The sequence below is a fragment of the Aureibaculum sp. 2308TA14-22 genome (assembly GCF_040538665.1).
GTDB lineage: Bacteria > Bacteroidota > Bacteroidia > Flavobacteriales > Flavobacteriaceae > Aureibaculum.
Genome location: NZ_JBEWXT010000001.1, coordinates 288,357 through 519,042 on the forward strand (window position 1 = coordinate 288,357; position 230,686 = coordinate 519,042).

Consider the following 230,686-nt stretch of genomic DNA (forward strand, 5'->3'; position numbering starts at 1 on the left):
ATAATGAATTTTTAGGAATGGTACGTCAATGGCAACAGTTATTTTTTGATAAGAGATATGCTTCAACAGAAATGGTAAATCCTGATTTTGTGACTATTGCAAAGGGTTATCATATGGAAGCGGAACGTGTTTCTAAACGTGAAAATTTGGCAACTGCAGTTCAGAAAATGATGGACTCAAAAGATGCGTACTTTTTAGAAGTTTGTGTAGAAAAAGAAGATAATGTATTCCCTATGATTCCTTCTGGGGCAAGTGTTTCAGATATAAGATTAAGCTAATTATGGAAGATATTCAAAAATTCACTTTTTCGGTATATACCGAAAATAATATAGGCATATTAAACCGTCTTTCTGCAATATTTTTAAAGCGTCATATCAACATTGAAAGTATGACGGTTTCTAAATCAGAAATTGAAGATGTACATCGATTTACTTTTGTGGTTAACATTACTAAGTCTCAAGCTGACAAATTAATCGGTCAATTGGAAAAGCAGATTGAGGTGATTAAAGCTTATTCGCATACTGAGGACGAGATTATTTATCAGGAAACGGCTTTGTTTAAGATCTCTTCAAAACATTTATATGATGAAGATATTCAGAGCAGATTAAAATTTAGAAGAGCAAATATTGTTGCCATCACACCTAACTATTTTGTGATTGAAGCTACGGGTCTTAAAGATGAGATAGACAATATGCATGACAAATTAAAACCATACGGTCTATTGCAATTCGTTCGCTCTGGACGAATCGCCATTTCAAGATCTAAAATGGCAATTTCAGAATTATTACATGAATTTAACTAATATGAATAGCTGTCCCCTTGAAGATACCGAGCGAAGCTCATTAGGGGCGTTATACTTATGGGTAACATCAAAAAAATTAATCAAACAATAATAAAGTATTAAAAAATGATAAATTATTTTAACACACTTCCTTTACGATTACAATTAGAACAATTAGGACAATGTGATTTTATGGATCAATCGGAATTTTCAGAAGGTGTAAAAGCCTTAAAGGGCAAAAAAATTGTAATTGTAGGTTGTGGTGCTCAAGGACTGAACCAAGGCTTAAATCTACGTGATTCAGGTTTAGATGTTTCTTATGCATTAAGAGAAGGAGCTATCAAAGAAAAGAGAGCATCGTTTAAAAATGCAAGTGAAAACGGTTTCACGGTTGGTACTTATGACGAATTGATTCCAACTGCTGATTTGGTTTCAAATTTAACACCTGACAAACAACATACTAATGTTGTAAAAGCCGTTATGCCTTTGATGAAAAAGGGAGCTACATTATCGTATTCACACGGTTTTAATATTGTAGAGGAAGGAATGCAGGTTAGAAAAGACATCACAGTAATTATGATTGCTCCAAAATCTCCAGGCTCAGAAGTGCGTGAAGAATATAAAAGAGGATTTGGAGTACCTACGCTAATTGCGGTACATCCTGAAAATGACCCTGAAGGAAAAGGTTTTGCTCAAGCAAAAGCCTATGCTGCTGGAACGGGAGGAGATAGAGCAGGGGTGCTAAACTCTTCTTTTGTTGCTGAGGTAAAATCAGATTTGATGGGTGAGCAAACTATTCTTTGTGGTTTATTACAGACAGGTTCTATTTTGTCTTTTGATAAAATGACCGAAAAAGGAATTGATGCGGGTTATGCTTCAAAACTGATCCAATACGGATGGGAAACCATCACCGAAGCTTTAAAACATGGTGGTATTACTAACATGATGGATAGATTGTCTAATCCGGCCAAAATAAAAGCGTTTCAGTTATCCGAAGCTTTAAAACAAATTATGCGTCCATTATTTGAAAAACACATGGATGATATTATGAATGGTTATTTTTCTAAAACCATGATGGAAGATTGGGCTAATGGAGATAAAAACTTATTAAGTTGGAGGGAAGCTACTGGTGAAACCGCATTTGAAAAAACTGAAAACACAAGTCAAAATATAGCAGAACAAGAATATTTTGATAATGCCGTGCTTATGGTTGCTTTTGTAAAGTCAGGTGTTGAATTGGCATTTGAAACTATGACAGAAGCGGGTATTAAACCAGAATCGGCTTATTACGAATCGTTACACGAAACACCGTTGATTGCCAATACTATTGCCAGAAAAAAATTGTTTGAAATGAACAGAATTATTTCTGACACTGCAGAATACGGATGCTATTTATTTGATCATGCGTGTAAACCATTATTGACTGATTTTATGAAAGGCATAGATACCGATGTAATTGGTACATTTTTTGGAAAAGGCAAAGATGCTGGCGTTGAAAATCAAGAGTTGATTGCGGTTAACAAAGAAATCAGACAACATCCAGTTGAGGAAATAGGAGAAAGTTTAAGAGCTTCCATGACAGCCATGAAGAAAATAGTCTAAATAACTATTAAAAGTTAGAATTGTAAATATAAAAGTAAGACCTCACAGGTTTCAAAAACCTGTGAGGTCTTTTAGGAAATTGTATGAGGTTAGCACAATAATTGAATGAAAAAAAACACTCATAATAATATAAACTTAGAATCCGTAAAACAAGCTGCAAAGATTTTAAAAGATGTAGCAGTAAAAACACCTTTACAGAAAAACCTAAATCTTTCAAAAAAATTTGGGGCTAATGTGTTATTAAAACGAGAAGATTTACAACAAGTTAGAAGTTATAAAATAAGAGGAGCGTATCATAAAATTAGCTCCTTATCTACAAAAGAAATTGAAAACGGAATTGTATGTGCGAGTGCAGGAAATCATGCCCAAGGAGTTGCTTTTGTTTGTAATAAGCTAAAGATTAAAGGCACAATTGTAATGCCAACACCAACACCTAAGCAAAAGATAGAACAAGTTAAGATGTTTGGTGGCACTTTTGTTGAAGTGGTGTTGAAAGGAGATACGTTTGACGATGCTTCCATTAGTGCAAAAAAGCTATGTTCGGATCAGAATAAAACTTTTGTCCACCCATTTGATGATGTAAAAATTATAGAAGGGCAGGCAACAGTTGGTTTAGAAATTATTGAACAAACCAAAGTACCAATTGACTATGTTTTTTTAGCCGTAGGTGGTGGTGGATTGGCTTCAGGTCTATCAAGTATTTTTAAACAGTTATCACCTAATACAAGGATTATTGGTGTAGAGCCCTTAGGAGCACCGTCAATGTCAGAAGCGATACAACAAGAAAGAGTAGTGATTCTAGATAAAATAGACAGATTCATAGACGGAGCTGCTGTAAAACAAGTGGGCGATTTGACCTTTGAAATCTGCAAAGAAAATTTGTACACCATGATAACCATTCCAGAAGGTAAAGTGTGTCAAACCATTTTAGAGCTGTATAACAAAGATGCTATTGTTGTTGAGCCTGCTGGAGCATTATCCATATCTGCTTTAGACAATTTTAAGGAAGAAATCAAGGGTAAGAATATCGTTTGTATTGTTAGTGGAAGTAATAATGACATTACCAGAACGGCTGAAATTAAAGAAAGAGCCTTGTTGTATGCTAATCTAAAACATTATTTTATCATTCGTTTTCCGCAAAGGGCAGGTGCATTAAGGGAATTTGTAGTCGATATTTTAGGGCCAAATGATGATATTACGCATTTTGAATATACCAAAAAACATAGTAAAGAAAATGCCCCAGCGGTGGTGGGTATTGAGTTAAAAAATGAAGAAGATTTAGAACCACTTATTGCCAGAATGAAAGCTCATAACTTTTTTGGAGATTATATTAATGACAAACCTGATCTGTTTGACTTTTTGGTTTAAGTGTGATTACATTTCATTATTAATTTTGTCAACAGCTTTTACTTATTTAGATAATCACAATAAGTTTCCTATCGTAACATTAATTTGACATAAAAGTAACAAACAAGTAACTTTATCGTCTTGTAAGAAACTAATCGAGTGAGAAAATTAATAAGAATACTTATACCAATTGGACTTCTGATTTTATGTTATTTCCTTTTTGAACCTGTCTTTACGCATAACTTTGGCAGAACTGAAATGCCAGTTTTGGATAATTTTCAACCTAAAACTCTTTATTCAAAGCCTTCTGCAATTAGAGCAAACAAAATAATAAAAGAAGAATTAGTTAAACTTAAAACACCTTCTCTTTCTGTTGCTATTGGGAGGAATGATAGCATAATCTGGTCAAATTCTATTGGTTATGCAAATATTAGCAAAAGGATTCTGGCAGATGAACAGACTAAATATAGAATTGGCAGCACATCCAAAACCCTTACTTCTATAGGATTAGGAGTTTTGTTTCAGGACAAAATTCTTACTCCAAATTCTATTGTAAAAGACCATGTACCGTATGCAAGTAATGAATTGTCTAAATTAACAGTCGAACAATTGGCATCGCACACATCTGGCATTAGAAACTATGGTATGTGTTTGTGTTTACCTATTTGGGAGTTTTATGATAACGATGAGTACAGTTCCATTGAGGAAAGTATTTCTATATTTAACGATGATAAACTTCTATTTGAACCAGGTACAGATTTTAGTTACTCGACGTATAATTACAATTTATTAAGTGGGGTTATTGAAGGAGCTTCTAAAATGAACTTTCTTGACTTTATGCAAACAGAGGTGTTTGAACCTTTAGCTATGTCTGAAACAATGCCGGACCGAATGGACAATCCAACGGACAATATTGCAAAATTCTATGACGTTGAGGGAGGAAAGGTAAAAGAAGCTTACAAAACGAATAGTAGCAGTAAATTTGCTGGTGGAGGCTTTCTTTCTACACCATCTGATTTAGTAAAATTTGGGAATGCAGTTCTCAATAATAAATTAATAGATGTAACAACAACAAAAATGTTAGTTGAGCCTGTTGTACTTAAAAATGGAACTGTAAATAAGCAAAACTATGGGTTGGGTTGGCGAATTGATAAGAGTACGAAAGTGTTTAAAGATAATAGAGAAGTAAATATTATTCACCATGGAGGAACAGCAATGGGTTCTACTGCAATGTTAATTTTGTTGCCAGATTATAATGTAACAGTAGCTGTAGCAATGAATAAAAACGGAAAGTCAACGGACTTGTTTGATGTTGCCTATAAAATTGCTGAATTGTTTGTGTTAGAACGGAAATAACTATTTCTGCCACACAAAGCCAAAAGACTTTTTGGTTTGATATTGGAAATGCAATTCCTCTGCCTAGTACTCGGCAGAGGAATTTTATAATAGATTACATGAAATTAATTTTTTTTTGAGTAAACATCCTTTTTATAAATCTTACTATTCCTTGTCTTTTAAAACACTAATTTTACTTTTTAAAACGAATTCAAAATGAACATTCCAACACAATATAAAATTTCAGCACCATTACATCAAAACACCTATTTGATTGATGGCGAATTAAAAGAATGGACAGGCAAAACTACTGAAGTGTTTTCCACCATTTCTTCTACGGAAGATTATAAACCTACATTGTTAGGTACAATTCCTTATATGGAAACAGAAACAGCTGTTGAGGCTCTTGAAGCGGCTTGTAATGCTTATGATAAAGGTCAAGGGGTATGGCCCACAATGAAAGTTGAAGATCGTATTGCTTGTATGGAAAAATTCGTTGAATTAATGAAAAAGGAAAGAGGCCAAGTAGTAAAATATTTACTATGGGAGATTGGTAAATCTACTGATCATGCTCAAAAAGAATTTGATAGAACCATAGATTATATATACGATACTATCGAAGAGTACAAACAAATGGATCGAAATAGTGCCCGCTTTGAGAAAAACAGCGGTATCAATGCACATATTAAAAGAGGACCTTTGGGCGTTGTCTTCTGTTTAGGGCCTTATAATTATCCTCTAAACGAAACTTTTTGCTTGCTAATTCCTGCATTGATAATGGGAAATACAACGGTTGTTAAACCGGCAAAGCATGGAGTTTTATTGCTATCTCCATTATTGCAGCTATTTAAAGAATGTTTCCCGAAAGGTGTAGTAAACATTATTTATGGAAGAGGTAGCGTAGTAGCGTCACCAATTATGGAAACAGGTAAAGTTGATGTATTGGCGTTAATAGGGCATAGTACATCGGCCAATGCGTTGCAAAAGTTACACCCAAAATCAAACAGATTGCGATTGGTATTAGGTTTGGAAGCAAAAAATCCGGCGATTATTTTACCAGATGTAGATTTAGAACTAGCGGTTGACGAATGTGTTGCGGGTACATTGGCTTATAACGGACAACGTTGTACCGCGTTGAAGATTTTGTACGTTCATGAAGATATCGCTGAAGAGTTTAACAAACGTTTTTGTGAAAAAGTAGATGCTTTAAAATTTGCCAATCCTTGGGACATGGATGTAGATTTAACACCCTTACCTGAACCTGGAAAGGTCAATTATATAAAAGAATTGATTGCCGATGCCAAAGAAAAAGGGGCCACTATAATTAATAAAAAAGGTGGGGAAGAATATGATAATTTTATATTCCCAGCGGTATTATACCCTGTGTTTAAAGACATGCGAGTGTTTGCAGAGGAACAGTTTGGACCGGTAGTGCCCATTCGCACTTTTAAAGATCTTCAAGAGCCTTTAGATGAAATAGCCGATTCTAATTATGGGCAACAAGTCAGTTTATTTGGTAAAGATGTAAATCAATTATCTAAATTGATTGATGCTTGTGTTAATTTAGTGTGCAGAGTAAATCTAAACAGTTTATGCCAACGTGGCCCAGATGTATTTCCTTTTTCTGGTCGTAAAGATTCTGCGGTTTCAACCTTAAGTGTACACGACGCTTTACGTTCTTTTTCTGTCAGAACTTTTGTAGCTTCAAAGGATAATGATTACAACAACAAAATTTTACAAGATTTGCTGGATTCTAAGAAGTCGAATTTCATAAGTACGGATTATATTTTGTAGAATCTTTTGTAAAATAATTTTACTAAAAGAATTATATTGCAACTATAAATCAACATTTTATGAAAATGTTATAACATATTTCAAAAATTAAACGAATAAAACTAATGAAAAGGAAATTTACAGCAAATTCACGATTAATAAATGATCTTTTTACTAGATATTTGAATACGTATTTTGCTTTTTCTGAATTGTTAAATAATTCAATTCAAGCTTCTGCTGAAAATGTTTGGATTGATATAACCTATTCTAAACCGAGTGAGGTAACTGATAAAGTTATAAAGAAAATTGTGGTTAAAGATGATGGTGTTGGGGTTCACATAAATGATGTCAAAGAAAGGTTATTGAATATTGGTACGGCAAATAAAGTTGACGGTAAAGGGATTGGAAGGTTTGCTTCGCTTCAAATTGGTAAAAAAGTAGAAATTGAAACCATTGCCTATGACTCTGATGATGATACATACTCAAAAATTAATATACCATTAGAATATTCCGTTTTCAGCTCTGCACAGAATATTGATGAAATTGAAATAAATACAATAGAAGAAATTTTGGTAGGAGAAAATTACGATACATATTATCAGGTAACAATTACTCAACTGTTTGATTACGTTGAAACTGGGAATTCTATTCGAAACAAAATCACAGCAAAATTCTTAAAAGAGAATCTTCCTTTAGCTCTTTTTGAGAGTTATCCAATGCTAATATTTAACAAAAAGGTTAATTTTCATTTGAATAATAATGTAATAAATCCTAGTAGTTTTATTGATGGAGATCCTACCAATAAAATTATTGATTATAAAGATAGAAAAGGGGTAACACATCAAATAGAACTAAACGCTATCAAACTGAAGTCTACATTAGATAAAAGAAAAGTCTTTGTTACTTCAACAAATGCTGGAGTCAAAACCATAGTTACAGGATATGAATTTGATGCTGATTGGCTAAATCCTCAAATCGGAGATTGGTTTGTTTATTTGAATATTGATACTCTGCCAACAAATTTGTTCAGAAACTTAGATATGGGAGATCTAGACCCAGTTGTATCTCATTTCAGAAAACATGTTAAAATAATAGTAAGCGACTTTTTTAGAGTACGAAATCAACAGTACGAGAATTTTCAAGATAAATTACATTCTGATAAATATTACCCATATAAGAAACATAACGGCAGGCAAAAGATTATTTCTAAAACTATAGTATTTGATAAATTAGCTTATATAGTTGAAGAAAAATATCAGGTTCTTCAGAATGATCAAAAATTGCGTGAAGTTGTTTACCCTCTTATTGATAGGGCAATAGGAAATACAGATATTACTGAAGTATTAAAGTCAATACTAAAATTGAGTGATGACTTTATAGGAAAATTCAGACAAATAATGGACCGAGCAGATTTAGAGGATCTATTATTATTTAATGAAAAGGTTGTAAATAAACTACAATCAATTTCTTTTTTGGAAAAATTAATTTATACAGATATATCTAAACACGTTAAAGAGAGGACGGAATTGCACAAAATACTTGAAAATATGTTGTGGGTTTTTGGCGAAGAATATAATGATTCAACAAATTTGTTATCAGATAAATCACTTTATAAGAATTTATTCGACCTAAGAAATAAAGTAATGAAAACTGAAATTTCTAAGAAAAAAAATGACAACGTCATAGAAAGTGTAAAAGGTAAATCTAAATCAATAACGGACTTATTCTTATACAGTGAAAAAATTATTGATGAAGACAAAAAAGAAGTTTTGATAGTTGAATTGAAAGCTCCAAGAGTTAAAATTGGGCATAAAGAAATTGAACAAGCTCAAAAATATGCGTACGAAATTGAGAATCAAGGTAGTTTTTCAGATCAATTACATTATACTATTATCTTGGTAAGTTCAGATTTAAATGCACGAGGTAAACAGCAATTTAAAGGGGCTAATAAAGCGTTTAATCATCCATATTTGTTTTGGAAGAATGAAAATGAAAATATTTCAATTTGGATTGTAAAATGGTCTGATTTATTTTATAATTTGAAACGTAAGCTTAATTATATGTCGAAAGGATTAAAAATAAAGGATAATTCAGTTCTTGAAACTATAAAGGAAGAATTTTCGACACTTGAATTAACGAAGTTAAGATCGCATTTAAAAAAAGTATCGGTGAACTAGAAACCAGCTTAGAATCCACCCAATAATAGTTCTTTCATATTGAACGTTCCCAGGAATTTTTAATAGTTAATAAAAAAATATGATCCAGGAAAAACACCTCTATAGAATTCTATTTCTAGTCTCAGTATTTCTCTTACTGATTAACGACTTATACCTAAAATATGAATACCATAATTATCTGACAGGTAAGTTGTCCGATTTTGCAGGCTTATTTGCCTTTCCTTATTTTTTTAGTTGTTTTTTTCCGAAAAGAATCAAGTCCATTTACATTTTTACAGCACTTTTATTTGTGTTTTGGAAATCAGAATTTTCACAATCGCTTTTTGACATTGCTCACGCTAACGGAATTGGTATAAATCGCGTGGTAGATTATTCAGATTTATTTGCCCTATTTATGTTGCCTTTCTCATATCAGTATTGGAATTTGGAGTTTAAAAGTGTTACTAAAATCAATAAAATATTTAAACCCATAATTGTTGGGATTTGTTGCTTTGCGTTTATTGCCACATCACAACCTAGAATGTCGCATAGTTATGATATGAAATCAGATTTCGAAACCATCATAACCTCAGAAATTGATTCCATAAAATTAAATAGGTACTTTTATAGACCTGATAATGTGGGTGGATATAGGTTCACAGTTGATATTCCAGAGAGAAGCACTTGGATTGCGACAAAAGTGCAAATAGAGGAACTACCGGACGGTCAATTTAAAGTTAAGTTGGATAGTATTTTGAACTACACTATGACTGGAAACGCCAATTTTTTCTTTAGTAGTAATTTTAATAAAGATGATGTTGAGTATATAGAGAATTTAAGCAAGTCCGATATTGAAAAATTATTTGAAGCTCAATTGAAAACTCAACTGATAGACAAATAACGGTTGTCATGACTAGACATTTATATCTGTCAATTTCATAGATTTAAAAGTTGTAAGTATCCATACCTAAAATGATTAAATACATTATAATATTAATATTCTTATCGTCCTTAATAGGTTGTTCCATAGAATCAAAAAAGATTACTCGCCATCCATTCGAAATTGATAAATCCATATCTGGAATTGATTTATTGGATAATGGATATAGGTGGATGCCAGGTGTTGATGTAATTCTTATTGGTAAAAAAACAAAAGACACTTTAGACTATTATCAACTTGATTTTCCCGTTGAAGAAATTGATGAAGAAGAAGTGCTTGGTATTGAGGATTATGAAGAAGTTAAAATTCAAAATCACGACACAACATCTGTCGAATTAGAAGAAACAATTGACCCTCTTGATATGCCGGACTCCATTTACAAAAGGGAATGGATCTCAGACGAAGGGCTGTATAAAGAGATGTTTAGTAAGGGAATACCAACCACTAGGTATTATTATATCACAATGACTAAGGCAAATCTTGAAAGTTTTATAAAAACTCTAGATGCCTTAAAATATAAATTGAAAAGAAAGAATGAAATTAGCGATTATTATATTGATGAATTTTCAATTGTAAATTTACAGTCAAAAGATACGTTTAGATGTAGCGTAAAGGCATTAGAGGATGGGAGATTAGAATTTATGTCTCAGATATCATTAGAAAATTGAGTATAATAAAAGTCAATGCTCCATAAACCACACAAACATTTCAAACTCTACAAACCATTTGGTATTCTTAGTCAATTCAATTCCAATTGTGAGCGTGAATTGCGAAAAAAACGGTTTTTAAGTGAACTATATAATTTTCCAGAAGGCAGTATGCCGATTGGCCGTTTAGATGAAAAATCTGAAGGCCTATTATTAGTCACCACAGATGGTAAGTTAAGCGATGTCATAAACCGCTCGGGTATAGAAAAAGAATATTACGCCCAATTGGATGGCGTAATTACGAAAGAAGCTATCGAAAAGTTAAAAACTGGAGTTGAAATAGGGCTTAATGGGGAAAAGTATGTTACAAAACCTTGTACAGTTACCAAATTGAATGTTCCTAATTTGCCAGAGCCAGACACTAAAATAAGGCTAGGTAGACATCGTCCCAATTCTTGGATTAGCATTATACTTATCGAAGGAAAGTTTCGTCAAGTTAGAAAAATGACCGCGGCTGTAGGGTTTCCTACGTTACGCTTAGTACGCGTAAGAATTGACACGATAACTTTAAACCTTATGCAACCAGAAGAAGTAATCAGTATGCCCAATTTGCAAAGGTTTATATCCTTTTAACGAGCCTACTAAATATAAACTTCTATCACATACGATGTGGCATTGCTCGTAGTAATTTCTATTTAGTTATTATTCACTAAATTAGTTGTTTAAATTCAAAATCAAGAACCATGAATCCAATTCTAAGAAATATTTTAGCCGTTGTAGCTGGGTGGCTGGGCGGTAGTATTGTAAATATGGGGATAATAAAATTAAGCCATATTATATTACCAATAGAAGGTGTAGATGTAAATGATATGGAAGCTTTTGCAGAAGTTATGCCTACGCTAGGCCCTAAGTATTTTATTTTACCGTTTTTGGCTCATGCATTGGGTACGCTTGTAGGTGCACTAATTGCAGGTGTTATAGCTGCCAACAACAAAATGAAATTTGCCTTAGCCATTGGTGTATTGTTTTTGTTAGGCGGTATTGTAATTAATTATATGTTGCCTGGACCAACTTGGTTTACGGTAGTTGACATACTATTGGCATATATCCCAATGGCATGGATAGGTGGTAAACTAGCCTTAAAGATGTCGAAAACGAATTAAAATTAAAAAACCTTTACTGTAATACATTAATAATAATGATGAAAAACATTAACAGAAGAAACTTTCTTAGAAAAACTTCATTAGCTAGTGCGGCCATAACAATGGCACCAATGTTGGCAAAATCGTCAACCATTACATCTGGAAGGCCAGTAAGGCAAACGTATATGGGCGACTTTGCTGCACCAAAATTAGAAAAAGTGCGAGCGGCATTTATAGGTGTTGGAGCAAGAGGACCGGGACATTTAAAATTCTTTTCTGAATTACCCGGTACAGAAGTGGTTGCAGTCTGTGATCTTTACGAAGACAAAGCAAAAAAATGGGGAGACACCGCAAAAAAAATTGGAGCTGGAGAGCGACATAAAAATATCAAACTCTATTATGGCGGAGAAAATAAATGGAGAACAATGCTAGATGAGGTTAAACCTGATGTGGTATTTGTAGTAACCAATTGGAAAAATCATGCTCCAATGGCCATTGAAGCTATGAAAAAAGGGGCACATGCATTTGTAGAAGTTCCTCTAGCACTTACATTAGATGAAATGTGGGATATAGTTAACACATCTGAAACTACTGGAAAGCATTGCATGATGATGGAAAATGTCAACTATGCAAGGGAAGAATTGATGTATCTAAATATGTGTAGACTAGGTGTGATTGGAGAGCCTTTACATGCTGAAGCTTCCTATATACATGAGCTAAGGGGTCAAATGAATCAGATAGAACGCGGAACGGGTTCATGGAGAACGTATCATTATGCTAAAAGAAATGGCAACCTGTACCCAACGCATGGTCTGGGACCAGTAGCTCAATATATGAATTTAGCACGTACTGAAGATAATTTTGGAAGCTTAGTTTCTTTTTCTACACCTGCTCGTGGAAGAAAATTATATGCTGAAAAAGAATTCCCTGCAGATCATAAATGGAATCAATTGGATTTTAAAGGAGGAGATATGAATACTTCTATCATAAAAACACATTTAGGAAGAACAATTATGATACAGTGGGATGAAACCAGTCCGAGACCTTACTCACGTCATAATTTGATACAAGGTACTAAAGGTACACTTGCAGGCTTTCCTACACGTGTTGCCTTAGAAGGTGGTGTTGAAGGGGCTACTAAAAATCATCACCAATGGGCACAAGGAGAACAGCTGGCATCACTGTATGAAAAATATGACCATCCTCTTTATAAAAGGTTAAATGAAGCGGCAAAAGGAAGTGGACATGGAGGTATGGATGGTATTATGATGTACCGTATTGTTGAATGTCTTCAAGAGGGAATTCCTTTAGATCAAAATGTATATGAAGGATGTTTTTGGAGTGCTGTTTCTCCATTAAGCGAACTTTCAGTAGCTCAAGGAGGAATGCCGCAAAAGTTTCCCGATTTTACAAGAGGTAATTGGAAGGCTACCAATCCACTTTCAATAATAAAGTAATCTGATTTTAGCAATTTGTTATAATCGGATTATTAACTTGCCATGAAGATTGAGAAGATTCAAGGTTTGCTAAGATTGAACTTTTATAAATTCAATTAAAAAATAAAGATAGCCTCAATGAACAAACAAGTTCATCATGACTTAACATTATAATATTGTTAACTATACGTAACCATTTTAAAATTTAAATAAATGAAAACTAAAATTAAATATTTGTCAATTTCAATACTTGCTATGTTACTGTGTACTATTTCGGTACAAGGGCAAACCATTAAAGCCCCAAAAGAATATTCAACGCAAATAGGGAATATGGTTTCTATGCTAGAAGATTTAAAAAGTAGAGTAACCCGAAGTGTTGCCAATCTGAGTCAAGAAGAAACAGATTTTTTATTAGATGATGATGCGAACAGAATAGGTGCTTTAATTTATCATTTGGCAGCCACAGAAAAGTACTATCAACTCTACACTTTTGAAAATAGAGGTTTTAATAAAGAGGAAGAAAAATGGGATACTGCTCTAAGTTTGGGAGGCAATGCAAGAGAAGTATTTAAAGATAAACCTATAAGTTATTACCTCAAAATTTGGGATGAAGTGCGTAACGAAACATTACGTCTCTTAAAAACTAAAGATGACAAATGGTTTGAAGCCAATGTAAAAAGAAGTAATATGAATAACCATTGGGCATGGTATCATGTAATGGAGCATCAGGCAAATCATATGGGTCAAATAAGGTTGATTACTAAAAGAATGTAAAAAATCATACCGTTATTTTGGTTAGAATTTAGTACTTATTTGGTAAATTTATAGTCCGTAATTTTAAGATTATCAAACATGCCTAGACCAAAAACGAAAGCCGAACTGCTAGATTTGAGTCAAAAGAATTTTAGAAAACTAAATGACTTTGTTGACTCTTTTTCTGACCAAGAACAACACACTGATTTTCCAAAAGGTACCTTGAACCGCAACATCAGAGATGTCCTTGCACACTTACACCATTGGCATTTAATGTTCTTAGATTGGTATAAAGTGGGCATGAGTGGAGAAAATCCTGATATGCCTGCCAAAGGTTATACCTGGAAAACATTACCAGATTTAAATAGGGTTATTTTTGAAAAGTATCAGGATACTAATTTGGAAACTTCCAGACAACTATTCAATGATTCATTTAATAAAATTCAAAAGCTAATAGAAAAACATACTAACGAAGAGCTTTTTGAAAAGAAGAGATATAAATGGACGGGTACAACTTCATTAGGTGCTTATCTTATTTCAGCTACAAGCAGTCATTATGATTGGGCTTACAAATTGATTAAAAAAGTAAAAAAATAGAATTAATAGAGATGTTAAAATGATAACATATATAGCAATTTTAAGAGGTATAAATGTTGGTGGGCATCGCAAAATTTTAATGGCAGATTTAAAATTGCTTTTAAAAAAGATAGGTCTAAAAGATTGTACGACATACATACAAAGTGGAAATGTGGTTTTTTCTTCAAATATGTCTTCAAATGAAATAGAAAAAGCAATCAAAGAAGCCATTTTTAAAAAATATGGTTTTGATGTACCCGTTCTGATCAGGACGACTGATGAAATAGAAACTGTTTTTAGTAGTAATCCTTTTTTGCCTAAAGAAACGGATATAAATAAATTGTACGTAGCTTTTTTGGCAGAGAAACCACTTAAAGAATATTTAGAAAAACTAAAGGCAATACATTTTGAAGATGCAAATTACCAGATAATTGGTAATCATGTTTACATTTGTTACGATACTAAAGTTAGCAATTCCAAGCTCACAAATAATTTAATAGAAAGTAAATTAAAAGTAACAACTACCATTAGGAATTGGAAAACGGTTACAAAACTTTTGGAAATGAGTACCAAATTATAAAATCATGTCTGGTCACTTCAATGCATTTAAAAAGAGACAAAAATCTAACGAATCTCATAAATCTTCATTACGGAATAAAATCCGTACAAAGAAAAAGCACTTAGTGGAAGATTCTAACTATGCTAAAGATGAATTTGATTTGCCTGATGTGTCTAAAACGGAATTAGAGCAGATAAAGGAAGAAATAAGAACTAAGATTCAAAAAGAAAAGCGAACACGATTTATAATTACGTTAGTAGTTACAATGGTAATACTTACAGTTATTATTTTCCTTATCAGAAACATTTTCTAATTAGTATCTTCCTCTTTCAACTGATTCCAAACTTTAATTTCATCACCTTTAGAAATTCCTTCTTTAACTTCCACTTGAATGCCGTCACTAACTCCAAGTGTAATATCTTTTCGTTCAAATTCATTGCCATTTTTAATCTCAACAAAAGGAGCTTTTGTGTCTTTGTCAAATTGTACTAATGCTTCTTTTATTGCCAATACACTATCGGCTCTAGCCAAAATAATGGAAGCATTAGCACTTAAGCCCACTCTAATAAAAGTACTGTCCTGTTTTTTTAGAATACCTTCTATTTCAAATTGAATAGCTCCATTTTCCAAATTTCCCTTAGGTGCAATATAATCTAGTGTGGCGTCAAAGACTTGATTTTCAACGGCTCCAACAGTAATCTCTAGCGGCAAGCCTTCTTTTACTTTACCAACATCTGACTCATCAATTTTGCCTTCAAAAATCAATTTGTTTACATCAGCTAATGAAGCTATGGTAGTACCCTCATTAAAATTGTTACTCTCAATAACTTGGTTGCCAACTTCTACAGGTACTTCTAACACCATGCCTGAAACGGTAGATCTAATTAATGTGTTTGCTGAGTTGCCTAAACCACGCGTAGAACCAGTTCTTACAATTTCGTAATTTTGATTTGCTGCATTATACGATTGTTTTGCTTGATTATAAGATACTTCTGCTTGTTCTAATTCTTGTCTGGAAATAACGCCTTTATCGAACAACCCTTTTTGACGATCGTAATTTCTTTTTTGATCATCTAAAACAATTTTGTTAGACTGAATTGCATTTCTAGCATTGTTCACTGATGATGCATTAGGGATAACTTTAATTTTTGCAATCAAATCACCTTGCTTAACATTGTCCCCACCTTTAACATAAATTTCCTGAATAACTCCTGAAATATTGGGTTTAATCAATACTTCTTCTATCGGAAGTATACTACCTGTTGCCACTGTTTTTTTTACAATGGTTTGTGTAGAAGGTTTTTCTGTTTCATATACAACAGGGTCTTCAGCATTTTTTGTGTACAAATAGTACATTGCTGCTGTAAATGTTATAACTATAAAAAGTAATATAAAAATGGTTATTGATTTTTTCATTGGTAATAATATTTAATTTATTCTGTTCTTAAAGCTTCTATTGGTCTAACTTTTATGGCATTTTGTGCTGGGATAAATCCTGCCAATAACCCTGAAATAATTAATATGGTCAAAGCGGAGGTTACTACTCCTAAATTTACACTTGGGTTAGCAAACATATCTACCGGGCCACTACTGTCTATGGCAAAATTAATGAGGTATATAAGTAATGATGCAAAAACAATACCCGCCATACCTGAGATGATTGTTAAAAATACTGACTCGGTAAGTATTTGTCCTCTGATATTCCAAGGAGAAGCCCCTAATGATCTTCTGATTCCTATTTCTTTGGTACGTTCTTTTACAACAATTAGCATAATATTACTAACACCAATTACCCCGGATAACAAAACCATGATACCTACAAAATAGGCTATAACCCTTATTGCAGTAAACAGACGTTGTACTCTGCTATATTCTTCGTGCAAATCAAAATGACCTATCGCCCTTTCATCTTCTGGATGGATTTTATGATTCTTTCTGACAATAGTAAATATATTTTCTTTTATATCAGTTATGGGTTTGCCATCAACGGCAGTAATTGCCATCCAGCCCACACGGTTCCCCATGTTAAATGCTTGAGAAAAAGCGGTAAAAGGAATGAATATTTGTTTTTGAGCTTCCTCACCGTCACCACCTGATGATTTCTTCTTATAAACACCAATAACCATAAAATTTACACCTTGAATTTTTATATATGTACCCAATACATCTTCATCTTTTTCATACAAACTGCTTTTTACACCCCTACCAATAATAGCTACTTTACGAGTGTTGTTGATATCATTATGATTAATAAATCGTCCTTCTATAATGTCCATTGGTTCTTGCTTTATGATTTCAGGATAATCTCCATATACGTCAAAAGCTCCGGTATTAAGACCTCTTACTACATTATTAGCTCCATTGAATCCACCCAATTGATTACGTGGAGAAACATATAATAAATTTGAAACATTATTTTTAATGTCTTTAACATCAGAAAGTTTGTAGTTAAATCGCCTGTCTTTTGGCATGCCTTGGTAAGCTTTTGTCGCTGTTCTTGTCCACATAAACATAGTGTTGGTAGCGGTATCTCCAAATTCAAGGTTTACTCCATTTTCAAATCCTTTGCCCGCGGCAAGCAAAATTATAAGTATGAAAATACCCCAAAATACCCCAAAAGCCGTCAAAACGGTTCTGAACCAATTGCTAGATAGTACTTCTAATATTTCGCTCCAACGGTCTCTACTAAACATTATTCATCTCTTAAGGCAACTATAGGTTGAACTTTTGCTGCTTTCCAAGCAGGGAAAAATCCAGCAATGGCTCCAGCAATTATTAATAAAATTACCATAGTCATGGCAATTGAAAAGTTTACAGTTGGGTTTGATACGTAGTCTACTTCTATGTTAGGACCTAAAATTTCTAATAAACCCATACTGAGTATTAGTCCGGCAAAACCTGAAACCGCAGTTACAAAAATAGATTCGTGTAAAATCATTCCAATAATTGACATTGGTTTGGCTCCTAATGCTTTTCTAATGCCTATTTCTCGTGTTCGATCCTTAACAATAATCAACATAATATTACTAACTCCAACAACACCCGCTATAATCGTACAAATACCTACAAACCAAAAGAATAAAGAAATATTATTGGTTAATGTAAAAAAGCGTTTTGCTTCTTCTTGAGCATTATATATTCCTATAGCGTTATCGTCTGGTGCTATTTGGTGGGTTTTTTGTAAATACTGTTTTAATTTATCCGTAAATCTTTTAGATGCAAATACTGACTCGTCAAAAGTTTCTTGAGGGGTTAAGGTAAAAGACATATTTGCCATTCTGTTTTTACCGTTAAAAACATTTTGAGCAGTAGTTCTAGGTATGTAAATTCGGTTCTCTTCACGCTCGCCACCTTCATCGGTATATACGCCCACAATTTTAAAGTTGATTCCCGAAATTTGAAGGCTCTCTATTAAAGGATTTTCAACCTCCTTCATTAATTCACGTTTTATTTTTTTACTGATAATAACTACTTTTTGTAGTTTGTCCATATCAATTTGATTTAGAAAACGTCCTCTTATCATTTTTACATTTTCAATTTTTTGATAATCAGGACTCACACCTTGAATGCCATAAGCTCCAGACTCTTTTTTGTAGTTTATTGAAGCGTTCCAAACTCTAAAAACACCAGATTTATATTCTATATCATCAGCAAAAATTGTGGAAGCATAATCAAGATCTGAGTTGCGTAGATGAATTGATCTTCCAGGATTTAACCCGTTGTGTTCTTTTGTGGTGACTTCGGTCCATACCCAAACTCTATTAATGGCATCTCCTTCAAATTCTTTACGAATACCATTTTCAAAACCCTGTCCAAAACCTAATAAAATTACCAATATAAAAATACCAGAAGCCACTGAAAGTCCAGTAAGAAACGTTCGCAATTTATTTTTGCTAATGGTTTCAAATATTTCTTGCCAACGGTCAATATCAAACATTTGGTGTGGTTTGTTTAAAGTGATTTTAATAAAAGTAAATCTACCTTTTATAATAGACGCTTCTTAGTATAGGTTTGTTACATAAGTACTGAGAAATATTGAATTTTAACGTTTTGCGGATTTTTTAATAAAAAAAACCACGCTTTTGGCGTGGTTTTTATGAATCCTCCAGTATAAATTCAAATAATAGTGGATTGGCCAATATGAATATTGTGATAATTCATATTTGTATCTTCTGGGTAATTGATAAAGTCAGCAATAAAATCACCAACTTTTGTTGTAGTAATTTTAGAATTTGGTAAAATATCTGGTGTAGCTATTTTTAATTCTAACGATTTGTCAACCGCTTTATGGATTAAAGCAGCTTCTTCAAATAACTCAAAATGTTCCAATAACATTGCCGCTGATAAGATTGAAGCAATAGGATTGGCTATTCCTTTGCCTGTTGCTTGAGGATAGGAACCATGAATAGGTTCGAAAACCGCATGTTTTTCTCCCACAGATGCTGAAGCTAATAAACCAATAGAGCCACCAATAACACTTGCTTCGTCAGAAATAATATCACCAAATAAATTGTCCGTTAAAATAACGTCAAATTGTGTAGGGTTTAATATCATTTGCATTGCGGCATTATCAACAAACAGATAATCAAGTTTTACATCTTTATAGTCTTTGGCAATTTCAGTAACTACTTTTCGCCACAATCTTGAAGATTCTAATACATTGGCTTTATCAACTAGTGTTAATTTTTTTCTTCTATTTTGAGCGGCTTTAAAGGCATTATGGGCAATACGCTCAATCTCATAAGCACTATATTCTCCTAAATCTGAAGCAGTTTTGCCGTCTTTACTTATTTTTTTCTCACCAAAGTAAATACCACCGGTTAGTTCACGGTATATAGTCAAATCTGCTCCTTTAATAATTTCTTCTTTTAAAGGAGATTTATCCAACAATTGTTCAAAAGCCCTAACAGGTCTAATGTTTGTGTATAGGCCTAAATCTTTTCGCATTTTTAGTAGTCCTTGCTCAGGTCTAACTTTTGCAGATGGGTCATTATCATATTTTGGATCACCAATAGCACCAAAAAGCACGGCATCGTTTTTTAAACAAAGATCCAATGTTTTTTGGGGGAAAGGTTCACCAGTTTTATCGATAGCCACAGCACCGACCAACGCTTCTTTAAAAATAAAAGTATGATTGAACTGATGAGCAACTGCTTCTAATACTTTTTTGGCCTGCTTGGTGACTTCTGGTCCTATACCATCACCAGGTAAAACGGCAATATTTAATTTCATATATCAATTTTTAAGCAACAACAGTATGTTTTATGCTACTAGTTTTAATAATTTCGTGAATATCATCATCACCTATCTCTTTTCTTTTATCTGCAAAATTTAAAAAGATAGGATAAACTTCGTCCAATTGGATTTTAGTCAGTTCGTAACCTACTTTTTTAGCTCTGTACGCCAAAGCGGCTCTTCCGCTTCTTGCGGTTAAAACAATAGCAGAATCGGTTACACCAACATCTTTTGGATCAATAATTTCGTAAGTTTCTCTATTTTTAATCATTCCATCTTGATGAATGCCAGAACTGTGAGCAAAAGCATTAGCACCTACAATAGCCTTATTGGGTTGCACGTGAATACCCATATTTTCAATTACCATTTGACTAGTGTCGTATAATAATTGGGTGTTAATTCCAGTATCTAAATCCAAATATGGATGTTGCTTTAAAATCATTACCACTTCTTCTAAAGCAGTATTTCCGGCTCTTTCGCCAATTCCATTTATGGTACATTCAATCTGTCTTGCACCATTAATAACTCCCGCAATTGAATTAGCAGTTGCCAAACCTAAATCGTTATGACAGTGGCAAGACAAAATGGCTTTATCAATTCCTTTTACATTTTCTTTCAGGTATTTCATTTTAGCACCATACTCCTCAGGCAAACAGTAGCCAGTTGTGTCTGGAATGTTTAATACCGTTGCCCCAGCTTTAATTACAGCTTCACAAACCTGTGCTAAATATTCATTATCGGTTCTACCGGCATCTTCAGCATAAAACTCAACATCTTCTACAAAAGATTTTGCATATTTTACAGCATCAACTGCACGTTCTATAATCTTTTCTCGGGTTGAATTGAATTTATGTTGAATATGAGAATCTGAGGTGCCAATACCTGTATGAATTCTTGGATTTTTTGCATATTTTAAAGCTTGTGCAGCAACTTCAATATCTTTTTTTACTGATCTAGTCAATCCGCAAACGGTAGCATTTTTTACTAGTTTTGAAATTTCTTCGACTGATTTAAAATCACCTGGACTAGAAATAGGAAATCCCGCTTCGATAATATCAACGCCTAATTCGTCTAAACGCTTTGCAATAACCAATTTTTGTTCTGTATTCAGCTTACAGCCAGGCACTTGCTCTCCATCTCTTAGCGTAGTGTCAAATATTTGAACTTTATCTTTGCTCATTTTTTAATGATATATTTCTTTATTAATGAACGAATTTATATTTTGCTGTGTTTTTCTATGTAAAATATAATGTATTTTTACAATGCTTAACCCAAAAAAAATATATTTAAGTTACTGATTATAAATTTAATAGCACATTATTTGTTACAATGACTAGCCCACAAAAAGATAATTTATTTGTTTTAGTAAAATCACTATCAAAATCAGAAAAAAGACAGTTTAAATTATATGTTGGTCGTCTTGGTGGTAATACCGATTCTAAGTTTTTAGCCCTATTTAATTTGTTGGATAAATTGAATAAATATGATGAGAAATCTATCTTAAAAAGCGGTATTGTAAAAAAAGCACAACTTTCTAATTTAAAAGCACATTTATACAAGCAAATTTTAATTAGTTTACGCTTAAATCCATTACATCAAAATACAAGAGCTCAGATAAGAGAGCAGCTAGATTTTGCAACAATTCTCTATCATAAAGGGTTGTATAAACAAAGTTTAAAGTTATTAGATAAAGCTAAAAATACCGCAATAGCAAATGAAGAAAAAATACTGGCTTATGAGATTGTTGAATTAGAGAAAGTTATTGAATCTCAATATATTACAAGAAGTATAAGCAATCGTGCTGATGAACTTACCGAGCAGGCAAAAATGTTGAGCATTCAGAATACAATTACCAGTAAGTTGTCAAATTTATCTTTGCAATTGTATGGAATTTTATTAAAATCTGGCTATGCTAAAAATAATAAACAATATCAAGAAATTACTGATTATTTTAATGCGAGAATGCCAAAATTTAAACTTTCTGAGTTGGGATTCAGAGAAAAACTTTGGCTGTATAAATCGCAACTATGGTATAGCTTTTTAACTCAAGATTTTTTAAATTCATATAAATACGCAAGCAAATGGGTCGATTTGTTTTTGAAAAACGAAAGTATGATTCGTTTAAATCCTGTGTTTTTTTTAAAAGGATACCACTATTTATTAGAATCACTTTTTTACACACAATACCATTCCAAATTTAAAAAAGCACTTAGTAAGTTTGAATCCACAATTGACCGTGAGGGTCTTTTGCCAAACGAAGATAATGTGAATGTGTTGAGTTTTATGTATCTATTCAGTAACAAGCTTAACTTACATTTTTTAGAAGGTACTTTTAAAGAAGGTCTGCCTTTGGTCGATGAAATCTTAAAAGGAATAAAACAATATAAAGATAGGATTGACGATCATCATATTATGGTATTTTACTACAAAATAGCTAGTTTATATTTTGGTGCTGGAAATTGTAAAAAATGTATAGAATATTTAGATAAAATCATCAATAACAAAACACTAGAAATGCGAGAAGATCTGCTCTGTTTTTCTAGAATATTGAGTTTGTTTGCTCATTACGAAGTTGGGCTAGATTACCATTTAGAGGTACAATTAAAAAGCACTTATAAGTTCTTGTTAAAGATGAACGAACTGAATGAGGTGCAAAAAGAAATGATTAAATTTTTAAGAACTATAGGCGATGTTTATCCTCATGAGTTTAAAAAAGAATTTATAAAATTACACACTACGCTGAAGCAATATGAAGATGATCCTTACGAGCGTAGAGCTTTTCTGTATTTAGATATTTTGTCATGGTTAGAAAGTAAAATAGAAAACCGACCTATTGATGAAATTATTCAAGAAAAGTTTAGGTTAGCGAAGCGATAATATTTTAAACACAACTTTTCCAAATTGCATCATCAGGTATATCACCAATAACTGAAATTAATTCCTTGCTTACGGGATGAGTAAATTCAATAGCCCTGGCATGCAGACTAATTCCACCGTCGGGATTGCTGCGTTTGGCACCGTATTTTAAATCGCCTTTTATTGGCGATTTTATAACGGCCAATTGAGCTCTAATTTGATGGTGTCGTCCCGTTTCTAAATCAACTTCAAGCAAAAAGTAATTATCTAACGCTTTTATAAGTTGATAATGTAATATGGCTTTTTTCGCTTCTTGAGTCGGATTTGGAAATGCGGTTGATTTATTATTCTTGGGATTCTTTTTTAGATAATGAACTAACGTATCTTTTTCCTTTTCAGGTTTGTTTTTCACAATAGCCCAATACGTTTTTTTAATCTGCTTATCACGTAACATCTTGTTGAGACGCTCCAATGCTTTTGAAGTTCTAGCAAAAATAACGATACCACTTGTGGGTCTATCCAAACGATGTACAACGCCTAAAAAAACATTGCCTTTTTTATGGTATTTGTTTGCAATATATTGTTTTGTAATTTCACTCAATGGCGTGTCACCTGTTTTGTCACCTTGAACAATATCGCCCACACGTTTATTGATGATAATGATATGATTATCTTCATATAAAACCTGTAAATTGTCTTTGGTTGATTTCATTTGATAGCACTCTTAACTACAAGTTTTCCATCTTAGAACTATGATTGTCCGATTTCATAACTTCATTTAATTCTCCAATGTAATTCAGTAATTCCTCTCTACCATCTTTACTTGTAGCAGAAGTAACAAAAATTCTTGGAATCGCACCCCAACCAGCAGCGAGCATTTTGTTTTCAAAAATTTGCAGATTTCTATTGATAATTGAGGGTTTTAGTTTGTCGGATTTTGTAAAAACCAACATGAAGGGAATTTCGTTTTCACCTAAAAAACGCATAAATTCTAAATCTACTTTTTGCGGTTCGTGACGACTGTCAACCAATAAAAAAGTACAAATTAGTTGTTTTCTATTTAGAAAATAATCAGCAATAAACCCTTGAAAAACTTTACGTTTACTTTTAGAGACTTGGGCATAGCCATAGCCTGGTAAATCAACTAGAAACCACTCATTGTTTATCTTAAAATGATTAATTAATTGTGTCTTACCTGGTTTTCCAGAAGTTTTAGCCAATTTATTTCGATTGACCAACATATTTATAAGTGAAGATTTTCCTACATTAGATCTGCCAATAAAAGCATATTCAGGAATTAAATCTTTTGGGCATTTTTTTATGTCTGTATTGCTGATTACAAATTCAGCAGTCTTAATTTTCAAATTTTTTTTATTATCATTCCGAGGTACGAGTAATCTTATCGTCGTATCGAAAAAAGTTATTTGATTTTTTTACGTGTTCCAAATTCCCTGTTTTATGAAGGGCTAGTCCCGATAGCTATCGGGAGGACTTTATTAAAGTTTCTCCTTATTCAACCAGTCTTCCAAATACTCATTAAACTTTTCTGGATGCTCCATCATGGGTGCATGCCCACATTTGTCAATCCAGTATAACGATGAATTTGGGAGTAATTCGTTAAATTCTTCTGCAACTTCTGGTGGAGTTACGGCATCATTTTTACCCCAAATTAATCCTGCAGGCAGCTTCATATCGGGTAAATCTTTAGACATATTATGGCGTATCGCACTTTTGGCAATAGCCAAAGTTCGTATCAATTTATTTCTATCATTGATGCTTTCGTAAACCTCATCAACTATCTCTTTTGTGGCCACTTTTGGGTCGTAAAAAACACTTTCGGCTTTGTTTTTAACATACTCATAATCACCCCTTTTTGGATAGCTTTCGCCCATTGAATTTTCATATAGGCCAGAACTTCCAGTAAGTACAATTCCATCAACTTTTTCAGGATATTGTTTGGTGTAGTACAATGCAATATGACCACCTAAAGAGTTGCCCAATAAAATATAGTTGTCCAATTTTTTATGTTCAGTAAAACTTTTGATGAACTTTGCTAAATTCTTAACATTTGTTTTTAAAATAGGAAGTTTGTAAATAGGTAATTCTGGCATTAAAATTTTATACCCTTTTGAGGAAAAGTATTCAAATACGTTGTCAAAATTACTTAGGTTGCCCATTAATCCATGCAAAATAATGATGGGTCTTCCTTCTCCAGCTTCTAAATAATTAAATTTTCCTTCTTGCTTGTAATCGTATCCCATTAAGTAAAGTTGTTTTGGCTTTAATACAAAAATAATGAATTTGGATTAAAGTACCACAATTCTCTAAGACGACACGCTTTTTACTCCTGAAAAAAGCAGCTATTTTTTTAAATACTTATAAATCAATGCAATAAAATCTGAATTATAAAGTTATTAACAAAGTGGTAAAAAATGGTAAAAAGTGGTAAAAATCTGTATATTTGTCATTAAATTTTGCATGAAGTGGTAAACTTAATTGGGACATACGAATGTAAAGCCGATAAAAAAGGCCGATTGATGTTGCCTTCTCAGCTTAAAAAACAACTAAATTCTGTATTGGATGAAGGGTTTGTTATTAAGCGGGCGGTGTTTCAGCCATGTCTAGAAATTTACCCTATGAGCGAGTGGAATATGCTGATGCAAAAGGTAAACAAGCTCAACCGATTTGTAAAAAAGAACAATGATTTTATCAGAAGATTTACAGCAGGTGTTAAAATGGTCGATTTGGATGCTTCTGGCAGATTGTTGATTCCGAAAGATTTACACTCTTTTGCAGGTATTTCAAATGAAGTGGTGTTGTCCTCAGCAGTAAATATTATTGAAATTTGGGATAAGGCTAGTTATGAAAAAGCAATAGATGACGCTACTGGAGATTTTGCTCAATTGGCTGAAGATGTAATGGGCGGCGAAAATGATGTGCCAGATGAATTATCATAATCCGGTATTGCTCTTTGAAAGTGTTGATGGTTTGGAAATTGTACCGAATGGAATTTATGTCGATGTCACTTTTGGCGGAGGTGGACATTCTAAAGAAATTTTAAAAAGATTGGGACAAGACGGAAAACTTTTTGCCTTTGACCAAGATGAGGATGCATTGCAAAATACGATTGATGATGAGCGTTTCACGCTTATTCATGAAAATTTCAGGTTCGCAACTCGGTTTTTACGTTTCTACGGAATAAAAAAAGTAGATGGTATATTGGCTGATTTAGGTGTTTCCTCACATCAGTTTGATGTTGCCGAAAGAGGTTTTTCTACACGTTTTGATGCGGATTTAGATATGAGGATGCATCAAAAGGCTAAAAAATCCGCCTACAAAGTTATTAATGGTTACAGTGAAAAACAGTTAGGCGATATTTTGTTTATGTATGGCGAATTGAGAAATGCAAAAGCATTGGCAAGAGAAATTGTTGCAAGTAGAAAGAATGAGCCAATTAAAACCAGTTTCAAGTTAAAGGAAGTTTTAAAATCGTTTTTACCGAAAAGCAAAGAACATAAAATTCTGGCTCAGATTTTTCAAGCCGTTAGGATCGAAGTGAACGAAGAACTGGAGGCCTTAAAAGAGTTTTTGTTACAGACCGAAAACTTAATAGAAAAAGGAGGTAAGCTGAGTGTAATTTCTTATCACTCTTTAGAGGATAGATTAGTAAAAAGATATATCAGAAGTGGTTTGTTCGAGGGCGAACCAGAAAAAGATTTTTATGGAAATGTTTCGGTTCCGTTCAAAAAAGGAAAATTGATAACACCTTCAGTACAAGAAATTAAAGAAAATAACAGGGCACGTAGTGCTAAATTAAGAATAGCAACAAAATTGTAAATGGCAAAGGCTAAGCAAACATTATATAACATTTTAAAGGGTAAATTTTTGGTAGATGAAGGTGCTCCTAAAAATTGGTATATGCTTGTTTTTTTAGCAGGATTGGCCTTGGTAATGATTGCTAGTTCGCACAGTATTGATCAAAAAGTACAGGAAATAGCGGTTTTAAATAAGAAAATGAGAGAGAAACGCGACATTTTTATAGCCACACGTTCCGATTTGATGAAACTAAAAATGGAATCATCAATCATCAAAAAATTAGAAGAAAAAGGATTGTTCGTTCCTGAAAACCCACCACAAAAAATTGTAGTAAAAGCAGAATAAAAAATTGGCAATAGAAAAGAAAAACATATTAAATAGATTGTATTTGTTGGCGGGACTAATGTTTCTGTTTGCCATCGGAATTACCTATAAAATAATAGACATTCAGTTTGTTCAAGGTAATTTTTATAAAGAAAAAGCAGAAAGTCTTACGGTAAAAGATTTTGTAATAAAAGCCAACAGAGGTAATATTTACTCTTCTGACGGCAGTTTATTGGCTACGTCTGTTTCAAAATTTGATATTCGGATGGATGCTGTTACTGTTTCCAGCGAGAATTTTGAAAAAAATATAAAAGAATTGAGCAAGTCACTATCGCAAATGTTGGGTAAATCGCCAGGACATTGGGAAAATTACATTCGCAAAGCGAGAAAGACCAAAAACCGCTACCTCTTCATAACTCGTAATTTGGGTTATAACGAATATTTGAAAATTAAATCGTTTCCAATGTTCAATTTAGGAACCTATAAAGGAGGAATTATTACCGAACAACGAACAGTAAGAGAGCATCCAATAGGAAAAATAGCTGAACGTGCAGTAGGTTATGACGATTATAGGGGTAAAGTAGGGATTGAAGGTAATTTCTATGAATTTTTAAGAGGCAAAAATGGAAAACGACTGAAACAAAGAATAGCAAAAGGTCAGTGGAAGCCTCTAAATGATAATAATGAAGTGGAGCCAGTTGATGGCAAAGATATCATTACCACTATAGATTTAGACATACAAGATATTGCTCACCATGCTTTGTTAGGGCAGCTAGAAAAATTTGAAGCCGATCATGGAACCGTAGTAGTAATGGAAACTAAAACAGGTGAAATCAAAGGGATTTCAAATTTAGGTCGCAATAAAGAAGGTAATTATTATGAGCGATTGAATTATGCAGTAGGCGAATCTCACGAGCCGGGTTCTACGTTTAAATTGATGAGCATGATGGTGGCTTTGGAGGATAAGGTCATTGATACATCTACAGTCGTTGACACGGGTAATGGAGCTTATAAAGTATATAATAGAACTGTAAGAGATTCGCATAGAGGGGGTTATGGAGAGATAACAGCTGGTCGTGTGTTTGAGGTGTCTTCAAATATAGGTTTAGTTAAGGTTATTGAAAAGTACTATGGAGAAAATCCACAAAAGTTTATTGATGGTTTAAATAAAATGGAAGTAGGTTATAAATTAAACCTTCCCATAAAGGGAGAAGGTGAGCCTACTTTGCCTAATCCTAAAAGCAAAGACAAGTGGTACGGAACCTCATTAGCATGGATGACCCATGGTTATGGTGTACATATGACACCTATGCAAACATTGGCTATTTACAATGCGGTGGCAAATAATGGTGAAATGGTAAAACCACGATTTATCAAAGAAATAAGAAATCAAAATCGAGTGGTCGAGACTTTTGACAAAGTGGTAATCAATCCTAAAATAGCTTCACAAGAAACTATTAATAAAATGAAAGATTTGATGCGGAAAGTAGTGAAACAGGGAACAGCCACTAATATTTATAACGAGAATTATGAGTTGGCAGGAAAAACAGGGACTTGCCAAACAGAATATTGGACGGATAATACACAGTATATCGCATCTTTTGCGGGCTATTTTCCAGCTGATAATCCAGAGTATTCTTGCATAGTAGTAATTCATAAGCCGAACAAAAAAATTGGTTATTACGGAAATGTGGTAGCCGCCCCAGTATTCAAGCAAATTGCACATAAAATTTATACCAAAACACCTGTAATGGATGAGGTAAAAGGCTTTAAAAACAGTCCCGAATTGATAGCTGAAAATTTTGAGAGCTATAATGCCAATGCCAACAAAACTTATGAAACCATGCCCAATCTTAAAAATATGAATGGAATGGATGCTATTGCATTGTTAGAAAATTTAGGATTAAAAGTTGTTTTTAAAGGTTCAGGAAAAGTGATGAAACAGTCTGTAAAAGCTGGTGAAAAATTTGATAAAACAAAAATAGTAGAACTAACACTTTCGTGAAAAAGTTAAAAGACATATTATATAGAGTAGCTGTTGAGGCGGTATATGGTAGTACTGATATTGACGTAAATACTCTTGTTTTTGACTCGCGAAGAGTGAAAAAAAATGATGTTTTTTTCGCCGTAAAAGGTACATTGGTTGACGCTCATCAATTTATTCCTTCGGTAATTGAACAAGGTGCTTCTGTTGTTGTTTGCGAAAATCTACCTGAAAATGCTGATAAAAATACTGTTTTTATCGTAGTCAAGGATTCGCAAGAGGCCTTGGCGATAATGGCGGACAATTTTTATGGAAACCCTTCCCAGCAGTTAAATTTAATTGGAATAACAGGAACTAACGGTAAGACAACAATAGCAACGTTGCTTTATAATCTATTTAAAAAAGCAGGTTATAATGTCGGGTTACTATCCACTGTTAAAGTATTAGTAAACGACCAAGAATTCCACGCAACACATACAACACCAGACTCATTGACTATCAATAAGTATTTAAACTCAATGGTAGAAAATGGTGTTACGCATTGTTTTATGGAGGTGAGTTCGCATGGTATTCATCAAAAACGTACCAAAGGATTGCACTTTTCGGGCGGTATTTTTACCAACTTATCTCACGATCATTTAGATTACCACAACACTTTTGCGGAATATAGAGATATTAAAAAATCGTTTTTTGACGAATTGCCAAAAACAGCCTTTGCCTTGATAAATATTGATGATAAAAACGGTTCGGTAATGCTCCAAAATTGTGAAGCCAAAAAATATACCTACGCCTTAAAAACAGTTGCAGATTATAAAGCTAAGATTTTAGAAAATCAATTGGGCGGTTTGTTATTGACTATAAACACACACGAAGTTTGGTCAAAACTCATCGGGACTTTTAATGCTTACAACATCTTGGCAATTTATGCTACTGCAGATTTGTTGGGCATAGAATCCATAGAAAATTTAAGATTAGTAAGTGAATTGGAAAGTGTAAGTGGTCGCTTTCAATACCTAATTTCAGAGAGCGGCATTACCGCAATTGTAGATTATGCTCATACACCAGATGCATTAAAAAATGTATTAGAAACCATAAGTGCTATTAGAACTTTTAATGAAAAAGTAATCACAGTTGTGGGTTGTGGAGGTGACAGAGATAAAACCAAGCGACCAAAAATGGCACACATCGCTACACAATTATCCAATCAAGCCATTTTTACTTCAGATAACCCAAGAAGTGAAAATCCACAAACGATTATCGAAGAAATGGAAGCTGGTGTAGAACCACAAAATTTTAAGAAATACATATCTATTGTAGATAGAAAACAAGCTATAAAAACAGCCAGTTCAATGGCAGAAAAAGGAGATATTTTATTGATCGCGGGCAAAGGTCACGAGGCGTATCAAGAAATCAACGGTGTGCGTAACCATTTTGATGATTATGAAATCATCACAGAAACATTAAGGGAATTGCAAAAATAAAACACAAAAAAATATAGATGTTATATTACTTATTTGACTATTTAGAAAAACATTACCAATTAGCTGGGGCGAGTTTATTTCAATTTATCTCGTTCAGGTCAGCAATGGCATTTGTATTTTCTTTATTGATTTCTACCATTTTTGGACGCCAGATTATTGATAAACTGAGGAGGCTTCAAGTTGGTGAAACGGTTAGGGATTTGGGCTTGGACGGCCAAGTTCAAAAGGCTGGCACACCAACTATGGGGGGAATTATCGTAATACTCGCTACATTAATTCCTGTATTTCTTTTTGCAAAATTAGATAATGTCTATATAATTATTTTAGTGGTCTCTACGGTTTGGATGGGGCTAATTGGCTTTTTAGATGATTACATCAAAGTATTTAAAAAAAATAAAGACGGACTTAAAGGAAGATTTAAAGTTTTAGGCCAAGTGGGTTTAGGTGTTTTTGTCGGATTGATGCTTTATTTTTCACCACAGGTAGTCATAAAAGAAAAATTAGACAATCCGACAGTTGTACAAACCGAACAACTACAAACTACTAATCCGTCTAGCCTATTTGGCAAAGAAAAAAAGTCCTTAAAAACAACAATCCCTGGGGTAAAAAACAATGAAGTCGATTATTCAAAATTAGTGACTTGGTTGGGTGATGATTATCAAAAATACGCATGGATTCCATTCGTGCTGATTGTGATTTTTATTATTACCGCTGTATCTAATGGAGCCAATTTGACTGATGGTGTTGATGGTTTGGCAGCTGGTACGTCTTCAATAATTGTATTGGCATTGGGTGTTTTTGCTTGGGTCTCAGGTAATATCATCTTCTCTAGTTATCTCAATGTAATGTACATCCCTTACTCAGGTGAAATGACTGTGTTTATTAGTGCATTTGTAGGTGGGCTCATCGGATTTTTATGGTACAACACCTATCCTGCACAAGTGTTTATGGGTGATACGGGGAGTTTAACTGTTGGTGGAATTATAGCTGTAATAGCCGTTTCGGTTCGTAAAGAATTATTGATACCCATATTAGCAGGTATTTTTTTAGCAGAGAATTTATCGGTGATGTTACAGGTAAGTTATTTTAAATATACCAAGAAAAAATATGGTGAAGGAAGACGCATTTTTTTGATGTCACCTTTACATCATCATTATCAAAAAAGAGGCTATCACGAAAGTAAAATTGTAGTCCGTTTTTGGATTGTGGGAATCATGCTAGCGGTATTGTCAATAATTACTTTGAAAATAAGATAAAATGAAGAAGATGGTGGTGCTTGGTGGAGGAGAAAGTGGTGTGGGAACAGCGATTCTCGCTAAAAAAAAAGAGTATGACGTTTTTGTTTCTGACAAAGGAATAATAACAGGTAGGTATAAAAAAGTTCTTTTACATAATGATATTCTTTTTGAAGAAGGAAAACATACGGAAAGCAAAGTTTTTGAAGCTGATGTAGTGATGAAAAGCCCCGGAATTCCCGATAAGGTAGCTCTAGTTCAAGAGTTGATAAATCGAAATATTCCTGTGGTATCAGAAATTGAGTTTGCCTCAAAATTTACCGATGCTATGTTAATCGGTATAACGGGTAGTAATGGTAAAACAACAACTACCATGCTAACACATCATATTTTGAAAAAAGCAGAATTAAATGTAGGTATGGCGGGGAACATTGGCGATAGTTTTGCTTTGCAGGTGGCCAATGAAAACTATGATAAGTATGTGTTAGAACTCAGTAGTTTTCAGTTGGACGGAATCTTTGATTTTGCTCCGCATATTGCGGTAATTACCAATATAGCTCCCGATCATTTAGATAGATATGATTACAATTTTGAGAATTATATCAATTCTAAATTCAGGATAGCCATGAACCAAACGGCCGATGATTTTTTAATCTATGATGCCGATGATGAAGCCATCACAAACTGGCTTGAACGTAATAAAACGAATGCACAGTTACTACCTTTTTCATTAGAGAAATCATTTGATAAAGGAGCATATATAAAAGATAATAACATAATAATACAAACCGAATCAAACATATTTAAAATGAGTATAGCAGCATTAGCATTACAAGGAAAACACAATACAAAAAACGCCATGACTTCTGCCATGATTGCAAAATTATTGGGAGTAAGAGACAATACACTAAGAGAGAGTCTAGAAGATTTTGATAGTGTAGAGCATAGGTTAGAACCTGTGTTAAAAATTAATGGTGTTCATTATATAAACGACTCAAAAGCTACCAATGTAAATGCTGCTTATTATGCATTGGAAAGTGTTAGAACACCTATAGTTTGGATAGTAGGTGGTACAGACAAAGGGAATGATTATACCCAATTGTTGCCCTTGGTAAGAGAAAAAGTAAAAGCTATTATCTGTTTGGGCTTAGATAATTCCAAGATTATTGAAACTTTTGGTAATGTGGTTGATTTTATGATAGAAACCGCGGGTGCAGAAGAAGCGGTAAAAGTAGCTTACAAAGTTTCGGAAAAAGGAGATACGGTGTTATTGGCACCAGCTTGTGCTAGTTTCGATTTATTTGAAAATTACGAAGACAGAGGCAGACAATTTAAAGATGCTGTTAGACAATTATAAATGACAAAAGTTTTAAAAAATATAAGTGGTGACAGAACCATTTGGGCTATCATTGCCGTATTGGCAATATTTTCCTTTCTCCCAGTGTATAGTGCAAGTACCAATCTAGTAGGTGTTGTCGGTAAAGGCACCACCCTAGGGTACTTGCTGAAGCACGCCATGTTATTGGTCCTTGGTTTTGTAATCATTTATGCTACACACAAAATTCCATATAGATATTTTAGTGGTCTTTCAGTGCTTCTAATACCGGTGGTTTTGGTGTTGTTGGCTTATACTTTATATCAAGGAAAAACCATAAGTGGCGTTAATGCAAGTAGGTGGATAAATATTCCTTTCGTTGGCATTGGTTTTCAAACCTCGACATTAGCAAGTGTAGTGGTAATGATGTTTACGGCTAGGTATTTGGCAAAAAATAGGGAAAATAAAATTTATTTTAAAGACAGTATTCTCCAATTATGGATTCCCGTGGGGATTGTGCTGGCATTGATCTTGCCTGCTAACTTTTCTACTACAGCTATCATTTTTTCAATGGTATTGTTACTCGCTTTTTTGGGTGGATATCCACTTAAATTTATTGGAGCTATCCTCGCCACGGGTATTTTAGTCTTTACACTGTTTATTTTGTCGGCAAAAGCATTTCCCGAAACGTTTAAAAACAGCAGGATTAATACCTGGGCTGCACGTATCGAGAATTTTTCGAGCGTAGACGAAGATGCCAACTATCAAGCGGAAAAAGCAAAATTGGCCATTGCCTCGGGTGAAATCCAGGGTAAAGGCCCTGGAAAAAGTGTGCAGAAGAATTTTTTACCACAGTCGTCATCCGATTTTATATATGCTATAATTATTGAAGAGTTTGGTTCTGGAGGAGGTTTTATGTTGATGCTGCTCTATCTCGGATTGTTATTCAGAATTGTAATAGTAGCTACAAAAACGGAAAGTATATTCGGAACACTGTTGGTGTTAGGTGTTGGTATTCCCATTGTATTTCAAGCACTAATTAATATGGCAGTTGCGGTTGGATTGTTTCCAGTTACTGGGCAACCATTACCACTAATTAGTACAGGAGGAACTTCAATATGGATGACCTGTTTTGCCTTGGGTGTAGTTTTGAGTGTAAGTGCTGATAGAGAAGCAAAAATAGTTTCCGATAAGAAAAAAAATGATGATAATCCTTTAAGTGTACTGCATGAAGCCATCGGTTAATATATTGATTAGCGGAGGTGGTACGGGCGGACATATTTATCCTGCCGTAGCAATAGCAAACGAACTGAAAAAACGCCATGCAAATGCCAATTTTCTTTTTGTGGGAGCAAAGGATAGAATGGAAATGGAAAAAGTGCCTCAGGCTGGCTATGAAATAAAAGGGTTGTGGATTTCGGGATTGCAACGCAGGTTGACCTTGAAAAACTTAATGTTTCCATTCAAGTTGATCAGCAGCTTGTGGAATGCGGGCAAGATTGTCAGGAAATTTAAGCCTGATGTGGTTATCGGTACAGGCGGATTTGCTTCTGGACCCACACTGAAAATGGCTCAACGTAAAGGGGTGCCGACTTTAATACAAGAGCAGAATTCGTATCCCGGCATTACCAATAAATTATTGGGTAAAAAGGTGCGTACTGTATGTGTGGCTTATGACGGATTGGAGCGGTTTTTTCCAGCAACTAAAATTGTAAAAACTGGAAATCCCGTAAGACAAGATTTGTTGGAAATTTCAGCCAATGGAAATGAAGCTCGATCATATTTTAAAATTAATAAACAAAAAAAAACGCTATTAATCTTGGGCGGAAGTTTGGGGGCAAGAGCGATAAATCGATTAATTGAAAAGAACATAAAATGGTTAGTAGAACAAAACGTGCAAGTATTGTGGCAATCAGGAAAATTGTATTACCAAGAATACAGAAAGTATCAAGACCTAGAAGGCGTAAAAGTGCTTGAATTTATTAACAGAATGGATTATGCCTACACAGCAGCGGATATAATTATAAGTAGAGCAGGAGCGAGTTCAATTTCAGAATTGTGCATAGTTGGTAAACCTGTAGTATTTATTCCATCGCCCAATGTAGCGGAAGACCATCAGACCAAAAATGCCCAATCGGTTGTGGATAAAAACGGGGCACTAATGCTGAAAGAAAGAGAATTGGACAGGTTTCAAGAAGTATTCGAGAGTTTGTTAAAAGACGAAAACAAACAAAAAGAGTTAAGTAAAAACATAAAACAATTGGCATTACCAAAAGCCACAGAGCATATTGCAAATGAAGTTGAAAAATTAATAAATAGATAAAGCATACTCAAAAGAGTAAAAGAATATGAATTTAAACAGCATACATAACATTTATTTTATCGGAATAGGCGGTATCGGTATGAGTGCCTTGGCTCGATATTTTAGTGCCAATAATTTTTATGTAAGCGGTTATGATAAAACACCTTCGCCAGTTACTAAAGGGTTGGAAGAGTTGGGTATTGCTATTCATTTTGATGATGATATCAAAACTATCTCTGAACGGGTTTTTGATAAGGAAAAGACGTTGATTGTTTATACACCTGCAATTCCTAACGACCATACAGAGTACAACTATTTTAAAGACAGTGGCTATACCATTTATAAACGTTCTGAAATTTTAGGAGCCATTACTAAAAACACTTTTTGTTTTGCTGTGGCAGGTACACACGGAAAAACCACCACATCAACTATTTTAGGGCATATTTTGCATGAAGCAAGGTTGAATGCAACTTCCTTTTTGGGTGGAATTGCAGAGAATTACAATTCAAATCTGATTCTAGGTGGTGATGAAATTAGCGTAGTAGAAGCCGATGAGTTTGACCGTTCTTTTTTGAGATTGTCACCAAATATAGCATGCATTACTTCAATGGATGCTGACCATTTGGATATTTACGGTAAGGAAGAAGCCTTGACGGAATCGTTCAATGATTTTGCCAATCTAGTTTCTGACAAGCTATTTATCCGTAACGGATTGTCCATTAATGGAATTACTTATGGCATTGAAGAAGATGCCGATTACGATGCAAAAAATATAAGAATACAAAATGGGACTTTTGTTTTTGATGTACAGACGCCAACTGAACTGTACAAAAATATTGAAATCAATACGCCCGGAAAACATAATGTGCTAAATACTGTGGTTGCTTTGGCAATGGCCGATAGTTACGGTGTTCCGTTAACTACCATTGCCGAAGCTTTAAAAACTTTTAAAGGTATAAAGCGTAGGTTTAATTACAAGATCAAAACTGATAATTTGGTGCTAATAGATGATTACGCACATCACCCCACGGAAATAAACGCCGTGGCAGATGCGGTTCGCGAATTATTTCCTCAGGATAAAATACTGGCCGTTTTTCAACCACATTTATTCAGCAGAACACGCGATTTTATTGATGACTTTGCGTCAAGTCTGTCCAAGTTTGATGAATTACTGTTGTTGGATATTTATCCCGCAAGGGAAAAACCAATTGAAGGTGTAACTTCGGATTGGTTGTTGGACAAAATTAATATGGAAAATAAACAAATTTCGTCGAAAGAAAATGTAATCAAGAGTATAAAGGCATCAGATGCTAAAATAATAGTGATGATTGGTGCTGGAGATATTGGTGTGCTGATTGAAGATGTTTATCAAAATTTAAAAGAATGAAAAAATACATACCATTCTTAAAAGGTTTGTTACTTCTTGTTTTTGTTGTGTTTCTCTATGGATTTTCATCTACAAGAAACAAGGCTAAGAGAGTGGAAAAAGTGAATATCAATTTTGAAAATGGAGATAATTTGTTCATCACTTATGAAACTGTTAATAAATTGTTAGTACAAAATTTTGGACGACTTCAAAGTCAGCCAAAAGAAAATTTATTTTTGAACAAGATGGAAGAAACTCTGCTTTCTAATGAAATGGTAGAAAATGCAGAAGTTTTTATAAATGTTGACGGTGAATTAGGAGCTTTTATAAAACAAAAGACACCGATTGCAAGAGTAAATGAGAATGGTTTGGCCTATTATATGGATAGTAGAGGAGGTAAAATGCCCTTATCTTCAAATTATTCTGCCAGAGTTCCAATTGTAGAAGGTGTTGAAAATGGTCAACTATCTAATGAGCTATTTAAATTAGCTATGGTAATTTATAATGACGATTTTCTAAAAAAGCAAGTAGTGGGTATAGTACAAAAAGCCAAACAAGAGTTTGTGCTAAAAACAAGAATTGGAAATCAACAGGTTGAATTGGGTTCGTTAGATCAATTAGACCAAAAAATTAAAAAATTAAAAGTGTTCTATCAAAAAGTAATTAACGATAAAACCTTAAATAGTTATAAAACAATTAACCTAGAGTACAACAATCAGGTTGTGTGTACAAAAAACTAAATTATGGAACAAGATAATATAGCCGTAGGACTAGATATTGGAACAACAAAAATTGTTGCCATAATTGGTAAGACCAATGAGTTTGGAAAATTGGAGATACTAGGTATGGGTAAGGCGAAAAGTATGGGTGTGCACCGTGGTGTGGTAAATAATATTACTCAGACCATACAGTCTATTCAACAAGCTGTTGAAGAAGCGGAGAGTGTTTCTAATCATAAAATTGAAGACGTTGTAGTAGGTATTGCTGGTCAGCATATTCGTAGTTTACATCATAGCGATTATATAACAAGACCTAATTCGGAAAAAGTAATTGATGAGTCTGATATAGAAAAATTAATCAATCAGGTTCATAAACTGGTAATGCTGCCCGGTGAGGAGATAATTCATGTGTTACCGCAAGACTATAAAGTTGACGGTCAAGCTGAAATAAAAGCTCCCATAGGAATGTATGGAGGTAGATTAGAGGCTAATTTCCATGTGGTTGTAGGCCAAGTTTCATCTATCAGAAATGTAGGTAGATGTATTAAAAGTGCTGGACTGGAACTATCTAATATTACTTTAGAGCCTTTGGCTTCGTCAGAAGCGGTATTGAGTCAAGAAGAAAAAGAAGCTGGAGTTGCGTTAATAGATATAGGTGGAGGTACAACTGATTTGGCAATTTTTAAAGACGGCATTATTAGGCATACAGCTGTTATTCCTTTTGGAGGTAATGTAATTACCGAAGATATAAAAGAAGGCTGTTCTATTATAGAGAAACAGGCAGAACTGCTAAAAACTAAATTTGGATCTGCATGGCCTGGTGAAAACAAAGAAAATGAAATTGTTTCCATCCCTGGATTACGAGGTAGAGAGCCGAAAGAAATTACCTTAAAAAATCTTTCAAAAATAATTCATGCCCGTGTGGTAGAAATTATTGAGCAGGTCTATTTAGAGATTAAGAATTACGGTCATGAAGAGACAAAAAAGAAATTAATAGCGGGAATTGTCTTAACTGGAGGTGGTGGTGAACTAAAGCATATAAAGCAATTGGTAGAGTATATAACAGGTATGGATACCAGAATAGGTTACCCAAATGAGCACTTGGCAGGAAGCACTGATATTGATTTGTCAAGCCCAGCTTTTGCTACAGCTGTAGGTCTGTTAATGAAAGGTTTAGATGAAAAGAAAAACGAAATAAAAAAGTCTAAGAATAAAAAAGTAGCAGAACAACAACTTGCTAAAGATAAAAAATCGAGCCGTATCGAAAAAGTTGATAGAAAGTCGATTTTTGAAAAATGGGCAGATAAGTTTAGAGAATTTTTAGACAATGCTGAATAGGAGAATAGGATATGATAGAAAGAAAAAGGTAACGACTTACCTTTTGAATGAAAGGCCAGCCAAAGCGGCTGGAATAAATATCAAAAAAATACGATCAAAAGAATAAGAATATAATATCCCAAAAAAACAAAACTATGAGTACTGAATTTGAAAATCTTGCATTCGATTTACCAAAAAACCAATCAAGTGTAATTAAAGTAATTGGCGTAGGCGGTGGTGGAAGTAATGCTGTTAATCACATGTTCAAAAAAGGAGTTGCTGGTATCGATTTTGTGGTTTGTAACACAGATGAACAAGCCTTGCACAATAGCCCAGTAACTACTAAAATACAATTAGGCGTTTCCTTAACTGAGGGTCTAGGGGCAGGAGCCAACCCTGAAGTAGGTGAAGAGGCTGCAATAGAAAGCCTAGATGATATCAAAGCTATGCTTAGTACACGTGCAAAGATGGTATTTATTACTGTGGGTATGGGCGGTGGTACAGGTACAGGAGCAGCACCAATTATTGCAAAGGCTGCAAAAGAAATGGATTTACTTACTGTTGGGATAGTAACTATACCTTTTTCTTTTGAAGGGAAAATGCGAAATGAACAGGCTCAAAAAGGGATTGAGAAATTGAGTAAACATATAGACTCTTTAGTTGTTATCAATAATAACAAACTAAGAGAAGTTTACGGAAACTTAGGATTTAAAGCGGGATTCTCTAAAGCAGATGAAGTATTATCAACAGCGGCAATGGGTATAGCTGAGGTAATTACACATCATTATACACAGAATATTGACTTAAAAGATGCTAAAACAGTATTGTCTAATAGCGGTACTGCCATTATGGGTTCTGCAATAGCTACAGGTCAGAATAGGGCTCAAGAAGCTATTACAAAAGCGTTAGATTCTCCATTATTAAACGATAATAAGATTACAGGAGCCAAAAATGTACTGTTGTTAATAGTGTCTGGTACAACTGAAATTACTATTGATGAAATAGGTGAAATTAACGATTATATTCAGAGCGAAGCGAAGAGCAATGTAGATATTATTATGGGTGTTGGTGAAGATGTTGAATTAGGTGAATCTATAGCTGTAACTATCGTCGCCACGGGTTTTAATAAGGAGCAACAGATGGAAATTTCGCATACTGAGGCTCCAAAAATTGTTCATGATTTAGAACCATCTCAACCATATAATGAACCTGCCGCGAAATTAAGCCCTAATCAACCAATAGTTAAACATACATTGGAGCTAGATGAAGATGAAACAATTGATGAATTTGAACCGGAGACAAGTAATGTTGAGACTAGTCTAGAAACTATTAATGAAATGGATGTTGTTTATGACGAAGTTAACGGTGATGACTCTCTAGACGAATTTGTAATAAATCAAGTAGTTAACGAAGAACTCAAAGAAGAGACAGTTACTGAGACACAGGGAATGTTAACATTTGACCTCCCGTTGACTCCCAAAAGAAAAACTGAAGTAGCGAGCAATGAAGATGAAGTTATAAAGCATTCTCTAAAGGTTACAAGTATTAGAGATATTGAAGTTGTAGAGCCTGAATTTATTGAACCAACCATAACGGCTGATGGGAAAATAAAACATGGCTTAGAGAACTTTATGGTTGATGATGAAAAAAAAAGTAATAAACCAATAGAGGAGGTTAAAGATGAGGAATTGGCATTTAATGTTAGGGTTGAAAAGGAGAACATACCAAATGACAGTATACGAGATGATGAAGAATCTCCATTAAGCCTAACAATCGAAGAATTGCAGAAGAGAGCAAGTGATAGGAGAAAGAAAATGAAGGATTTTAATTATAGGTTTACCAATAGACCAAGTAATAATGAAGAATATCAAACCAAACCCGCCTATAAAAGAATGGGTGTAGATTTAGATGATGTTGAACCATCTTCGGAACCTACAGAAAATAAATCTAGAATATCATTAAGTCCAGATGATAATGATGATATTCAGTTGCGTTCTAATAATTCGTATTTGCATGATAATGTGGATTAATTAGTATTTAGTTTTGTTTGTAAAACCCAAAACAATGTAAAAATTGTTTTGGGTTTTTTAATGTGATTCTAATGCTTGTTTTCTATCTTTGTAGATAACAAATTTTTAAAAAATGAGTTTACAAGGTAAAGTAATGGGAAAACTTAAAGAAGCTATGAAAGCAAAAGACACTGTTGCTTTAGAATCTTTAAGAGCTATAAAATCAGCTATATTATTGGCTCAAACAGAATCTGGTGCTAAGCAAGATCTAACTGAAGCTGAAGAGTTAAAACTTTTACAAAAACTGGTAAAACAACGTAGAGATAGTGCAACGCTTTATCAAGAGCAAGGTAGAACGGATTTAGCTGAACCAGAACTGGCACAGGTTGCCGTAATAGAGCAATTTTTGCCTGAACAAATGAACGAGGAAGACCTAAAAAAAGTTATTGCTGAAATCGTTTCTAAAACTGGAGCTACTTCTATGAAAGATATGGGAAAAGTAATGGGTATGGCATCTAAACAATTAGCAGGCAAGGCAGATGGAAAAACAATTTCAAATGTGGTAAAATCGTTGTTAAGCTAATTGGCAAACAGAATAGTATAAAAGGCCCCGTAGTTCAACTGAATAGAATATCAGATTTCGGCTCTGAGGGTTACAGGTTTGAATCCTGTCGGGGTCACGAATAAAAAGCCCATAAATTAAAATGACAAGTTTACTTAAGCATTTTAATTTATGGGCTTTTTTAAAGCGGTAAACAAGAATTATTTGAAAATATAATCAATCAATATATATAAAAGTATTGTCTAAATACTAATAAACCTTAATGAAAACTATAAATACAGCTATATGTTCTTTCGGAATGAGCGGACAAATATTCCACGCACCATTTGTTGAGCTTAACCCGAAATTTAATTTATATGGAGTTTTGGAGCGTACTAAAAATATCGCTCAAGACAAATATCCTAATATCAAAACTTTTCGAACTTTAGATGAATTGTTACAAGATGATGCCATTGAATTAATAATCGTTAATACGCCTAACATAACGCATTACGATTTTACGAAAAAAGTCATTAAAGCAGGAAAACATGTTGTAGTAGAAAAACCTTTCACAGTTACTTCTAAAGAAGCTCAAGAATTGATTACACTAGCCCAAAAGAGTAACTTAAAAATTTCAGTGTATCAGAATAGAAGATTTACTAGTGATTTTAAAACTGTCAAGAGGGTAATAAACGAAGGTGTACTTGGTGATATAGTAGAAGCCGAATTTCATTTTGACCGGTTTGTACCTGAATTAAGTTACAAACAGCACAAAGAAATACCCACTGTGGGTGTTGGTAATTTATATGATTTAGGGTCTCATTTAGTCGACCAGGCCTTACAATTATTCGGAATGCCAACTGCTGTTTTTGCTAGTTTGGATAGTTTTCGTAAAAACTCAAAAGTTCATGATTATTTTGATGTAAAATTGTTTTACCAGTCACATTATGTTATTTTAAAGTCGAGTTATTTTGTTCGAGAGCCACTTCCTGCCTATAGTATTCATGGTACTAAAGGATCCTTTATTAAAACTCAAGCTGACATTCAAGAAGCTGAACTCCAAAAAGGTATAAAGCCTAATACAGAAGGATGGGGGATAGAACCAGAGACCGAAAGGGGATTGCTTCACATTATGAGAAATGGGAAATCGGTAAAAGAATTGGTTACTACTGAAAAAGGAAATTATATGACCTATTTTGATGGTATGTATAATGCTATCAGAAATGATATGCCAGTACCAGTTTCTGCTTATGAAGGAAAACAGGTTATTGAGGTAATTGAAGCAGCAATCCAAAGCAATAAAGATAAAAAAGTTATCCAATTTTAGCATGAATTATATTATATCTAATAAGAAATCTTCAGTCAATATTTTAGAGAGATAATCTAACAATTCCTCTGCGTTTTCTTTTGTAAAAACCAAAGGCGGTTTTATTTTTAATACATTATGGTCTGGTCCGTCCGAACTCATTAAAATACCATGATCTTTCATTCTATTGACCAAATATTCCGTTTGATTGGGTAGGGGATTCAGATTTGCATCAACGAATTCAATTCCCAAAAATAATCCTTGTCCGCGTACATTACCAATAATTGGAAATTGCTTTGATAGTTTTTTTAGTTCAGACTTTAAAAAAATTCCAACCGATAAGGCATTTTCTTGCAATTTTTCCCTTTTAACTGTTCTCAATACTTCTGTTGCGATTGCACAAGAAACTGGGTTGCCACCAAAAGTATTAAAGTATTCCATGCCATTTGCAAACTTTTTGGCTACTTCTTGGGTGCAGACAACTGCCGCAACAGGATGCCCGTTACCTAAAGGTTTGCCTATAGTTACAATATCTGGTATAGCATTATGTAATTGAAAGCCCCAAAAGGTTTTACCCATTCTGCCACAACCCGTTTGCACTTCGTCAGATATACATAGGCCACCAGCTCTGCGTACCATTTTATACGATTTATCTAAAAATCCATCGGGTAATTCTATTTGTCCACCACAGCTAATTATAGGCTCAATAATAAAAGCCCCAACATTTCGACCTTTTTTGTGAATGGTATCTATCTGTTTATGAACTTCTTCAGCATATTTCTTACCTGTATCCATTCCTCTATATTTCCCTCTAAAAGAATCAGGTAAGGGAATGATGTGTGTATGTTCAGGTTTTCCTTTTCCACCTTTACCATCAAATTTATAAGAAGAAATAGAAACACAGGTATTTGAACTGCCATGATAACCTACTTCAGAAGCTATAATATCTTGCGAGTTGGTATTCGCCTTTACCATTCTTATAGCTAATTCATTAGCTTCACTTCCCGAGTTTACAAAATGTATAACGCTTAATTCGGATGGTAAAGTTTCTAGTAATTCCTTTGCTAAAGTATTTATATTTTCATGTAAATAACGCGTATTGGTGTTTAGCACCGCCATTTGTTCTTGTCCTGCTTTTACTACCTTAGGATGCTCATGACCAACATGTGCTACATTGTTTACTGTGTCTAAATAATTACGACCAAATTCGTCCATTAAATATTGACCTCTACCTCTTACTATTTTTAAAGGGTTTTTGTATTGAAGACTTAAACTTTTGCCTAAATGCTTTTTTCTAAAAATTATTAAATCGTCATTAACAGTTGTTGATTTTTGCTGAAGTATGTTAGATTTTATGAGTGAATTAGGGTCTGGACAAATACTTTTCCATACTTCGATTTGTCTGTAATAAGCTACTCCTGGAAAATCGTCATTGTAATCGAGCAATGATAGCATCAACTGAAAATGGAGATGGGGAGCCCAATTTCCGTTTTCGGGATAATTGCCTAGCTTTCCAATAAGCCCCCCTTTTTTAATCGTATTGCCAACTACATTTTTTGTTGCACTTTCAACAGTTAAATGACCGTATAACGAATAAAAAGTAAATGCTTTAAGCTGATGTTTTAATACCACTAAACCACCATATTCTTTATTGCCAGAATCGTTAACGGCGAATACGACCTCGCTATCAATAAAAGCATGGACAGGGGTTTGGGCTGGTAGCCAAAAATCAACACCTAAATGGATACTTCTACTTTCTTTACCGTGGTTTCCTACTTTGTCATAAGCTGTTGAAGTGTATATGGGTCTTGGTTCTAAATAACCACCTGCAATAATTTTGTCGGGATGTTTCTGTTGAAGTCTGTCAATTTTAAATTGAAATAAATCTAAGTCATTAAAATCGTTTTGATGTCCAATCCATTTACTGGAAACGCTTAAATCAAGGTGATGAATCTTATTTAGATTAACTGTTGGAAATAAATGGGACAACTTAAAATTTTGTTGTTGCATCGATTCTTTAAGTAAATTTTCCTTGGGGTGTGCCGTAAATCCACAAGCTGCTCTAAAACTATAATGTGCAAAATCGGCATTAAGTACGTGCCATTTTTTAAGTAATTCCCAGGCAGGTTTTTCACTAATCAGCAGATATGCATTGTCAGGTTCTTTAACTTTATTAATTGCTGATTTTGTAACCGAAATTACCAATCGCATAGCAATGGCACTATATAAATACTCAAGTTCGTTTTCTAATAATGGAAATTCATTATGGTAGCCTTTAATAATAGGAAGTATAGCATCCAACGGATCATTGTATTCCATTACTGCATATGCACAAGTCACAGCTAGATCGTTAATGGTCTGTGTGTAAATTGCGTCTCCGTAATCTATTAAAGCTTTTACTTTTGGGCTGATTAACTCTTGTGTTACAATAATATTATTATCGTTAGCATCGTTATGAACTATGCTTTTACGGAGCTTATCGTATTCAGATTTATGGTTTTCAAATTTATTTTGAAAACTAATGATAATTTGCTTTTCATCATCATTAAATAGATGAAGGTATTTTTTCGTCCAAAGAGATTGTGAAATGTCCCAGTCAAAATTAAAATGGGCTTCAGGGTGTTTAAAATTAAACAGGGTTTTGGTTAGTAAACCACAATGTTTTCCTAAATTATAGCGTAAACTATCCAATTTTGGATTTACACTACTCCACAATCTTCCGGATATCCAAGATAAAAGCCGAACTTTTCTTTTATTTCCAGAGTCATCCGTATATTCAGCAATAGAATTTCCAGATTTGTCTTTAATAACTTTTGGAGCAATGAGAGAATTATTACTTATAGCAAGATGTTCAAGCAATTTTTGTTGAAAATCAAGCCGCTCATTATTATCGTTAGGGCGAGAAATTTTTAGAATATATAATGGTTTGCCCTCAATATTAATTTTAAAATTTAGATCGATTTCACCTGGAAGGGAAGTTGCTTTTCCAATGACAGTAAAATATTCTAGAAGTATTTTTTCAGCTTCTTGAGTAGTTGTTTTCATTTTATTACTGCTCATTCAAATCTTTAATTAGCTTACGCTCATAACAAATATAGTTATTAAATTCAAGAGTAAACATTCCTGATATTTATCATATTAGGTTAGCTTTTTTTTTATGAAATTTAACTATCGAAACCTTAAAGCTGAAGTATCATGAAAAATAAAGAGCCTGTATCCAAAATTATGACTAAAAATGTAATTACCATTGACAAAAACGAGAAATTGCCTGAAGCGGACAAATTGCTAAGAAAATATAATATAAGACATGTCCCTGTTATAGAAAATGATAAAATAGTTGGTATGTTAAGTTTAACCGACTTGTCAAGAATTAGCTTTGCTGATAATTATGACGACGAACAATCAATTGATGACTCTATTTATAGTATGCTTTCGGTAGCACAGATTATGGCTAGTAACCCAGTAAAAGTTTCTCCAGACACTTCTATTAAAGATGTAGCTTCGCTTTTGGCAAATAAAGAGTTTCATGCTCTTCCTGTTGTTGAAAATCAGCAAATAGTTGGTATAGTCACCACTACTGATTTGTTAAATTATTTAGTAGAAAGATGCTAAAAAATATAAAAAACTCAAAAAAATAGTCCCATTTTGGCAAAATAGTTGTATTATAGCACTAGAAAAGAAAGTAATCTTTAAAAGCTGATTCTCTTTTGGGAGTCGGTTAAAAAAGAAAATTGCTATTTAAAACACCTATTTTGATAGAACTTGTAAGCCTAGTGTTTGGGTCAACTAATTTGACCCGTTACGTTATGTTCCCTAATGTTATGTATGGAGCACAAAGGGCTATGATTGCCGAAAATTTCAGCTTTTATAATAATTTATCTACTATAGATAAACGCTATTTTGAACACAGAGTTTTAAAATTTATTGATGCTCATAATTTTATAGGTAGAGATGGGGTAGTGATTACCAAAAAAATGGAACTTTTAATTGCTTCTACTGCTGTAATGCTCACTTTTGGTATGAGGAGATACTTATTTTCTCAATTCGAAAATATAGTTATTTATCCTAAAAATTACCTTTCTAAAGTTACCAATAAGCGTCACCAGGGAGAAACCAATCCTAGATTGGGAACTATAGTTTTCTCATGGGATAATTTTATGGATGGTATAGAGATTGAAGATAATAATTTAAATCTAGGCTTGCATGAATTAACACATGCCATGCACTTTAGTTTTTTAAGAGAGCAGAGTTTTACTTCGGTTGTGTTTTTAGATCACTTTAAGGCACTTTTAAATAGAATGAAAGATAAGAAATTACAACGTAAAATTGTAAAATCAGGCTATTTAAGACAATATGGTTTTAGAAATCAGTTTGAGTTTTTATCGGTTGTAGTAGAACACTTTTTTGAAACTCCGCATGAGTTTAACCAAAAACTACCAGAAGTCTATACGATGGTAAAGCAAATGATGAATTTAGATACCCTTAAAATGGCATCGAAGCGTTCCGCATAAATTTTTTATCGAAACAGCATTACCAAAGCACCAATCGTAGTAACAATTAAAATAAATCTTCTATAATTAAGGTTCGATATTTTTTTGACTATTAATACACCCATGAAAAAGCCTAAAATTACTGCAGGGATAAGAACTGAATTGACTATTAATGTTTCTTTGCTCACCGTTTTCCATACAAAAAAATGAAAGGGTAATTTAAATACATTAATAATAAAAAATAACCACGCTGCTGTACCAATAAATTCATTCTTAGGTAATTTTATGGCGAGGAAGTATATGTTAGAAATTGGTCCAGCTAAATTTCCTATCATTGTTGTAAATCCTGCTAAGAAGCCAGCAGAGCTTGAAAAAGCAATGTGCGTCGGGATTGTTGATGATTTTCTTTTTTCTGTATAGAACAGAATTAATACCGAGGCAATTATAATTATTGCCATAAGCCTTTTAAATAAAACCTCAGAAATGTCATTACCCACCCAAACGCCAACCAAGACACCAACAATCATCCATGGCATTAATTTTATAATATATTTCCATTGAGCATGCCTATTATAATAAATTACGGCAAAAATGTCCGCAACAATTAGCATAGGCAATAATATTCCAGTTGAGGCCTTTTCACCGAAAACAAAAGCTAAAATGACAACAATTAGAATACCAATACCTTTGATGCCAGATTTTGACAGTCCTAGCAAAAAGACGGCTAACAATACTGATATCCATTGTAATGTGGATAAGTTGTATGAGTTTAATATATCGAGATAGGTCATTAACCGATTAGGTTCTGTAACGGTTCAGTTTATAAAAAAGCGGCATCTATTGGTTCCCAAAGCTCAATTTTATTACCATCTAAATCTACTATCCAACCGAACTTTCCATATTCATATTCCTCAAATTTGTCAATAACGGTAACACCTTCTTTTTTTAAAGCCTCTAAAAGTTCAACTAAATTTTCTACTCTATAATTGAACATAAAATCTTTTTTGGAAGGCTCAAAATAATTAGTATCTTTTTTAAAAGGACTCCATTGTGTGGAACATTTATTGCCTTCTTCGTCTTTCCACCAAAAAGTACAACCCCATTGGTCTGTATTAAAGCCTAAATGTTTTTTATACCAATCTTTTGTCGCTGTGGGATCTTCAGTTTTAAAAAATAGACCTCCAATACCTGTTACTCGTTTTTTCATATTTTATTTTTTTATAACTTTTTCATAAATTTCTATCCACTCATCAGCTGTCATTTTTTTAACTAACTCTTCGATGAGCTCATAAGGAATTTCATCTATTTTTTTAAAACGAATACAACTTTTACCCATATCTAATTTTCGTTTACAATGTTTGGGATATTCACTTACAAACCAATCCAACAATTCTTTTTTAGCATAAATTCCACTATGATACAAATTAATGGAGTTTTTTTGCGAAGCTACATTCATAAAGGGTAAAGGCAGCTTTGGGTCGCAATGGTATCCATCCGGATATTTGGAATGGGGTACATAATATCCAATCATACTGTAATTAATACCTTCTTCAAACCCTTTGGGGAGGTTTTCTAAAATTGTTTTTCTTAGTTTTTTAACTGGCTCTTGTCTTTCTTCTGGTATTTGATCGATATAATCGTCGACCGATGTTGCTTTGTATTGCATAAAGTATCGCTTAAATATACAGGCAACAAGTTAAGAAAATTTTGCTTTTACCTTATCAACTATAGTTTGGGCAAGTTTTTTATGGCTCTCTGTTGTCCAGCCAGCCACATGTGGCGATAGAATTACATTCTCTGCTTTTATCAAATATTGAAAGGCATCAGGCATTTTGTTTTCCGTAAATAAATCCTCAAAAGATGATTTTTCGTATTCCAACACGTCCAGTCCAGCTCCCAAAATTTTGCTCGACTTTAAGGCATCTACCAAATCAGCTGTCACCACGTTTTTGCCCCTAGCGGTATTGATAAGCCAAAACGGTTTGGCAAAGGCATTGATAAATTCTGCATTTATTATATTAATAGTTAACGGTGTTTGTGGAGTGTGCAAACTTATAACATCGGCTTTTTGTTGCAGTACTTTTAATCCGACTTGAGTTGCATTTTCATCACCCACGTTTGGTTTTATATCATAACAAAGCACTTCAACGTTAAATCCTCGTAGTTTTTTGGCAAAGGATTTTCCCATATTACCGTAACCTATTATACCAATAGTTTTTCCGTCTAATTCTAGTCCGCGATTCGCTTCTCTAAGCCATTTCCCTTCTCTTACTTCTTTATCGGCTTTATTGAGTTTGTTAAATAATGAGAGTAACATGCCCAGCGTATGTTCCCCAACGGCATTTCTATTCCCTTCTGGTGCTGCAATAAGCTCAATATTTTTCGACTTGGCATATTCTGTATCAATATTTTCCAGACCAGCACCTACACGAGCAATAAATTTTAAATTTTTGGTGCTGTCTATAAATGTTTTATCAATAGTAAAACGACTTCGAATAATTAAACCTTGGTAGTCTTTAATTTTTTCTTCAATACTTTTTTTGGGTGAAGTGAAGTCTTCATCACAGGTAAACCCCAAGTTTTCTAAACTCTTTTTTAGTATGGGATGGTTACTGTCTAAAAAAAGTATTTTCATTTAAGTTTAAGTGAATTTTAGACCTCACAGGTTTTATAAAACCTATGAGGTCTTCATAATATAAAACACCCAAAGATATTAAATCTTTGGGTGTTTTTATTTATTAATTGCTACAACGGTTCATCCCTTTGGGAAGGGCTGGGCTTTTAATTGTTTAATGCCTCCGCTCCACCAACAATTTCTAAAATCTCGTTTGTAATAGCAGCTTGACGTGCTTTGTTATAAGTTAACAATAAATCATCACGCAACTCAGTAGCGTTATCAGTTGCTTTGTGCATAGCGGTCATTCGTGCTCCGTGCTCTGAAGCAAAAGAATCACGTACCGCTTTGTACAATTGTGTTTTTAATGATTTAGGAATTAAACCTTCAATAATTTCTATTTTAGAAGGTTCGAAAATATAATCTAAATTCACATTATTATCACTTGTTTCAGCCACAATCGGCAAAAACTGTTCGTTTGTGGTAATTTGAGTGGCAGCGTTTTTAAATCGATTATATACAATTTCAATTCTATCATAAGAACCGTCGGCATATTGTTCCATTAAAGATTCAGCAATTTTTGCCGTATTTTCAAAAGTTAATTCGTCATACAACTCACTATTATTAGCAATTACATTATGCTTTTTTGATAGTAAATCGTTTGCTTTTTTGCCGATAGTTACGATATCTACTTTTTGATTGGTATAGGTGGTATGTATAATATCCAAGGCTTTTTTAATAACTGAAGAATTGAACGCACCACAAAGCCCTCTGTTGGAAGTTATCACAACCAAAAGAACATTGTTTACCTCTCTATTTTGAGCATAAACGCTTCCCACATCACCCTCTAAAGTAGCACTCAAGCTTTGCAATAGTTCCGTCAATTTATTAGAATAAGGACGCATAGCAGTAATTGCATCTTGTGCTTTTTTCAACTTAGCGGCAGATACCATTTTCATGGCACTGGTAATCTGCATGGTTGAACCAATAGATGTAATTCTGTTTCGTATTTCTTTTAAATTTGCCATTTAATTTTAATTATACTTCGCAGATAATTCTTTAGCAGTATTTTCTAATACAGCAAGTGCCTCATCAGTTAATTTACCTGATTTTAGAGTGTCTAATGTGTCTCTGTGTTTTGCATTTAAATAATGTAAAAACTCTTTTTCAAATTCTTTTACTTTCTCTACGGGAACATCTCTCAGCAAGTTTTTAGACCCTGCATAAATAATTGCTACTTGATCTTCAACTGTAAAAGGATCGTTTTGAGCCTGTTTTAGAATCTCAACATTTCGCTTACCTTTTTCAATTACATTCATCGTAGCAGCATCTAAATCAGAACCAAATTTTGCAAAAGCTTCTAATTCACGATATTGAGCTTGGTCTAACTTCAAAGTACCCGCTACTTTTTTCATTGATTTAATTTGAGCATTACCACCCACACGAGATACAGAAATACCTACATTAATCGCTGGTCTTACACCGGAGTTAAATAAATCAGATTCTAAAAATATTTGTCCGTCCGTAATCGAAATTACGTTTGTTGGAATATATGCTGATACGTCACCAGCCTGTGTTTCAATAATTGGTAATGCGGTTAAAGAACCACCACCTTTTACTAAATCTTTTATAGAATCAGGTACATCGTTCATTTGCTGAGCAATAGTATCATCATTAATGATCTTTGCTGAACGTTCTAGTAATCTTGAGTGTAAATAAAATACATCACCTGGGTATGCTTCACGACCTGGGGGTCTTCTTAACAACAACGAAATCTCACGATAAGCTACTGCTTGTTTAGATAAATCATCATATATAATTAATGCCGGACGACCGGTATCTCTAAAATATTCACCAATAGCAGCACCTGCCATTGGAGCATATACTTGCATAGGTGCTGGGTCAGAAGCATTTGCGGCTACAATAGTTGTATAAGCCAATGCACCACGTTCTTCAAACATACTGGCGATAGCTGCAACGTTTGATCCTTTTTGACCTATAGCAACATAGATACAATATACCGGCTCACCTGCGTCATAAAATTCTTTTTGATTTAAAATGGTATCTAAAGCAACAGTTGATTTACCTGTTTGACGGTCACCAATAATCAATTCACGTTGACCTCTACCCACGGGAATCATAGCGTCAATAGCTTTGATACCAGTTTGTAACGGTTCAGTAACAGGCTCACGATAAATTACACCTGGAGCTTTACGCTCTAAAGGCATTTCATAAGTTTTACCCGTAATTGGTCCTTTTCCGTCAATGGGCTCACCTAAAGTGTTTACAACTCTTCCCACAATACCTTCTCCTACACGTAATGATGATATTCTTTCCGTACGTTTAACAGTGGCACCTTCTTTAATTTCGGTTGAGTCTCCTAATAATACAACACCAACATTGTCTTCTTCTAGGTTCAATACCATACCTTCCAATCCGCCTTCGAATTCAACCAATTCACCATACTGTACGTTGGCTAGACCGTAAACACGTGCAATACCATCACCTATTTGTAATACGGTACCTACTTCATCTAAAGATGCCTTACCATCAAAACCTGCTAATTGTTGTTTTAAAATTGCTGATACTTCAGCTGGATTTATTGTTGCCATTTAATTATTTTTTATTAAAACTTTGGTACGTAAAGATTATGTTCAAATTCCCTACGTAAATTATTTATTTTTCCTGAAATACTTGCGTCAAACTGTTGATCTCCAACACGCAAAATAAACCCACCAATAATTGATGGGTCTATGGTATTTTCTATATGTACTTTTTTGCCTACAATTTCTTTAATTTTAGCCAATACTTTTTCTTCTAACGCCTTAGTCAACGGAACAGCCGTAGTAACTTTTGCTACTTGAGCACCTTTGTGAAGGTCATAAATGAGAGTATATTGTTTTGCAATTTGAGCCAATATGGGTAATCTTTTATTGTCAATTAGTTGATCTATTAAGCTTATTGATGTTGTATTAAGATTTTTAAATATTGATAACAGGGCAGCTTTTTTAACCTTTATTTTGATAATAGGACTACTCAACATCACTTGCAATTCTTTACTGCCTTCAATGGTATTGGCGATAGAATGCATATCATCATTTATGGTATCAGCATTTCTTAAGTCTAAGGATAGACTTAAAACCGCTTTGGCATATCTTATCGCAGCTCTAGATTCTTTCATCTGTTAATTCAATTTTACTTCAGTCAACATGCTTTCTACCAATTTTTCTTGTTTGTCTTTGTTAGAAAGTTGTTCTTTTAATACTTTTTCTGCGATGTCTATAGAAAGATCTGCTACTTGATTTTTTAAATCAGTTATTGCAGCTAGTTTTTCGTTTTGAATTGTACTTTTAGCCTGCTCAATAATTTTATTGGCTTGTGCTTTGGCTTCATCTTTTGCTTCTGAGATTACATTATTTTTCATCTCTCTGGCTTCCTTAAGCATGGCATCTCTTTCTGCACGGGCTTCCTTTAAAATTTTTTCATTGTCAGATTTTAAATTTTGCATTTCCTGACGGGCTTTATCAGCTTCTAATAATGCATTTTTTATAGAATCCTCTCTTTCGCTTACTGCACCTAAAATAGGTTTCCAAGCAAACTTTCTAAGAAGAAACAATAAAATAAGAAAGGTTATACCAGTCCAAAAAACGAGTCCAAATCCGGGAGTTACTAAATCCATATTCTATTTTTTTGTATTAATTTTAAACAAAAAATAAAAGTGTAACCAACCGTTACACTTTTATTTCTTTTTACTTAAGAAATGATACTACCACCGCAAATAACGCAACCGCCTCAACGAAGGCAGCTAAAATTAAAGCAGAAGATTGAATCTTTCCATGCATTTCTGGTTGACGTGCCATGGCTTCCATCGCTTGCCCTCCAATTTTACCAATACCGATACCAGCTCCAATAGCCGCTAAACCAGCTCCAATAGCTGCGATAGATCCTACGTCCATAGCTTCGGTGGCTTGTAATAATGCTAAACTCATAGTTTAAAATATTTAAAATTAATTATTAATGATTAATGATGTTCTTCTTCTGTTGCCATCCCAAAATAAAGGGCAGACAATACTGTAAATATATAGGCTTGTATAGCCGTTACGATAATTTCAATAACTGTAATAAATAATGCAAAAGCAACGGAAACAGGTGCTACCGCCATTGATTTAAATACAAAAATTAAGGACATTAATGCTAATATAATGATATGACCTGCAGTAATGTTAGCAAACAAACGTATCATTAAAGAGATTGGTTTTACCAACATTCCAATAATTTCTATTGGCATAAGAAAAATTTTCATGGGCACAGGTACGCCCGGCATCCAAAAAATATGTTTCCAATAGTTTTTATTACCTACCAATGTTGTTATTATAAATGTAAATAGTGCTAAGGTAAACGTAAAGGCAATATTACCACTAACGTTTGCTCCATTTATAATAGGTATTAAACCAAATATATTATTAATCCAAACAAAGAAGAAGATGGTTAATAAATAAGGCATATATCTTTTATAAGTTTTTTCGCCAATCATGGGTACTGCAATTTCATCTCTTACAAAAACCACTAAAGGCTCAACAAAACTGGCAATACCTTTTGGTACAAAATTTTCTGATTTTTTATAACGTCTAGCTGCACCAATAAAAATAAGTAGTAAAACCAATACGGAAACCCACATCATGAATACATTTCTGGTTATAGAAAAGTCTAAAGGTTTCGAGGCATTTGTAGGATGGTGTTCAGCATCAAAAGTAACTGAAGTTTCGCCATCATTTAACTGATAAATTTTTTCGTGAAGATTTACAAATTTTTGACCATTCTTTTCTACAATGTGCTTGCCAGAATAGTCATGATGAAATTCTGAAGACATAAATGTTGTTAAGCCATTATCTGTCCATAAAATTACGGGAAGTGAAATGGAAACTGGGTGACCGTTCCAATCCCAAAGGTGAAAGCCATGAGCATCTTTTACGTGATGCATAATCATTTCTTTAGGATCAAACTTTTCGTCGCTAGTTTTTTCTTCAGCAGAAGCAAATCCGTTAAGTGAAACAGAGAATAATAGTGCTAGTAAAAAAATTCTAAAGGTATTGATTTGCATTACGTATTCAATTAAAAAAATGTCTCTTAAAATTCCGTGCAAATGTACGGACATTTAATTAAATGGCAAACAATATTTAATTATAAATTTTAGGTAAATGTTTAGAAGAAAAATTGTTATTTATTATTCAATAAATTGCTAATAAAATACACTTCAAAGGCTAAAAAGCAAAAATAAGGAATAAAGAAATTGAATACATCAGGTTTTTTGTTTTCAAAGTCTGAAAGTAGTAATGGGAGTAAAAATAAAATGGCAATTATCATTTTTAGCAAAGTAGTTACCATAAAGGTATTAAAAACCTGTGTTTTGCCTTCAGAATGTTTGTAGTTAACTATACCGTAAATAGCAAAAGTTATTAAGACATGAAACGCATAAATTTGCCATAATGGAAAGAAATAGATACTTTCAACAAAGTAATGAAATAAATAGCTATGTATAGCAAAAATTACTATTGTAAAAAACAATAGCTTTATTAAAAAAGAACTTTGTCTTTTCTTAAAAATGGAATTCATTTAATTATCATCTTTAGAAGCCGAGGTTATTTGTCTAATTACAAAGTAGATTGAAATTAAAACAGAGACCAAAGATAATATAATTGTATATATATTGTGTTTGTTTGGATAAAGTTCATCCAGTTTTACACCAGCAAATGAACCAATACCAATAATAGCAAACATTTGTATGGCTATACCAGAATATCTTGCGTAGGTGTTAAGCTGTTTTTTCGGCTTTTCGTTGTTGTTCTTGATTTCGTTGTTGCTGTTGTTGGTTTCGTTGTTGCTGCTCATTTCTAAGTGCTTTTATATTGCCTTTCATGTTACAAGAAGCATTAAAATTAGCACCGGGCTCAACAGAAAGTTTTCCTAGCACAACTTCACCATTAATAGTGGCCGTTGCTTTTAAAGATAATAATTCGTCAACATTTAAATTGCCAGAGAATTTACCTTCAATATCGGCATTACTACAATCTATTGTACCATCAACTAAACCTTCTTTACCAATAACAACCCTGCCTGAGGTTTTAATAGTGCCTTTAACGTTACCATCAATTCTAAAATCACCATCAGATTTAATATCACCTACAAACGAGGAGTTTTTACCAATAATATTCCGTTCTAATACTTGTCCTGGGTTTGTCTTTTTTTCAGAAAACATAATTTCAAATTTTTTAATTTACACTCCGTTTTTTTAACTTTTTATCACTTGTAGGGGAGTAATAAAATTTTCTTTTCTTAGCAGGTACTATTTTTCTGAATTTGCTTTGTTACTATCAAAATTTTCTAAGATTTCAACAGCACGTTTGCCTTCTTCAGTATTTGGATAACTTAAAGCAACATAACTTAAGGCTTCTTTAAACGCTTCAGCCCCGATAGTTTTCATTAAAATATGAGCCTTTAACAACTCAAACTTTGGTATAATAGGTTCGTCCTTGAACTGCTCAATTGCCTTTTCTGCTTTTTGATAGGCTTCAACATAATGTTGAAAATCATAATCACAATAGATAGAGTTATAAATAGCCTCGGGCGAATTAATATCGTTGGTAGCCAACACTTTATCAGGATTTAGGATAATATTAGCATACCTAGATTCTGGATAATTAGAAACGACTACATTTTTGTATTTATTACTTTTTGTCTCATCAAAATTAGCATAAATTTTGTACAAATGATAATTTATTGGAAGAATTAATTTTTCAACTGGTTTAAAAGTCAATAATTTTTCTAATCGTTCGGCAGCTAATAGATATTCTTTAAACTGTTCATTGTAAATAACACCCAAGTTGTAATAGGCGTCGTTACGCAAATGAGTTATACTGTCCAATTCACTTTTTTCTGTAGGTATTCTACTAATATAATAATCTAGCTCATACTTTTTAGAGCTGTCAAAATCATTTGCTATTGCTAACAATTCTTTCTTTTTGGTATCTTGACTGCTTATCTTTTTAGCAGAAATACGCCAATTGTCTTCTAAGGCTCTATTGCCCCAAGCTCTTTTAAATTCTTGTTTACCAAATCCAACAACATTGTTATTATAAAAATAAAATTTACCTCCTTTAGACCCGCTTTTTGAAGTATCGTCGGTTAAGTTACCAAATCCTGTTGTGCTCGTAAGTGAGTTTTCCAATTTTATTTTAGCCAATTCATCCACTTTTTTAATACTGTCAATGTATTGTTGATAGAATGCTTCTTGTTCAGCTTTTGGCAAAGCGGCAATTTTCAAAATACTATCATTCGTGTTTGCTAAAGTTTCGTAAGTGATTACTTCTTCCAGACTTTCACGTTTTCTAACTAGACGTCTTATGCGTTTTTCATTTGCATTTTTGGTTATGGCAATTATACTATCATAGTAAGCACCAGCCAATTCAAATTTAGCTTTGTCAAAATAAATATTGCCAATAGCTTCATAAGTTAATTCTTTTTGATATTTCTTTGCATTAGGAGTTCTCAACGATTTTTCAAAATCATCTAAAGCAATTTTAATACTGTCATTTTGAGCTTCTATTAGTCCTTTTTGATAATGTAGTTCATCTAAAAAGGGTCTATTATCCCTATTTTTAATTAACTTTTTTAATCGGGTTAAAATCAGTTCTGTACTATCTTCTTTAGTGTAGTTTTTTGCCCTGTCTATTTCAGCATGGACTTGATAGCGTAACGGAGCCTTTTTAAAACTCATCAATTTTTCAAAATAGATGTTTGACGAATCTCTTTTTTGTTCGTTTCTGTATAACTGACCTAAAATAAATAGGTTACGAGATTTTTGTTTAGGATCGACTGAAAATAATACTGCACTATCCAAATGCTTTATTACTAAATGCGAACTGTCTAAAGCTTGATATGCCATTGCCATTGTGGTATGACCATCTTCAACCAATTCTAACGGTAAGTTTAGATTTTTTAATAAATATTGTAGGGTTTCAATAGCCAGTTCTTCATTTTGTAAACGAACCAATGTTTTGGCTTGCCAAACCCGGGTTTCGTCTTTTAAATCGTTTTCAGTATAATTTTCGAGGACAAAATTAAAAGCTTCAAGAGCTGGCACAAAGCGTTGCGAATAATACCTCGATTTACCCAACAACAAATACGCATCGTCAATTTGACGGTTACGTTCTTTGCCGTCAATATCCATTCCATGTTTTTGAATGGCTTTTACCGCTTTTTCTTCGGCACGGTCAAAACCAGTTGCGGTACTTTCTGTGTCTTCATTATTGTCTTTTGGAGGTGCTGTAGGGTTTATGATAATTTCCACTTGTTCCTCTTCAATTTTTAAAGGTTCAATAGGTAAGAGTTCCCAAAAATTATCAGCATAATCATCGTCTAATTGCAGTTTAGCCTGGTCAAAGGCTACTTGACCATTGTACAAAACATTATACTTGGTAGAAAGTGCGTGCATGTTTCTACTAACAATATTGTTTTTTTTAGTTGAGCAACTAAAAAATAACACTAAAAACGCACTAAGGAAAAGCCAGAGGAAAAACTTTTTAATCAAAATCTAGATTTGTCTAGTAGTGTAACTAAAAATTTTGAGGTTTATTGTATGAAGTAATTGAAAAATTGAAAATAGATTTAATTTATCAAAAAATGGTCATTATTGAAAAGCCCTCCCTTATGGAGGTTCGGGTGGGCTTCTTACACCGAAAAATGTCCTTCTAATTCTTTTAAAGTGGCAGCAGAAGTTTCAATGTCTTTAATCAATTCTCCTTTTTCAAGTACCACTATACGTTCGCACACTTCGGTAACGTGACCTAAATCATGGCTAGAAATCAAAACCGTAGCTTTATTTTCATCAGTCAAGGATTTTAATAATTTTTTAAGCCTGATTTGTGTAGTTGGATCTAGATTTGCAAAAGGTTCGTCTAAAATAATTACTTCTGGATTTCCGATTAGTGCGGCAACAATACCCGCTTTTTTCTGATTTCCTTTGGACAGATCGCGTAAATATTTACGTTTTCCAAGAATTTCGCCGTTGAATAGCTCTTCAAATGGTTGTAAAAAAGTATCAACATCGGCTTTGTTCATACCACGTAATTCGCCTATGAAATAGAAATATTCTTCGGGTGTAAGGTAACCGATCAAAAAACTTTCATCAATAAAAGCAGCTGTAAAAGGTTTCCAATCTTCACTTTTGTCCACTTGAATTTCATTATTAACTATTGAACCCGTAGTCGGTTGAATAAGGTCTAATAGCAAGTTGAAAAAAGTGGTCTTTCCTGCACCGTTATTTCCTACCAACCCAAAAGATTGTCCTTTAGGAATTTCCAATGCATCCAATTGCAATACCGTTGTCTGTCCGTATTTTTTTGAGATATCTGTTGCTTTAATCATAATAATTTAGTTGTCCTGCTCGAAAGCATTAATCATTTTATATTTTGTATCTATATATCTTTTGGCAATACTTGTCATTATTTTTTGATGGAAAACAATACCAACAATTCCCAAAATAATAAGTGTGGCAATTCCTGCCTCAAAACTGATGAGTTTATATGGTAAATAAAAGAAAATCATTGGGATGAATAATAGCGGAAAGCCAATAATCCATTGTACAGCACCAGTACCTTGGTAGTTAAAAGCTGCTCGTTGGGTTAAATCAATTTTTTTTCTGTTAAATGAACCTCCATATAATAATAGATGTGAGTTTATGCCAATATTATAAACCATAGCGGCAAAATGTACTAATAAAACTTTCCATCCAAAATACACATACGGTATACTTATAACAAACATTAAAATAGCACTCATCATCATCAATGTATATTTTGAGCTGAGGTATTCTTTGTATTTAATATTTTGGCTCATCAGCAATTTATAATAACCACTATCCCAAGCAGGAATGAATTGCCCAAAATTTATCATAAAAATTCCAGTAACGAAAATGCCTACAAAAACATAAAAAGCTGGCATATTTTGATAAGTAGGGTTTGGGTAAAAGATGAGCCCATAGAACAACCCTAGAACTACAATAAAAATTGAAGAACGAGGTCTTTTATTCCGCCATAATAATTTTAAATCGAGTTGTAAAAACGGTGCAATGGCACCAAACCTGCGTGTCCATGCCATATCTGTGGTAGTGGCCACTTGCGTTTTCGCTTTTAATGATTGATCAATATATAATTTCTGTTTTAAGATTGTATAGTTTACATAATATAATAATGCTAAAATACTCAACGGAATAACCAATAATAACGGATTGGCAGTGATAGTATTTACAGCACTACCAACCAAATCGGTAAAAGAAATAACATTAAAATAGTTTAATCCAAACAATATACCCGCAAATGCAAGGATTGGTAAAAAAGACAATTCTGTTTCTGCGGATTTACTTTCAATAATAAAATTCAAAAAGTTGGTAATTAAGGTAAGTATTATCAATAAGAACATCCATGTAAAAACTACAGAAGCACCATATCCATTAAAAAGCAAAATAATACCAAAAGGAATAATCGTAAATAAGGGCAAAAAATTAAAAAACGAAATTGCCGATCTGCCCAAAATATAATGTAAAATTTTATTACGTTTTAATGGCAGTGTCAACAATGGCTTAATATTCATTACTGGTAATTTCTGGAAGAAAAATCGCATTAATAAATCACCTAACAACCAATAAAACAGGAATCCGTTAACAATTAACAAAGCGTCTTGATTTGGAAACTGGTCCTTTAATAATGGATAAAGCCCGAATCCCAATCCTAAAAATATTAAAATAAAATATAAAGCAAAAAATACCATTAAAATATTTAATGCCATACTCTTTTGCCAATATGAAGAACGGAAAAACTGTTTCCATTGTAAGCTAAAAAAACGTGAGATCATGTTGTTGATTTGGTGTTATTAGTAGGTGAAATTGTATTAATGTTACAAACTTTTTACAAGTAAACTAAAAAAATAAGCAAAACCCCTCCGTCCCGAATACTCGGGACACCTCCCCTTTAAAATAAGGGGAGGAGCTATTTATTTTACAATTTTACTCGAAAGAATTTAATAATTTAAATGAATCGCATTTGCATTACAAGCAAATTGACCTTTGTCAGTCTCATTTTTAAAAACTAAAAACAAATTTTCCACTCCATTTGTTGGTGCTATTTTTATAACATACGTTTTTAAATTATCTTTCTGCTTACTATAATATCCTAATTTGGTCTGCCCTAATATTTCGCCATCAACACTACCTTTTCGTATTTCAAGTAAACCATCATATTCATAATTTTTGCCATAATAGGCAGTGAAATTAATACTTTTTAAACCTGTAAAATCGACTTGATTGTATTTGAAATAAGAATTGTGTTTAACGGAACCGACTAAGGAATTTCCTCCAGCTTGCCAATTACCAAGTCCAGCACTTCTTTCATCAGCTTGTTGAGCTTCAAAATAAGGTGCTTTAAAAATGAGTTGGTTTCTAGCGGTTAATTCAGCATTTTCTAAACCTTCTTTGCCTTTATCGGTGTAAGAAGCAGTTAAAATATAAACTCCGTTTTTATCGGAAGTTTTGTGTTTGTCAAATGATAATGTTCCCGACAAGGGTAACATTTTTTCGTTTACATCATCTAATTTTAATGATAAAATATAATCTACAATTTTTTGGGCGTCATTATTACTCAAAGTTGGGTGAGCTACCATCGCAGTTTCTCCCCAAACACCAGAGCCACCATTAATAATTTTATCAATTAAATAACCCGTATTTTTTTTGTTATACTTTTTGGAAATTTCTCTATAACTAGGGCCATTTACCTTTTTATCTGTAGCATGACAAGCTTTGCAGTCAGCGTTTTCAATTATGGTTTTACCTTCGGGATCTATTACTTGTTGATGACCAATTGTAGCCTTAACCATATCTTTACCTTGTGGGATGTAATTCAAAGTAACCTTAACATCTTTAGGGTTTATGGTGCCATTTTCAGTACTGCCGTCTTGTTTATCGGTTGCAGAAATCTCATAATCTATTGTTTTACCTTTCCAATAAAAATGATTAGTCGTATTCGTTTTTAAGGTTAACTCCGGTACATCATTGCCTACTAATATTTTTGTTGTAGCTGTTGAACTTTCCCCTTGTTTGTCTACAACTTTTAAACTGACCTCGTATGTGCCTAGTTTGTCAAAAGTAAAGGTGGGATTTGTTTCGGTGGATTGCACCTTGTCGTTAAAAGACCATTCGTAGGTCAACTCATCATTATCATAATCTTCTGATGAATCTCCAGTAAAGGTTAGCGTTAACGGCTCACCACCAACAGTTTTATCGGTTTTTATTCTGGCAATAGGTTTTCGGTTGCCCTTTTTATATTCAATTCTGTTCAAGCGGGCATCAAGGTTTCTTGTATTCCATGATTGACCATATTCGAGAACATACATATTACCATCTGAGCCAAAAATCATATCCATTGGGTGCGAAAACTCGGAATTAGGCATAAAAGGTTCTGCTTTTACATAATCGTGGTTATCATCTAAGGTGACTACATAAATCCAATCTCGCATCCATTCGTACAAGAATAATTTATTTTCAAAATATTCGGGAAAAGGTTGTTTGGCATCAGGGAAATCAGCTGCATGAAATACTGGGCCCGACATAGGGTTTACACCGCCTATTCCCAGCCATGGAAACTCTTCAGAAGCATCATAAGAATACCAAATTTGCGATTCTTGCACAGGAGGAAGTTTTCTAAGTCCCGTATTATTTGGAGAGTCGTTTATAATGTTGTTGGGATCAAATTTTGGCCCTGAGACATTTGTTGTAAAATCAAAATCGTTATACGTTTGGTTATCGCCACGAGTATATGGCCATCCGTAAAATCCAGCTTTTCGAGCTTGGTCAAACTCTCCCATTCCTTTTGGCCCTCTATTGGGTCTTCCTTTTCCAGCATCTGGGCCAACATCACCCCAATAAATAAAGCCTGTTTTGCTGTCAACCGACATTCTAAAGGGGTTTCTATTACCCATGATGTAAATTTCAGGACGCGTTTTTTCAGTACCCACAGGAAATAAATTTCCTTCTGGAATAGAATAGGTGCCATCATCCTCAGGTTTTATACGGAGAATTTTTCCGCGTAGGTCATTGGTATTTCCCGCAGATTTTTGGGCATCCCATAAGGCTCTTCCTTCTCGCTCATCAATAGGAGCAAATCCAGCAGATTCAAATGGATTAGTATTGTCACCAACGGTAATGAATAAATTACCATTAGGACCAAATTCCAAAGATCCGCCACTATGGCAACATTTTCTAATTACATCTATAGTTAAGAGAACTTTTTCAGAACTAATATCTAATGAATCATTCACCAAATTAAAACGAGAAATGTGTTGAATAGGTTCGTCACCAGGTTTAGAATAAAAAAGATAAATCCAATTGTTTTTTTCATAATTTGGATCAACTGCTAAACCTAATAGACCATCTTCGTTACCGTAAAACACATCAAGTTTTGTAATTTCTTTTGTCTTATTTTCCTTAAAATCATATAATTTTAAATTACCGCGACGTTCAACAAACAGAATTCCCTTACCGGGAACTTCGTCCAACTCCATAGGCTCATCTAAATTAAAATCTAGTACAGTTCTTACAAATCTATTTTCTTCAGGGATTTTTTGAGTAGTAGCTTTTCCGTAATCTAAGGTATTGTTACCAATGGCATAATTTATTCCACCTAATAAATGGTTAAGAAATTTAGGATTCTTGTAAGTTTCATCAGTATGTCCCATTTCTGTGTAAAAGGCTTTGCCACCATCATAATCGTGATACCAACTTATGGGGTGGTTTTCTCCATTCTCACCTCCTTCATAAGAGTTTTCATCAATTTTTATAAGTACGTTAATATCAGGGTTGATATTCTTAAAATTATACCATTCATCACTTTTTACCCAAGTGCTATCCAAATGTTTTGTAGATGTATGTTTTCTATCAATTACATTCAAAGTTGCTTCTTGAATTTTTGGGTGATTCTTGAAATAAGCACCCACTAACTTGCCGTACCAAGCCCAATCGTATTCTGTATCCGTAGCTGAATGAACCCCTACAAAACCACCTCCAGCTTGGATATAACGTTCAAAATGAGACTGCTGGGTTGGGTTTAAAACATCACCAGTTGTATTTAAGAATATAACTGCTGAATACGTTTTTAATTTTTCTTCGCTAAAAAAGTCAGCATTTTTTGTAGTGTCTACTATAAAACCATTTTCTGACCCCATTTTTTGTAAGGCTGCAATTCCGGCAGGAATTGAACCATGAACATGTCCAGCTGTTTTACTAAAAACCAGCACTTTTTTTTCTTTGGATTTTGGGGTACACGAAAAAGCCATTATTAAGACAATAACGGCAGCTAATTTTAAGATATATTTCATTTTTGGAATTGCTTAGTACACAAATGTACCAAATTCACTTTTAATAGTTAGTTTTTTGCTTGGAGAAGCCCCAACTTTTCCAATAATTTGAGCGTCAACATTAAAAGAATTAGAAATTTTTATAATATCCTCAGCTATTTTTTCAGGTAGGTACAATTCCATTCTGTGGCCGCAATTAAATACCTGATACATTTCTTTCCAATCCGTATTTGATTGTTCTTGAATCAATTGGAATAAAGGAGGTATGTCAAACAAATTGTCTTTTATGATATGTAAATTGTCGATAAAATGTAAAATTTTGGTTTGGGCACCACCACTGCAATGTACCATTCCACTGATTTGAGAACGGTGTTTTTTCAATATTTCACTGATAATAGGTGCGTAAGTTCTTGTTGGAGAAAGTACCAGCTTACCCGCATCTATTGGCGAATTTTCTATAGTATCCGTAAGTTTTACATTGCCAGAATATACCAAATCTTCTGGTACGGCATGGTCATAACTTTCAGGATATTTGTCAGCCAAATACTTTCCAAAAACATCATGACGGGCAGAAGTTAGGCCGTTACTGCCCATTCCGCCATTGTATTCGGTTTCGTAAGTTGCCTGACCAAAAGAAGAAAGCCCAACAATGACATCGCCGGCTTTAATATTGGCGTTATCGATCACATCACTACGCTTCATTCTTGCGGTAACTGTAGAGTCCACGATAATAGTTCTGACCAAGTCACCTACATCTGCAGTTTCGCCTCCGGTAGATTTTATGGTAACACCGTGTTTTTCTAAATCGGAAATCAATTCTTCGGTACCGTTGATTATGGCAGAAATTACTTCTCCAGGTATTAAATTTTTATTCCGACCAATTGTTGAAGACAATATTATATTATCAGTTGCCCCAACACAAAGTAAATCATCAATATTCATAATCAATGCGTCTTGGGCTATGCCTTTCCATACAGAAATGTCTCCCGTTTCCTTCCAATACATATAGGCTAATGACGATTTTGTTCCCGCCCCGTCGGCATGCATAACAAGACAATAATCATTATCATTGGTCAGGTAATCGGGGACTATTTTACAGAATGCTTTTGGGAAAAGCCCTTTGTCTATATTACTTATGGCTTTGTGTACATCTTCTTTTGATGCAGAAACGCCTCTGAGGTTATATCGTTGGTCTGAAGATGAACTCATTTTTTTTATCAGTTTATTTTGAAAGGTATAGTTTTCTTTTTTTATAATCTATAATTGCATTGCCTTCTTCTAAAACATCGGCACCAATGATTCCGTTTACAGGCTTGGCATCTTGTTTTGTTAATGCGTTGTTTATATGTGAAATATCAATTAAAACCAACGGGACTTTTTTAATTTTAAAATCACCTATTTCAATTTTATTTTTCTTTGAAATTTGAGTGTCAATTTCTTCAGGACCAGCTCCTGCCGCTTTGTGTTCAGATTCTTCCGTTTTTAGATTAAAAGTTTCAATTTCATCAAAACCAACACAGGAATTTGAAGCTCCAGTATCTAAAATAAATCGCCCTTTTACACCATTTATTTTGGCTTTTATCTCAAAATGATTGGTGGCAATTTTTTTTAATTTAATGCTAATGTATTTTTTATTAATTAAAAAATCTTTTAAGGTCATGCTTATATAACAGATTTGAATTGTTCTAAAAATCTGATATCATTTTCAAACAACATTCTAATATCTGGAATTTGATACAACAACATTGCAATTCGTTCAATACCCATCCCAAAAGCAAATCCGCTATATTTTTCAGAATCTATTTTTGTGTTTTTCAATACATTGGGATCAACCATGCCGCAACCCATAATCTCTAGCCAACCCGTACCTTTGGTAATTCTGTAATCGGTCTCGGTTTTTAATCCCCAGTAAATATCAACCTCTGCACTAGGCTCGGTAAACGGAAAATACGAAGGACGTAACCTGATTTTAGATTTTCCGAACATTTCTTTGGTAAAATAGGTCAAGGTCTGTTTCAAGTCGGCAAAAGAAACATCGGTATCAATATACAAACCTTCTACTTGATGAAAAATACAATGCGAACGTGCTGAAATATCTTCATTTCTAAAAACACGTCCTGGAGAAATAGTTCTAATTGGCGGTTTGTTGTTTTCCATATACCGGATTTGAACAGAAGAAGTATGCGTTCTCAAGAGCATATCTTTTTGCACATTTTTATGTTTTTCAACAAAAAAGGTGTCCTGCATGTCTCTAGCAGGGTGGTATTCCGGTAAATTTAAAGCGGTAAAATTATGCCAATCGTCTTCAATTTCTGGCCCTTCAGAAATGGTAAACCCAATACGTGAAAACACCTCAATAATTTGATTTTTTACTATGGAGATAGGATGTCTTGCTCCCAGTTCAATAGGTTCAGCAGGTCTGGTTAAATCGCCATAACTATTTTTTTGTTCGGTAGTGTTTACAAGAGCATTGGTTAAAGTTTCAACTTTTTGTTCAGCATTGGTTTTTAAAGTGTTTAACGCTTGACCAAACTCTTTTTTTTGCTTCGGGTCAACGTTTTTAAACTCAGCAAATAAACCCTTTAATATGCCTTTACTACCTAAATATTTTATTCTAAACACTTCTATTTCTTCCTTTGAGCTGGAATTAAAAGCATTGATGTCGTTAATGTATTCTTTTACTTTGTCTAACATTGATTGCTTAACTTGGTTTGCAAATTTACTATTTTTAGTCAATTGATAGGAATAGTTTTTTTATTATTCTAAAGTTATTGAATTATAATAAATGGATGTATGTCCACGGCGTATCTTAGAATTACAAAGTACGTCATTCTGAATTTATTTCAGGGTGACGTAGTAGTCATTTGATAAAAAAGGATAGACAAACAAATAAATTGTGTTTTTAAATTACGAAAACCATAATTTAACTACATTTGTTAGTAATATATTTGATAAAATCATAAAACCAAGCTATACAAATTATGGAATCTAAAATAAATGCTTTTATGGACGAGGTGAGAAAACGTAATCACCACGAGCCTGAATTTTTACAAGCGGTACAAGAAGTTGCTGAAACAGTAATACCTTACATTGTTGATAAAGAAATTTATTATGGCAAAAATATTTTATTAAGAATGGTAGAGCCAGAGCGATTAATTTCGTTTCGCGTGGCATGGGTAGATGATGACGGAGAAATTCATGTAAACAGAGGGTATCGTATTCAAATGAATTCAGCCATTGGGCCTTATAAGGGAGGTTTACGATTTCATCCAACCGTAAATGCAAGTATTCTAAAGTTTTTAGCTTTTGAACAAGTCTTTAAAAATAGTTTAACAACGTTACCAATGGGTGGTGGAAAAGGAGGCTCAGATTTTGACCCTAAAGGAAAATCTGATGATGAGGTAATGCGTTTTTGCCATGCTTTTATGCTAGAATTGAATAGACATATTGGCCCAAATACGGATGTGCCTGCTGGCGATATTGGAGTGGGAGCAAGAGAAATCGGATACTTATTTGGCATGTACAAAAGAATTAGAAATGAGTTTACAGGTGTTTTAACAGGTAAAGGCCGTTCTTGGGGTGGCTCGTTAATTAGACCAGAAGCAACAGGTTACGGAACAGTTTATTTTGCCCAAAGTATGTTACAAACACAGGATAAAGATTTTAAAGGTAAAAATGTCGTTATTTCTGGTTCAGGTAACGTGGCACAATATGCTGCTGAAAAGGCAATCCAATTAGGGGCTAAAGTGTTAACGCTTTCAGATTCTAAGGGTTATGTTGTAGATGAAGAAGGGATTGACCAAGAAAAATTGGAATATGTAATGGATTTAAAAAACAATAAAAGAGGTCGTATTTCTGAGTATGCAGATAAATATGCTTCAGCAACATTCCATAAAGGTAAAACGCCTTGGGAAGTTAAATGTGATATTGCCTTGCCCTGTGCCACTCAAAACGAATTAAATGGTGACGATGCAAAAACATTGATTAAAAATGGTTGTATTTGCGTGGCAGAAGGTGCAAATATGCCTTCTACACCAGAAGCGATGCATGAATTTCAAAACGCAAAAATTCTTTTTGCACCTGGTAAAGCTTCAAATGCCGGTGGTGTTGCTACTTCTGGATTGGAAATGTCACAAAATTCGTTACGAATAAGTTGGTCTAGAGAAGAAGTAGATGATCGCTTAAAAGGAATTATGGAAGATATACACAACTCTTGTATTGAGTACGGAAAAGAAGAAGATGGCTATTGTAATTATGTAAAAGGTGCAAATATTGCTGGGTTTGTAAAAGTTGCGGATGCGATGTTAGCTCAAGGGGCAATTTAGATAAATAATTCATAATAATACGCTTAACAGTATTGTGATTATACATGCATTAGGCAAAATAAGATAGCCAAAAAACATGAATCTCAATTTATTTGATAAGTATTCTGACAGATATCCTATCAGTTCAAATACATCCAAAAGAGAATTACACAAAATTCTTAAGCATGAAAACTTAAGTATAATTCAATTTGTTGATCCAATTGAAAATGTTCAAGTTTTCAAAAATATAGAGTCAGTTATTCTTAAAGAAAAACCAAACATAGAATTAAGAGCTTTTGGTCATTATGGAAAAGTGTGTGACTTAAAATTTCTTGAGCATGTTCCCTCTTTAAAAAAATTCTCGGCTGATTGTTTAATGGACGCAATTAACCTCGAAAGCATAAATGAACTCCTGAAACTTGAGGAATTAAGTATTGGAATATTTAATCTGACCGACTTTAATTTTCTAAATAAAATTACACCAGAAATTAAATCTCTTTTTATAGGAAGAACTGCTTCTAAGAAACCAAACGTTTCTGCTATTTCTCGATTTTTTGAATTAAAATATCTATACCTAGAAGGACATAACAAAGGTATTCAAGAAATATCAAAACTTTCCAAATTGGAAGAAATTGTTCTACGTTCAATTTCAACCGAAAATCTTGATTTTCTGAAAAACTTACAGAAACTATGGTCTGTGGATATCAAGCTTGGTGGAATAAAAAATTTTGATGCATTAGCGGAAATTAGAGGTGTAAAATACTTGGAATTATGGCAAGTAAGAAATTTAATGGACATCAGTTTCATTTCGAGAATGACCGATTTACAAAATATTTTTCTTCAATCTCTACCGAATGTTGAAGAATTACCAAATTTTGAAAAAAATAAAAAATTGAGAAGAATAGGTCTAGAAAATCTTAAAGGTTTAAAAAAGATAAATTCGTTAGAATTTGTCGAAAAATTAGATGAATTCTTCTTTTTTGATTGTTCTCAACTCCAGCCTGAGGATTTTATTCCTTTATTTAAAAATAAAAATTTAAAATATGCTTCCGTTTATTTCGGAAGTGATAAGAGTAATGATCAATTTAAGAAATTATTAATAGAATATCGGAAATTAGAATACAAAAGAAAGAAATTTAATTATATTTCCTAATGATAGCTATAATTAATTGTGGCGGAATTTTCTAACCGAGAATTCCTAACTTTAAACCATAGCCGAAAAGTTACAATTTCTTTCAAAACTAAAAAGACTAATAAAACATCTAAACAAAATTCAAACACTATGAAACACACAATTATTCTGGCTGTCATAATGTTATTCAGTTTGGTTGGATCACCCTTGTTTGCTCAAGAGGATAGTTTTATTAAGGACTATTTAGAACGATTGGAGAATTCTCGTAAGTATTTACTTCTTGTGGCAGAAAAAATGCCAGAGGATAATTATAACTTTAAGGCCTCCGAGGAATCATTATCCTTTGCTGAAAATTTAATGCATATAGGCTATGCTGTAGATTGGCACAGTCAGTCATTATTAGGTGGACGAGAATCTAGGGATTGGAAAACGGACACCATTTTTAAGGTTGGTAATAAATCTAAAAAAGAAATGATTGCAACAATTAATAAAACATTTAATGAAACCATAAAACTAATTAATCAATTTGATACAACTAAATTAGATGACAAGCTAGACTATTTTGGTTTGAATAGAACAAAAAGACAAATTTTCTTACTACTAGCTGATCACATAACTCACCATAGAGGGCAGATGCTTGTTTACATGAGATTAAACGGTCTTGTTCCACCCAGATACGTTTTGTTTCAGTAATTTAAACTAATCTTGATAATAGTCTTAACTACCACGACTAAATAATTGTTATCTTTGTGTTTAATGGCTTAGCGAATGTCAAAAAAGACCCTTCCAGATTTAAAAACATACATATTTGAAGATTTTGCATTTGAACAATTAATGCAAAACAGAATTAACAAAGTACTTATTGTTTGTTCCAATTACGATTACTACATGTTAGAGGAAGATGGTAGAATTGACGAACGTATTTTCAACGAATATACCGCGTTAAATTTAAGATATCCACCTACTTTTTTGCATGCCAACTCTACAAAAAAAGCACTAAAAACATTAAGTTCTGATAAGATTGATTTGGTAATTACCTGGTTGGATATTGGCAGTTACAAAGCATTTGAGGCTTCCATGCAGTTAAAAAAAGCATTTCCAAATGTACCAATTGCTGCATTGAGCCATTATTCGTCAGAACTCAGAAAAAAAATATTAAGTGAGAATACGGGTATTATAGATTATGTGTTCCATTGGAACGGAAATGTAGATATATTTTTAGCCATAATAAAATTGGCTGAAGATAGATTAAATGCTGATAAAGATATTAATGAAATTGGGGTAAAAGCTATTTTATTGGTAGAAGATTCGCTTCGGTTCTACTCAAGATATTTACCTGTTATCTATAAGATTATTCTAAAACAAACGCGATCGTTTATGTCCGAAGGGTTAAACGAGCACCGTGCCATGAATTTGATGCGTGGACGGCCAAAAATTTTATTAGCAACCAATTTTGAAGAAGGTTTGGCATTGTTTGAAAAATACCAGGCAAATCTTTTAGGTGTAATTTCAGATGTAAACTACTATAAAGATAAAAACAGAAACCCAGAGGCGGGGTTTGAATTATTAAAACATATCAGAAATTTAGTCAGATATTTTCCCGTTTTAATCCAGTCTTCCGATAAGGACAACGAGCAAAAAGCCTTAGAACTAAAAGGGAAATTTTTATGGAAACATTCTGAAACCATTGAATTAGAGCTGAAAAATTACATTACCAAATACTTTTCCTTTGGTGATTTTGAATTTTGGGATCCTGAACAGCATAAAGTGTTGGCAACGGTTAAGGATTTGAATGCTTTTCAAAAGGCATTGACAATTGTTACCAAAGAAGCCATAACCTATCATGCCATCAGAAGTGAATATTCAAAATGGCTGCGATCTCGAGCTCTTTTTCCGTTGGCAAATTTATTTCATAATGTAGAATATGCCGATTTTGAAGATGCTGAAGAAATTAGAAATTTTTTAATAGAGGCTATAAAGGTCTATCGTATTTACCGAGCCAGAGGCGTTATTTCTAAATTTAACAAAGACAAGTATGATAAGTATTTAGGCTTTGCTAGAATTGGGGACGGAGCATTAGGCGGAAAAGGTAGGGGGCTTGCCTTTATCGATTCGTTTTTAAAACGTAACCGTCTCTTTAAAAAGTATGATGATATTATTATTTCCATACCTAGAACTGTAGTGCTGAGTACCGAGGTTTTTGATGAATTTATGGAGCAGCACAAGCTTTTCAGATTTGTGGCCGATTGTGATGATGATGATAAAATTTTAAATGAATTTATTTCAAAGCCGTTACCAATTTGGGTAATGGAAGATATAAAAGCATATTTAAAGGTAACCAAATACCCAGTAGCGGTACGTTCCTCTAGTGTGTTGGAAGACTCACATTATCAGCCTTTTGCAGGGGTTTTTGCTACATATATGCTGCCCAAGGCTAAAACGAAGAAAATGCTGGAAATGGTTTCCAAAGCGGTAAAATCCGTATTCGCTTCCGCATTTTTCCAAAATAGTAAATCGTACCTGAAAGCGACATCCCATACGGTGGAGGAAAACAGAATGGCGGTTATACTGCAGGACATCACCGGCACTCAATATGACGATGTCTATTATCCGAATATTTCAGGAGTGGCACGTTCTATAAATTTTTATCCTATAGGTAATGAAAAACCCAATGAAGGTATTGCCAGTATTGCTTTAGGTTTGGGCGAGATAATTGTTGGAGGCGGCCAAACCTTACGGTTTTCTCCTTATCATCCTAAAAAAATAATCCAGTTATCAACTCCTGGTTCGGCTCAACGAGATACGCAACAGTATTTTTACGGTTTGGATATGAACCCTGATAGTTATGTAGTTTCTACAAGTGAAACCGTCAACAAAAAGAAAATTACCATAAGAAAGGCTGAAAATCACGGTTCATTAAAATTTGTGGCATCTACTTACGATTTGCAAAATAATATGATTAGACCCGGGGTTATGCATGACGGGATTCGTGTTATTACTTTTGATAATATTTTAAAATACGGAACTTTTCCCTTAGCGGAAATACTTAAAGATTTGCTGCGTATAGGTCAACGAGAAATGAGAAGTCCAATAGAAATAGAGTTTGCCGTAAAGTTAGATGTACCTCATGGCAAACCAAAGTATTTCAGTTTTTTGCAAATTAGACCCATAGTAGAAAGTAATGAAACCTTAAGTGAGTTGCCAAAGAATTTTGATATGTTGGATACTATAATTTATTCGGAATCTGCATTGGGAAATGGTAAGTACGAAGATATTTCTGATTTTGTTTATGTAAAACCCGAAACTTTTAACTCGGCAAGTACAAGACAGATTGCATCAGCCGTTGAGCAGATAAATAAAAAGTTCACAGAAGAGAACAAAAAATATATTTTGGTTGGTCCTGGTAGGTGGGGTTCCAGTGATCCATGGTTGGGAATTCCTGTAATTTGGCCCCAAATTTCAGCAGCAAAAGTAATTGTAGAGGCTGGACTTAACGATTTTAGGATTGACCCAAGTCAAGGCACCCATTTTTTTCAAAATCTAACCTCATTTAATGTTGGGTACTTAACCATAAATCCGTTTTTAAACGATGGCCATTTTGATGTTGATTATTTAAACAAACAAGAGGCAGTCTATGAAGATGATTTTTTAAGACACATACGGTTTAAAAAACCACTTACTGTAATTATTGAGGGCAAAAATAACAAGGCGGCAATTTATAAATCAGGATTTGAATTTGAAGAGAATAAATCAGAATTGGAAAGTTCTTTGGATGAATTGCCTCCTGATGGATTTATGTGAATTTGAGGATATAATATACAACTGTATATTATTTATTTCCAATTGTCAAATTGCAAAAATAATTGCACTTATTTTGCTGAAAATAGAATTTAATAATTGTAATTTTGCTATCGGTTATACGTTTTAATTTTAATAAAATACATAAACATGAATGTAAAAGAAATTTTAACCAACTTAGAAACAAAACACCCAGGAGAAAAAGAGTATTTGCAAGCTGTGCATGAGGTGTTAGAGTCCATAGAAACCATTTATAATGAAAATCCACAATACCGAGCGGCTAAAATTATTGAAAGATTAGTTGAGCCCGATCGTGTTTTTACGTTCAGAATATCTTGGGTTGATGATAATGGCGATGTTCAGGTCAATTTAGGGTATAGAATTCAGTTTAATAATGCTATAGGTCCTTACAAAGGTGGCATTCGTTTGCATCCAAGTGTGAATTTGAGCATTCTTAAATTTTTAGGATTTGAACAGATTTTTAAAAATGCCTTAACCACATTACCAATGGGTGGTGGAAAAGGAGGTTCTGATTTTAACCCAAAAGGAAAATCAGATGCGGAAATTATGCGTTTTTGTCAAGCTTTTATGCTAGAACTTTGGCGAGTTGTAGGGCCTAATACTGACGTTCCTGCCGGAGATATTGGTACTGGCGGAAGAGAAATAGGCTTTATGTATGGGATGTACAAAAAATTACAACAGGAACATACTGGAGTATTTACTGGTAAAGGTTTGAATTGGGGCGGAAGCTTAATCAGACCCGAAGCTACGGGTTTTGGAGGTACGTATTTTACCAAAGAAATGTTAGATACTAAAAAAGATAGTTTTAAAGGTAAAACGGTTACCCTTTCAGGCTTTGGTAATGTAACCTGGGGTGTTGCACTAAAAGTTACAGAATTGGGTGGCAAAGTGGTGACTATTTCTGGTCCTGACGGTTATGTGTATGACGAAAAAGGGCTAGATGCTGATAAAATTGATTACTTATTAGCGTTAAGGGCTTCGAATAATGATATTGTTTCTCCTTATGTTCAAGAATTTCCTGAGGCTAAATTCTATCCAGGAGAAAAACCTTGGGTGGTAAAATGTGATATTGCCATGCCTTGTGCCATACAAAATGAATTGAATGGTGAAGATGCTGAAAAATTGGTAGCTAATGGAGTTAAATATGTTGCAGAAGTCTCTAATATGGGTTGTACGCCAGAAGCTATTGATGTATTCCATAAAAACAAAATATCCTATGCTCCTGGAAAAGCCGTAAATGCGGGCGGCGTTGCCGTTTCTGGATTGGAAATGTCTCAAAATGCTATGAAACTGAATTGGACCATTGAAGAGGTTGACGAAAAATTACGTCAAATAATGACTTCCATACATACTGCTTGTACAAAATACGGAACAGAACCTGATGGATATGTAAACTATGTAAAAGGAGCAAATATTGCTGGGTTTATAAAAGTAGCAGATGCCATGATGGATTTGGGAGTAGTTTAAGGAGAAGTTAAATTTTTGAGATTAAATTTAAAGAGAAGACCTCACAGGTTTTTAAAAAACCTGTGAGGTCTTTTTGTTCTCGCCAGAAAACTAAGCCCATAATTTTTTTCCTATTTTTGATTATGTCTTTGTTACCTCCCTATCGAAAAATAATCCATGTTGATATGGACGCTTTTTATGCTTCTGTAGAGCAACTGGATAATCCTGAATTAAGAGGTAAGCCCTTAGCAGTTGGTGGAGGTGGTAAAAGAGGTGTAGTATCAGCAGCTAGTTATGAGGCTCGTAAATATGGGGTTCGTTCGGCAATGAGCGGTGTATTGGCTCGAAAAAATTGTCCACATTTAACTTTTGTAAAACCTCGTTTTTCTCGTTACAAGGAAATTTCGTCACAAATTAGAAATATCTTTAGTCAATATACCGATTTGGTAGAACCACTGTCTTTAGATGAAGCATATTTGGATGTAACTGAGAACAAGAAGAACTTTCCTTCGGCGACGATATTGGCTCAAGAAATTAGACAACAGATATTTGATGAGGTGGGTTTGAATGCTTCTGCGGGTATATCCGTTAATAAATTTGTGGCAAAAATTGCTTCTGATATTAATAAGCCCAATGGACAAAAAACGGTTCCACCAGAAGAAGTACTCGGTTTTTTAGAAAGTTTAGATGTTAAAAAATTCTATGGTGTGGGCAAGGTTACAGCTGCTAAAATGTACAATTTAGGAATTTTTACCGGAAAAGATTTAAAGCAAAAATCTATTGAATTTTTGACTAACCATTTTAAAAAATCCGGAAAACATTATTATCATATTGTTAGAGGAATCCATAATAGTAAAGTCAAACCTAATAGAATTAGAAAATCCGTTGCAGCTGAACATACTTTTTACAATAACCTTACTTCGGAAATTTATATGCTTGAAAAGTTAAAGCAAATAGCTGAAGAATTAGAAAAGCGATTGCTAAAATCGAACATTTCTGGCAAAACGATTACACTTAAAATTAAGTATAGCGATTTTTCAGTTCAGACTCGAAGCAGGACATTGCCCTATTTTATAAAAGATAAAAGCATGCTGTTAGAGAATGTTAAAGAATTACTATATCAAGAAAAAGTACATGAATCTGTAAGGTTATTGGGTATTTCGCTGTCTAACCTAAGTACAAATACAATTGAAAAAGAAAAACCAGTTGAAGTACAGTTAAAATTAGAGTTTTAAATTGTTACTTTGGAATAATTTTTGTAGTTTTAAACGAAAGATAAACAGTTAAAAAATGAGAAATTTAATTTATATTTTAGGGATAGTAGGTTTTTTTATTGTGAGTTGTGGCACACAACAAACAACAGCGTCTAATGAAGAAAAAGAAAAGCCCGTGCGAATTGCCAATGATAGTTTGGAATATGAAATTACCATTATAGATCCTGGTTTTACTAATTATTTGATAACTGCAAAACCAGAGAGTTATTATAACCAAAGTTCTTTAGAAACTAGAAATAGAGTTATGGTTATGGAATGGAACAATAGATTCAGAAATCCAACGCAGTATAATACTGATATTTACGGAAATGAAATTGACTATCAGGCTAATATAGACTATGGTATGGAAGTCAATTATAAACTCTATCAATATTTTCAGTTTGCACAGAAAAAATACGGTATGCGTTTAAGCTCTTTTAGGGTTGATTAAAAAGCAAATCGCTGTGGTCCGCCACGTCTTATTTCTTCGTTGGCAATTTCTTCAAATTTATTAAAGTTTTCTCTAAAGGCATTTGATAATTTAAAAGCCATTTTATAATATGCTTCGTCATTGTTCCATGTAGTACGCGGACTTAAAACTTCGGTTGGAACACCTGGGCAACTCCTAGGTTGAGCCACACCAAACACGGAATGTATATGATAATCTTTATAATTATAAGGGCCTAAATCACCATTTAAGGCGGCGTTAATCATTGCTCTAGTGTATTTTAATTTCATTCGTGTACCAACACCATAAGGGCCTCCAGTCCAGCCCGTATTTATCAACCACACATTAACGCCAGATTCTTTCATTTTTTTGCTCAACATTTCTGCATATTTTGCAGGATGCAAAGGCATAAAAGGAGCTCCGAAACAAGCAGAAAATGACGGTACGGGTTCTGTAACACCAGCTTCTGTTCCAGCAACTTTTGCCGTATAACCTGAGATAAAATGATAAGCAGCTTGATTAGGTAACAACCTTGAAATTGGAGGCAAAACTCCAAAGGCATCAGCGGTTAAAAAGAATATATTTTTAGGATTATCTGCTAATGAAGGAATTTTTATATTATTGATGTGGTGAATGGGGTAGCTCACTCTAGTATTTTGTGTAATAGAAATGTCAGAGAAATCTACTTCGTTAGTGCCTGGTTTACAAACTACATTTTCTAAAATTGCCCCAGGTTTTATTGCCTTAAAAATATCGGGTTCGTTTTCTTTAGAAAGATTAATTACCTTGGCATAACATCCGCCTTCAAAATTAAAAATGGTATTGTCTTTAGCCCAGCCATGTTCGTCATCGCCGATTAATTTTCTATCAGGATCGGCAGATAATGTAGTTTTACCCGTACCCGAGAGCCCAAAGAAAATTGCCGTCTCGCCGTTTTCGCCAACATTGGCAGAGCAGTGCATAGGCAAGGTTTCTTTTTCAACGGGTAATATAAAGTTTAAGGCAGAAAAAATACCTTTTTTTATTTCGCCAGTATAACCGGTACCACCGATAAGAATTACTTTTCTTTTAAAATTTAAAATAGCAAAATTATGTTGTCTGGTTCCATCTTCTTTGGCAACTGCCATAAAGCTTGGAGCTTGTAATATCAACCATTCGGGTTGAAAGAGTTCTAGCTCGCTCTCATCTGGCCTTAAGAACATATTATAAGCAAATAAGTTTGACCATGGCAACTCGGTAATTATTCTAATGTTCATTCTGTACCTATCATCTGCACAAGCATAGGCATCACGTGCATACAGTTCTTTACCCGACAAATGGTCGATTACCTTATCATAAAGTTGGTCAAATTTTTTAGATTCAAAAGGTAAATTGATGTTACCCCACCATACTTTATCAGTTGTTAAATCGTCTTTAACAATAAACCTGTCTTGAGGAGATCTACCCGTAAATTCGCCAGTGTTTACCATTAACGCCCCAGAATCGGCTATTTTACCAAGCCCTTTTTCGACACAAATTTTGGTAAGCTCTTCGGGAGAAGAATTCCAATGTGTTTTAGCATTGGTTATCCCGTAATTTTTTAAAATAGCATTTATTGATTTCGTAGAATCTTCCATGTATATACGTTGATTTTGGGTTGCAAAATTAAACAATAATAGTTTTTACGAAAACGTTTGCGTATTTTTTTTATTTCTTAATAAAATTCATCAGCATTACCAACCATCCAGCCATAAACAACAATCCACCTAAAGGTGTAATAAACCATATTAACTTTGGATTAACACCGCCAGCAGTTATTAAATAAATAAAACCCGAAAAAAATAAAATTCCCATAAAAAACAACCAACTTATCATGTTCTTTGCTTTAGCGTTAAAACTAGAATAAGTATTAACGAATAGTAAAGCCAAAACATGGTACATTTGATATTTAACTCCAGTTTCAAAACTTTGCAAGGCATCTGCTCCTATTTTTTCTTTAAGAGCATGTGCACCAAAAGCTCCAAATATGATAGCAAGCAAACCCAAAATTGCTGTAATTGACAAGTTTGTTTTCATCTTATGATCTTTAATAAATAGCAAAAATAGTATATATTTACAAGACTAAAGTTCATACTTTTAAATAGTATTGTTTTGAAAAATAAAAGTTTAAAATTGGTTTTTCGTTCTCCGTATTTGCATGAAGCTCAAATTGCAAAGGCTAAATTAGAAAGTGAGCATATTAACAGTTATTTGGTTGATGAAAATTTAACTTATACTATTGGTACCGCTTTTATAGAAGATTATAAATTAATGGTTGATAGTACCGATTTTGACAGTGCACTATCTATTTTAAGTTTACATAAAACTTAAGCTTTTATTCAAGTAAAAATCCCTAAATTTTTATACTTTCGTCTAACAATTACTAGAATCTATGCGTAACATCTTAATTATTGGTGCAGGACGTTCGTCAGCATCGCTTATCAAATATCTTTTACAGAAATCAGAAAGTGAAAAGCTGCAAATTACAATTGCTGATATTTCTATTGATTTGGCTGAATCTATTATAAAAAATCATAAAAATGCTAAAGCCATAGTTTTAGATATTTTCAATGAAAATGATAGGGTTTCAGCTATTAAAAATGCTGATATTGTGGTTTCTATGTTGCCTGCTAGATTTCATATGGAAGTAGCCAAAGATTGTATTAAATATAAAAAGAACATGGTTACTGCCTCATATGTTTCTAAAGAGATGAAAGCGTTAGATGTTGCCGTTAAAGAACAAGGGCTTATTTTTATGAATGAAATAGGTTTAGATCCTGGGATTGATCACATGAGTGCGATGAAAGTTATTGACAGAATTAGAGAAAACGATGCAAAAATGTTGCTTTTTGAATCGTTTACAGGAGGACTGGTTGCTCCAGAGAGTGATACAAATTTGTGGAACTATAAATTTACATGGAATCCAAGAAATGTAGTTTTGGCCGGGCAAGGTGGTGCGGCTAAATTCATCCAAGAAGGTACATTTAAATACATACCTTATCATAAATTATTTAGACGAACGGAATTTCTAAATATTAATGGGGCAGGTACTGGAAAATTTGAAGCCTATGCCAATCGAGATTCTTTAAAATATATAAAAACCTATGGCTTAGAAAATATTTTAACAATGTACAGAGGCACAATCAGACGTGTTGGTTTTTCAAGAGCTTGGAATATGTTTGTGCAATTAGGTATGACCGATGATAGTTATGTTTTAGAAGGTTCTGAACATATGAGTTATCGTGATTTTACCAATGCTTTTTTAGCGTACAATCCCAATGATTCTGTTGAATTAAAGTTGCGATCTTACCTTAAGATAGACCAAGATGATGTAATGTGGGAAAAGCTATTGGAACTGGATATTTTCAATCCAAATAAAAAAGTTGGATTGAAAAATGCCACACCGGCTCAAGTATTGCAAAAAATTTTAACGGACAGTTGGACATTGCAAAAAGAGGATAAAGATATGATCGTGATGCACCATAAGTTTGGTTATGAATACCAAGGCGAAAAAAGACAAATAGAATCAAGTATGTCTGTTATTGGCGAAAATCAGACTTATACAGCTATGGCAAAGACGGTAGGATTGCCAGTAGCCATTGCTACGTTGTTAATCTTAAATAAAAAAATAACTACACCTGGAGTACAAATTCCGATTACAAAGGAAGTTTATACACCAATTTTGGATGAATTAGAAGAAAATGGTATTGTATTCAGCGAAATTAAAGTGCCATATTTGGGGTATAATCCTAATAGTGTAGCGGGCTAATAACTATTTTTTACATTTTTAAATAAAAATCCTTAACCAAGTTTATATATTCACTTGTATATTGATGGCGTGCAGTTTCAATTATTAAACTCTCAATTATTACATCTTTTTTGATGGATGAGAATTCAATTAGACTTCTTTTTGTTTCGGAAGTTGGCGTGCCTTTAACATTGCATATTTTATTGACAAAAAGATTGTGTTTTTTTGCTAAGCTAATAAAATTTACTTTATCCATAAAGGGAATAATTACAGAAAAAATTCCGTTTTCGCTTAGTAATTTTGATACAGATGCTAGTAATATTTTAAAAGATAACGAACCTGTAAAACGAGCTTCATTTCTAGCCTCATCTTTACTTTGAAACGAATTATTGTAAAATGGTGGATTGGAAACAATCAAATCGTACTTATCTTCGATTTCATTTGCAAATTCTTCTATAGAAGTATGATAGCAATATAATCTATCTCCCCAAGGCGAATTTTCAAAATTCTGTACCGCTTGCTCAAAAGCATTATTGTTAATTTCAATGGCATCTATAAGTTCTGCATAGCTACGTTGAGCCAATTGTAATGCAATTATGCCAGTACCTGTACCAATATCAAGGATAGAATTGGGTTCGTTACATAGTGAAGCCCAAGCCCCGAGTAAAACGCCATCAGTACCAATTTTCATTGCACATTGGTCTTGATGAACAGTAAATTGTTTGAACTTAAAAGGGTTATTCATTCAAATACATTTCGATTAATCCTTCGGGTGTCTCAACAATAATTTTTTTGTTTTCACGATCTACTTTCTTGATAAAATCATCAATCATTGGTATTAGAATTTCATTTTCTCCATTTTCTATTACAAAAAGTGGTTGAGCCGTTTTGTCGTTAATACCAACAAGCGTTCCTACCATACCATAATTAACATCTTCAATTTTAAAATCAATAACTTCATGATAATAGAATTTATTTCCTGCTAATTTTGGCAATAAAGTTAGGGGGAGGTAAACATCGCATTTTATTATTGAATCGGCGTCTTCTTCTGTTGTAAAATCCTCAAATTTTACCCGTAATTGATTGCCTTTTTGTAATAGGCTTTTTTCAATAAAAAAAGGAATAAAATTATTTCCAACATCCAAAAAAACAGCATCTATGTTTTGATACAAATCGGGTTCATCTGTATCTAATTTTATTACCACTTCACCTTTAAAACTGTGTTTTCTGACTACTTTACCTAAATAAAAACAATCTTTTTTTTGCATAATACAAATTAAAAAAGCCCAACAAAATTTGTTAGGCTTTAAATATAAGGTATATAAAGTAAATTTATTCTTCTTCGCTTGATGCTTCAGTAGCTTCTTCTTTTTTGGCTTCTACATCTACTTTTTCAGCAACTGGAGCTTGTGCTTCGGCTGCAGCTTCATCAATAGTTTGTGGTGCGTCCTCGGCAACGGCTTCGGTAGCGGTTTCAGCTTCTTCTGTTACTTCTTCAACAGGAATAGCTTTCGCTTTTCTCGCTTCGTTAGCTTCTTTTTCAGCTTCAAGAGCTTTCGCTTTCGCTTTTGCATCAGCCTTAGATAAACCTTCTACTTTTGCACTAATTCTTTTAGCTTTATCTTCTGCCCAAGCATTGAATTTTTCTTCGGCTTGTTCTTCGGTTAAAGCACCTTTACGTACACCGCCTGCTAAATGATTTTTCAATAACGCACCTTTATACGACAAGATAGCTCTTGCAGTATCAGTAGGTTGAGCTCCATTTTGTAACCATTTTACAGCTCCATCAATATTCAAATCAATTGTTGCAGGGTTAGTGTTAGGGTTGTAAGTTCCTAATTTTTCTAAAGACTTACCATCTCTTTTTGAGCGTGAATCTGCGGCAACGATCCAATAGAATGGTTTTCCTTTTTTACCGTGTCTTTGTAATCTAATTTTTACTGGCATTTGTTGTTAATTGTTTAAGGTACACGACCTTGATTATTAATTATATATTCACTTTCTCGAAGTGGGCTGCAAATATACTATGTTTTTTTGTTTTATAATCTATTGTTGAAGTTATTTTTCACCTTAAGTTAAAAAGAGGCATTCTCCGCAATAATACGAAATGATACATATTATATTTAGATGCCCTTTTCCCTAACGCCAAACTTAACCCCATGCCACCAACATAGTGGACCTAAGAGAAAAAACGCAAAACCAGGCAATCCAAAACTCATTCCTAAATTTAACCTAGCAATAATTATAGATATGATACCTACAATTACAAATATGCCGAAATGTCTAAAGTAGAATCGCATTTCAGTTCGTTTATTTACGTCAGGGCTTTTCCGCGAAGCATAAAAATACAATAATGAAATAAAAAGAAAAACCAAAGTAAAGCCCAAGCCATATAATTGGAACAATTCTGAAAATTCCTGCATGGAATTAATTTTGCCCTTACCTACGGTCAGGTTTGCTAAAAACTTAAGCGGATAGACAAAAAACAATATTACAAAGAGCAAAGCCATATTTAAAGCAATGATCCAATTGTCAATTTTTTCAATTCTTCTAAAAAAATTATAATGAACTTTCCATATTAAAATCAACCCCAAAAAGCTGACCGCAAAACTGAAAAAACCGACCAGATTCTCTTTTAACACAGCAAAACTTTCAGGAACATCCAAAGAAACCACAACCAATGTAGCGGCAAATGCAAAAATGGAATCACTGATAGATTCTAATCGACTTTTTGACTGTTTTAGTATTGGCATTATTTAATTACAAGTTTTTTTGTGGCATTCTCTTTTCCGCCAGAAATCCTCAACATATATTCTCCTTTTGGTAAATAATACTTTCCACTATCGGCTTTTTTTAATTTAACTTTTTTCTTGCCAAAATAACTTTTTACGCTTTTTGGTGTAACCGAAAAGTCGTAATCAGTATAATTAAATCCCATGTCGGCTTTTAAGGTTTTACTGTACAATACATTTTTTTCATCGGCTAAAACTTCAAGTTTAATATTACCTCCGTTTGAAACAAAATAAGCAACATCTATTTTAGGTTCGTAAGGTTCTGAAAATTGGCTCCAAGAACTTCCCCAACGCGAAGAATGTCTGGTTTCAGGTAACTCAAAGAGCGTAATGGCTTTGTTTTTTATATTGTTGTATTTCTGCAAGGGAGCAATATTCGCTTTATAAATAGAACGCCCGTGTGTACCAATAATCAAGTCTTTTTCGCGTTCTTGGAGTACCAAATCGTGTACCGCTACTTTAGGAATTCCATTTGAAAATACTTGCCAGTTATTGCCTTTGTCAAAACTTACAAACACTTCGCTGTCGGTACCCAAATAGAGTATGTTTTCATCAGTCGGGTCTTCTTTAATTACGTTTACGGAATAATCGGGCAATCCGTTGCCTATTGATTTCCAAGTGTTGCCCATATCTTCACTGACATAAACAAAGGCTTTAAAATTGTCACTTCTATATCCGTTTAAAGTAGCATAAACTCTATTTTTTTCGTGTTGAGAAGCAATGACGCGAGACACCCACAATCCTTGAGGTAAATTATCGGAAACTTTTGCCCAACTGTTGCCGCCGTCTTTTGTAATGTGAATTAACCCGTCATCACTCCCAGTATAAATCATTCCGAATTGAAATGGACTTTCGGAAATGCTTGTGAGCGTTCCGTAAGGTACATTCCCTTTTTTACCGCCAGTGGTCAAATCGTCCGAAATCACATCAAAATTTTTGCCCTTGTCCATAGAACGCAACAACTTGTTGGCTCCCATATATAAAATGTCTTGATTATGAGGTGATAATAAAATTGGGGTTTGCCAATTGTATCGGTAAGGAGCATCGCCCAATTCATGTTTAGGATGGATGCTCAAACGCTCACCTGTCTCTAAATTAAGTCGGTAATAGTAGCCAAATTGTGAACCAGAATACACAATATTATTGTCTCTGCTGTCAATTTGAACCTGCATACCATCACCACCGCCTATTCTTTTATAAGGATATTGCCCGCTACCTTCCCATCTTTTGGAAGCCTTGTAATTGCTCGGTCCATACCACACGCCATTATCTTGAAATCCGCCAAACACGTTGTACGGTTTTTTATTATCAACATTTACGTAATAATATTGCCCTACTGAGGGAGAGTTATTTTTAATCCAATTTTCACCATCATCATAGGTAATATTTACGCCACCATCATTTCCGTTAATAATATGGCCTTCATGCTTTGGATTTATCCATAATGCTTGATGGTCGGCATGTACATTTTCTTTGCCGATGGATTTGAACGTTTTACCCCCATCATCTGTTTTTAATAAAGGAACACCACCAATATATACTTTGTTTTCGTTGGCCGTATTCACGCCTATTGTACCAAAATAGTATCCGTAAGAGCTATACACGCCATCCAAATAGCCATCATGAGTTTTTGCCCAAGATTTGCCACCATCTGTAGATTTGTACAACTCTGCACCAATGACTGGTGAGTTAAACAAAAGAGCATTGGCATCTACTAAATACATTTTTAAGTCAACGGGTTTAACTTTTCCGTTTTTGACCATTTCTTTTACTTTTTTAGCTTCATATTTTTTAGGGAAACCATTTGTTTTGAGGTAATCGTTTAGTTTTTTATTGTCAAGAGCTATAAAATCGGCATTGGTCATACTTTCAAAATCCTCTTTTTTTAAACTTTCTGACTTTTCTTTTTTCTCCTTCTCTTTTGGCCTTCTGTTCTGATTATCTAAAAAAGCATAAATGGTAGTGTCATTATATGTCGCTAATCCGATCCTTCCAACACCAGCATCAGATGGAAAACCACTATTTGTATTGGTCATTTTAGTCCATGTAGAACCACCATCTGTACTTTTGTAAATGGCAGAATTTTGTCCGTCTCCATCAAAATCCCATGCTTTACGTATTCGCTCCCAAGAAGCGGCATACATAATATCTGGGTTGGTAGGCGATACCGAAATGTCAATTACACCAGTATTTTCATCAATAAACAATACATTTTTCCATGTTTTTCCGCCATCAATAGTTTTAAAAATGCCACGTTCGGCATTTGGGGTGTACAAATGTCCAATGGCACCAACTACTAGTTCGTCAGGATTGTTTTTATTGATTATCATTCGTCCAATGTGGTGCGAATCTTTCAAACCAACATTTGCCCATGTTTTGCCTTTATCCGTGCTTTTTAGAATTCCGATACCTGCATACGACGAACGTGAAGAATTACTTTCACCCGTACCGATATAAATAGTGCCAGATTTCCAATCAACGGCTACATCTCCCATGTTTTGAGTTGGTGCATTTTCAGTAACCGCAGTAAAAGAAGTACCATTGTTATTGGTGTACCATAACCCGCCCGAGGCATAGGCCACATAAAATTCGGTAGGTTGGTCTGGGTTTACATCAAAATCCACAACACGCCCACTCATAACCGTTGGACCAATATTGGTAAAAGGTACGTTTTGTACTATAGACTGGGCAAAAAAGTTAAAAGAAAGTAATAAAAGGATGAGAAAAAGCAGCTTTTTTTTCATGATGATTGGTTTAGTTTTTTGTTGATGTTCAAATATAAAGAAATAGACACTAATTTAATGAATTGACATGAGTTAATTCTTGTAGAGGAATTTTTTAATGTAAGTATTGTCCCTTGAGCCCTGATAGCTATCGGGGGTTAAGGGTGTTCACACAATGTTTTTCACGCAAAATCCGCAGAGGTAAAACGCAAAGTCCACTAAGAATTTTATGGTAATTTTAACCTTTTGCGTTCTTTGCGAAAATCTTAGCGACCTTTGTGTGAAACCTTTATACAAATCTTTTTATCCAAACGGTCCTGTTAATAAAAACCCTAAAATTCCTATTTAAATTCCCATCCAAAACACTATTTTTAAAATCTCTAATTAGTAGAAAAATCACATTAATTTATGTACTTAATATTTGACACCGAAACCACAGGGTTGCCTAAAAAATGGAATGCCCCAATTACTGATACGGACAATTGGCCTAGGTGTATTCAAATAGCTTGGCAACTGCATGATAGGTACGGTGAACTGATAGAAAGTCAAGAGTTTTTAATTAAACCAGAGGGATTTAACATCCCATATGATGCAGAGCAGATTCATGGTATTTCAACAGAGCTTGCACAGGAAAAAGGCGAGGATTTAGAAACAGTTTTATACAAATTTAACCACGCTTTATCAAAAACGACTTTTGTAGTGGGACAAAATGTAGGTTTTGATTTGAATATAATGGGTTGCGAGTATTTCCGTCTAGGGATTGATACAAAACTGAACGACCTTCCCATTTTAGATACTTGTACAGAAAAAACAGCAGCTTTGTGCCAAATTCCCGGTGGTAGAGGTGGTAAATTTAAGTTACCTACGCTAACCGAATTACACGAGCACTTATTTAACACACCTTTTGCCGAGGCTCATAATGCTGCTGCCGATGTTGAAGCCACAACACGATGCTTTTTTGAACTGATTAGAAAACGTGTTTTTACCAAAGAAGAATTAGATGTTGATGCTAATTATTTTGAAGAGTTTTCTAAAGAAAATCCTCAGGAAATAGAACTTATTGGGCTACAACATATCAATCTTAAAAAGGAGAGCAACAAACTTAAGAAGAAACACAAAAAAACGGGTGCAGGCCTTGAAAGTACAAGTTTTGGAACGGACATAGACTTAACTAATTTTTCATTTTCTCACCTGCACAACCATTCCCAATTTTCTATTTTACAATCAACGGCCAGTATTAAAAAATTGGTGGAAGCCGCTGTAAATGATAAGATGCCAGCGGTAGCCTTAACCGATACGGGTAATATGATGGGTGCTTTTTATTTTGTAAAAGAAGTATTGAACAGTAATAAAAACAACGAGCATCAAATAAAGCCCATTGTGGGTTGTGAATTTTTTGTTTGTGAAGATCATAAAAATAAATCTGTAAAGGACAATGGCTATCAAATGGTGTTATTGGCCAAAAACAAAAATGGCTATCATAATCTAGCAAAAATGGCATCTACAGCCTATATAGATGGTTTTTATTACGTGCCAAGAATTGATAAATCAGTCGTTGAAAAATATAAGGAGGATGTTATTGTATTAAGTGGAAATATGTACGGTGAAATTGCTTCTAAGATTCTGAATATGGGTGAAAACCAAGCAGAAGAAGCATTAGTCTGGTGGAAAGATACCTTTGGAGATGATTTTTATATTGAGCTTAACAATCACAATCAGGAAAACGAACAACATGTTAATAGTGTTTTAATTGAATTTTCTAAGAAGCATGGCGTAAAATTAATTGCGGCCAACAATACTTATTATATTGATAAATCAGACGCTGATTCACATGATATTTTATTATGTGTTAAAGATGGCGAAAAAATAGCTACACCAAAGGGAAGAGGAAGAGGTTTTCGTTACGGATTGCCCAACGATGAGTATTACTTTAAGAGTCAGGAGGAGATGAAGCAATTGTTTCGTAAAATTCCCGAAGCCATTGCCAATATTCAAGAAATTGTTGACAAAATTGAAGTTTACACCTTGGCACGTGATGTGTTGTTGCCGAAGTTTGACATTCCAGAGCAGTTTATCGATCCCAAAGATGCCGAAGACGGAGGCGTTCGTGGTGAAAATGCTTACTTAAAGCATTTGACTTTTGAGGGTGCTAAAAAACGCTACGGTACGCTGGATAAAGAAACTCAAGAACGTCTTGATTTTGAATTGGAAGTAATACAAAATACTGGCTATCCAGGGTATTTTTTAATTGTATGGGATTTTATCGCAAAAGCAAGGGAAATGGATGTTTCTGTTGGACCTGGACGTGGTTCTGCAGCGGGATCAGCTGTAGCATATTGTTTGGGAATTACCAATATTGATCCTATAGCATACGATTTACTTTTTGAGCGGTTTTTAAATCCCGATCGTGTTTCGTTGCCAGATATTGATATTGATTTTGATGATGAAGGGAGGCAAAGGGTAATTGATTATGTAATTGATAAGTACGGTGCCAATCAAGTGGCACAAATTATCACATATGGTACCATGGCCGCTAAATCTTCAATAAGAGATACTGCTAGAGTCTTGGATTTACCTTTGATGGATGCGGATAGAATTGCAAAGTTAATTCCGAATACCAAATTAGCTACCATTTTTGGCGAGGACGAAAAGAGTGTCGCTAAAATAAAAGCAATGCGTAACGACGAAATATTACGTGTTAACGAATTGCGGAATTTAGCAGAAGGCGAAGGTATAGAAGCCCAGACGATTACGCAAGCAGTGGCCTTGGAAGGTTCGGTTAGAAATACGGGAACTCACGCTTGTGGAGTAATTATTACACCAGAAGATATTACCAATTTAATTCCTGTTGCTACTGCTAAAGATTCTGAACTTTATGTAACTCAATTTGACAACAATGTTGTTGAAGATGCGGGTCTATTAAAAATGGATTTTTTAGGCTTAAAAACCCTGACTTTAATAAAAGACACGGTTAAAATCATTAAAGCGTTACACGGAAAAGTTTTAGATCCTGATGAGTTTCCTTTGGATGACGAAAAGACTTATGAACTTTTTCAACGCGGTGAAACTGTTGGTATTTTTCAGTACGAATCGTTGGGGATGCAAAAGCATATGAAGCATTTAAAACCGACTGAGTTTGCCGACTTAATTGCAATGAACGCTCTGTACCGTCCAGGACCTATGGAGTATATTCCGCTCTTTATTCAGCGTAAACATGGTATTGAAGCCATTGAATATGACCTTCCAGAAATGGAAGAATACTTAAAGGAGACTTATGGTGTTACGGTATATCAAGAGCAAGTGATGTTATTGTCACAAAAGTTGGCGGGTTTTACCAAAGGTGAAGCCGATGTGTTGCGTAAAGCAATGGGGAAAAAGATTTTTTCGTTATTGGAAAAGTTAAAACCAAAATTTATTGAGGGCGGTGCAAAAAATGGACACCCAGCCGAAATCTTAGAGAAAATTTGGAAAGATTGGGAGGCTTTCGCGGCTTATGCTTTTAACAAATCGCATTCTACCTGTTATGCATATATTGCTTATCAAACAGCATATTTAAAAGCACATTATCCTGCTGAGTACATGGCAGCGGTCTTGTCAAATAATATGAATGACATTAAGCAGGTTTCTTTCTTTATGGATGAATGCAAACGTGCAGGGATAGAAGTGCTGAGTCCAGATGTAAACGAATCGTTTTACAAGTTTGCGGTAAATAAAGAAGGAGCTATCCGTTTTGGTATGGGAGCCGTAAAAGGTGTTGGTGCTAGTGCAGTTGCTGCTATAGTTTCAGAACGGAAAGAGAATGGTCCATTTACTTCAATTTTTGATATGGCAAAACGAGTTGATTTACGCTCTACTAACAAAAAAGCCTTTGACGGATTAGTGTTGGCTGGTGCTTTTGATTCTTTTTCGGATACCCATAGAGCTCAATATTTTGAGTTGGATGAACGTGGACAAACTTTTATAGAACGTGCTCTCCGTTTTGGTAATAAATATCAAGAAAATAAAAATTCGGCACAAATTTCTATGTTTGGCGAGGCTTCTGAGATTCAATTTGAAGAACCTGTTATTCCCAATTGTGAACCTTGGGGTGTAATGGAAAAGTTGGCCAAGGAAAAGGAAGTTATCGGAATTTACATATCCGGTCATCCGCTTGACGACTATAAAACTGAACTCAAATATTTCTGTAATGCCCCCATTAGTGCTTTTAATGATTTACAGCAATTATTGGATAAAGATTTAACCATTGCAGGTATTGTAACCGATGTGCAACACAGAATTTCCAAAAATGGAAAAGGTTGGGCAGCTTTTACAGTTGAAGATTATTCCGATGCCCATGAATTTAGGATGTTTGGTGAAGATTATCTAAAGTTTAAGCATTTTTTAATTCCCAATTCATTTTTGCATATTAAAATATCTGTACGGAAAGGGTGGCGTGAAGGTGATGTGAGAATGCAGTTTAACCATATACAAATGTTACAAGATGTATTGGAGGTCTTAGCAAAAAAGTTGACCTTACAATTGGATATTTTGGAACTTAATGATGAAAGAATTAATACTTTGGAAGAACTGTTGGAAGATCATAAAGGCAAAGACGTATTGAATTTTATGGTCTATGACAGAGAAGAAAAATTGAAATTGCAAATGCCAAGTAGAACTGCAAAAGTGAAAATTTCTCAAGAATTGTTAAATGAATTGGATGTCAGAAAACTAAGATATAAACTGAATTAATGAATAAAGCATTTTTAGATAATTTAGTAAATAACCCAAGCTCTAAATATGGAAAAATATTTGCGATAAGTATTCAGATTCTGATTGTTATTGCCATTATTACATTTTCTGCTGAAACTGTACCTGATCTAAAACCTGAAACTAGAAGATGGCTTAGTATTATAGAAGTTATATGCGTAGTTATTTTTACTATTGAATATTTCTTAAGGATTTATGTTGCTCAGAAAAAGTTAAAGTTTATTACCAGTTTTTTTGGCATCATAGATTTATTGGCAATACTACCTTTTTACCTATCAACGGGAATTGATTTACGTTCTTTAAGGGCTTTACGTTTTTTAAGACTGTTCAGTATTTTTAAAATTATCCGATATAATACTGCTATCCGTCAATTTACCAGAGCAATAATTTATGCTAAAGAGCAGATTCTACTTTTTTTGTTTATCACACTTATATTAATCTATTTGTCGGCTGTTGGAATTTATTATTTTGAAAATGCCGCCCAACCCGAAGCTTTTTCTTCAATTTTCGATAGTTTGTGGTGGGCAATTATAACGCTGACAACTGTAGGTTATGGAGATGTGTATCCAATCACAGTAGGTGGTAGGGTTTTTACGTTTATTATTTTAATGATTGGTTTAGGTATTGTAGCCATTCCAACGGGTATTATATCTTCTGCCTTGACACAATCAGTAGAGGAAAAAAAGGAAGATAGTTAACTTTATTATAGATTTATAATTTTATTTTCTTTCCAGTTTTAGCACTTTTTTTAGCAGCCTCTAAAATTTCAACTACAATCATGTTATTCTCTAAAGACGATAAATCATAAGGAGGTAGTGTAATTTTATTTCTAATTACAGCTTCAAACATTGAAAAAGGATCGTCATAAGGATTAGGACGAGGCTCTAGTATTTCTTTTTTCTCTTTATCTTTCTCATTTAAGCGGTAACGTATTTTTTTGGCATTATCGCTATAAACATATCCGGTTTTACCATAGATTTCCATATCTTTTCTGGACATGGGCCAATTCCAAGAAGCTTGAATTATACCCTGCATTTTTGGATATTGTAAAACTATAGTAGCTTCATCATCTACATTTGGGTAAATTTCAGGTTTTATAGTTTGGGTAATAGCCATAACCGCTTCTGGTTTTTTCCCTTTGGTTAGCCACGTAATGAGGTTAGCACCGTAACAACCAAAATCAACCAAGGCACCACCACCGTTTAACACGGGGTCGGTAAGCCACTCTAAAAATTCTTTATTAATACCAATTTCTTTAGGACCTTGATGGCCGTCTCTAACCACTATTTTTCTCAACTCGCCAATAGTACCATTTTCAACCATTTTATATGCTTTATGATTAGTAGCATACCATGAAGTCTCGTAATTAGTCAATAAATGAATATTGTGTTTTTTAGCGAGTGCTTCCATTTTTTTGGCGTGTTCCATACTTACTGCCAACGGTTTTTCAACCATAACATGAATACCTAAAGGAGCACAAGTTTCAACTACTTTTAAATGTTCATAAATGGAGCCAAACGCAGTAACCGCTTCTGGTTTTGTAGCTTTAATCATTTCTTCCATGGTAGTAAAAACAATATCCATGGAGTAACCAAAATGTTTTGAGTAACGTTCTGCCAAATCTTTATTGGGTTCTACGATACCTACAATTTTTATATCCCCTTTGTCTGGCCTACCTAATATCCAACCTACATGGCTATGTGACAAGCCTACAACGCCTATTTTAAGCGGTTTCGTTTTGGTTTGGCTTACAGAAAGTTCAGAATTCAGTAAGAAGAATGAAAGTATAACTAGAAATAGGGTGTTTTTAAATTGCATAGTATTTGAAAAGAATTGAGTAAGTTCTTTTCAAATGTAGTGAAAAAATAAACCTTATAGATTTTGAAACTATAAGGTTTGTATTATTTTTATTCCAAGAAGTCATCATCAGAGTTAATTTCATCATCAGGATCGTAATCATCGTAATTTATACCTGGTGGATTGAACAAGCCCCAACGGTCTATCATATAATTCTCTTGGTCAAAACTTTTTACCCATTCGGCAAAAATGATTCTAAATTCTTCTATTTCATTTCTAAGTAGTTCGATATAATCATTGTCTTGGTAACCGCAAAGTTGCATACCTGTGCAACTGGTTAATATTTCGCGTGCAGATTTTCTAATGATTGACGCATTTTCCATACGGATATCGTAAAGATCGGCTCCTTCAGCTCCAGCTATTTTTGCAGGAATTATCAATGCATTTTCTATAATGTATGTAGCATAATTCTCTAACATTTCCCCTTCGGCTTCATCAGCTGTTTCAACATCATCTTTTGAAACCAAACTGCCAATTTTTCTTCCTAACAGCATAATTTCCCATGCTTTTTTATAGATGGGCATTTTTTCAATTTCTTCATGTGATTTGAAATCATCGTCTTCGAACATAAGCAGTCTTTTTTGTAGTGTCTTATAGTAACGACAAGAATTGTAACGTAGTATTTGCTTATATGTAAATTGTTGTTATGTATTGATATCAATATGGTTAGCTTTTTAATTGTTTTACATGTTATTTATTATAACGAAAAAAGCCCATCAACTGATGGGCTTTCATTAAAAAATTTAATTCGAAATATATATTTATATAACTTTCACATTTACTGCGTTTAAACCTTTTCTTCCTTCCTGTAAATCAAATTCAACTTCATCGCCTTCGCGTACTTCATCGATTAATCCAGAAATGTGAACGAAATGTTCTTGATTTGAACCTTCTTCAGTTATAAAACCAAATCCTTTGGCGTCATTGAAGAATTTTACTGTTCCTTTACTCATTTTTATTATAATTTAATATTAATTACTTAGCTGTAGTCAATTATGATGCCAAGAAATTAGTTGAGTAATGCTAACTCTGGAATTTTAATGTTTAGTTTTTTAAAATCATTATATGAAATGCCGTTTATTAGGTTTTTTGGAATTTTAGATTTTATTTCACGTAAATCATTTTCAAATAATGAATCTAAAGGCTTTTTAAAAACCCTTAAGGCTTCATGATTTCGTATTTTATTTATAGAATTATTTTCAATATTCATTAATTCTAAATAATTTTTATAGTTTGATTCGTCATCATATAAAATGATAAAATGTCTTTCTGTTTTATAGTTCTTTTCTATTAGGATTGATAATTCCTTTTTAGAAATTTTTTGAGTGTCAAAATAAAGTTCATTTTTTATTAATGATATTATATTTCGATTGTTACTGTCAATTACTGTTCTAAGTGATGGTTCGGGTGGAGGCGGCAATAACATCCGCTCTGTATCATTTCTCTGAATTAATCTTTCTTCAACAAAATCGTTTAAGTATACATAAATATACTCTTTCGAAGTTAATATCTTGTCGCCATCTTTAAGGTAATAATCAATATTATTAATTAGTTTGACTTTTCTAACATTATTAGTTCTGCAATAATAAAAAATTTCATTGAGGCTTTTCATTTTCGAGTTTTTATCCGCAGTTAATGATATGCCCATAATAATATAATCGTGCGGACTATGAGAAAATAGAAACGATCTTAACTCTTTAAATTCAGCTATTCTGTCATTTAATTGTAAAGCAAATTCATTAGAATTTATTTTTTTTCCAAAAATTACATAATTTGTAAGGTTTTGATTACTAATTGGTGCTTCTTTGAGTATTTTAAATTTATCTATATTTTCTATTTTTGGGTATTCTATTGATAGTTTATTTGTGTCAAATTCATTATAAAAGCCGTAACCTTTTTTAATATATGTTGAGTTGTTAAAATATAACAAAGAATCGTCTTCTACTCTTGTTTTAAACTTTTCACCAAATAACTCAAGCTCGTTCACATGAAGTTTTAAACTTTCTGAATATTCTTTTACAAATGGATAAGAAGATATTGAAATAGAATCTTTTGTGATTATTATTTTCTCAGCTGCATTTTCATCCTCAGAATAAGGATATGTCATCAGCCACTCACCATAATATTTTTCTTTATTAGTGCATGAAACAATCAGAACTATAATAAGAACCAGATATTTCTTCATTCTAAAATGAGCATTTATTAAAACACTTATAAAGTTAAAACAATATCTGACAAATGCAATGTTATACACCCCAATATTGCCTCCCCATTTCTGCGTGTCGCCGCAGCTTTAGCAGAGGCACTCGGGGAGGGCTAGTCCCGATAGCCATCGGGAGGGGCTTCTTACTGAACACTAACCCTAACCCCCTCACTATGACTACTAAACTCCGGTGCATACATACTCTGTATGGTGGTAATACCATTTGAGAAATCGCCTTTGTTATTGACACGTAAGTCGTATTCAAAAACATAAACGCCTTTGGGTAAATAGTCAAAAAAGAAATTGGTGGCCGCATCTTTGGTGCTTTCGTAATAGCCCAGGTTATCTTGCCATTTGTATTGCGATAATACATTTACAGGTTCAAAACCAGCAGCACGCATGTCTTTCATATGTACAAATTCCATAGTTCTATCTACCTTAAGTTCTATACGAACGCTAACTAAATCGCCCAATTGTAAATCGGTGTTTTCGTTTATTGCCGTGAGTTCTTCGCCTTTGTCAGTATTCTTTTTAAGGAACAGTTTTTTGGACAATTGCAACGGTGTTTTAGCTGAGGTAATTTTATCCATATCCTCAAAATATTGCCAATATAAGGCACCCCAAGCTACACCTTCGGTTTTCTTGCTCAACGTTACTGTTGCCATGTCTTCTTTAATTTCATCGCCTTTCCAAGAAGTTTTAAAATAGCCCGTTCCGGCTTCTACTTTGGTGTCTTCCAATTGTAGTGGATCTATTTTTTGATCGCCGATGGTTATTCCTACAAACTCGGTTACTTCCAGCCAATCCGTGCCTTGTAATAATAAGGCATAAACGGCTTCGGTAGTGGCTTTTGTGGTTTTCCAGCCGTTGGTTTGCTTGTTTTTTAGCAACCAAACTTTCAGTTCGTCAATGGTCTTTACATCGCCTTCCACTTCGGTAAACGCTTCAATTAATAACGCTTGTGTTTCAATTGGTGCTTGATACCAATACCAACTTGAGGTATTTTCTTTCCAGTACATTCCCAATTCTTCACTCGTAATTGCATTTTCTTTTAGCGAAGCAATAATTTTATTAGCTACATCCGTTTTATCATTTCGTTTTGCGATTAAGGAAATCATTCCTTTGGTATATAAATTTTTGTTGTCCAACCAAAATTCATAAGACTGATTTCTATAATAATCAACTGCAGTCTGCACGTTTTTACGGATAGGAATGTCCTTGTAAAAACTTCGCATGTACAAATACTGGATTTGAAAATGGTGGGTATGATTGCTCGCCCAAAATTCTTTTACCAAACGCTCTCCTTCTTTTTTGGTTTTGGCTCTTGCCTTAATTCTTCTCGCTTGTTTTTTTAACTCATTGTAATCGGATAAAATTTCATCATCTAAAAATTTGACGGCTTTTTTAAGCATTTGTTTAGATTCAGGATTAGCAACACCCAATTTGTTTAAATGCCCAAATCCAGAAGCAATATGCTGTGTGATATATCGATTGGGATATCTTGCCCCTTTAAACCAAGGGAATCCGCCATTGCCCATTTGCATTTGTTCCAATTTACGTAAGGCTGAGGCCAATTCGTTTTTCATTTTATTCAAGTCGAATAATAAGGCAATTCGCTTTTTCTGTTCGGTTTCAGACTGAGCATCACGTAACCAAGGGGTTTCTTGAATAATGAGCGATTTTAATTCCTGATTTTTCTCTAAATTAGAAACTAAAGCGTCGGCCGACGCCCATTGGTTAAATACTTCTTGAATACGTGGATTTGAATTCGCAATATGGCTAGCCAATGCATTTGCGTAATACCTAGAAAAGGTTTGTTCTGCACATTCATACGGATATTCCATCAAATACGGCAAGGCTTGAACGGCATACCAAGCAGGGTTTGATGTAATCTCCAAACTCAAATTATGGTGTTTTAAGCTGGTTGAAGTGTTGTTCTTTAACTTATCCAAAGTAAAAGTCCTTGTTTCGTTAGAACGCAACCACATTGGTAAAGTTTCGGTAACCAACATTCTGTTTGACAATACAGGTAGAGCATTTTCCTCACCATCGGTAAAATCACCCGCTTTAGCAACAATTTTATATTTAACTGCTTGTACATCAAAAGGAATTTTTAATGTCCAACTTACGTTGGCATTGCCTTTGGCATCAACGGTAAAAGTTTTTCGGTTATCAGCATTCCCTAATTTCGCATCAATCGGTTTATCCGTTAATGCGTCAAACAATTGTAATTCGCTAATACCATCTAATTTATTTTCTGTTAGATTAGAGATTTTTGAAGCAAAAACAATTTCATCGCCTTCACGTAAAAACCGTGGTGGATTTGGCATTACCATCAATTCTTTCTGCGTAACAGTTGACAATTGCATTTGTGCAGATGCCATGTCTTTGGTATGAGCCAATAGATTTAAATTCCATCGTGTTAAACTTTCAGGAATGGTGAAATTAAAACTTACATTGCCTTCTGCATCTGTTTTTAAATGCGGATAAAAGAACGCCGTTTCCTGTAAATTTTTACGAGCTACTATTCCTTTTAGAGATTGTTTTCCACCTTTATTCTGATCTCTTTCGTCACCGCTCGTTCTTCCTTCTTTATTTTTTTCGGCATCTTTTCCTCCACGAGGGCTCATCATTGGTACATCTTCCGAAATCATCTCCTCTTCAACATCTGATTCGTTGGCCTCGACTTGAATTCCGGCAACCTTACCAGATAAGGCATTTGTTACAGAATAACTTAATGATTTTTTCTCTCGTCTTACTCCCATTGCGGTCACAACTACTTCATCTAAGACATCAGACGCATTCAGTACTATATTATACACATTATCTTTTTTAACTGTAATTTCTGAAGTGTTCATTCCTACAAAAGAGAAAACCAACTTTTCGCCTTGTTCGGCTTTGATTTTAAAATTGCCATCAAAATCGGTAATAACACCTTTAGAAGTTCCTTTTACAATAACATTTACACCAGGCAAAGCACCAGAATCGTCGGATACTTTTCCGTAGATATACCCTTTTTCTTTTTTAGAATCGTTATAAGATGTAACTCTATCTGGAGCATGTTTTCTTCTGATTGTATTCAAATAATTATTATTAAACCAACTGTTGGTTAAGCTAAACCCAAACCAATTCAGTTGGTCGTATCGTTGATTAGAATAGCCATAATAATTATAATTTTTTTGTTCTATTCTAAAATTGGTATTCCCAAAACTATGATTTGCCGTACTTTGGTTGTATTGGTAAAAATACCGTTGATTTAAGGGACTAAAATACCAGTTGTGCGGTCTAAAGGCATCTAATGAAGCATCATACATAGAGGCTAATACTTCAGCAGCTACTTTGTCTTTTTTGTCTCCTTTAATTTTAAAACTCCATGTTTCGTTCTGACCAGGTTGTAATTTATCTCTAAACGTGGTCGTTTCAATAGACAACTTCTTTTTAGGATAAGGCACATTTATATTAATGTTGCCATTGCTAAATGCATTATTGTTTACCAATTGATATTGTATGGAAAATCCACCCAAATCATCCTGTTTTACTGGTATTGAAATGGTTTTAATCTCGTTAGACAGCTTTATAACTTTAGTATCAACGATGCTATATTTTTTAACAGTTGTAAGTGTTATCGATACATTTTCTGATGCTGAACCTAGTTGTAATTTTACAAACTCGTTAGGTTTGTATTCGTTCTTGTTAGTTTTTACAAAAAGCAGTTGATTATCAGCTACCACTTTTTCTTTTGCAGTAAATACATCAAAGCGGAACTCGTCTCTTACCGCTTGTTTGAATTTATCTTCACTCTCGGTGATAACAATATATTTTCCAGAAACCCATTTGCTAATATTTTTCAGCTTAATTTCCTTCTCTTTTTCGGTATCAAAAGTGGTTTCAAAAACAAGCTTTCCTTGTTTCCATGTATTAGGGTCATTCTCCTTTTGATAAGCTTCATGTGGGAATAACTTTTTAAATTCCTCTTCTGAAAAAGATTGATAATCTGGAGCTTCCCAAGGTCTTACTCTTAACACATGTTTAGGAGCAATTAATTTATAAATTTTTAAACTGCCTTTTGCGGGAACAAATTCACCATTCAAATTGTTAGATTGTAAATTAATAACATGGTTTTTATCATATTTTTCCAATGGAGCAGACATAGCAATTGCCAAAGTTAAGGCGTGATAACCTACATTAACTGTGGTTTCTGTACTTCGTGTTTCCCCATTAATATCGGTAACATCTGCCGAAACTCTATAATTAAAAGTGGGCTGATTGCTAGGGTCTATACTTGAATCAGGAATCGCTTTAAACTTAATTTTATAATTACCACTAGCATCGGTAGTCGTTTCGCCATGCGTTATTTCTTGAGATTCTGAACTGTACCTATAATCATTATAGTACCACCAACACCACCTTGGAAATTGAGCCGTTCTAAATACGCGATAAGTTACTTTAGCGTTAGTAATGGTGCTTCCTGCAAAAGCATTTGCAATACCGTTAACGGTGACCGTATCATTTACTCTATACGTTTCAGATACTGGTTTAAATTCGGTTTCAAATTTTGGGCGTTTATACTCTTCAACTGAAAAATGTGTACTTCCACCAAGGCTATTTCCAAAATAATAGCCAGAAGAGACTAAAATATTAAAATTACCCGTCAACCCTGTATTTGGTAGCACAAATTCCCCACTAAAAGAACCAAATTCATTGGTTTTTAATGATAGCGATTTCACTTCCTGATAGTTAACATCATTTAATTTTACTGTTACCTGTTGGTTTTCGATAGCATGCGATTTGTTGTTTTCCATAGCCACGGCAATCCCCTTAAAATGAACTGTTTGTCCCGGTCTGTATATGCTTCTGTCCGTAAATAAAAAGATTCGCGACGATTTGTTTTCGGTTAATTTACGTTTACGATTTTCATACATATAATACTCACCAAAAATGGCTTTATCATTTTTATGATTTACTGTAATAATTACATTGTTTCTATAAACAGTGTTCTTAAAATGTACTTGACCTTTGCTATCACTAATTAGATTTTTATTAATAGGTTTGTTATATCTACCTGCGTTATAATTTCTAATATTTACTTTGGCGTCTTGCAAGGGTTTCCCCGTATTTCTATCTACAACCTGATAAATATTTTTACCCTCCAGTTTGTTTTCAATCAAAGCAATATTTGATACTTGTGTAAAAGTGTACCCGTAAGTGAATTTTTCAGAAATACTCTTGTTTGTAGAAGTAAAAATCATGTAATTACCGCCTTCTAATTCGGGTAAAAGTACTTCGGTATTATGTTGCAAGTAATCGCTTTCATTTTTTAAGTTGGCGTTCCATTTTTTAACAACTTTCAGCTTTCTTATAAAGGCAATTTTCTTATCGTCTTGATAGATTTCGTTAAATTTTCTTTGTTGACTTTTGGAAATTTTTAATGCGGTAAAATAAAGTTGCTCAGTATTTTTATAATTTACCAATAAGCGTGCGGGTTTATTAATGGGAATAAACTTTTCAGCCGTAATTTGCAAACTCGGATTTAAAATTTGACTTTGTAAACTTTTACATTTTTCCGCTCCAGTTGATTTTGGAAAACGAGCTATAGCCTTTTCACAAATTTTTAAGGCTTCTTGTCGTTTCCACTGATTGGTATTCTTTATAGGGTCGTAAGCACTTGCTTCGTTATCAAGATATACAGCAATTTTATAGTCAATTTCTGCAACAATTTCATGTTCGTTATACTGTTCTTTAAGTGCGTTTAAGGTTTGTAAATAAACTTCATCTTTAGTATTAAAAGTTGCATTGGCTCGGACAAAATCTAAGCGTTCTAAGGTTAATGTAACCAAAGCAGCTGGGTCTTTGTCCTTAAGATGTGCCAAGGTCAAGTTTTTGTACAATCGCAAGGCATGTAATTGTTGCGATAAGCTATCTTTGGCATACAATTGATTCTTTACAAATTCGGAGTTCGGTGCCAATAACTCAGGATTGTCAATTTCAAACTTATACGACGGACGGTTTAAATTACGCTCGTCCGTTTTGTAAAAATCAATGGCCCTATGTGCCAAAAAATCATATAATGTAGGTCTATATGTTTTTGAATTTTCTTGAGGATGTAAAATAGAATTGAACTGCTTTAAATCGGTTTCTTGCAGAGAAATGGCACTTTCTAAAGATGCCTGAAAATGACTATGTGTTTCTTCAAAAATAGTTTGTAAATCCCAGGTTCTAAAATCGGTAGAATCTACTTTTTTAGCCGTATTTGTCCTGTTGTAAAACTTCCATCGGTTTTGCTGAAAATACTGCCAATAAATATCGGCAATAATACTTTCCAGTACATTTTTTGCAGGAAAAGGAAGACTTGCCTTTTCTTTCTTTAATCTTTTGATAATTTCCAATTGGGCATCTTCCTCAAGTGTTAACGCAAATTTTGACTTATACAATAAGGTTTTTATCAGTTGAGGATTATTCTTATCCTTTTTTGCTTTTTTATAAATCTTTTCAACTTCCGCTAAGGCAGATTTTGGTAAACCTTCAATTTCAAAGGACTCCACTTTATACCAATCTTTCGAATAATTATCGGAATATTGAGCTTTTAAAGTGGTTGAAAATAAGAGTATCATTGTTAAAATTGCGATTGATTTTTGCATAACATTTTGTTTTAAATAACAAATAACAGTTGAATAACCTAAAAATACAATTTATATTGAGTAAACAAGACTTTTCAATAAGTTAAGTGGCTTTTTGATTGAGCGGTTACATTTCAAATTCTATATTTGCATTTTAATCTTTATAATGATTTTGGAGCAAGAATTATACCAACAAACCAAACATGCAACACGCGTTGTAATTGAAGGTAATATTAAAAAAAATGCCCTAACAAAGATGGTGTTGCACGTTATGGACTATTGTGACAAAACGGTTGATTATGTAATCAAAGATTCCAAACAGATAGCCCATAATGAATTTATTGTTATTGAAGCTGATAAACAACCAGAACTATTACTACCCAACATAGCATTGTTAAACAGTGCTTTGCCTTCTGATTTTGAAACTGTTAAGTTTTTAAGTGCAATTACAAATGGAGGTATTTTAGTGTTTAATGAAGAGGATGAAGTACTTTCAAAATTAGTGGAAGCTTGTAGTAATACCATTAAGAAATATCCGTATCAAAAACCTAATTTTACTGTTGAAAATGGCACTTTTTCACTAGATACTAACGAAGGAAAACTACCCTTAGAAATTGCCGACCAAAATATTGTAGAACACATTTTAGGAGCAAAATGGATTTGCCAACACATGGGTGTTGATGAGGATGATTTTTATGAGGCGATAGGTACGTTTCGAGTTTGAAGTTTTGAAAATAAACGTTACTACCAACTAACCACTGCTGACTGAAAGTTAAGGATTAATCCTTATACCCAAATCGCTTCAATTGATTCTGATTAGAACGCCAATCTTTATTTACCTTCACAAAAAGCTCCATATATATTTTTTTGCCAAAGAATTTTTCCAAATCGCGTCTGGCTTCCGAGCCTACACGCTTCAATCCTGCACCTTTATGTCCAATAATAATTCCTTTTTGTGAATCACGTTCTACCATAATGATGGAACGTATTTTAATAATATTAGGTTCTTCAACAAATTCTTCAGTGTCAATTTCTACAGCGTAGGGAATTTCCTTTTTATAATGCACCAATATTTTTTCGCGAATGGCCTCGTTAACAAAAAAGCGTTCAGGTTTGTCGGTCAATTGGTCTTTGGGATAAAATGCTGGCGATTCCGGTAATAGCTGCACAATATTTTCCAATACATTTTGCACATTGAATTTTTGTAATGCAGAAATGGGAACTACACGGGCATTGGGTACTTTTTCTTGCCAATAAACCATTTGGTCTTCCAGTTCGTTTTGAGATGAGTTGTCAATCTTATTAATCAATAATAAAACGGGAATATTAGCATTGGTAATTTTCTTGAAAAAATCTTCATCTTTTAAGGCTTTTTCACCTATTTCAACCATATAGATCAGCACATCGGCATCTTCAAAGGCAGACTTTACAAAATCCATCATAGATTCTTGTAACTCGTAAGCCGGTTTTATAATGCCCGGAGTATCCGAGAAAACAATTTGAAAATCGTCACCGTTTACAATACCTAAAATACGATGACGCGTAGTTTGTGCTTTGGAGGTGATAATTGACAGGCGTTCACCGACAAAAGCGTTCATTAATGTTGATTTTCCAACATTTGGGTTGCCAATAATATTTACAAATCCAGCTTTGTGCATTGATAAAATTTAATTTATATTGCAAAGATAGGTTTAAATTACAGAAAGACCTCACCCATTTTCAAAACCTGTGAGGTCTACAAATTAATCATAAAAACTATTATTTTTAAGCACAGTTAAGTTATGTTTTAACTGCTAATTAGCCTTGTTAAATGAATTTTAAACTAATACAAGCTCACCCTTCAAAAATTCAAAAAGCTTTTGAATTGCTAAAATCCGCATCCATAACTTTAGAAAAGAAAGGCATTAAGCAATGGGATTATTGGCAAAACCCGCCCATTGAAAAAATAAATTGGGTCAAAGAGGGCTTTACTAGTAAGGAGTTTTATTTTATTGAAAATGATGCCCATGAAGTAATGGGTATGGTGAGAATCATGGAAGAAGATTTGACGTATTGGGGCAAAATGAATGATAAAGCTAAATATATTCACTCGTTAGTTATCGATGAAAAATTTTCTGGAAATCAGCTAGGAACTGAAGTGGTTATAAAGATAGAAAGAGGTGCTAAAAAAAATGACTTCGATTATTTAAGATTGGATTGTGATTCCACAAATCTAAAACTTTGTGCTTATTATGAAAACCAAGGTTTTGTAAACGTGGGGCAAAAGCAATTGCCACTTGGAATTTATAATTTGTACGAGAAGGAGTTGAAATAAGATATTTTTACCTTTTAAAACAAGAAATATCTTTTTGCGTCTGTTCGAGTGATTTTTTGAAAAAAAATTGTATCGAGAACCCTTGTTGAATTAAAATTTGATTCTCGATACAAATTTTACACAAGAAAAATGTGCAAATCACTCGAATTGACAAATTTTTACATGCAAATACTCCTAATTGCGATAGCTACTGGGACTCAAGAGGACAATACCCATGCTCCAACTTTTTCCTCGTACTTCTAACCTTGTACCTCTCTCGTACCTTTTTTACATAGCAAACCCTAACACCAAATACAGAATAACCGTAATTATCCCACCAATTAAAGCATAAGGTAATTGTGTCCGCACATGGTCAATATGATCACTTGCGGAAGCCATCGAAGATATTATTGAGGTGTCAGAAATAGGGGAGCAGTGATCTCCAAAAATACCACCTCCTAACGTAGCTGCCACCACTAAAGTAATATCAGAGCCATGCAAATTTGCCATTGGGATAGAAATTGCCAACATAATGGCAAAAGTACCCCAAGAAGTCCCTGTGGAAAAAGCAATAAAAGAGCTGATTATAAATACTATGGCCGGTAAAAACTCTGGTGATAGCCAATCTTTAGACCAATTGGCAACAAATTGACCCGTACCTAACGCTTTACAGGCATCACCAATAGCAAATGCCAATAACATTAACAAGGCCAAAGGCATCAACTCACTAATACCTTTTAAGATGAGATCTACCATTTCCTTACTTCGCATCAATCCTTGCGAGCGGTATAAAATCATAGCAACAATTATTGATGTGGTTACGGCATAAAGCACTGAAGAAGAACCTGACCCTTCACCTAAAGCAGTAACAAAATGATTCCACCAAGAGGTAGCATCGGTAACGTTATTCCAGCCAGTGTATGCCAGCCAAACTGGCATCATAATAACCATAGTGACTAACGGAGCAATCATGTTATAGGCTCTTGCAGGGATTCCTTCTTTTGGTTCGTAAGAAGTTACCGCTTCCGAAATCATGGGTTTAGAACCGTCATTTAATAATTTTCCTGTCTCTCGAGTACGTTTTTCTGCCTTGGCCATAGGGCCAAAATCTTTTTTAAATAAGATGATAACAAGCACCAAAAGCAATGCTAAAATTGGATAAAAATTATACTTTATGGAAGACATCAATACACCAAACGGATTCTCAATATCTAAGGTCAATAGTAAACCCATAATAAAAGCACCCCAAGCGTTAAAAGGAATAAGGATAGAAGATGGAGCCGAACTAGAATCAGCTATGTAGGCTAATTTTTCACGCGGAATCTTCAATTTGTCAAAAACAGGACGATAAATAGTACCTACTGTTAACGAACTGATACTGGTTTCTACAAACAATGCCATTCCTGTAAAAAATGCTAATAATTGCACTACAACTCGACTGTAACCCGTCTGTTTTTTTTCAAAATGAGCGATGAGTTTGTTTAGTTTATTTACAAAACCCTCAACACCACGAGAGTATTGTATAAAAAGTAATAAAGCACCCACCAAGGCACTAAACATTATGGTTCTCGTATTTCCTTCAGATTTAAAAACGTTTACAAAAGCCTCTAAAGTTGCTAATGTGCCTTCTAAAAAATTCCAATCGCTCATGATTAGCCATGACAACCAAATTCCCAACACCAACGAAACGTAAACTTGTTTAGTTCTTAATGCTAAAATAATGGCTAATACTGGAGGTAAAATAGATAGGAAACCGTAATCTGTCATTTTTATAGTCTGTAGAGGTTAGTCTTTAGTCCTCCTTCGCAGCAGCTTCGGCGGATAAATCTTTGGGTTAAATATATAAAAAGTATGTGACTTGATGTTGATAGAAGAAACAATTTAGAACCATCACTTTGTGTTCTTTGTATTTTTTCTTTGCGTTCTTTGCGTGAAACTCAAGGTGCTTTTGTATTATTGTTTACTATTTAGCATAAGAAGTATGGAAACATTAAAAATAAAATGGGGTATTGTAGGTTGTGGAAACATAGCTAATAAATTTGTAAGCGATTTGGCTTTGGTTGAAGATGCTGAGTTACAAGCGGTGGCATCTAGAAATCTAGAAAAAGCTGATGCGTTCGGACAAAAGCACAATTCAAAGAAATGTTATGGAAGTTATGATGAATTATTTCTTGATTCGGATGTTGATATTGTTTATATAGCCACGCCACATAATTCACATTGCGAATTCAGTTTAAAAGCACTAGAATATGGTAAACACGTTTTATGCGAAAAACCTTTGAGCATCAACCGAAAAGAAGCCGAAAAAATGATTGCTTTATCGAAGTCTAGAAACCTGTTCTTTATGGAAGGGTTGTGGACACGTTTTAACCCAACTTTTGTAGCGGTAAAAGAACGAATTGATAATGGCGAAATTGGTAAAGTAAAATATATAAAAGCTGACTTTTCTTTTAAATCGGAACACGCATTAGATAGCCGAGTTTTTAATTTAGATTTAGCTGGTGGAGCATTATTGGATATTGGTATCTATCCCATATTTTTAGCATATAGTTTGTTAGGTAAGCCGGAAGATATTTTGGCAAAATCAATTTTTCATACTAAAACAGGTGCCGATGTGCAAACATCAATGTTGTTTCATTATAAGAATGCACAAGCCATTTTATATAGTGGTTTTATGTCAAAATCTAAAATGACAGCTTGTATTAGTGGTACGGAAGGCGAAATTTATATTCATGACCAATGGCATGTTGCACAAGGTTATGCGTTGGTAAAAAATGAAGAAGAAGAAGTTTTTGAATTGCCTACGAAGGGAATCGGGTTTACCCATGAAATTGAAGAATGCCATAAATGTATTAGAAATAATCAAATTGAAAGTAACTTGTGGTCGCATCAACATAGTTTGGATTTGATTTCCATTTTAGATGATGTTCGAGATCAAGTTGGATTAAAATACCCGCAAGAATAGCGGCTATATATAATCATCAACGCGGTAATTTTCGTTTTCTCCTTTCAGTAATTGTAAATAACTAACATATCTAGATTGTGCTATTTCACCAGTTTCCAAGGCTTTTTTTACGGCACAATCTGGCTCGTTAACGTGTAGGCAGTTGTTAAACTTACAATGTGCTTTTAAAGCGAAAAATTCGGGAAAATAATCGCCAATTTCATTCTCATCAAAATCAACTACACCAAAACCTTTTATGCCTGGGGTATCAATAATATGCCCACCGAAAGGTAGCACAAACATTTCAGCAAAAGTTGTAGTGTGTTGTCCTTGTTTGTGCTGTTCTGATATTTCTGCGGTTTTCAAGTCCAATTCGGGATAAACGGCGTTAATCAAGGTTGATTTTCCAACACCGGAATGTCCAGAGAACATGCTTGTTTTATCCTTCATAAATATTTTTAACTTATCGATATTGATATGTTCCGTAGCCGAAACATCCAAACATTCATAGCCAATTTTCCTATAAACCTGTTCGAGTTTCTGCTTTTTTTCCAACAGTTCCTTACTGTACAAATCTATTTTGTTGAATAGGAGTATGGCTGGGATTGAATAGGCTTCGGCTGTAGCTAAAAACCGATCGATAAAAACAGGAAAAGTAACAGGATTTTCTAGCGTAACCATTAAAAAGACCTGATCAATATTAGCGGCAATAATATGTGTTTGTTTAGAAAGGTTGACCGATTTTCTAATAATGTAATTTTTACGGTCATGAATTTTTGTAATGATGCCATTTTCATTGTCATCCTCCATGAGAAAATCAACAATATCTCCTACAGTAACAGGATTGGTACTTTTAATACCACTTAAACGGAATTTTCCTTTAATTCTACAATCAATAACAGTTTTATCATCAACCCTTACCGTGTACCAACTCCCTGTCGATTTTGTTACAACACCAGTCATTCGTTAAATTTTAACAATGATAAGAAAACTCTTTTAGTATTTCTATAAAAATTTCTCAAAACAATACTTAAATTAAATATATAGTGCAGATATCTAATATTCTTTATATTTGTAATAACTCTAAACTAACTAATTATGAAAGCATTAAAATATATTTTGCTATTGCTACTTCTTATTATTGTAGCAGGTTCTATTTATGTTGCCACCTTAGAAAACACATATAATGTCCAACGCACAAAAGTTATTCATGCACCTGAAGATGTAGTTTTTAATATGGTAAATGACTACAAGACTTGGCCAAGTTGGTCGCCATGGTTAGGGCAAGACCCAGAAACAAAATTGACTTATGGAGAAAAAGCAAGTGGTGTTGGAGCTTCTTATGCTTGGCAAAGTGAAAATGTCGATGTTGGTGAGGGGAGTATGGAAACACTTTCTACAGAAAAAGACAGTATTAGCCAAAAAATAACGTTTATTAAGCCGTGGGAGTCCACCTCTAATGTGTATTGGAACTTTAAAAAAGTTGATAAAGGCACGGCTGTCACTTGGGGTATGAAAGGTGATTTAGATTTTATGTCTAAGGCATTTATGGCTTTTAATGGTGGTATGGACAAGCAAATTGGACCGGATTATGAACGCGGACTGGAAAAATTAGATAGTGTTGTGCAGTTAGAAATGCAAAAATACAGTGTAACTATAAATGGTATTACCAAACATGGAGGAGGTTATTATTTATATACTACTACTTCATGTAAAATTGAGGAAATGCCAGAAAAAATGGCTGAAATGATGCCCAAAGTGGCAAATTATGCCACAAAAAATAACATTACCATGGCAGGCCCGCCTTTTAACTTATATCATAAATACGATGCAGAAAACAATGCGGTAATTGTATCAGCTGCAATACCTGTAACTGAAAGGGTCATTACGGATAACGACAGCGGTGTTTTAACAGGTATGTTACAACCTTTTACTGCTGTTAAGACTACTTTAATGGGAGATTATAAAAATTTAAAAGAAGCTTGGGAAACTACGGAAAAATATATTTCTGACAATGCTGTTGAAGCAATGGAGGGAGTTCCCGCCCTTGAAGTATATCATAACGATCCCATAAATACGCCCAATCCGGCAAAGTTAAAAACTGAAATCTTTGTACCTGTAAAGGAAGTGCAAGAAGCGAATTAATGTACAATTAAATAAGGTCTCTTTTTCGATTAACCTACCTCATTATATCGAAAACAATCCGTTACATGGTCGTTGACCATGCCCGTGGCTTGCATATATGCGTACATAACAGTACTGCCCACAAATTTGAATCCGCGTTTTTTCAGGTCTTTAGAAATTTTGTCGGATAAAGTTGTAGTAGCAGGAACTTCTGACAATCTTTTAAAATTGTTTTTTATAGGTTTACCCTCGGTAAAGGCCCAAATATATTCCGAAAAAGAACCAAATTCTTTTTGCACTTCCATAAATGCCTGTGCATTACTAATAGTAGCCCTAATTTTCAATTTATTTCTTATGATTCCCGCATCTTGTAGTAAAGATTCGTATTTGTCTTCTCCGTATTTAGCTATTTTTTTATAGTCAAAATTCTCAAAAGCTTTTCTAAAATTTTCACGCTTTCTCAGGATAGTTATCCAGCTCAATCCCGCTTGAAAAGTTTCTAAGATCAGAAATTCAAATAATTCATCATCGTCATAAACGGGTACACCCCATTCTTCGTCGTGATAGGCCATATATAATGGGTCATTACCGCACCAAGCACATCTTCTTTTGTCCATCGAAATTTAATTTATGACTAAAATAGAAATTTTATTTGTTGTAATCTTAATGGTTCCTCCCCTTTTTTAAGGGGAGGTGTCCCGAATGTTCGGGACGGAGGGGTATTAAAAAATAATTTATCTTTAGAAAATGAATTTAAGCTACTGGGAAATAAAATCATGGTTTGCTAATAATGATTTTACCATTGTTGGTAGTGGAATTGTGGGATTAAGTGCTGCTTTATTTCTAAAAGAGGAACATCCGAAAGCTAATATTCTTATCCTTGAAAAGGGAATATTACCGCAAGGAGCTAGTACCAAAAATGCGGGTTTTGCCTGTTTTGGAAGTTTATCTGAAATTATTGATGATTTAAAATCCCATTCTCAGCAGGAAGTTTATGAGTTGGTTAAAAAACGTTGGCAAGGTCTTCAATTAATGAGAAAAACACTAGGAGATAAAACCATTGGTTTTCAACAATTGGGCGGTTTCGAGTTATTTGATGATGAGTTAAGTTTCAGAGAATGTTATAATAAAAAGGAATTTGTAAATCAATTGTTGGAACCATTTTTTAAGAAAGATGTTTTTACATTTGTTGAGAATAAATTCATTTTTGAAAAAGTAAACGAACAACTGGCTTTTAATACATTTGAAGGGCAAATCGACACGGGCAAAATGATGACTGCTTTACTACAAAAAGTACAATCAAAAGGAATTAAAGTACTTAATAATTGTACTGTTGAAAGTTATACAGAGCAACCAAATGATGTGAAATTAAAAACCAATATTGGCGAATTTTCAACAAAAAAGATATTGATTGCTACCAATGGTTTCGTAAATCAATTACTTAGTTTAGATGTAAAACCAGCCAGAGCACAGATTCTGATTACCAAACCGATTCCTAATTTAACAATAAAAGGAACATTCCATTTGGAAAAAGGGTATTATTATTTTAGAAATATTGACAATAGAATTTTATTAGGCGGTGGTCGAAATCTGGATTTTGAAATGGAAGAGACTATAGAATTTGGGCAAACGGAGTTGATACAAAGTAAGCTGGAAGGAATCTTATCGACTATTATTTTACCAAACACTAATATAGAAATAGAGCATAGATGGAGCGGTATAATGGGTGTAGGCCATCAAAAAAGGGCATTGGTAAAACTATTAGGCAATCGCGTTGCTTGTGGTGTTCGCCTAGGTGGCATGGGTATTGCAATAGGATTTTCAGTAGGTAAGGAATTATCCGAATTAGTAAATTAAATCACCAGTTATGAAACTTAAGTTTAGTATTATTTTTTGTTTGACTTTCTTGACCCTTTCAGCTCAAGAAATTACTCAAACTTCGGCATCAGTTGACTTTAAAATTAAAAACATGGGTTTTAATGTTGATGGAACTTTTAACGATGTAACCATTTCGACCAATTTTAATTCAACGGATTTAGAGAATAGTTATATAAAGGGCGTTATTAAAGTCAATTCAATTGATACGGATAATAAAAAAAGAGATAAGCATTTACGAAATAAAGACTATTTTGAGGTTGAAAAATACGGTACAATAAAATTGACTTCAACCAAAATAGAAAAAAAATCAGCAAGTAAGTATCAATTAACTGCTAAGCTCACTATTAAAAAAACCACAAAAACGATAACTATTCCGTTGGAAGTTAAGCAGACTTCCGATTCCATTAGCATAAAATCAAGTTTTTCAATTAACAGATTGGATTTCGGAGTGGGTGAGAGCAGTTGGGTACTATCAGATACCGTTAAAATTAAAGTAAACTTTTCAGGCAAAAAATAAGATGTACCAAAATAAAGATGTAATCATTATTGGAGGCGGACTAGCTGGTTTGATTAATGCCATACATCTTTCAAAACAGGGCATTAATGTTTTGGTCATCGAAAAAAATAAGTATCCAAAGCACAAAGTTTGTGGTGAGTACATCTCAAATGAAGTATTGCCTTATTTAAATTCTTTAGGTATAAATCCACTAGAGTATGGAGCAAAACGAATCACAAATTTTGCGATTAGCACCGTTAAAAATAAATTAATAGAAACTAAATTACCCTTAGGTGGATTTGGAATCAGTAGGTATACCTTAGACCGCTTATTGGCTGAAAAAGCCATCGAAAATGGTGTTGAAATTTTTAAAGATGAGGTGGTAGATGTGTCATTTGAAAATGATAAGTTTTCCGTTTTTACCAAAAGTGAGCAGCAATTCGATTCAAAAATTGTTATTGGAGCTTACGGCAAACGCTCTAATATTGATGTGCAATTGAACAGAAAATTTATAAAAAATGAATCCCCTTTCTTAGCTATTAAAACTCATCTAAAGGGAGACTTTCCAGAAAATTTAGTGGCACTACATAATTTTAAAGGTGGTTATTGCGGCATTTCTAAAGTGGAGAACAATCATATTAATTTATGCTATATTACCAATTACAAAGCCTTCAAAAAACATAAAAATATTGATGAATTTCAACAAAATGTGTTGTGCGAAAATACTTTTTTGAAAGAGATTTTGGAAAATACTACCTGCGTTTTCGACAAGCCGTTGACCATTGGACAGGTTTCGTTTTCATCAAAAAAACCAATAGAAAATCATATTTTAATGTGTGGTGACACGGCTGGTATGATTCACCCTTTATGCGGAAATGGAATGAGTATGGCTATACATAGTGCAAAAATTGCCTCCGAACTTATTATTGAGTATCTTAAGGGGAAACTATCTCGTAAGGAATTGGAATACTGTTATAAAAAACAATGGAATGCTGAATTCAAATCGCGATTAAAAGTTGGGCATATTATTGCTAAATTATTCAAAATGAATACCTTTTCCGAATTGATGTTGTATGGACTGCAAACTTTTCCTGGTTTGTTGCCAAAAATCATAAAACAAACGCATGGTAAATCCTTAACGGTATAATGGGATTTCTGATCGACACAAAAAACCGAAGTAATGCCATTGAAATCATGGATGATTTTTCGATAGAAGGAGAATATCTTTATAAAACTTTAGATCAATTGGCATCTATAAATAAATGGTTAGGCGGAAATAGTGTAACCTTGAAAGGACTCAAAAAAGTACTTAAAAATCACCCAAAAGAGACAATGTTTACCTTAATAGATTTAGGATGCGGCAATGGAGATATGTTAAGAATAGTGTCCAACTATTTAAATAAAAACAACTATAATTTTAAACTGATTGGGATAGATGCCAATGCCTTTACGATAAACTATGCGAAAGAATTGTCGAAAGATTACCCCGAAATTACTTATCTTCAACAAGATATTTTTTCAGAAGATTTCAAGTCGTTACAATATGATTTGGTGTTGGCAACGTTGTTTTTGCATCATTTTAAGGAAGACCAAATTATAGAAGTATTGAATGGAGCGATAAAAACTGTAAAGATTGGAATAGTAATTAACGATTTACATCGCCATTGGTTGGCCTACTATTTATTTAAGGGATTGAGTTTATTCATAAAGAATCCAATGGTTAAGCAAGATGGATTGACCTCTATTTTAAGAGGATTTAAAAGAAAAGAGTTAGAAAGATTGTCAAAAAAGCTGAATGTTAAAAGTGATCTCAATTGGAAATGGGCTTTCCGTTTTCAATGGATAATTCAAAAATAAATGAGCGTAAAAATAGTATCAGTTGCAAAACAACTTCCACAGTATACTCGAACAACCCAAGAGATATTACCATATATCAAGACTTGGTTAGCTGGTCAAGAAGAACGTTTTCAGCGAAAAGTAATTAAACTTTTTGAAAATGCGGGTGTTGACAAACGCTATTCAATAATGGATGCTCATGAAGTATTTTTAAATTCATCATTTGAAGAAAAAAATGATATTTATGTAAGAGAATCTATAAAATTAGCACAATCGGCATTGAAAAAATCGTTAGACAAAGCAAGTTTAAGCCCTATTGATATTGATTTCATAATCACGGTTAGTTGTACGGGAATAATGATTCCCTCTTTAGATGCCTATTTAATCAATAGACTAAAAATGCGTCAAGATATTGTGCGTTTACCAGTTACGGAAATGGGCTGTGCGGCTGGTGTGTCGGGCATCATTTATGCCAAAAATTTTTTAAAGGCAAATCCCAATAAACGAGCTGCAGTTATTGCTGTTGAATCGCCAACCGCTACTTTTCAACTGGAAGATTATTCTATGGTAAATATTGTGAGTACCGCTATTTTTGGTGACGGAGCGGCTTCTGTAATTTTATCTTCTCATGAAACTGAAAATGGTCCTGAAATACTTGACGATGCCATGTACCATTTTTACGATGCCGAAAAAATGATGGGTTTTAAATTGCGGAATACAGGACTGCAAATGATTTTGGATAAATCCGTACCGGAAACTATTGCCAAACATTTTCCAGATATTGTGCATCCATTTTTAGAAAAAAACAAGTTAAAAATTGAAGATGTGGATTATCTTATTTTTCATCCTGGCGGAAAAAAAATAGTGCAAATTGTTGAGGAACTTTTTGGTTCTTTGGGAAAAAATATTAACGATACAAAAGAAGTATTGCGATTGTACGGAAATATGTCTAGTGCAACTGTGTTGTATGTGTTAGAGCGTTTTATGGATAAAACCCTAACTGAAGGTGATATTGGATTAATGTTAAGTTTTGGTCCAGGGTTTTCAGCTCAACGTGTGTTGTTACGATGGTAAGATTTTTAAAATTTTATAAGAATATACCTCACAGGTTTTTACTTGTCCACCGAAACTTTTTGTATAGGAGGAAAACCTGTGAGGTCTAAAAACAATGAATAAATGACTCCAAACCAAATCATATCATTATTACCTTATCAGCATCCTTTTTTGTTCGTTGACGAACTCACTGACGTTTCAGAAAATGGAATAACGGGGAGTTACACTTTTAAAAAAGGTGAATATTTTTATCAGGGTCATTTTAAAGACAACCCGATAACGCCCGGTGTTATTTTAACCGAAACGATGGCTCAAATTGGAGTGGTGTGTTTAGGAATTTATTTGATGAAAAATCTAAATTTAGAAGAAAATGAACCGAAAATAGCCTTGACATCTCAAGCCATTGAGTTTTATTTACCCGTATTTCCAGAGGAGAGAATATCGGTAATTTCAGAAAAAGAATATTTTAGATTTAATAAGTTAAAATGCAAGGTAAAAATGTTAAATGCCTCTAATGAATTGGTTTGTAGAGGTTTTATTTCTGGAATGATAAAATGAAAAATAGAGTTGTTATAACGGGTCTTGGTGTGGTTGCTCCTAATGGAGTAGGAGTCGATAATTTCACTTATGCGTTAAAAAAAGGAATTTCAGGAATTGAATTTTACCAAGAATTAGCTGATTTGAAATTCTCGTGTTGTATTGGCGGAACCCCTAACGTTTCTGAAGAAAAAAAATCCGAATATTTTACAGATTTACAACTTCGAAATTTTAATAGTTCAGGAATTCTATATGGTTGTATTGCCGGAATTGACGCTTGGAAAGATGCTGGATTGTCAATAGATGATAAAAATTCGGATTTTGACAGTGGTACTATTTTCGGTACTGGGACTTCTGGTGTTGAAAAATTTCGAGAGGCAATTTATAAATTAGATGATAAGAAAGTTAGACGTTTAGGAAGCACAGTAGTTGCTCAAACGATGGCAAGCGGTATAAGTGCTTATTTAGGCGGTATGTTAGGCTTAGGAAATAGAGTCAGTACAAACTCTGCTGCGTGTTCAACGGGTACAGAAGCCATTTTAATAGGCTATGAGCGAATAAAAAGGGGTAAAGCCAAACGAATGCTAGTAGGCAGTTGTAGTGATCACGGACCATATCTTTGGGGTGGATTTGATGCTATGCGAGTAATGACCTACAAACATAATGATGACCCAGAACAAGCTTCACGACCTATGAGTGCTTCCGCATCAGGATTTGTTCCCGGAAGTGGGGCTGGGGCTTTATTGTTAGAATCATTAGAAAGTGCTTTGGAGCGAAATGCAACCATTTACGCCGAAGTTTTAGGTGGAGCGGTAAATTCCGGAGGGCAACGCAATGGAGGTTCTATGACTGCACCCAATTCTGATGCTGTGCAACGGTGCATTACTGATGCGATTGAAGAATCAGGAGTTAAGCCCGAAGATATTGATTTAATCAACGGGCATTTAACCGCAACGAGTAAAGACCCTGATGAAATTGAAAATTGGGTAAAAGCGTTACAAAGAGAAGGGAAAGGTTTTCCATTCATACAATCCGTCAAATCTATGATTGGACATTGTTTGGCGGCTGCAGGAGCTATTGAAAGTGTAGCGTCAATTATTCAGTTAAGAGAAGGGTTTATAGCCCCGACTATTAATTGTGAAGATCTTCATCCTGAGATACTAAAATTAATAGATGAAGATAAAATTTCAAGAAAACTCATCAAAAAAGAACTAAATTTGATTGCCAAAGCCAGTTTTGGTTTTGGTGATGTGAATGCTTGTGCAATTTTTAGAAAATTTATAAATTAAAACTAAAGTTTAATTTGTTAGAATGTCCCCTCGAGGGGACCATAGGGGTGTCCACGTGAATTGAACATCCATATTAAAATAAGAAAATTCAAAACAATGAATAAAGAATCCCTAATATCATCCTTAAAAAGAATTGTAAAGCCTTACATTCAAGATGAAGAGGAATTTGAAAATTTGACAGAGGAAACCGATTTTATCAATGACTTAAAAATAAATTCTGCCAATTTAGTTGATGTGGTTTTAGATTTAGAAGATGAATTTAATATTGAAATTGACAATGACGCTATGGAAAAAATGTTAAATGTAAAAGCGGCAATTGAAATTGTTGAAACCAAATTAGCAGAAAAATGATAGGTAACGATATTGTAGATTTAAATTTGGCTAAAACGCAAAGCAATTGGCAACGAAAAGGGTTTTTAGATAAAGTATTTACCAAAAAAGAACAAAAATTAATCAGTAGAGCTGATGATTCTTTTAGAATGGTTTGGCTGTTGTGGAGTATGAAAGAAAGTGCATATAAAAGTTATAGCAGACAAAATAATATACGGTTTTATGGACCACGGAAGTTTGAATGTGAAGTGAACAATTTAAAAGGAACAGTTACCATTAATAACACGATCTATTTTACGACATCTACCATCAGTAGCAATTGCATTCATACCATTGCGACTTTGAACACTAAAGAAACAATTACTACCGATTTTTTTAGGTTAAAAAGTGATGATTATTTAATACAGCACACTACCACACATCGGTATTTAAAATCTGCGATTTCAAATCAATATAATATCCCAATTACGCAACTTAAAATAGAAAAAGATAATACAGGAGTTCCGCATATCAAGTATTTGTGTGCCATTTCGAGCCTTTCGGCTTCGCTCAAGACAGGCTCGGTCGAGAAGTCGTCGATTTCAATATCCCATCACGGTTATTACGGTGCTTATTCATTTATACAATGAAGGAAGTAAAACAACAACTTTTTAAAGCTTGTCAAGATTTTGTTTTGGAGAAAGAAAAGACGGTAAAAAAAATCATTTCTTCTAACCAAAACGCTTTACATTCCGAAACTAAAAGTAGTGCAGGAGACAAACATGAAACAGGCAGAGCAATGTTACAATTGGAAATGGAAAAAGCGGGTCAACAACTTGCTGTTGTTGATAAAATGAAAATGACTTTGGAAAGAGTTGTTCTTAATGATAATTCTGAAATAGTAAAATTGGGGAGTTTGGTCACAACTAATAAACATCATTATTTTTTGGCAATTAGTGTAGGGGAAATCCAAATAGATAATGAAAAATATTATGCTGTTTCTATTGCTTCTCCTATAGGGAAACTATTGTTAGGTAAAAAAGTTGGTGATGAATTTACGTTTAAAGGAAGAACTGTAATTGAAAAAATTATCTGAAACTATTTTGTTTTTTTACCAATAACTCCATCTTTCACTTCAAGAAAAATCTCTTTATTTTCTTCTAACTTTTTATCATTTTCAAAATAAATATTCCTTTCTTTAAAATCTGCCTCGATCAAATAATAATTCCCTTTAAAATAACACTTTTTTATAATTGCTTTTAGGTTAGATTTCTTAACTAATTGAAGTTCGTGGGCGTAAACAATTACAGTTTTGTCTTTATCAGAATCTGAAATGTCCGATAGCCTAAACTCATTAAATTCCGAAAAGAAAGAAGCGGTTAATTTGTTTTTGGGCTCTTGGTATAGCCTTTGGGGCGTATCTAAATCTACTTTTTTACCTTGGTGGATAATCAACATATTATCGGCAAAAGAAAGCACATCTTCTTGGTCGTGCGTGGCTAGGATTGCAGTAATATTATTTTCTTTAAGATGGGCAAATAGTTTTCTCCGCAAACTACGTTTTCTAAAATTATCAATATGGCTAAAAGGCTCATCTAATAATAGTATTTCAGGTTGATTAGCCAATGCTTTTGCTAAAGCCACACGTTGTTTTTGTCCACCGCTTAAAAATCTGACTTTGGTTTTTGCAAATGCTTCTAACTCTACAACTTTAATAAGTTCGTTGGTACGCTTTTGTTTTTCCTTTAGGTAAAAATTAGAGAGGAATTCACCAATGTTTGCTTCTACTGTGGTTGATGACATTAAATCAAATTCTTGAGAAAGAAATTTCATATACTCTGGTCCCGTAATCAGATTGAATTTTGGGCCAAGAATTTCTTGGTCTTTCCATAATAATTGCCCTTTATCAAGATCATATTGTCCATAAAGTAATTTTAATAAAGTGCTTTTTCCAGAACCGCTTTCACCAACTACTGCCAACACCTCACCCTGTGTTACATTAAAACTGATGTCTTGTAAAACGGGTGTTTTATAATAACTAAAGGAAATGTTTTTTACTCGGAGCATGGTCATTTTAAGGTTGTTAGGTCGAGCGGAGTCGAGACCTCATTGAGTCGTTGTATTAGACAACCTCTTGACTCCGCACTACGTAACATTTAGTTATAAAAAATTACTTTGTGGCATTGTTTAATCTAACATCTAAAATTTTAGAAATATTATCACCTATTTCAAGGGCTTTATTTTTATTTTCTGTTGAAAGTAATGTGATATGCTTATTTCTCTTGTAAAATAAATTAAGTTTAAAAATTATACTTGAAGTATGAGCAGCATTTCCTCCTGCGGCTCTGAAACGACTAGTTTTTATGGTTTCAAAAACAGAAACATATTCAATATCAGGTAAAGATTTCCATTTTCCGAATTTTATTCCATACCAAGAAGTTAATTCTCTATATTTCATATCTAAAAGATTAAGTTCTACCCCATCTTGCATAAGAAAATACAATGCTATTCCAATAAAAATAAAACCTTGTATTAATCCTCCAGATATAATAATAAATAATCCTAATCCTAAAATAATCGAGAAGAATATCTTTTTAAAAATTGACATTTCTTCAATAAAAACAAAATTCTTTCCCAAATTAATCCTTAAAACCAGTCTTTAATTCTTTAACACCCATATTATAAAGTGTGAAACCAAAAATATCAGCATATTGTTCTATGGTTTTTGCAACTGGAGTTCCAGCTCCATGACCTGCATTGGTTTCAATTCTGATTAAAGTTGGATTAGTACCTGATTGTTTATCTTGCAATTCCGCCGCGAATTTAAAACTATGTGCCGGTACAACCCTGTCATCATGATCTCCGGTAGTAACCAAAGTAGCTGGATATTCAACTCCCTCTTTTACATTATGTACTGGGGAATATCCTTTTAAATATTCAAACATTTCTTTGCTTTGGTCGGCAGTTCCATAATCGTAAGCCCATCCAGCACCAGCTGTAAATGTGTGATAGCGTAACATATCCAATACACCAACAGCTGGTAATGCTACCTTCATTAAATCAGGACGTTGTGTCATAGTTGCACCAACCAAAAGACCGCCATTTGAACCACCACGAATAGCTAAATAATCTGATGAAGTATATTTTTCAGCGATTAAATACTCGGCCGCGGCTATAAAATCGTCAAATACATTTTGCTTTTTTTGTTGTGTTCCGGCATCGTGCCACGCTTTTCCATATTCTCCTCCTCCACGTAAATTGGGTACAGCATATACGCCGCCCTGTTCCAACCACACTGTGTTGGCAATGCTGAAGCTCGGGGTTAGACTGATATTAAACCCACCGTAACCGTACAAAAGCGTTGGGTTTTTACCGTTCAACTCCACACCTTTTTTATGAGTAATAATCATAGGTACTTTTGTACCGTCTTTTGAGGTGTAAAAAATTTGCTTTGACTCAAAGTTACTGCTGTCGTAACCTGCAATTTCAGGCTTCTTATATACCTCATATTCCCCACTTTTTGGATCGAGTTTGTAAATAGTACCAGGTGTAATATAATTTGAGAAAGAAAAATACAACTCTTTAGCTTCTTTTTTACCACCAAATCCACCTGCCGAACCTACTCCGGGTAGTTTTACTTCACGGATTTGTTTTCCGTCCATATCGTATTGATACACTTTTGAAACGGCATCAACCATATATTCAGCAAAGAAATACCCTGCACCAGTACTAGGGCTTAACACATTTTCTGTTTCTGGGATAAAATCTTTCCAGTTTTCAGAAGATGGGTTGGAAGCATCTACAGTCACTACTTTCTGGTTTGGGGCATTCATATTAGTAACAATATAGAGTTTACTCCCAATATTATCGATGATATAAGAATCACTATCGTAATTGTCAACTAGGGTTTTTAATGTACCGCTTTTATCTTGCAAATCTTTGATAAAAAGTTTATTACCAGATGTTGAAGTTGATGCAGAAATAATTAAATATCTTTCATCTTCAGTAACACCACCACCAACATATCTATTTTTTTCAGCAGCTGTACCACCAAAAATAAGTTGGTCGTCTTTTTGTGATGTGCCTAATTTGTGATAGTACAATTTATGCTGGTCTGTTTTTGCAGAAAGCTCACTTCCTTTGGGTTTGTCGTAACTGGAATAGTAAAAGCCTTCATTGCCTTTCCAAGACACACCACTAAATTTTATATCGATTAAAGTATCTTCCTTAATATCTTTAGAGACAGCATCCATTACGATGACTTTACGCCAATCTGATCCACCTTCTGAAATGGAATATGCTGCTAATTTTCCATTTTTTGAAAAGGATAATCCCGCCAAAGAGGTAGTTGCATCTTCGGAAAACGTATTTGGATCTAAAAACACTTCAGGTTCTTCATCTCCTTTTTGGCGATAAACTACATATTGATTTTGCAATCCATCATTTTTATAGAAATACGTGTAATCTCCTTCTTTGAAAGGAGCGGAATATTTCTCATAGTTCCATAGTTTTTCCAAGCGTTTTTTAAGAGGATCACGATAAGGAATTTGGTCTAAATATCCAAAAGTTACTTTATTTTGAGCTTCCACCCATTGTCCTGTTTCATCTGACATATCATCCTCTAACCATCGATAAGGGTCTTTTACATCAGTACCAAAATAATTAGTAATGGTATCTACTTTTTTAGTTTCAGGATAGGACAATGCGATTTGTTCTTCAGCTTTGTTTTCAGTTTTACAAGACATTATGAATACAGCAATTAAGATAAGAAAAGGGAATTTGTTACTCACATTTCTTATATTTTTTTTATTGAGTTCGTGATTTTTCTTTGAAAAGTTCATGAGATAAGTATTTTAGTTTGAGTGAGACAAAAATACATAAAAAAAGCATATCCAAAAAGATATGCTTTTGTCATTGAATATGTTGTAGGTTAATCAAATAAGGCTTTAAATTTATCCCAATAGGCATAAATTAACACAAAATTTAAAACAGCTACCAAAGCAGCTGGAGCTATGGTCGCCATATCAAATTTTAAATGGAATGCAACAATATTCACTGATATAGGCACAAGCCATGCCAATGCAAAACCTTTCCATTTGTTAATCAGTAATAAAATTCCCGGAATAAGTTCAGACAGAGCAATTAATGGGAACATATAACCAGTTTGACCCAATGCGTGCATAAAACTACCTTCTGGTGGTGCATCCATTGGAATAAAATGAAAAAACTTATTGGCTCCAAAAATGACCAAAACCAATCCTAATAATATTCTTAATACTAGTGTTACTTTTGAATTCATAATAAATTATTTTAGTAGGTTAACTTATTTAGACGTACAAATTACAAAATGCTAACAAAATGTAACCTAAGTTACAGTATTCTAATATAAAACACGTCAATTTGTCGGGTTATAGTAACGGAATAGTTATTGATTCTTTAATAAAAATAAATTTAAAGCATGACAGAATTATTGACAAAAGAAACTTTTTTAGAAAAAGTTTTTAATTACGAAAAAAACAAGGAATGGAAATTTGAGGGCGATGTACCTTGTATTATTGATTTTTATGCAGATTGGTGCGGACCTTGTAAAATGATTGCACCAGTTTTAGAACAATTGAGCGAAGAATACGAAGGCAAAATAAATATTTACAAGGTTGACACAGAAAAAGAACAAGAACTCTCTGCAGCATTTGCTATTAGAAGTATTCCTTCTATGTTGTTTTGCCCATCAGAAGGTCAGCCGCAAATGGCACAAGGTGCGTTGCCAAAACAACAATTGGAGCAGATCATTGAAGATGTGTTGAAGGTGAAGAAGTAAATAGATAGAGATTTAATAAAAGCCATTAAAAATGGCTTTTATTTTTTGGTCTTAGCTTAAACTAGCGATGCACTAAAAACATGACTTAATTAAATATTTTATTCATCTACTTTTTGTAATAGACCAAATTTGGCAAATTGGTCTATTAAAAAATCGGCATATCTGATGAATCCTAAATCGGTAAAGTGCACTCCGTCAACTGTTCCTTCATGGTCTTCTCCTGTAGCACTTTTACTATCAATATAATAGATGTTTTTAAATCCATTTTTGATCATTTTTGTGAATTCAGTTTTTAGGGCCTTATTCTTTTTACCAATATTTAAATTCATCTTTTTATTTAGAACAGAAGGTTCGTAAATGAAGTTTTCTACAAAAACAATTGCTGTTTCAGGATGCTTTTCTCTTATGGTTTTTACGAGAGGAACGGTTCTGTCTGCGACTTCTTCAGCATTCATGTTTGGTAAACATTCAATAACATAAAAATTAGGGTTTAATTCTGATATTAGTTCATTTATGGGTTGTTCCATTTTTCCATTTCCACTAAACCCAAAATTTATGCAGTCCATATTTAATTTTCTGGAAATAATGTTAGTATGTACCATTCCAGGACGAGATGCACAACCGCCTTGTGTTATGCTTGTTCCATAAAATACTATTGATTTAGGGTTACGCTTTAGTGGTTTTTTGATTACACTATTTGAATCAACACCTACTTCAATAGTGACAATGCCATCATATAGCGGTAAAAACATTTTAAATTCTCGCATTTTAGTTGGCATGTTATTTATTAGCAGAGCTTCATTGTCAATACCCGTTGGGCGAGCAGTATTTAAATATTGCCAAGTATTCTCGCTATTAAAATATAAATCAATGCCTTTAATTCCAGTTTCAGCCATGTGATTCATTTTGAAATCATTTAGAACAGTCCATTTTACACTAATACTTGTAGTATTAGAATAAAACCGAATTGACATGCCTGCTGAGCTTTTAGACAACTCCCACACAGGTTTTCTTACAATTTCCTTATAGGATGCAGGTAGCCTGTCATAACTATTCTCTTTAAGCGAATCAGCAATTTTGGTACCCTCCAACATAAAATAATCTTTACCAAAATAGATTACTTTATTTGACTCTTGCGAAGTGCTTAAGAGGGGTAAACTTAAAAATAGCAGCGTTAAAAAATGGGTAAATGATGTTTTGTGTTTTTTTGTTAGTATTTCGTTATTTTTCATTTTGTTTATTCCTTTAAGTAGAACCACTTATATTATAATTCAAATTTATTCTGTAAGATTAACCTGCCATGAAATACCATATTTATCCTCACACCATCCAAATTTTTTACCAAAGCCATAATCTCCTGAACCTTTGTAGTTTTCAAGAGGAACCATTATCTGACCTCCATTTGAAGAAAGTTTTTCGAATAAGGTTTGTATCTCATTTTCAGAGTTACATTCAACAAACAATGATACACCTGGCGTGAATGACCAAGCGTGATTATAATTACTTTCGGAAACCATGTACTTAGTATTATTTAATGTAAATTCTCCATATTTTATAAGCTCTGGTGTTCCTCCAGCTTCTCCCTCTGAATATTTTATGAGGCTGTTAATTTCCGAATTTGGAAAGATAGAAGTATAGAAATTTATAGCTTCTTCAGCCTTTCCGCATTGATTACCTACAAATGTTAAAAATGTTGTTATTTTCATCTTTTTTTAATTTTAATTCAAACCAAACTTTTCAATTATTATACTTTTTTAAATTTACGACTATAGATAATAACTGAATGAATTCCAACGTGTTTGTATATGATTTCATCAGTACTTAGTTTTGAGACAAGTCTGCCTTACATACAATAGATTTCTGCCCAGTTCTTGCCTTATTGTTTGTAATATTTATTTTGGCACCATCATTTTCAAGATACCAAAAGTTTTCCTTCACATTATCAATTGGGCTAATTGGTAATTCAAAAGGAATATTTGAGATTTTGTTCTGATTTTCAAAACTGTTATTGAAGAGTATTGAATTACCAGATAATGTTTGTAAACCAATTTCTAGATCATCAAAGTAAACTTCTGTTGCACCTTTATTCCCTTGAGCAAATTCTTGTGAGCGTATCGCGAAAGTATAATAGGTAAGAGAAGGTTTGTCAAAAGGGATATAATTTGGATAATCCAGTTGAAAACCATTTAAGTCAAACTCTTGATAGATGCCACCACCAACTAGTTTGACTGAAATAAATTCCCTGATTCCAAAATCAGCTGCAATGGTCATTTCATACCAAGTATTTGGTCGTAATTCTTGTCCAATGTCTCTTGTTTCCCAATTTTCATTGATAGTTGGCACGCCTGACAAGTTTTCTGGTGAACCAGTTCTAAACCAAAAAGTACCATTACGCTGAAATCCTGCAAGCGACATCCAGTCGGCTCCTTCAAAATGGATAGGGGTGTTAACACCCTCAAGCCACTCGATGTCCAGACCAAAAATAACATCAGCTGCCAAATCAGATTCAAAATAAAAATAACCCTTCACATAGGCTTTATCTGGATTTTGAAAGAAATCATTTAATTCTTGGCCGCTATATGCAAAGGCAACTGCGATACTGTTTATAAATTCTAAAGTATTGGATTTACTACCTTCATCATTTGAACAAGCTACAAAGATTATTGAAAGAATGAAGTATTTTATCTGTTTCATCATATAGGTGCTAACGCAATTGTGTATAATTTCGTTACGTGAGAACTAAGTTAGCAAAAAAGGACGAACGATTCATATTGTTAACGGCAGGCTTTTTCTTTATTATTCGCAACATGCTTATTAAAACAGATTCATATCTCTTCATTCATATAAAATACACGCTAATTTTCTGATGCTAAAGTTATTTTCCAACTTATGCCAAATTTATCAACGCACTGACCATAGTAAGCACCCCAGAATGTCATACCTACGGGTACTTTTATTTGTCCATTTTGAGAAAGTTCGCCAAAGAGCCGGTCAACTTCTTCCTTACTATCAGTGTGAATAATCAGCGTAAAGGTTTTATAATGTACCATTTCTGCATATGCCAATGAGTTATCTGAACCATTTAGCATTGTCTCTTTACTCAAAGGCAAGGTGACATGCATAATTTTCTCATCAGACTCTTGAAAAATATTTCTTGCTGGTTTCGGTACGTCTTTGTATTTACTAATATGACTGATTTCTTTACGAAAAACTGATTCATAAAAAGTAAATGCTTCTTCACAATTTCCGTCAAAGTAAATGTATGGATTTATTGTTATCATAGAATTTAATTTTTGGATATTCATTCTATTTTGCTTACCGATAACGGTCTCGGCTATGAGTAGTTGCGTGGTTTAGCGGTTAACTTTGCAAGTACACACCAAACTGAAAATCCGGGAGGATTTTCAGAAGTAGGCGAGAACAAGCAATTACTTATAGCCATTGTTGTAACCAGTTATTTTTATTCGTTTTATTTGATTTTCTATTTGTAATTCCGTGTTCTTAAGTTCATTTTGGTCAAGTCCATTATATATTGAGAAGAAATTTTCCTTATCAGATTCAGATTCCTTTTCTAAAACAAACTCAATTCCGACAAGAACATATTCTGACTCATTATTATTCTTATAAAAATCATATGTCAAAATATTAATTTCAGTAATTACCTTATTTAGATTTTTACTTAACTCTATTTTCGGGTTTTCTTTCCAAGATAATGGCATTTCATCTCCACTTCCATACCAATTCAGTTTTTCAGATAGTTCAAACGAGTTTATAGTCATACTAAAATCGTCCAATTGATAAGCTGTGAATTCAAATCTTTGTCCATCTATTTTAAGAACTACAGGTCCATCTGCTAACCATTCGTTTTCGTTCAAGTCCCACATTAACCAATAGTGTTCGATTTTTTTTCCAATTAATTTGGTAAGAGTTTTTTCAAACTCATTTTTGAAACTTTTTCCACTTCTGTGAAATTTTGGTTTATATGATGGAATTCCGAGCATTCTGTTGTAATCAGTTTTTTTAATTCACTAATGTCATATAACCCAAAACATCATATGTGTCGTATTTTTTTTGATATTTTAATCTAATTCCAATGTTTTTATAGTCAGTAAGAATTTCTAAAACACAATCAGCTTTGTTATCGCCATAAGGTTCAGATAAGTCACCTTTTTTTATTCTCAACTCATAGGTTTTTAAACTATCTGTCAATTCTATCAATTTATTATTTAGTCCTTCTCTAATTCTTATTTCGGAATGATTATATGACGAACCTTTTGCCGGTGGGTTATTCAAAATATCGTGTCCTATTTTAAGAATTCTTTCTTCATCAATTTTTTCAAAATGTGAACAAGAAAAAATTACAAAAGTGATGATTGTTGTCAAAAAAAATTTCATTGGTGTTAATTGGTTACAACGGCTCAGTATATGAAAAGTAGCGCTGGGAATAAGCGTTAACTTTTCGGATGAAACACAAGCCGAATTTTTAAATTTTACTATTTATCTTTTTTATTGGAAATCATCAAATTTAAAAATTTGGCGACTTTCCAAAAATGACCAAACCATAGTGTTAGCAAAGACTTACGCTATTTTTTATATACATTGTTGTGGGCAGTTTTTTACCACCTTCCCATTTCTTCAAGATTCTCTATATCGTAATATTTCTTTTCTTCAAATCCATCTTCGTATGCTTTTTGAAATAATGATATTACCTTATTCTCATTTTCATCAATATCAGCTGGATTAAGATTATCGAACCTATTTTTTACAACCTCTTTATCTATTCCAGGATAAAATTGATATTCGGCAAGTTGATATCCGACTCTACTGTTAGAAGTCATCCAGCTACGTTTAATAGATAACCAAACATACTTAACTAAATCGTGGTCGTTCTCAATTAGTTTATCAAAATTTGCCTCGTAATGTTCTTTATAACTTTTATAGACAGTATCCAATATTAATCCAATTTCATCTTCGGCTAAAAATTCGCTTTCAATTAAAATCTTGTCAAAAAGTTCTTTTGCTATTGAGTTTCTTTTAGACAGAATTTTTTCGATAAATTCCAAGTCACTCTCTTTTTCGAATTTGAAAAGATAATACCATTCGTTACTTGAATATAATTTACCGTTTTCAGATTGGTTGTTCGCATATAATATTCTATCGCCTAAATAGAATGAAGCAAAACTTACATTTCTTTCTAAATGAGAGAGGATAAGTTTTCTTCTAACTTCAATATCGTTAATATCATATAACATATTAGAAGCATAATGTAATACTGTTGTTAAATCAGAACCTATGCCCCAAAACATACCCTTTTTATGTGGTAAGTTTTTTGAATAAATTAAAATAGATTCAATGATTTTTTGTTGCTTAAATTCATCACAGCCTTTGCTTTTTATTTTAACCCAATTAAGGAATTGAAATAATTGTCCTTTTTGTTGTACATTTTTTAAAATGTCTTCATTTTCTTCGGCTGAATTTTCATTTATGAAGCTTTCAAAAACATATTCTTGAATGTCAAAATTTGACAATTGAAGATTAAAATATCTGTTGAAATAACTTTCGTTTGCAACTCTTTTACCTCTAATTAAGTCTTCAGGTGTATTTGCATTGAAGCTATATGAAGAGTCAACTATAAATAATCTTCTTAATATTTGTTTAATTAAATCATTAAATTCTATACTTTCAATAAAAGCGTCGGTAGATTGCTCATCATTGTTAGAGCGAAAATTAAAATTATTGATATTGTTATCACTTTTGTATACTAAACTTTTTTTATTATCTATGATAAACTTGTAAGCTTTTTGGTCAAATACTCTTAAAGACTCAATTAATAAAAAATCCAAGATGTTTAATTCATTCACTATTGAAGGTAAACGTAACTTTATACTATTATTAAACCTGTAGATATCTCTTAATGAAGAAAAAAAGTTAATAAACGGTTCACTTTTAATAGATTCATTTAATTCTTTAATTTTATCAGTTATCTCATCATCATTAAAAAGTATATTTAAATTATCTATGAACAATCTTGATATATCTTCTTTGGAAATTGAAGGTAACGTGTAATCGACTTGAACAATTTTTTCAATATATTTTTTTCCATTTTCGCCGAATTGATTTTCTAATGCCGTCTGAACTACATTTTGGTCATAAGCTAAAATAAAAATCGTGTTCGCGAAATTCCCGTTTAATTTAATTAATTGAAAAATATCAGTTATTTCATTAGGTGTTAACCTGTCGATATCATCGATAGTAATATATAATTTTACTTTTGATTCAATTAAAATGTTATCAATTTCCTTTTTCAGTTCGGAAAGTTCTTTTTCTTTTCCTGCTTTTTTAAAAATATTTTTTAATGATTTTAATGCCTCTCCAGCCCCAGAATGTACGTAATTAACCCAATTCAAGTATTCTAAAAATTCAGCTATTTTCTTTGAAGCATTTTTTAGTTTTTCAGAGTTGTTTTTTAATTTTAGAATTAACTCTCTTAAGAATACACTTTGTAATTCCTTTTGACCAGAAAACATCCAAGGATTGAATCTTAAAACAATAATCTCTTGATTTATACTTGAAGAGATTTCTTCAACTTCGTTAATAATGAAATTCAGCAAAGTTGATTTTCCAGAACCCCAAGTCCCATTAATTCCAAGGACAATACTTTCATTATTGTCCTTAAAAGATTTAACCAAACCAGATGCTATTTCATATGCGAATGGATGCCTACCTAATTTATCGGTTGAATTTTCTTTTAATGGTAAATCTGTATGCATTTACTGGTTTTTTTAAATTGCCCACAACGGTAAAGTATAAGCGTAGTGCGGGTTTCAAAGCACTTTACTTTCAGTTTGCACTATTGCTTGTTAATATCTAATTCGTTCATTTTAAGCACTTCACCCCGCATTACGTTTATACATTGTTACCTGCTGGCATTTCTTTCAATTTATTTAATATTCTTCTATTTCGTCTCTCAATTAAGTCTAAAGTATGAACTCTGTAATCATTGTATTCTTCGGCTGTTAAAGGCAAAGGTGAACGATTAAAATTATCAAATGGCAAAGCAAAATTCACTTCTCTATCTTTTGTCAGAAAGTCCTGTAGTTGAAAAAAATCAATATATCCATCAAAACTCTCAAAAAGAGCAAAAAAATCATCGTATCTCTCAATAGCTTTACTCAATGGACTCTGCATATTTTCATAAAATCTTTTGATACATTCAATTGTCAAGTCAAATCTATCACAAATTAATCTACTAACTCCTCTGGCTTGATTTATAGTAAATCCATCTTTTCTATGAGCAGGAAAAACAATATGTCCTCCTATTGTTCTAACTTTATTCTGGAAATTTTCTTCTTGAGATTCACTTAACCAACCGTTAAATTTCCCTTTGTATTTCCCAACAAAATGAGGACACATTCTATCACTTGACAAGTTCATATACAACTTGTTTTTCAATAAGAATCGTCCATATTTATCTCCAATCACCTTAAAATCAAATGATTTTCCGCAAGGCAGAGTTTTATTCCATAAAGTTTGGTGAGCTTCATATAATTTTAAGCTATCCGTATCTGGGTCTCCACACTTAGAGTCCAATCTAAAATCATATGTTATATCAATTACATTCATTTCTTACTTTCTCTGCTCCCTGCTCTCTACTCTGTCTTTGCTTGCAGGTAACAACTGTATAACCGCATTGCGGTTATATCGTTTATAATTGCAAGATACTTATTTAATTTAATACTAATGGTCAAAAGCATTACTATTAGAGCTTTTGTTGGGTGGTGATAAAAGAATTATCCGTTTGTTAACCGTTAAAAACGGATAATTTTTTATCCGTAAAAAAAGCCATACTAAAATAGATGGCTTTTATATTTTGTAGAGAATCAAATTAAGAAATTACTTTGGTATTCACTAAATTATGTTCCATTAAATACTCAGCAATTTGTATGGTATTTGTGGCTGCCCCTTTACGTAAATTGTCAGAGACAATCCACATGTTTAAGGTATTGCGTTGTGATAAATCCCTACGAATTCTACCTACAAAGACATCATCTTTACCATGAGCATAAATAGGCATAGGGTAGGTGTTGGTGTCTAAATTGTCCTGTACGGTAACTCCCGGGGTTTCACTCAATAATTTTCTGATTTCCGAGACATCAAATTCGTTTTCAAATTCAATATTTACACATTCGCTATGGCCACCAACAACGGGAATTCTAACAGCAGTTGCGGTAACCGCAATAGTTTTATCATCTAAAATTTTTTGAGTTTCGCGTACCAATTTCATTTCTTCTTTGGTATAGCCATTATCTTCAAAAACATCGCAATGTGGTATGGCATTTTTATGGATAGGGTAGTGGTAGGCCATTTCGCCTTTGTCGCCTTTGTATTCATTTTCTAATTGCTGAACTGCTTTAACTCCAGTACCTGTAATGGATTGATAGGTAGAAATTACCAGTCGTTTAATCTGATATTTTTTATGTAACGGAGCCAATGCCACTACCATTTGAATGGTTGAACAATTAGGGTTGGCAATAATTTTATCATCGTCAGTTAGTGTGTCAGCATTAATTTCAGGTACAATTAGTTTTTTTGTAGCATCCATTCGCCATGCAGAGGAATTATCAACCACGGTTGTACCCACTGCTGCAAATTTTGGTGCCCATTCTAAAGAGGTACTTCCCCCTGCAGAAAATAAAGCAATATCTGGTTGAAGATTTACCGCATCTTGTAAGCTAACAATGGTATATTCCTTCCCTTTATATTCAATCTTTTTACCTACTGACCTTTCAGAAGCAACTGGAATTAATTCCGTCAACGGAAAATTCCGTTCTTCTAATGATTTAAGCATTACGTTACCTACCATTCCGGTAGCACCAACAACTGCAATTCTCATAATTTGTTTAAATTTAGAAAGCAAAGGTCTTAAAAAGTTCGATAGCTTAAAAAATTTTTTACTGTAAAGTTCAATTTTTATCAAAATCGATTAAAATGTTGAAATTTCTTCCAAAAAACACCTAAAACATTTACTTTTGCATATCATACCATTTCTGTTTTGAAATTACAGTAAAAGAAAATGAGTTTTTTTTCTTTATACAAAATAGAAAAATTAAGCATAGCTGCGGTTACGGTTTCTTTTTATGTTGAAGTAGAAAGGAAAAAAGGACGTTTTATTACGGTCATTTCAGTGCGGAAATGGTATTAATATTGAATTTTCTTTAACATTTAAAATTAGTATAGCATGCAACTGTACAATACATTAAGTGCCAAAGAAAGAGCAGCGTTAATTGAGCAAACTGGTAAGCAACGATTAACCTTGTCTTTCTACGCCTATTCCAAGATTGGAAACCCTACCTTATTTAGAAACCATTTATTCGTGCTTTGGAATGAGCAAGATGTTCTCGGTCGCATTTATGTTGCCCATGAAGGGATTAATGCCCAATTATCTGTACCCGCCGATAACTTTAACGACTTTAAAACAAAGTTGGATGCTATCCCTTTTTTAGAAAATGTGCGATTAAATATTGCCGTTGAACAGGATAACAAATCGTTTTTAAAGTTAAAAGTAAAAGTACGAGATAAGATTGTGGCGGACGGATTAAATGATGCCACTTTTGATGTTACTGATATAGGTGTGCATTTAAAGGCCAAGGAATTTAATGAGTTGTTGGTAGATCCAAATACTGTTTGTGTGGATATGCGGAATCATTACGAAAGTGAAATTGGTCATTTTGAAGGTGCGGTTACGCCTGATGTAGATACGTTTAGAGATTCTCTGGATATCATTGAGGAAGATTTAAAAGAGCACAAAGAAGACAAAAACCTCTTGATGTATTGCACAGGTGGAATTCGATGTGAAAAAGCGAGTGCCTATTATAAACACAAAGGTTTTAAAAATGTTTTTCAATTAGAGGGTGGTATTATTGAATACATCCGTCAAGTGAAAGAAGAAAAATTGGAAAACAAGTTTATTGGTAAAAACTTTGTTTTTGATCACCGAAGGGCTGAAAAAATTTCTGATGATGTAATTGCAAATTGCCACCAGTGTGGAAATGCTTGTGATACGCACGTTAATTGTGAAAATGAAGCTTGCCATTTATTATTCATTCAATGTGATACGTGTAAAGAAAAAATGCAAGGCTGTTGTTCTGAACAATGTCAAGAAGTCTATAATTTACCTTTTGAAGAACAAAAAGCATTACGCAAAGGAACACATAACAGCAATAAGATATTTAAAAAAGGAAGGTCAGAAGTATTAAAGTTTAAGAAGTGAAATCAGTTGGTCAAAAATGTCTGTTCGAGCGGAGTCGAGAACTGGGTTTTTTATTTTAAAAATTGATATAGCCGATATGTTTAACCATGGAGAATAAATGTCAATATCCCAAAAATAGCAATTACAGCAATAATCGTAAGTCCTACAACCCAAACATTTTTATAATAGATTTTATGAAGTTTTAAGTCCTTTCTATAACTCCATACTATAAAAATGATAAAAGTAATAGCGAATAAAATTCCGAAAACAGCTTGACCTTTACTAAACATATTTCTCTTATATTTAACACCACAAAAATAGAACAATAATGCAAGATAAAATAAAAGCTGTACAAGAATTTCATGAAGCTTTTGGTTTGGGTGTAGAAGATAGGCCTGTTGCCAACTTATCCCCTCAAAAAATTAAATTACGCTTCAATCTAATGGACGAAGAGAATAAGGAATATTTAGACGCAGCTCAGAGTGATGATTTGGTTGAAGTTGCAGATGCCTTGGGCGATATGTTGTATATACTTTGTGGAACAATCATAGAACACGGTATGCAACATAAAATTGAAGAAGTTTTTAATGAAATTCAACGTAGCAATATGAGTAAATTAGGCGAAGACGGTAAACCTATTTATCGTGAAGATGGAAAGGTGCTAAAAGGCCCTAACTATTTTAAACCGAATATTGCTGAGATATTAGATAAATAAAAAAAGGCTTCAAAAGAAGCCTTTTTTAGTTCTATTTTACTAAATACCTCCAACCAAATTTATCTTCGGATCGGTTGTATTGAATATCTGTTATATGTTTTTTAAATTGTGATGCGTAACTGTTTTCAATTTCAGGTAATTTATAATCATTACCTCTATGGCCAAACAAAGTAATTGGTGAAATTACTGCAGCCGTTCCTGCTCCGAACATTTCTTTTAATGTTCCATTTTTAGAAGCTTCAACTAATTCAGAAACCGTAAATTTACGTACTTGAAAAGGTATGCCTTCGTCTTTAGCTATTTCTAAAATGCTTTTTCTGGTTACACCGTCTAAAATTCTATCACTTGTTGGGCTAGTTATTAAAGTATCACCAATTCTTACAAAGATATTCATAGCACCAGCTTCTTCTATAAACTCGTGGGTATTGTCATCGGTCCAGATTACTTGGTGATATCCTTTTTTAACTGCTAATTGAGTAGGGTAAAACTGTCCGGCATAATTACCTCCAGCTTTAGCAAAACCTACACCACCGTTTGCCGAACGTGAATATTTTTCTTCAATTAATACTTTTACGTTCCCTGCAAAATAAGGGCCTGAAGGGGCACAGGCAATAATAAATTTATATTCATCAGCTGGCGAGGCGTGAAATCCTTTACCACTGGCAAAAACAAAAGGTCGCACATATAAAGAACTACCAGGTGTTTGTGGAATCCACTCTTTTTCAATTTTTAATAAGGTTTTCAAACCTTCCATAAAATAATTTTCAGGAAAAGCGGGCATAGCCAATCGCTCAGCAGAAATATTAATCCGTTTTTGATTTTCTAAAGGTCTAAACAACCAAATTTGATCTTGCTCATCCTTATAGGCTTTCATACCTTCAAAAACCGATTGTCCGTAATGAAAAATTTTAGCGGCAGGGTCTAAACTTATATTCTGATAAGGTATAATTTGAGGTGTTTGCCATTCACCATCTTTATAATCGCAAACAAACATATGGTCAGAAAAAGTTTGACCAAAAGGCAGGTTGTTAAAATCAACCTGAGGAAGTTTGGAATTTTGAGTTTTTTCTATGTTGATATTTACAGAAGTTGCTGTACTCATAACGCTTAAAATTAGTCAACAAAAATAGTCAATCTTGTAGTATTTTAAGTTTAAAACTTTATTTTTGTGTAAAAATTATACAATTATGCGAAAATTAATATGGTTTGCCTGTTTTTTGGCATTTATAGCCTGTAAAGAAGAGAAAAAAGAAAGTGCAGTTAAAGAGGAAACTAAAATAGCTTATGCGTCTTTTGGTGATAAAATCACTGATGAAAATGTAATTTCAAAAAAAGAAATGGCTAAGAAATTTGAAAGTTTAAAATCTGGCGATACTATTGCCGTAAAATTTGCATCTAATATTAACGAAGTTTGTAAAGCTAAAGGATGTTGGATGAAATTGGATTTAGGTGATGAAAAAGAATCTATGGTTCGTTTTAAAGACTATGGCTTTTTTGTGCCTTTAGATGCAGACAATAAAGAGGTAATAGTAAACGGTAAGGCTTTTGTTACTGAAACCTCAGTTAAAGAATTACAGCATTATGCTAAAGATGCTGGTAAAAGCGAAGAAGAAATAGCTAAAATTACAGAACCAAAATTTACCTATGCTTTTGAAGCTGATGGTGTTTTATTGAAAAAATAATGTACAAATGGTTATGCTTTTTGTTTGTTGTCATACTCTTGACAGCATGCAACAATTCTGCTAAAAAGGAAAAAGTTGAGGAAGAAATGCAGATGTACAAACCTTCTGAAATGGCGTTGCTAATGCGACGGATGTATGAATTCAATAAACGTACCAAAACTCAAATAATTAATAAAGATAGCTTGTCTTCGTTTCCTGAAGAATTTATAAATATTCACAAAGCCATAATGACAGATCCGGACGAACGTGATGCCGAATTTGATAGCTTAGCTGTTGAGTTTATAAAGTATCAAAAAGCAACATTCTCTACTAGATCAGATTCTACAGCCTTCTATTTTAATCAATCGGTAAATAGCTGTGTTGCTTGCCATGAAACTAGGTGTGCCGGGCCAATCCCTAAGATTAAAAAACTCATGATCAATTAAATTGAAACGAGAAATAATGATGACTTCAGATGGTTCTACAACCATCCATTTACCGGATTGGAATGAGCAATATCATTCCAAGCACGGTGCTATACAAGAAGCTTATCATGTGTTTATTGATAAAGGATTAAATGAGTTTAAATCAGATAAGAGTTTGTCTATTTTAGAAGTAGGTTTTGGTACTGGGCTAAATGCATTTATTACTTATTTAGAATCAAAAAGATCAAGTAAAATCATCAATTATACAGGTGTTGAAGCTTATCCCATTGAAAATGATGAGGTTTTTAAACTAAATTATGTTTCTCAATTAAAAGTTGAAAATGAAAAACCAGTTTTTGATAAAATACACAATATTTCTTGGGGTATAAAGCATCAGATTTCAAATAACTTCTTTTTAACCAAAAGGCAAGAGTTTTTTGATGAAATTGATGAGGTAAACCAGTTTAATTTAATATTTTTTGATGCTTTTGGAGCTAGGGTACAGCCTGAATTGTGGACAGTTAAAATCTTTAAAAAAATGTATAATGCCTTAAAGGTAAACGGAATTTTAGTAACTTACTCTGCTAAAGGAAGTGTAAGAAGAGCAATGGAAGAGGTTGGTTTTATTGTAGAAAAATTACCTGGCCCGCCCGGAAAACGAGAAATGTTGAGAGCAATTAAAAAATAACAAAGTGTATTAGTAACAATGGATTTTATTTTTGGAGTACTTGTCGGAATATTAGTATTAGGAATAATAGTTTTATTATTCAGTAAACGGTTTTTTAAAAATAAATCTGAAGAGCAGTCAGTGGTTCTGTTAGAGAAAATAAGGAATGTATCCAAAATGATTACTGTTGAAGGTGATTTTTCAGAAATTATGCATTTTGAAGATGTAAAAGGTGTGCTGTTAAATTTAGTTAGTAGTAAAAAAAAGGCCATTGTTCTTGCTAATGCCAAGGTTTTAATTGGTTTTGATATGAAAAAAATCAGATTGCAATCAAGACCAGAAAATAAAAAACTCATTTTAGAACATTTCCCAGAACCAGAAATATTAAGCATTGAAACTGATATTCAATATTACGATGTAAAGCATGGCTATTTTAATAAATTCGCTGCTTCAGATTTAAGCAATCTGAATAAAAAAGTAAGAGCAAATATTGAAGATAAAATCCCTGAAAGTGAACTTTTGATTTCAGCAACATCAAAAGCCTTAGAAACTGTTAAAATTATTGAGCAAATGGTCAGTACTTTTGGCTGGAAATTAGATTATAATGGTTTAGAATTTGATGAAAAACGTAAAATAGAAGGAAAATTATAAAAGATTTGTGGAAAAAATATACTATTTAAGTCTTTTAAAATAAGGATATTAAAACAATTTTAGCTATATTTCAATAAAACCTAAGGTTCATATATAAGGTGTTAAATATTATTTGTTAAATTTGTTTTTTAGAATCTGTGACTTTTTTAGAAATAATCCCCTAAAAATCCAGAAAATATAATTGTGGAATTATATAACTCACTTTCAAGAAATAAGAAGATATGAAAAAAATAATTACGCTAAGTTTTTTGTTGTGTACTTTTTTAATGGCTGCACAATCAACACCTGGAAAGCACAGTATTAGATTGTTAAAGGTCAATACAAAAAATTCAGATTTTGGTCTCAATTTTTACGGTAAAGATCAGGTTATATTCGCATCTCCTACTGAAAGAGTTGCCATAGTTAGAAGAAATTGGGATGGTAACGACCAACCTTTTTTAGATTTGTTTATTGGTGATATTGACAGCACTGGACAAATTATTAACAAAAAGAGCTTGAGCGGAGAGGTCAACAGAAAATACCATGAAGCAAGTGTAACTTTTACCAAAGACCTAAAAACCGTATATTTTTCGGGTAATAACTATGATGCTAAAGGCAAGGCTATAAAAGGAAGCAATGGATTGAGTAACATTCAGTTATATGTTGCAGATGTTGAGAGTGAAAGCGTGTGGACCAACGTAAGAAAATTAGAATTTAACAGTGACGATTATTCTACAGGATTGCCAACATTGAATAGAGATGAAAAGAAATTGTACTTTGTGTCAGACATGCCAGGTACCTATGGAAAAACCGACATCTGGGTAGTTGATATTCTACCTGATGGGAAGTATAGTGAACCCAAAAACTTAGGGAGTAAAATCAATACTGAAGAACGTGAAATGTTTCCGCATATTGATGATGATAATGTTTTAATTTTCTCATCAAACGGCCATGCTGGCTTTGGTAATTTAGATTTGTTTGCCAGTAAGATTTATGATAATACGGAATCAACCCCTATAAATTTAGGAGAACCTTTAAACAGCCCTAAAGACGATTTTGCCTATATATTAAGAGATGATGTGCAGGGATATTTTTCTTCAAATAGAAAAGAAGGTAAAGGAGATGATGACATCTATTCTTTTAAAGTAGATGAAAAAATATACATAGAGTGCTTACAGACGGTTAGAGGTGTTGTAAGAGATAAAGATACAAAAGAGTTGTTACCTGGTGCTTTAGTTGCTATTTTGGATAGTGATGGTAATCAGTTACAAATGACTGCAGCCACTGAAGAAACTGCTGAGTATACTTTTGATGTACCTTGTGATAGTGATTATACAATAGTTGCAACTAATGATGGTTATTTAAGGTTAGAGCAAGAAGTTACCACGGTTAACGATTTAGATGCTCCGGCAATTGTTCAGAATTTAGACATGGAAGCTGAATTTAAACTGATTGGAGATGAAGTATTGGTTAATATTAATGTAATCTATTTCGATTTTGATAAACATAATATTCGTCCAGATGCTGCTGAAGAATTGGATAAAGTTGTTGAGGTATTGAATAAATATCCTGATCTAAAAATTCATTCTGCTTCACATACTGACTCTAGAGGTCCAGATAAGTATAACCAAAAATTATCTGAGCGTAGAGCAAAATCTACCGTTGAGTATATGATTGAAAAAGGAATAGATCCAAGTAGGCTTACTAGTGAAGGTTTAGGAGAAGCTAAACTAGTAAACAAATGTTCTAATGGTGTAAAATGTACAAAAGAGGAACACCAACTTAATAGACGTACTGAATTTTCTGTTGTAAAAGAAGAATAGAATAGAAATAAATATAACTTAAAAAACCATCCTAAATAGAGGATGGTTTTTTTATGAAAAAAATTGTACCTTTCTATTCTTTTTAAACCCCATATTTCTAATCAATGAATTTAAAGTTTATTACTACTCTTTTATTGCTGACTCTATTTCTGAACGGTACCTCTCAAAAAAATCCTTTAAAAGATTACAAACAGTCTATTTCAGGTTCAGAATTGTCGATTGATATGGTTGCTATCCCTAGTGGTGAATTTAAAATGGGTAGTTCAATAAATGAAGATGAAAAACCTAAACATACCGTAAAAGTCAATTCGTTTTGGATGGCTAAATATGAAATTACTTGGGATGTGTATTATCTTTATCTAAATAGGGAAATAGATAATGTAAAGAATACTAATCCCAAAAGGGAAATCAATACCGATATTGATGCCATTTCTGGAGCAACTGTACCTTACATAGATATGAGTTTGGGTATGGGTACCAATGGTTATCCAGTTGCTAATGTTACCCATTTGGCAGCTTCAAAATTTTGTGAATGGCTTTCAGCCAAAACAGGCTTTTTTTATAGATTACCTACCGAGGCGGAATGGGAATATGCGTGTAGGGCAGGTACAGAAACCAAATATTATTTTGGTGATGATGTTTCTAAATTAGGTGAATACGCATGGTATGAAGTAAATAGTAAGGGCAGGTATCAAAAGGGAGGTCAAAAGAAACCGAACCCTTTTGGTTTGTATGATATGCACGGTAATATGGCAGAACTTACTTTAGATCAATATAACCCTGATGCCTATAAAAAATATAATAAAAAGGTAGCCAATAACCCATTAGAAGTTCCAACTAAAGAATATCCACATTCAGTTCGAGGTGGCTCATGGGATGATGATAGCGATATGTTACGTAGTGCGTCAAGATATAAGTCAAACCCTAATTGGAAAAAAAGGGATCCGCAATTGCCTAAAAGTAAATGGTGGCATACCGATGCTCCGTTTTTAGGTTTTAGAATTGTTAGAGTAAAATCTCCAAGCGAAAAAGAGTATGAAAAGTATTGGGGAAAAGCTATTCCAAGAAAAAAATAATAACCAAACACAAAAATATTTTTAAAATGAAAAACCCTAAAAAAACCTCTAAAATTTTAAAGTCTAGAAGAAACTTTGTTAAAAATTCGGCTCTACTGACTGGAGCTATTATGTTACCTACTATGCCTTTAAGTTCAATGGTAAATGTACACAATGATAAAAAATTGAAAATTGCATTAATTGGCTGTGGCGGTAGAGGTACGGGAGCGGCAAATCAAGCTTTAAATGCCGATGAAAATGTGGAGTTGATTGCTATGGCAGATGCTTTTGAAGATCGATTAAAATCAAGTTTGGGTCATCTGACGGAAGCATTTCAGGGTACAAAAAAAGTAAATGTTAAAGAGAAAAATCAATTTATAGGTTTTGATGCCGCTCAGAAAGCGATGGATTTGGCAGATGTAGTTATCTTAACTACACCACCTGGATTCAGACCACAACATTTTGAGTATGCGGTAAAAACGGGTAAGCATATTTTTATGGAAAAACCTGTTGCTACGGATGTGCCTGGTGTCAGAAAAGTGTTGGCTGCAGCTAAATTGGCTAAAGAGAAAAAATTGAATGTAGTGGTTGGTCTTCAACGTCATTATCAAAAACAATATATAGAATTATTGAATCAAATTAAAGCAGATAAAATCGGAAAAATAGTTTCAGGACAAGTGTATTGGAATAGTAATGGGGTTTGGGTAAAAGAAAGACAACCAAGCCAAAGTGAATTAGAGTATCAAATGCGTAATTGGTATTATTTTAATTGGTTATGTGGGGATCATATTTTAGAGCAGCACATTCATAATATTGATGTTGCCAATTGGTTTTTAGATGAATATCCTGTTTCTGCACAAGGAATGGGAGGAAGACAAGTTAGAACAGGAAAAGAATATGGTGAAATTTTCGACCATCATTTTGTGGAATATACTTATCCTAGCGGAGCTGTAATTTCTAGTCAATGTCGTCACCAAAAGGGAACAATGAACAAAGTAACCGAAGTTTTTCAAGGGACAAAAGGTATTGCTTTGACTAATGAAGCGGGCTCAGCTTATTTAAAGGATTTTGAAGGGAACAACATCTATAAGCGAAAAGGTAAGGATGATCCAAATCCCTACCAAGTTGAGCATGATAAACTTTTTGCTTCAATTAGAAATAATGAGGTTATTAGTGATGCCGAGAACGGGGCTAAAAGTACCATGACAGCAATTATGGGACGCATGGCAACATATTCTGGTAAAATAATCAATTGGGATGAGGCTATAAAATCGGAATTGAAATTGGTACCTGATAATTTGGATTGGAATTCAACGCCACCAGTATTACCAAAAGAGGATGGTTCTTATGAAATACCGATGCCTGGTAAAACTATAGTAATGTAGTTTTATTTCTCATAAAATAAATACGAAAAGCATAAACCATAAAAATAAATCCGCAGAAAAGCAAACCTAATGCTTCTCTGCCTTCCTCTATGTTTTTATGGCTCATGTCATTGAAAGTTATGCCTTCAAAAGACTCGGGCCAATTTAATATAGCACCAATAACTGAGCACACTACTAATATGGAGGCTAGTAAAAAACTGAGCTTGTTGAATGCAAATAGTGATGAAATTAATGCCGCAACTAAATATATTACAACCCATAATATAGGGTCAGGATCATTTAATTGTAAATAGGCAGACCATAAAAATAATATTGTAAATATAATGCCTAAAGATTTAAAGAAGATACGCATTTGAAGATGATTTATCTTGTGCAAGATAAGAAAGATACCCTACTTTTGCATTAAAATAGATACTGATGCAATCCTTCGATGAATTTAAGATTTCCAAACAGTTAGGTTATGCTATTGACGATTTAGGGTTCACTACTCCTACACCCATTCAATCACAGGCATTTCCGGTAATTGCTTCAGGTAAAAATGTAGTTGGAATTGCCCAAACTGGCACAGGTAAGACCTTGGCCTATATGCTACCAATTTTACAACAGCTTAAATTTTCAGAAGAAAAACATCCACGCGTTTTAGTACTTGTGCCTACGCGTGAATTGGTGGTACAGGTTGCCGGCGAGATCAATAAATTTGGTAAATACCTTAATCACAGAATCATAGAAATATACGGAGGTACTAACATTAATACACAAAAAGCGATGTTAGAGCAAGGCTACGATATTGTAGTTGCTACTCCTGGGAGACTGTATGATTTGGTACTAAGCGGTGCATTACAATTAAAATCCGTTAAAAAATTAGTGATTGATGAGGTAGACGTAATGCTCGATCTTGGTTTCCGATTTCAGTTGACCAATATATTCGACTTATTACCAACCAATCGACAAAACATTATGTTTTCTGCAACAATGACAGATGATGTTGATGAATTAATTACTGAATTTTTCATTGCTCCTGCAAAAATTACGGTAGCATTAAGTGGTACTCCACTCGATAATATTTATCAGAGAAGTTATGCTGTTCCTAATTTTTATACAAAAGCAAATCTATTGATGTATTTATTGAATAATGTCATTATTTTTAAAAAGGTACTGGTATTTGTTTCCCATAAGAGAAATGCCGACCGCCTTTTTGAGACCATGGAAGAAACATATGGTTCAGATATGTGTATTATTCATTCTAATAAAACACAAAATTATAGAATGCGATCCATGAAGCAGTTTGACCAAGGAGTGAATAGGATTTTGGTAACAACTGATGTTATGGCTCGTGGTCTTGACTTAAATGAAATTTCTCATGTAATTAATTTTGATACGCCAAGATTTCCAGAAAATTATATGCACCGCATTGGTAGAACAGGGCGTGCAGAAAAGAAAGGTGAAAGTATTTTGTTTTTTACCGAAAAAGAATTGAAATTTAAAGAGAGCATTGAGGACTTAATGAAGATGGAAATTAGTCAACTACCATTTCCTGAAAACGTTGAAATTTCCAAAAGATTAATACCATCTGAGCAACCGAAAACAGAAGAATCGACTAATGCTCCTAAAAAACGGGACGAGAACCTTGGTTCGGGTTTTCATGAAAAATCTGAAAAAAATAAAAAGACAAATAAAGGCGGTTCATACCAATACAAGATTGCGGCAAAATACAAAAAACCAAAAGCCAGAGGCGATAAAAATTATAACAAGCGGAACAAAAGGAAGTAGGGGTAATGCACAGCTTGTTTAAAATAATTTTAATCTTATATTATTTTTCACCATTAACTATCTCCATTATTTTGGTAAAAATTTCAGTATTTTCATAAATACCAGAAAAGCTTTTTTCACCTGGACCATATACAAAAACGGGAATTAAAGTAGCAGAATGCCCACCAGTTGAAAAAGAACCTTTTATCTTATTATAGTTTCCGTTGTCAGACGCTAGGGTATAACCACCCGTTTCATGGTCGGCAGTTACAACAACTAAGGTATTACCGTCCGCTTCGGCAAAATCCAACACATTCCCAATAACTTTGTCAAAATCTAATACTTCTTTTTGAATATAGTCTTCATCATTTGCATGTCCTCCCCAATCTATTTGCGAACCTTCAATCATTAGGAAAAATCCATTTTTACCTTTGGCTTCATTATTATTTAAATAATTAATTCCTAATGTTGTAGCATCTAATAAAAAATCTCCTCTTCCTTCACTCATTTTCGGCATACCATCTTTTGCCAACAAAAATCCGTATTTTTTATTTTTTGATAACGTTTGATTTTTTTCAAGGTTCAAAGTATCTACTGTAAAACCATTTTTTGCAAATTCATTTTGGAGTGATATTCCATCTTTACGATGAAAGAACCACTTTTTGCCGCCTCCGGCAAAAAAATCAACTTCAGATCCAGGTAATTCACTCGCTATATCTTCGGCAAGGCCTCTAGATTTTACATGAGCAAAAAAACTTGCGGGCGTGGCATGTGTTATTGATGATGTAGAAATTACACCCGTTGCATATTCTTTTTCAGAAAGGTATTCTACAATATTTTTTACAGGTATGGTATCCATATTTACACCAATTGCACCATTATATGTTTTCTCACCAGCAGAAAATGCTGTTGCCCCAGAAGCAGAATCAGTAATGAGATGGCTGGCTGAAGATGTTTTTATGAGTCCAATAGTTGGAAAACGGCTAAAATTTGGCTCTGTTTTTTTTGTAAAGTAGCTACTGGAAACTTGTGATAAACCCATTCCGTCACCAATCATAAGAATAATATTCATCGGTTTATTTTCTTGAGGTGGTTTAACCTTATGGTTGTTAGTTACTTTTTTTGAAGTACAAGCGGTAATTATTAGAATCAGAGCTAACAGTGAGAGAAGTTTAATCTTCTTATGAGTTTTAGAGATATTAGTCATTTCTATAGGTATTAAAATTCAATTAAGCAATGATAACAAAATATATGCTAAATGTATTAATTTTAGGTAAAAATTAAATTTTTTTAGAATTAAGTACAAACGCTAAATGCATAAAATAAAAAAGCCATACTTAAAGTATGGCTTTCGTTTGCTCCCCCTCTTGGGCTCGAACCAAGGACCCTCTGATTAACAGTCAGATGCTCTAACCAACTGAGCTAAGGAGGAATTTAATATAAATATTTTTCCTTTAATTTATCAGCAATTTCTGGATATTTTTTAAGATTATGAATGTAAATTTTACTCTTCATATTTTTAATGTGTCTTTCTACTTTTATAGCTTGTGTTGTTATTTCACAATCTATTTTTAGAAAAAGTTTCCAATCACTTGCTTTAGATGTGTAAGAATTTTCATAAAATTTATTTTTATGCTCTTCAAGTCTCTTATTGAGATCTGAAGTTTCTCCTATATAAAACTTATCTAATTGTATAGAATAAATAATATAAACACATGGTTTCATTTCAATAAAACTATAAAGAACATAACTTCTTTGCTCTAACCTCCCGATAGCTATCGGGATGAGCTAAGGAGGAATATTAGATTTCTCTAAAAATTCAGTCTGCAAATATAAATGTTTTTCTATTTTTAGCAACATATAATTTAAAAATTTTCAGAATAAATTTTTAGCTCTATAACCATAACTTAAATTATTTTATAAGGTTAAAAATTGTATTTTTGTTATTCATATTTCGAAATTTTTAATTAATGGATAGGTTTTCGTTTTTAAATGCAGCTCACACAGGTTTTATTGAAGATTTGTATCATAAATACTTGTCAAATCCTGATTCGGTAGAACCCAGTTGGAGAAGCTTTTTTCAAGGTTACGATCTGGCCAATACCGATTACAGTTTAAATGGAGAAACTAGTGTGTCTGATGTTAAAGTGCCAGAACATGTATTTAAAGAATTTCGGGTTATAGAATTAATGAACGGTTATCGTTCCAGAGGTCATTTATTTACCAAAACAAACCCTGTTAGAGAACGTAGAAAGTACGAACCTACTCTGGCGATAGAAAATTTTGGATTGTCTGAAGATGATTTAGATACGGTTTTTGATGCAGGCGAAGTTTTAAATATAGGTAGCAAAAAGCTAAGAGACATTATAAAGCACTTAGAAGCAATTTACTGTGATTCTATTGGTGTTGAATATATGTATATCCGAAAGCCCGAAGTGATAAAGTGGTGGCAGGAAAAATTAAATAAAAATGACAACCACGCAAAATATGATGTTGAAAAGAAAAAATATATTCTTTCCAAATTAAATCAGGCGGTTACTTTTGAGCAATTTTTACAGACCAAATATGTAGGTCAAAAACGTTTTTCTCTCGAAGGGGGTGAAGCTCTTATCCCTGCTATTAGCAATATGCTTTATCAAGCAGTAAATAAGCATCAATTAGAAGAATGTGTGGTGGGTATGGCACATAGAGGGAGGCTAAATACATTGACCAATATTTTCAGAAAACCCGTTAGAGAATTGTTCAGTGAATTTGAAGGTAAAGATTTTGAAGATGATTCTATCGATGGCGATGTAAAATACCATATGGGTTTAACGTTGAACAAAACCTATCAAAATGGTAAGGGAATTAAGATGAACTTAGTGCCTAATCCTTCTCATTTAGAGACAGTTGATGCAGTTGCTGAAGGAATTACTAGAGCAAAAATAGACAGGAAATACAATGGTGATTCCTCAAAAATAGTACCCATTTTAATACATGGGGATGCTGCCATTGCAGGTCAAGGTATTGTTTATGAAGTGATACAGATGGCTAAATTGAATGGTTATAAAACGGGAGGCACAATTCATATCGTAGTTAATAATCAAATTGGTTTTACCACAAATTATCTGGATGCACGCTCTAGTACTTATTGTACTGATGTTGGTAAAGTAACATTGTCACCGGTATTGCATGTTAATGCTGATGATGCTGAAGCGGTTGTCCATGCAACAGAAATGGCATTAGAATTTAGAATGAAATTTCAACGTGATGTTTTTATTGACCTGTTAGGATATAGAAAATATGGACATAACGAAGGTGATGAACCACGTTTTACCCAACCAACATTATACAAAGCCATTGCTAAGCATAGTAACCCAAAAGATATTTATGTTTCTAGATTACTAGAAGAAAATGTTGTTGATGAGGCTTATGTAGAAAAGTTGAAGGACGACTATAAATCTATGTTAGAAAGGGAATATGAGAAATCAAAGAAAGACGAGTCTTCTGTTGTAAAGCCTTTTATGGAAAGTACTTGGCAAGGTTTTATACGTGCAGATGAGAAGGATATGCTAAAGACAATTAATACTGCTTATGCTGAAAAGAAATTAAAAGGAATTGCTGATGTAATTTCGCATGTGCCTGAAGGTGCTAACTTTGTTAGAAAAGCAGTACGAATTTTAAATGACAGAGCAAAAATGATTGATGCCGACAAGCTGGATTGGGGCTTAGCGGAGACATTAGCTTATGGCTCTCTTTTAGAAGAAGGATTTAATGTGCGGATTTCTGGTCAAGATGTAGAGCGAGGTACATTCAGTCATAGACATGCTATTTTGCGTGATGAAGTTACAGAAGAACGTATCAACTTGTTAAATAGTAATTCAAACAATAAAGGTGTTATGACCATTTATAATTCTTTGTTGTCTGAATATGGCGTTTTGGGTTTTGACTACGGTTACGCTATGGCTCATCCAAATACATTGACGATTTGGGAAGCACAGTTTGGCGATTTTAGTAATGGTGCCCAAATTATATTTGACCAATATATGTCCGCTGCCGAAGATAAATGGAAACTCCAAAACGGTATTGTGGTTTTATTGCCTCATGGTTATGAGGGTCAGGGTTCTGAGCATTCTTCTGCAAGAATAGAGCGTTATTTACAATTATGTGCCATGCACAATATGACTGTGACAAATTGTACAACACCTGCTAATTTCTATCATTTATTACGTCGTCAAATGAAAAGAAATTACAGAAAACCTTTAATAGTTTTTACGCCTAAAAGTTTGTTGCGTCATCCTAAAGCGGTATCTAACCTGAACGATTTGGCCAAAGGTGAATTTCAAACTGTGATTGACGATACTGTAACTAAGGACAAGGTAAAGAAATTAGTATTTTGTACCGGTAAAGTTTATTATGATTTATTGGCAGAACGTGAAGAATTAAAAAGAGAGGATGTCGCTCTAGTTCGAATAGAGCAATTATTTCCACTAGATTTAGAAAAAATACAGCGTATTATAAATCAGTATAAAAATGTAAAAAGATACGTTTGGGCTCAAGAAGAACCAGAAAATATGGGAGCTTGGAGTTATATGTTGCAACGCTTTACATTGGTGAAATTAGAAGTTGCTAGCAGACCGTTTTATGCCGTACCTGCCGCTGGTTCTAGTGCTAGGTTTAAGAGAAGGCAACAACGCGTATTGGATTTGGTTTTTGATAAAAAATAGATAATAATAAATAAATTCCACTAATTTTGATTGGAATTAGTCCCGATAGCTTTCGGGATTGAAATTTGATAATTTAGACAATTATGGTTTTAGAAATGAAAGTCCCTTCACCGGGCGAATCGATTACAGAAGTAGAAATTGCAACTTGGTTGGTTGAAGATGGTGATTATGTAGAAAAGGATCAAGCAATTGCTGAGGTCGATTCTGATAAAGCAACACTTGAGTTACCGGCTGAAGAAAGCGGCATAATAACACTAAAAGCAGAAGAAGGCGATGCTGTTGCCGTTGGTGCAGTTGTCTGTCATATTGATACCAGTGCAAAAAAACCGAGCGGTACAGGTTCAAAAAAGGAAGAAGCCAAAGAAACTCCCGCTAAAAAAGAAGAAAAACCAACTGAAACTAAAAAGCAAGAAACTTATGCAAGTGGAACAGCTTCTCCTGCAGCAAAAAAGATTTTAGCAGAAAAAGGTATTGATGCAAATACTATAAAGGGTACAGGTAAAGATGGTAGAATTACCAAAAACGATGCTGTAAATGCTACACCAAGTATGGGTACACCAACAACTGGAGGAGCAAGGGGTTCTGAGCGAAAAAAACTATCTATGCTTCGTAGAAAAGTTGCAGAGCGTTTGGTATCCGTTAAAAACGAAACCGCCATGCTCACTACTTTTAACGAGGTAGATATGCAACCGATATTCGATTTACGTAAGACTTATAAAGAAGATTTTAAAGCCAAACACGGTGTTGGTTTAGGTTTTATGAGTTTTTTCACTAAAGCTGTAGTACGAGCCTTACAAATGTATCCTGATGTAAATTCAATGATTGACGGAGATTTTAAAGTTTCCTATGATTTTCAAGATATATCTATTGCGGTTTCGGGTCCAAAAGGATTGATGGTTCCAGTAATCAGAAATGCAGAAAATCTAACTTTTAGGGGTGTTGAGGCTGAAGTTAAACGTTTGGCAATACGGGCTCGGGAAGGTGAAATTACTGTTGATGAAATGACAGGAGGTACGTTTACCATCACCAATGGCGGTGTATTTGGGTCAATGTTGTCTACTCCAATTATAAATCCACCACAGAGTGCTATTTTAGGGATGCACAATATTGTGGAACGTCCCGTAGCTATAAACGGAGCGGTTACCATAAGGCCTATTATGTACGTGGCATTATCATACGACCATAGAATTATTGATGGTAAAGAGTCAGTAGGGTTTTTAGTTGCGGTTAAAGAAGCATTAGAAAATCCTGAAGAGCTATTAATGGACAATAATGCTAAAAAAGCATTGGAAATGTAATTTTTTAAGATTTGGAAATTGAGTCCGAAATTCAATAGAATTTCGGGTTTTTTGCTTTTGTGTATTTAAACCTTTTCACTTCGGATTAGTCAAAATTGAAAATACGATTATGAAAAAAGTTTTACTTTACTTAGCGTTGTTGCTTTTTATTTTAGCATGTAATGCTGATAATGACACGATAGAAATACCAAAGGATAACGATTTAATTATTGGAGTAAATACACAAAGGGTATTTCAAACGAAATTTCATCCTGGGCTTTCAGAAGATCAAATCATTGATAGGGTAGCGAGTCTTATCAATCAGTTAAAATTCAATTCCATTCGTATTGGTGGTACAGCCTCTTTTGGTGGAACTTTTGATACTATTTACAAGGGTTTTGGATGGGCAAAATACAACCATATTGAGGAGGTGAGAAATGTGCATCCAAATGACTATTCAAAAAATGAACCTTTTAATTACAATGTTATCGCTTTAAAGATGGCTCAAAAAGCAAATGTTTCTGTTTGGATCGATTTGCATAGGTATATGACCGATGAAGATATTGATTACGCCATGCAGTTGGTTAAAGATTATGGAGTTACATTGGCCGGTGTAACGCGAGACAACGAACCATATGTGCCAGAAAGAGAAGAACATATGGAAGCCGCTTATCAAGAGTTTACGGATTCAAGATTTAGAAATTTTTCATGGCCGGCCATGTCAGTGATTGCTGAAGGACAGGGTAATGACAGAGCAAATAGGGAATCCAGATGTATAGCTTTAGTTAATCAATATAGAGCTAATGACGAGAGTATTGAGATCCATTCTTATGTACCTAGAGAATATACGGGCACCCCTAAACAATGGATTCAAGATATTATTAATGATACAAAACAAGCTTATAATGTTACAAACGATCAAATTATGTTAGGTGAATGGAGTGGAAAAAATCAAGAAAATTTCTCTGATGACGAAATTGAAAAGATTATTAGTGATTATTTGGAAGTTTTACAAAAAGAAAAAATAGCCAGTTATTATCAAGTATTGGGGACAGATTTTGATGAAGTGGGATTATATAATTTTGAAAAAGATTAATTTAATAGAGGAGCGTCTGTTTTTATGAATAGATAAGGAGAGTTAAGTTAAATTTTTAAAATTTTTATCAATATAATCAATAGCTTCTTGTTGTGTTAAAGCGGCAAAATTTTTATAACGTTTGTGCACATCAACAATTTCGTCTAATGCTTCATTTACCAATTCTTTATTTTTCCAAGTTTTTAAATGGTTAACCACAGTTGCTAAACAACCTTTTTTGTAGGCTATTTGACCCAAAACATGAATAAGTGTATTTCGAACCCTCGAAGTTTCGTCAAATTGTAATTTAGCTAACATTGGTAGTATATCCTGAGGGTATTTTCGTCCTCTTAATTCTATTCCATGACAAATTTCTCGTCTTATTTCTTTGTTTGGATGTTCAAGATAGTGGTTTGCCCAATTAAATACAGGTTTTGGGTTTATTTCTCCCATTTTTTTAACTGAACCAATAACGACATTTCTTACAGAATGATGTTCGTCAAACAAGCCAATATCAAAAAATGGTTGTACTTCTATAAAATGAAATTTTCCAATTTCTCCAGCAGCATTAATTGTAGTCTGTCTTATTTTTTCATTGTCCGATTTCAATAATTTTTCTAGAATATTTATTATGGTTGATCTAAGATTTCTGTTTGCATTATATACCTTTCCTATGGCTTGATAGGCAGTCTTTCTAATATAAGTATCCTCATCGGAAGCATGGTTAATAATTTGAGCTACATTATTACTAGAAATACCTTCAATAACTTGTTTATTGATTTTGTCAACCAATAGGGTACGTTCATCTTTTGATAAATCATAAAAGGCCATAAATTTTTAATTTTTTTCTTGTTATAAGAGGCTATTCTTTTTTTAACCAAACCTTGAAATATCAACCTCATTAGACAAATCTTGGTTGTTTTCTAAATGATTATACAGTTGATATGCCATTTTAGGAGCTAACATCACGCCTCTAGTGCCTAATCCATTTAAAATGGCAAGTTGAGAATGAATAGGATGTTTCCCTAAAATTGGTCGCCGGTCTTTTACAGTGGGCCTAATTCCTGCATGATGGTCAATCACTTTGTAAGGCACATTTATAATTTTTTGTAATTTGTTTTCAAGTTCTTCTCTGGCTTCACTTGTAGGATTCATCGTTTTGTCTTCCCAATTAAAAGTAGCTCCAACTTTGTAGTTATTATCTCCTAAAGGCATAATAAATACTGATGATTTAATAATAGATTTAATATTGAGGTTAGGGGAGTGGATAGTTAGCAGTTCCCCTTTAGCTTCTTTTAACGGAATAGCTGCAAAGAAAGGATTTTTTACTACTCCATACCCTTCGCAAAAAAGGATTCTTTTGGCTGTTATACCTTTGTAAGTTAACGAATTATTATCAAAATTAATTTGGTCGTAATTAAAACGCTCGTTTATTAATTGCTCTTTCTGTTGCAAGAAATTTGTGTATGTATTAAGTAAAGCTCTAGTGTCAATTTTACCAGTATTTGTGATGCGTCCTAATCCAAACGGGGCATTAATCCTTTGATTGTCATTTTTAATAATTTTTGGAATCATATAATCGCTAAAAAATGGCTTGTCGCAGGCATTAAACCAATTGTTTTGCTCTTCAACTGAAGTGAAAATTCTATCAATTTCTAGCGGGTAGTCAATTTGAATATTTAATTTTTTTTCTAACTTCATGTAAAAGGGAATAGCAAGGTCTAACTGATCAAAAGCATCCCAAACAGGTGTAAAACGTTTTAGAATTACGGGGTTATAAACACCACCAGCTACGCGAGAAGAATTCTGAGAACAATCCTCATAAACAATAAATGATTTGTCATACTGTGCCAATACTTCCGCAAAAGCTAAACCTGCCAAACCTAAACCTACAATTATATAATCTACCTGCATTGGACAAAGGTAGTTATAAAGAGAATAAAGGCATAAAAAAAACTCCTACCCAATTAAGAGTAGAAGTTTTTCAGATATACTACAGTGAATTTATTAGTAATTCCACATGTCTAGTTCTTTATTTCTGATATCTTCTTTCAATCTATCAGCTTCTAGCACTTGAAATAACGCATTTCCTTTTATGTATTCTGCAACATCTCTGTTACCATATATGTTCTCTTCTCTGTAAATACTAGCCACAAAACGACGAGCATTTAATAAATGATCATAAGATAATGGGAACGCAGAGTTTTTGTTGTTAAACACTTTCATTTCATGAGTTATTTCTCTAGCTCCTGGATACCATACCCAGAATAATTCTACAAGTTCTTCCATACTAGATTCGCCAGTACCCATAAAATTAACATCGGGAGCAACAGGTGCAATACCTAATAATCGGTACTTTAATTCACCTTGTCTTTTGTCGAAATACCACACACCCTTAATTTTAAGACCAGAAATATCACCAGAAGTTAAATCAATTCTATCTACATATTCATCAGTAATTGACTCACCTTGATTTAATAATTCGTAACCGGCATCACTTGTATCAATTCTAGACAAACGCCCTTCAATTTCTTTAAAAGTCAATTTGTTCTCAAAATAAGAATCGTCGTAAACATCGGCAATTTCTCCACTTTTAATACCTCTTAACAAAGTGTCATAAAGAGATCTTCTACTAGAGCTAATGTTGTTAGTATCTATAGGATAATAGAATGGTAAATTAATTTTCTCATTCAAATCCACATACTCCCACACCACTTTAGACCAAAGGATATCTCTATCATCTATGTAACCGTAAGGTAATGGTCCGTCATTATCAGCTGCTAATTGCTCTGCTGTTTTCATCCCAATTTCTTCAGGAATCTTTGCATTTAACAAGTTAGCTTGTGCGTTTATTGAGTTTGTTGCCAAGACCACAACACACACTACTAAAAAACCTCTCCAATTCATAATTTTTATTTTTTAATTTAATTCTACGTTTAACGGTTGTGTTTTCTTTAAATAGTAACCACTGTTACCCGATAACGATGTTTTAAGGTCAAATATTGTAACCATATCGCCTTTTCTTGCTTTGCTTAAGGCTCTAATGGCAGCAGCATTGAATTTTCTACCTTTTACGATAACCGTTGGTGAACCTGGGACTCTAACACTAAAGCCAGATACATTAATTTTTAAGTCAAACTCAAAATCCGGTATAAGAGCTGATATTGTCATTTTTTGTAAAGAGCTCTTAGGCATTTTAACTACACCATACTGACTACCTCTTACCGCAGCAGAAGGTGGTGGAATATCTTTAATTCTAAACGTTTGCCCAGAAGTTACAGAAGAACCGTCAGGTAATTTACCAGTAACATTAATTTTAACCGATTTACCTTTACCAGGAGTCATCATATACTTACCTAAACCAGAAGCTTTTTTAAGACCTGGTGCATTCGCTGAAAGTTGATTGTCAGGTACACCTGGCATTGAAACAGTAATAGGGTTTTGTACACCTCTATATACTACATTCATTTTATCAGCTGAAATTACTGCACTGTTTGGTTTTGCAACTACTGCATAACTTGTATTAATAGGTAATCTAACTAATGAATCACCTTCTTTAAATACAAACTCACCTTTAATATCATTTTCACCAACATTACCAGCTGGGAATTCTAAAACAGCACCACCATCTTTAATATTCGTAATTTCTTTACCATTTACAATTACTTTGGTTGGTTTTAACGTAGCATCATATTTACCTAATACTATTTTACCTCTAAAGTTTGCACCTTGTAATGTTGCTGGGTTTTCTGGTACTAAAATTGTAGTATAGTTTCTCATTGAAACATCACTCTCCAATTGTCCTTGTACCATTGCCATCAACATTTCGTTTTCAGTCGTCTTAATGTCGGCCTGCATTTGAGAAAGATTGGTAATGGTAGTAATCAATGGGAAACCTTCGTAACGATTGTTTATCCATGGTTGTGTACCTTCTCCGTCTTTTAACTTTTGTTCAGAAGTATCAAAGCGTGTATTTACTTTCGCTGTGATTTCTTCATAACCATCTCCTAAAAGAGTAGTTACTTCGTTACGATAGTTATTTATCTTATCCAAAAACGCTTGTCCAGCTTCGGTAAGTTTTTCTCCTTTAAAGAAAAATTCATTACCTGCATTTTCGCTGTCCATAGTTTCGTAATTGGTTGGATCTTCAACACCTGCTGTTAACTCTTCCTTCATTTTTTCAAGATGAGCATTAAAGTCTAAAGATAAAGCTTGTACTTTCTGAGCATTTGTATTATGGTCTGCATACTTCTCTGGTTGATCGGCTGCTTTCGTAGCCAAATTCGCATAAGTAGCTGCATTTTGTTGTTCCGCTGACACGTTAGATGCTGTCAGTTTTTCGTTCATGAAACCAAAAGCAGATAAAACTTGTTTTGACATATTCATTGCTAACATTGCAATAAATACCAAATACATTAAGTTAATCATTTTCTGCCTTGGTGATAGTTTGCCTCCTGCCATTTTTTCTAATTAGTTTTAGTTAATAGTTGGGTTAAATTACTTTTTAATCTACTAATTAGTTTCTGTTTGACATAGCAGACAACATACCTCCGTACACACCATTTAATGATGATAGGTTTGTAGCTAAAGATTCCATTTGATCTTTAAGTCTTACTGTATTTTCAGCAACAGCTTCACTTAATTGAGATTGTTTTTCAGCACTTTCGTATTGTACTTTATACAAACTGTTCAACGATTCCATATTAGAAGCAGCTAATGTTAATTGCTCACTATATTTGCTTGTTGCAGCAACAGAATTTGCAGCTGGTGCAATATTCTCAGCAGCACCGGCAAAATTTTGGATGCTTGTAGATAATCTGTCCATTTTTTCAGAATCAAGATTTGCTTCAGCTAACATTGTATCTAATTTATCAGATAACATGCTTTCAGCATCTCCTTTACCAACGGCACGGTCAGAACCTTCGCCACCTGCTAATTCAGGGTATACCAATGACCAGTCTAAGTCTTCATCAACAGGTTCAAAAGCCGATAGGAAGAAAATAAATGCTTCCGTTACCAGACCAATAGTTAACATTACACCACCAGTTAGTGGTCCTATACTAAAGTGTAAGATTTTGAATAATGCTCCTATTAATACAATTGAAGCTCCAAGGCCGTAGGCCATGTTCATTAATTTTTTCTTTTTAAGTGATTGTGCCATAATTTTTCTTTTTTCGGGTTAATTTTAATTAATAATTTTTAGTTGGTTTATTTTAACGTTGTTTATTGTTAATTATTATTGTCAACGGAATTTGTTATCAAACTTTTATCAACAATTTCTTTTTGGGTGTTATTTAACGCCCATGTAATCTTGTACTGTTCTAAAGCCAATGTAACTTCTTGCAGAATCTCCATATTCATAATCCCTGGTACTTACTTCTAAGAAATAAGCTACATCTTTCCAAGATCCTCCACGAATTACTTTTCTTTGATTATTACTGTCATTTACATTAGGATTCATTGTAGAACCTAAGTAATAAGAAGCAGGGTCATAAGCTGTATCGGTCCATTCAGAAACGTTACCGGCCATATTGTACAGTCCGTAATCGTTAGGTGTAAAAGACTTAGCTTCCATTGTGTATAAAGCTCCATCGGCAGCATAATCTCCTCTTTGTGGTTTAAAGTTTGCCATAAAACAACCTCTATCGGTTACAGTATAAGGACCACCCCAAGGGTATTTTGCATATTCTAAACCTCCACGAGCAGCAAATTCCCACTCGGTTTCAGTTGGTAGTCTAAAGTTAGGTACTTTACCACCACCTTTTTTATTAGCTAAAAATCTATTTTTCTTTTGAGTTCTGAAATCGCAAAAGCCTTTAGCTTGTTCCCAAGTTACACCAACAACTGGATAATCATTATAAGCTTGATGCCAGAAATAATCTTGGTGCATAGGATCATTATATGAATAGTTGAAATCTCTTACCCAAACTGTTGTGTCAGGATAGATTTCTACCGTATTTTTCTTAATAAAGTCTTTTCTATTACTACTGTTTCTTGCAGCACCTTCCCTATCAAAAGTATAATATAGGTATTGTAATTTTTTAGTATCGATAATCCTTCTACCGTCAAATACTTCCGTAATTGGTAAATACAAACTATCCATTGCTTCAGCATAACTTGCATCAGGATATTCAGCTACGTTCCAAACCAATTCAGGTTCCCAGTTTAAGGCTTTACCTTCTGTTGGAGAATTTAAATCACCTAGACTACCATAATTGTCCATCATATATTTATAATATACATTGGCGGTAGTATCAGGTTCTGCAAATTTGTATTTTTGAATACCATCTTCGTTACCACTAGATGGAGCTGCATCTAAATCGGCACTAGCCGCACCAAAACCTTGTTCCTCGGCAAGAATTGCTAATTGTGTTCTTACAATTGAATCTCTAACCCAAACTACAAACTCTCTATATTCAGCATTTGTAATTTCAGTTTCGTCCATATAAAATGGTCTTACGGTTACGGTTCTAGATGGTGTATTTAATGCACCAGCAATATCCTCATCAGTTTTACCCATAGTAAAAGCACCACCTGGAATTAATGTCATTCCTAATGGTTTTTCAGGGAAAAATTTCTTTTTAGACCTAACACCAGTTAACTCTCCTCTGTCGCTAGATCCACAACTGGTTGCAAAAGCAAATACAGCAAGTAAAAAATAAACGGTTACTTTTCTCATAAATGTAAATTTAGTATCCCTTTTAGGGGAAAAATACTATTTGTTTTATTAAAACTATTTTGATAAAAAACAATTTTTGATTTCGTAGAATCACTTTAAGAACGCAGAAAAAATATTTTTAGTGTGTAACTAATTTAATTTTCTAAAAGTTTTCCACCATCTTTCGGGAATAACTTGATTTCCTGCTCTTAAATAATCTTGATACGTACATGGTATTAACGTATGCTTTGTAGTTTTATTATTTGGATGTTCAACTTCCATCCACCATCTGTCACTTTTATTACTTTTAAAGAAATTTATGGTAGTATCTTCTATTGGAACTATGTATTTTTTGTAGTCTTTTTTTGAAGTAAAAGGATACTCATTGGTTCTGAAATTATAACCTTCAATAAAATACCAAATCATTTGGGCAATTAAATGTGCGGTTTGGTCTTTTTCATCTAGTTTTGCATTATATTCGTAAATACCAAAAGAAGAAACTTTATCACTAATACCTGCATATCTAGAAATTGCACAAATGGTTTCACCATAAAACCCATTAGGTACGGCATTGTTATTTGCTGGTGCTTCTGCTCTTCTTATAGCACCAATATCAATACTTACCACATCGGTATCTCGGAAAACAGGTTCAACTATTTTTACATCATTGGCAATTTCTCCCAACCTGTAAACATCAAAGTATAACTTTTCTAGTAAATCAATTTCCTCTTGCGAGTTAAAATACGTCTGATAACCTATATTGCTGTAATTAAAAAGATTACTTGGCTTGTCTAAGATTATTTTATTTAAAAAAGAAGTTGACGATACTTCATCTTCAATATGTCCTAAATCAAATTTGGTGTCAACCGTAGTTAGGTTTACGGTTTGTTCCAAACTATCATAGGCACGGTAGTTGGCATAAGTCAGATCTTGGCCACCACCTATTATTATAGGTATAATATTGTTTTTAACTAAATAAACTATTATTTCTTGCAGAGCAAAATAAGAATCCTCTTCTTCTTCACCTTGCGGGATGTTGCCCAAGTCAACGATATTAGAAAACCAATTGCCCGGAAATAGCTGATATAAATATTTGCGTATAACACTAAAATCCTTTCCAGCACCATGATTATCTTCTGCCCTTCTACCTTCTTCCACACCAATAATGGCAATATGTACTCCTTTTAATTCGGGAAGTCCATTTTGTTTTGAGTGAATGGAAATTCTTTTTCCCAAAGATTGATTGGGTAATAATGCCGAATGTGCCACAACGGCTTCTTCAACAGGATTTAAGAATTCAAAACTCATAGCTTAAGCAATTATTGACGTTTATTTCTTTTTTGCAGTTTTTTTCCTGGTTTTTTTCTTTGGCGTCTTCTTTTCTATAATTTCTTGAACTTCTTCCAAAGTCAATTTTTCAGCCTTAGTGGTTTTGGGCAATTCAATTTTTAATTTGCCTTTTATAATATTGAATCTACCCCATCGTGCTTTTTCAACACGTATGCCTTCTTCTTCCCAATGGTGAATTACTTTTTCTTTTTCCTTTTTTCTTTTATCCTCGATAAGCTCTTCAATATCAGATTGTGAAAGGTTGTCAAAATCGTATTTTTTGTTTACGTTGATAAACATCCCATCGTATTTAATAAAAGGTCCAAACCTACCTACACCTTTTTGAACAGGAAGTTCTTTGTAATGAGCAATTGGAGCATCCGCTTTTTGCTTAGCTTTAATTAGTTCTATAGCCCTGTCCATATCAACCGACATAGGATTTTCACCTATGTCCAATGAAATGAATTTTTTGCCAAACTTTACATACGGGCCAAACCTACCATTATTAACTATAATTTCTTCACCTTCAAAATCACCTAATGTTTTGGGTAATTTAAAAAGATCCATGGCTTCTTCATAAGTAACCGTTTCTATAGTTTGACTTCCTTGTAAGCTGGCAAATTTGGGTTTTTCTTCATCGGTTACCTTACCAATTTGTACCATAGCACCAAATCTACCTAAACGTGCATATACGTTTTTGCCAGACTCTGGGTCAACACCCAGAAGACGTTCTCCTTTGGCTCTTTCTGCATTTTCTGAAACATCTTCAACTCTTGGATGGAATTTGGTATAAAAATCTTTAATCATTGATGTCCAATCTTCCTTTCCAGCGGCAATGTCATCAAACTCTTCCTCAACTTTTGCCGTAAAACCAAAGTCCAAAACGGTCTTAAAATGTTCAACTAAAAAATCATTTACAATTTTACCGATATCCGTAGGTACTAATTTACCCTTATCAGAACCTACTTTTTCGGTCAATTCCTTTTCGGATAAGTTACCATTCTTAAGTTTTAACTCGGTATATTTTCTTTCCACACCATCAATTGTACCTTTAACTATATATTCTCTGCGTTGTATTGTAGAAATAGTCGGTGCATATGTGGAAGGACGACCTATACCTAATTCCTCCAATTGTTTTACCAAAGAGGCCTCTGTAAATCTCCCTGGAGGTCTTGTGTAACGCTCAGTGGCTGTAATAAAATTGTTCTCTAGTTTTTCACTAACAGCTAGTTTAGGTAACATACCCTCTTGTTCTTCATCTTCATTGTCAGTGCCTTCTAAATAAACTTTTAAAAATCCATCAAACGTTATAACCTGACCATTGGCTGTTAAAATTTCTTTGTTGTTAGAATTACTAATTTTTACATTGGTTCTTTCTAATTGAGCCTCGCTCATTTGAGATGCCAATGTTCTTTTCCAAATTAAGCTGTACAACCTATCCTCATCCCTGCCTATTGAAACTCCGTGTTTGCTCATGTCCGTAGGTCTGATGGCCTCGTGAGCTTCTTGAGCACCTTTTGCTTTCGATTTAAAATTTCTTGGTTTGCTGTATTTTTCACCATAAGAAGATGTAATCTCTTCTTGTGCCGCTTTTTTAGCATCTTCAGATAAATTAACACTATCTGTTCTCATATAAGTTATGAGACCCGCTTCATATAAACGTTGAGCCATAATCATTGTTTTGGCTACTGGAAAATATAGTTTGCGTGAAGCTTCTTGTTGCAATGTTGAGGTTGTAAACGGAGCCGCAGGAGATTTCTTAGCGGGCTTTGTTTGTAAGTCGGCAACTTTAAAATCAGCACCTACACAAGAATCTAAAAATTGTTCGGCAGCTTCTCTGGTTTCAAAATTCTTAGGTAGCTTAGCTTTAAAAGTTTTTCCTTCTTGGTTACTAAATTCAGCATCAATCCTATAAGATGCTACAGGAGTGAAATTCTCAATCTCACGCTCACGTTCCACAATTAAACGTACTGCAACGGATTGTACTCTACCTGCAGATAAGCCACCTTTTACCTTACGCCATAAAACAGGCGAAAGCTCATAACCTACTAATCTATCTAGAACTCTACGTGCTTGTTGTGCATTTACTAAATTGTAGTTTATACTTCGTGGATTTTCAACTGCTTTTAAAATGGCATTTTTTGTAATTTCATGAAAAACAATACGCTTAGTGTTGTCTTTATCAAGCTTCAATTGCTCAAATAAATGCCAAGCAATTGCTTCTCCTTCACGGTCTTCATCACTTGCTAACCAAACGGTATCTACTTTTTTGGCAATATCTTTTAATTTTTTAACTACTGCTTTCTTGTCAGATGACACAATGTAATCTGGGCTAAAATCCCCCTCTACATTAACCCCTAATTCTTTTGAAGGTAAGTCGGCTATATGACCATAACTCGATTCGACTTGAAAATCTTTACCTAAAAATTTTTCGATGGTTTTTGCTTTTGCAGGTGACTCAACAATTACTAAATTTTTTGCCATATAATTCAATTCAGAGTTAAATTTTCAAAATAGAATATTGTATTAAACCAATAAAACATATACAATTTTGAAAGTGCAAAAGTATGTAGAATTTTTTAATATTGATTTTTTTAATAAAGTTATCGGTTGTTTTTTGCTGTTTTACGGTTGTTAATTTTCTGCCAAAATGGCATATAGTTTCGTTATTGGTTGTATATTTGCAGTCCAATTTTTGCAAGATGAGTGTAGAAAAAATTATAGAAGAAGATAAACAAGGTCAATCCTTAGTTATGGATGCAGTTAAAGGCAATCGTAAAAAACTTTTTATAGAAAGTTATGGTTGTCAGATGAATATGAGCGATAGCGAAATTGTAGCTTCTATTTTGGCTAAAGAAGGTTTTAACACCACACAACAATTAGAAGAAGCCGACTTGGTTTTGGTTAACACATGTTCCATACGTGATAATGCTGAGCAAACCGTCAGAAAACGTTTACAGTACTATAATTCAGTTAAACGTAAAAATCCATCTATGAAAGTTGGAGTATTGGGCTGCATGGCAGAACGCTTAAAATCAAAATTTTTAGAAGAAGAAAAAATTGTCGATTTGGTGGTCGGACCAGATGCGTATAGAGATTTGCCTAATTTGGTTGAAGAAGTAGAAGCCGGTAGAGAGGCTATTAATGTTATCTTGTCCAAGGAAGAAACTTATGCTGATGTTTCCCCAGTTCGATTGCAATCCAATGGAGTTTCAGCTTTTGTATCAATTACCAGAGGATGTGACAATATGTGTACGTTTTGTGTAGTACCTTTTACTAGAGGTAGAGAACGTAGCCGCGATCCGAAAAGTATAATTGAAGAGATCCGTGATTTGAACAAAAAGAATTTTAAAGAGATTACACTACTTGGTCAGAACGTAGATAGTTATTTATGGTACGGTGGCGGATTGAAAAAAGATTTTAAAAAAGCATCTGAGATTGCCCAAAGTACAGCAGTTGATTTTGCTCAACTGTTAGATTTATGTGCTACTGAATTTCCAAAAATGCGATTTCGATTTTCTACATCTAATCCTCAAGATATGAGTTTAGAAGTGTTGCATGTTATGGCAAAACATCAAAATATCTGTAAATACATTCACTTGCCCGTACAATCAGGAAGTACGCGAATTTTAGAAAGAATGAATCGTCAACATACCCGAGAAGAGTATATGGAGTTAGTGGATAATATCCACAGAATTTTACCAGATTGCTCATTGTCTCAAGATATGATTACAGGATTTTGTGGTGAGACCGAAGAAGATCATCAAGATACATTATCCTTAATGGAATATGTAAAATATGATTTCGGATTTATGTTTGCCTACTCTGAAAGACCAGGAACATTGGCAGCTAAAAAGTTTGAAGATGATATTCCGCTTGACGTTAAGAAAAGACGTTTAGCAGAAGTAATTGCTTTGCAGCAAGAACATTCACATTATAGAACCAAACAACATTTAGGCAAGGTAGAGGAAGTACTGATAGAAGGAACATCCAAGAAGAACGAAAACGAATGGAAAGGCAGGAATACACAGAACACTGTAGTTGTTTTTCCAAAGGAGCACTATAAAATGGGTGATTTTGTAAATGTAAAAATAGAGTCTTGTACTTCTGCTACTTTAATAGGAACGGCGGTTGGGTATTCTGAAAATAATTAAATGGAAAACTTACAAACCATAAAACAACGATTTGGTATTATCGGTAACGATATAAACCTAAACCGTGCATTAGAAAAAGCGATTAGGGTAGCCCCGACCGATATTTCTGTATTGGTAACGGGTGAGAGTGGTGTAGGTAAAGAATTTATACCTAAAATCATTCATCAGTTATCGCATAGAAAGCATGCTAAATATATTGCTGTTAACTGTGGTGCTATTCCCGAAGGCACTATTGATAGTGAATTGTTCGGTCACGAAAAAGGTTCGTTTACGGGAGCTACACAAACCAGAAACGGTTATTTTGAAGTAGCAGATGGCGGGACTATTTTTTTAGATGAAGTAGGAGAATTACCGCTAACAACACAAGTACGTTTGTTGCGTGTGTTGGAAAATGGGGAGTTTATAAAAGTGGGATCTTCGAAAGTACAGAAAACCAATGTACGGATTGTAGCGGCTACCAATTTAAATATAATAGAAGGTATTCAAAAAGGCAAATTCCGTGAAGATTTATACTATCGTTTAAGTACGGTAGAAATTAATTTACCAGCATTGCGTAAACGTAAGGACGATATTCATTTGTTGTTTAGAAAGTTTGCCTCTGATTTTGCCCAAAAATACAATATGCCTACCATAAGGCTTTCTGACGATGCTACCATTGTTTTAAAAGATTACGGTTGGAAAGGAAACATCCGTCAATTGCGGAATGTTACAGAACAGATATCCGTAATTGAGCAGAATAGAGAAGTGTCGGCACAAACTTTAAAGAGTTATTTACCTGATTATAGTTCTAATTTTCCCGCTTTGGTAGGTGGAGAATCTCAGGGCAGTGATTTTGCCAATGAACGTGAAATTTTATACAAAGTACTTTTTGATATGCGTAATGATATTACGGATTTAAAAAAACTAACTATGGAATTGATGCAAGGTGGTAAAACGGTTACTGATGAAAAGAATACCCAACGCCTTATTCAAAAGATTTATGGCAATGGAGGTGAAGAACAAGAAGAAAATTTAGTTGAAATTATTTCTCCCCAAAAAACAGAAACATATCAAGAAGAACAGCATCAGTATAACGACAATTATCAAGATGCAGAAACTGTTGAAGAAACCTTGTCCTTACAAGAAAAAGAATATGAAATGATTAAGAAGGCGTTAGAACGAAACCAAAATAAAAGGAAGTTGGCGGCTAAAGAACTGGGTATTTCTGAAAGAACATTGTATAGAAAAATAAAACAATATGCTTTATAGTGATGCCGATGTTTCAGAAGAGATTAATATATTTACAAATTAATAGAAAAAACTAATGTCAGTTCGAGTGTCCCGTAATTCGGGAGAGAAATAAATATTTAATGAAAAAAATTACACTTTTAATATTATTAATATTCATAATACAAGGCTGTAGTTATAAGCTATCCTTCACTGGAGGTAGTACCGGTGATGCTGAAACCATACAAATAGATTATTTCCCGAATAATGCTGTGTTAGTAGAACCAACGGTAAGTCAAAAATTTACAGATGCTTTACGTGACTTATTTACGCGTCAAACCAATTTAAGTTTAACAACTAACAATGGCGATTTATATTTTGAAGGGGAAATAACCGATTATAAAGTAATACCTATCACCGCAACTGCAGATCAGAGGGCAGCACAAAATAGATTAACCATTGCAGTTAGAGTTCGTTTTTATAATAAGTTGATAGAAGAAGACAATTTTGAGAAAACGTTTTCTTTCTTTTCAGATTTTGATGCAAACTCTCAACTTATCGGAGGAGTATTAGATACTGCCTTAGAAGAAATTTTTGAGAGATTAACACAAGATATATATAATGCGTCAGTAGCAAAGTGGTAATATGAACATTTCAGAATTTACATCATTATTAGACAATAAGAAAGCTATTACCATTGCTCAAACCAATGCTATTGAAGATATTTTAGAAAACTATCCCTACTTTCAAGCTGCAAGGATGATTCATCTTAAAGGGTTAAAAAATCAGCATAGTTTTAAATACAATTCAGCATTAAAAACAACAGCAGCTTATACAACTAATAGAACGGTGTTGTTTGATTTTATTACAGCAGATACGTTAGACAATTCAAAAGCTTTAGAAAAACAGCAAGAAATTATTGATACTAATGAAGTTGTTGATTTAGAAATTGTAGACAAATCAGAAAATAACAAATCTAATACACTAATTGTAGAAGAAGCTATTGTAAAAAAGGTTGAGGAAAAATTAAATATTGGAAAGCCATTGGTATTTGATCTTTCAGAAATGCATTCTTTTAGCGAATGGTTGCAACTAACCGACGTAAAGCCAATAGAAAGAGAAGAAAGCTCAGAGGTTGAAACTCCTAAAAAACAACCTGCTAAAAACAAAGAAAAATTTGATATTATTGAGCAATTTATTACTTCTAAACCAAAATTAGAAGTAAGCAAAACTATTGAAAACATTGATGTTTCTTTTGAAAGTGTTATTGAAGATGGTACGTTAATGACTGAGACGTTGGCACGTGTTTATCTTGAACAAAAAAAGTACGACAAGGCCATACAAGCTTTTAAAATATTAAGTTTGAAATATCCGGAAAAAAGTAGTTTCTTTGCAGACCGAATTAAAGCAATAAAGTTTTTACAAAAAAATAATTCATAAAAATGACTTATACACTATTTCTAGTACTGATTGTTATTGTAGCAGTCTTACTTATACTTATTATTATGGTGCAGAATCCTAAAGGTGGAGGTTTATCTTCTTCTTTTGGAGGACAAGGTTCTCAAAGTTTAGGTGGTGTGCAGAACACAACTAATTTTTTAGACAGAAGTACTTGGACGTTGGCAATAGCTTTAGGTGCATTAATTTTATTATCAAATTTTGCTATTCCTAGAAATACGGTTGATACCAAATCTCAAATTGAAGGAACATTAAATGATAGAAATCCTGTTGAGCAAACAGCACCAGTACCAACGGAGCAGCCAGCGACATTACAAGATTCAACAAATTAAACTAAAAAAATATAGAATAAAAAATGCCAACGAAAATGACACGTTGGCATTTTTAGTTTTTATATATTTCATTTAAATAAACTAATTAAAAACTAATAATGACTATCTGTCATATTTAACAAGTTGGCATATTTTTAGCCATAACAACAATCGATTTAATTAACTAAAAATTATAAAGAAATGAGTAAAATAAAAATCAAACCTCTTGCTGATAGAGTAGTAGTTGAGCCAATGGAGGCAGAAACCAAAACTGCTTCAGGAATTTATATTCCAGATTCTGCTAAAGAAAAACCACAACAGGGTAAAGTTTTAGCGGTTGGAAAAGGTACTAAAGACGAACCTACCACGGTTAAAGTTGGGGATACAGTGTTATATGGTAAATATGCTGGAACCGAATTGAAGTTGGATGGTGGAGACTATTTAATAATGAGAGAGAGCGATATTTTCGCAATTCTATAGTAAATTAATTAACCTAAAAAGATATTAAAAAATGGCAAAAGATATAAAATTTGACATCGAATCTCGTGATGGATTAAAACGTGGTGTTGATGCATTGGCAAATGCAGTAAAAGTAACATTAGGTCCAAAAGGCCGTAATGTAGTTATTGGAAAAGCTTTTGGAGGGCCTCAAATAACTAAAGATGGCGTAACAGTGGCAAAAGAAATTGAGTTGTCAGATCCTTTAGAAAATATGGGAGCTCAAATGGTAAAAGAAGTGGCTTCTAAAACTAACGATCAAGCTGGTGACGGAACAACAACAGCAACTGTATTGGCTCAAGCTATTGTAAAAGAAGGGTTGAAAAACGTTGCTGCAGGTGCTAATCCGTTAGACTTGAAAAAAGGAATAGATAAGGCAGTTGAAGCGATAGTTAAAGATCTACATAAAAGATCTCAAGTTGTAGGTAATAAAATAGATAAGATAAAGCAGGTGGCTTCTATTTCAGCTAATAATGATGAGACTATTGGTGATTTAATAGCTGAAGCGTTTGAGAAAGTTGGTAAAGAAGGTGTAATTACTGTTGAAGAGGCGAAAGGAACAGATACTTATGTAGATACTGTTGAAGGGATGCAGTTTGATAGAGGTTATTTGTCTCCATATTTTGTAACAGATTCTGAAAAAATGATTACTGATTTGGAGAACCCTTACATTTTATTATATGATAAGAAGATATCTTCAATGAAAGATTTATTACCTGTTTTAGAGCCAGTTGCTCAATCGGGTAAGCCATTATTAATTATTGCTGAAGACGTTGAAGGAGAAGCATTGGCTACGTTAGTAGTGAATAAATTGCGTGGCTCATTAAAAATTGCTGCGGTAAAAGCTCCAGGATTTGGAGACAGACGTAAAGCTATGTTAGAAGATTTAGCTATTCTTACAGGAGGGACTGTAATTGCAGAAGAAAGAGGATTTACGCTGGAGAATGCAACATTAGACATGTTAGGTACTACTGAAAGAGTTACTATCGACAAAGATAATACTACTGTTGTCAATGGTTCTGGTGCTAAAAAAGATATTAAAGCAAGAGTGAATCAAATTAAATCGCAAATTGAAACTACAACTTCTGATTACGACAAAGAAAAACTACAAGAGCGTTTAGCTAAATTAGCGGGCGGTGTTGCTGTATTGTATGTTGGTGCTGCTTCTGAAGTGGAAATGAAAGAGAAAAAAGATAGAGTTGATGATGCGTTACATGCTACAAGAGCTGCAGTTGAAGAAGGTATTGTTGCAGGTGGTGGAGTTGCTCTGTTAAGAACCAAAAATGTACTTGAAAAAATTACTACAGAGAATTTGGATGAAGTTACAGGAATTCAAATTGTGGCAAGAGCCGTTGAAGCTCCTTTACGCATTATTGTTGAGAATGCAGGTAGTGAAGGTTCTGTTGTAGTTGCAAAAGTATTAGAAGGTAAAAAAGATTTTGGGTTTAATGCTAAGACTGATGAATATGTTGATATGCTTAAAGCTGGAATTATCGATCCTACTAAAGTGACACGTGTTGCATTAGAAAATGCAGCTTCGGTTGCAGGTATGATTTTGACTACAGAATGTGCATTGGTTGATATTAAAGAAGAAGCTCCTGCTGGTGGAGGTGGAATGCCTCCAATGGGCGGTGGAATGCCAGGCATGATGTAGAGTCTATAGCCATTAATGGTCAATAGTTTTATTAAAAACCTACAAGATCTTATAAATCTTGTAGGTTTTTTTTGCTATTTTTTAATATCTTTATGGAATAATTATTTTCACAATCCCTGACATCCTTTGTCATGTCCTCTTTTTAAATTTGCTAAAAAACAGTAATGCATACCACAAATTATACAAACACATTTATAGAAATTGCTGAAGATTGCCCAAATGATAAGGGTGAAATGCCACCATTAAAAGGCAATAAAAAATCGGTTGCCAATCTACAATTTGAAATGTTATATGGAAATCCTTATAAATACACTTCTGATGACGTTTTATTCGGAGTATTTGCTATCAGAAAAGAGTTTGTTAAAGGTGAAATGGACGATCAAAGAGTACATTATTTTTCAAAAGGGCAACCTTGTTTTCGAGCTTCACCATTGACTAAACGATACGGATGGGGAATCCATAGCAACCAAGATGGGAAAATTGCCATGTAAGGGGCAGAAACGGAAACATACATGAAGTTTTTGGCAGATAATTCCATCAAAAAAGTAAAGGCAATGCGGACTAGAAGAAAATAAATTTTTTGATATGAAACACGAATGGAGAAAAAAAGAAAAGGAATATTACTTGCCAAAAAATATACCCGAGATAGTTAATGTTCTGGAGTTTAAATTTCTTACAATAGAAGGTGAGGGCAATCCTAACGATGAATTTTTTTCTGAGTACATTACTGCATTGTACTCACTTTCTTATCCTATAAAAATGACGCTTAAAAAACAAGCGACAAAACCAAAAGGATATAGTGACTATACTGTTTACCCGTTGGAAGGTGTTTGGGACATTAATGAAGAAGCTAAAAAAAAGTTTGATGGCAAGCTCAATAAAAATGATTTGGTATTTAAATTAATGATAAGGCAACCTAATTTTGTAGATGAAATTTTCTTTAACGAAATACTTGAATTGACAAATAAGAAAAAGCCAAATAAACTTTTAGATAGGGTAAGGTTTGAAAAAATTGAAGAAGGTAAATGTGTTCAAATGTTGCATATTGGTAGTTATGATGATGAGCCTAAAAGTTTTGAACTAATGGAAGAGTTTGCAAAGGAAAACAATCTTACAAGGTTGTCAAAAGTCCACAGAGAAATTTATTTGTCAGATTTTAGAAAAGTTGCACCTGAAAAATTAAAAACGGTATTGCGGTTTAAAGTGAATTAAGTCTAAGCTAAAAGCGTAACAGTTAATAAAATTCTGCGTCTTATTTATATTACGTAACTTTATCTTTCAATGATTAATCTTCGGTTTTATATTTGTATATTTTTATGTTGTTCAACCCTTGTATTTGCAAATGGTAAAGAAAAAAACAGCAACAATCTGCAATTCCCTAATGCTGAATATATTGGAGAAAATACGGTGCGTATTCCATTTAAATTATATGATCGTTTAGTGGTAATTGAGGCCGAAATTTTTGATAGAAAAGGAAATTTTGTTTTAGATACAGGTGCTGAGAAGTTATTGCTTAACAACGTTCACTTTGATGGAACTTATTTAAAACCTTCCCATTTAAGGCATTCTGGAGTTAGTAGTGATGTTGATGAGGTTAAAATTAAGTGGTTGAAAAAACTTCTGGTAAAAGATTTTAGTATTGATAATGTTAAATCTCATATGTTGGACTTATCTCATATAGAGAAAAGTAAAAAAATGTCACTTTTCGGTGTAATAGGGTACAATATACTCAAAGACTATGAAATTTTTATCGACTTTTATTTAAAACAGATTACACTTTCCAAAATTGATAAAGAGGGCAACAAAATCGACAATCTGCCTTATCTGGAAAAAATAACAGACACTCTTGATTTCACATTGCGAAAACATACTATTGTATTAGATTCTTATGTAAATAACCAAAAACTAAAGTTTGGTCTAGATACCGGAGCAGAAATGAATTTACTTGATAGGTCAATATCTAAAAAAGTAATGAAAAATTTTAGAACACCTAAACAAATGGTCATCGTTGGTGCTGGTAAAGAAAAAAGTGAGGTTTTGGCAGGTAAATTGCATAAAGTAAAATTGTCAAATACGGTTTACTGCGGGCCTATGAAAACGATTATAACCAATATGAAAACTAAGAATATTGCTTATGGAACAAAATTGGACGGTGTTTTGGGCTACGAATTTATTGCCACTCGCAGAATGATATTAAATTATAAGAAAAAGCAACTGTATTTTATGAAAACGGTTTTTTACAAGTAAAATGTTGAATATTAAAAGCTACATACTCTTAATTTTTATATGCTATACAAGTGTTGTTAATGGACAGCAAACACCAACCTATAGCATTGAAGGAGATTCCGTTATTTTTAATTTTGATGTTAGGCATTATAAAAAATTTACTAAAGATAATTCTCCTCGACGGGTAAATGCGGACAATATTGATATCTACGAAGTTACCCTGTCCGGACAATTCAATAATTGGTCTAGGCATTTGTGGAAAATGAAAAAAACAGGAACTTACACCTATCAATTAATAAAAAAAATAACAGACTTTGATGATAAGTTTTTATGGGAATTCAAATACTTGATAAATAATGAATATTGGGCCGAGCCAGATAAAAGTTTTGATAATATTACGGAATCCGAAAAGAGCTCAATTTGGCGTAAGGTGTATAATTTAAAAATGTACACAGTTCATTCCAATGAAAATGGCAACGCCCATTTCTATTTAGAAGGGTATGAAGATGCCGAAAAAGTAATCTTATCAGGAACTTTTAACCGTTGGGATGAGGATAACCTAAAAATGGAGAAAACTAAGGGAGGTTGGAAAATTTCGCTAAAATTAAAACCAGATACTTACCAATATAAATTTATTGTAGATGGTAATTGGATGGAAGATCCAAAAAATGCCCATAAAGAATATAATGAGCATCATACTTTTAACTCTATATTGACTATAAAAAAATCGGTTAAATTTGAGCTGAAGGGTTATGAAAATGCGTCTTCTGTTGTATTAACAGGCTCTTTTAATAATTGGAAAAATAAAGAGTTACCGATGAAAAAAGTAAATGAGAAATGGCAATATACGGTAACTTTAAAAGGAGGTAAACATCATTATAAATATATTGTTGATGGAAAATGGCTTATTGATCCTAGCAATCCAGTAAAGGAACGCGATGAATATGGCAATATCAATTCAGTAAAAATGGTAGAGTAATTTTAACTAAAAAGAAATAGAAATAAACAAAATGCTTTATAAAAGAATTTCTTTATTTATAATTTTGATATATAGTTTAAGTGCTTGTAATCAAGAAAAATCACTTGATGGGCTACAGATTTTAAATGAATCCATAACAGCACATGATTCTTCAGGAACTTGGAATAGAGCATCCTTAAATTTGCATATACAAGAGCCAAGAGTTTCAAACCCCTATAGATATTCAATTTTAAAATTGGACAATTCTAAAAATACTTTTGAGCTTTCTAGGAATAGAGATGAATATGTTTCAAAACATTGTATTGAAAGTAATGGCAATAGCTTTACGCTGTTAGATGGAAAAAAGGAGATTGATACGAGCTTGATTAAGAAGTACAGGTTAGAACCTCAAAGAAATATCGGATATAAGAATTTTTATCAACTTATGTATGGTTTGCCAATGTCTTTAAACAACTATATGGAAAAAATAGTTAGTACTACCGAAGTGGTATTTAACAAAGAACAATGTTACAAAATTGAAGTTGAACTAAAAGAACCGATGATTTCAAAATATTGGACTATTTATATTTCAAAAACCAACAATAGAATAATTGGAATAGAAATTGTTTTTCCTGATAAACCTAATGAAGGAGAAAGATTATATTTTGAAGGTATTATTAATATTGACGGTATAAAAATTCCCCGAATAAGACATTGGCATGAGCTTAAAAACGATACTTATTCTGGAAGTGACATTGTTATCAAAGAGCTAACAAAATAAGGTTCTGATTCAGTTTGCTATTTTAAATAAAAAAACGTCGCATAAAGCGACGTTTTCATTACTATTTATATACGATTAAGAATCTGCATCTTTTCCTTTGTCGTTATCCTTGGTATCATTATCGGCCATACATTTACACTCACCAGCTTCACATTTACATTCTCCTCCAGCTTTGCAAGTACAGTTGTCTACATGCTTTTTATGACTATCGCTATCCATATCAACTGTTTTGGCTTTTAAGTCCATTTTACAAACTGGGCAACTGCCTGCCTCGGTATAACTTTTACCCTCTTCGCAATCCATTGGACATTGATATACTTCGTTAGAAGCCATATCAGCTTTTTCTTCCGTTTTTACGTCTTCTTTTTTGTCACTTTTACAAGATGTAAAAGTAAAACTTGCTACCATTACAATGGCTAAGATTAAAATTAGTTTTTTCATTTTTAATTATTGTTTAGTTATTTATCAGTGTGTTTCTAACGTTCTATACTTACAGCACTCATCTATAGCTCCATAAGCTTCATCTGTTGCTTTAATTTCTTTGGTGTCGTGACCTGCATCAGCCATTACCTGCTTAAGCTTCATAAGGCTAGTTTTTTTATTGTTAAAGATACAGTACAGCTCTTTTTTCTCAATATTCCAAGAGGCGAATTTTACGCCTTTTGTTGTTAGTGCTGCCTTTTCAATACGGTCTTTACACATTTTACAAACACCATCTACTTCAAAAGTAGCTTTTGAGGTTTTTGATTGTGCTTCGGCTGTAAACGATATTGCCGCAAACGCTATTATTACTAAAATTATTTTTTTCATAATCTAAAGTGTCATTCCCGTGAAAACGGAAACCTTTTTAATTGAACTTCTGTTTTTATTAATTTAATGTATAACGCAATCCTGCATAATACATACTTCCATTTATGGGAGCATATACAATACTACTATCAAAATACGCACCAAACGGATTATCAGATGCTAAGATAGGATTTTCTTGTTTATAATTTGCTAAATTTTCTCCACCAACATAGATTTCAAAACTTTTAGAAAACACTTTGGCTATTTGTGCATTCATCAAACTGTAGCTTGGTGAGTACTCGGCCAATTGATATTGAGTTGGATTGGATGCCGTAAACGGTAAACGCTGTTTGCCCAACCAATTGAATGTATAATCGAATCGCCATTTTCCACCTTTTGCATTTTGACGAGTTTCATAACCAAGATTTGCAAAAAAGATATGTTCTGATTGTAAAGGATTCTCCAAGTTACTTTTTAAATAATCGGTTTTTACATCGTAATTTTTATACGCCAACCTTAACTCTAGCCGATTAGCTAATTCATAATTAAGTTGAACCTGTAAATTGTTGGCATGCGAATTTCCATCAAGATTATAAAATAGAACTTGTTGTGGGCTTTCATCTACATCTACAACGGCTTTGTTTTGAAATAAAGTACTGTAATAATCTATGGTAATATCTGCTTTTTTTCCAAATAGGTTAAAGCCTTGTAAAAAGCTAAACCCATAGTTCCATGCAATTTCTGGGTTTAATCCATAGATTTTACCATCGGTATTTAAAATGCCGATAGTTCTTGAAGAACCAAATAATTGTTGGTTCTCTGCAAAAATATTAGCACTTCTTTTGCCTCTACCAACCGATGCTCTTAACACGCCTTTATCCCATGGTGCATATCTCATGTGCAATCTAGGTGTAATAAATGTGCCCAGAAGGTTATGAAAATCCAATCGGAGTCCGGCAATCAAGCTAAAATCATCCAAATTATCATAGTTGTATTCAAAAAACCCACCGAATGAATTTTCTGTCCTACCAAAGTCGGTAGTGTTTACAAATTCATTATAGCTATCATGCGTAAAGCTAATTCCCGTTTTAAATTTGTGTAATGTACTACCCAAAATAGAATTAAGACGCAGATTAGAATATAAGCTTTTATGATTAATATTGTATTGATTTAAACCGAAATAGGAATCTTGTTCGTGACCGCTGTATGCCATCTGAAACCCAATACTGTTATATGGAGCGTCTGGAAAAACATAGCCTATTTTGGTTGCGATATCAACGCGTTCTGTATTGATTTCTGAACCATATTTTTGGGTAGTCAACTTATGTATATTTGGGTCAAAATCCATTTCGCCAGTTTGTTTATCATCTTTTAAATACCTAAAATCTATAATACTGACATATCCATTTACAGCGTCTGTATATTGCCAGCGGTTCATCACATTAATCTGTTTGGCTAACGGAATGTCTAAAAAATTATCGTCGTTTCTGTCTATTTCCTTTTCTCGTAAATTACCGTGAAGGAACAAGCTGGTATTCCATCGGTCTGAAACTTTTCGACTGAGATGGGTATTGAGTTCCAATCGTCCGTCTAGCGAACCATAGGCATTAATAAACAGTTTATCATCGTTTAGCGGTTTTCTCAATTCCGTATTTATTTGTCCGGCAATACTTTCGTAACCGTTTACAACCGAACCTGCACCTTTAGTAATTTGGATGCTTTCAATCCATGTGCCTGGTGTAAAGGTCAATCCAAATGCCTGTGAAGCACCTCTGACGGTTGGTATATTCTCTTGTGCAATTAAAATGTACGGACTGGTAAGCCCCAACATTCTAATTTGTTTTGTCCCTGTTAAGGCATCCGAAAAGTTGACATCAATACTGGGATTGGTTTCAAAACTTTCAGATAGATTGCAACAAGCTGCTTTTAATAATTCACCTTCATTAATGGTTACGATATTGGCGGATTGCAGATAAGAAACTGCGGTTTTTTGCTCTTCGACTTCTACCACTACTTCGTCCAAACCACCATCTTCAACCATAAAATGATGGATTTCTTTGGGTTCGTTAACAGTTACGGTATCGGTTCTATAACCCACAAAACTAAATACTAATTTTTTATATTCAGGTTTGTAAGTAAGTGTAAACCAACCCTTGTCATTTGTGGTTGTACCAATATCAGTACCTAACCAATACACGGTGGCTCCAGGCAACCCTTCTGTATTGCCTTGGCTATTTTTTATCATTGCCATTCCTTTAATCTCGGTTTGCGAGTACATCGCAATAGGGATGAGAATGAACAGTATTTTTAATATGATTTTCATTTGAAATTTTATTTTAATTAAACTCGGAAAATTAATATGCTTATTATCAGCTATAAAAACTCGGAATAATTAAATAAATCAGATAAGGAAAGTATCGTAAAGGACTTGAATGTCCTTTATAACGATAGGAGGAGAATAGCTTAAAAAGGAAGTTGAATCTTTTTCTAAATTTTCAAAAAAATTGAGATACGTATATGTGAATAAAACCGCAAATACTTTAGCTTGTAATTTTTGAGAAATTTTTAGCTCTGCATTTGAGCCTTGCACATAGTGAATTTCATCTTTGCAGCACGATTCTTTTTCAAAACCTTGCAAATCTTTAACATGATTTTCTTCAGGCATATTGCAACGCTCTAAATCATCAAAAACGGCAACATCGGAAATGTTTCCGTTACAGATGTGTTTTTCAATGGTAAAAGATAGCGTGGAAAATAGCGTTAAGAACGCCATTAACAATGCAGATATTTTTAAAAATCCTTTTTTCACGATGCAAAAATAAAAAATTTAAACGGTAAAAGTTTAAAACATGTGTTAATGTTAACGATTAGCTGGCTAGATAATTGTAAAGTAAGATTATAAGATAAAATATTAAGGATTATATTTTCGAATAATCAATCTATTTCCTTTATCATAAGAAAAGTAACTATTAACCCAATTTAAACCTACACGTAATTTATTTTTAAATCCACTTATTGAGATTAGATGTACTGTGGACCAAATTAACCAAGCAAACCTTCCACGGAAGTGCAATTTGCCAAAATCGGCAACTGCTTTTCGTTTTCCTATTGTTGCCAAAGAACCTTTATCGAAATACTTAAAAGGCTTCCAATCGGTTTTACCTCGTAAAAGGTTTTTGGCCAAATGTTCACCTTGTTGAATGGCTGTTGGTGCTACCATGGGGTGGCCTTTGGGGTAATTGTCAGTCTCCATTAAAGCTACATCTCCAATGGCAAAAATTGATGCATGCCCCTTCACTTTGTTAAATTGGTCAACGGCAATTCGGTTACTCTGGACTATATTTTCAGAAGTAATACCTTCAGGAAATTGCCCTCTGACTCCAGCTGTCCAAATCAGGTTAGAAGATAAAACTTTCTCTCCAGTAGAGAGTTTGACAGTTTTACCATCATAGGATTTAATTGCTGAATTCAAATGCACATTCACCTGCATTTTTTGTAAATCTTTTAGGGAGTCGGCAGAAGATTTGTTACTCATTGCAGATAAAACTTCTTTACCTGCTTCGACAACATGAATTTGCAAAGGAAATTTTTTCAGTTCGGGATAATCTTTAGGATAAATAAACTTTTTAAATTCTGCAAAAGCACCAGCCATTTCTACACCAGCTGGGCCGGCTCCAATAATAATAATTGAGGTGTTTAACCGCCTAGTTTCGTCATTATTAGATTGATTTGCCTTTTCTATATTTTGCAGTATATTACTTCTAATGTCCAGAGATTCTTGTATTGTTTTAAGCCCAATACTATTGTTTTCAACATCTTTTAACCCGTAAAAATTATTGGTGCTTCCGGTAGCTAAAACCAAATAATTGTAATTGATAATACCAATGTCGGTTTCAATACTTTTATCTTCTGAATTTATGTTTTGTACATCTGTCATTCTAAAGACAAAGTTTTTGTAATTTCTAAATATTTTTCGAATTGGAAATACAATAGAATCAGGTTCTAAGCCACTAGTAGCTACTTGATATAACAAAGGTTGAAATTGATGAAAGTTGTTTCTGTCAATCATCACAATCTGAAAAGGTTTGTTTTTCAACGCTTTTGCCATATGGATTCCAGCAAAACCTGCACCAATGATTACAATTCTGGGATGTTCGCTTTTTGGAATAAATACTGTTTTTAATTCAGTCATAACGTAAGTTCTAAATTCAATAAATTGGTCGAAAAAAGAACCCTAAAATTACGATTTTTTAGACTGTCTTACTAGCTTTTGCTGATAATAAAAAGCAGGCACTAAAATTAACACAAAAACAGGATGGATTAAAAAACGACGCACATAAAAAGTAAGTAAATAACCGTCTAGCATTTCCATTTTTAACAGTATAAAATATACAATACCCAAGAAAATAAAAGCAGCTATATAGAATTTTACAGAAAACCTTACCAGTCCTTTTTTGCGAAAAATAACATAGATAATAGTCAATGAAATTAAAGCATTTATCAAGTACCTAAAAAATAAGCTAGCAAATAATTTTAGGGTGCTGTATTCTGGTATTGGCTTAGCTAAAAAATCATTAGCAAAATAATGGATAAAGGGATCGTAAAACAACTGATTCTGAAATGCCCTTACTAAAATCAGCAATACAAAAAGCAAAGTTGCTAGTATCCATCGAGTAGTCCTACTCATTTTTTTGATTTTTTTAAATATGAAAAATGTCTAACCCAAATAATCCAGAGTAAAAAAACAGTACCATAAATAATAGCGGGGAACAGTAAATTATGTAAAATATCTTTATATTCAGGATATTTATACATCAACATACTAAGAATAAATACTCTGGCAATATTTACAACATAGATAATAAAAGTACCTATAATTCCATAGATAATTGTTGCTTTTATACTGCCCGAAAAAGCGATGATAAAGGTTAAAAAAAGGATAATTACACTAATAGCATTACAGCCTTCAACTATTCTGGCTATATAGGCACCATCCACAAAAAATTTCATTGAAAGTTCTGATTCATGCTGTTCTATGCGAACATCATAACCTAATAATTCGCCAAACTGTTGTGAATGTTTGGCAACGGTTTTAGTTATGGGAGCACAAGAAAAAACAGAGCCTTTTTGTTGTGTTTGTTTTAGATAAACAGAATAAATACCGACCAATAAAAAATAGGTAACAAAAAATTTTATTAAAAATCTTATGATTGTTTTTCTCTTTTTCAAATTTAAGTAGGTTATTTTTGTAATAGTCAAATATAATTAATCTTATGGATATAGATTTGTTAAAACAGAATATTGTAAATATTACAAATAGTAATTTGGCTTCTGATGAGAAACTACAAGCCATTTGCAATTACCTTAAAAGTACTGTCGATTATTATGATTGGGTTGGGTTTTATTTTAAGAACGGTGATAAAAATGAATTAAAATTGGCACAATTTGCTGGAGAACCTACTGAACATATTATAATTCCGTTTGGTAAAGGGATTTGTGGACAAGTGGCCGTTAGCAATAAAAATTTTGTAGTGCAAGATGTTTCTGAACAAGATAATTATATTTCATGCGGATGGAAAGTAAAGTCAGAAATTGTAATTCCAATTTTTGTGGATGGTGAGAATGTCGGTCAAATAGATATTGATTCACATACCGTTAATCCGTTTTCCAAAGAGGATGAAGAGTTGTTAGAGTTTGTTTGTGAATTGGTTGGTAAGCTGTTATAAAACCCAAAGAAAATGATATATAAAAAAGCGGACAGCTCAGATTTGGATTCATTATCTACCGTATTCAACAATTATAGAATGTTCTACCAAAAAGAATTTGATGTTAAAGGGGCTTTGAGTTTTTTAGCTGAAAGGATTCAAAAAGAAGATTCTGAGATATTTGTAGCACTGAATGATAATAATCAAGTTGTCGGGTTTGTACAATTGTACCCACTTTTTTCATCTACCAGAATGAAAAAATACTGGTTGTTAAATGACCTTTACGTAAATGCCGAATATCGTGGAAAAGGCATTTCCATACAATTAATAGAAATGGCAAAGGGATTGGTCAGAAAAACCGATGCTTGTGGTATGTATTTAGAGACGGGAAAGACTAATGTAGTAGGTAATAATTTGTATCCAAAAGCAGGATTTAAAATCTACGACAGTACAAATTTTTATGAATGGACTGTTGAGTAAAAATTTAATGTCCACTAACCAGATAAAACTATCAACAACTGTTAATAAATCAACTAAAATTTTTAGTGTTTAAACTGTTGTGTTTTAGTAGCTTTGGGGAAAATTATAACAGGTAAAAATGAGTTCTTCAAAAAAAGCAAAATCAGCATTAATATCAGTATTTCATAAAGACGGATTAGCACCTATTGTTCAGAAATTAAATGAATTAGGAGTGGCTATTTATTCAACCGGAGGTACGGAAAGATTTATTAACGAGTTAGGTATTCAAGTTGAACCCGTTGAGGATTTAACTTCTTATCCATCAATTTTAGGAGGGCGTGTAAAAACATTGCACCCTAAAGTGTTTGGAGGAATTTTATCGAGACGTGAAAATGATGGAGATGTAGCCCAGTTGGATGAGTTTGAGATTCCTGAATTGGATATTGTGATAGTTGATTTATATCCTTTTGAAAAAACCGTAGCTTCGGGTGCTTCTGAACAAGACATCATCGAAAAAATTGACATTGGTGGTATATCGCTGATTCGTGCAGCGGCTAAAAATTTTAAAGATGTTATGTGTGTTTCCTCAATGGAACAATACGATGAGTTTTTAGAAATCATCTCTAGCCAAAATGGTGAAACCACTGTTGAGCAACGTAAAAAATTCGCAGGGAAGTCATTTAATATTTCTTCGCATTACGATACCGCTATTTTTAATTATTTCAATAAAAACCATGAAGAGCCAGTATTAAAAATCAGCGAAACTAAAGGACAGGTATTACGATACGGAGAAAACCCACATCAAAAAGGATTTTTCTTTGGAGATTTTGATGATATGTTTACCAAATTACATGGTAAAGAGTTAAGTTATAATAATTTACTGGATGTTGATGCAGCAGTAAATTTGATGAACGAGTTTAAGAACGAAGATCCAACTTTTGCTATTTTAAAACATAATAATGCTTGTGGTTTTGCACAAAGAGACACACTTGCTGCTGCGTATTCAGCTGCCTTAGCCGGTGATCCTGTTTCAGCTTTTGGCGGAATTTTAATTGCCAATACTGCAATTGACAAAGCAACTGCTGATCAAATTCACAGCTTATTTTGCGAAGTAGTCATTGCTCCGTCTTTTGACGATGATGCGTTGGAAATTTTAAAGGGTAAAAAGAATAGAATACTCCTCATATTAAAAGATATAGAATTACCAAAGACCACTGTAAGAACTTGCTTGAATGGAGCTTTAGTGCAAGAGAGAGATAGTAAAACTGATACAGCTAATGGTTTAAAAACTGTCACCAATGCAAAACCGTCTGAAAAAGAAATAGAAGATTTAATTTTTGCATCAAAAATTTGTAAGCACACCAAATCAAATACAATAGTTTTAGTAAAGAACAAGCAACTTTGTGCAAGCGGTACTGGGCAGACTTCAAGAGTAGATGCGTTGAATCAAGCCATTGTTAAAGCAAATGCTTTTAAGTTTGATTTGAACAATGCGGTTATGGCCAGTGATGCTTTTTTTCCATTTCCTGATTGTGTTGAAATTGCTAAAAATGCTGGAATAAATGCGGTTATTCAGCCAGGTGGCTCCATTAAAGATCAGTTATCAATTGATTATTGTAATGCCAACGATATGCCTATGGTCTTTACCGGAACACGTCATTTTAAGCATTAAATGATGCTTCATGTTTTTTTGAATAAACATTCTCATATATACCTTAAATTTTATTAACTTTGGCAATTCGCAAAAATTAAATAACCCAAACTAAATAACTCTATGGGATTTTTTGACTTCCTGACTGAAGATGTTGCGATTGATTTAGGCACTGCCAATACACTTATCATTCACAATGGCAAAGTAGTTATTGATAGTCCGTCAATTGTAGCTAAAGATAGATCTACCGGCAAAATCATCGCTATTGGTAAAAGAGCCAATCTTATGCAAGGTAAAACGCATGAGAATATTAAAACTATCAGACCTTTAAAAGATGGTGTAATTGCCGATTTTGAAGCTTCAGAACAAATGATTAAGGAATTTATTAAACAAATTCCTTCTATAAAAAAACGTTTTTTCTTCCCGCCTTCGTTGCGAATGGTAATTTGTATTCCTTCAGGCATTACCGAAGTTGAAAAACGTGCGGTAAGAGATTCTGCCGAGCATATGAATGCAAAGGATATCTATTTAATTCATGAGCCTATGGCTGCCGCTGTTGGTATCGGTATAGATATTATGCAGCCAAAAGGAAACATGATTATTGATATAGGTGGTGGTACTACTGAAATTGCGGTAATTGCTTTAGGAGGTATTGTTTGTGATAAGTCCATAAAAGTTGCGGGTGATGTATTTACTAATGATATTGCTTATTATATGCGTACCCAGCATAATTTATATGTGGGTGAAACTACTGCGGAAAATATAAAAATTGTTGTTGGTGCCGCTACCGAAGAATTGGACAATCCACCTGAAGATATTTTAGTTCAAGGTAGGGATTTGTTGAGCGGTAAACCAAAACAAATAAAAATATCTTACAGAGAAATTGCCAAGGCACTAGATAAATCTATACTTAGAATTGAAGATGCTGTAATGGAAACCCTCTCTCAAACTCCACCAGAATTGGCTGCTGATATTTATAATACAGGTATCTATTTAGCTGGAGGCGGTTCTATGCTCAGAGGTTTGGACAGAAGGTTGTCCAGAAAAACAGATTTGCCCGTTTATGTTGCTGAAGATCCTTTAAGAGCGGTAGTTAGAGGTACTGGTATAGCTTTAAAAGACCTTGAAAAATATCAAAGTGTATTGATGAAATAGTAAAGTCTCCGTAATACTATGCAACAGATTATTGGTTTTATCCTAAAGTACAAGTACTTTTTACTTTTTGTGTTGCTAGAAGTTATAGCCTTAACATTTACTATACATAGCCATTCTTACCATAACAGTAAATTTGTAAACTCAGCAAATGCAATAACTGGCGGTGTTTATAGTAGAATAAATGCTTTTAAAGAATATACCAGCCTAAAAGAGTATAATGAGCAATTGTTAGTGGAAAATGTACGCTTAAAGAACTTACTTTCTAAAATACCTAAAGACACTTCAGTAAAAAGTATTACGGTGATTGATTCCGTTAAATACAATCAAAAATATAGTTACACTCCTGCCAAAGTAATTAGAAATCAATACAACAGAAAATTTAATTTTCTTACAATTAATATTGGTTCGAACAAAGGCGTTCAACCCGATCAGGGGGTTATAAATAGCAGAGGTATAATAGGTATTACTAATTCTACTTCAAAAAACTATGCTACCGTTTTATCTATTTTAAATGAAGCCTCAAACATTAATGTAAAATTATTAAATAGTTTTCACTACGGTAGTTTAGGTTGGAATGGTGATGATTACAATATTTTACAACTTATTGATTTAGAAAGTCAAGCCAATATCAAAGTTGGGGATACTATTATTACCGGAGGTAGATCAGCAATTTTTCCTGAAGGAATACCAGTAGGTACAATTTTAAATTTTAATAAAGAGAATAATGCCTATAAAGAAGTAAATATTAAATTGTTTAATGATATGAGTGCTATTGGACCTGTAAATGTAATAACAAGTTTTGACAAGGAAGAAATAGAGAATTTAGAACAAGGATTAAATTAATGAACGAAATTATAAAAAATAGTTTATTGTTTGTGGGCTTGATATTGATTCAAGTTATAGTGCTGAACAATATTAACTTTTTAGGATTTATCAATCCGTTTTTATATATTTTATTTGTTATTGTTTTTCCACTCAGGCGTGATAGGGGGCTGTTATTAATCTTAAGTTTTTTAATGGGTCTTAGTATCGATTTTTTTTTAGATTCTGGAGGTGTTAATGCAGCAGCCACCGTATGCATTGCTTATTTTAGGTTGCCGTTATTAAAAGCATTAACACGAAAATCTGAAATTGATTTTCCTGTTTTTAAAATTATAAAATTGCCTTTTTTAAAGCTGTTAAGTTTTATTGCTATTATAACTTTAACACATCATTTGGTGCTCTTTAGTTTAGAATATTTTAAATTTGCAGAAATACTGACCATACTTTCCAGAACAATATTAACAAGTATTTTTACAATTATATTAATAATATTTAGTTTATTATTATTGAATAAAAACAAATAATAGTGGAGAAAAAATATATTGCATATTTTTCTATATTATTGGTAGGCTTATTATTTATTATCAGACTGTTCTATATTCAGGTATTAGATTCTAAATATAAACCTTCACCACTGGATAATGCTGCAGTAGCAGTAAAATACGATTATCCAGAAAGGGGTTTCATTTATGACCGAAACGGTGTTTTAATAGTGGCTAATCAGCCATCTTACGATGTTATGATTGTGCCTCGTGATGTAAAACCACTGGACACCTTGGAGTTTTGCAACCTTCTAAAAATAGATAAAGAATCTTTTTTAGAAAAATATAATAAGGCTTATACATATTCCCCAAGAATTCCCTCAGTGTTTGTGGCTCAACTTTCAAAAAGTGATTATGCTTATTTACAAGAAAAAATGTACAAGTACAAGGGGTTTTATATTCAGAAGAGATCTTTAAGGCAGTACCCCATAAATTCTGCTGCAAATGTACTGGGTTATATTGGCGAGGTAAGTAATAGTTTGTTGAAAAAAAACAGTTATTATCAGCAAGGAGAATTAATAGGTGTTAATGGCGTTGAAAAGCAATATGAAGAAGCTTTGAGGGGGGTAAAGGGTGTAAAATTTATTCAAAGAGATCGTTTTAATAAACAAATTGGGCCGTACAAAGGAGGAATATATGATACGTTGGCAGTAGTGGGCAAAGATGTTAACATTACTTTAGATATTAAGTTGCAAAAATATGCTGAAGACTTAATGGTAAATAAAAGAGGGGGTATAGTCGCTATCGAACCCTCAAGTGGAGAAATTTTGGCTCTAGTTTCTAGTCCAACATATGATCCGAATCTATTGGTAGGTAGAGAACGCTCTAAAAATTATACTAAACTAGATAATGATGGTCATGAAAAACCAATGTTTGATAGGGCGTTGTTAGCTCAATATCCACCGGGCTCACCATTCAAGATAATTAATGCTTTAATTGGTTTACAAGAAGAAGTGATAACTACTGATACTCATTTTTACTGTTACGGCGGTTTTAAATATGGTAGAAGTTCAAAAGCTTTTTTAGGGTGTCACTGTGGCGTATATGGCTCGCCGATTAAATTAGATATGGGCATATATAGATCTTGTAATGCGTACTTTGCCAATACTTATAAAAGAATTATCGAAAAATTCCCTACTTCCGTGGAAGGTATGAAAGCGTGGAGTAATCATGTAAAAAGTTTTGGATTGGGCGATTTTTTGAATAATGATCTTTCTACTGGAGTAAGAGGTGTTGTGCCAGATGATAAGTATTACAATAGAATGTATCCTACTTTTACTTGGGGAGCTTCTACCACGATTTCCAATGCCATTGGTCAAGGTGAAATTTTAACGACACCTATACAATTGGCAAATATGACCGCTACGGTTGCAAACAAAGGATTTTATTATACGCCTCATATCATTAAAAAAATTGATAATAAACCTATCCAAATAGATAGATTCACTGTACCGAAAAAAACATCTATTGATCCTGAACATTTTGACCCCATTATTGAAGGAATGTTTAATACAGTTGAAAAGGGTACTGCCAGATGGTCAAAAGTAAAAGGAATAGAGATTTGTGGAAAAACGGGTACTGCTGAGAATTACTCAGTTGTAAATGGAAAAAGAGTTAAATTTCAAGATCATTCTATTTTTGTGGCTTTTGCTCCAAAGGATAATCCTAAAATTGCCATTGCAGTTTTTGTTGAAAATGGTCATTTTGGATCTATTTGGGCAGGCCCGATTGCCAATTTGATGATAGAAAAATATCTTAATGGCGAAATATCAAGACCTTGGGAAGAAAAAAGAATGTTTGAAGGGAGTATTCAAGATGAATATGATAAACAATTATTAATAGAAGAATTAGGCAAAGAACTTGAGGCAGAGACAGAATAACATATTCGCAGGGATAGATTGGGTACTAGTATTGTTTTTTATGGTACTGGTATTTTTGGGGTGGATAAATATTTATGCAGCTTCGGTAACAGATACTAGCCAAGGTGTTTTTGACGCTGCTACGTTGCACGGCAAACAACTACGGTGGATTGGTCTTAGCGGTGTATTGATTATTATAATAATGGCAATTGATGCCAAATTTTACGAACGCTTTTCAGGTATTTTTTATATTATATCTATACTTAGTTTAGTTGGTTTGTTTTTATTTGGTGATACGATTAACGGTGCTACATCTTGGTATAACTTTGGGGGGGCAAGTTTACAACCTTCTGAATTTGCTAAAGTAGCAACCATACTGGCATTAGCTAACTTTTTAAATGAACCCAACAGAGATCTTAGTAATTTCAATACTCAATTAAGAGCATTTTTAATTTTATTGTTACCAGCACTATTAATTATATTGCAACCTGATGCGGGTTCAGCACTTATTTATTTTACTTTGTTTTTTGTAATGTATAGAGAAGGATTGCCTGGGTTTTATTTAGGTTTGGGTTTTTTGCTGATGATATTATTTTTGGTAACCTTATATTTTGGATTTATTACGGCGTTAATTATTATTTTTTCACTGATTACCTTGTTATTTGCTTATCTATTAAATTTTAAAAAGTTCCATTTAAATCAAGAGTGGCCTAAAATTATAGTACTGTATCTTTTTGTAGGCCTGTTTATGTTTAGTGTAGATTATGTTTACAATAGTATTTTTGACCAAAGGCATAGAGATAGATTTGATATTGTTTTAGGTAAAGAAGTTGATCCAAGGGGAATTGGTTACAACACTAATCAGTCAATGATTACAATTAGTTCGGGAGGTTTAACAGGTAAAGGTTTTTTGGAAGGGGATAGAACACAAGGTAATTTTGTGCCCGAGCAACATACAGATTATATTTTCAGTACAGTTGGAGAAGAATGGGGGTTTATTGGTACTAGTGCGGTAATAATTCTATTTATAGCATTTATATTGCGGATAATACGTGTGGCTGAACGGCAAAAGCTAAAATTCAGTAGGGTTTTTGGCTATTCGGTTGCAACTGTATTCTTTTTTCACTTTATGATTAATGTGGGTATGGTTATAGGAGTAGTGCCAACTATAGGTATTCCTTTGCCTTTTTTTAGCTATGGAGGTTCTTCTTTGTGGGGATTTACTATTTTGCTTTTTATCTTTATCAGGCTTGATGCGGATAGAACTTATGAGTGGTAAAAATTTACTTAAAAAAGTTGAAAAAACTTGGTTTATCGTTTTTTTTTGAATTTTTCTGACCTTCAATTGAAGGTCTTTCTACTAATTTTTTTTTAAGAGTAACATAATCACTTTTATTTATTTCGATAAAATCATCCCATTTTTTACTCTCATCAACAAATGCTTTTACATCATTATATGCCCCTACTTTATAAGTTAAATGTGCTGAAGATAATAGCATGCCTAATGATATTTTATAAATTTGAATAGCCTCTGCTCCAAATAGTACGTAGGTTAGTTCTTCTTTATTGTTCTTTGTCATTTCTTTTCCTTTAGTATAGAACAACTAAAAATAAAAAACTCCTATTTTTTAATTATATATTAGACAGCAGATGTCAGATTTTAGACAAGTAGAAAATGTTGCTAAGTACAATCAAAACCAATTAACATTTAAAAAACAAAAGACCATCTGAAAAGATGGTCTTTAGCTTATAGTATTTTTTATAAGAATTATAACGCAGCTACATGCTTTGTCAGCTTAGATTTTAAATTAGCAGCCTTATTGTTGTGAATAATATTCTTCTTTGCTAATTTATCAATCATAGAAATAACAGAACTCAACTGCTTTTTAGCATCAGCTTTCTTTTCGGTTTCACGTAAAGCTTTAATAGCATTTCTAGTGGTTTTGTGCTGAAACTTATTTCTTAAGCGTTTAGTCTCACTGTTTCTAATTCTTTTTAATGCCGACTTATGATTTGCCATTTAACTTTTTTTAAATAATTAAAACTTTTGTAGCCCGTAGGGGAATCGAACCCCTGTTACCAGGATGAAAACCTGGCGTCCTAACCCCTAGACGAACGGGCCAATATTCTTTTTCTCTTACAAAGCGAGTGCAAAAATAATACATTTTTTGAACCCTGCAAGCCCTTTTTTAAAAAAGTGAAAAAAATTAATAGGCTTTTGCAAAAAATACCCGTTGAGCTGAAGGTTTTCCCGTAAAAACACAAACGCCGTCTTCGTCTTCTGCATCGTTAGGAATACAGCGTATGGTAGCTTTGGTCAACTCTTTAATCCTATTTTCGGTTTCGGAAGTTCCGTCCCAATGGGCATATACAAACCCGCCCTTATTATTTAAAACGCTTTTAAAATCCTCAAAATTATCAACTTTGGTAATATGTTCGTTTCTGTAATTTTTGGCTTTTTCAAACAGTTCTTCTTGAATTTGAATCAATAACTTTTCAATAGTGGTAGCTAAATTTTCTTGGCTCACAGTTTCTTTGGTTAATGTATCTCTTCTGGCCAGCTCAACAGTACCATTTTCCATATCTCTTGGACCCATGGCGATTCTAAGAGGTATGCCTTTCAATTCATATTCTGCAAACTTCCAACCCGGTTTATGCGTGTCTCTGTCATCAAATTTTACAGAAATACCTTTAGATTTCAGTTCAGCCATAATTTCTTTAGCTTTTTCTGAAATTAATTCAAGTTGTTCTTCTCCACGATAAATCGGCACAATAACAACTTGTATTGGGGCTAAATTTGGAGGTAAAACCAATCCGTTATCATCAGAATGCGTCATAACTAAAGCACCCATTAATCTTGTGGAAACACCCCAAGAAGTTGCCCAAACATGCTCCAGTTTACCCTCTTTTGAAGTAAATTTAACATCAAATGCTTTTGCAAAATTTTGACCTAAGAAATGTGATGTGCCAGCTTGTAACGCTTTACTATCTTGCATCAAAGCCTCAATTGTATAGGTTTCCAAAGCTCCAGCAAAACGTTCGCTTTCTGTTTTAGTACCTTTAATAACCGGCATTGCCATAAAGTTTTCGGCAAAATCAGCATATACATTTTGCATTTGTTCGGCCTCATCAAGTGCTTCTTGTTTTGTAGCGTGTGCTGTGTGCCCTTCTTGCCATAAAAATTCAGCAGTACGTAAAAACAAACGTGTACGCATTTCCCATCGTACCACATTCGCCCATTGGTTGACTAAAATGGGTAAATCTCTGTACGATTGAACCCACTTTCTATAGGTATCCCAGATAATGGTCTCAGATGTGGGTCTAACAATCAGTTCTTCTTCCAATTTAGCATCTTCATCTACAACAATACCACTTCCGTCTTCTGCATTTTTTAATCTATAATGCGTAACAACGGCACACTCTTTGGCAAATCCATCTACGTGGCTGGCTTCTTTACTAAAGTAAGATTTTGGTATAAAAATTGGGAAATAAGCATTCTCATGACCAGTTTCTTTAAACATTCTATCTAATTCGGCTTGCATTTTTTCCCAAATAGCATAACCGTATGGTTTTATTACCATGCAACCTCTAACTCCGGACATTTCAGCTAAATCAGCTTTTATGACCAATTCGTTGTACCATTTAGAATAATCTTCGCTACGTTTCGTTAAGTTTTTACTCATCTATTGTGTTTTGGCATAAATATTGTGATAGTTTTAACACAAAATTAAATTAGTACAAAACTAAATATATTTTGTAATTTAATACCATTAAATTTACCCAATATGAAAATTAAAAATAACATCAGCAAAAAAGTGGCTTATCTTTCTTTAACAGGATTGATATTATTAGGCTTAACATCATGTGGTACTTATCAAGGTACTACTTACGATGATGACGGAATATATGCTTCAAATACTAATCAGACACAGGTTGTAGTTGAAGAAGCACAGCCTAAAAGTAATAAGTATCAAGATTATTTTAGAAGAGAGGCGGAGCGATATGATGATATAAATCAAGAAGATATAATTACCGATATAGATGATTACGGTTATGAAGACGATTTAGAATATTATGAAGATGGAAACTATACCAGTGGAGGTTCTCCATGGGAATATACCGATAATGTAACTGTAAACATCCATTCTGGTTTTGGTTGGGGTGGTTTTTATAACCCTTACAGGTTTGGTGGTTTTTACAACGGATATGGGGGTTTTGGATTAGGTTTTGGTAATCCTTACTTTGATGGTTGGTATGGTGGTTTTAACAGTCCATTTTACGGCTATGGTGGTTTTTATTCTCCTTTCTATAATCCATATAGATTTAATAGACCCTTCTATGGATATGGTTACGGATATTATAATGGATTTAACAGTCCCTATTATGGTAATCGATATTTTAACAATAACTATTCTTACGGAAGAAGATATGCATATAACACAAGTAGATTAGGAAATAGAAGTGCTTATAGTAGAAGATCTTCTGCTACAAATGAAGCAACAAGAAGAATTAATGGTGCAAATACTAGAAGGTCTGTAGCTTCAAGGAGTACTGAAGGGGTAAGTAGAAGAAGTTCTGTGGATTCAAGAAGAAACTCATCAGTTAGAAGAAGTACAACAAATTCTAGCGTAAGACGTAATTCTGCTACAAACAGAAGAAATGCAAGTTCTTCAATTAGAAGAACTAATACGCCGCGTCATAATTCGACGGTAAGAAGAAACCATACACCCAGAAATAATTCTGGTATACAAAGAAGTTCAACTACTAGAAGCAGGTCTAGTGCTGTAAGACGCGGAAATAATGCTCCAAGAACTTCGCAAAGTTCTACGATTAGACGGTCTTCATCTGCTGTAAATAGAAGAACTGCAAGTCCGACGAATAGAAGTACAACTTCACCAAGGCGTGTAAGAACGGTAAGCAGAAGTTCTGCTAATAGAACAAGTACACCAAGAACTGTTACACGAACTAGAAGTTCATCTCCAAATAGAGTAACGAGGAGTAGTAGCCCTACAAGAAGTAGAAGTGTTTCTAGAAGCAGTAGCCCTTCCAGAAGTTCTAGTTCAGCTAGACGAAGTGCACCTTCTAGAAGTAGTAGTGCTTCTCGCAGTAGCTCGCCTTCAAGGTCTTCATCTTCAAGATCCTCATCTAGAAGTAGTTCAAGACGTCATTAAAAAAATTCAATAAAATAATTATGAAAAAAATTCTATTTTTAATAGGAGGATTGTTATCCTCCTTGGTAATCAACGCCCAAGTTATAAGCAATTTTGATGGAGCAGTATTGTTTTCTGACGAAGATATTAATGGTACAGCTCGTTATAATGCCATGGGCGGAGCCTTTGGAAGTTTAGGAGGTGATATGTCAGCAGTAGATGTTAACCCTGCAGGTTTGGCTGTTTTTAATAACTCGCAAGGGGCTATTACTTTAGGCCTAAGAAATACGGATATATTAAGTAGCTATTATGGTACTTCAACCACTAATTCTGATAGTTATTTGAATATGACTCAGGCGGGTGGAGTATTGGTTTTTAATACGCCAAGAAATTCTAATTGGACAAAATTTGCCCTTGGTTTTAACTATGCCCTAGCAAAAGATTTTGAAAACGGTTATGAAGTTAACGGTGCTGGAGCTATTTCTGAATATAATGGAGATCCTTATCTGAACAATGATAATGATAATACCAATGATATTTTTTACGATAACGTTGATGGTCATTTTTTTGGAAATTACACTACTGGGGAAAATTCAAAATTCACTATTTCTTTTGCTGCAGAATACAATAACACATTTAGTTTAGGATTGTCTTTGGTGAGTCATAAATTGGATCATTTTCAAAAAGGATTGTTTGAAGAATCAAATAATGATGGAAATGGAAATTTGTTGGATGCATCCTATTTGCAAGAACTATATACTTATGGTCAAGGTGTTGGCTTAAATATTGGTTTTATTGCAAAACCAGTACAGGAATTACGTTTAGGCTTGGCGTTTCAAACCCCAACTTGGTACAATTTAACAGAAGAATATCGTGATGATTTAGAAATACAAGTGAGTAATGATTCTCGACTTTACACCGAGTTCTCCGATGTAAATATTTTTGAATATGATTTGGTTACTCCAGCAAAGGCAACGGCAAGTATTGCATATCTTTTTGGAAAAGAAGGGTTGGTAAGTTTAGATTATACTTTAAAAAATTATTCAAAAGCAAAGCTAAAACCAAACAATGATTTTGTAGATGTAAACGAATCTATTTCTAGTGATTTGCAAAACACCTCAGAAATTAGGTTAGGTGCTGAATGGCGTATAGGAAAAATACTAAGCTTAAGAGGTGGTTATTTTTACAAACAAAGCCCTTATGCTGATGCTATTGATACTGACCATGTCAAAGGCTTTTCTTTAGGCACAGGATTTAGATTTAGAAGTAATATTAAATTAGATTTAGCCTATCAAAAATCTACCAACACTGGTGTTTATGGGTTTACAGAATTTTCTGACCCTGCTGAATTAGACATTGATAACGGTAAGGTTACTGCAACTTTAGTCATAGGACTATAAAATATTTTTAGAGTTTTAATACACAAAATCCCGAGTAAATTTACTCGGGATTTTTTATGTTAATATAAATGATTTTTATAATTAAGTTTCATAAATTTGAGGTATCTAATTTCTAAATTTAACTCAAATGAAAAAAAACTCAAATTTATTTTCAACTATCCTGATGTTATTTTTTGTGCAATTTTTGGTTGCACAATCCGTAACTATAACAGGTACGGTAACTGATGACTTTGGTGAGACAATTCCTGGAGTAACAGTTCAAATTAAAAATACCAACAAAGGAGCTGTTACAGATTTTTCTGGTAATTATACACTCCAAGCGAATGTAAACTCAGGGAGTAACACACTTGTTTTTAGATCTATTGGTTTCTCAACAAAAGAAATTGCTTTTAACTATGACGCTCAGCTGGAAATAGTCGTTGATGCAACACTAAGTGCAGATATTTTGGGGTTGGACGAAGTTGTTATAACTGGTGTTGGAGCATTAACCGCTAAGAAACAGATTGGTAACGTTATTTCAAGCGTTAGTGGGTTGGAGATAGCTGAATCAGCTGCTCTTGACGTAACAGGAGCACTTTCGGGAAAATTAGCAGGTATTCAGGTTTCTCAAAATTCAGGTGATCCTGCTGGTGGTATTAGTGTTCGTTTAAGAAGTGCAAGTACCGTTAACGGTAGTTCTGATCCTTTGTATATTATAGATGGTGTAATCGTAAATAACAATTCGACTAATGTATTGAATGTAACTAGTGTTGTTCAAAACAGATTATCTGACATTAATCCTCAAGACATTGATAGAATCGAAGTTATTAAAGGAGCCGCCGCCGCCGCTATTTATGGTTCAAGAGCCAGTAACGGTGTTGTACAAATATTTACCAAAAAAGGAAAGACAGGTGAACCTGTAATTACATTATCTACAAGTGTAAATTTCAATTCGTTACGAAAGAAACGAGAGTTTAACGAAGAACCTTTTGATTGGACTTCAAGCGACATTACTGATTTGACCAAAGAAGCCGTAACTCGATATGATTATCAAGATATGGTTTTTCAAAACTCAGTTGGTACTGATAATTACGTTTCTATTGCTGGAGGTATGGAAAAAACGAATTACTTCGCATCGTTTTCGTATTTGCAAAATGATGGTATTATGAAAGGTACAGATTTTGAAAGAGTGGGTGGAAGAATCAGAATAAATCAAGATATTAATGACTGGGCTTCGGCTTCTATAGGAACTTATTTTTCTACCAGTAATAGTGATGATTTGCCAAATGGAGGGTATGGTTTTGGAGTATTGCAAACCATTTTATTTACCAACAATAAAATAGACCCTTCTCAAGATGCAGATGGTAATTATCCCAATATGACTTTCTATCCTAATATTTTAGAGTATATCGAAACTTTCGAATTTCGACAAAAGAATAATAGGGTAATCAGTGATTTGCAACTTAATCTAAAACCAACAGAAGGTTTAAACATAAATTATACGTTAGGTTATGATAATGCAGAATCTCTAGGTACAACTTATGTTCCTATAGGAACTAACACTAGAGTACTTGGTAGTGCTAGCACATCAACCATAAGCACAAAACAGATAAACAGTGATTTAAATGCTTCGTTTATGACAGATATTAGCGATAAATTTGAATCAACAACTACTGCTGGATTCTCATGGCAATCTGATGATACAAATGTAAGAGCTATTTCTGCATCGGGATTAGCACTGGGTGTAAAAACTACAGATGGTGCAGCAACCATTAATACCAATGAAGGTAGAAGTAAAAGAACGTTTTGGGGTGGTTTTGTACAACAAACATTTGGGTACGACAATAAACTATTTGTAACGGGTGCCGTTAGATTGGATGGGTCTTCGGTATTCGGAGCCGATGAAAGGAATCAATTCTACCCAAAAGCCAGTATGTCATACTTACTTTCGCAAGAAGACTTTTGGGAAAATAGCTTAGGAAGCACATTTGATAGCTTTAAGATAAGAGCCGCTTGGGGACAGGCAGGAAACTTAACTGCAATAGGTCCTTTTGACCGATTTTCAAATTATGGAGCTGTTAGTATTGATGGCAGTTCTGGTTTAATTGCCCCAAGTCGTCTAGGCAACCCTGATTTGAAACCTGAAAGACAAACGGAATTGGAATTTGGGGTTGATATGAGCTTATTTAAAAACAGATTAGGTATTGAACTAACTTATTATACCCAAGATATAGAAGACCTTTTATTAGCGAGGACATTGTCTCCTTCAACAGGAGCAGGCTCTAGAATTGAAAATATTGGGACAATGAAAAATAAAGGTTTTGAAGCGTTGGTTACTGCAACGCCAGTTCAATCTGGAGATTTTACTTGGTCCGTTACGGGTACTTTCTCAACAAATGAAAATGAAGTAAACAATATAGAAGGTGAACAATTTGGAATCGGAAATTTCGGATTCTCAGTTGCTAAAAACGGTCAGCCATTAGGTGTATTCTATCAAGGGTATTATGCCAGAAATGATGATGGCAGTTTATTGTTGACACCCGCTGGTTTGCCGCAACGAGAAAAAGGAACTGTTGATGCTAATGGAAACAATGTACCGGGTAGAGACGCTTCGGGTCAACCTAGTGGAGCAAATTTAAGTAAGGTAATCGGTGATCCGAACCCTGATTTTATTGCTTCGCTAATTAATGAGGTTAGTTATAAAAACTTTTCTTTTAGAATGCAGTTTGATGCAGTTCAAGGAGCTGATATTTTAAGTTGGGATACCAGAATGTTCTATCGCTTTGGAGGTGGTCCTGAAACAGGAAGAGAACTTAGAGGGGAAATCCCGAGAGGTACAGGAGCTGCCAAGTTTGGGATCGCTGAATCGTATATAGAGGATGGCTCTTACATAAAACTACGCGAACTTTCTGCTTCCTATGCTTTAAACGAGCCTTTAAAAGGAATCGATAAAGTAAAATTTACATTAACCGGACGTAACTTGTTATCATTTGATAATTTTTCAAGTTATGACCCCGAGGTAAATATGGATGCCCAAAGCAACGGATCAAGAGGTGGTATTATGGGGCTTACACCACTGCCAAGAGTGATTAAGTTAGGTTTAACAGCAACATTTTAAGTTTAAAAATAGATAAGATGAAAAATATAAAAACATATAAATTTTTAGTTGTTTTGCTTATAACCAGTTGTTTGTTTACTGGGTGCGAAACGGAATTTGAAAACCCCAATAACCCAACTGAAGAAGTGGTATTGGGCACTAAAGAAGGTCTTTTTGCATTGAGTATAGGCATTAGGCAATATTACTCAACATCCACATTAAGGCAGGTAATTGAAGCTCCAGGTATAACGACTAGAGAGCTAGGGGTTACTAATACTTTTTTAAATATTAACGAATTGGCCAGGGGTGGTGCTGAATTGCCAGGAGAAAGCGGTGGTATTACCAACCCATGGGTGAGTTTGCTAAAGTCCAAAGGCATGGCCGAATCTTTAATTGAAGGTGCAAATACTGTTGAACTTTCAGCTGGAACTAAAAGTGGGCTTATCGCCTATGGGAATTTATTTAAAGCTATGTGTTTGGGGTATATGATTCAAATGTATGAACAAGTACCGATTAACAATGCAGCAGATGGAGCTGCTCCTTTTAGTGACAGAGCAACTGTTTTGGCTGAATGTATATCTTTGTTACAAGAAGCTCGTGACGGAATTGCTGCCTCGCCCATGTCAGATGATTTTAAATCCAATGTTCTTTGGGCCGATTTGGATTTGGAAAAAACAATAAACGCATTTTTATCAAGATATCAGTTAATGGCGGGTAACTATACAGAGTCCATTGCGGCTGCTAATGCAGTTTTAAATGCGAGTAGTTCTACAAACTCCATGTGGGTTTATGATGCTAATAATCAAAACCCTATTTGGAATAGAACAGTTAATTCTGCTGATTTAAATCCACAATCTAATTTTGGTTTACAAGGTGCTTACATCCCTGAAGCTGGTGATGGACGAACTAATTTTTATTTAGGAGCCCCAGCTGGAAATGCAAATGCAGATGCAGGTGGGCAGCCACTTAGTGAAATGCTCGGATTTTTTGCTTCAGGAACCTCGCCAATTCCAATTTATCTTCCTGGAGAAATGATGTTAAATAAAGCAGAGGCATATGCCAGACAAAATCAGCTTACGGATGCCGTTACGCAGTTGAATTTGGTAAGGCAAAAAAATAATGACCCGCTTGGTGTTAATGCAAACCTTCCAGCTTGGTCTGGTAACGCGACAAGTCAAGCCGATATTTTGGAAGAAATTTACAAAAATAGAAGTATTGAAATGTTTTTAATGGGTATGCGTTTGGAAGATAGTAGAAGGTTTCATCCAAATTTTTCGGTTCCATCGGAAGCTAATACAACTAATGAAAGGAATAGGAATTTTTATCCTTACCCAACTATAGAAAGAGAAAATAATCCAAATACGCCACCCGATCCGGCTATTTAGAATAGTAATTATTTAAGTAAATTATTAAGCGTATTTGGAGAAATGAATTATCATCTTTAAATACGCTTAATATTATCATTTAATTAAAATTATAATGCAAGTACAAACTGGTCTCGACGTATTGTCAAAAGATAAAAATCTACAACAAAAATATAAAGGGAATGTGGCGGTGTTATGTCATAATGCCTCAATAGATTCGGAACATATACCCGCCGCAATTAGATTTAGAGAACTATTTGGCTCAAGATTTATAAAACTGTTTGGGCCTCAACATGGTTTTTCAACCGATGTTCAGGATAATATGGTGGAGACAGATCATTTTATTCATCCTTATTTTAATATTCCAGTGTATTCATTGTATTCGGAAACTCGTATTCCGACCGATGAAATGTTGGATGGAATAGATCATTTGTTTATCGACCTACAAGACGTAGGCTGTAGAATGTACACTTACATTTACACACTTACCTACATTTTAGAAAAATGTGGAGATATGGATATTCAAATTATTGTATTGGATAGACCAAACCCGATTAATGGAGTTGATATAGAAGGCAATACATTGGATATGGATTTTGAATCTTTTATAGGGAGACACCCAATTCCAGTAAGGCATGGAATGACCATCGGAGAAGTTGCTTTAATGCACCAGAAATTTTGGGCAAAAAAGAAAGCAAATCTAGAAATAATAAGGATGCAGGATTGGCAACGCGAAATGTTTTATGAAGATACTCAGCTTCCTTGGTTGTTGCCTTCACCCAATTTACCACGTTGGCGTAGTGCATTTACTTTCCCAGCAACGGTTATTTTTGAAGGCACTATGCTAAGTGAGGGTAGGGGAACCACCCAATCGTTGGAAATCGTTGGACATCCAAAAATAGAACCGTATTCATATTACGAAAGCCATTTAAAAGTCAGCCTTAAAAAATCAAAACTAAAAGGGGTTGCTCTCAGACCTATTACTTTTTTACCTACTTTTCAAAAACACGCTGATGCCGTATGTGGTGGTTTTCAAATTCATATAACAGATAAGAATAGTTTTCAACCTTGGCGTGTTGGTCAGTTTTTGATGCGAGAATTGTATCAGCATTTGGGCGATGATTTTGAATGGAAACAACCTCCTTATGAGTATGACTACAACAACCATCCTATAGATATAATAAACGGTTCAGACAAGTTAAGACATTGGGTAACCAATAACGAACCACTTGAAAAATTAGATACGTTAGAAAGTTTAGAAGATTACAAACAACAACTTAACGAAATAAAAATATATTAAAATATAACTAGTCAATACTAGGAGTATAACTATTATTTATGTTTTTATAAATGATTTCACGCAAAGGTCACAAAGAAAAAAACGCAAAGACTGCAAATGAAAAATTATGAAACCTTTGCGTTCCCTGCGGAAACCTTAGCGTTCTTTGTGTGAAATAACTTTGCTTTCTATTTTATTAAAGTCCTTATCATAATGGATAAAAATATTTGCATAAATTAATCTCGCCAATCGTAGCGTAAGAGGTGTAAATAAAACCAGCAATACGAATATGCTAATAAAAATGGTCAGTAAATCCAATCCAAATAAATATAAAACAATAAAGGTAATAATAGACATTCCAACAGTTAATCCATAGGAAACATACATGGCTCCGTAAAAAAAAGAAGGCTCAATTTCGTATTTAAAATTGCAATTTGGGCAGTTGAGGTTCGTTTTTAAGACTTTTTTTAGATGTAATGGATTACTATCCTCAAAGAAATTTCCTTCATGACATTTAGGACATTTATTACGAGTTATGCTGTAAATTTTAGTTCCTTTTCCAAACATACTTATTGTTAAAATAAATGATACTTTTGCAAAGGTAGAATATTACAAACAGAATAACGTAACAAAAGATGCTTAACGCACATAATATAACAGTTTCCTTTGCGGGAGAAGATTTATTTTCAGGTATTACTTTTAAGTTGGTAGGTGGAGATAGAGTAGGGTTGGTCGGTAAAAATGGAGCAGGAAAGTCTACGCTATTAAAAATTATTGCTAAGGAACAAAAATACGATAAAGGTACATTGGCATTAGAGAAAAACCTGAAAATTGGTTTTCTAAAACAAGACATTGATTTTGTTTTTGGCAGAACGGTATTAGAGGAGGCTTATCAGGCATTTACTGAGATAAAGGAAGTTGAAAAAAAACTAGAAGAGGTAAATGTTGCATTAGCAGAAAGAACAGATTATGAAAGTGAAGGGTATCATCAATTAATGGTAGATTTAAGTGATTTAACCCATCGTTTTGAATTGATTGGTGGTTATAATTATCAAGGTGATACCGAGAAAATTTTACAAGGGTTAGGCTTTAAACGTGAAGATTTCAACCAGCTAACTGATACTTTTTCCGGTGGGTGGCGGATGCGTATCGAACTCGCAAAGCTCTTACTACAGAATAATGATATTTTATTACTTGATGAACCGACAAACCATTTAGATATTGAATCTATCATTTGGTTAGAAGAGTTTTTGAAAGGTTACCCGGGTGCTATTATGTTGGTTTCGCACGATAAAATGTTTTTAGATAATGTAACTAACAGAACTATTGAAATTTCTCTAGGTAAGATTTATGATTATAAGTATTATTATTCAAAATATTTAGTACAGCGTTCTGAACTCAAAGAAAAGCAATTACAGGCTCAAAAAAATCAAGATAAAGAAATACAGCGGACTGAGCAATTGATTTCAAAATTTAGAGCCAAAGCCAATAAGGCATCTATGGCACAATCGCTTATTAAAAAGTTAAATAAAGTAGAACGCATTGAGGTTGATGCAGATGACAATGCGGTTATGAAAGTACGTTTTCCAATGTCTGTACAACCGGGTAAGGTAGTTGTAGAAGCCAAAAATGTGGCCAAAAACTATGGTGATAATCAAGTATTAAGTAATGTAAATTTACTGATAGAACGTAATAGTAAAATTGCTTTTGTGGGTCAAAACGGACAAGGAAAGTCTACCTTGGCTAAAATGATTGTCGATGAAATTCCTTTTGATGGTAATTTAAAACTAGGCCATAATGTGCAGATCGGTTATTTTGCCCAGAACCAGGCCGAGTACCTTGAAGGAGAGAAAACAGTGTTGCAAACGATGGAAGATGCCTCTAACGATGGCAACAGAGTAAAAGTACGTGATATGCTCGGAGCTTTTTTATTTGGAGGTGATGATGTAGAAAAGAAAGTAAAAGTACTTTCTGGTGGTGAGCGTAACCGATTGGCGTTGTGCAAAATGTTACTTTCGCCGTTTAATATGTTGGTGATGGATGAGCCAACAAACCATTTAGATATTGCCTCTAAAAATGTACTAAAACAGGCTCTTAGAAATTTTGAAGGTACGCTGATTTTGGTTTCGCATGATAGGGATTTCCTTCAAGGATTAACCAAAACCGTTTACGAATTTAAGGAGAGCCGTATTAAAGAATATTTGGGCGATATTGATTATTATTTAGAAGAACATAACTTAGAAAATTTACGAGAGGTAGAGAAGCGGACTAAAGAAGTAAAAGCTACTACCGCTTCTAACAATGCTGCTAAAAATGATTATGAAAAAGACAAAGAGGTTAAAAAACTACAAAACAAGCTCTCTAAAATAGAAACTGAAATAGCTGATTTGGAAAGGGAAGTTGCCCAAATTGATAAAAAACTATCCGATGAAAAAGAATATGAAAAGGTAACCGCCCAGCCCGACTTTTTTAAGAATTACCAAGCCAAAAAAGATAAAATAAATATCTTAATGGAAGAATGGGAAAACTTACATGAGGTATTGGAAGGGTAGTTTGATAAGTTAATTTTAATCTTTGCTCTTTAATTTACTGCCCGATTCACAACCTTACTCACTTAATGCTTCGGGATTATTTATTATTCTTTTTATGAAACTCCATTCAGATTCTTCAATATCGTTGCGAATATCTAGATTTGCTATTTGAACAATTCTCAAATAAAGCAATTCAGATAATTTATCCAAACCGCGTTGGTATTCAGTATCGGTTAACTCTAAATTAAAATCAGGAAAACTCAAGTTAAAACCGTTTTCCGAATCAAAATTGATATTTAATAGAATTTCTTCGTTTAATATTATTGATGAATAATTTTTAGGCGTAATCTCTTTGATTAATTGCTCGAATTCGTATGACTTCAATTCTTCAGATAATATGGTCTTTTTTGATATTTTTCCTGAATTTAGTTCTCGTCTATGGACAATTGAACTTTCAAGTTTTCCTATTTCATCCTTGTTAATTTCAACGATCGGAAGTAATTTTTTCTTTTGTTCAATTCGTATTCTTGGAATAAAAACTTTATTGAAATTTTCTGTATCGTAGTATCCAACTTTATATGGTGTATTCTTTGCCTTTATTCTTGTAAGAGGTCTGAAAATATAATTAATTTCTTCATTATCAAACTCTTTTTTTAAAGCCTTAATACTCTCTAAATCTAGTGGGTTAGTAAAAATGTTAGTATGGTATTTTTGGACTATATCAGACTTAAGTTGATTAATTTTATCATCTTCACCTTTCCTGTTTAGAAAATCATTTGCTAATGAAAATTTAAAACTCCCATATGATGTGCCTGTTAATAATGGATTAGCAAGCTCTTCAAATTCTTTTTTAGCCTCAACAGAGTAATCTAAATCTTTTGTCATTCTCGAGAACATACTTGATGCATAAGATTTAAGAGATTTTAAGAAGTTATTACTAAAGTCCCTTACCATTTCTAAACTCACAGAACCACCAAAAATTTTATGTGATGGTTCTAAGACATAATGAATGCTTTTCTGTCTCAGTAAGTTAAGATAGTTATATTCATTACTGGCATTGTATGGTGACATATTTTTTAAGGCAACAGAAACTTCTAATGCATCATTAAGCTGTGATTTTATTAATTCATCTTTAATATTTAATAAGCCAAAAAAAATAAATTCCTGAGCACTATCAATTAATCCTGCTTTGAGATTTAAAAATGCTGCACTTCGTATTAGAACACTACGAGTTGGTTCAAGTTCTGGTTTGTCAAAATAATATCTAGCCACCTTGCTTTCTAATTCTGCTGCTTTACAAAACAAAGTGAATGACAAATTATGATTATTCTCAGAAGCAGCTTGTTTAGCTTTGAACGAATAATCCATAGCTTCTTGATGTAATAATTTTGCTTTCATTAATGAATCTCTCTTACGGTTTGTGGTTCGCTGAACAAAGTAACAATTACGGAGGAAGATTTATCTCTTTTTCTACCTTTTTTTATTTGGTCGTGTTTATTTTTCACTCTTCGTTTTAGGGTATTGGTAGGTGATTCTTGTAAAATTCCAGATACTTCAACATAATGGAAATCGTCCAAGAAATTTAGGTCATCGTCTTTTGGTTCGTTAATCTTGAACCTGTAATCTACTCCATCACCTATTTCTGATTGTTCTACATATTTGTAATCAGAAAGTGTTGACATTAAAAAAAACGCGATTGCTACACCACCATGATTTGCCATATCAACATTTTCTTTCATGGCTGCGGAAGGGAAATCAGAATTCCAAGTCAATATTATTTCTTCTTCAACTTTTTTATTTACAATTTTTATTCTAGCTCTTGAATTGATGTGAAATTTATCCAAAGCTACAGCCGCCCATTGATTGCCAACAATAATTTGCTCTTTGGATGGCCCTCTAAGTTTTTGAACAGTTTCTTCGAGATTGTGTTCTTTCATTTTTATAATTGTGGATGGTAATTCTTAAACTGGATACTTCAGCTTATGGCTAATATTGTAAGATATCTACTATACTTCTTTACAAACGGATAGACTTCTTATATTTATATTGCTGATACCTACAAAGGTAATTGTTTTTAAAATACTATAAAAAAGGATTATCCTAATTTTTGCACTTAATTAAAAATTAAAATTTTGTACATTTATTACTAATGAAACTCGAAATTAAAAATAAATATACTACTGACGATACTACTTTTTTAGTGGTAGAACAATTGATTGCTGGTATTTGTATTTTAATTCCGTTGTTTTTGTACCTAGCTGATAACAATACTATTAGAGAGAGTATTAGTGCTTATGTAGATATGGACAACAGTTATATTTACGGATTATTGTTGGGCATAGCCGCCATGCTGTTTATTTTTAACGGTGCTTTGTATTTTAAAACTACACCAAAGCCCACTATGAATTATAAGAAGAACAGAGGCAAATGGTATAATATTATTTTAGGCATAGCACTAATGGGTGTTGCATTGTTTCCGTACAATGGTAAGTTGTCCTTTCTGCATTATTTTTTTACCATCGTTTTTTTTGTAGGAAGTGCTATTGTTATATTCCTTTTTCAGAACCCAAAACATATGTGGATTAGCAGAATAATAGCGATACTATCATTATTTGGGTTAGGACTTTGCGTATTCAGCAACGAAAGTATTATCAACCTTTTTTGGGCAGAATGGATTTCATTAGTGGTAATTGGTCTTTATTATATTTTGGAATCTAAGGATATTGTTTTATTAAAAAGAAACAAATAATTTTTATAACGGAATATTTCCGTGTTTGCGTTTAGGTCCGTCAACTTGTTTACCTTCTAACATCTGAAATCCTTTAATTAACTTTCTACGTGTGTTTTTAGGATAAATAACCTCATCAATAAAACCACGACGGGCAGCTCTGTATGGATCTGCAAACTTATCAGCATAATCTGCTTCTTTTTCTTTCCATTTTTCTTCAGGATTTTCTGCAGCGGCAATTTCTCTTCTAAAAATAATTTCTGCTGCTCCTTTTGCACCCATTACCGCAATTTCTGCGGTAGGCCATGCATAATTTAAGTCCGCTCCAATATGTTTAGAATTCATTACATCGTAAGCTCCACCATAAGCTTTACGGGTAATTACAGTTATTTTAGGTACGGTTGCTTCGCTTAATGCATATAGCAATTTTGCTCCGTTAGTAATAATACCATTCCATTCTTGATCTGTTCCCGGTAAAAATCCTGGTACATCAACCAGCACCAATAAAGGAATATTAAAACAATCACAGAAACGTGTAAATCGTGCCCCTTTTTTTGAGCTGTTAACATCTAAACATCCTGCTAATTGCATAGGTTGATTAGCAACGATACCAATACTTCTACCGGCAATTCTTGCAAAACCTACAATGATGTTTTCTGCATAATCTTTGTGAATTTCAAAGAAAGAATCCTTATCAATAATCCCAGAAATTACATCTTTCATATCATAAGGTTTATGCGTATCTTCAGGAATAAGGTCAATTAAATGTTCTCTTAATTCATTTCCAATTTCATAGGGAACTTTTTTTGTAGTTTCTCTATTGCTTTGTGGTAAATAACTCAGCAATGTCTTTACATCTTCCAAACATTGAATATCATTTGAAGATGTAACATGAGTTACACCCGATTTAGTTGAATGCGTACTTGCACCACCTAATTCCTCTGCGGTTACTTCTTCATTAGTTACCGTTTTTACCACATTAGGCCCAGTAACGAACATATAACTGGTATCTTCAACCATTAACGTAAAATCTGTCATTGCAGGAGAATAAACCGCACCACCGGCACAAGGCCCCATAATTGCGGAAATTTGTGGAATTACACCTGAAGCCTGTACATTTCTATGGAAAATATCTGCATAACCACCTAACGAACGCACACCTTCTTGAATTCTAGCTCCACCAGAATCATTGAGTCCAATACAAGGGGCACCAACTTTAACAGCCTGATCCATTATTTTGCAAATTTTTTCTGCATGAGTTTCAGATAGAGCTCCGCCAAATACTGTAAAGTCTTGTGCAAATACATATACTAACCTGCCATCAATAGTGCCATATCCAGTTACAACGCCATCACCAAAGTAAATTTCATTCTCCATTCCAAAATCGGTAGTTCTATGTGTTACCATAACACCCATTTCTTCAAAAGAGCCTTCATCCATCAAATATTCTAAACGCTCACGAGCCGTTAATTTTTTCTTAGCGTGTTGTTTTTCAATACGCTTTTCACCACCACCTAAATATGCTAATGCTAAACGTTTATCTAGCTCTTCAATTTTTGTATCCATTTGTTTTTTCATAATACATATAATTTCAGGTGATTAATGAATAGGTATTTTTAACTGCTTTTGATCTTCTAAGTATACTTTTAATGCTAGTGTAGCGGCAATTTTAGCTTCTTTCTCCATCTCGGCTTTCAGAGCTTCTGGCGAATAAAATTTTTTTACAAAATGAGTGTCAAAATTACCAGAGCGGAAAGCTTCGTGTTCACAGACAAACTTCCCGAAAGGTAACGTAGTTTGTACACCTTCTACGATATAATTATCAATTGCTTTTATCATAAGCTCAATGGCTTCCTCACGTGTTTTTCCGTAGGTTATTAATTTAGATAACATCGGATCGTAATAAATAGGAATATCCATACCTTCTTCAAAACCATTATCTACACGGATGTTTTTACCAACTGGTAATTGATACTTCTCAAGTTTACCAACACTTGGTAAAAAATCGTTTAATGGGTCTTCAGCATATACTCTTAGCTCTAAAGCATGGCCATTAATTTTGAGGTCTTTTTGTTTTAGTTGAAGTTCTTCGCCACGAGCTACACGAATTTGTAATTCTACAAGGTCAACTCCAGCAATCCATTCAGATACGGGATGTTCAACTTGTAAACGTGTATTCATTTCTAAGAAATAAAAATTATGGTCGGCATCCAACAAAAATTCAACGGTACCTGCACCAATATAATCACAAGATTTAGCAACGTTAATAGCCGCTTGTCCCATTTTTTCTCTTAATTCTGGAGTTAAAACAGCAGAAGGTGCTTCTTCAACTACTTTTTGATGACGACGTTGTATACTACATTCTCTTTCAAAGAAGTGTAATACGTTTCCATGGCTATCGGCCATTACTTGAATTTCTACATGCCTAGGAGAAGTGACGTATTTTTCGACAAAAACTGAACCATCACCAAATGCAGAAGTGGCCTCACTGATAGCACGTTTCATTTGTTCTTCAACATCTTTTTCTTTTTCAACGATACGCATTCCTTTACCACCACCTCCAGCAGCAGCTTTTATCAAAATTGGGAATCCGATTTGTTTTGCAATTTCTACAGCTTCTTTTGGGTCGGTTACGGCTCTGTCAATACCCGGTACCATAGGGATATCGTAATTTTTAACAGCATCTTTAGCCGCTAATTTATCGCCCATCATTTTAATGGCTTTAGACCTTGGGCCAATAAATATGATATTATTTTTTTCTGCTAATTCGGCAAAATCTGCATTTTCACTTAAAAAACCATACCCAGGATGAATACCATCTACATTCAGTTTTTTTGAAACCTCAATTATTTTATCTCCTCGTAAATAGGATTCTTTTGATGGGGGTTCACCAATGCAAATAGCTTGATCTGCAAATTTTACATGTGGGGCATTTCTGTCGGCAGTAGAATATACCGCTACGGTTTTAATGCCCATTTTTTTTGCCGTTTTTAGTACTCTAATGGCAATTTCTCCTCTGTTGGCTACTAGTATTTTTTTCATCTGAAATAAATTAAGATTGAAACTCAATCAATAATGCTCCTTTTTCAACTGTTCCTCCCTTGGTTATAGCAACCGATTTGATAATTCCATCTCTTGGTGAAGTAATTACATTTTCCATTTTCATTGCTTCCAATATTAACAAGGTGTCATCTTCTTTAACTTCTTGACCTTCTTTTACCTGTACATCTAAAATTAGGCCTGGCATTGGTGCTTTTATAGAATTCACCTTTTTAGCAGAACCCAAGGCAAACCCCATTTCTTTAATCAACACATCTAATGGGTTTGAAATAGATACATCATAATTGTTATTGTTAACTTTTACAAAATACTTTTTCTGATTGAAATTTGATGTTGTCAATTCAGCACGATAAGGCTTATTATTTTCAAGCACATGATATTGGTTATCTGACAAGTGGACTGTATCTAGTGAGGAAATATCTTCATCACTAATATTAAATTCAAGAGTGTTGTTTACTTTTACGCTGTAGGTTTTGCTCATAATGTATATGATTTAACTAATATTGACATGTTTTGTATACATAAAAAGGAGTAAGAATTTTATCTATTTTTTGGAGAACTAAATTAGATATATTGTACTATTTCATCTATGAGAATTATCATGTTTTGTGATAAAAATGATAGTTTATTTTTAAGCTGTTTTATTCAAAATAGCTAAAAGTTTCTCCATTCTTAATTTGCAACAATGATTCATAAATTAATTTAATAACATTTTCTACATCATCTTTGTGAACCATTTCTACGGTAGTATGCATATAGCGTAAAGGCAAGGAAATTAATGCACTAGCCACGCCGCTATTACTGTAGGCAAAAGCATCTGTGTCCGTACCCGTAGCACGAGATAACGCCGCACGTTGAAAAGGAATTTTATTTTTTTCGGCGGTTTCGGTAATTAAATCGCGTAATTTTTGCTGTACCGCTGGTGCGTAAGCAACAACAGGACCTTTGCCATTTTCACAATGTCCCTGCTTCTTTTTCTCAATCATTGGGGTCGTAGTATCGTGCGTTACATCGGTAACAATTGCCGCATTAGGTTGTATTCTTTCCGCTATCATTTGAGCACCGCGTAAACCGATTTCTTCTTGTACGGAGTTTACAATATATAGTCCAAAAGGTAGTTTCTTTTTATTCTCTTTTAATAATCGAGCAACTTCGGCAATCATAAATCCGCCCATTCTGTTGTCTAACGCTCTGCACACAAAGTTGTCTTTGTTTAAGATATGAAATTCATCAGGGTAAGTAATGACACATCCTACATGTACGCCCAATTTTTCAACTTCATCTTTGGTTTTACACCCACAGTCAATAAAAATATTATCAGGTTTTGGAGCTTCTTCTTTCGATTTATTACGAGTATGGATAGCTGGCCAACCAAATACACCTTTTACAATGCCTTTTTTTGTGTGAATATTTACAATTTTACTCGGTGCAATTTGATGATCAGACCCTCCGTTTCTGACAACATATATTAAACCATTATCTGAAATATAATTTACATACCAAGAAATTTCATCAGCATGACCCTCAATTACTACTTTGTATTCAGCTTTTGGATTTATAACACCAACAGCCGTTCCGTAAGTATCAGTTATAAACTCATCAACATAAGGTTTTAGGTACTCCATCCAAATTTTTTGCCCATCCCATTCGTAACCTGTGGGTGAAGCATTATTCAAGTATTTTTCTAAAAATGTTAATGATTTTTTCGTGAGGATACTATTTTTCGCCATAATTTGAAGTTAAGTTTAATAATTTATCTCAAAATTAACGTTTATATTTTAAATGCTATCGTTAGAAACTAGTAATTTTGGAACGATTTTAGTGGTATTTTATTTATGAAGAATTTTTTTATCATATTATTTTTATGCTCCTCTTTTTTTGCGACATCGCAAATTGTAAAAAGAGACACTATTATTGATGATAAAATATTGATTGAGGGAGATTCAATTATGTTTACACTAGACGATGTGATGGTCTTGAGCAAACTAAAATTTGATTCTACCAAAGAACAACGCTATTATTATTGGTACTGGAAAAAAGTACATAATGCTTATCCATTTGCCAAATTAGCTGCAGAGAGATTATTACAGTTAAATAAACAATTAGAAAAAATAAAATCTACTAGTAAACGCAAAAAGCATATTAAAAAGATGCAAAAGTTTATGGAAGATGAATTTACCGATAAGTTAAAAAAAATGACACGCACCGAGGGCAGAATACTTATCAAACTAATTCACAGGCAAACTGGGTTAACTACTTTTGAGCTGATAAAAGAATATCGTAGCGGTTGGAAAGCTTTCTGGTACAATACTACTGCGGGTTTATTTAAACTGTCTTTAAAAAGTGAATATCACCCTGAAAGTAAGGCTATTGATTTTTTAATTGAAGATATTTTACAACGCTCTTTTTTGCAAGGTAAGCTTGAAGAACAGGAAGCGAGATTGGCAATTGACTATCTTGAAATAGTACCTAAGTATAAAAATATCGACATTATTGAAGTTATCAATAATAGAGATAAATAGTTTTAATTTATGTTCATCTGATATTGCAAGACAGCCATATTTTTTCTTTCTGTTACAACAATTTCATTAGTTACTGTATTAAAAATAGGTCTGTTTTGAAAGCCTAAACTAAGTTTGTTATTGTGACCACTAAAATACCAGTTTATACCAAAATCATAAACAAGCATTGGGTCATCTAGCTTATCAAAATCTGAATATTGTATTGAAATATTAGGCTGTAATTGCCCTTTGTTTGTACCTAATAATGTATTACTCATTAAATAGCCCATTTGAAAAAATAGAGTATTACCAGTGCCCATCATTGGAAATGCATTACCTTTTCCATTAAAAGAAGTGTTTTGATTAACTCCAGTAGCTGGATTGTTAGCACCTACATTTCTAATATAATCTTTGCCAAAATTGTAACTTATATAAGACAAATAAGAAGTGATTGCTTCGTTATTTTCTTTGTTTATCGGTGTATCATAAAATAAATCTACTGCCCAATGGTTTAAATCGTAATATTCCATATCGCTTACATTTTCTTTTGGCAAATAGTAGGTGGCTTTAGGTAAATGTGTAAATCCGACCCCAAGGTTTAGTACTTTTTTACTTCCTAAATAGGTGCTGGTGTGGTATGCACTATTATTTCCTTCTTTTTCTAAAAATTGATATTTTAAATAACCAGTCCATTTAATTTCTGGTTTTTTCTTAGCGAAATCAGTTTCATTTGTTTTGAGTTCAGCCTTATAATTATCAGGATTTTGTATAGCAAAACGATAATCCACTTTTCCGATTTGCCCTTTAGCAAATAAACCTAAGTTTCTGGCTTCATCATCAATTTTATTAACAGTACTTAAACTAAAAATTGGTGCATCAAGTGTCAATAAAGACTTAAAACTTCTAGAATCAACCCGGCTAAGACCTTGGTGTCCAGATTTTCCAATTCCGACTTTAATAGCGTCACTAAATTTATATTCTGCATATAAATCAAGGACTTTAAACTGAAAAGTTTTATCAGTATTATAATTCAAATTGTTACCGCCAAACGAAGATACTATTAATAGTTTTGGAGTTAATTGAGCTGAAATCCCAATACGCAGTCTTCGCATAGAAACTTCATAAGTATTCTTAATTTCAGCGTCATTTATTGTAGTACCCGGATTCATTTCGGCATATCTCAACCACAGTTGACTCGCAATATTGGCTTTGATATAAGAGTTGCCAGATTCGTCAAAATTGAGTTTTAACTTATTGTTGGATTGTGCATATAATAGTATAGATGAAAAAGTGAAAAGTAAAAATGTAATTACCGGCTTCATATTCTTTGACTCTTAAATTAGAGCACAAAAGTAAAATGAAAGCAAACTTTAAATCCTGATAAAAATCATGGGAAAAGAGTTATTTAAAAAAATCTAATCCAGGTATATTTGGCATGCCATCTTTTGCGGCGGCGGCCATTTCTGCTTCATTAATGTCATTTGCCTTTTTAAGAGCATCATTTAATGCAATGATTAAGAAATCTTCTAATTCTTCCTTGTCATTCAATAGACTATTTTCTATAGCAATATCTTTTACGGTTCTATTTGCGGTAACCGTTACTTTAATTTTTTCTTGATTAGAAGTGCCTTCAACCAAAACGGTATCTAGTCGTTTTTTGTTTCTTCTATTTTTTGTTGGGTTTCTTTAAGTTTTCCCATCATTCCCTGTAAATCTCCGAACATGTTTTAGTAGTTAACTGGTTAGTTGCAAATTTACTATTTTAGTAGAAAATAATAAAACACATAAAATGAAAAAATTAGCCTTTATTTTAACAATAGTTTCACTTACTTTTGCCACTTCATGCAAAAAAGATAAGATGCAAGCAGAAGAGATTAATGCACCTATTGCGGATGTGGTTCCTAAAGAGATGGAAATTCATGGTGATACTAGAACAGACAATTATTATTGGATGCGGTTATCAGATGAACAGAAAAATTCAGAAAATCCAGATGAGCATACTCAGAAAGTATTAGACTATCTTAATGCTGAAAATGACTATTTTGAAAAAAAGATGGGACATACCAAAGAGTTTCGTGAGGAATTGTTCCAAGAAATGAAATCTAGAATTAAAGAAGATGATGAGTCTGTACCCTATAAAGATAATGGTTACTACTATATAACTCGATATGTAAAAGATGGGCAATATCCAATCTACGCTCGTAAAAAAGGAAATTTAGATGCTGATGAAGAATTGTTGTTCGATGTCAATAAATTGGCAGAAGGGCATGAATACTATCGATTGGGCGGATTAAATGTTAGTCCTGATAACAAAATTGCTGCCTTTGCGGTAGATACCATAAGTCGTCGTCAGTATGTTTTACAATTTAAAAACTTGGAAACTGGCGAGTTTTATCCAGAAAAGATTGAAAACACATCTGGTTCATCAGTTTGGGCAAATGATAACAAGACGGTTTTTTATACCAAAAAAAATCCTACAACTTTAAGGGCGGAAAGAATTTTTAAACATATTTTAGGTACCGATCCTTCTAAAGATGTTGAGATATTTTATGAGGCAGATAATACGTATAGCACCTATGTTTTTAAAACAAAATCAAATCAATTTATAGCTATTGGATCTAGTAGTACGTTAACTACGGAATATCAAGTGCTAAATGCAAATACACCTAATGAGAAGTTTAAAATTATACAGCCAAGAGTTAAAGAACTTGAGTATCATATTTCTCATTTTGGCGATCACTTTTATATCTATACCAATAAGGATGGAGCGTCAAATTTTAAATTAATGAAAACACCAGTTGATAAAACTGGTTCTGATAATTGGGTTGATGTAATTCCCCATAGAGAAGATGTGTTATTGGAAGATATTTCAATATTTAAAAATTATTTGGTGCTGGAAGAACGTTCAAACGGGTTGAGTAAAATCCGCATAAAACGATGGGACGGAACTGCCGATGAGTACCTGCCGTTTGATGAAGAAACTTATTCCGTACGGGTAAACAACAACCCTGAATTTGATACCGACATTATCCGTTATAGCTACAATTCGTTTACCACACCGGCATCCGTTATTGATTATAACATGAAGGACAAGTCCAAGGAAATAAAAAAAGAACAAGAAGTACTTGGCGGAAAATTCGATAAGAACAATTACACCAGTAAACGCATTTGGGTACCGGCACGCGACGGGAAAAAAGTTGCGGTTTCCATTGTGCATAGAAAAGATACCGAATTGGGCAAAGACACCCCATTGCTATTGTACGCTTATGGCTCTTACGGAAACACCATTCCCGATGGGTTTAGCACCACACGCTTAAGTTTGTTGGATCGCGGTTTTGTATATGCTTTGGCACACATCCGCGGAAGTCAATATCTGGGCAGGCAATGGTACGAGGATGGTAAATTGTTCAATAAAATGAACACGTTTACCGATTTTATAGATTGTTCAAAATACTTAATTGAAAATAATTATACTTCTGCTGATCATTTATATGCTATGGGCGGATCAGCTGGTGGTTTATTAATGGGTGCCGTAGTAAACATGAACCCAGAGTTATATAATGGTGTAGTTGCCGCTGTACCATTTGTTGATGTGGTTACTACAATGTTAGATGAAACCATTCCGTTGACTACATTCGAATATGACGAATGGGGGAACCCCAACGAAAAAGAGTATTACGATTATATGCTGTCGTATTCACCCTATGATAATGTTACAAAGCAAGAGTATCCAAACATGCTAATCACAACTGGATTGCATGATAGCCAAGTACAATATTATGAACCTGCAAAATGGTTGGCCAAATTAAGAGCTCATAAAACGGATAATAATTTGTTGGTAATGCATACCGATATGGAATCTGGACATGGTGGTGCATCGGGTAGATTTAATGCTTTAAAGGATACAGCAAGAGACTACGGGTTTCTACTAGAAATGGAAGGAATTAAAGAGTAAGTTTTGTGAAATCTAATTTAAAAAGTGCCGCTAGTTGGCACTTTTTTTATTCTTAACATTATTTTGTTTAATATATTTTTATTAAAGTTAAACAATTAGTATCTTTACACTTTAAATTATAAATCATGGCAAAAAAGAAAAATATTACCTCAAATCAACTGTTGTCCTTTTATATGGATTATGTTTTAGAGCATAATGATAAACCAAAATCTGTCTATGCATTTGCAAAACAGAATAATTTTGATGAAGCACAATTTTATAATTTCTATGGTACTTTTGAGGCTATTGAAAAAGACGTTTTTAAAACATTTTTTGATAATACACTAACGACATTGAATAAAAGTGAGGAGTATGAATCATACGAATCTAGAGATAAACTATTATGTTTTTATTTTACGTTTTTCGAAAACTTAACAGCCAATAGAAGCTATGTGCTACAAGCTCTTAGTGCAGATAAAAATAAGCTGAAAAACATTTCTAAACTATCAGAACTAAAGAAAGTCTTTACTGATTATGTTGATGGGCTTGAAATTGAAATGTTGGATATAAAAGAGGAAAAAATCACAAAATTCCAACAAAAGACTTTAAAAGAGTCGGCTTGGTTGCAACTGATTGTAACTATGAAATTTTGGATGGATGACACATCTAAGAATTTTGAAAAAACAGATATTTTTATTGAAAAAAGTGTTAACACAAGTTTTGATTTAATTGATACACAACCCATAAAAAGTATTATCGATTTTGGTAAGTTTTTATATAAAGAAAAGGTAAAAATATAAAGCTAATGAAGACTATAGATAGTATTCCAATTTCTAAAATGCAACGTGCCTCAAAGTTGGTAAAAACAGGAGCCAAGGTTGGTGTTAATTACCTGAAATATTATGGTGATAAAATTATTAATACTGAAGTAGTTGCAAAGGAAAAATTAAATCAGAATAACGCTAATGATATTTATAATGGCCTCAAACAATTAAAAGGTAGTGCTTTAAAAGTAGCTCAAATGTTGAGCATGGAAAAGAATATTTTACCAAGAGCATACGTAGAGAAATTTTCATTGGCTCAGTTTTCTGTACCACCATTATCACCGCCATTAGTTATTAAAACGTTTAAGCAGTATTTTGGCAAACATCCTAATGAAATTTTTGATGAATTTAATGCTACTTCTGTGAATGCAGCGAGTATTGGTCAAGTCCATAAAGCAGTGAAAGATAATAAAGAATTGGCCATAAAAATCCAGTATCCTGGTGTAGCTCAAAGCATTAGCTCAGATTTAACTATGGTCAAACCTATAGCAATGAGCATGTTTAATATAAAGGGTAAAGATTCTGATAAGTATTTCAAGGAGGTTGAAGATAAGTTAATTGAAGAAACGGACTACACATTAGAAGTAAAACAGAGTAAAGCTATGGTTAATGCGTGTAAACATATACCAAATTTGCTTTTTCCTAATTATTATGAAAAATATTCTTCACAGAGAATTATTACAATGGATTGGATGCATGGTGAGCATTTGTCGGAATTTGTAGCTCATAATACTAACCAAGCAATATCTAATCAATTAGGGCAAGCCTTATGGGATTTTTATATGTTTCAAATCCATAAATTGAAAAAAGTACATGCAGATCCACATCCAGGTAATTTTTTAATTAATAAACAAGGGCAATTAATTGTAATTGATTTTGGTTGTATAAAAGAAATTCCTCAAGAGTTTTATATTCCTTATTTTGAGTTAGCTGAAAAAGAGAATATTAACAATCCGATCTTATTCAAGGAAAAACTTTTTGAATTAGAAATTTTGAGAGAAGATGATTCAGAAGAAGAAATTGAATTTTTTACGCAAATGTTTCATGAAATGTTGAGTCTGTTTACGCAACCTTTACATCAAGAGGTGTTTGATTTTTCTAATTCTGAATTTTTTGAAAAGATAGGACAATTAGGCGAACGATACTCTAAAAGTACTGAATTAAGAAAAATGAATGGAAACAGAGGGTCTAAACATTTTATTTATATAAACAGGACATTTTTTGGCTTATATAATTTAATGTTCGATTTAAAGTCGAAAGATGTAAAAATTTTTAATTTCGAAAATTTATAATGATACATTTTAGTAGAGCAGACATTAACAATTTTCACCATCTTTATCGTATAAATCTAATCAATAGTTGTTCAGGTTATAAATCGGCTAATTTAATTGGCACAAAGTCCCCTGAGGGTATAGAAAATGTAGCAGTATTTAGTTCAGTTACTCATATGGGTTCAAATCCGCCATTATTGGGTGTCTTTTTTCGGCCAACGACGGTACTCAGAAACACGTACGAAAATATAAAAAGGACAGGGACATTTACTATTAATCATATTTATGATACTATTTTAAAAGATGCTCATCATACTTCGGCAAAATATGACAAGTCAATATCAGAATTTGAAAAGACAAATTTAAAACCTGAATATTTAAATAATTTTCCAGCTCCTTTTGTTGAGGGTGCTCCTATTAAGTTAGGAATGAAATTTGTAGAAGAATATCACATAAAAAGTAACGATATAATTTTAGTTATCGGTGAAATTATTGACTTATATATAAAAGATGATATGCTACAGGAAGATGGATTTATAAATCTGTCTTTAGGTAAAGTAGCCTCAATAAATGGCTTAGATGGATACACTATTCCTAATTTAGAAAAGCGATTAGGTTATCAAAGACCTAAATAAAAAATATAAAAAGTGGTTTTAGAAACTACATACCACAATAAAAAAGATGAAATACTGATTAATGATTTAGTTGGTAAGTCATTTACTTTTTGGCAGATTTTAAAATTAAAGGGAATAGGTTCAAAACGTATGATAGTTAATACGGTAAGCACTAATATGAAAGAATATATTAATAAAGTTGCTGATATAACCTATGCCAACATAGAATTAAGACCTAAAGGTATTTTGGTTTTGATAAATAAAGGTCTTAGAAATTTTACTTGGGTAATACCTTATTACCAGTTGGTTATATACAAATCAGATGGTTTTAGTATTCATGCACAAGGAAAATTTGTTAGTTTTAAAGAGGATAGGTTGTTTAAAGAGAATAAAAAATTCATCAATAAGTTATTAACACTAAGGATAGCTTTCTTAAATAAGTTGTTTGAGTTGTCTTAAGCTATATAACCTACCATTTAATATTGCATTGTTAAAAGTGGCAGGTTTTTTTGAATAACTCAGTTGGGGTTTTTACTGTTATTTGTAAAAAGTTTCTGTTTAAAAACTTTTAAAAAAATTACTTCTTTTGGTCATTTTTAGATGATATTTAAAAGTGATTTAAAAAAAAACAGTAAATTTGCCCGTTAGTTAATAATAATTAGAACTGATTTTTTATGAGTTATAAATTAGGTATTAACCAAAACATTTTAGAGCTTATTGGTAGTACACCAATGATTAAATTAAACAAAATTACCAACAAATTAGAAGGTAAGTTCTATACAAAGTTTGAAGGTTACAACCCAGGTCATTCAACTAAAGACAGAATTGCCTTACATATTATCGAACAAGCTGAAAAGCAAGGCTTAATCAAAAAAGGGACAACAATTATAGAAACTACATCAGGTAATACTGGCTTTAGTATTGCTATGGTTAGTGTTATTAAAGGTTACGATTGTATTTTAGCAGTATCTTCTAAATCCTCAAATGATAAAATTGACATGTTAAAGGCAATGGGTGCTAAAGTGTACGTTTGCCCAGCTCATGTTAGTGCTGATGATCCTCGTTCTTATTACAATGTTGCTAAAAAATTGCACTCTGAAATTGCAGATTCGGTTTATATCAATCAATATTTTAATCAATTAAATATTGATGCACATTACAACACTACAGGTCCTGAAATTTGGGAACAAACTGAAGGCAAAATAACGCATTTAGTAGCTGCAAGTGGTACAGGCGGAACAATATCTGGAGCTTCAAAATACTTAAAAGAACAAAATCCAAATATTAAAATCATTGGTGTTGATGCTTATGGGTCTGTATTGAAAAAATTTCATGAAACAGGAGAGTTAGATACCAAAGAAAGCTACCCATACCGGATAGAAGGTCTGGGTAAAAATTTAATTCCTACCGCTACAGATTTTGATGTGATTGACAAATTTGAAAAGGTAAATGATGAGGATAGTGCACATAGAGCAAGAGAAATAGCACTAACTGAAGGTGTTTTTGCAGGATATACAAGTGGTGCGGCTATGCAGGCCGTTTTTCAATTAGCAAAAAAAGGTGAATTTGATCAAAATAGTAATGTTGTTGTTATCTTTCCTGATCATGGTTCAAGGTACATGAGCAAAGTATATAGTGATGATTGGATGAGAGAACAAGGCTTTTTTGATACTGAAAAATTTGTACAATCAGAAATTGAATATATTAAATAAAATACTTAAATAAACTAATATTCAGGCTTCATTTTTGAAGCCTTTTTTTATGGTTTTTATTGTATTTTTAGTTACTTAATAAGTATCTTGTTGAAAAAGAGTGATATCGTACCTTTAAATAAGCTAAAATTTTAGTTACTTTGCAGTATTAAATTTGAAAATGTGAAAGATTTATTTGAAAGAATAATTAAAGATAAAGGCCCGTTAGGTAAATGGGCCGAACAAGCAGAAGGATATTATGTTTTTCCTAAATTAGAAGGGCCTATCTCAAACAGAATGGGCTTTAACGGAAAAAAGGTTATTACTTGGAGTATTAATGATTATTTAGGTTTAGCTAATCATCCTGAGGTTATAAAAGCAGATGCAGAAGCAGCAGCCGAACATGGTATGGCCTACCCAATGGGTGCCAGAATGATGTCAGGTCACACTCCTTTTCACGAGCAATTAGAGCAAGAATGTGCAGATTTTGTTAATAAAGAAGCAGCATATTTGGTTAATTTTGGCTATCAAGGTATGGTTTCTGCCATAGACGCCCTAGTAACCAAGCACGACGTTATTGTTTATGATATTGATACTCATGCATGTATTATTGATGGTGTTCGTTTGCATGCGGGCAAACGCTTTGTATATAAGCACAATGATGTAGAAAGTTTAGAAAAAAACTTAAAAAGGGCAACTAAAATGGCAACTGAAAATGGTGGCGGAATTTTAGTAATATCTGAGGGTGTTTTTGGTATGCGGGGTGAGCAAGGTAAACTGAAAGAAATAGCAGCTCTTAAGAAAAAATACAATTTCAGATTTTTAGTGGATGATGCTCACGGATTTGGCACCTTAGGTGAAGGTGGTAGAGGTGCAGGTGTTGAGCAAGGCGTACAAGATGATATAGATGTTTATTTTGCCACATTTGCAAAATCAATGGCAGGCATTGGTGCATTTTTTGCTGCTGATAAAGATATTATTCAATTTTTACAATATAATATGCGTTCGCAAATGTTTGCAAAATCATTGCCAATGGCAATGGTTAAAGGAGCATTAAAACGTTTAGATATGTTACGTACAATGCCAGAGCTTAAAGAAAAACTTTGGGAAAATGTAAATGCATTGCAATCAGGTCTTAAAGAGCAAGGTTTTGATATTGGTAATACAAACACATGTGTAACACCAGTATTTTTAAAAGGTGACATACCTGAAGCCATGGCTATGGTCAACGATTTAAGAGAAAATCATGGTATTTTCTGTTCTATTGTAGTGTATCCAGTTATTCCAAAAGGAATGATTTTACTTAGAATGATTCCTACAGCGGCACATACTTTAGAAGATGTAAAAGAAACCATTATTGCATTTTCTGCTATAAGAGAAAAATTAAGAGATGGTGTTTATAAAAAGATTGCCGAGGCCATGCTAGGATAGAAAATACAAATTTCAATAAAAAATCCCAAATTCCAATTGCTAGAGTTTGGGATTTTTTTTGTTTATAATTTTCTAATATAATTGTATCTTAGGGATTTAAATAATCAATAAATGGCATACGATGAACACTTAGGAGAAAGAATAAGTGCAATTATAAAATCTAAAAATGTAGCGTTTTGCAGTAAAAAAATGATGGGCGGGCTGGTTTTTATGGTCAACGATAAAATGACTTGTGGTATTCATATCGACAAAAAATATGGAGATAGTTTGTTAATGGCAAAAATTGGAACGGAAGCTTATGAAAAAGAAATAACAAAAGAAGTTAGCTTACCTATGGATTTTACAGGCAGACCCATGAAAGGGTATATTTTTGTTACTCCTAAAGGTTTTGACTTGGAATCTGATTTAGAATATTGGATAGATAAAGCCTTGGATTTTAATAAAACGTTGAAATAATCACTTCAAATGCAATACACCCCAAAATCAATCAGGCCGTTTATTGGTGCTATAGATTTCACAATTTCCAGAAATTTCTATTTAGATCTTGGATTTGAAGAATTTAAAATCTCACCTAAAATGGCGTATTTTAAAATGGGCGATTTTGGGTTTTATTTACAAGATGCTTATGTAAAAGATTGGGTAGATAATACCATGCTGTTTTTGGAAGTAGAAAATTTAGAAAAGCACTTAGAAGTAATAACAAATCTAAATTTAACCAAGAAGTATCCAACTGTGCGGATATCCAATATTGCAGAAAACGATTGGGGAAATGAATTTTTTATACATGACCCATCAGGAATATTATGGCATATCGGCGAATTTAAAATGGAAAAGCAGTAAACTACATTTTCATTCTGGCATTCGCGGTTACATCTAAACCATCAAACTGTCCATCTAAAAATTTGTAATAGCCTACAATACCTATCATAGCTGCATTATCCATGGTATATTCAAATTTTGGAATGTACGTAGTCCAATCATATTTATTTTCAGCTTCTTTTAGTACTTTCCGTATTTCAGAATTTGCAGAAACACCTCCAGCAATGGCAATATGTTTAATTCCAGTTTGTTTTACGGCTTTTTTTAATTTATCCATTAAAATTGAAGTAATTGTAAATTGAATAGATGCACAAATATCATTCAGGTTTTCTTCTATAAAATTGGAATTCTCTTTTACATTTTTTTGAATAAAATATAAAATAGCCGTTTTTAATCCACTAAAACTAAAATCTAATGGGTTTTTAGTTTTTGGTTTTGTAAAGACGTAAGCATTTGGGTTTCCTAATTGTGCATATTTATCTACCAAAGGGCCTCCTGGATATGGCAATCCCAATATTTTAGCGGATTTGTCAAAAGCTTCACCAACGGCATCATCGAGGGTTTCACCAATAACTTCCATAGAAAAAAAATCAGTTATTTTAACTATTTGAGTATGTCCACCACTTATGGTTAAACATAAAAAAGGGAAAGGTGGTTTTTGTTGACTTTCGTCATCAATAAAATGAGCTAAAATATGTGCTCGCATATGGTTTACTCCAATCAGCGGAATATTTAAGGCCAAAGACATTGATTTGGCAAACGAACTTCCAACTAGTAATGACCCCATCAATCCTGGACCTTTAGTAAAGGCTATAGCATTTAATTGTTTTTTGTCAATTCTAGCTTTTTTAAGAGCTTGATGTACAACAGGTACAATATGTTGCTGATGTGCTCTTGAAGCCAATTCAGGAACTACACCTCCATATTGCGAATGAATTTCTTGATTTGCCACAACATTACACAACACTTTGTCGTTGTGTAAGATAGCAACCCCTGTATCATCGCAAGATGATTCTATCGCTAAAATATATGTTGAATTATTTGTTGTCAAGTTTATCAGTAAGGCACAAAATTTGTACCTCTAATTATTGTATTTTTAACACGGCAAATTTATAACATTTAAAACTATCAAAAGAGCAAAAAAAATAATACTAAGAATACTAATAATTTTACTGTTATTGGTTGTAGTATCTGTTGCTCTATTCTCTTTACCTGCAGTTCAAACTAAAATTGCCAAAGTAGTTACAAACAATCTAAATAAGACTTACAACACTAATATTCTTGTTCAAAAAGTAGATTTATCTTATTTAGGAAACGTTAAACTTAAGGGTGTTAGCATTAACGATCACCATAACGATTCTTTAATTTATGTAAACCAACTTACAACATCAGTTTTTAGTTATAAAAATATTATAGATAACAAATTGGAGTTTGGCGAAATTGATGTTGAAGGACTCTATCTGTATATGAAAACGTACAAGGGCGAAGAAAACGATAACCTATCTATTTTTATTGATAAGTTTGATGATGGAGATGATACACCATCAGAAACACCATTTCTATTAACCTCGTCAAAACTAAATATTGACAATGGGAATTTTTACCTTTTTGATAAAAATAAACAGGAGGAAGCTATTGTCTATTACAAAAAAATAACAGGAATTGTAGATAATTTTAAAATTGAAGGGCCGCAGGTTTATGCAAATGTAAGAAGGGTTTCTTTAGTTGAAAACCATGGTATTGAAGTTACACAGTTAACTTCAAATTTTATTTATACCAAAACCAAAATGACATTTGATTCTACTTATTTGGCTACACAAAATTCTAAAATAAGTGCTGATTTCACATTTAGTTATAACAGAGAAGATTTAGCAGATTTTAATAATAAAGTATTAATTAATGCCAAAGTTAGTAAAGCTGAAGTGTCATTAATTGATTTGAATAAATTTTATAATGAGTTGGGTTTAAATGATAAGGTGAATTTTACTGCTGATTTAGATGGAACGTTAAACGATTTTAAACTGAACAATCTTGAGTTGGAATCTAACAGGAATTCGATTATCAATGGACACTTTCATTTTAAAAATACAATTAACAACGAAAACGGGTTTTCGATGACGGCTAATATTAATGAGCTAACTTCTAATTATGAAAATTTAAAAATAATATTGCCTAACCTTTTAGGTAAAAATTTACCGCCATCCGTTAGTAGGTTAGGTAGATTTAGTGTTACCGGACAATCTTATGTTACTACTGAATTAATGAATGCTGATGTTATTATTAGAACAGATCTTGGCAAAATTATTACCGATCTAAAAATGACAAATATAGATGATGTAAACAATGCTAGGTACGCTGGTGAAATTGAATTTGTAGATCTAGAATTCGGTAAAATTATACAAGATAGTTTAGTTGGCAAATTATCTTTAATAGCAGACGTAAAGGGTAAAGGATTTACAATAGATAATATTAACACTACACTAAACGGTAATATTTTTAAACATCAATATAAAGGGTATACTTATAACGATATTGATATAAATGGTGTATTTAAAAATAAACACTTTAACGGAAGCTTGGTATCCAAAGACGAAAATCTGCAGATGAGTTTTACGGGATTGGCAGATTTATCCAAAAAAGTTTATGATTTTGATTTTATTGCAGATGTAACCTATTCTGATTTTAATAAATTGAACCTCTTTAAAAGAGACTCTATATCCATCCTCAAAGGGAAAATAGATATAAAATTACAAGGAAATACCTTAGATAATATGGCTGGTGAAATTAACTTTTCAGATGCTTCATATACCAATCAAAACGACGATTACTTTTTTACAGATTTTAAAATCACTTCAGAGTTCCAAGACAGTATTAGAGTTGTAACTATGAATTCTACCGATATAATAGAAGGAAGAATAAAAGGTATATTTAAATATGATGAAATAGGAAAATTAGCAACAAATTCATTTGCGGGTGTTTATGCAAACTATACACCAGAGTTGGTTACTAAAGGCCAATTTGTAGATTTTAATTTTAAAATCTACAATAAAATTGTTGATGTATTTTTTCCTAAAGTAAAAATTGGAGCTAACTCAACTATTAAAGGAACCATAAGTTCAGATTTGGATAAATTTGAATTGACAGTAAGATCGCCACAAATAGACGCTTACAATAACCTAATTGAAAACATTAGGTTACAAATTGATAATAAAAATCCAATCTATAATACACTATTGAGCGTTGACAAGATTAATTCTAAATATTATAATATAGCTGATGTTAATTTGGTTAACGTAACTTTAAATGACACCTTGTTTTTCAGAACCGATTTTGTTGGAGGTAAAGATCTAAAAGAAAAATTTGACTTAAGTTTTTATCATACTATTAATGAAAACAATAAATCGGTTGTTGGAATGAAAAGATCTGATATTATTTTTAAAGAAAACAACTGGGCAGTAAACCCTAATAATAACGATCAAAATAAAATAGTATTTGACAAGGCCTTAAACACCTTTGCTTTTGATAAGTTTACAATTTCTCATGAAGACCAAGTCATAGACATGGCGGGAATAATCAGCGGGAAAAATAACAAAGATCTCACTCTAAATCTAAAAAATGTCGATCTTAACGGAATAACACCATACATTGATGGTTTTGAAATGACAGGTCTGGTGAACGGAAGAGTTAATTATAAACAAATGAATGGCGAAACGTTTCCTTTGGCCAATGTTTCAATAAATAACTTTTATATAAATAATATAAAACAAGGCAATCTTTTTTTAACGGCACAAGGGGATAACTCTATAGAGCAATACCAAATAGCGGCAAGATTAACAAATGACGAATATGATGTTTTTGTTGCAGATGGTGAGGTGGACTTTTCTGCAGAGCAACCAACAATTCTTGCTAATTATAATTTTTACGAGTTTGATGTTAGTTCTTTTAGTGCTTTAGGTAAAGATGTTATAACTGATATAAGGGGTAGGGTAAAAGGTTATGGAACAGTATCGGGTTTATTAGAAAACCCCGATTTTAACGGAGAACTAACCCTAGATAATGCTGGAATAAAAATTCCATATTTAAATGTAGATTATGCACTTGCCAATAACTCTAAAGTAGAATTAAACAATCGTACTTTCAAATTCCTTCCAACAGAAATTACTGATACAGATAGGAATACAAAAGGGAGTTTATTTGGTAGTATTATCCATTATAAATTTAAAAAATGGTACTTAAATTTAAATATTGATACTGATAATTTACTGGTTTTAAACACCTTAGAAGATGAGGAAGTGCAATACTACGGAACAGCTTTTATGGATGGAAATGCCCAAATAAGAGGTTATACGGATCAGTTAACTATCAATGTGGAAGGTGCTACAATGCCTGGCACTGAATTTATTGTGCCATTAAGTGACGTTTCTACTATTGGAGATTCGGGCTTAATTAATTTTGTAACCCTAGCTGAAAATGGTGTTGATAAAAACAAACGTGAAGAAATTATTTTTGACAAACTTAAAGGGTTGAGCTTAAACTTTGACTTAGAAGTAAGGGATAATGCCATTGCCGAAATTGTAATTGATAAAAATACTGGTAGTATTTTAAGAGGTAGTGGTAATGGGTATATGGGTATTGAAATCAATACAAATGGTAAATTTGAAATTAATGGTGTGTATGTTATTTCTGATGGTATTTATGAATTTAGAAATATAGTTAACAAAGACTTTATTGTTCAGCCTGGTGGCCAGGTAATTTGGAACGGTAATCCGTTTGATGCATTTTTAAATATAAAAGCCATTTATAAAACAAAAGCAAACCCTTCCATTCTACTAGATAACATAGACCAAAGATCTAATAGAAAAATAGATGTAAACTTAATTGCAAATATTACAGGTCAATTATTAAATTCGGATATAGATTTTGATATAGAGCTACTGAACCAAAATTCGAGTATCAATTCAGAACTGGATTTTAAATTGAGTAATGAAGATGCTAAAATGACACAGTTTTTCTCTTTGTTAATGGCTAATTCATTTATGCCATTAGATCAAGGGAATTTGAATTTTGATGGTAACGCTGCCCTAACCGGAAATCTCTCAGAAAAAATAACCAAGGTGCTTTCGGGTATTTTAAAATCAAAAGGAGATAAGTTTGAATTGGGAGTAACTTATGATATTGCCAGTAGAAACGATGTGAGATCCTATGACCTGAGCGATCAATTAGGTGTTTCGTTTTCCAGTACTATTGCAGATAAACTTATAGTAAATGGTAAAGTTGGTGTGCCTGTGAGTACCAACACACAACAAAATAACATTGTAGGGGAAGTTGAAGTTGAACTTCCTTTAAACGAAGAAGGTACATTAAGAGCTAAAGCATACACCAGACAGAATGATATAGAATATGATGTTACTGATGTAGAAGGATATACCCATGGTATTGGTTTATCTTGGCGAGTAGATTATGATAATACCAAAGAATTAATGGATAAATTGTTCCAAAGAAGTGACAAAAAGAAGCTCAAGAAAAAAGTTAAAGATAGTTTAAGAGCTGAAAAAAAGTTAATAAATTTCGGATCAAGAAAAAAAGATTCTATACCTCGTTCAGTAAAAAAGTGATAAAATAAGTTACTTTTAATTTTACGTTTTTTTACACTTCATTTATACGATAACGATTTCGTACAAAAATTCTAAAAAGAACAGAAATTACCTTTATTATTCTTAATTTTACGCTGCTTTAAATAAGTGCAATCTATGAGCAAGAACATAAAGAAAATAGGTGTAATAACTTCTGGAGGAGATGCTCCAGGAATGAATGCTGCTATTAGAGCAGTTGCTAGAGCTTGTTCTTATTACAATGTAGAATGTGTAGGTTTTTACAGAGGCTATCAAGGTATGATAGAAGGCGATTATATTGAACTTACCGCTAGAAGCGTGAAAAATATTATCAGTAAAGGAGGTACTATTTTAAAATCAGCTCGTTCTAAAGAGTTTAGAACAAAAGAAGGTAGAGCAAAAGCCTATGAACAAGTAAAAAAAGCAGGCGTAGATGCCATGATACTTATAGGTGGCGATGGTACTTTTAATGGGGGAATTGTATTTGGAAAAGAGCACGGTATACCTTTTATAGGTGTTCCGGGTACGATTGATAACGATATAGCCGGAACTTCATCAACCATTGGTTACGATACGGCATTAAATACGGTTGTAGAATGTATCGATAAAATTAGAGATACAGCCAGCTCACACAATAGATTGTTTTTTGTTGAGGTTATGGGTCGAGATGCTGGTTTTATAGCATTAAATGCAGGTGTTGGTGCAGGTGCTGAAGAAATTTTATTACCAGAAGAAGATTTAGGATTGGATAGGTTGTTAGAATCTTTAAAGAAGAGTAAACGTAGCGGAAAATCATCAAGCATAGTAGTAGTTTCCGAAGGAGATAAAACAGGTAAAAATGTGTTTGAATTGGCAGAATATGTTAAGGAAAATCTACCCGGATATGAGGCACGAGTTTCTGTACTTGGTCATATGCAACGTGGAGGTAGCCCTACCTGTTTTGATAGGGTGTTAGCGAGTAAATTAGGGGTTAAAGCCGTTGAGAGTCTTTTAGATGGAAAATCTAACGCAATGGTTGGTTTTATAAATAGTAAAATAGTAACAACAAATATTGAGGAGGCTATAAAAAGCTCTCATGACATAAATAGAGAATTATTAAGAATATCTGATATATTATCAGTTTAAAAATTAAAATTATGATAAAAATAGGAATTAACGGATTTGGTAGAATTGGACGATTGGCATTTCGTTCGGCCATGGAAAGAGATAATGTCCAAGTAGTAGCTATTAATGATTTATTAGAAGTAGATTATTTGGCATACATGCTAAAGTATGATTCTGTTCATGGTGCTTTTAACGGAACAGTTGAGGTTAAAGACGGTTCCTTAGTTGTTAATGGACAAACCGTAAGAATTTCAGCTGAACGCAATCCTGAAAACTTAAAGTGGGATGAAGTAGGTGCTGAATATGTAATCGACTCAACAGGTATTTTCAAAGATTTAGAAAAAGCATCTTTGCACATTAAGGGAGGAGCAAAAAAAGTAGTTATTTCTGCTCCATCTCCCGATGCACCAATGTTTGTAATGGGTGTGAATAACGAAAAATTAAAAGCAACTGACACTATTTTTTCTAATGCATCATGTACGACCAACTGCCTATCTCCATTAGTAAAAGTATTAAACGATAATTTCGGAATTGTTGAAGGTTTAATGACTACGGTTCATGCCACTACAGCAACTCAAAATACTGTTGATGCACCTTCTGCAAAAGATTGGAGAGGAGGTAGATCAGCCTTAGGAAATATTATACCATCTTCTACAGGTGCGGCAAAAGCTGTAGGTAAGGTAATTCCTGAATTGAATGGTAAATTAACAGGAATGGCATTTAGAGTGCCAACTATGGATGTTTCTGTGGTAGATCTTACAGTTCGTTTAGAGAAAGGTGCTTCTTATGATGATATAAAAGCTGCTATGAAAAAAGCATCTGAAAATGAATTGAAAGGTATTTTAGGATATACTGAAGAAGCAGTAGTTTCTCAAGACTTTGTGAGTGATCCGCGTACTTGTATTTTTGATGCTGGTGCTGGAATTGCTTTAACAGATAATTTTGTAAAGGTAGTTGCTTGGTATGATAACGAGATGGGATATTCAACAAAAATAGTTGACCTTATCGAGTACGCTGCAACCTTATAGCTTGCATAAAACACATAAGAATACTAAAAATCCTGTTTCGGCAGGATTTTTTTTGCCTTAAATTGTAATTTAGCATCGAGTTTTAATAGTTCAGAGCTAAAGTCAAATAACAAGCAACTAATTAACTAATACAACTTGGAAATAATTCTCTCTTTTATAGCAGCGACTGCATTATTAGCAATTTCTCCAGGCCCAGATAATATCTATGTATTAATACAAAGTATTACCAATGGTGTAAAATATGGACTGGCGACTGTTTTTGGTTTAATATCAGGATGTATTGTTCATACTACTTTAGTCGCTTTTGGAGTGTCGGTCATTATTAAAGAGAATGAAAATTTATTTTTGGCTTTAAAGATTTTTGGAGCAAGTTATTTAGTATTCTTAGCCTATAAAGTGTATAAGAGTTCTTCACAAATTGAGTTGACTTCCGACAATAAACCTCAGAAAAGTACAAGTCAATTATTTAAACAAGGATTTATAATGAATGTGCTAAACCCTAAGGTTTCAATCTTCTTTTTGGCATTTTTTCCAGCATTTTTATTTAGTGAAACTTTAAGTACAGTATCTCAATTTTTTATTTTGGGTTTTGTTTTTATGGCAGTTTCCCTAATTATTTTTTCTTTGTTTGCGATATTAGCTGGTAAAATTTCAGATTATTTACGGCAAAATAAAAAAATAGGTAGATTTTTAAAATGGCTCCAAATATTGGTTTTTGTGGGAATTGCAATTTTTATTTTATTTTCTTAATAAAGTTATTTCAAGTCGTATCTTTGATATAATGAGCCAACCAAAAATAATAGAATGTCCTAGAGACGCTATGCAAGGTATTAAACCGTTTATAGAGACGGATACCAAGGCAACTTATATCAATCAACTACTAAAAGTTGGCTTTGATACTGTTGATTTTGGCAGTTTTGTTTCGCCGAAAGCTATTCCGCAAATGCGTGATACGGCTGAGGTACTTTCCAAATTGGAACTAAGTAAAACCAAAAGTAAGTTGTTAGCCATCGTGGCCAATGTAAGAGGAGCAAATGACGCTTCTCAATTTGAAGAAATTGATTATTTAGGTTATCCATTTTCCATTTCTGAAAATTTTCAAATGCGGAATACAGGTAAAACTATAGCTGAATCAGTTTTGATTTTAGAAGAAATTTTAAGCATTGCACATAAAACCAATAAAGAAGTGGTGGCTTATCTATCAATGGGATTTGGAAATCCTTACGGAGACCCGTGGAATGTTGATATTGTGGCAGATTGGACTCAAAAAATGGCGAAAATGGGCGTCAAAATAATTTCCTTGTCGGATACAATTGGTAGTTCTACGCCAGATATTATTGAGTATTTATTTTCGAATTTAATACCGATATATCCCAAAATAGAATTTGGAGCTCATCTGCATACCACTCCTACAACTTGGAAAGAAAAAGTGCATGCGGCTTATATTTCAGGATGTAACCGATTTGATAGTGCCATCAAAGGTTATGGTGGTTGCCCTATGGCAAAAGATGAATTGACCGGTAATATGCCAACCGAAAAATTAGTATCTTATTTTAAAGGACAAAATGTTGATTTGGGTTTGAACAATAACGAATTTAAAGCGGCTTACAACCGATCTGGAAAAGTATTTTTATAACTACTATGTCCTAATTATTTTTCGAACTAAAGGTGTTATTGTCTAAATGGCCTATCTAAAAAAACATAGAAAATCAAGGAAGCAGTATTGGGCATGCGATGAAAAGCTGTTTGAGGGCTACCGATAGGCAGCCAGAGTTCTTTTCATCGGTGGCTGGGGTTTCCGTAGTATTTTCTCATATTTTTTTAGTAAGCCTAGATTTTTTTGGTTCGTTTTTTCATCAATGGAAAAAATGAACAAAGTTTTTTAGGATATTACCATTTTTATACTTATTGCCAAGTATTACGTGTTTTTATATTTTTCTCACAAAATTGAATAATTTGCTCAATTCTTTTTTCGCGTGTCTGCTTTCGTTTAGCCTGATTTAACCAATACAAATAACTCTTGCGATAACTAGGTGCAAAGTTTTTGTAGTTTTCAAACGCCAATGAATTCTTATCAAAAGCCAGTCGTAATTCTTCGGGAATAATTAAATTTTCAACATCATCTAAGGCTGTCCAAGAACCATTTTTCTTCGCAATTCTTATTTTTTCTATGCCACTTTTATGTATTAAGCCATTTTTAGTTAACTCTTTTATATAGGTTTTATTTAACTTACTCCAAACACTTTTTGCGTTTCTTGGGCAAAAATATTGCCGTCTGCGTTCATCATCTAGTTTTTTAACGGTGGAATCTATCCAACCAAAGCATAACGCAACTTTAACGGCTTCTTCCCAACGCATACTCGGCTTTTTACTTTCTACTTTATAAAAGATAAGATAAACTCCCTTAACCGAAGAATGATTTTCTGCTAACCATTTTCGCCATTCAATATCTGTTTTAAAATAAAGCTCAGAGAGTTCAGTCATTTATTTTGTAATAGTATTAATAATTAGTTGAGCATGAATTCTTGAATTCTCAATAAACCATTTATGTGTTTCAATACCACCGCAAATCACTCCAGCCAAATAGACTCCTTTTAAATTACTTTCCATAGTTTTAGGATTGTAAACCGGTTTTTGAAGACCGTCATTAGATAAATTTATACCAATATTCTTTAAGAATTTAAAATTTGGGCGATAACCTGTTAAAGCAATTACAAAATCATTTTTCAATGTAATTTCTTTTCCTTGTTTTGTGGAAACAATTACTTTGTCCTCTTGTATTTCTTTAATTTCAGCTTCGTAATAGGCTTTGATACTACCTTCTTCAATTCTATTTACAATATCGGGCCTGACCCAATATTTTACCCTTTCGCCAATTGCTTTTCCTCGGATAACCATAGTTACCCTTCCACCTTTTCTATAAATTTCTAAAGCTGCATCAACGGCAGAATTGCTTGCACCCACAACTATCACATCTTGTTCAGAAAAATAATGTGGGTCATTGTAATAATGAAAAACTTTCGGCAAATCCTCACCTGGGACATTTATATAATTTGGAATATCATAAAATCCGGTTGCGATAATAATATTCTCTGCCTGATAATTATTTTTGTTTGTTTTTACTTTGTAAATACCGTTTTTTGAATTTACCGTTTCTACTTTCTCAAATAAATTTACATTGAGTTTGTTTGAAGATACTATGCGTCTGTAATATTCTAACGCCTCCTTTTTGTTAGGTTTTGGGTTACTGCTTATAAATGGTATTTCGTCAATTTCTAATTTTTCAGAGGTTGAAAAAAATGTCATGTTACTGGGGTAGTGATACAATGAATTCACTAAAACGCCTTTTTCAATAATAGTATAGGTCAATTGTTTTTTCTTTGCTTCTAAACCGCAAGCAATTCCGATTGGACCCGCCCCGATAATTAAAACGTCCAAAGTCTTTTTCATATAATAATTTAACCTTACTTTTAAAAAACAAATTTAATCATTTAATAATGAAACAATTCTTAGTTACACTACTACTTTTTACTTACATATTTACAAATGCTCAAGAGATGAAAACTTCAGAATTACCCTATGCAGAAATCCCTGACTATCCTGAAAAATACACGGCAACAACGGTCGCTGCAAGAATGATTGATGGTTTGGGTTTTAGATACTACTGGGCAACCGAAGGTTTGCGAGCAGAAGATTTGGCTTATAAACCAAGCGAAAAAGGAAGAACTAGCAGACAAACTATAGATCATATTTATGATTTGTCTAAAGTAATTGTAAATGCTACTACAAAAACTCCCAATGGTGATTCTGAAAAAGACACATTAAGTTTTGACGAAATACGAAAAGCCACGTTGTTAAACTTAAAAAAGGCTAGCGATATTTTACTGGAAGCCGAATCACTGGAAGATTTTAAAATCATTTTTAAAAATGATTATGGCACTTCCGAATATCCATTTTGGAACAATATTAATGGACCAATAGAAGACGCTGTTTGGCATGCTGGACAAATTGTGGTATTGAGAAGAGCATCTGGAAACCCTTTTAATTCGAAGGTCAGTGTTTTTAGTGGTAAGGTTAGGAAGTAATTCTAAACTGTTACATTTTTTCTTCACGTTCCGTTAGCTATCGGGATTGCATGTTCCTCTTTGCATCCTTTGGGTGAAATAATTCGCCTGATATTCCTCTTTTGGACTTTTTATATTATATATTTCTAAAAATTTTGATTTTGTAACTATCAATTTAACAGATGTTTATAATTGAATAACAATTTTTTTTCAAAATAATCCACATTTTTAAAAACCGCCCTTTTCATTTTTCCGTAGGTATAGCAGAGAACATAAAATAATTAATAACGAAATCTCAAACTATTATGAAAAAAATGAAAATTAGTATTGGAATTGGAGTACTGGCAGTGGTCGGACTTCTAACAATTGCGGCGGATCATATCGATGCTCCAGACGTAAAAGGTGGTACAAGTGATATCACAGATTTTTATGCCTTTCAAGGGCAAGACACCGACAATGTTGTATTTGTGGCGAATGTACAAGGATTATTAAGTCCAAGTGCTACTGGAAATGCCTCATTTGATGAAAATGTATTGGTTGAATTTAACATTGATACCAATGCAGACAATGTTGAGGATATGGTAATACAAGCAATACCAAGAGACGGTAAAATGTACTTTTTTGGCCCCATGGCACCTAGTGCCCCTGGTTTAAACAGTACTATTTTAACAAACGCAACGCAATCTTCTGTTGACATTACGCCTTACGGTTCAAGTGCCATTACAGCAACGAATGCAGGAATGACTTATTTCGCGGGACCTCGTGACGATCCTTTCTTTATGGATTTTGCTCAATACGGTGAAATCATCGCGGGTAATGCTACATCTTTTAATGACCCTGGAGCGGATACTTTTGCCGGTACCAATGTAATGTCTATTGTGGTAGAAGTACCTAAATCGGCCGTTGGCGGTTCAGGTTCTATTAATACATGGGTAGAATCTAAAAGAAAACAATAATATAAACTTTTTAAACTTAAAATTATGAAACGAGCATATATGCAAATACAAAATTTTATGGAAACTCTAAATGCGAGTTCTATGAGACTAAATAATAAAAATAAAAATTCACGAATAAAATTTAATATAAAATTAATGACCATCGCGTTGTTATCAAGCGTTGTTTTTATTAGCTGTGATAATGGTGATGATGATATGAAAGAACCGATGGGCCCTGATTTTTCAGGAACGTATGTACAAGCAGACCAGATGGCAAGACCTGCAATTAATACAGTTTTTGTTAGTGCGGCCGAAAAAGACATGTTTAATACAACAGCACCAAAAGATCAAGGAGCTGCCTTTGCATCAAAATTTGAAGCTGGGTTAAAAGCATTAAGCCCTGCTTATGCCAATGATGGAGATAAAAATGCATTAGGGTTAGATGCTCCTTCTTTTGCAGGAGTGTTGGCAACGGATGTTTTGACCTTATCGTTAGATGGTACAACTACCTTTTACGATGGTACAAATGTGCTTACAGGTAGAGCCCTAGCCGATGACGTAATTACCGTAGAGTTATTACTGATTTTTGGAGGAGAAG

Annotated in this window: 212 protein-coding genes, 3 tRNA genes and 1 pseudogene (2 of these 216 only partly in view); 120 read left to right on the top strand and 96 right to left on the bottom strand. The window is 33.4% G+C overall.

Annotation, left to right across the window (positions count from 1 at the left end):
- The 8 genes from ilvB to U5A88_RS01275 all read left to right on the top strand — a co-directional run.
- On the top strand, nucleotides 1–278 hold the 3' end of the coding sequence (ilvB, locus tag U5A88_RS01240; RefSeq protein WP_354203223.1) for a biosynthetic-type acetolactate synthase large subunit. Its footprint begins 1,456 nt before the window's first position; 278 of the gene's 1,734 nt are visible here — the last part of the coding sequence; the start codon falls outside the window, past its left edge; the stop codon is at nucleotides 276–278.
- A gap of 2 nt (nucleotides 279–280) precedes the next feature.
- Complete coding sequence (gene ilvN, locus U5A88_RS01245) at nucleotides 281–802, top strand: acetolactate synthase small subunit (RefSeq protein WP_354203224.1); 522 nt, start codon at nucleotides 281–283, stop codon at nucleotides 800–802.
- Nucleotides 803–907: 105 nt separating this feature from the next.
- The gene (gene ilvC / locus U5A88_RS01250; protein WP_354203225.1) at nucleotides 908–2,383 is read left to right on the top strand and encodes a ketol-acid reductoisomerase; all 1,476 of its coding nucleotides are present in this window, start codon (nucleotides 908–910) and stop codon (nucleotides 2,381–2,383) included.
- A gap of 105 nt (nucleotides 2,384–2,488) precedes the next feature.
- Nucleotides 2,489–3,751 (top strand): threonine ammonia-lyase, encoded by a 1,263-nt coding sequence (ilvA, locus tag U5A88_RS01255; protein WP_354203226.1) that lies wholly within the window; start codon nucleotides 2,489–2,491, stop codon nucleotides 3,749–3,751.
- Between the two features lie 138 nt (nucleotides 3,752–3,889).
- The gene (locus U5A88_RS01260; protein WP_354203227.1) at nucleotides 3,890–5,086 is read left to right on the top strand and encodes a serine hydrolase domain-containing protein; all 1,197 of its coding nucleotides are present in this window, start codon (nucleotides 3,890–3,892) and stop codon (nucleotides 5,084–5,086) included.
- A 195-nt stretch (nucleotides 5,087–5,281) separates the two neighbouring features.
- Nucleotides 5,282–6,859 carry an NADP-dependent glyceraldehyde-3-phosphate dehydrogenase gene (locus tag U5A88_RS01265; RefSeq protein ID WP_354203228.1) on the top strand — a complete coding sequence of 526 codons (1,578 nt, stop codon included), beginning with the start codon at nucleotides 5,282–5,284 and terminating at the stop codon, nucleotides 6,857–6,859.
- 104 nt (nucleotides 6,860–6,963) lie between these two features.
- Nucleotides 6,964–9,015, top strand: a complete 2,052-nt coding sequence (locus tag U5A88_RS01270) for an ATP-binding protein (RefSeq protein ID WP_354203229.1) — start codon at nucleotides 6,964–6,966, stop codon at nucleotides 9,013–9,015.
- Nucleotides 9,016–9,094: 79 nt separating this feature from the next.
- Nucleotides 9,095–9,895, top strand: coding sequence for a hypothetical protein (locus U5A88_RS01275; protein ID WP_354203230.1), 801 nt, complete (start codon nucleotides 9,095–9,097; stop codon nucleotides 9,893–9,895).
- Nucleotides 9,896–9,938: 43 nt separating this feature from the next.
- Here the strand turns inward: U5A88_RS01275 and U5A88_RS01280 are convergent, their stop codons facing one another.
- Nucleotides 9,939–10,070, bottom strand: a complete 132-nt coding sequence (locus U5A88_RS01280) for a hypothetical protein (protein WP_354203231.1) — start codon at nucleotides 10,068–10,070, stop codon at nucleotides 9,939–9,941.
- A gap of 16 nt (nucleotides 10,071–10,086) precedes the next feature.
- On the opposite strand from U5A88_RS01280, the gene U5A88_RS01285 reads away from it, so the two are divergent.
- The 8 genes from U5A88_RS01285 to U5A88_RS01320 all read left to right on the top strand — a co-directional run bounded on the left by U5A88_RS01285 (nucleotide 10,087) and on the right by U5A88_RS01320 (nucleotide 15,360).
- On the top strand, nucleotides 10,087–10,602 hold the full coding sequence (locus U5A88_RS01285; RefSeq protein WP_354203232.1) for a hypothetical protein: 516 nt from the start codon (nucleotides 10,087–10,089) through the stop codon (nucleotides 10,600–10,602).
- Between the two features lie 15 nt (nucleotides 10,603–10,617).
- Nucleotides 10,618–11,214, top strand: a complete 597-nt coding sequence (locus U5A88_RS01290; RefSeq protein ID WP_354203233.1) for a pseudouridine synthase — start codon at nucleotides 10,618–10,620, stop codon at nucleotides 11,212–11,214.
- 110 nt (nucleotides 11,215–11,324) lie between these two features.
- The gene (locus tag U5A88_RS01295) at nucleotides 11,325–11,744 is read left to right on the top strand and encodes a hypothetical protein (RefSeq protein ID WP_354203234.1); all 420 of its coding nucleotides are present in this window, start codon (nucleotides 11,325–11,327) and stop codon (nucleotides 11,742–11,744) included.
- 38 nt (nucleotides 11,745–11,782) lie between these two features.
- Complete coding sequence (locus tag U5A88_RS01300; protein ID WP_451963462.1) at nucleotides 11,783–13,180, top strand: Gfo/Idh/MocA family protein; 1,398 nt, start codon at nucleotides 11,783–11,785, stop codon at nucleotides 13,178–13,180.
- Between the two features lie 192 nt (nucleotides 13,181–13,372).
- The gene (locus U5A88_RS01305; protein WP_354203236.1) at nucleotides 13,373–13,933 is read left to right on the top strand and encodes a DinB family protein; all 561 of its coding nucleotides are present in this window, start codon (nucleotides 13,373–13,375) and stop codon (nucleotides 13,931–13,933) included.
- 78 nt (nucleotides 13,934–14,011) lie between these two features.
- A complete protein-coding gene (locus U5A88_RS01310; RefSeq protein WP_354203237.1) occupies nucleotides 14,012–14,509 on the top strand; it encodes a ClbS/DfsB family four-helix bundle protein in 498 nt (165 codons plus the stop codon).
- A 19-nt stretch (nucleotides 14,510–14,528) separates the two neighbouring features.
- Nucleotides 14,529–15,068 carry a DUF1697 domain-containing protein gene (locus tag U5A88_RS01315; RefSeq protein ID WP_354203238.1) on the top strand — a complete coding sequence of 180 codons (540 nt, stop codon included), beginning with the start codon at nucleotides 14,529–14,531 and terminating at the stop codon, nucleotides 15,066–15,068.
- A 4-nt stretch (nucleotides 15,069–15,072) separates the two neighbouring features.
- The gene (locus U5A88_RS01320; protein WP_354203239.1) at nucleotides 15,073–15,360 is read left to right on the top strand and encodes a hypothetical protein; all 288 of its coding nucleotides are present in this window, start codon (nucleotides 15,073–15,075) and stop codon (nucleotides 15,358–15,360) included.
- On the opposite strand, the gene U5A88_RS01325 is transcribed toward U5A88_RS01320, so the two are convergent.
- The 5 genes from U5A88_RS01325 to U5A88_RS01345 form a co-directional block, all read right to left on the bottom strand.
- The gene (locus U5A88_RS01325; protein WP_354203240.1) at nucleotides 15,357–16,463 is read right to left on the bottom strand and encodes an efflux RND transporter periplasmic adaptor subunit; all 1,107 of its coding nucleotides are present in this window, start codon (nucleotides 16,461–16,463) and stop codon (nucleotides 15,357–15,359) included. The genes U5A88_RS01320 and U5A88_RS01325 overlap by 4 nt on opposite strands.
- Before the next feature lie 17 nt (nucleotides 16,464–16,480).
- On the bottom strand, nucleotides 16,481–17,740 hold the full coding sequence (locus U5A88_RS01330; protein WP_354203241.1) for an ABC transporter permease: 1,260 nt from the start codon (nucleotides 17,738–17,740) through the stop codon (nucleotides 16,481–16,483).
- Complete coding sequence (locus U5A88_RS01335) at nucleotides 17,740–18,984, bottom strand: ABC transporter permease (RefSeq protein ID WP_354203242.1); 1,245 nt, start codon at nucleotides 18,982–18,984, stop codon at nucleotides 17,740–17,742. Before U5A88_RS01335 ends, U5A88_RS01330 begins: the two co-directional genes overlap by 1 nt.
- A 179-nt stretch (nucleotides 18,985–19,163) precedes the next feature.
- Complete coding sequence (leuB, locus tag U5A88_RS01340; RefSeq protein WP_354203243.1) at nucleotides 19,164–20,279, bottom strand: 3-isopropylmalate dehydrogenase; 1,116 nt, start codon at nucleotides 20,277–20,279, stop codon at nucleotides 19,164–19,166.
- Nucleotides 20,280–20,289: 10 nt separating this feature from the next.
- Entirely contained in the window at nucleotides 20,290–21,462 is a 1,173-nt protein-coding gene (locus U5A88_RS01345; RefSeq protein ID WP_354203244.1) for a 2-isopropylmalate synthase, read from the bottom strand.
- A gap of 149 nt (nucleotides 21,463–21,611) precedes the next feature.
- On the opposite strand from U5A88_RS01345, the gene U5A88_RS01350 reads away from it, so the two are divergent.
- The gene (locus U5A88_RS01350) at nucleotides 21,612–23,159 is read left to right on the top strand and encodes a hypothetical protein (RefSeq protein WP_354203245.1); all 1,548 of its coding nucleotides are present in this window, start codon (nucleotides 21,612–21,614) and stop codon (nucleotides 23,157–23,159) included.
- A 4-nt stretch (nucleotides 23,160–23,163) separates the two neighbouring features.
- On the opposite strand, the gene U5A88_RS01355 is transcribed toward U5A88_RS01350, so the two are convergent.
- The 3 genes from U5A88_RS01355 to U5A88_RS01365 form a co-directional block, all read right to left on the bottom strand.
- Entirely contained in the window at nucleotides 23,164–23,850 is a 687-nt protein-coding gene (locus tag U5A88_RS01355; RefSeq protein ID WP_354203246.1) for an RluA family pseudouridine synthase, read from the bottom strand.
- A 16-nt stretch (nucleotides 23,851–23,866) separates the two neighbouring features.
- Nucleotides 23,867–24,502, bottom strand: a complete 636-nt coding sequence (gene yihA / locus U5A88_RS01360) for a ribosome biogenesis GTP-binding protein YihA/YsxC (RefSeq protein WP_354203247.1) — start codon at nucleotides 24,500–24,502, stop codon at nucleotides 23,867–23,869.
- A 132-nt stretch (nucleotides 24,503–24,634) separates the two neighbouring features.
- Nucleotides 24,635–25,399 carry an alpha/beta fold hydrolase gene (locus tag U5A88_RS01365; protein ID WP_354203248.1) on the bottom strand — a complete coding sequence of 255 codons (765 nt, stop codon included), beginning with the start codon at nucleotides 25,397–25,399 and terminating at the stop codon, nucleotides 24,635–24,637.
- A 222-nt stretch (nucleotides 25,400–25,621) separates the two neighbouring features.
- Between U5A88_RS01365 and mraZ the strand changes: the two genes are divergently transcribed.
- The 16 genes from mraZ to U5A88_RS01445 all read left to right on the top strand — a co-directional run bounded on the left by mraZ (nucleotide 25,622) and on the right by U5A88_RS01445 (nucleotide 42,874).
- On the top strand, nucleotides 25,622–26,095 hold the full coding sequence (gene mraZ / locus U5A88_RS01370; RefSeq protein ID WP_354203249.1) for a division/cell wall cluster transcriptional repressor MraZ: 474 nt from the start codon (nucleotides 25,622–25,624) through the stop codon (nucleotides 26,093–26,095).
- On the top strand, nucleotides 26,082–26,975 hold the full coding sequence (gene rsmH / locus U5A88_RS01375) for a 16S rRNA (cytosine(1402)-N(4))-methyltransferase RsmH (RefSeq protein ID WP_354203250.1): 894 nt from the start codon (nucleotides 26,082–26,084) through the stop codon (nucleotides 26,973–26,975). The genes mraZ and rsmH overlap by 14 nt, the downstream gene beginning before the upstream one ends.
- A complete protein-coding gene (locus tag U5A88_RS01380; RefSeq protein ID WP_354203251.1) occupies nucleotides 26,976–27,299 on the top strand; it encodes an FtsL-like putative cell division protein in 324 nt (107 codons plus the stop codon).
- A gap of 4 nt (nucleotides 27,300–27,303) precedes the next feature.
- Nucleotides 27,304–29,283 carry a penicillin-binding protein gene (locus tag U5A88_RS01385; RefSeq protein ID WP_354203252.1) on the top strand — a complete coding sequence of 660 codons (1,980 nt, stop codon included), beginning with the start codon at nucleotides 27,304–27,306 and terminating at the stop codon, nucleotides 29,281–29,283.
- Nucleotides 29,280–30,743: a UDP-N-acetylmuramoyl-L-alanyl-D-glutamate--2,6-diaminopimelate ligase gene (locus U5A88_RS01390; protein ID WP_354203253.1), complete on the top strand. Its 1,464-nt coding sequence runs from the start codon at nucleotides 29,280–29,282 to the stop codon at nucleotides 30,741–30,743. Before U5A88_RS01385 ends, U5A88_RS01390 begins: the two co-directional genes overlap by 4 nt.
- Before the next feature lie 17 nt (nucleotides 30,744–30,760).
- Nucleotides 30,761–31,999 (top strand): phospho-N-acetylmuramoyl-pentapeptide-transferase, encoded by a 1,239-nt coding sequence (gene mraY / locus U5A88_RS01395; RefSeq protein ID WP_354203254.1) that lies wholly within the window; start codon nucleotides 30,761–30,763, stop codon nucleotides 31,997–31,999.
- Nucleotide 32,000: 1 nt separating this feature from the next.
- Nucleotides 32,001–33,335 carry a UDP-N-acetylmuramoyl-L-alanine--D-glutamate ligase gene (gene murD, locus U5A88_RS01400; protein ID WP_354203255.1) on the top strand — a complete coding sequence of 445 codons (1,335 nt, stop codon included), beginning with the start codon at nucleotides 32,001–32,003 and terminating at the stop codon, nucleotides 33,333–33,335.
- Complete coding sequence (locus U5A88_RS01405; protein WP_354203256.1) at nucleotides 33,336–34,538, top strand: FtsW/RodA/SpoVE family cell cycle protein; 1,203 nt, start codon at nucleotides 33,336–33,338, stop codon at nucleotides 34,536–34,538.
- The gene (murG, locus tag U5A88_RS01410; RefSeq protein ID WP_354203257.1) at nucleotides 34,522–35,616 is read left to right on the top strand and encodes an undecaprenyldiphospho-muramoylpentapeptide beta-N-acetylglucosaminyltransferase; all 1,095 of its coding nucleotides are present in this window, start codon (nucleotides 34,522–34,524) and stop codon (nucleotides 35,614–35,616) included. Before U5A88_RS01405 ends, murG begins: the two co-directional genes overlap by 17 nt.
- 25 nt (nucleotides 35,617–35,641) lie before the next feature.
- A complete protein-coding gene (murC, locus tag U5A88_RS01415; protein ID WP_354203258.1) occupies nucleotides 35,642–36,982 on the top strand; it encodes a UDP-N-acetylmuramate--L-alanine ligase in 1,341 nt (446 codons plus the stop codon).
- On the top strand, nucleotides 36,979–37,701 hold the full coding sequence (locus U5A88_RS01420) for a cell division protein FtsQ/DivIB (RefSeq protein WP_354203259.1): 723 nt from the start codon (nucleotides 36,979–36,981) through the stop codon (nucleotides 37,699–37,701). The genes murC and U5A88_RS01420 overlap by 4 nt, the downstream gene beginning before the upstream one ends.
- 3 nt (nucleotides 37,702–37,704) lie before the next feature.
- Nucleotides 37,705–39,018 carry a cell division protein FtsA gene (gene ftsA / locus U5A88_RS01425; protein ID WP_354203260.1) on the top strand — a complete coding sequence of 438 codons (1,314 nt, stop codon included), beginning with the start codon at nucleotides 37,705–37,707 and terminating at the stop codon, nucleotides 39,016–39,018.
- A 134-nt stretch (nucleotides 39,019–39,152) separates the two neighbouring features.
- On the top strand, nucleotides 39,153–41,027 hold the full coding sequence (gene ftsZ / locus U5A88_RS01430) for a cell division protein FtsZ (protein WP_354203261.1): 1,875 nt from the start codon (nucleotides 39,153–39,155) through the stop codon (nucleotides 41,025–41,027).
- Between the two features lie 112 nt (nucleotides 41,028–41,139).
- Complete coding sequence (locus tag U5A88_RS01435; RefSeq protein WP_354203262.1) at nucleotides 41,140–41,589, top strand: GatB/YqeY domain-containing protein; 450 nt, start codon at nucleotides 41,140–41,142, stop codon at nucleotides 41,587–41,589.
- 23 nt (nucleotides 41,590–41,612) lie between these two features.
- Nucleotides 41,613–41,686, top strand: a tRNA-Arg gene (locus U5A88_RS01440).
- Between the two features lie 144 nt (nucleotides 41,687–41,830).
- Nucleotides 41,831–42,874: a Gfo/Idh/MocA family oxidoreductase gene (locus U5A88_RS01445; RefSeq protein WP_354203263.1), complete on the top strand. Its 1,044-nt coding sequence runs from the start codon at nucleotides 41,831–41,833 to the stop codon at nucleotides 42,872–42,874.
- A gap of 6 nt (nucleotides 42,875–42,880) precedes the next feature.
- On the opposite strand, the gene U5A88_RS01450 is transcribed toward U5A88_RS01445, so the two are convergent.
- Nucleotides 42,881–45,913 carry an aminotransferase class III-fold pyridoxal phosphate-dependent enzyme gene (locus U5A88_RS01450; RefSeq protein WP_354203264.1) on the bottom strand — a complete coding sequence of 1,011 codons (3,033 nt, stop codon included), beginning with the start codon at nucleotides 45,911–45,913 and terminating at the stop codon, nucleotides 42,881–42,883.
- Between the two features lie 135 nt (nucleotides 45,914–46,048).
- Between U5A88_RS01450 and U5A88_RS01455 the strand changes: the two genes are divergently transcribed.
- Both U5A88_RS01455 and U5A88_RS01460 read left to right on the top strand, forming a co-directional pair.
- Nucleotides 46,049–46,465, top strand: a complete 417-nt coding sequence (locus U5A88_RS01455) for a CBS domain-containing protein (protein ID WP_354203265.1) — start codon at nucleotides 46,049–46,051, stop codon at nucleotides 46,463–46,465.
- Between the two features lie 140 nt (nucleotides 46,466–46,605).
- Entirely contained in the window at nucleotides 46,606–47,364 is a 759-nt protein-coding gene (locus tag U5A88_RS01460; RefSeq protein ID WP_354203266.1) for a zinc-dependent peptidase, read from the top strand.
- A 5-nt stretch (nucleotides 47,365–47,369) separates the two neighbouring features.
- Here U5A88_RS01460 and U5A88_RS01465 read toward each other — a convergent pair whose 3' ends face one another.
- The 20 genes from U5A88_RS01465 to pheS form a co-directional block, all read right to left on the bottom strand.
- A complete protein-coding gene (locus U5A88_RS01465) occupies nucleotides 47,370–48,134 on the bottom strand; it encodes a sulfite exporter TauE/SafE family protein (RefSeq protein ID WP_354203267.1) in 765 nt (254 codons plus the stop codon).
- A 29-nt stretch (nucleotides 48,135–48,163) separates the two neighbouring features.
- A complete protein-coding gene (locus U5A88_RS01470) occupies nucleotides 48,164–48,550 on the bottom strand; it encodes a VOC family protein (protein WP_354203268.1) in 387 nt (128 codons plus the stop codon).
- 3 nt (nucleotides 48,551–48,553) lie between these two features.
- On the bottom strand, nucleotides 48,554–49,009 hold the full coding sequence (locus U5A88_RS01475) for a DUF1801 domain-containing protein (protein ID WP_354203269.1): 456 nt from the start codon (nucleotides 49,007–49,009) through the stop codon (nucleotides 48,554–48,556).
- A gap of 30 nt (nucleotides 49,010–49,039) precedes the next feature.
- On the bottom strand, nucleotides 49,040–49,978 hold the full coding sequence (locus U5A88_RS01480; RefSeq protein ID WP_354203270.1) for a 2-hydroxyacid dehydrogenase: 939 nt from the start codon (nucleotides 49,976–49,978) through the stop codon (nucleotides 49,040–49,042).
- Nucleotides 49,979–50,124: 146 nt separating this feature from the next.
- Nucleotides 50,125–50,985 (bottom strand): ATP synthase F1 subunit gamma, encoded by an 861-nt coding sequence (gene atpG, locus U5A88_RS01485; protein WP_354203271.1) that lies wholly within the window; start codon nucleotides 50,983–50,985, stop codon nucleotides 50,125–50,127.
- Nucleotides 50,986–50,991: 6 nt separating this feature from the next.
- Nucleotides 50,992–52,569, bottom strand: a complete 1,578-nt coding sequence (gene atpA, locus U5A88_RS01490; protein WP_354203272.1) for a F0F1 ATP synthase subunit alpha — start codon at nucleotides 52,567–52,569, stop codon at nucleotides 50,992–50,994.
- A 14-nt stretch (nucleotides 52,570–52,583) separates the two neighbouring features.
- The gene (gene atpH / locus U5A88_RS01495; protein ID WP_354203273.1) at nucleotides 52,584–53,138 is read right to left on the bottom strand and encodes an ATP synthase F1 subunit delta; all 555 of its coding nucleotides are present in this window, start codon (nucleotides 53,136–53,138) and stop codon (nucleotides 52,584–52,586) included.
- Between the two features lie 3 nt (nucleotides 53,139–53,141).
- On the bottom strand, nucleotides 53,142–53,636 hold the full coding sequence (locus tag U5A88_RS01500) for a F0F1 ATP synthase subunit B (protein WP_354203274.1): 495 nt from the start codon (nucleotides 53,634–53,636) through the stop codon (nucleotides 53,142–53,144).
- 70 nt (nucleotides 53,637–53,706) lie between these two features.
- Nucleotides 53,707–53,913, bottom strand: coding sequence for an ATP synthase F0 subunit C (atpE, locus tag U5A88_RS01505; RefSeq protein WP_117882232.1), 207 nt, complete (start codon nucleotides 53,911–53,913; stop codon nucleotides 53,707–53,709).
- A gap of 65 nt (nucleotides 53,914–53,978) precedes the next feature.
- On the bottom strand, nucleotides 53,979–55,058 hold the full coding sequence (atpB, locus tag U5A88_RS01510; protein ID WP_354208105.1) for a F0F1 ATP synthase subunit A: 1,080 nt from the start codon (nucleotides 55,056–55,058) through the stop codon (nucleotides 53,979–53,981).
- A gap of 116 nt (nucleotides 55,059–55,174) precedes the next feature.
- On the bottom strand, nucleotides 55,175–55,570 hold the full coding sequence (locus U5A88_RS01515; RefSeq protein ID WP_354203275.1) for a hypothetical protein: 396 nt from the start codon (nucleotides 55,568–55,570) through the stop codon (nucleotides 55,175–55,177).
- Nucleotides 55,571–55,846: an AtpZ/AtpI family protein gene (locus U5A88_RS01520; RefSeq protein WP_354203276.1), complete on the bottom strand. Its 276-nt coding sequence runs from the start codon at nucleotides 55,844–55,846 to the stop codon at nucleotides 55,571–55,573.
- Complete coding sequence (locus U5A88_RS01525; RefSeq protein ID WP_354203277.1) at nucleotides 55,770–56,213, bottom strand: bactofilin family protein; 444 nt, start codon at nucleotides 56,211–56,213, stop codon at nucleotides 55,770–55,772. The genes U5A88_RS01520 and U5A88_RS01525 overlap by 77 nt, the downstream gene beginning before the upstream one ends.
- Before the next feature lie 87 nt (nucleotides 56,214–56,300).
- On the bottom strand, nucleotides 56,301–58,499 hold the full coding sequence (gene porW, locus U5A88_RS01530; protein WP_451963464.1) for a type IX secretion system periplasmic lipoprotein PorW/SprE: 2,199 nt from the start codon (nucleotides 58,497–58,499) through the stop codon (nucleotides 56,301–56,303).
- Between the two features lie 185 nt (nucleotides 58,500–58,684).
- Nucleotides 58,685–59,380: an ABC transporter ATP-binding protein gene (locus tag U5A88_RS01535; protein ID WP_354203279.1), complete on the bottom strand. Its 696-nt coding sequence runs from the start codon at nucleotides 59,378–59,380 to the stop codon at nucleotides 58,685–58,687.
- Between the two features lie 6 nt (nucleotides 59,381–59,386).
- Complete coding sequence (locus U5A88_RS01540) at nucleotides 59,387–60,865, bottom strand: DUF5687 family protein (RefSeq protein WP_354203280.1); 1,479 nt, start codon at nucleotides 60,863–60,865, stop codon at nucleotides 59,387–59,389.
- A gap of 165 nt (nucleotides 60,866–61,030) precedes the next feature.
- Nucleotides 61,031–64,378 (bottom strand): ThuA domain-containing protein, encoded by a 3,348-nt coding sequence (locus U5A88_RS01545; protein WP_354203281.1) that lies wholly within the window; start codon nucleotides 64,376–64,378, stop codon nucleotides 61,031–61,033.
- A 12-nt stretch (nucleotides 64,379–64,390) separates the two neighbouring features.
- A complete protein-coding gene (locus U5A88_RS01550) occupies nucleotides 64,391–65,566 on the bottom strand; it encodes an AIR synthase related protein (protein WP_354203282.1) in 1,176 nt (391 codons plus the stop codon).
- A gap of 13 nt (nucleotides 65,567–65,579) precedes the next feature.
- Nucleotides 65,580–66,017: a retropepsin-like aspartic protease family protein gene (locus U5A88_RS01555; protein WP_354203283.1), complete on the bottom strand. Its 438-nt coding sequence runs from the start codon at nucleotides 66,015–66,017 to the stop codon at nucleotides 65,580–65,582.
- 2 nt (nucleotides 66,018–66,019) lie between these two features.
- A complete protein-coding gene (gene pheS, locus U5A88_RS01560) occupies nucleotides 66,020–67,051 on the bottom strand; it encodes a phenylalanine--tRNA ligase subunit alpha (protein ID WP_354203284.1) in 1,032 nt (343 codons plus the stop codon).
- A gap of 287 nt (nucleotides 67,052–67,338) precedes the next feature.
- Here pheS and gdhA (U5A88_RS01565) point away from each other — a divergent pair, with 287 nt between their 5' ends.
- From gdhA (U5A88_RS01565) to U5A88_RS01595, 7 genes are all read left to right on the top strand, one after another.
- Nucleotides 67,339–68,682: an NADP-specific glutamate dehydrogenase gene (gene gdhA / locus U5A88_RS01565; protein ID WP_354203285.1), complete on the top strand. Its 1,344-nt coding sequence runs from the start codon at nucleotides 67,339–67,341 to the stop codon at nucleotides 68,680–68,682.
- Nucleotides 68,683–68,758: 76 nt separating this feature from the next.
- Complete coding sequence (locus U5A88_RS01570; protein ID WP_354203286.1) at nucleotides 68,759–69,814, top strand: hypothetical protein; 1,056 nt, start codon at nucleotides 68,759–68,761, stop codon at nucleotides 69,812–69,814.
- 129 nt (nucleotides 69,815–69,943) lie between these two features.
- Nucleotides 69,944–70,486, top strand: a complete 543-nt coding sequence (locus tag U5A88_RS01575) for a DinB family protein (protein ID WP_354203287.1) — start codon at nucleotides 69,944–69,946, stop codon at nucleotides 70,484–70,486.
- 75 nt (nucleotides 70,487–70,561) lie between these two features.
- The gene (locus U5A88_RS01580; protein ID WP_354203288.1) at nucleotides 70,562–73,594 is read left to right on the top strand and encodes a PEP/pyruvate-binding domain-containing protein; all 3,033 of its coding nucleotides are present in this window, start codon (nucleotides 70,562–70,564) and stop codon (nucleotides 73,592–73,594) included.
- A 147-nt stretch (nucleotides 73,595–73,741) separates the two neighbouring features.
- A complete protein-coding gene (gdhA, locus tag U5A88_RS01585; protein WP_354203289.1) occupies nucleotides 73,742–75,079 on the top strand; it encodes an NADP-specific glutamate dehydrogenase in 1,338 nt (445 codons plus the stop codon).
- A gap of 122 nt (nucleotides 75,080–75,201) precedes the next feature.
- A complete protein-coding gene (gene dinB, locus U5A88_RS01590) occupies nucleotides 75,202–76,293 on the top strand; it encodes a DNA polymerase IV (RefSeq protein ID WP_354203290.1) in 1,092 nt (363 codons plus the stop codon).
- A gap of 55 nt (nucleotides 76,294–76,348) precedes the next feature.
- On the top strand, nucleotides 76,349–76,762 hold the full coding sequence (locus U5A88_RS01595) for a DUF6146 family protein (protein WP_354203291.1): 414 nt from the start codon (nucleotides 76,349–76,351) through the stop codon (nucleotides 76,760–76,762).
- Here the strand turns inward: U5A88_RS01595 and pckA are convergent.
- Both pckA and U5A88_RS01605 read right to left on the bottom strand, forming a co-directional pair.
- Nucleotides 76,759–78,375 (bottom strand): phosphoenolpyruvate carboxykinase (ATP), encoded by a 1,617-nt coding sequence (pckA, locus tag U5A88_RS01600; protein WP_354203292.1) that lies wholly within the window; start codon nucleotides 78,373–78,375, stop codon nucleotides 76,759–76,761. The two genes, U5A88_RS01595 and pckA, sit on opposite strands and share 4 nt — an antisense overlap.
- A gap of 70 nt (nucleotides 78,376–78,445) precedes the next feature.
- On the bottom strand, nucleotides 78,446–78,814 hold the full coding sequence (locus tag U5A88_RS01605) for a DUF423 domain-containing protein (RefSeq protein ID WP_354203293.1): 369 nt from the start codon (nucleotides 78,812–78,814) through the stop codon (nucleotides 78,446–78,448).
- A 75-nt stretch (nucleotides 78,815–78,889) separates the two neighbouring features.
- On the opposite strand from U5A88_RS01605, the gene U5A88_RS01610 reads away from it, so the two are divergent.
- Nucleotides 78,890–79,108, top strand: a complete 219-nt coding sequence (locus tag U5A88_RS01610; protein ID WP_354203294.1) for a putative signal transducing protein — start codon at nucleotides 78,890–78,892, stop codon at nucleotides 79,106–79,108.
- 61 nt (nucleotides 79,109–79,169) lie between these two features.
- The gene (locus U5A88_RS01615; RefSeq protein ID WP_354203295.1) at nucleotides 79,170–80,546 is read left to right on the top strand and encodes a saccharopine dehydrogenase family protein; all 1,377 of its coding nucleotides are present in this window, start codon (nucleotides 79,170–79,172) and stop codon (nucleotides 80,544–80,546) included.
- Between the two features lie 10 nt (nucleotides 80,547–80,556).
- Here U5A88_RS01615 and U5A88_RS01620 read toward each other — a convergent pair whose 3' ends face one another.
- From U5A88_RS01620 to U5A88_RS01640, 5 genes are all read right to left on the bottom strand, one after another.
- Nucleotides 80,557–81,270 carry a tRNA1(Val) (adenine(37)-N6)-methyltransferase gene (locus U5A88_RS01620; RefSeq protein WP_354203296.1) on the bottom strand — a complete coding sequence of 238 codons (714 nt, stop codon included), beginning with the start codon at nucleotides 81,268–81,270 and terminating at the stop codon, nucleotides 80,557–80,559.
- Nucleotides 81,263–81,793 (bottom strand): ribosome maturation factor RimM, encoded by a 531-nt coding sequence (gene rimM, locus U5A88_RS01625; RefSeq protein WP_354203297.1) that lies wholly within the window; start codon nucleotides 81,791–81,793, stop codon nucleotides 81,263–81,265. The genes U5A88_RS01620 and rimM overlap by 8 nt, the downstream gene beginning before the upstream one ends.
- A gap of 64 nt (nucleotides 81,794–81,857) precedes the next feature.
- Nucleotides 81,858–82,472 (bottom strand): 30S ribosomal protein S16, encoded by a 615-nt coding sequence (locus tag U5A88_RS01630; RefSeq protein WP_354203298.1) that lies wholly within the window; start codon nucleotides 82,470–82,472, stop codon nucleotides 81,858–81,860.
- Between the two features lie 176 nt (nucleotides 82,473–82,648).
- Complete coding sequence (locus U5A88_RS01635; RefSeq protein ID WP_354203299.1) at nucleotides 82,649–83,278, bottom strand: TMEM175 family protein; 630 nt, start codon at nucleotides 83,276–83,278, stop codon at nucleotides 82,649–82,651.
- Nucleotides 83,278–86,061, bottom strand: coding sequence for a VPS10 domain-containing protein (locus U5A88_RS01640; protein ID WP_354203300.1), 2,784 nt, complete (start codon nucleotides 86,059–86,061; stop codon nucleotides 83,278–83,280). Before U5A88_RS01640 ends, U5A88_RS01635 begins: the two co-directional genes overlap by 1 nt.
- Before the next feature lie 387 nt (nucleotides 86,062–86,448).
- Between U5A88_RS01640 and dnaE the strand changes: the two genes are divergently transcribed.
- On the top strand, nucleotides 86,449–90,768 hold the full coding sequence (dnaE, locus tag U5A88_RS01645) for a DNA polymerase III subunit alpha (protein ID WP_354203301.1): 4,320 nt from the start codon (nucleotides 86,449–86,451) through the stop codon (nucleotides 90,766–90,768).
- Nucleotides 90,768–91,484, top strand: coding sequence for an ion transporter (locus U5A88_RS01650; protein WP_354203302.1), 717 nt, complete (start codon nucleotides 90,768–90,770; stop codon nucleotides 91,482–91,484). The genes dnaE and U5A88_RS01650 overlap by 1 nt, the downstream gene beginning before the upstream one ends.
- Nucleotides 91,485–91,497: 13 nt before the next feature.
- On the opposite strand, the gene U5A88_RS01655 is transcribed toward U5A88_RS01650, so the two are convergent.
- From U5A88_RS01655 to U5A88_RS01675, 5 genes are all read right to left on the bottom strand, one after another.
- Nucleotides 91,498–92,604, bottom strand: a complete 1,107-nt coding sequence (locus U5A88_RS01655) for a Gfo/Idh/MocA family protein (protein WP_354203303.1) — start codon at nucleotides 92,602–92,604, stop codon at nucleotides 91,498–91,500.
- 89 nt (nucleotides 92,605–92,693) lie between these two features.
- On the bottom strand, nucleotides 92,694–93,212 hold the full coding sequence (locus U5A88_RS01660) for a hypothetical protein (protein ID WP_354203304.1): 519 nt from the start codon (nucleotides 93,210–93,212) through the stop codon (nucleotides 92,694–92,696).
- A 192-nt stretch (nucleotides 93,213–93,404) separates the two neighbouring features.
- Nucleotides 93,405–93,596, bottom strand: a complete 192-nt coding sequence (locus tag U5A88_RS01665) for a cold-shock protein (RefSeq protein ID WP_354203305.1) — start codon at nucleotides 93,594–93,596, stop codon at nucleotides 93,405–93,407.
- A gap of 56 nt (nucleotides 93,597–93,652) precedes the next feature.
- Nucleotides 93,653–94,828 carry a hypothetical protein gene (locus tag U5A88_RS01670; protein ID WP_354203306.1) on the bottom strand — a complete coding sequence of 392 codons (1,176 nt, stop codon included), beginning with the start codon at nucleotides 94,826–94,828 and terminating at the stop codon, nucleotides 93,653–93,655.
- A gap of 161 nt (nucleotides 94,829–94,989) precedes the next feature.
- The gene (locus U5A88_RS01675) at nucleotides 94,990–101,484 is read right to left on the bottom strand and encodes an alpha-2-macroglobulin family protein (protein WP_354203307.1); all 6,495 of its coding nucleotides are present in this window, start codon (nucleotides 101,482–101,484) and stop codon (nucleotides 94,990–94,992) included.
- A 145-nt stretch (nucleotides 101,485–101,629) separates the two neighbouring features.
- Between U5A88_RS01675 and U5A88_RS01680 the strand changes: the two genes are divergently transcribed.
- Nucleotides 101,630–102,187 carry a UDP-N-acetylmuramoyl-tripeptide--D-alanyl-D-alanine ligase gene (locus U5A88_RS01680; protein ID WP_354203308.1) on the top strand — a complete coding sequence of 186 codons (558 nt, stop codon included), beginning with the start codon at nucleotides 101,630–101,632 and terminating at the stop codon, nucleotides 102,185–102,187.
- 55 nt (nucleotides 102,188–102,242) lie between these two features.
- Here U5A88_RS01680 and era read toward each other — a convergent pair whose 3' ends face one another.
- Nucleotides 102,243–103,121, bottom strand: coding sequence for a GTPase Era (gene era / locus U5A88_RS01685; RefSeq protein WP_354203309.1), 879 nt, complete (start codon nucleotides 103,119–103,121; stop codon nucleotides 102,243–102,245).
- A 152-nt stretch (nucleotides 103,122–103,273) separates the two neighbouring features.
- Here era and U5A88_RS01690 point away from each other — a divergent pair, with 152 nt between their 5' ends.
- A complete protein-coding gene (locus U5A88_RS01690) occupies nucleotides 103,274–103,777 on the top strand; it encodes a GNAT family N-acetyltransferase (protein ID WP_354203310.1) in 504 nt (167 codons plus the stop codon).
- A gap of 267 nt (nucleotides 103,778–104,044) precedes the next feature.
- Here U5A88_RS01690 and U5A88_RS01695 read toward each other — a convergent pair whose 3' ends face one another.
- Nucleotides 104,045–105,523: a Na+/H+ antiporter NhaC family protein gene (locus U5A88_RS01695; protein ID WP_354203311.1), complete on the bottom strand. Its 1,479-nt coding sequence runs from the start codon at nucleotides 105,521–105,523 to the stop codon at nucleotides 104,045–104,047.
- 214 nt (nucleotides 105,524–105,737) lie between these two features.
- Here U5A88_RS01695 and U5A88_RS01700 point away from each other — a divergent pair, with 214 nt between their 5' ends.
- Nucleotides 105,738–106,721: a Gfo/Idh/MocA family protein gene (locus U5A88_RS01700; protein WP_354203312.1), complete on the top strand. Its 984-nt coding sequence runs from the start codon at nucleotides 105,738–105,740 to the stop codon at nucleotides 106,719–106,721.
- A 3-nt stretch (nucleotides 106,722–106,724) separates the two neighbouring features.
- Here the strand turns inward: U5A88_RS01700 and rsgA are convergent, their stop codons facing one another.
- Entirely contained in the window at nucleotides 106,725–107,663 is a 939-nt protein-coding gene (gene rsgA / locus U5A88_RS01705) for a ribosome small subunit-dependent GTPase A (protein ID WP_354203313.1), read from the bottom strand.
- A gap of 135 nt (nucleotides 107,664–107,798) precedes the next feature.
- Here rsgA and U5A88_RS01710 point away from each other — a divergent pair, with 135 nt between their 5' ends.
- Nucleotides 107,799–108,845, top strand: a complete 1,047-nt coding sequence (locus U5A88_RS01710; protein ID WP_354203314.1) for an SRPBCC family protein — start codon at nucleotides 107,799–107,801, stop codon at nucleotides 108,843–108,845.
- A 29-nt stretch (nucleotides 108,846–108,874) separates the two neighbouring features.
- Here the strand turns inward: U5A88_RS01710 and U5A88_RS01715 are convergent, their stop codons facing one another.
- Nucleotides 108,875–109,441: a DNA-3-methyladenine glycosylase I gene (locus U5A88_RS01715; RefSeq protein ID WP_354203315.1), complete on the bottom strand. Its 567-nt coding sequence runs from the start codon at nucleotides 109,439–109,441 to the stop codon at nucleotides 108,875–108,877.
- 130 nt (nucleotides 109,442–109,571) lie between these two features.
- On the opposite strand from U5A88_RS01715, the gene U5A88_RS01720 reads away from it, so the two are divergent.
- From U5A88_RS01720 to U5A88_RS01765, 10 genes are all read left to right on the top strand, one after another.
- Nucleotides 109,572–110,681 carry an NAD(P)/FAD-dependent oxidoreductase gene (locus U5A88_RS01720; protein WP_354203316.1) on the top strand — a complete coding sequence of 370 codons (1,110 nt, stop codon included), beginning with the start codon at nucleotides 109,572–109,574 and terminating at the stop codon, nucleotides 110,679–110,681.
- A gap of 10 nt (nucleotides 110,682–110,691) precedes the next feature.
- Nucleotides 110,692–111,219 (top strand): YceI family protein, encoded by a 528-nt coding sequence (locus U5A88_RS01725; RefSeq protein ID WP_354203317.1) that lies wholly within the window; start codon nucleotides 110,692–110,694, stop codon nucleotides 111,217–111,219.
- A 1-nt stretch (nucleotide 111,220) separates the two neighbouring features.
- Entirely contained in the window at nucleotides 111,221–112,345 is a 1,125-nt protein-coding gene (locus tag U5A88_RS01730) for an NAD(P)/FAD-dependent oxidoreductase (RefSeq protein ID WP_354203318.1), read from the top strand.
- The gene (locus U5A88_RS01735; RefSeq protein WP_354203319.1) at nucleotides 112,345–113,055 is read left to right on the top strand and encodes a methyltransferase domain-containing protein; all 711 of its coding nucleotides are present in this window, start codon (nucleotides 112,345–112,347) and stop codon (nucleotides 113,053–113,055) included. The genes U5A88_RS01730 and U5A88_RS01735 overlap by 1 nt, the downstream gene beginning before the upstream one ends.
- The gene (locus U5A88_RS01740) at nucleotides 113,056–114,108 is read left to right on the top strand and encodes a type III polyketide synthase (RefSeq protein WP_354203320.1); all 1,053 of its coding nucleotides are present in this window, start codon (nucleotides 113,056–113,058) and stop codon (nucleotides 114,106–114,108) included.
- 102 nt (nucleotides 114,109–114,210) lie between these two features.
- On the top strand, nucleotides 114,211–114,645 hold the full coding sequence (locus tag U5A88_RS01745) for a 3-hydroxyacyl-ACP dehydratase FabZ family protein (RefSeq protein ID WP_354203321.1): 435 nt from the start codon (nucleotides 114,211–114,213) through the stop codon (nucleotides 114,643–114,645).
- Entirely contained in the window at nucleotides 114,642–115,913 is a 1,272-nt protein-coding gene (locus U5A88_RS01750) for a beta-ketoacyl-[acyl-carrier-protein] synthase family protein (RefSeq protein WP_354203322.1), read from the top strand. Before U5A88_RS01745 ends, U5A88_RS01750 begins: the two co-directional genes overlap by 4 nt.
- A 96-nt stretch (nucleotides 115,914–116,009) precedes the next feature.
- Nucleotides 116,010–116,264, top strand: a complete 255-nt coding sequence (locus tag U5A88_RS01755; RefSeq protein WP_354203323.1) for a phosphopantetheine-binding protein — start codon at nucleotides 116,010–116,012, stop codon at nucleotides 116,262–116,264.
- A complete protein-coding gene (locus U5A88_RS01760) occupies nucleotides 116,261–116,872 on the top strand; it encodes a 4'-phosphopantetheinyl transferase family protein (protein ID WP_354203324.1) in 612 nt (203 codons plus the stop codon). Before U5A88_RS01755 ends, U5A88_RS01760 begins: the two co-directional genes overlap by 4 nt.
- Complete coding sequence (locus U5A88_RS01765) at nucleotides 116,869–117,318, top strand: GreA/GreB family elongation factor (protein WP_354203325.1); 450 nt, start codon at nucleotides 116,869–116,871, stop codon at nucleotides 117,316–117,318. Before U5A88_RS01760 ends, U5A88_RS01765 begins: the two co-directional genes overlap by 4 nt.
- Before the next feature lie 2 nt (nucleotides 117,319–117,320).
- On the opposite strand, the gene U5A88_RS01770 is transcribed toward U5A88_RS01765, so the two are convergent.
- The 4 genes from U5A88_RS01770 to U5A88_RS01785 all read right to left on the bottom strand — a co-directional run bounded on the left by U5A88_RS01770 (nucleotide 117,321) and on the right by U5A88_RS01785 (nucleotide 121,521).
- Nucleotides 117,321–118,295: an ABC transporter ATP-binding protein gene (locus U5A88_RS01770; protein ID WP_354203326.1), complete on the bottom strand. Its 975-nt coding sequence runs from the start codon at nucleotides 118,293–118,295 to the stop codon at nucleotides 117,321–117,323.
- A 97-nt stretch (nucleotides 118,296–118,392) separates the two neighbouring features.
- A complete protein-coding gene (locus U5A88_RS01775; RefSeq protein WP_354203327.1) occupies nucleotides 118,393–118,860 on the bottom strand; it encodes a hypothetical protein in 468 nt (155 codons plus the stop codon).
- A gap of 1 nt (nucleotide 118,861) precedes the next feature.
- On the bottom strand, nucleotides 118,862–120,967 hold the full coding sequence (locus U5A88_RS01780; RefSeq protein ID WP_354208107.1) for a prolyl oligopeptidase family serine peptidase: 2,106 nt from the start codon (nucleotides 120,965–120,967) through the stop codon (nucleotides 118,862–118,864).
- A gap of 185 nt (nucleotides 120,968–121,152) precedes the next feature.
- Nucleotides 121,153–121,521 carry a DoxX family membrane protein gene (locus U5A88_RS01785; RefSeq protein ID WP_354203328.1) on the bottom strand — a complete coding sequence of 123 codons (369 nt, stop codon included), beginning with the start codon at nucleotides 121,519–121,521 and terminating at the stop codon, nucleotides 121,153–121,155.
- 159 nt (nucleotides 121,522–121,680) lie between these two features.
- On the opposite strand from U5A88_RS01785, the gene trxA reads away from it, so the two are divergent.
- Nucleotides 121,681–122,040: a thioredoxin gene (trxA, locus tag U5A88_RS01790; protein WP_354203329.1), complete on the top strand. Its 360-nt coding sequence runs from the start codon at nucleotides 121,681–121,683 to the stop codon at nucleotides 122,038–122,040.
- 98 nt (nucleotides 122,041–122,138) lie between these two features.
- On the opposite strand, the gene U5A88_RS01795 is transcribed toward trxA, so the two are convergent.
- The 9 genes from U5A88_RS01795 to U5A88_RS01835 all read right to left on the bottom strand — a co-directional run bounded on the left by U5A88_RS01795 (nucleotide 122,139) and on the right by U5A88_RS01835 (nucleotide 130,933).
- Nucleotides 122,139–123,272 (bottom strand): SGNH/GDSL hydrolase family protein, encoded by a 1,134-nt coding sequence (locus U5A88_RS01795; protein WP_354203330.1) that lies wholly within the window; start codon nucleotides 123,270–123,272, stop codon nucleotides 122,139–122,141.
- 45 nt (nucleotides 123,273–123,317) lie between these two features.
- Complete coding sequence (locus tag U5A88_RS01800) at nucleotides 123,318–123,746, bottom strand: VOC family protein (RefSeq protein WP_354203331.1); 429 nt, start codon at nucleotides 123,744–123,746, stop codon at nucleotides 123,318–123,320.
- Between the two features lie 115 nt (nucleotides 123,747–123,861).
- Nucleotides 123,862–124,737 (bottom strand): hypothetical protein, encoded by an 876-nt coding sequence (locus U5A88_RS01805; RefSeq protein WP_354203332.1) that lies wholly within the window; start codon nucleotides 124,735–124,737, stop codon nucleotides 123,862–123,864.
- 158 nt (nucleotides 124,738–124,895) lie between these two features.
- Nucleotides 124,896–125,321 (bottom strand): VOC family protein, encoded by a 426-nt coding sequence (locus U5A88_RS01810; protein WP_354203333.1) that lies wholly within the window; start codon nucleotides 125,319–125,321, stop codon nucleotides 124,896–124,898.
- A 147-nt stretch (nucleotides 125,322–125,468) separates the two neighbouring features.
- The gene (locus tag U5A88_RS01815) at nucleotides 125,469–126,041 is read right to left on the bottom strand and encodes a hypothetical protein (RefSeq protein ID WP_354203334.1); all 573 of its coding nucleotides are present in this window, start codon (nucleotides 126,039–126,041) and stop codon (nucleotides 125,469–125,471) included.
- A 19-nt stretch (nucleotides 126,042–126,060) separates the two neighbouring features.
- Nucleotides 126,061–126,435 carry a hypothetical protein gene (locus U5A88_RS01820; RefSeq protein WP_354203335.1) on the bottom strand — a complete coding sequence of 125 codons (375 nt, stop codon included), beginning with the start codon at nucleotides 126,433–126,435 and terminating at the stop codon, nucleotides 126,061–126,063.
- A gap of 221 nt (nucleotides 126,436–126,656) precedes the next feature.
- On the bottom strand, nucleotides 126,657–128,810 hold the full coding sequence (locus tag U5A88_RS01825; RefSeq protein WP_354203336.1) for a KAP family P-loop NTPase fold protein: 2,154 nt from the start codon (nucleotides 128,808–128,810) through the stop codon (nucleotides 126,657–126,659).
- Nucleotides 128,811–128,946: 136 nt separating this feature from the next.
- On the bottom strand, nucleotides 128,947–129,663 hold the full coding sequence (locus tag U5A88_RS01830) for a DUF6994 family protein (RefSeq protein WP_354203337.1): 717 nt from the start codon (nucleotides 129,661–129,663) through the stop codon (nucleotides 128,947–128,949).
- A gap of 262 nt (nucleotides 129,664–129,925) precedes the next feature.
- Nucleotides 129,926–130,933: an aspartate-semialdehyde dehydrogenase gene (locus U5A88_RS01835; protein ID WP_354203338.1), complete on the bottom strand. Its 1,008-nt coding sequence runs from the start codon at nucleotides 130,931–130,933 to the stop codon at nucleotides 129,926–129,928.
- A 180-nt stretch (nucleotides 130,934–131,113) separates the two neighbouring features.
- Between U5A88_RS01835 and U5A88_RS01840 the strand changes: the two genes are divergently transcribed.
- Nucleotides 131,114–131,242, top strand: coding sequence for a hypothetical protein (locus U5A88_RS01840; RefSeq protein WP_354203339.1), 129 nt, complete (start codon nucleotides 131,114–131,116; stop codon nucleotides 131,240–131,242).
- A gap of 36 nt (nucleotides 131,243–131,278) precedes the next feature.
- Nucleotides 131,279–132,310, top strand: coding sequence for an oxygen-dependent tRNA uridine(34) hydroxylase TrhO (trhO, locus tag U5A88_RS01845; RefSeq protein ID WP_354203340.1), 1,032 nt, complete (start codon nucleotides 131,279–131,281; stop codon nucleotides 132,308–132,310).
- Between the two features lie 80 nt (nucleotides 132,311–132,390).
- On the opposite strand, the gene U5A88_RS01850 is transcribed toward trhO, so the two are convergent.
- Nucleotides 132,391–132,579 (bottom strand): hypothetical protein, encoded by a 189-nt coding sequence (locus U5A88_RS01850; protein WP_354203341.1) that lies wholly within the window; start codon nucleotides 132,577–132,579, stop codon nucleotides 132,391–132,393.
- Between the two features lie 38 nt (nucleotides 132,580–132,617).
- Between U5A88_RS01850 and U5A88_RS01855 the strand changes: the two genes are divergently transcribed.
- Nucleotides 132,618–133,004 carry a nucleoside triphosphate pyrophosphohydrolase family protein gene (locus U5A88_RS01855; RefSeq protein ID WP_354203342.1) on the top strand — a complete coding sequence of 129 codons (387 nt, stop codon included), beginning with the start codon at nucleotides 132,618–132,620 and terminating at the stop codon, nucleotides 133,002–133,004.
- Between the two features lie 31 nt (nucleotides 133,005–133,035).
- On the opposite strand, the gene U5A88_RS01860 is transcribed toward U5A88_RS01855, so the two are convergent.
- Complete coding sequence (locus U5A88_RS01860; protein WP_354203343.1) at nucleotides 133,036–134,106, bottom strand: branched-chain amino acid aminotransferase; 1,071 nt, start codon at nucleotides 134,104–134,106, stop codon at nucleotides 133,036–133,038.
- A gap of 85 nt (nucleotides 134,107–134,191) precedes the next feature.
- Between U5A88_RS01860 and U5A88_RS01865 the strand changes: the two genes are divergently transcribed.
- The 7 genes from U5A88_RS01865 to U5A88_RS01895 all read left to right on the top strand — a co-directional run bounded on the left by U5A88_RS01865 (nucleotide 134,192) and on the right by U5A88_RS01895 (nucleotide 140,650).
- Complete coding sequence (locus U5A88_RS01865) at nucleotides 134,192–134,686, top strand: DUF4920 domain-containing protein (protein WP_354203344.1); 495 nt, start codon at nucleotides 134,192–134,194, stop codon at nucleotides 134,684–134,686.
- A complete protein-coding gene (locus U5A88_RS01870) occupies nucleotides 134,686–135,111 on the top strand; it encodes a hypothetical protein (RefSeq protein WP_354203345.1) in 426 nt (141 codons plus the stop codon). The genes U5A88_RS01865 and U5A88_RS01870 overlap by 1 nt, the downstream gene beginning before the upstream one ends.
- Nucleotide 135,112: 1 nt before the next feature.
- Nucleotides 135,113–135,778, top strand: coding sequence for a tRNA (5-methylaminomethyl-2-thiouridine)(34)-methyltransferase MnmD (gene mnmD / locus U5A88_RS01875; protein WP_354203346.1), 666 nt, complete (start codon nucleotides 135,113–135,115; stop codon nucleotides 135,776–135,778).
- An 18-nt stretch (nucleotides 135,779–135,796) separates the two neighbouring features.
- Nucleotides 135,797–136,408: a DUF4230 domain-containing protein gene (locus U5A88_RS01880; RefSeq protein WP_354203347.1), complete on the top strand. Its 612-nt coding sequence runs from the start codon at nucleotides 135,797–135,799 to the stop codon at nucleotides 136,406–136,408.
- A gap of 221 nt (nucleotides 136,409–136,629) precedes the next feature.
- The gene (locus tag U5A88_RS01885) at nucleotides 136,630–138,210 is read left to right on the top strand and encodes an OmpA family protein (RefSeq protein ID WP_354203348.1); all 1,581 of its coding nucleotides are present in this window, start codon (nucleotides 136,630–136,632) and stop codon (nucleotides 138,208–138,210) included.
- Between the two features lie 104 nt (nucleotides 138,211–138,314).
- On the top strand, nucleotides 138,315–139,286 hold the full coding sequence (locus U5A88_RS01890; protein ID WP_354203349.1) for a formylglycine-generating enzyme family protein: 972 nt from the start codon (nucleotides 138,315–138,317) through the stop codon (nucleotides 139,284–139,286).
- A gap of 26 nt (nucleotides 139,287–139,312) precedes the next feature.
- The gene (locus U5A88_RS01895) at nucleotides 139,313–140,650 is read left to right on the top strand and encodes a Gfo/Idh/MocA family protein (RefSeq protein WP_354203350.1); all 1,338 of its coding nucleotides are present in this window, start codon (nucleotides 139,313–139,315) and stop codon (nucleotides 140,648–140,650) included.
- Here the strand turns inward: U5A88_RS01895 and U5A88_RS01900 are convergent.
- Nucleotides 140,637–141,002 carry a transmembrane 220 family protein gene (locus tag U5A88_RS01900; protein WP_354203351.1) on the bottom strand — a complete coding sequence of 122 codons (366 nt, stop codon included), beginning with the start codon at nucleotides 141,000–141,002 and terminating at the stop codon, nucleotides 140,637–140,639. The two genes, U5A88_RS01895 and U5A88_RS01900, sit on opposite strands and share 14 nt — an antisense overlap.
- A gap of 65 nt (nucleotides 141,003–141,067) precedes the next feature.
- Between U5A88_RS01900 and U5A88_RS01905 the strand changes: the two genes are divergently transcribed.
- Nucleotides 141,068–142,420 carry a DEAD/DEAH box helicase gene (locus U5A88_RS01905; RefSeq protein ID WP_354203352.1) on the top strand — a complete coding sequence of 451 codons (1,353 nt, stop codon included), beginning with the start codon at nucleotides 141,068–141,070 and terminating at the stop codon, nucleotides 142,418–142,420.
- A gap of 40 nt (nucleotides 142,421–142,460) precedes the next feature.
- Here the strand turns inward: U5A88_RS01905 and U5A88_RS01910 are convergent, their stop codons facing one another.
- The 3 genes from U5A88_RS01910 to U5A88_RS01920 form a co-directional block, all read right to left on the bottom strand.
- Nucleotides 142,461–143,606, bottom strand: coding sequence for an alkaline phosphatase (locus tag U5A88_RS01910; RefSeq protein ID WP_354203353.1), 1,146 nt, complete (start codon nucleotides 143,604–143,606; stop codon nucleotides 142,461–142,463).
- Between the two features lie 151 nt (nucleotides 143,607–143,757).
- A tRNA-Asn gene (locus U5A88_RS01915) sits at nucleotides 143,758–143,831 on the bottom strand.
- A gap of 2 nt (nucleotides 143,832–143,833) precedes the next feature.
- A complete protein-coding gene (locus U5A88_RS01920) occupies nucleotides 143,834–144,124 on the bottom strand; it encodes a GIY-YIG nuclease family protein (protein WP_354203354.1) in 291 nt (96 codons plus the stop codon).
- A 245-nt stretch (nucleotides 144,125–144,369) separates the two neighbouring features.
- Here U5A88_RS01920 and U5A88_RS01925 point away from each other — a divergent pair, with 245 nt between their 5' ends.
- From U5A88_RS01925 to U5A88_RS01935, 3 genes are all read left to right on the top strand, one after another.
- Nucleotides 144,370–147,105, top strand: a complete 2,736-nt coding sequence (locus U5A88_RS01925) for a 2-oxoglutarate dehydrogenase E1 component (protein WP_354203355.1) — start codon at nucleotides 144,370–144,372, stop codon at nucleotides 147,103–147,105.
- A gap of 83 nt (nucleotides 147,106–147,188) precedes the next feature.
- Entirely contained in the window at nucleotides 147,189–148,403 is a 1,215-nt protein-coding gene (odhB, locus tag U5A88_RS01930) for a 2-oxoglutarate dehydrogenase complex dihydrolipoyllysine-residue succinyltransferase (protein WP_354203356.1), read from the top strand.
- Nucleotides 148,404–148,512: 109 nt separating this feature from the next.
- The gene (locus U5A88_RS01935) at nucleotides 148,513–149,478 is read left to right on the top strand and encodes a hypothetical protein (protein WP_354203357.1); all 966 of its coding nucleotides are present in this window, start codon (nucleotides 148,513–148,515) and stop codon (nucleotides 149,476–149,478) included.
- Between the two features lie 42 nt (nucleotides 149,479–149,520).
- Here U5A88_RS01935 and U5A88_RS01940 read toward each other — a convergent pair whose 3' ends face one another.
- The 8 genes from U5A88_RS01940 to topA form a co-directional block, all read right to left on the bottom strand.
- On the bottom strand, nucleotides 149,521–150,288 hold the full coding sequence (locus U5A88_RS01940; protein WP_354203358.1) for a HEAT repeat domain-containing protein: 768 nt from the start codon (nucleotides 150,286–150,288) through the stop codon (nucleotides 149,521–149,523).
- Nucleotides 150,289–150,330: 42 nt separating this feature from the next.
- The gene (locus tag U5A88_RS01945; protein WP_354203359.1) at nucleotides 150,331–151,371 is read right to left on the bottom strand and encodes an NAD(P)/FAD-dependent oxidoreductase; all 1,041 of its coding nucleotides are present in this window, start codon (nucleotides 151,369–151,371) and stop codon (nucleotides 150,331–150,333) included.
- A 93-nt stretch (nucleotides 151,372–151,464) separates the two neighbouring features.
- Nucleotides 151,465–152,364, bottom strand: coding sequence for a type IX secretion system ring subunit PorN/GldN (gene porN, locus U5A88_RS01950; protein ID WP_354203360.1), 900 nt, complete (start codon nucleotides 152,362–152,364; stop codon nucleotides 151,465–151,467).
- Nucleotides 152,365–152,376: 12 nt separating this feature from the next.
- Entirely contained in the window at nucleotides 152,377–153,918 is a 1,542-nt protein-coding gene (gene porM / locus U5A88_RS01955) for a type IX secretion system motor protein PorM/GldM (protein WP_354203361.1), read from the bottom strand.
- A 55-nt stretch (nucleotides 153,919–153,973) separates the two neighbouring features.
- Nucleotides 153,974–154,618: a type IX secretion system motor protein PorL/GldL gene (porL, locus tag U5A88_RS01960; RefSeq protein WP_354203362.1), complete on the bottom strand. Its 645-nt coding sequence runs from the start codon at nucleotides 154,616–154,618 to the stop codon at nucleotides 153,974–153,976.
- Between the two features lie 129 nt (nucleotides 154,619–154,747).
- Nucleotides 154,748–156,136 (bottom strand): T9SS ring complex lipoprotein PorK/GldK, encoded by a 1,389-nt coding sequence (gene porK / locus U5A88_RS01965; protein WP_354203363.1) that lies wholly within the window; start codon nucleotides 156,134–156,136, stop codon nucleotides 154,748–154,750.
- Between the two features lie 129 nt (nucleotides 156,137–156,265).
- On the bottom strand, nucleotides 156,266–157,423 hold the full coding sequence (locus U5A88_RS01970) for a formimidoylglutamase (RefSeq protein WP_354203364.1): 1,158 nt from the start codon (nucleotides 157,421–157,423) through the stop codon (nucleotides 156,266–156,268).
- Between the two features lie 21 nt (nucleotides 157,424–157,444).
- The gene (gene topA / locus U5A88_RS01975; RefSeq protein WP_354203365.1) at nucleotides 157,445–159,928 is read right to left on the bottom strand and encodes a type I DNA topoisomerase; all 2,484 of its coding nucleotides are present in this window, start codon (nucleotides 159,926–159,928) and stop codon (nucleotides 157,445–157,447) included.
- A gap of 218 nt (nucleotides 159,929–160,146) precedes the next feature.
- On the opposite strand from topA, the gene miaB reads away from it, so the two are divergent.
- The 12 genes from miaB (at nucleotide 160,147) to U5A88_RS02035 (ending at nucleotide 170,690) form a co-directional block, all read left to right on the top strand.
- The gene (gene miaB, locus U5A88_RS01980; protein WP_354203366.1) at nucleotides 160,147–161,598 is read left to right on the top strand and encodes a tRNA (N6-isopentenyl adenosine(37)-C2)-methylthiotransferase MiaB; all 1,452 of its coding nucleotides are present in this window, start codon (nucleotides 160,147–160,149) and stop codon (nucleotides 161,596–161,598) included.
- Complete coding sequence (locus U5A88_RS01985) at nucleotides 161,599–162,846, top strand: sigma-54 dependent transcriptional regulator (protein WP_354203367.1); 1,248 nt, start codon at nucleotides 161,599–161,601, stop codon at nucleotides 162,844–162,846.
- Nucleotides 162,847–162,947: 101 nt separating this feature from the next.
- The gene (locus U5A88_RS01990; RefSeq protein ID WP_354203368.1) at nucleotides 162,948–163,448 is read left to right on the top strand and encodes an LptE family protein; all 501 of its coding nucleotides are present in this window, start codon (nucleotides 162,948–162,950) and stop codon (nucleotides 163,446–163,448) included.
- A gap of 1 nt (nucleotide 163,449) precedes the next feature.
- Nucleotides 163,450–164,244 (top strand): tetratricopeptide repeat protein, encoded by a 795-nt coding sequence (locus tag U5A88_RS01995; RefSeq protein ID WP_354203369.1) that lies wholly within the window; start codon nucleotides 163,450–163,452, stop codon nucleotides 164,242–164,244.
- Between the two features lie 2 nt (nucleotides 164,245–164,246).
- Complete coding sequence (secG, locus tag U5A88_RS02000; RefSeq protein ID WP_354203370.1) at nucleotides 164,247–164,594, top strand: preprotein translocase subunit SecG; 348 nt, start codon at nucleotides 164,247–164,249, stop codon at nucleotides 164,592–164,594.
- A 180-nt stretch (nucleotides 164,595–164,774) separates the two neighbouring features.
- Nucleotides 164,775–165,053 (top strand): co-chaperone GroES, encoded by a 279-nt coding sequence (locus U5A88_RS02005; RefSeq protein WP_321976137.1) that lies wholly within the window; start codon nucleotides 164,775–164,777, stop codon nucleotides 165,051–165,053.
- Nucleotides 165,054–165,084: 31 nt separating this feature from the next.
- Entirely contained in the window at nucleotides 165,085–166,725 is a 1,641-nt protein-coding gene (gene groL, locus U5A88_RS02010; protein WP_354203371.1) for a chaperonin GroEL, read from the top strand.
- 164 nt (nucleotides 166,726–166,889) lie between these two features.
- Nucleotides 166,890–167,216, top strand: a complete 327-nt coding sequence (locus U5A88_RS02015) for a DUF6157 family protein (RefSeq protein WP_354203372.1) — start codon at nucleotides 166,890–166,892, stop codon at nucleotides 167,214–167,216.
- Between the two features lie 94 nt (nucleotides 167,217–167,310).
- Nucleotides 167,311–167,937: a GyrI-like domain-containing protein gene (locus U5A88_RS02020; RefSeq protein WP_354203373.1), complete on the top strand. Its 627-nt coding sequence runs from the start codon at nucleotides 167,311–167,313 to the stop codon at nucleotides 167,935–167,937.
- Between the two features lie 69 nt (nucleotides 167,938–168,006).
- Entirely contained in the window at nucleotides 168,007–168,972 is a 966-nt protein-coding gene (locus U5A88_RS02025) for a pepsin/retropepsin-like aspartic protease family protein (protein ID WP_354203374.1), read from the top strand.
- A gap of 1 nt (nucleotide 168,973) precedes the next feature.
- Complete coding sequence (locus U5A88_RS02030) at nucleotides 168,974–169,930, top strand: hypothetical protein (RefSeq protein WP_354203375.1); 957 nt, start codon at nucleotides 168,974–168,976, stop codon at nucleotides 169,928–169,930.
- 31 nt (nucleotides 169,931–169,961) lie between these two features.
- Nucleotides 169,962–170,690 (top strand): DUF6503 family protein, encoded by a 729-nt coding sequence (locus tag U5A88_RS02035; RefSeq protein ID WP_354203376.1) that lies wholly within the window; start codon nucleotides 169,962–169,964, stop codon nucleotides 170,688–170,690.
- Nucleotides 170,691–170,765: 75 nt separating this feature from the next.
- Here the strand turns inward: U5A88_RS02035 and U5A88_RS02040 are convergent, their stop codons facing one another.
- The 7 genes from U5A88_RS02040 to xrtF all read right to left on the bottom strand — a co-directional run bounded on the left by U5A88_RS02040 (nucleotide 170,766) and on the right by xrtF (nucleotide 176,708).
- The gene (locus U5A88_RS02040) at nucleotides 170,766–171,131 is read right to left on the bottom strand and encodes a heavy metal-binding domain-containing protein (RefSeq protein WP_354203377.1); all 366 of its coding nucleotides are present in this window, start codon (nucleotides 171,129–171,131) and stop codon (nucleotides 170,766–170,768) included.
- Between the two features lie 24 nt (nucleotides 171,132–171,155).
- The gene (locus tag U5A88_RS02045) at nucleotides 171,156–171,500 is read right to left on the bottom strand and encodes a heavy-metal-associated domain-containing protein (RefSeq protein WP_354203378.1); all 345 of its coding nucleotides are present in this window, start codon (nucleotides 171,498–171,500) and stop codon (nucleotides 171,156–171,158) included.
- Nucleotides 171,501–171,558: 58 nt separating this feature from the next.
- A complete protein-coding gene (locus tag U5A88_RS02050; RefSeq protein ID WP_354203379.1) occupies nucleotides 171,559–173,802 on the bottom strand; it encodes a TonB-dependent receptor in 2,244 nt (747 codons plus the stop codon).
- Between the two features lie 78 nt (nucleotides 173,803–173,880).
- A complete protein-coding gene (locus U5A88_RS02055; RefSeq protein WP_354203380.1) occupies nucleotides 173,881–174,288 on the bottom strand; it encodes an HYC_CC_PP family protein in 408 nt (135 codons plus the stop codon).
- A 102-nt stretch (nucleotides 174,289–174,390) separates the two neighbouring features.
- Entirely contained in the window at nucleotides 174,391–175,671 is a 1,281-nt protein-coding gene (locus U5A88_RS02060; protein WP_354203381.1) for an NAD(P)/FAD-dependent oxidoreductase, read from the bottom strand.
- Nucleotides 175,672–175,719: 48 nt separating this feature from the next.
- Entirely contained in the window at nucleotides 175,720–176,166 is a 447-nt protein-coding gene (locus U5A88_RS02065; RefSeq protein ID WP_354203382.1) for an exosortase F system-associated membrane protein, read from the bottom strand.
- Entirely contained in the window at nucleotides 176,163–176,708 is a 546-nt protein-coding gene (xrtF, locus tag U5A88_RS02070; RefSeq protein ID WP_354203383.1) for an exosortase family protein XrtF, read from the bottom strand. The genes U5A88_RS02065 and xrtF overlap by 4 nt, the downstream gene beginning before the upstream one ends.
- 44 nt (nucleotides 176,709–176,752) lie before the next feature.
- Between xrtF and U5A88_RS02075 the strand changes: the two genes are divergently transcribed.
- The 8 genes from U5A88_RS02075 to rodA all read left to right on the top strand — a co-directional run bounded on the left by U5A88_RS02075 (nucleotide 176,753) and on the right by rodA (nucleotide 184,951).
- Nucleotides 176,753–177,205, top strand: coding sequence for a GAF domain-containing protein (locus U5A88_RS02075; protein ID WP_354203384.1), 453 nt, complete (start codon nucleotides 176,753–176,755; stop codon nucleotides 177,203–177,205).
- 12 nt (nucleotides 177,206–177,217) lie between these two features.
- Nucleotides 177,218–177,664: a GNAT family N-acetyltransferase gene (locus U5A88_RS02080; protein WP_354203385.1), complete on the top strand. Its 447-nt coding sequence runs from the start codon at nucleotides 177,218–177,220 to the stop codon at nucleotides 177,662–177,664.
- A 118-nt stretch (nucleotides 177,665–177,782) separates the two neighbouring features.
- The gene (gene purH / locus U5A88_RS02085) at nucleotides 177,783–179,315 is read left to right on the top strand and encodes a bifunctional phosphoribosylaminoimidazolecarboxamide formyltransferase/IMP cyclohydrolase (protein WP_354203386.1); all 1,533 of its coding nucleotides are present in this window, start codon (nucleotides 177,783–177,785) and stop codon (nucleotides 179,313–179,315) included.
- A gap of 102 nt (nucleotides 179,316–179,417) precedes the next feature.
- Nucleotides 179,418–180,449, top strand: a complete 1,032-nt coding sequence (locus U5A88_RS02090) for a rod shape-determining protein (RefSeq protein ID WP_354203387.1) — start codon at nucleotides 179,418–179,420, stop codon at nucleotides 180,447–180,449.
- 18 nt (nucleotides 180,450–180,467) lie between these two features.
- On the top strand, nucleotides 180,468–181,292 hold the full coding sequence (mreC, locus tag U5A88_RS02095) for a rod shape-determining protein MreC (RefSeq protein ID WP_354203388.1): 825 nt from the start codon (nucleotides 180,468–180,470) through the stop codon (nucleotides 181,290–181,292).
- The gene (mreD, locus tag U5A88_RS02100) at nucleotides 181,292–181,795 is read left to right on the top strand and encodes a rod shape-determining protein MreD (RefSeq protein ID WP_354203389.1); all 504 of its coding nucleotides are present in this window, start codon (nucleotides 181,292–181,294) and stop codon (nucleotides 181,793–181,795) included. Before mreC ends, mreD begins: the two co-directional genes overlap by 1 nt.
- A 2-nt stretch (nucleotides 181,796–181,797) precedes the next feature.
- A complete protein-coding gene (gene mrdA / locus U5A88_RS02105) occupies nucleotides 181,798–183,693 on the top strand; it encodes a penicillin-binding protein 2 (RefSeq protein ID WP_354203390.1) in 1,896 nt (631 codons plus the stop codon).
- Nucleotides 183,674–184,951, top strand: a complete 1,278-nt coding sequence (rodA, locus tag U5A88_RS02110; protein ID WP_354203391.1) for a rod shape-determining protein RodA — start codon at nucleotides 183,674–183,676, stop codon at nucleotides 184,949–184,951. Before mrdA ends, rodA begins: the two co-directional genes overlap by 20 nt.
- A gap of 4 nt (nucleotides 184,952–184,955) precedes the next feature.
- Here the strand turns inward: rodA and U5A88_RS02115 are convergent, their stop codons facing one another.
- The 4 genes from U5A88_RS02115 to proS all read right to left on the bottom strand — a co-directional run bounded on the left by U5A88_RS02115 (nucleotide 184,956) and on the right by proS (nucleotide 187,355).
- Nucleotides 184,956–185,252 (bottom strand): hypothetical protein, encoded by a 297-nt coding sequence (locus U5A88_RS02115; protein ID WP_354203392.1) that lies wholly within the window; start codon nucleotides 185,250–185,252, stop codon nucleotides 184,956–184,958.
- A gap of 188 nt (nucleotides 185,253–185,440) precedes the next feature.
- The gene (gene rpsT, locus U5A88_RS02120) at nucleotides 185,441–185,692 is read right to left on the bottom strand and encodes a 30S ribosomal protein S20 (protein WP_354203393.1); all 252 of its coding nucleotides are present in this window, start codon (nucleotides 185,690–185,692) and stop codon (nucleotides 185,441–185,443) included.
- Nucleotides 185,693–185,722: 30 nt separating this feature from the next.
- Nucleotides 185,723–185,794 (bottom strand) — tRNA-Glu (locus U5A88_RS02125).
- 85 nt (nucleotides 185,795–185,879) lie between these two features.
- Nucleotides 185,880–187,355 carry a proline--tRNA ligase gene (gene proS / locus U5A88_RS02130; protein WP_354203394.1) on the bottom strand — a complete coding sequence of 492 codons (1,476 nt, stop codon included), beginning with the start codon at nucleotides 187,353–187,355 and terminating at the stop codon, nucleotides 185,880–185,882.
- Between the two features lie 102 nt (nucleotides 187,356–187,457).
- On the opposite strand from proS, the gene U5A88_RS02135 reads away from it, so the two are divergent.
- From U5A88_RS02135 to U5A88_RS02155, 5 genes are all read left to right on the top strand, one after another.
- Nucleotides 187,458–188,843 (top strand): hypothetical protein, encoded by a 1,386-nt coding sequence (locus U5A88_RS02135; RefSeq protein ID WP_354203395.1) that lies wholly within the window; start codon nucleotides 187,458–187,460, stop codon nucleotides 188,841–188,843.
- A gap of 20 nt (nucleotides 188,844–188,863) precedes the next feature.
- Nucleotides 188,864–190,222: an OmpP1/FadL family transporter gene (locus U5A88_RS02140; RefSeq protein WP_354203396.1), complete on the top strand. Its 1,359-nt coding sequence runs from the start codon at nucleotides 188,864–188,866 to the stop codon at nucleotides 190,220–190,222.
- Nucleotides 190,223–190,349: 127 nt separating this feature from the next.
- Entirely contained in the window at nucleotides 190,350–193,319 is a 2,970-nt protein-coding gene (locus tag U5A88_RS02145) for a SusC/RagA family TonB-linked outer membrane protein (protein WP_354203397.1), read from the top strand.
- A 17-nt stretch (nucleotides 193,320–193,336) separates the two neighbouring features.
- Nucleotides 193,337–194,683: a RagB/SusD family nutrient uptake outer membrane protein gene (locus U5A88_RS02150; RefSeq protein WP_354203398.1), complete on the top strand. Its 1,347-nt coding sequence runs from the start codon at nucleotides 193,337–193,339 to the stop codon at nucleotides 194,681–194,683.
- Between the two features lie 94 nt (nucleotides 194,684–194,777).
- Nucleotides 194,778–195,962, top strand: a complete 1,185-nt coding sequence (locus U5A88_RS02155; RefSeq protein WP_354203399.1) for an exo-beta-N-acetylmuramidase NamZ family protein — start codon at nucleotides 194,778–194,780, stop codon at nucleotides 195,960–195,962.
- A 135-nt stretch (nucleotides 195,963–196,097) separates the two neighbouring features.
- On the opposite strand, the gene U5A88_RS02160 is transcribed toward U5A88_RS02155, so the two are convergent.
- Nucleotides 196,098–196,508: a DUF983 domain-containing protein gene (locus U5A88_RS02160; RefSeq protein WP_354203400.1), complete on the bottom strand. Its 411-nt coding sequence runs from the start codon at nucleotides 196,506–196,508 to the stop codon at nucleotides 196,098–196,100.
- Nucleotides 196,509–196,576: 68 nt separating this feature from the next.
- Between U5A88_RS02160 and U5A88_RS02165 the strand changes: the two genes are divergently transcribed.
- Nucleotides 196,577–198,493 carry an ABC-F family ATP-binding cassette domain-containing protein gene (locus U5A88_RS02165; RefSeq protein WP_354203401.1) on the top strand — a complete coding sequence of 639 codons (1,917 nt, stop codon included), beginning with the start codon at nucleotides 196,577–196,579 and terminating at the stop codon, nucleotides 198,491–198,493.
- 54 nt (nucleotides 198,494–198,547) lie between these two features.
- Here U5A88_RS02165 and U5A88_RS02170 read toward each other — a convergent pair whose 3' ends face one another.
- The gene (locus U5A88_RS02170; protein WP_354203402.1) at nucleotides 198,548–199,870 is read right to left on the bottom strand and encodes a hypothetical protein; all 1,323 of its coding nucleotides are present in this window, start codon (nucleotides 199,868–199,870) and stop codon (nucleotides 198,548–198,550) included.
- The gene (locus tag U5A88_RS02175) at nucleotides 199,870–200,409 is read right to left on the bottom strand and encodes a hypothetical protein (RefSeq protein WP_354203403.1); all 540 of its coding nucleotides are present in this window, start codon (nucleotides 200,407–200,409) and stop codon (nucleotides 199,870–199,872) included. The genes U5A88_RS02170 and U5A88_RS02175 overlap by 1 nt, the downstream gene beginning before the upstream one ends.
- 212 nt (nucleotides 200,410–200,621) lie before the next feature.
- Here U5A88_RS02175 and U5A88_RS02180 point away from each other — a divergent pair, with 212 nt between their 5' ends.
- Complete coding sequence (locus U5A88_RS02180; RefSeq protein ID WP_354203404.1) at nucleotides 200,622–201,221, top strand: DUF7103 family protein; 600 nt, start codon at nucleotides 200,622–200,624, stop codon at nucleotides 201,219–201,221.
- Nucleotides 201,222–201,224: 3 nt separating this feature from the next.
- Here U5A88_RS02180 and U5A88_RS02185 read toward each other — a convergent pair whose 3' ends face one another.
- From U5A88_RS02185 to U5A88_RS02200, 4 genes are all read right to left on the bottom strand, one after another.
- The gene (locus tag U5A88_RS02185; RefSeq protein WP_354208109.1) at nucleotides 201,225–202,766 is read right to left on the bottom strand and encodes an acyl-CoA carboxylase subunit beta; all 1,542 of its coding nucleotides are present in this window, start codon (nucleotides 202,764–202,766) and stop codon (nucleotides 201,225–201,227) included.
- A gap of 33 nt (nucleotides 202,767–202,799) precedes the next feature.
- Complete coding sequence (gene accC, locus U5A88_RS02190) at nucleotides 202,800–204,242, bottom strand: acetyl-CoA carboxylase biotin carboxylase subunit (RefSeq protein WP_354203405.1); 1,443 nt, start codon at nucleotides 204,240–204,242, stop codon at nucleotides 202,800–202,802.
- A 10-nt stretch (nucleotides 204,243–204,252) separates the two neighbouring features.
- A complete protein-coding gene (locus tag U5A88_RS02195) occupies nucleotides 204,253–204,741 on the bottom strand; it encodes an acetyl-CoA carboxylase biotin carboxyl carrier protein subunit (protein ID WP_354203406.1) in 489 nt (162 codons plus the stop codon).
- Nucleotides 204,742–204,901: 160 nt separating this feature from the next.
- Entirely contained in the window at nucleotides 204,902–205,990 is a 1,089-nt protein-coding gene (locus tag U5A88_RS02200) for a M42 family metallopeptidase (RefSeq protein WP_354203407.1), read from the bottom strand.
- A 105-nt stretch (nucleotides 205,991–206,095) separates the two neighbouring features.
- On the opposite strand from U5A88_RS02200, the gene U5A88_RS02205 reads away from it, so the two are divergent.
- On the top strand, nucleotides 206,096–206,782 hold the full coding sequence (locus U5A88_RS02205) for a DUF4294 domain-containing protein (protein ID WP_354203408.1): 687 nt from the start codon (nucleotides 206,096–206,098) through the stop codon (nucleotides 206,780–206,782).
- 2 nt (nucleotides 206,783–206,784) lie between these two features.
- On the opposite strand, the gene U5A88_RS02210 is transcribed toward U5A88_RS02205, so the two are convergent.
- Together U5A88_RS02210 and U5A88_RS02215 are read right to left on the bottom strand one after the other, a co-directional pair.
- Nucleotides 206,785–208,083 carry a porin gene (locus U5A88_RS02210; RefSeq protein ID WP_354203409.1) on the bottom strand — a complete coding sequence of 433 codons (1,299 nt, stop codon included), beginning with the start codon at nucleotides 208,081–208,083 and terminating at the stop codon, nucleotides 206,785–206,787.
- A 79-nt stretch (nucleotides 208,084–208,162) separates the two neighbouring features.
- Nucleotides 208,163–208,485: pseudogene (locus U5A88_RS02215) on the bottom strand (YbaB/EbfC family nucleoid-associated protein).
- Between the two features lie 65 nt (nucleotides 208,486–208,550).
- On the opposite strand from U5A88_RS02215, the gene U5A88_RS02220 reads away from it, so the two are divergent.
- The 9 genes from U5A88_RS02220 to U5A88_RS02260 all read left to right on the top strand — a co-directional run bounded on the left by U5A88_RS02220 (nucleotide 208,551) and on the right by U5A88_RS02260 (nucleotide 217,366).
- Nucleotides 208,551–210,716, top strand: a complete 2,166-nt coding sequence (locus U5A88_RS02220; RefSeq protein ID WP_354203410.1) for a S9 family peptidase — start codon at nucleotides 208,551–208,553, stop codon at nucleotides 210,714–210,716.
- A gap of 125 nt (nucleotides 210,717–210,841) precedes the next feature.
- Nucleotides 210,842–211,495, top strand: coding sequence for a TetR family transcriptional regulator C-terminal domain-containing protein (locus tag U5A88_RS02225; protein ID WP_354203411.1), 654 nt, complete (start codon nucleotides 210,842–210,844; stop codon nucleotides 211,493–211,495).
- 5 nt (nucleotides 211,496–211,500) lie between these two features.
- Nucleotides 211,501–212,811 carry an ABC1 kinase family protein gene (locus U5A88_RS02230; RefSeq protein ID WP_354203412.1) on the top strand — a complete coding sequence of 437 codons (1,311 nt, stop codon included), beginning with the start codon at nucleotides 211,501–211,503 and terminating at the stop codon, nucleotides 212,809–212,811.
- Nucleotides 212,811–213,425, top strand: coding sequence for a flavin reductase family protein (locus U5A88_RS02235; RefSeq protein ID WP_354203413.1), 615 nt, complete (start codon nucleotides 212,811–212,813; stop codon nucleotides 213,423–213,425). Before U5A88_RS02230 ends, U5A88_RS02235 begins: the two co-directional genes overlap by 1 nt.
- Nucleotides 213,426–213,437: 12 nt before the next feature.
- Nucleotides 213,438–213,863 carry a hypothetical protein gene (locus U5A88_RS02240; RefSeq protein WP_354203414.1) on the top strand — a complete coding sequence of 142 codons (426 nt, stop codon included), beginning with the start codon at nucleotides 213,438–213,440 and terminating at the stop codon, nucleotides 213,861–213,863.
- A 215-nt stretch (nucleotides 213,864–214,078) separates the two neighbouring features.
- The gene (locus U5A88_RS02245; protein ID WP_354203415.1) at nucleotides 214,079–215,116 is read left to right on the top strand and encodes a PLP-dependent cysteine synthase family protein; all 1,038 of its coding nucleotides are present in this window, start codon (nucleotides 214,079–214,081) and stop codon (nucleotides 215,114–215,116) included.
- A 162-nt stretch (nucleotides 215,117–215,278) separates the two neighbouring features.
- Nucleotides 215,279–216,526, top strand: coding sequence for an aminotransferase class I/II-fold pyridoxal phosphate-dependent enzyme (locus U5A88_RS02250; RefSeq protein WP_354203416.1), 1,248 nt, complete (start codon nucleotides 215,279–215,281; stop codon nucleotides 216,524–216,526).
- A gap of 111 nt (nucleotides 216,527–216,637) precedes the next feature.
- Nucleotides 216,638–216,982: a TfoX/Sxy family protein gene (locus tag U5A88_RS02255; protein WP_354203417.1), complete on the top strand. Its 345-nt coding sequence runs from the start codon at nucleotides 216,638–216,640 to the stop codon at nucleotides 216,980–216,982.
- Between the two features lie 9 nt (nucleotides 216,983–216,991).
- On the top strand, nucleotides 216,992–217,366 hold the full coding sequence (locus U5A88_RS02260) for a VOC family protein (protein ID WP_354203418.1): 375 nt from the start codon (nucleotides 216,992–216,994) through the stop codon (nucleotides 217,364–217,366).
- Between the two features lies 1 nt (nucleotide 217,367).
- Here the strand turns inward: U5A88_RS02260 and tsaD are convergent, their stop codons facing one another.
- Entirely contained in the window at nucleotides 217,368–218,396 is a 1,029-nt protein-coding gene (tsaD, locus tag U5A88_RS02265) for a tRNA (adenosine(37)-N6)-threonylcarbamoyltransferase complex transferase subunit TsaD (protein WP_354203419.1), read from the bottom strand.
- Between the two features lie 127 nt (nucleotides 218,397–218,523).
- Here tsaD and U5A88_RS02270 point away from each other — a divergent pair, with 127 nt between their 5' ends.
- From U5A88_RS02270 to U5A88_RS02290, 5 genes are all read left to right on the top strand, one after another.
- On the top strand, nucleotides 218,524–222,960 hold the full coding sequence (locus U5A88_RS02270; RefSeq protein WP_354203420.1) for a translocation/assembly module TamB domain-containing protein: 4,437 nt from the start codon (nucleotides 218,524–218,526) through the stop codon (nucleotides 222,958–222,960).
- A gap of 135 nt (nucleotides 222,961–223,095) precedes the next feature.
- On the top strand, nucleotides 223,096–224,082 hold the full coding sequence (gene pfkA / locus U5A88_RS02275) for a 6-phosphofructokinase (RefSeq protein WP_354203421.1): 987 nt from the start codon (nucleotides 223,096–223,098) through the stop codon (nucleotides 224,080–224,082).
- An 11-nt stretch (nucleotides 224,083–224,093) separates the two neighbouring features.
- The gene (gene gap / locus U5A88_RS02280) at nucleotides 224,094–225,089 is read left to right on the top strand and encodes a type I glyceraldehyde-3-phosphate dehydrogenase (protein ID WP_354203422.1); all 996 of its coding nucleotides are present in this window, start codon (nucleotides 224,094–224,096) and stop codon (nucleotides 225,087–225,089) included.
- Nucleotides 225,090–225,224: 135 nt separating this feature from the next.
- Nucleotides 225,225–225,839, top strand: coding sequence for a LysE family translocator (locus U5A88_RS02285; RefSeq protein WP_354203423.1), 615 nt, complete (start codon nucleotides 225,225–225,227; stop codon nucleotides 225,837–225,839).
- Between the two features lie 31 nt (nucleotides 225,840–225,870).
- Nucleotides 225,871–226,725, top strand: a complete 855-nt coding sequence (locus tag U5A88_RS02290; RefSeq protein WP_354203424.1) for a hydroxymethylglutaryl-CoA lyase — start codon at nucleotides 225,871–225,873, stop codon at nucleotides 226,723–226,725.
- A 269-nt stretch (nucleotides 226,726–226,994) separates the two neighbouring features.
- On the opposite strand, the gene U5A88_RS02295 is transcribed toward U5A88_RS02290, so the two are convergent.
- Entirely contained in the window at nucleotides 226,995–227,573 is a 579-nt protein-coding gene (locus tag U5A88_RS02295; RefSeq protein WP_354203425.1) for a YdeI/OmpD-associated family protein, read from the bottom strand.
- Complete coding sequence (locus tag U5A88_RS02300) at nucleotides 227,574–228,539, bottom strand: YpdA family putative bacillithiol disulfide reductase (protein WP_354203426.1); 966 nt, start codon at nucleotides 228,537–228,539, stop codon at nucleotides 227,574–227,576.
- A gap of 47 nt (nucleotides 228,540–228,586) precedes the next feature.
- Here U5A88_RS02300 and U5A88_RS02305 point away from each other — a divergent pair, with 47 nt between their 5' ends.
- From U5A88_RS02305 to U5A88_RS02315, 3 genes are all read left to right on the top strand, one after another.
- Nucleotides 228,587–229,174, top strand: a complete 588-nt coding sequence (locus tag U5A88_RS02305) for a DinB family protein (protein ID WP_354203427.1) — start codon at nucleotides 228,587–228,589, stop codon at nucleotides 229,172–229,174.
- Between the two features lie 284 nt (nucleotides 229,175–229,458).
- Nucleotides 229,459–230,109 (top strand): DUF4331 family protein, encoded by a 651-nt coding sequence (locus tag U5A88_RS02310; protein ID WP_354203428.1) that lies wholly within the window; start codon nucleotides 229,459–229,461, stop codon nucleotides 230,107–230,109.
- Nucleotides 230,110–230,244: 135 nt separating this feature from the next.
- A protein-coding gene (locus U5A88_RS02315; RefSeq protein WP_354208111.1) for a DUF4331 family protein crosses the window boundary here: on the top strand, nucleotides 230,245–230,686 show its 5' portion. It continues 95 nt past the right edge of the window; 442 of the gene's 537 nt are visible here — the first part of the coding sequence; the start codon lies at nucleotides 230,245–230,247; its stop codon lies off the right edge, out of view.

Excerpts from the sequence above, each read along its gene's own strand:
- U5A88_RS01940 (WP_354203358.1), bottom strand. The coding sequence starts at position 150,288 with ATGGCCTTTTATGATTTATCAAAAGATGAACGTACCCTATTGGTTGAC.
- U5A88_RS01730 (WP_354203318.1), top strand. The coding sequence starts at position 111,221 with ATGTACCAAAATAAAGATGTAATCATTATTGGAGGCGGACTAGCTGGT.
- U5A88_RS01330 (WP_354203241.1), bottom strand. The coding sequence starts at position 17,740 with ATGTTTAGTAGAGACCGTTGGAGCGAAATATTAGAAGTACTATCTAGC.
- mraY (WP_354203254.1), top strand. The coding sequence starts at position 30,761 with ATGTTATATTACTTATTTGACTATTTAGAAAAACATTACCAATTAGCT.
- U5A88_RS01665 (WP_354203305.1), bottom strand. The coding sequence starts at position 93,596 with ATGAGTAAAGGAACAGTAAAATTCTTCAATGACGCCAAAGGATTTGGT.
- U5A88_RS01780 (WP_354208107.1), bottom strand. The coding sequence starts at position 120,967 with ATGTCTTGTAAAACTGAAAACAAAGCTGAAGAACAAATCGCATTGTCC.
- U5A88_RS02045 (WP_354203378.1), bottom strand. The coding sequence starts at position 171,500 with ATGAAAAAAATAATTTTAGTAATAATAGCGTTTGCGGCAATATCGTTT.
- rpsT (WP_354203393.1), bottom strand. The coding sequence starts at position 185,692 with ATGGCAAATCATAAGTCGGCATTAAAAAGAATTAGAAACAGTGAGACT.
- U5A88_RS02200 (WP_354203407.1), bottom strand. The coding sequence starts at position 205,990 with ATGGCGAAAAATAGTATCCTCACGAAAAAATCATTAACATTTTTAGAA.
- U5A88_RS01535 (WP_354203279.1), bottom strand. The coding sequence starts at position 59,380 with ATGATTAAAGCAACAGATATCTCAAAAAAATACGGACAGACAACGGTA.
- U5A88_RS02150 (WP_354203398.1), top strand. The coding sequence starts at position 193,337 with ATGAAAAATATAAAAACATATAAATTTTTAGTTGTTTTGCTTATAACC.
- U5A88_RS02210 (WP_354203409.1), bottom strand. The coding sequence starts at position 208,083 with ATGAAGCCGGTAATTACATTTTTACTTTTCACTTTTTCATCTATACTA.
- atpB (WP_354208105.1), bottom strand. The coding sequence starts at position 55,058 with ATGCAAATCAATACCTTTAGAATTTTTTTACTAGCACTATTATTCTCT.
- U5A88_RS01840 (WP_354203339.1), top strand. The coding sequence starts at position 131,114 with ATGAGTTTTTTTTCTTTATACAAAATAGAAAAATTAAGCATAGCTGCG.
- U5A88_RS01325 (WP_354203240.1), bottom strand. The coding sequence starts at position 16,463 with ATGAAAAAATCAATAACCATTTTTATATTACTTTTTATAGTTATAACA.
- U5A88_RS02005 (WP_321976137.1), top strand. The coding sequence starts at position 164,775 with ATGAGTAAAATAAAAATCAAACCTCTTGCTGATAGAGTAGTAGTTGAG.
- U5A88_RS01620 (WP_354203296.1), bottom strand. The coding sequence starts at position 81,270 with ATGAATAACCCTTTTAAGTTCAAACAATTTACTGTTCATCAAGACCAA.
- U5A88_RS02170 (WP_354203402.1), bottom strand. The coding sequence starts at position 199,870 with ATGAAAGCAAAATTATTACATCAAGAAGCTATGGATTATTCGTTCAAA.
- U5A88_RS01690 (WP_354203310.1), top strand. The coding sequence starts at position 103,274 with ATGAATTTTAAACTAATACAAGCTCACCCTTCAAAAATTCAAAAAGCT.
- ftsZ (WP_354203261.1), top strand. The coding sequence starts at position 39,153 with ATGAGTACTGAATTTGAAAATCTTGCATTCGATTTACCAAAAAACCAA.
- U5A88_RS01350 (WP_354203245.1), top strand. The coding sequence starts at position 21,612 with ATGACTAGCCCACAAAAAGATAATTTATTTGTTTTAGTAAAATCACTA.
- U5A88_RS01500 (WP_354203274.1), bottom strand. The coding sequence starts at position 53,636 with ATGGATTTAGTAACTCCCGGATTTGGACTCGTTTTTTGGACTGGTATA.
- porM (WP_354203361.1), bottom strand. The coding sequence starts at position 153,918 with ATGGCAGGAGGCAAACTATCACCAAGGCAGAAAATGATTAACTTAATG.
- U5A88_RS01810 (WP_354203333.1), bottom strand. The coding sequence starts at position 125,321 with ATGATAACAATAAATCCATACATTTACTTTGACGGAAATTGTGAAGAA.
- U5A88_RS01575 (WP_354203287.1), top strand. The coding sequence starts at position 69,944 with ATGAAACACACAATTATTCTGGCTGTCATAATGTTATTCAGTTTGGTT.
- U5A88_RS01520 (WP_354203276.1), bottom strand. The coding sequence starts at position 55,846 with ATGAGCAGCAACAACGAAACCAACAACAGCAACAACGAAATCAAGAAC.
- U5A88_RS01785 (WP_354203328.1), bottom strand. The coding sequence starts at position 121,521 with ATGAATTCAAAAGTAACACTAGTATTAAGAATATTATTAGGATTGGTT.
- U5A88_RS01995 (WP_354203369.1), top strand. The coding sequence starts at position 163,450 with ATGAACATTTCAGAATTTACATCATTATTAGACAATAAGAAAGCTATT.
- U5A88_RS01465 (WP_354203267.1), bottom strand. The coding sequence starts at position 48,134 with ATGACCTATCTCGATATATTAAACTCATACAACTTATCCACATTACAA.
- U5A88_RS02135 (WP_354203395.1), top strand. The coding sequence starts at position 187,458 with ATGAAAATTAAAAATAACATCAGCAAAAAAGTGGCTTATCTTTCTTTA.
- dinB (WP_354203290.1), top strand. The coding sequence starts at position 75,202 with ATGTCTTTGTTACCTCCCTATCGAAAAATAATCCATGTTGATATGGAC.
- U5A88_RS01700 (WP_354203312.1), top strand. The coding sequence starts at position 105,738 with ATGGAAACATTAAAAATAAAATGGGGTATTGTAGGTTGTGGAAACATA.
- U5A88_RS01480 (WP_354203270.1), bottom strand. The coding sequence starts at position 49,978 with ATGAAAATACTTTTTTTAGACAGTAACCATCCCATACTAAAAAAGAGT.
- U5A88_RS02180 (WP_354203404.1), top strand. The coding sequence starts at position 200,622 with ATGAAACTCGAAATTAAAAATAAATATACTACTGACGATACTACTTTT.
- groL (WP_354203371.1), top strand. The coding sequence starts at position 165,085 with ATGGCAAAAGATATAAAATTTGACATCGAATCTCGTGATGGATTAAAA.
- U5A88_RS01770 (WP_354203326.1), bottom strand. The coding sequence starts at position 118,295 with ATGACCATGCTCCGAGTAAAAAACATTTCCTTTAGTTATTATAAAACA.
- proS (WP_354203394.1), bottom strand. The coding sequence starts at position 187,355 with ATGAGTAAAAACTTAACGAAACGTAGCGAAGATTATTCTAAATGGTAC.
- U5A88_RS01815 (WP_354203334.1), bottom strand. The coding sequence starts at position 126,041 with ATGCTCGGAATTCCATCATATAAACCAAAATTTCACAGAAGTGGAAAA.
- U5A88_RS01740 (WP_354203320.1), top strand. The coding sequence starts at position 113,056 with ATGAGCGTAAAAATAGTATCAGTTGCAAAACAACTTCCACAGTATACT.
- U5A88_RS01450 (WP_354203264.1), bottom strand. The coding sequence starts at position 45,913 with ATGAGCAGTAATAAAATGAAAACAACTACTCAAGAAGCTGAAAAAATA.
- U5A88_RS02115 (WP_354203392.1), bottom strand. The coding sequence starts at position 185,252 with ATGACAAAGAACAATAAAGAAGAACTAACCTACGTACTATTTGGAGCA.
- U5A88_RS02040 (WP_354203377.1), bottom strand. The coding sequence starts at position 171,131 with ATGAAAAAACTAATTTTAATCTTAGCCATTGTAATGGTAGCAAGTTTT.
- ilvA (WP_354203226.1), top strand. The coding sequence starts at position 2,489 with ATGAAAAAAAACACTCATAATAATATAAACTTAGAATCCGTAAAACAA.
- U5A88_RS01580 (WP_354203288.1), top strand. The coding sequence starts at position 70,562 with ATGTCAAAAAAGACCCTTCCAGATTTAAAAACATACATATTTGAAGAT.
- U5A88_RS02075 (WP_354203384.1), top strand. The coding sequence starts at position 176,753 with ATGGATATAGATTTGTTAAAACAGAATATTGTAAATATTACAAATAGT.
- U5A88_RS01515 (WP_354203275.1), bottom strand. The coding sequence starts at position 55,570 with ATGAATTCCATTTTTAAGAAAAGACAAAGTTCTTTTTTAATAAAGCTA.
- U5A88_RS01920 (WP_354203354.1), bottom strand. The coding sequence starts at position 144,124 with ATGAAACCATGTGTTTATATTATTTATTCTATACAATTAGATAAGTTT.
- U5A88_RS02220 (WP_354203410.1), top strand. The coding sequence starts at position 208,551 with ATGAAAAAATTAGCCTTTATTTTAACAATAGTTTCACTTACTTTTGCC.
- U5A88_RS02025 (WP_354203374.1), top strand. The coding sequence starts at position 168,007 with ATGATTAATCTTCGGTTTTATATTTGTATATTTTTATGTTGTTCAACC.
- U5A88_RS02165 (WP_354203401.1), top strand. The coding sequence starts at position 196,577 with ATGCTTAACGCACATAATATAACAGTTTCCTTTGCGGGAGAAGATTTA.
- rsgA (WP_354203313.1), bottom strand. The coding sequence starts at position 107,663 with ATGACTGGTGTTGTAACAAAATCGACAGGGAGTTGGTACACGGTAAGG.
- U5A88_RS02195 (WP_354203406.1), bottom strand. The coding sequence starts at position 204,741 with ATGAGCAAAACCTACAGCGTAAAAGTAAACAACACTCTTGAATTTAAT.
- topA (WP_354203365.1), bottom strand. The coding sequence starts at position 159,928 with ATGGCAAAAAATTTAGTAATTGTTGAGTCACCTGCAAAAGCAAAAACC.
- U5A88_RS01725 (WP_354203317.1), top strand. The coding sequence starts at position 110,692 with ATGAAACTTAAGTTTAGTATTATTTTTTGTTTGACTTTCTTGACCCTT.
- U5A88_RS02175 (WP_354203403.1), bottom strand. The coding sequence starts at position 200,409 with ATGAAAGAACACAATCTCGAAGAAACTGTTCAAAAACTTAGAGGGCCA.
- U5A88_RS01710 (WP_354203314.1), top strand. The coding sequence starts at position 107,799 with ATGAAAGCATTAAAATATATTTTGCTATTGCTACTTCTTATTATTGTA.
- atpG (WP_354203271.1), bottom strand. The coding sequence starts at position 50,985 with ATGGCAAATTTAAAAGAAATACGAAACAGAATTACATCTATTGGTTCA.
- U5A88_RS01795 (WP_354203330.1), bottom strand. The coding sequence starts at position 123,272 with ATGAAAAATAACGAAATACTAACAAAAAAACACAAAACATCATTTACC.
- U5A88_RS01760 (WP_354203324.1), top strand. The coding sequence starts at position 116,261 with ATGATAGGTAACGATATTGTAGATTTAAATTTGGCTAAAACGCAAAGC.
- pckA (WP_354203292.1), bottom strand. The coding sequence starts at position 78,375 with ATGGAAGATTCTACGAAATCAATAAATGCTATTTTAAAAAATTACGGG.
- secG (WP_354203370.1), top strand. The coding sequence starts at position 164,247 with ATGACTTATACACTATTTCTAGTACTGATTGTTATTGTAGCAGTCTTA.
- U5A88_RS01300 (WP_451963462.1), top strand. The coding sequence starts at position 11,783 with ATGAAAAACATTAACAGAAGAAACTTTCTTAGAAAAACTTCATTAGCT.
- U5A88_RS01755 (WP_354203323.1), top strand. The coding sequence starts at position 116,010 with ATGAATAAAGAATCCCTAATATCATCCTTAAAAAGAATTGTAAAGCCT.
- U5A88_RS02080 (WP_354203385.1), top strand. The coding sequence starts at position 177,218 with ATGATATATAAAAAAGCGGACAGCTCAGATTTGGATTCATTATCTACC.
- U5A88_RS02030 (WP_354203375.1), top strand. The coding sequence starts at position 168,974 with ATGTTGAATATTAAAAGCTACATACTCTTAATTTTTATATGCTATACA.
- U5A88_RS01925 (WP_354203355.1), top strand. The coding sequence starts at position 144,370 with ATGGATAGGTTTTCGTTTTTAAATGCAGCTCACACAGGTTTTATTGAA.
- U5A88_RS02290 (WP_354203424.1), top strand. The coding sequence starts at position 225,871 with ATGAGCCAACCAAAAATAATAGAATGTCCTAGAGACGCTATGCAAGGT.
- rimM (WP_354203297.1), bottom strand. The coding sequence starts at position 81,793 with ATGCAAAAAAAAGATTGTTTTTATTTAGGTAAAGTAGTCAGAAAACAC.
- U5A88_RS02235 (WP_354203413.1), top strand. The coding sequence starts at position 212,811 with ATGATACATTTTAGTAGAGCAGACATTAACAATTTTCACCATCTTTAT.
- U5A88_RS01345 (WP_354203244.1), bottom strand. The coding sequence starts at position 21,462 with ATGAGCAAAGATAAAGTTCAAATATTTGACACTACGCTAAGAGATGGA.
- U5A88_RS01970 (WP_354203364.1), bottom strand. The coding sequence starts at position 157,423 with ATGAGTTTTGAATTCTTAAATCCTGTTGAAGAAGCCGTTGTGGCACAT.
- pfkA (WP_354203421.1), top strand. The coding sequence starts at position 223,096 with ATGAGCAAGAACATAAAGAAAATAGGTGTAATAACTTCTGGAGGAGAT.
- U5A88_RS01270 (WP_354203229.1), top strand. The coding sequence starts at position 6,964 with ATGAAAAGGAAATTTACAGCAAATTCACGATTAATAAATGATCTTTTT.
- U5A88_RS02065 (WP_354203382.1), bottom strand. The coding sequence starts at position 176,166 with ATGAGTAGGACTACTCGATGGATACTAGCAACTTTGCTTTTTGTATTG.
- U5A88_RS01605 (WP_354203293.1), bottom strand. The coding sequence starts at position 78,814 with ATGAAAACAAACTTGTCAATTACAGCAATTTTGGGTTTGCTTGCTATC.
- U5A88_RS01380 (WP_354203251.1), top strand. The coding sequence starts at position 26,976 with ATGGCAAAGGCTAAGCAAACATTATATAACATTTTAAAGGGTAAATTT.
- leuB (WP_354203243.1), bottom strand. The coding sequence starts at position 20,279 with ATGAAATTAAATATTGCCGTTTTACCTGGTGATGGTATAGGACCAGAA.
- U5A88_RS01880 (WP_354203347.1), top strand. The coding sequence starts at position 135,797 with ATGGATTTTATTTTTGGAGTACTTGTCGGAATATTAGTATTAGGAATA.
- U5A88_RS01860 (WP_354203343.1), bottom strand. The coding sequence starts at position 134,106 with ATGAGTACAGCAACTTCTGTAAATATCAACATAGAAAAAACTCAAAAT.
- U5A88_RS02060 (WP_354203381.1), bottom strand. The coding sequence starts at position 175,671 with ATGACTGAATTAAAAACAGTATTTATTCCAAAAAGCGAACATCCCAGA.
- U5A88_RS01750 (WP_354203322.1), top strand. The coding sequence starts at position 114,642 with ATGAAAAATAGAGTTGTTATAACGGGTCTTGGTGTGGTTGCTCCTAAT.
- U5A88_RS01635 (WP_354203299.1), bottom strand. The coding sequence starts at position 83,278 with ATGCCAATACTAAAACAGTCAAAAAGTCGATTAGAATCTATCAGTGAT.
- murC (WP_354203258.1), top strand. The coding sequence starts at position 35,642 with ATGAATTTAAACAGCATACATAACATTTATTTTATCGGAATAGGCGGT.
- U5A88_RS01680 (WP_354203308.1), top strand. The coding sequence starts at position 101,630 with ATGATTTTGGAGCAAGAATTATACCAACAAACCAAACATGCAACACGC.
- U5A88_RS01275 (WP_354203230.1), top strand. The coding sequence starts at position 9,095 with ATGATCCAGGAAAAACACCTCTATAGAATTCTATTTCTAGTCTCAGTA.
- U5A88_RS01885 (WP_354203348.1), top strand. The coding sequence starts at position 136,630 with ATGAAAAAAATAATTACGCTAAGTTTTTTGTTGTGTACTTTTTTAATG.
- U5A88_RS01990 (WP_354203368.1), top strand. The coding sequence starts at position 162,948 with ATGAAAAAAATTACACTTTTAATATTATTAATATTCATAATACAAGGC.
- U5A88_RS01905 (WP_354203352.1), top strand. The coding sequence starts at position 141,068 with ATGCAATCCTTCGATGAATTTAAGATTTCCAAACAGTTAGGTTATGCT.
- ilvC (WP_354203225.1), top strand. The coding sequence starts at position 908 with ATGATAAATTATTTTAACACACTTCCTTTACGATTACAATTAGAACAA.
- porK (WP_354203363.1), bottom strand. The coding sequence starts at position 156,136 with ATGAGAAAAGTAACCGTTTATTTTTTACTTGCTGTATTTGCTTTTGCA.
- U5A88_RS01280 (WP_354203231.1), bottom strand. The coding sequence starts at position 10,070 with ATGGATTTATCAATTTCGAATGGATGGCGAGTAATCTTTTTTGATTCT.
- U5A88_RS02300 (WP_354203426.1), bottom strand. The coding sequence starts at position 228,539 with ATGAAAAAGACTTTGGACGTTTTAATTATCGGGGCGGGTCCAATCGGA.
- U5A88_RS01895 (WP_354203350.1), top strand. The coding sequence starts at position 139,313 with ATGAAAAACCCTAAAAAAACCTCTAAAATTTTAAAGTCTAGAAGAAAC.
- U5A88_RS01850 (WP_354203341.1), bottom strand. The coding sequence starts at position 132,579 with ATGTTTAGTAAAGGTCAAGCTGTTTTCGGAATTTTATTCGCTATTACT.
- trxA (WP_354203329.1), top strand. The coding sequence starts at position 121,681 with ATGACAGAATTATTGACAAAAGAAACTTTTTTAGAAAAAGTTTTTAAT.
- U5A88_RS02050 (WP_354203379.1), bottom strand. The coding sequence starts at position 173,802 with ATGAAAATCATATTAAAAATACTGTTCATTCTCATCCCTATTGCGATG.
- porL (WP_354203362.1), bottom strand. The coding sequence starts at position 154,618 with ATGGCACAATCACTTAAAAAGAAAAAATTAATGAACATGGCCTACGGC.
- U5A88_RS02310 (WP_354203428.1), top strand. The coding sequence starts at position 229,459 with ATGAAAAAAATGAAAATTAGTATTGGAATTGGAGTACTGGCAGTGGTC.
- U5A88_RS01570 (WP_354203286.1), top strand. The coding sequence starts at position 68,759 with ATGAATCTCAATTTATTTGATAAGTATTCTGACAGATATCCTATCAGT.
- U5A88_RS02185 (WP_354208109.1), bottom strand. The coding sequence starts at position 202,766 with ATGGATACAAAAATTGAAGAGCTAGATAAACGTTTAGCATTAGCATAT.
- U5A88_RS01355 (WP_354203246.1), bottom strand. The coding sequence starts at position 23,850 with ATGAAATCAACCAAAGACAATTTACAGGTTTTATATGAAGATAATCAT.
- U5A88_RS01935 (WP_354203357.1), top strand. The coding sequence starts at position 148,513 with ATGAAAAAAGTTTTACTTTACTTAGCGTTGTTGCTTTTTATTTTAGCA.
- U5A88_RS01855 (WP_354203342.1), top strand. The coding sequence starts at position 132,618 with ATGCAAGATAAAATAAAAGCTGTACAAGAATTTCATGAAGCTTTTGGT.
- U5A88_RS01405 (WP_354203256.1), top strand. The coding sequence starts at position 33,336 with ATGACAAAAGTTTTAAAAAATATAAGTGGTGACAGAACCATTTGGGCT.
- U5A88_RS01365 (WP_354203248.1), bottom strand. The coding sequence starts at position 25,399 with ATGGGATACGATTACAAGCAAGAAGGAAAATTTAATTATTTAGAAGCT.
- U5A88_RS02035 (WP_354203376.1), top strand. The coding sequence starts at position 169,962 with ATGCTTTATAAAAGAATTTCTTTATTTATAATTTTGATATATAGTTTA.
- dnaE (WP_354203301.1), top strand. The coding sequence starts at position 86,449 with ATGTACTTAATATTTGACACCGAAACCACAGGGTTGCCTAAAAAATGG.
- mreC (WP_354203388.1), top strand. The coding sequence starts at position 180,468 with ATGCAACAGATTATTGGTTTTATCCTAAAGTACAAGTACTTTTTACTT.
- U5A88_RS01675 (WP_354203307.1), bottom strand. The coding sequence starts at position 101,484 with ATGCAAAAATCAATCGCAATTTTAACAATGATACTCTTATTTTCAACC.
- U5A88_RS01420 (WP_354203259.1), top strand. The coding sequence starts at position 36,979 with ATGAAAAAATACATACCATTCTTAAAAGGTTTGTTACTTCTTGTTTTT.
- rsmH (WP_354203250.1), top strand. The coding sequence starts at position 26,082 with ATGAATTATCATAATCCGGTATTGCTCTTTGAAAGTGTTGATGGTTTG.
- U5A88_RS01825 (WP_354203336.1), bottom strand. The coding sequence starts at position 128,810 with ATGCATACAGATTTACCATTAAAAGAAAATTCAACCGATAAATTAGGT.
- U5A88_RS01805 (WP_354203332.1), bottom strand. The coding sequence starts at position 124,737 with ATGATGAAACAGATAAAATACTTCATTCTTTCAATAATCTTTGTAGCT.
- U5A88_RS01800 (WP_354203331.1), bottom strand. The coding sequence starts at position 123,746 with ATGAAAATAACAACATTTTTAACATTTGTAGGTAATCAATGCGGAAAG.
- purH (WP_354203386.1), top strand. The coding sequence starts at position 177,783 with ATGAGTTCTTCAAAAAAAGCAAAATCAGCATTAATATCAGTATTTCAT.
- U5A88_RS01595 (WP_354203291.1), top strand. The coding sequence starts at position 76,349 with ATGAGAAATTTAATTTATATTTTAGGGATAGTAGGTTTTTTTATTGTG.
- U5A88_RS02020 (WP_354203373.1), top strand. The coding sequence starts at position 167,311 with ATGAAACACGAATGGAGAAAAAAAGAAAAGGAATATTACTTGCCAAAA.
- atpH (WP_354203273.1), bottom strand. The coding sequence starts at position 53,138 with ATGAAAGAATCTAGAGCTGCGATAAGATATGCCAAAGCGGTTTTAAGT.
- U5A88_RS02160 (WP_354203400.1), bottom strand. The coding sequence starts at position 196,508 with ATGTTTGGAAAAGGAACTAAAATTTACAGCATAACTCGTAATAAATGT.
- U5A88_RS01335 (WP_354203242.1), bottom strand. The coding sequence starts at position 18,984 with ATGTTTGATATTGACCGTTGGCAAGAAATATTTGAAACCATTAGCAAA.
- U5A88_RS02090 (WP_354203387.1), top strand. The coding sequence starts at position 179,418 with ATGGGATTTTTTGACTTCCTGACTGAAGATGTTGCGATTGATTTAGGC.
- U5A88_RS01455 (WP_354203265.1), top strand. The coding sequence starts at position 46,049 with ATGAAAAATAAAGAGCCTGTATCCAAAATTATGACTAAAAATGTAATT.
- U5A88_RS01525 (WP_354203277.1), bottom strand. The coding sequence starts at position 56,213 with ATGTTTTCTGAAAAAAAGACAAACCCAGGACAAGTATTAGAACGGAAT.
- odhB (WP_354203356.1), top strand. The coding sequence starts at position 147,189 with ATGGTTTTAGAAATGAAAGTCCCTTCACCGGGCGAATCGATTACAGAA.
- U5A88_RS01295 (WP_354203234.1), top strand. The coding sequence starts at position 11,325 with ATGAATCCAATTCTAAGAAATATTTTAGCCGTTGTAGCTGGGTGGCTG.
- ftsA (WP_354203260.1), top strand. The coding sequence starts at position 37,705 with ATGGAACAAGATAATATAGCCGTAGGACTAGATATTGGAACAACAAAA.
- U5A88_RS01865 (WP_354203344.1), top strand. The coding sequence starts at position 134,192 with ATGCGAAAATTAATATGGTTTGCCTGTTTTTTGGCATTTATAGCCTGT.
- U5A88_RS01305 (WP_354203236.1), top strand. The coding sequence starts at position 13,373 with ATGAAAACTAAAATTAAATATTTGTCAATTTCAATACTTGCTATGTTA.
- U5A88_RS01820 (WP_354203335.1), bottom strand. The coding sequence starts at position 126,435 with ATGAAATTTTTTTTGACAACAATCATCACTTTTGTAATTTTTTCTTGT.
- U5A88_RS01715 (WP_354203315.1), bottom strand. The coding sequence starts at position 109,441 with ATGGACAAAAGAAGATGTGCTTGGTGCGGTAATGACCCATTATATATG.
- U5A88_RS01435 (WP_354203262.1), top strand. The coding sequence starts at position 41,140 with ATGAGTTTACAAGGTAAAGTAATGGGAAAACTTAAAGAAGCTATGAAA.
- U5A88_RS01475 (WP_354203269.1), bottom strand. The coding sequence starts at position 49,009 with ATGCAATACAAAGCAACATCGGTCGACGATTATATCGATCAAATACCA.
- U5A88_RS01670 (WP_354203306.1), bottom strand. The coding sequence starts at position 94,828 with ATGAAGAAATATCTGGTTCTTATTATAGTTCTGATTGTTTCATGCACT.
- U5A88_RS01615 (WP_354203295.1), top strand. The coding sequence starts at position 79,170 with ATGCGTAACATCTTAATTATTGGTGCAGGACGTTCGTCAGCATCGCTT.
- U5A88_RS01550 (WP_354203282.1), bottom strand. The coding sequence starts at position 65,566 with ATGAGTTCATCTTCAGACCAACGATATAACCTCAGAGGCGTTTCTGCA.
- U5A88_RS02230 (WP_354203412.1), top strand. The coding sequence starts at position 211,501 with ATGAAGACTATAGATAGTATTCCAATTTCTAAAATGCAACGTGCCTCA.
- U5A88_RS02015 (WP_354203372.1), top strand. The coding sequence starts at position 166,890 with ATGCATACCACAAATTATACAAACACATTTATAGAAATTGCTGAAGAT.
- U5A88_RS01945 (WP_354203359.1), bottom strand. The coding sequence starts at position 151,371 with ATGCAGGTAGATTATATAATTGTAGGTTTAGGTTTGGCAGGTTTAGCT.
- porN (WP_354203360.1), bottom strand. The coding sequence starts at position 152,364 with ATGAATTGGAGAGGTTTTTTAGTAGTGTGTGTTGTGGTCTTGGCAACA.
- era (WP_354203309.1), bottom strand. The coding sequence starts at position 103,121 with ATGCACAAAGCTGGATTTGTAAATATTATTGGCAACCCAAATGTTGGA.
- U5A88_RS01660 (WP_354203304.1), bottom strand. The coding sequence starts at position 93,212 with ATGTTCGAAGACGATGATTTCAAATCACATGAAGAAATTGAAAAAATG.
- U5A88_RS02205 (WP_354203408.1), top strand. The coding sequence starts at position 206,096 with ATGAAGAATTTTTTTATCATATTATTTTTATGCTCCTCTTTTTTTGCG.
- U5A88_RS02145 (WP_354203397.1), top strand. The coding sequence starts at position 190,350 with ATGAAAAAAAACTCAAATTTATTTTCAACTATCCTGATGTTATTTTTT.
- miaB (WP_354203366.1), top strand. The coding sequence starts at position 160,147 with ATGAGTGTAGAAAAAATTATAGAAGAAGATAAACAAGGTCAATCCTTA.
- U5A88_RS01445 (WP_354203263.1), top strand. The coding sequence starts at position 41,831 with ATGAAAACTATAAATACAGCTATATGTTCTTTCGGAATGAGCGGACAA.
- U5A88_RS01555 (WP_354203283.1), bottom strand. The coding sequence starts at position 66,017 with ATGACCTTAAAAGATTTTTTAATTAATAAAAAATACATTAGCATTAAA.
- U5A88_RS01640 (WP_354203300.1), bottom strand. The coding sequence starts at position 86,061 with ATGAAAAAAAAGCTGCTTTTTCTCATCCTTTTATTACTTTCTTTTAAC.
- mreD (WP_354203389.1), top strand. The coding sequence starts at position 181,292 with ATGAACGAAATTATAAAAAATAGTTTATTGTTTGTGGGCTTGATATTG.
- U5A88_RS02225 (WP_354203411.1), top strand. The coding sequence starts at position 210,842 with ATGGCAAAAAAGAAAAATATTACCTCAAATCAACTGTTGTCCTTTTAT.
- U5A88_RS01890 (WP_354203349.1), top strand. The coding sequence starts at position 138,315 with ATGAATTTAAAGTTTATTACTACTCTTTTATTGCTGACTCTATTTCTG.
- U5A88_RS01870 (WP_354203345.1), top strand. The coding sequence starts at position 134,686 with ATGTACAAATGGTTATGCTTTTTGTTTGTTGTCATACTCTTGACAGCA.
- U5A88_RS01695 (WP_354203311.1), bottom strand. The coding sequence starts at position 105,523 with ATGACAGATTACGGTTTCCTATCTATTTTACCTCCAGTATTAGCCATT.
- U5A88_RS01900 (WP_354203351.1), bottom strand. The coding sequence starts at position 141,002 with ATGCGTATCTTCTTTAAATCTTTAGGCATTATATTTACAATATTATTT.
- ilvN (WP_354203224.1), top strand. The coding sequence starts at position 281 with ATGGAAGATATTCAAAAATTCACTTTTTCGGTATATACCGAAAATAAT.
- U5A88_RS01655 (WP_354203303.1), bottom strand. The coding sequence starts at position 92,604 with ATGCAATTTAAAAACACCCTATTTCTAGTTATACTTTCATTCTTCTTA.
- U5A88_RS01630 (WP_354203298.1), bottom strand. The coding sequence starts at position 82,472 with ATGCCAGTAAAAATTAGATTACAAAGACACGGTAAAAAAGGAAAACCA.
- U5A88_RS01540 (WP_354203280.1), bottom strand. The coding sequence starts at position 60,865 with ATGATCTCACGTTTTTTTAGCTTACAATGGAAACAGTTTTTCCGTTCT.
- U5A88_RS01830 (WP_354203337.1), bottom strand. The coding sequence starts at position 129,663 with ATGAATGTAATTGATATAACATATGATTTTAGATTGGACTCTAAGTGT.
- U5A88_RS01910 (WP_354203353.1), bottom strand. The coding sequence starts at position 143,606 with ATGACTAATATCTCTAAAACTCATAAGAAGATTAAACTTCTCTCACTG.
- U5A88_RS01320 (WP_354203239.1), top strand. The coding sequence starts at position 15,073 with ATGTCTGGTCACTTCAATGCATTTAAAAAGAGACAAAAATCTAACGAA.
- U5A88_RS02255 (WP_354203417.1), top strand. The coding sequence starts at position 216,638 with ATGGCATACGATGAACACTTAGGAGAAAGAATAAGTGCAATTATAAAA.
- U5A88_RS01765 (WP_354203325.1), top strand. The coding sequence starts at position 116,869 with ATGAAGGAAGTAAAACAACAACTTTTTAAAGCTTGTCAAGATTTTGTT.
- U5A88_RS01265 (WP_354203228.1), top strand. The coding sequence starts at position 5,282 with ATGAACATTCCAACACAATATAAAATTTCAGCACCATTACATCAAAAC.
- gdhA (WP_354203285.1), top strand. The coding sequence starts at position 67,339 with ATGGAATCTAAAATAAATGCTTTTATGGACGAGGTGAGAAAACGTAAT.
- U5A88_RS02260 (WP_354203418.1), top strand. The coding sequence starts at position 216,992 with ATGCAATACACCCCAAAATCAATCAGGCCGTTTATTGGTGCTATAGAT.
- murG (WP_354203257.1), top strand. The coding sequence starts at position 34,522 with ATGAAGCCATCGGTTAATATATTGATTAGCGGAGGTGGTACGGGCGGA.
- U5A88_RS01985 (WP_354203367.1), top strand. The coding sequence starts at position 161,599 with ATGGAAAACTTACAAACCATAAAACAACGATTTGGTATTATCGGTAAC.
- U5A88_RS02245 (WP_354203415.1), top strand. The coding sequence starts at position 214,079 with ATGAGTTATAAATTAGGTATTAACCAAAACATTTTAGAGCTTATTGGT.
- gdhA (WP_354203289.1), top strand. The coding sequence starts at position 73,742 with ATGAATGTAAAAGAAATTTTAACCAACTTAGAAACAAAACACCCAGGA.
- U5A88_RS01735 (WP_354203319.1), top strand. The coding sequence starts at position 112,345 with ATGGGATTTCTGATCGACACAAAAAACCGAAGTAATGCCATTGAAATC.
- U5A88_RS02155 (WP_354203399.1), top strand. The coding sequence starts at position 194,778 with ATGCAAGTACAAACTGGTCTCGACGTATTGTCAAAAGATAAAAATCTA.
- U5A88_RS01310 (WP_354203237.1), top strand. The coding sequence starts at position 14,012 with ATGCCTAGACCAAAAACGAAAGCCGAACTGCTAGATTTGAGTCAAAAG.
- U5A88_RS01290 (WP_354203233.1), top strand. The coding sequence starts at position 10,618 with ATGCTCCATAAACCACACAAACATTTCAAACTCTACAAACCATTTGGT.
- atpE (WP_117882232.1), bottom strand. The coding sequence starts at position 53,913 with ATGGACGTAGGATCTATCGCAGCTATTGGAGCTGGTTTAGCGGCTATT.
- U5A88_RS02305 (WP_354203427.1), top strand. The coding sequence starts at position 228,587 with ATGAAACAATTCTTAGTTACACTACTACTTTTTACTTACATATTTACA.
- U5A88_RS01315 (WP_354203238.1), top strand. The coding sequence starts at position 14,529 with ATGATAACATATATAGCAATTTTAAGAGGTATAAATGTTGGTGGGCAT.
- trhO (WP_354203340.1), top strand. The coding sequence starts at position 131,279 with ATGCAACTGTACAATACATTAAGTGCCAAAGAAAGAGCAGCGTTAATT.
- gap (WP_354203422.1), top strand. The coding sequence starts at position 224,094 with ATGATAAAAATAGGAATTAACGGATTTGGTAGAATTGGACGATTGGCA.
- pheS (WP_354203284.1), bottom strand. The coding sequence starts at position 67,051 with ATGTTAGACAAAGTAAAAGAATACATTAACGACATCAATGCTTTTAAT.
- murD (WP_354203255.1), top strand. The coding sequence starts at position 32,001 with ATGAAGAAGATGGTGGTGCTTGGTGGAGGAGAAAGTGGTGTGGGAACA.
- U5A88_RS01545 (WP_354203281.1), bottom strand. The coding sequence starts at position 64,378 with ATGAAATATATCTTAAAATTAGCTGCCGTTATTGTCTTAATAATGGCT.
- atpA (WP_354203272.1), bottom strand. The coding sequence starts at position 52,569 with ATGGCAACAATAAATCCAGCTGAAGTATCAGCAATTTTAAAACAACAA.
- U5A88_RS02140 (WP_354203396.1), top strand. The coding sequence starts at position 188,864 with ATGAAAAAAATTCTATTTTTAATAGGAGGATTGTTATCCTCCTTGGTA.
- U5A88_RS01720 (WP_354203316.1), top strand. The coding sequence starts at position 109,572 with ATGAATTTAAGCTACTGGGAAATAAAATCATGGTTTGCTAATAATGAT.
- U5A88_RS01835 (WP_354203338.1), bottom strand. The coding sequence starts at position 130,933 with ATGAGAATTGCAGTTGTTGGTGCTACCGGAATGGTAGGTAACGTAATG.
- U5A88_RS01745 (WP_354203321.1), top strand. The coding sequence starts at position 114,211 with ATGACTCCAAACCAAATCATATCATTATTACCTTATCAGCATCCTTTT.
- accC (WP_354203405.1), bottom strand. The coding sequence starts at position 204,242 with ATGAAAAAAATACTAGTAGCCAACAGAGGAGAAATTGCCATTAGAGTA.
- U5A88_RS02295 (WP_354203425.1), bottom strand. The coding sequence starts at position 227,573 with ATGACTGAACTCTCTGAGCTTTATTTTAAAACAGATATTGAATGGCGA.
- U5A88_RS01650 (WP_354203302.1), top strand. The coding sequence starts at position 90,768 with ATGAATAAAGCATTTTTAGATAATTTAGTAAATAACCCAAGCTCTAAA.
- U5A88_RS01470 (WP_354203268.1), bottom strand. The coding sequence starts at position 48,550 with ATGAAAAAACGAGTAACAGGTATTGGAGGTCTATTTTTTAAAACTGAA.